The organism is Ruegeria meonggei (assembly GCF_042768335.1).
In the GTDB taxonomy this organism is placed as follows: domain Bacteria; phylum Pseudomonadota; class Alphaproteobacteria; order Rhodobacterales; family Rhodobacteraceae; genus Ruegeria; species Ruegeria meonggei.
Window position 1 is genome coordinate 3,107,758 of the sequence record NZ_JAXHBT010000001.1, and the last position, 223,674, is coordinate 3,331,431.

226 protein-coding genes, 3 tRNA genes, 3 pseudogenes and 1 riboswitch (2 of these 233 cut by a window edge) are annotated in these 223,674 nt (G+C 58.8%); of the genes and pseudogenes, 118 read left to right on the forward strand and 114 right to left on the reverse strand.

Annotated features, from left to right (window positions below; genetic code table 11):
- The 3 genes in view from phnY to SJY13_RS15335 are tightly spaced (at most 19 nt apart) and all read right to left on the reverse strand, a layout consistent with a single transcriptional unit that may run on beyond the window.
- Positions 1-1,166, reverse strand: the 5' portion of a protein-coding gene (phnY, locus tag SJY13_RS15325) for a phosphonoacetaldehyde dehydrogenase (RefSeq protein ID WP_377192001.1). The gene continues 298 nt to the left of window position 1, outside the view; only the first 1,166 of its 1,464 coding nucleotides appear in the window; it begins with the start codon at positions 1,164-1,166; its stop codon lies off the left edge, out of view.
- Between the two features lie 3 nt (positions 1,167-1,169).
- Entirely contained in the window at positions 1,170-2,414 is a 1,245-nt protein-coding gene (phnA, locus tag SJY13_RS15330) for a phosphonoacetate hydrolase (protein ID WP_377192003.1), read from the reverse strand.
- A gap of 19 nt (positions 2,415-2,433) precedes the next feature.
- Entirely contained in the window at positions 2,434-3,621 is a 1,188-nt protein-coding gene (locus tag SJY13_RS15335) for a 2-aminoethylphosphonate--pyruvate transaminase (RefSeq protein ID WP_377192005.1), read from the reverse strand.
- A 118-nt stretch (positions 3,622-3,739) separates the two neighbouring features.
- On the opposite strand from SJY13_RS15335, the gene SJY13_RS15340 reads away from it, so the two are divergent.
- Positions 3,740-4,636, forward strand: coding sequence for a LysR substrate-binding domain-containing protein (locus SJY13_RS15340; protein ID WP_377192007.1), 897 nt, complete (start codon positions 3,740-3,742; stop codon positions 4,634-4,636).
- 27 nt (positions 4,637-4,663) lie between these two features.
- On the opposite strand, the gene SJY13_RS15345 is transcribed toward SJY13_RS15340, so the two are convergent.
- The 5 genes from SJY13_RS15345 to SJY13_RS15365 form a co-directional block, all read right to left on the reverse strand.
- Entirely contained in the window at positions 4,664-6,685 is a 2,022-nt protein-coding gene (locus SJY13_RS15345; protein WP_377192009.1) for a putative 2-aminoethylphosphonate ABC transporter permease subunit, read from the reverse strand.
- Positions 6,682-7,797 carry a putative 2-aminoethylphosphonate ABC transporter ATP-binding protein gene (locus SJY13_RS15350; RefSeq protein ID WP_143534870.1) on the reverse strand — a complete coding sequence of 372 codons (1,116 nt, stop codon included), beginning with the start codon at positions 7,795-7,797 and terminating at the stop codon, positions 6,682-6,684. Before SJY13_RS15350 ends, SJY13_RS15345 begins: the two co-directional genes overlap by 4 nt.
- A 129-nt stretch (positions 7,798-7,926) precedes the next feature.
- Positions 7,927-8,946 (reverse strand): putative 2-aminoethylphosphonate ABC transporter substrate-binding protein, encoded by a 1,020-nt coding sequence (locus tag SJY13_RS15355; protein ID WP_377192011.1) that lies wholly within the window; start codon positions 8,944-8,946, stop codon positions 7,927-7,929.
- Between the two features lie 558 nt (positions 8,947-9,504).
- Positions 9,505-11,967, reverse strand: a complete 2,463-nt coding sequence (locus SJY13_RS15360) for a GcvT family protein (RefSeq protein ID WP_377192013.1) — start codon at positions 11,965-11,967, stop codon at positions 9,505-9,507.
- An 85-nt stretch (positions 11,968-12,052) separates the two neighbouring features.
- Positions 12,053-12,859: a DeoR/GlpR family DNA-binding transcription regulator gene (locus SJY13_RS15365; protein WP_377192015.1), complete on the reverse strand. Its 807-nt coding sequence runs from the start codon at positions 12,857-12,859 to the stop codon at positions 12,053-12,055.
- Positions 12,860-13,017: 158 nt separating this feature from the next.
- Here SJY13_RS15365 and SJY13_RS15370 point away from each other — a divergent pair.
- The 3 genes and pseudogenes from SJY13_RS15370 to SJY13_RS15380 form a co-directional block, all read left to right on the forward strand.
- A pseudogene (locus tag SJY13_RS15370) lies at positions 13,018-13,137 on the forward strand (IS6 family transposase); the annotation flags it as partial.
- A 495-nt stretch (positions 13,138-13,632) separates the two neighbouring features.
- Positions 13,633-13,959, forward strand: a complete 327-nt coding sequence (locus tag SJY13_RS15375) for a hypothetical protein (protein WP_377192019.1) — start codon at positions 13,633-13,635, stop codon at positions 13,957-13,959.
- A 564-nt stretch (positions 13,960-14,523) separates the two neighbouring features.
- The gene (locus SJY13_RS15380; RefSeq protein ID WP_377192021.1) at positions 14,524-14,661 is read left to right on the forward strand and encodes a hypothetical protein; all 138 of its coding nucleotides are present in this window, start codon (positions 14,524-14,526) and stop codon (positions 14,659-14,661) included.
- A 157-nt stretch (positions 14,662-14,818) separates the two neighbouring features.
- Here the strand turns inward: SJY13_RS15380 and SJY13_RS15385 are convergent, their stop codons facing one another.
- From SJY13_RS15385 to SJY13_RS15395, 3 genes are all read right to left on the reverse strand, one after another.
- A complete protein-coding gene (locus SJY13_RS15385) occupies positions 14,819-15,841 on the reverse strand; it encodes an aspartate-semialdehyde dehydrogenase (protein ID WP_377192023.1) in 1,023 nt (340 codons plus the stop codon).
- Positions 15,842-15,952: 111 nt separating this feature from the next.
- Positions 15,953-16,987: a glycosyltransferase family 4 protein gene (locus SJY13_RS15390; protein ID WP_377192025.1), complete on the reverse strand. Its 1,035-nt coding sequence runs from the start codon at positions 16,985-16,987 to the stop codon at positions 15,953-15,955.
- A 23-nt stretch (positions 16,988-17,010) separates the two neighbouring features.
- Positions 17,011-18,183, reverse strand: a complete 1,173-nt coding sequence (locus SJY13_RS15395; protein WP_377192027.1) for an MFS transporter — start codon at positions 18,181-18,183, stop codon at positions 17,011-17,013.
- 140 nt (positions 18,184-18,323) lie between these two features.
- Between SJY13_RS15395 and SJY13_RS15400 the strand changes: the two genes are divergently transcribed.
- A complete protein-coding gene (locus tag SJY13_RS15400) occupies positions 18,324-19,466 on the forward strand; it encodes a DUF3095 domain-containing protein (RefSeq protein ID WP_377192029.1) in 1,143 nt (380 codons plus the stop codon).
- Positions 19,467-19,470: 4 nt separating this feature from the next.
- Here SJY13_RS15400 and SJY13_RS15405 read toward each other — a convergent pair whose 3' ends face one another.
- Positions 19,471-20,241 (reverse strand): HpcH/HpaI aldolase family protein, encoded by a 771-nt coding sequence (locus SJY13_RS15405; RefSeq protein WP_377192031.1) that lies wholly within the window; start codon positions 20,239-20,241, stop codon positions 19,471-19,473.
- Between the two features lie 220 nt (positions 20,242-20,461).
- Here SJY13_RS15405 and hpaR point away from each other — a divergent pair, with 220 nt between their 5' ends.
- Positions 20,462-20,890 (forward strand): homoprotocatechuate degradation operon regulator HpaR, encoded by a 429-nt coding sequence (gene hpaR / locus SJY13_RS15410; protein WP_377192033.1) that lies wholly within the window; start codon positions 20,462-20,464, stop codon positions 20,888-20,890.
- Between the two features lie 511 nt (positions 20,891-21,401).
- On the forward strand, positions 21,402-22,100 hold the full coding sequence (locus SJY13_RS15415) for a fumarylacetoacetate hydrolase family protein (RefSeq protein ID WP_377192035.1): 699 nt from the start codon (positions 21,402-21,404) through the stop codon (positions 22,098-22,100).
- Positions 22,101-22,103: 3 nt separating this feature from the next.
- On the opposite strand, the gene SJY13_RS15420 is transcribed toward SJY13_RS15415, so the two are convergent.
- Positions 22,104-23,312 (reverse strand): winged helix-turn-helix domain-containing protein, encoded by a 1,209-nt coding sequence (locus tag SJY13_RS15420; RefSeq protein ID WP_377192037.1) that lies wholly within the window; start codon positions 23,310-23,312, stop codon positions 22,104-22,106.
- Positions 23,313-23,316: 4 nt separating this feature from the next.
- Positions 23,317-24,342, reverse strand: a complete 1,026-nt coding sequence (locus SJY13_RS15425) for a LacI family DNA-binding transcriptional regulator (RefSeq protein WP_377192039.1) — start codon at positions 24,340-24,342, stop codon at positions 23,317-23,319.
- 115 nt (positions 24,343-24,457) lie between these two features.
- Between SJY13_RS15425 and SJY13_RS15430 the strand changes: the two genes are divergently transcribed.
- Positions 24,458-24,534: transfer RNA gene (locus tag SJY13_RS15430), tRNA-Arg, on the forward strand.
- A 3-nt stretch (positions 24,535-24,537) separates the two neighbouring features.
- Here SJY13_RS15430 and arsB read toward each other — a convergent pair.
- Genes arsB through SJY13_RS15450 form a run of 4 tightly spaced genes read right to left on the reverse strand, consistent with a single transcriptional unit; the run spans position 24,538 to position 28,647 of the window.
- Positions 24,538-25,560: an ACR3 family arsenite efflux transporter gene (gene arsB / locus SJY13_RS15435; protein ID WP_377192041.1), complete on the reverse strand. Its 1,023-nt coding sequence runs from the start codon at positions 25,558-25,560 to the stop codon at positions 24,538-24,540.
- On the reverse strand, positions 25,557-26,822 hold the full coding sequence (gene arsJ / locus SJY13_RS15440; RefSeq protein WP_377192043.1) for an organoarsenical effux MFS transporter ArsJ: 1,266 nt from the start codon (positions 26,820-26,822) through the stop codon (positions 25,557-25,559). The genes arsB and arsJ overlap by 4 nt, the downstream gene beginning before the upstream one ends.
- A complete protein-coding gene (locus SJY13_RS15445) occupies positions 26,819-27,817 on the reverse strand; it encodes an ArsJ-associated glyceraldehyde-3-phosphate dehydrogenase (RefSeq protein ID WP_377192045.1) in 999 nt (332 codons plus the stop codon). The genes arsJ and SJY13_RS15445 overlap by 4 nt, the downstream gene beginning before the upstream one ends.
- The gene (locus SJY13_RS15450; protein ID WP_377192047.1) at positions 27,814-28,647 is read right to left on the reverse strand and encodes an arsenate reductase/protein-tyrosine-phosphatase family protein; all 834 of its coding nucleotides are present in this window, start codon (positions 28,645-28,647) and stop codon (positions 27,814-27,816) included. Before SJY13_RS15450 ends, SJY13_RS15445 begins: the two co-directional genes overlap by 4 nt.
- A gap of 213 nt (positions 28,648-28,860) precedes the next feature.
- On the opposite strand from SJY13_RS15450, the gene SJY13_RS15455 reads away from it, so the two are divergent.
- Positions 28,861-28,936, forward strand: a tRNA-Thr gene (locus SJY13_RS15455).
- Between the two features lie 32 nt (positions 28,937-28,968).
- Here the strand turns inward: SJY13_RS15455 and dxs are convergent.
- From dxs to SJY13_RS15485, 6 genes are all read right to left on the reverse strand, one after another.
- Positions 28,969-30,897, reverse strand: coding sequence for a 1-deoxy-D-xylulose-5-phosphate synthase (gene dxs / locus SJY13_RS15460; protein WP_377192049.1), 1,929 nt, complete (start codon positions 30,895-30,897; stop codon positions 28,969-28,971).
- Between the two features lie 14 nt (positions 30,898-30,911).
- Positions 30,912-31,778, reverse strand: coding sequence for a polyprenyl synthetase family protein (locus SJY13_RS15465; RefSeq protein WP_377192051.1), 867 nt, complete (start codon positions 31,776-31,778; stop codon positions 30,912-30,914).
- Complete coding sequence (locus SJY13_RS15470; RefSeq protein WP_377192053.1) at positions 31,779-32,021, reverse strand: exodeoxyribonuclease VII small subunit; 243 nt, start codon at positions 32,019-32,021, stop codon at positions 31,779-31,781.
- On the reverse strand, positions 32,018-32,944 hold the full coding sequence (locus tag SJY13_RS15475; protein ID WP_377192055.1) for a histone deacetylase family protein: 927 nt from the start codon (positions 32,942-32,944) through the stop codon (positions 32,018-32,020). Before SJY13_RS15475 ends, SJY13_RS15470 begins: the two co-directional genes overlap by 4 nt.
- 68 nt (positions 32,945-33,012) lie before the next feature.
- Positions 33,013-33,714, reverse strand: coding sequence for a response regulator (locus tag SJY13_RS15480; protein ID WP_085822569.1), 702 nt, complete (start codon positions 33,712-33,714; stop codon positions 33,013-33,015).
- Positions 33,711-34,223 carry a MarR family winged helix-turn-helix transcriptional regulator gene (locus SJY13_RS15485; protein ID WP_085822570.1) on the reverse strand — a complete coding sequence of 171 codons (513 nt, stop codon included), beginning with the start codon at positions 34,221-34,223 and terminating at the stop codon, positions 33,711-33,713. Before SJY13_RS15485 ends, SJY13_RS15480 begins: the two co-directional genes overlap by 4 nt.
- A gap of 160 nt (positions 34,224-34,383) precedes the next feature.
- On the opposite strand from SJY13_RS15485, the gene SJY13_RS15490 reads away from it, so the two are divergent.
- The 4 genes from SJY13_RS15490 to SJY13_RS15505 all read left to right on the forward strand — a co-directional run bounded on the left by SJY13_RS15490 (position 34,384) and on the right by SJY13_RS15505 (position 38,502).
- Positions 34,384-35,250, forward strand: coding sequence for a branched-chain amino acid aminotransferase (locus SJY13_RS15490; protein WP_377192057.1), 867 nt, complete (start codon positions 34,384-34,386; stop codon positions 35,248-35,250).
- Positions 35,251-35,375: 125 nt separating this feature from the next.
- Complete coding sequence (locus SJY13_RS15495; RefSeq protein ID WP_377192059.1) at positions 35,376-36,326, forward strand: AraC family transcriptional regulator; 951 nt, start codon at positions 35,376-35,378, stop codon at positions 36,324-36,326.
- A gap of 109 nt (positions 36,327-36,435) precedes the next feature.
- Positions 36,436-36,801 (forward strand): SPW repeat domain-containing protein, encoded by a 366-nt coding sequence (locus SJY13_RS15500; RefSeq protein WP_377192061.1) that lies wholly within the window; start codon positions 36,436-36,438, stop codon positions 36,799-36,801.
- A gap of 132 nt (positions 36,802-36,933) precedes the next feature.
- The gene (locus SJY13_RS15505; protein WP_377192063.1) at positions 36,934-38,502 is read left to right on the forward strand and encodes an alkaline phosphatase D family protein; all 1,569 of its coding nucleotides are present in this window, start codon (positions 36,934-36,936) and stop codon (positions 38,500-38,502) included.
- 58 nt (positions 38,503-38,560) lie between these two features.
- Here the strand turns inward: SJY13_RS15505 and cobO are convergent, their stop codons facing one another.
- The 5 genes from cobO to SJY13_RS15530 all read right to left on the reverse strand — a co-directional run bounded on the left by cobO (position 38,561) and on the right by SJY13_RS15530 (position 42,480).
- Positions 38,561-39,160, reverse strand: coding sequence for a cob(I)yrinic acid a,c-diamide adenosyltransferase (gene cobO / locus SJY13_RS15510; RefSeq protein ID WP_377192065.1), 600 nt, complete (start codon positions 39,158-39,160; stop codon positions 38,561-38,563).
- Between the two features lie 58 nt (positions 39,161-39,218).
- Positions 39,219-40,154 carry a DMT family transporter gene (locus tag SJY13_RS15515; protein ID WP_377192067.1) on the reverse strand — a complete coding sequence of 312 codons (936 nt, stop codon included), beginning with the start codon at positions 40,152-40,154 and terminating at the stop codon, positions 39,219-39,221.
- Positions 40,155-40,186: 32 nt separating this feature from the next.
- Positions 40,187-40,861 (reverse strand): HD domain-containing protein, encoded by a 675-nt coding sequence (locus SJY13_RS15520; RefSeq protein ID WP_377192069.1) that lies wholly within the window; start codon positions 40,859-40,861, stop codon positions 40,187-40,189.
- A complete protein-coding gene (gene aroC / locus SJY13_RS15525) occupies positions 40,845-41,945 on the reverse strand; it encodes a chorismate synthase (protein WP_377192071.1) in 1,101 nt (366 codons plus the stop codon). The genes SJY13_RS15520 and aroC overlap by 17 nt, the downstream gene beginning before the upstream one ends.
- Positions 41,946-42,039: 94 nt before the next feature.
- Positions 42,040-42,480: a 6,7-dimethyl-8-ribityllumazine synthase gene (locus SJY13_RS15530; protein WP_085822579.1), complete on the reverse strand. Its 441-nt coding sequence runs from the start codon at positions 42,478-42,480 to the stop codon at positions 42,040-42,042.
- A 72-nt stretch (positions 42,481-42,552) separates the two neighbouring features.
- A riboswitch (FMN riboswitch) is annotated at positions 42,553-42,700 on the reverse strand.
- Between the two features lie 54 nt (positions 42,701-42,754).
- Here SJY13_RS15530 and SJY13_RS15535 point away from each other — a divergent pair.
- Positions 42,755-43,369, forward strand: coding sequence for an FMN-binding negative transcriptional regulator (locus SJY13_RS15535; protein WP_377192073.1), 615 nt, complete (start codon positions 42,755-42,757; stop codon positions 43,367-43,369).
- A gap of 13 nt (positions 43,370-43,382) precedes the next feature.
- Here the strand turns inward: SJY13_RS15535 and SJY13_RS15540 are convergent, their stop codons facing one another.
- Positions 43,383-43,826 carry a c-type cytochrome gene (locus tag SJY13_RS15540; RefSeq protein ID WP_377192075.1) on the reverse strand — a complete coding sequence of 148 codons (444 nt, stop codon included), beginning with the start codon at positions 43,824-43,826 and terminating at the stop codon, positions 43,383-43,385.
- 487 nt (positions 43,827-44,313) lie between these two features.
- On the opposite strand from SJY13_RS15540, the gene petA reads away from it, so the two are divergent.
- The 3 genes from petA to SJY13_RS15555 are packed head-to-tail and all read left to right on the forward strand — an operon-like array spanning position 44,314 to position 47,044.
- The gene (petA, locus tag SJY13_RS15545) at positions 44,314-44,898 is read left to right on the forward strand and encodes a ubiquinol-cytochrome c reductase iron-sulfur subunit (RefSeq protein ID WP_085822774.1); all 585 of its coding nucleotides are present in this window, start codon (positions 44,314-44,316) and stop codon (positions 44,896-44,898) included.
- A gap of 11 nt (positions 44,899-44,909) precedes the next feature.
- On the forward strand, positions 44,910-46,241 hold the full coding sequence (gene petB, locus SJY13_RS15550; RefSeq protein ID WP_377192077.1) for a cytochrome b: 1,332 nt from the start codon (positions 44,910-44,912) through the stop codon (positions 46,239-46,241).
- A gap of 17 nt (positions 46,242-46,258) precedes the next feature.
- Complete coding sequence (locus SJY13_RS15555) at positions 46,259-47,044, forward strand: cytochrome c1 (RefSeq protein WP_377192079.1); 786 nt, start codon at positions 46,259-46,261, stop codon at positions 47,042-47,044.
- 141 nt (positions 47,045-47,185) lie between these two features.
- Here SJY13_RS15555 and mtaB read toward each other — a convergent pair whose 3' ends face one another.
- Positions 47,186-48,442 (reverse strand): tRNA (N(6)-L-threonylcarbamoyladenosine(37)-C(2))-methylthiotransferase MtaB, encoded by a 1,257-nt coding sequence (gene mtaB, locus SJY13_RS15560; protein WP_377192081.1) that lies wholly within the window; start codon positions 48,440-48,442, stop codon positions 47,186-47,188.
- On the reverse strand, positions 48,439-49,281 hold the full coding sequence (gene dapF, locus SJY13_RS15565; RefSeq protein WP_377192083.1) for a diaminopimelate epimerase: 843 nt from the start codon (positions 49,279-49,281) through the stop codon (positions 48,439-48,441). Before dapF ends, mtaB begins: the two co-directional genes overlap by 4 nt.
- A gap of 210 nt (positions 49,282-49,491) precedes the next feature.
- On the opposite strand from dapF, the gene SJY13_RS15570 reads away from it, so the two are divergent.
- Positions 49,492-49,567 (forward strand) — tRNA-Lys (locus tag SJY13_RS15570).
- A 1,043-nt stretch (positions 49,568-50,610) separates the two neighbouring features.
- On the opposite strand, the gene SJY13_RS15575 is transcribed toward SJY13_RS15570, so the two are convergent.
- Both SJY13_RS15575 and SJY13_RS15580 read right to left on the reverse strand, forming a co-directional pair.
- Positions 50,611-51,621: a hypothetical protein gene (locus SJY13_RS15575; RefSeq protein ID WP_377192085.1), complete on the reverse strand. Its 1,011-nt coding sequence runs from the start codon at positions 51,619-51,621 to the stop codon at positions 50,611-50,613.
- Complete coding sequence (locus SJY13_RS15580) at positions 51,609-52,070, reverse strand: hypothetical protein (protein ID WP_377192087.1); 462 nt, start codon at positions 52,068-52,070, stop codon at positions 51,609-51,611. Before SJY13_RS15580 ends, SJY13_RS15575 begins: the two co-directional genes overlap by 13 nt.
- A gap of 550 nt (positions 52,071-52,620) precedes the next feature.
- Between SJY13_RS15580 and SJY13_RS15585 the strand changes: the two genes are divergently transcribed.
- From SJY13_RS15585 to SJY13_RS15610, 6 genes are all read left to right on the forward strand, one after another.
- On the forward strand, positions 52,621-53,052 hold the full coding sequence (locus tag SJY13_RS15585; RefSeq protein WP_377192089.1) for a hypothetical protein: 432 nt from the start codon (positions 52,621-52,623) through the stop codon (positions 53,050-53,052).
- Positions 53,049-53,714, forward strand: a complete 666-nt coding sequence (locus tag SJY13_RS15590; RefSeq protein WP_377192091.1) for a MotA/TolQ/ExbB proton channel family protein — start codon at positions 53,049-53,051, stop codon at positions 53,712-53,714. The genes SJY13_RS15585 and SJY13_RS15590 overlap by 4 nt, the downstream gene beginning before the upstream one ends.
- Positions 53,707-54,072: an ExbD/TolR family protein gene (locus tag SJY13_RS15595; RefSeq protein ID WP_234995191.1), complete on the forward strand. Its 366-nt coding sequence runs from the start codon at positions 53,707-53,709 to the stop codon at positions 54,070-54,072. Before SJY13_RS15590 ends, SJY13_RS15595 begins: the two co-directional genes overlap by 8 nt.
- A complete protein-coding gene (locus SJY13_RS15600) occupies positions 54,069-54,446 on the forward strand; it encodes an ExbD/TolR family protein (protein ID WP_377192093.1) in 378 nt (125 codons plus the stop codon). Before SJY13_RS15595 ends, SJY13_RS15600 begins: the two co-directional genes overlap by 4 nt.
- Positions 54,443-55,615 (forward strand): energy transducer TonB family protein, encoded by a 1,173-nt coding sequence (locus SJY13_RS15605; RefSeq protein WP_377192095.1) that lies wholly within the window; start codon positions 54,443-54,445, stop codon positions 55,613-55,615. Before SJY13_RS15600 ends, SJY13_RS15605 begins: the two co-directional genes overlap by 4 nt.
- A gap of 366 nt (positions 55,616-55,981) precedes the next feature.
- Positions 55,982-56,992 (forward strand): porin, encoded by a 1,011-nt coding sequence (locus SJY13_RS15610; RefSeq protein WP_377192097.1) that lies wholly within the window; start codon positions 55,982-55,984, stop codon positions 56,990-56,992.
- Between the two features lie 60 nt (positions 56,993-57,052).
- Here the strand turns inward: SJY13_RS15610 and SJY13_RS15615 are convergent, their stop codons facing one another.
- Genes SJY13_RS15615 through SJY13_RS15635 form a run of 5 tightly spaced genes read right to left on the reverse strand, consistent with a single transcriptional unit; the run spans position 57,053 to position 61,259 of the window.
- On the reverse strand, positions 57,053-57,595 hold the full coding sequence (locus SJY13_RS15615) for a DUF3833 domain-containing protein (RefSeq protein ID WP_377192099.1): 543 nt from the start codon (positions 57,593-57,595) through the stop codon (positions 57,053-57,055).
- Positions 57,592-58,209 carry a DUF3833 domain-containing protein gene (locus SJY13_RS15620; protein ID WP_377192101.1) on the reverse strand — a complete coding sequence of 206 codons (618 nt, stop codon included), beginning with the start codon at positions 58,207-58,209 and terminating at the stop codon, positions 57,592-57,594. The genes SJY13_RS15615 and SJY13_RS15620 overlap by 4 nt, the downstream gene beginning before the upstream one ends.
- Positions 58,206-59,429 (reverse strand): MFS transporter, encoded by a 1,224-nt coding sequence (locus SJY13_RS15625; protein ID WP_377193684.1) that lies wholly within the window; start codon positions 59,427-59,429, stop codon positions 58,206-58,208. The genes SJY13_RS15620 and SJY13_RS15625 overlap by 4 nt, the downstream gene beginning before the upstream one ends.
- The gene (locus SJY13_RS15630) at positions 59,429-59,974 is read right to left on the reverse strand and encodes a hypothetical protein (RefSeq protein ID WP_377192103.1); all 546 of its coding nucleotides are present in this window, start codon (positions 59,972-59,974) and stop codon (positions 59,429-59,431) included. Before SJY13_RS15630 ends, SJY13_RS15625 begins: the two co-directional genes overlap by 1 nt.
- A complete protein-coding gene (locus SJY13_RS15635) occupies positions 59,925-61,259 on the reverse strand; it encodes an NAD(P)/FAD-dependent oxidoreductase (protein ID WP_377192105.1) in 1,335 nt (444 codons plus the stop codon). Before SJY13_RS15635 ends, SJY13_RS15630 begins: the two co-directional genes overlap by 50 nt.
- A 192-nt stretch (positions 61,260-61,451) precedes the next feature.
- Here SJY13_RS15635 and SJY13_RS15640 point away from each other — a divergent pair, with 192 nt between their 5' ends.
- Entirely contained in the window at positions 61,452-62,177 is a 726-nt protein-coding gene (locus SJY13_RS15640; protein ID WP_377192107.1) for an SDR family NAD(P)-dependent oxidoreductase, read from the forward strand.
- A 3-nt stretch (positions 62,178-62,180) separates the two neighbouring features.
- On the opposite strand, the gene SJY13_RS15645 is transcribed toward SJY13_RS15640, so the two are convergent.
- Positions 62,181-63,833, reverse strand: coding sequence for a Y-family DNA polymerase (locus SJY13_RS15645; RefSeq protein WP_377192109.1), 1,653 nt, complete (start codon positions 63,831-63,833; stop codon positions 62,181-62,183).
- A 62-nt stretch (positions 63,834-63,895) separates the two neighbouring features.
- Complete coding sequence (locus SJY13_RS15650; RefSeq protein WP_377192111.1) at positions 63,896-64,186, reverse strand: I78 family peptidase inhibitor; 291 nt, start codon at positions 64,184-64,186, stop codon at positions 63,896-63,898.
- Between the two features lie 130 nt (positions 64,187-64,316).
- Between SJY13_RS15650 and SJY13_RS15655 the strand changes: the two genes are divergently transcribed.
- Both SJY13_RS15655 and SJY13_RS15660 read left to right on the forward strand, forming a co-directional pair.
- Positions 64,317-65,429: an S-(hydroxymethyl)glutathione dehydrogenase/class III alcohol dehydrogenase gene (locus SJY13_RS15655; RefSeq protein WP_085822777.1), complete on the forward strand. Its 1,113-nt coding sequence runs from the start codon at positions 64,317-64,319 to the stop codon at positions 65,427-65,429.
- A gap of 95 nt (positions 65,430-65,524) precedes the next feature.
- Positions 65,525-66,250 carry an NYN domain-containing protein gene (locus SJY13_RS15660; RefSeq protein WP_377192113.1) on the forward strand — a complete coding sequence of 242 codons (726 nt, stop codon included), beginning with the start codon at positions 65,525-65,527 and terminating at the stop codon, positions 66,248-66,250.
- Positions 66,251-66,260: 10 nt separating this feature from the next.
- Here the strand turns inward: SJY13_RS15660 and SJY13_RS15665 are convergent, their stop codons facing one another.
- The 3 genes from SJY13_RS15665 to SJY13_RS15675 form a co-directional block, all read right to left on the reverse strand.
- Positions 66,261-67,196, reverse strand: a complete 936-nt coding sequence (locus SJY13_RS15665; RefSeq protein WP_377192115.1) for a DMT family transporter — start codon at positions 67,194-67,196, stop codon at positions 66,261-66,263.
- A gap of 145 nt (positions 67,197-67,341) precedes the next feature.
- Positions 67,342-67,755 carry a group III truncated hemoglobin gene (locus SJY13_RS15670; RefSeq protein WP_377192117.1) on the reverse strand — a complete coding sequence of 138 codons (414 nt, stop codon included), beginning with the start codon at positions 67,753-67,755 and terminating at the stop codon, positions 67,342-67,344.
- 48 nt (positions 67,756-67,803) lie between these two features.
- The gene (locus tag SJY13_RS15675) at positions 67,804-70,779 is read right to left on the reverse strand and encodes an error-prone DNA polymerase (protein WP_377192119.1); all 2,976 of its coding nucleotides are present in this window, start codon (positions 70,777-70,779) and stop codon (positions 67,804-67,806) included.
- 120 nt (positions 70,780-70,899) lie between these two features.
- On the opposite strand from SJY13_RS15675, the gene SJY13_RS15680 reads away from it, so the two are divergent.
- Positions 70,900-71,367 carry a DUF1203 domain-containing protein gene (locus tag SJY13_RS15680; protein ID WP_377192121.1) on the forward strand — a complete coding sequence of 156 codons (468 nt, stop codon included), beginning with the start codon at positions 70,900-70,902 and terminating at the stop codon, positions 71,365-71,367.
- On the opposite strand, the gene SJY13_RS15685 is transcribed toward SJY13_RS15680, so the two are convergent.
- Positions 71,364-72,356, reverse strand: coding sequence for an ABC transporter ATP-binding protein (locus tag SJY13_RS15685; protein WP_377192123.1), 993 nt, complete (start codon positions 72,354-72,356; stop codon positions 71,364-71,366). The two genes, SJY13_RS15680 and SJY13_RS15685, sit on opposite strands and share 4 nt — an antisense overlap.
- Before the next feature lie 87 nt (positions 72,357-72,443).
- Here SJY13_RS15685 and SJY13_RS15690 point away from each other — a divergent pair, with 87 nt between their 5' ends.
- From SJY13_RS15690 to polA, 4 genes are all read left to right on the forward strand, one after another.
- The gene (locus tag SJY13_RS15690; protein ID WP_085822612.1) at positions 72,444-72,623 is read left to right on the forward strand and encodes a zinc-finger domain-containing protein; all 180 of its coding nucleotides are present in this window, start codon (positions 72,444-72,446) and stop codon (positions 72,621-72,623) included.
- Between the two features lie 82 nt (positions 72,624-72,705).
- A complete protein-coding gene (locus SJY13_RS15695; RefSeq protein ID WP_377192125.1) occupies positions 72,706-73,368 on the forward strand; it encodes a YrbL family protein in 663 nt (220 codons plus the stop codon).
- A gap of 89 nt (positions 73,369-73,457) precedes the next feature.
- The gene (locus SJY13_RS15700) at positions 73,458-73,928 is read left to right on the forward strand and encodes a hypothetical protein (RefSeq protein ID WP_377192127.1); all 471 of its coding nucleotides are present in this window, start codon (positions 73,458-73,460) and stop codon (positions 73,926-73,928) included.
- A 70-nt stretch (positions 73,929-73,998) separates the two neighbouring features.
- Complete coding sequence (gene polA, locus SJY13_RS15705; RefSeq protein WP_377192129.1) at positions 73,999-76,794, forward strand: DNA polymerase I; 2,796 nt, start codon at positions 73,999-74,001, stop codon at positions 76,792-76,794.
- A 58-nt stretch (positions 76,795-76,852) separates the two neighbouring features.
- On the opposite strand, the gene SJY13_RS15710 is transcribed toward polA, so the two are convergent.
- Together SJY13_RS15710 and SJY13_RS15715 are read right to left on the reverse strand one after the other, a co-directional pair.
- A complete protein-coding gene (locus tag SJY13_RS15710) occupies positions 76,853-77,083 on the reverse strand; it encodes a DUF2798 domain-containing protein (protein WP_377192131.1) in 231 nt (76 codons plus the stop codon).
- Between the two features lie 80 nt (positions 77,084-77,163).
- The gene (locus SJY13_RS15715) at positions 77,164-77,913 is read right to left on the reverse strand and encodes a hydroxypyruvate isomerase family protein (protein WP_377192133.1); all 750 of its coding nucleotides are present in this window, start codon (positions 77,911-77,913) and stop codon (positions 77,164-77,166) included.
- A gap of 179 nt (positions 77,914-78,092) precedes the next feature.
- Here SJY13_RS15715 and SJY13_RS15720 point away from each other — a divergent pair, with 179 nt between their 5' ends.
- The gene (locus tag SJY13_RS15720; protein WP_377192135.1) at positions 78,093-79,031 is read left to right on the forward strand and encodes a DMT family transporter; all 939 of its coding nucleotides are present in this window, start codon (positions 78,093-78,095) and stop codon (positions 79,029-79,031) included.
- Here the strand turns inward: SJY13_RS15720 and SJY13_RS15725 are convergent.
- Positions 79,028-79,606, reverse strand: a complete 579-nt coding sequence (locus tag SJY13_RS15725; protein ID WP_377192137.1) for a DUF1285 domain-containing protein — start codon at positions 79,604-79,606, stop codon at positions 79,028-79,030. The two genes, SJY13_RS15720 and SJY13_RS15725, sit on opposite strands and share 4 nt — an antisense overlap.
- A gap of 64 nt (positions 79,607-79,670) precedes the next feature.
- Between SJY13_RS15725 and SJY13_RS15730 the strand changes: the two genes are divergently transcribed.
- The 6 genes from SJY13_RS15730 (at position 79,671) to SJY13_RS15755 (ending at position 89,180) form a co-directional block, all read left to right on the forward strand.
- Positions 79,671-80,678 carry an AAA family ATPase gene (locus SJY13_RS15730; RefSeq protein ID WP_085822620.1) on the forward strand — a complete coding sequence of 336 codons (1,008 nt, stop codon included), beginning with the start codon at positions 79,671-79,673 and terminating at the stop codon, positions 80,676-80,678.
- On the forward strand, positions 80,675-81,550 hold the full coding sequence (locus tag SJY13_RS15735; RefSeq protein ID WP_377192139.1) for a DUF58 domain-containing protein: 876 nt from the start codon (positions 80,675-80,677) through the stop codon (positions 81,548-81,550). The genes SJY13_RS15730 and SJY13_RS15735 overlap by 4 nt, the downstream gene beginning before the upstream one ends.
- Entirely contained in the window at positions 81,547-84,312 is a 2,766-nt protein-coding gene (locus SJY13_RS15740; RefSeq protein WP_377192141.1) for a DUF4159 domain-containing protein, read from the forward strand. Before SJY13_RS15735 ends, SJY13_RS15740 begins: the two co-directional genes overlap by 4 nt.
- On the forward strand, positions 84,309-86,351 hold the full coding sequence (locus SJY13_RS15745) for a hypothetical protein (protein ID WP_377192143.1): 2,043 nt from the start codon (positions 84,309-84,311) through the stop codon (positions 86,349-86,351). Before SJY13_RS15740 ends, SJY13_RS15745 begins: the two co-directional genes overlap by 4 nt.
- Before the next feature lie 156 nt (positions 86,352-86,507).
- Complete coding sequence (locus SJY13_RS15750; protein ID WP_377192145.1) at positions 86,508-88,709, forward strand: response regulator; 2,202 nt, start codon at positions 86,508-86,510, stop codon at positions 88,707-88,709.
- 9 nt (positions 88,710-88,718) lie between these two features.
- Positions 88,719-89,180: a VOC family protein gene (locus SJY13_RS15755; RefSeq protein ID WP_377192147.1), complete on the forward strand. Its 462-nt coding sequence runs from the start codon at positions 88,719-88,721 to the stop codon at positions 89,178-89,180.
- Here the strand turns inward: SJY13_RS15755 and yaaA are convergent.
- The 3 genes from yaaA to SJY13_RS15770 form a co-directional block, all read right to left on the reverse strand.
- Positions 89,171-89,941, reverse strand: coding sequence for a peroxide stress protein YaaA (gene yaaA, locus SJY13_RS15760; RefSeq protein ID WP_377192149.1), 771 nt, complete (start codon positions 89,939-89,941; stop codon positions 89,171-89,173). The genes SJY13_RS15755 and yaaA overlap by 10 nt on opposite strands.
- Before the next feature lie 33 nt (positions 89,942-89,974).
- Positions 89,975-92,014, reverse strand: coding sequence for a DNA helicase RecQ (recQ, locus tag SJY13_RS15765; RefSeq protein WP_377192151.1), 2,040 nt, complete (start codon positions 92,012-92,014; stop codon positions 89,975-89,977).
- A 77-nt stretch (positions 92,015-92,091) separates the two neighbouring features.
- Entirely contained in the window at positions 92,092-92,379 is a 288-nt protein-coding gene (locus tag SJY13_RS15770) for a YggT family protein (RefSeq protein ID WP_085822628.1), read from the reverse strand.
- Between the two features lie 130 nt (positions 92,380-92,509).
- Between SJY13_RS15770 and SJY13_RS15775 the strand changes: the two genes are divergently transcribed.
- The 10 genes from SJY13_RS15775 (at position 92,510) to smpB (ending at position 100,714) form a co-directional block, all read left to right on the forward strand.
- Positions 92,510-93,877, forward strand: coding sequence for an MFS transporter (locus SJY13_RS15775; RefSeq protein ID WP_377192153.1), 1,368 nt, complete (start codon positions 92,510-92,512; stop codon positions 93,875-93,877).
- On the forward strand, positions 93,874-94,737 hold the full coding sequence (gene mepA, locus SJY13_RS15780; RefSeq protein WP_085822630.1) for a penicillin-insensitive murein endopeptidase: 864 nt from the start codon (positions 93,874-93,876) through the stop codon (positions 94,735-94,737). The genes SJY13_RS15775 and mepA overlap by 4 nt, the downstream gene beginning before the upstream one ends.
- Complete coding sequence (locus tag SJY13_RS15785; RefSeq protein ID WP_377192155.1) at positions 94,710-95,594, forward strand: esterase-like activity of phytase family protein; 885 nt, start codon at positions 94,710-94,712, stop codon at positions 95,592-95,594. The genes mepA and SJY13_RS15785 overlap by 28 nt, the downstream gene beginning before the upstream one ends.
- A 91-nt stretch (positions 95,595-95,685) precedes the next feature.
- Positions 95,686-96,330 carry a queuosine precursor transporter gene (locus SJY13_RS15790; RefSeq protein ID WP_377192157.1) on the forward strand — a complete coding sequence of 215 codons (645 nt, stop codon included), beginning with the start codon at positions 95,686-95,688 and terminating at the stop codon, positions 96,328-96,330.
- Positions 96,331-96,592: 262 nt separating this feature from the next.
- Positions 96,593-97,012, forward strand: coding sequence for an alternative ribosome rescue aminoacyl-tRNA hydrolase ArfB (arfB, locus tag SJY13_RS15795; RefSeq protein WP_377192159.1), 420 nt, complete (start codon positions 96,593-96,595; stop codon positions 97,010-97,012).
- 61 nt (positions 97,013-97,073) lie between these two features.
- Positions 97,074-97,820: an SDR family oxidoreductase gene (locus tag SJY13_RS15800; protein ID WP_377192161.1), complete on the forward strand. Its 747-nt coding sequence runs from the start codon at positions 97,074-97,076 to the stop codon at positions 97,818-97,820.
- An 81-nt stretch (positions 97,821-97,901) separates the two neighbouring features.
- Positions 97,902-98,918, forward strand: a complete 1,017-nt coding sequence (locus SJY13_RS15805; RefSeq protein WP_377192163.1) for a P1 family peptidase — start codon at positions 97,902-97,904, stop codon at positions 98,916-98,918.
- A gap of 113 nt (positions 98,919-99,031) precedes the next feature.
- On the forward strand, positions 99,032-99,445 hold the full coding sequence (locus SJY13_RS15810) for a c-type cytochrome (protein WP_085822635.1): 414 nt from the start codon (positions 99,032-99,034) through the stop codon (positions 99,443-99,445).
- Positions 99,446-99,647: 202 nt separating this feature from the next.
- Complete coding sequence (idi, locus tag SJY13_RS15815; RefSeq protein ID WP_085822636.1) at positions 99,648-100,190, forward strand: isopentenyl-diphosphate Delta-isomerase; 543 nt, start codon at positions 99,648-99,650, stop codon at positions 100,188-100,190.
- A gap of 47 nt (positions 100,191-100,237) precedes the next feature.
- Complete coding sequence (gene smpB / locus SJY13_RS15820) at positions 100,238-100,714, forward strand: SsrA-binding protein SmpB (RefSeq protein WP_085822637.1); 477 nt, start codon at positions 100,238-100,240, stop codon at positions 100,712-100,714.
- Positions 100,715-100,727: 13 nt separating this feature from the next.
- Here the strand turns inward: smpB and glpK are convergent, their stop codons facing one another.
- The 3 genes from glpK to panB form a co-directional block, all read right to left on the reverse strand.
- On the reverse strand, positions 100,728-102,206 hold the full coding sequence (gene glpK / locus SJY13_RS15825) for a glycerol kinase GlpK (protein WP_377192166.1): 1,479 nt from the start codon (positions 102,204-102,206) through the stop codon (positions 100,728-100,730).
- Between the two features lie 67 nt (positions 102,207-102,273).
- Positions 102,274-103,116 (reverse strand): pantoate--beta-alanine ligase, encoded by an 843-nt coding sequence (gene panC, locus SJY13_RS15830; protein WP_377192168.1) that lies wholly within the window; start codon positions 103,114-103,116, stop codon positions 102,274-102,276.
- Positions 103,113-103,952 (reverse strand): 3-methyl-2-oxobutanoate hydroxymethyltransferase, encoded by an 840-nt coding sequence (gene panB, locus SJY13_RS15835; RefSeq protein WP_377192170.1) that lies wholly within the window; start codon positions 103,950-103,952, stop codon positions 103,113-103,115. Before panB ends, panC begins: the two co-directional genes overlap by 4 nt.
- Positions 103,953-104,123: 171 nt before the next feature.
- Here panB and SJY13_RS15840 point away from each other — a divergent pair, with 171 nt between their 5' ends.
- The 6 genes from SJY13_RS15840 to SJY13_RS15865 are packed head-to-tail and all read left to right on the forward strand — an operon-like array spanning position 104,124 to position 111,610.
- The gene (locus SJY13_RS15840) at positions 104,124-105,611 is read left to right on the forward strand and encodes an ABC transporter substrate-binding protein (RefSeq protein WP_377192172.1); all 1,488 of its coding nucleotides are present in this window, start codon (positions 104,124-104,126) and stop codon (positions 105,609-105,611) included.
- Positions 105,612-105,666: 55 nt separating this feature from the next.
- Entirely contained in the window at positions 105,667-106,731 is a 1,065-nt protein-coding gene (locus tag SJY13_RS15845; protein ID WP_377192174.1) for a hypothetical protein, read from the forward strand.
- Between the two features lie 40 nt (positions 106,732-106,771).
- A complete protein-coding gene (locus tag SJY13_RS15850; protein ID WP_377192176.1) occupies positions 106,772-107,719 on the forward strand; it encodes an ABC transporter permease in 948 nt (315 codons plus the stop codon).
- Entirely contained in the window at positions 107,716-108,531 is an 816-nt protein-coding gene (locus SJY13_RS15855) for an ABC transporter permease (RefSeq protein ID WP_377192178.1), read from the forward strand. Before SJY13_RS15850 ends, SJY13_RS15855 begins: the two co-directional genes overlap by 4 nt.
- On the forward strand, positions 108,528-110,126 hold the full coding sequence (locus SJY13_RS15860) for an ABC transporter ATP-binding protein (RefSeq protein ID WP_377192180.1): 1,599 nt from the start codon (positions 108,528-108,530) through the stop codon (positions 110,124-110,126). Before SJY13_RS15855 ends, SJY13_RS15860 begins: the two co-directional genes overlap by 4 nt.
- 32 nt (positions 110,127-110,158) lie before the next feature.
- Positions 110,159-111,610 carry an aldehyde dehydrogenase family protein gene (locus SJY13_RS15865; protein ID WP_377192182.1) on the forward strand — a complete coding sequence of 484 codons (1,452 nt, stop codon included), beginning with the start codon at positions 110,159-110,161 and terminating at the stop codon, positions 111,608-111,610.
- Between the two features lie 3 nt (positions 111,611-111,613).
- Here the strand turns inward: SJY13_RS15865 and pncB are convergent, their stop codons facing one another.
- Positions 111,614-112,906, reverse strand: coding sequence for a nicotinate phosphoribosyltransferase (gene pncB, locus SJY13_RS15870; RefSeq protein ID WP_377192184.1), 1,293 nt, complete (start codon positions 112,904-112,906; stop codon positions 111,614-111,616).
- 164 nt (positions 112,907-113,070) lie between these two features.
- Between pncB and SJY13_RS15875 the strand changes: the two genes are divergently transcribed.
- On the forward strand, positions 113,071-113,604 hold the full coding sequence (locus SJY13_RS15875) for a hypothetical protein (protein ID WP_377192186.1): 534 nt from the start codon (positions 113,071-113,073) through the stop codon (positions 113,602-113,604).
- Here SJY13_RS15875 and pncA read toward each other — a convergent pair.
- A complete protein-coding gene (pncA, locus tag SJY13_RS15880; RefSeq protein ID WP_377192188.1) occupies positions 113,601-114,194 on the reverse strand; it encodes a bifunctional nicotinamidase/pyrazinamidase in 594 nt (197 codons plus the stop codon). The two genes, SJY13_RS15875 and pncA, sit on opposite strands and share 4 nt — an antisense overlap.
- Positions 114,195-114,290: 96 nt before the next feature.
- On the opposite strand from pncA, the gene trhO reads away from it, so the two are divergent.
- Complete coding sequence (trhO, locus tag SJY13_RS15885; protein ID WP_377192190.1) at positions 114,291-115,196, forward strand: oxygen-dependent tRNA uridine(34) hydroxylase TrhO; 906 nt, start codon at positions 114,291-114,293, stop codon at positions 115,194-115,196.
- Between the two features lie 5 nt (positions 115,197-115,201).
- On the forward strand, positions 115,202-115,705 hold the full coding sequence (locus SJY13_RS15890) for an ion channel (protein ID WP_377192192.1): 504 nt from the start codon (positions 115,202-115,204) through the stop codon (positions 115,703-115,705).
- Between the two features lie 14 nt (positions 115,706-115,719).
- Here the strand turns inward: SJY13_RS15890 and SJY13_RS15895 are convergent, their stop codons facing one another.
- Positions 115,720-116,049: a hypothetical protein gene (locus SJY13_RS15895; protein ID WP_377192194.1), complete on the reverse strand. Its 330-nt coding sequence runs from the start codon at positions 116,047-116,049 to the stop codon at positions 115,720-115,722.
- Between the two features lie 190 nt (positions 116,050-116,239).
- Between SJY13_RS15895 and betB the strand changes: the two genes are divergently transcribed.
- The 3 genes from betB to SJY13_RS15910 all read left to right on the forward strand — a co-directional run bounded on the left by betB (position 116,240) and on the right by SJY13_RS15910 (position 121,617).
- Positions 116,240-117,694 (forward strand): betaine-aldehyde dehydrogenase, encoded by a 1,455-nt coding sequence (betB, locus tag SJY13_RS15900; RefSeq protein ID WP_377192196.1) that lies wholly within the window; start codon positions 116,240-116,242, stop codon positions 117,692-117,694.
- Positions 117,695-117,823: 129 nt separating this feature from the next.
- Complete coding sequence (locus SJY13_RS15905) at positions 117,824-120,268, forward strand: GcvT family protein (protein WP_377192198.1); 2,445 nt, start codon at positions 117,824-117,826, stop codon at positions 120,266-120,268.
- The gene (locus tag SJY13_RS15910; protein ID WP_377192200.1) at positions 120,265-121,617 is read left to right on the forward strand and encodes an MmgE/PrpD family protein; all 1,353 of its coding nucleotides are present in this window, start codon (positions 120,265-120,267) and stop codon (positions 121,615-121,617) included. The genes SJY13_RS15905 and SJY13_RS15910 overlap by 4 nt, the downstream gene beginning before the upstream one ends.
- A gap of 54 nt (positions 121,618-121,671) precedes the next feature.
- Here the strand turns inward: SJY13_RS15910 and SJY13_RS15915 are convergent, their stop codons facing one another.
- The 5 genes and pseudogenes from SJY13_RS15915 to SJY13_RS15935 all read right to left on the reverse strand — a co-directional run bounded on the left by SJY13_RS15915 (position 121,672) and on the right by SJY13_RS15935 (position 126,415).
- Entirely contained in the window at positions 121,672-123,816 is a 2,145-nt protein-coding gene (locus SJY13_RS15915; protein ID WP_377192202.1) for a hypothetical protein, read from the reverse strand.
- Positions 123,813-124,682 (reverse strand): flagellar motor stator protein MotA, encoded by an 870-nt coding sequence (motA, locus tag SJY13_RS15920; RefSeq protein WP_377192204.1) that lies wholly within the window; start codon positions 124,680-124,682, stop codon positions 123,813-123,815. Before motA ends, SJY13_RS15915 begins: the two co-directional genes overlap by 4 nt.
- A gap of 42 nt (positions 124,683-124,724) precedes the next feature.
- Positions 124,725-125,300, reverse strand: coding sequence for a MotE family protein (locus SJY13_RS15925; protein ID WP_377192206.1), 576 nt, complete (start codon positions 125,298-125,300; stop codon positions 124,725-124,727).
- Positions 125,301-125,619: 319 nt separating this feature from the next.
- Positions 125,620-125,908, reverse strand: a pseudogene (locus SJY13_RS15930) (hypothetical protein); the annotation flags it as partial.
- 9 nt (positions 125,909-125,917) lie between these two features.
- Complete coding sequence (locus SJY13_RS15935; RefSeq protein WP_377192208.1) at positions 125,918-126,415, reverse strand: flagellar basal body-associated FliL family protein; 498 nt, start codon at positions 126,413-126,415, stop codon at positions 125,918-125,920.
- A 119-nt stretch (positions 126,416-126,534) separates the two neighbouring features.
- Here SJY13_RS15935 and fliF point away from each other — a divergent pair, with 119 nt between their 5' ends.
- From fliF to fliP, 4 genes are read left to right on the forward strand one after another with little or no spacing between them, the layout of a single operon-like run.
- Positions 126,535-128,124, forward strand: coding sequence for a flagellar basal-body MS-ring/collar protein FliF (gene fliF, locus SJY13_RS15940; protein ID WP_377192210.1), 1,590 nt, complete (start codon positions 126,535-126,537; stop codon positions 128,122-128,124).
- Complete coding sequence (locus SJY13_RS15945; RefSeq protein WP_377192212.1) at positions 128,124-128,720, forward strand: ABC transporter ATP-binding protein; 597 nt, start codon at positions 128,124-128,126, stop codon at positions 128,718-128,720. The genes fliF and SJY13_RS15945 overlap by 1 nt, the downstream gene beginning before the upstream one ends.
- A complete protein-coding gene (locus SJY13_RS15950; RefSeq protein ID WP_377192214.1) occupies positions 128,713-129,000 on the forward strand; it encodes a FliM/FliN family flagellar motor switch protein in 288 nt (95 codons plus the stop codon). The genes SJY13_RS15945 and SJY13_RS15950 overlap by 8 nt, the downstream gene beginning before the upstream one ends.
- The gene (fliP, locus tag SJY13_RS15955; RefSeq protein WP_377192216.1) at positions 129,000-129,731 is read left to right on the forward strand and encodes a flagellar type III secretion system pore protein FliP; all 732 of its coding nucleotides are present in this window, start codon (positions 129,000-129,002) and stop codon (positions 129,729-129,731) included. Before SJY13_RS15950 ends, fliP begins: the two co-directional genes overlap by 1 nt.
- Positions 129,732-130,112: 381 nt before the next feature.
- Here the strand turns inward: fliP and SJY13_RS15960 are convergent, their stop codons facing one another.
- Both SJY13_RS15960 and SJY13_RS15965 read right to left on the reverse strand, forming a co-directional pair.
- A complete protein-coding gene (locus tag SJY13_RS15960) occupies positions 130,113-130,727 on the reverse strand; it encodes an MlaC/ttg2D family ABC transporter substrate-binding protein (RefSeq protein ID WP_085822659.1) in 615 nt (204 codons plus the stop codon).
- Positions 130,717-131,487: an MlaA family lipoprotein gene (locus SJY13_RS15965; protein WP_085822780.1), complete on the reverse strand. Its 771-nt coding sequence runs from the start codon at positions 131,485-131,487 to the stop codon at positions 130,717-130,719. The genes SJY13_RS15960 and SJY13_RS15965 overlap by 11 nt, the downstream gene beginning before the upstream one ends.
- Before the next feature lie 337 nt (positions 131,488-131,824).
- Between SJY13_RS15965 and SJY13_RS15970 the strand changes: the two genes are divergently transcribed.
- The 4 genes from SJY13_RS15970 to SJY13_RS15985 are packed head-to-tail and all read left to right on the forward strand — an operon-like array spanning position 131,825 to position 134,567.
- Complete coding sequence (locus SJY13_RS15970) at positions 131,825-132,280, forward strand: RidA family protein (protein ID WP_085822660.1); 456 nt, start codon at positions 131,825-131,827, stop codon at positions 132,278-132,280.
- Positions 132,277-133,044, forward strand: coding sequence for a glycerophosphodiester phosphodiesterase family protein (locus SJY13_RS15975; protein WP_377192218.1), 768 nt, complete (start codon positions 132,277-132,279; stop codon positions 133,042-133,044). The genes SJY13_RS15970 and SJY13_RS15975 overlap by 4 nt, the downstream gene beginning before the upstream one ends.
- A 45-nt stretch (positions 133,045-133,089) precedes the next feature.
- Positions 133,090-134,277: a GNAT family N-acetyltransferase gene (locus SJY13_RS15980; protein ID WP_377192220.1), complete on the forward strand. Its 1,188-nt coding sequence runs from the start codon at positions 133,090-133,092 to the stop codon at positions 134,275-134,277.
- The gene (locus SJY13_RS15985) at positions 134,274-134,567 is read left to right on the forward strand and encodes a 4a-hydroxytetrahydrobiopterin dehydratase (protein WP_085822663.1); all 294 of its coding nucleotides are present in this window, start codon (positions 134,274-134,276) and stop codon (positions 134,565-134,567) included. The genes SJY13_RS15980 and SJY13_RS15985 overlap by 4 nt, the downstream gene beginning before the upstream one ends.
- Here the strand turns inward: SJY13_RS15985 and SJY13_RS15990 are convergent.
- From SJY13_RS15990 to SJY13_RS16005, 4 genes are all read right to left on the reverse strand, one after another.
- Positions 134,564-134,875 (reverse strand): hypothetical protein, encoded by a 312-nt coding sequence (locus tag SJY13_RS15990; RefSeq protein ID WP_377192222.1) that lies wholly within the window; start codon positions 134,873-134,875, stop codon positions 134,564-134,566. The genes SJY13_RS15985 and SJY13_RS15990 overlap by 4 nt on opposite strands.
- A gap of 52 nt (positions 134,876-134,927) precedes the next feature.
- Complete coding sequence (locus SJY13_RS15995; protein ID WP_377192224.1) at positions 134,928-135,275, reverse strand: EF-hand domain-containing protein; 348 nt, start codon at positions 135,273-135,275, stop codon at positions 134,928-134,930.
- Positions 135,276-135,286: 11 nt separating this feature from the next.
- On the reverse strand, positions 135,287-135,532 hold the full coding sequence (locus tag SJY13_RS16000) for a glycine zipper 2TM domain-containing protein (RefSeq protein ID WP_085822666.1): 246 nt from the start codon (positions 135,530-135,532) through the stop codon (positions 135,287-135,289).
- Between the two features lie 102 nt (positions 135,533-135,634).
- Positions 135,635-136,120, reverse strand: a complete 486-nt coding sequence (locus tag SJY13_RS16005) for a peroxiredoxin (RefSeq protein WP_377192226.1) — start codon at positions 136,118-136,120, stop codon at positions 135,635-135,637.
- 99 nt (positions 136,121-136,219) lie between these two features.
- Here SJY13_RS16005 and SJY13_RS16010 point away from each other — a divergent pair, with 99 nt between their 5' ends.
- The 4 genes from SJY13_RS16010 (at position 136,220) to SJY13_RS16025 (ending at position 138,766) form a co-directional block, all read left to right on the forward strand.
- Entirely contained in the window at positions 136,220-137,431 is a 1,212-nt protein-coding gene (locus SJY13_RS16010; RefSeq protein ID WP_377192228.1) for an NAD(P)/FAD-dependent oxidoreductase, read from the forward strand.
- Positions 137,428-137,979: a 16S rRNA (guanine(966)-N(2))-methyltransferase RsmD gene (gene rsmD / locus SJY13_RS16015; protein ID WP_377192230.1), complete on the forward strand. Its 552-nt coding sequence runs from the start codon at positions 137,428-137,430 to the stop codon at positions 137,977-137,979. The genes SJY13_RS16010 and rsmD overlap by 4 nt, the downstream gene beginning before the upstream one ends.
- A 150-nt stretch (positions 137,980-138,129) precedes the next feature.
- Positions 138,130-138,477 (forward strand): hypothetical protein, encoded by a 348-nt coding sequence (locus SJY13_RS16020; protein WP_377192232.1) that lies wholly within the window; start codon positions 138,130-138,132, stop codon positions 138,475-138,477.
- A gap of 109 nt (positions 138,478-138,586) precedes the next feature.
- Positions 138,587-138,766, forward strand: a complete 180-nt coding sequence (locus tag SJY13_RS16025; RefSeq protein ID WP_085822671.1) for a hypothetical protein — start codon at positions 138,587-138,589, stop codon at positions 138,764-138,766.
- Here the strand turns inward: SJY13_RS16025 and map are convergent.
- The 3 genes from map to sfsA all read right to left on the reverse strand — a co-directional run bounded on the left by map (position 138,754) and on the right by sfsA (position 141,110).
- Positions 138,754-139,566 (reverse strand): type I methionyl aminopeptidase, encoded by an 813-nt coding sequence (gene map, locus SJY13_RS16030; RefSeq protein ID WP_085822672.1) that lies wholly within the window; start codon positions 139,564-139,566, stop codon positions 138,754-138,756. The genes SJY13_RS16025 and map overlap by 13 nt on opposite strands.
- Positions 139,567-139,697: 131 nt before the next feature.
- The gene (locus SJY13_RS16035) at positions 139,698-140,333 is read right to left on the reverse strand and encodes an imm11 family protein (protein ID WP_377192234.1); all 636 of its coding nucleotides are present in this window, start codon (positions 140,331-140,333) and stop codon (positions 139,698-139,700) included.
- Positions 140,334-140,399: 66 nt separating this feature from the next.
- A complete protein-coding gene (gene sfsA, locus SJY13_RS16040; RefSeq protein WP_377192236.1) occupies positions 140,400-141,110 on the reverse strand; it encodes a DNA/RNA nuclease SfsA in 711 nt (236 codons plus the stop codon).
- 50 nt (positions 141,111-141,160) lie between these two features.
- Here sfsA and SJY13_RS16045 point away from each other — a divergent pair, with 50 nt between their 5' ends.
- From SJY13_RS16045 to SJY13_RS16060, 4 genes are read left to right on the forward strand one after another with little or no spacing between them, the layout of a single operon-like run.
- Complete coding sequence (locus SJY13_RS16045) at positions 141,161-141,883, forward strand: competence/damage-inducible protein A (RefSeq protein ID WP_377192238.1); 723 nt, start codon at positions 141,161-141,163, stop codon at positions 141,881-141,883.
- A complete protein-coding gene (locus SJY13_RS16050) occupies positions 141,880-142,608 on the forward strand; it encodes a GNAT family N-acetyltransferase (protein WP_377192240.1) in 729 nt (242 codons plus the stop codon). Before SJY13_RS16045 ends, SJY13_RS16050 begins: the two co-directional genes overlap by 4 nt.
- Positions 142,605-143,177: a peroxidase-related enzyme gene (locus SJY13_RS16055; RefSeq protein WP_377192242.1), complete on the forward strand. Its 573-nt coding sequence runs from the start codon at positions 142,605-142,607 to the stop codon at positions 143,175-143,177. Before SJY13_RS16050 ends, SJY13_RS16055 begins: the two co-directional genes overlap by 4 nt.
- The gene (locus tag SJY13_RS16060; RefSeq protein WP_377192244.1) at positions 143,174-144,076 is read left to right on the forward strand and encodes an OmpA family protein; all 903 of its coding nucleotides are present in this window, start codon (positions 143,174-143,176) and stop codon (positions 144,074-144,076) included. The genes SJY13_RS16055 and SJY13_RS16060 overlap by 4 nt, the downstream gene beginning before the upstream one ends.
- Positions 144,077-144,246: 170 nt before the next feature.
- On the opposite strand, the gene SJY13_RS16065 is transcribed toward SJY13_RS16060, so the two are convergent.
- Both SJY13_RS16065 and SJY13_RS16070 read right to left on the reverse strand, forming a co-directional pair.
- Positions 144,247-145,590, reverse strand: a complete 1,344-nt coding sequence (locus SJY13_RS16065) for a methyltransferase family protein (RefSeq protein ID WP_377192245.1) — start codon at positions 145,588-145,590, stop codon at positions 144,247-144,249.
- 88 nt (positions 145,591-145,678) lie between these two features.
- Positions 145,679-146,590 carry a LysR family transcriptional regulator gene (locus SJY13_RS16070; protein ID WP_085822680.1) on the reverse strand — a complete coding sequence of 304 codons (912 nt, stop codon included), beginning with the start codon at positions 146,588-146,590 and terminating at the stop codon, positions 145,679-145,681.
- A 228-nt stretch (positions 146,591-146,818) separates the two neighbouring features.
- Here SJY13_RS16070 and SJY13_RS16075 point away from each other — a divergent pair, with 228 nt between their 5' ends.
- Positions 146,819-147,259 carry a DUF4399 domain-containing protein gene (locus SJY13_RS16075; protein WP_377192247.1) on the forward strand — a complete coding sequence of 147 codons (441 nt, stop codon included), beginning with the start codon at positions 146,819-146,821 and terminating at the stop codon, positions 147,257-147,259.
- Positions 147,260-147,270: 11 nt separating this feature from the next.
- On the opposite strand, the gene SJY13_RS16080 is transcribed toward SJY13_RS16075, so the two are convergent.
- From SJY13_RS16080 to SJY13_RS16095, 4 genes are all read right to left on the reverse strand, one after another.
- Complete coding sequence (locus tag SJY13_RS16080; protein WP_377192249.1) at positions 147,271-148,554, reverse strand: MFS transporter; 1,284 nt, start codon at positions 148,552-148,554, stop codon at positions 147,271-147,273.
- Positions 148,555-148,645: 91 nt separating this feature from the next.
- Positions 148,646-149,035: a hypothetical protein gene (locus tag SJY13_RS16085; RefSeq protein WP_377192251.1), complete on the reverse strand. Its 390-nt coding sequence runs from the start codon at positions 149,033-149,035 to the stop codon at positions 148,646-148,648.
- Positions 149,032-149,283 carry a hypothetical protein gene (locus SJY13_RS16090; protein ID WP_377192253.1) on the reverse strand — a complete coding sequence of 84 codons (252 nt, stop codon included), beginning with the start codon at positions 149,281-149,283 and terminating at the stop codon, positions 149,032-149,034. Before SJY13_RS16090 ends, SJY13_RS16085 begins: the two co-directional genes overlap by 4 nt.
- 104 nt (positions 149,284-149,387) lie before the next feature.
- A complete protein-coding gene (locus tag SJY13_RS16095; protein WP_377192255.1) occupies positions 149,388-151,415 on the reverse strand; it encodes an FAD-dependent oxidoreductase in 2,028 nt (675 codons plus the stop codon).
- A gap of 135 nt (positions 151,416-151,550) precedes the next feature.
- Between SJY13_RS16095 and SJY13_RS16100 the strand changes: the two genes are divergently transcribed.
- The gene (locus tag SJY13_RS16100; protein ID WP_377192257.1) at positions 151,551-152,036 is read left to right on the forward strand and encodes an RNA pyrophosphohydrolase; all 486 of its coding nucleotides are present in this window, start codon (positions 151,551-151,553) and stop codon (positions 152,034-152,036) included.
- Between the two features lie 96 nt (positions 152,037-152,132).
- Positions 152,133-152,780, forward strand: a complete 648-nt coding sequence (gene trhA / locus SJY13_RS16105) for a PAQR family membrane homeostasis protein TrhA (protein ID WP_377192259.1) — start codon at positions 152,133-152,135, stop codon at positions 152,778-152,780.
- Between the two features lie 57 nt (positions 152,781-152,837).
- Here trhA and SJY13_RS16110 read toward each other — a convergent pair whose 3' ends face one another.
- Both SJY13_RS16110 and nth read right to left on the reverse strand, forming a co-directional pair.
- Entirely contained in the window at positions 152,838-153,827 is a 990-nt protein-coding gene (locus SJY13_RS16110; RefSeq protein WP_377192261.1) for an adenosine kinase, read from the reverse strand.
- On the reverse strand, positions 153,824-154,468 hold the full coding sequence (gene nth / locus SJY13_RS16115) for an endonuclease III (protein ID WP_377193686.1): 645 nt from the start codon (positions 154,466-154,468) through the stop codon (positions 153,824-153,826). The genes SJY13_RS16110 and nth overlap by 4 nt, the downstream gene beginning before the upstream one ends.
- Before the next feature lie 116 nt (positions 154,469-154,584).
- Here nth and SJY13_RS16120 point away from each other — a divergent pair, with 116 nt between their 5' ends.
- Entirely contained in the window at positions 154,585-155,436 is an 852-nt protein-coding gene (locus tag SJY13_RS16120; protein ID WP_085822688.1) for a bifunctional helix-turn-helix domain-containing protein/methylated-DNA--[protein]-cysteine S-methyltransferase, read from the forward strand.
- Positions 155,437-155,613: 177 nt separating this feature from the next.
- Positions 155,614-156,048 (forward strand): glyoxalase superfamily protein, encoded by a 435-nt coding sequence (locus SJY13_RS16125; RefSeq protein WP_377192263.1) that lies wholly within the window; start codon positions 155,614-155,616, stop codon positions 156,046-156,048.
- A 58-nt stretch (positions 156,049-156,106) separates the two neighbouring features.
- Here the strand turns inward: SJY13_RS16125 and SJY13_RS16130 are convergent, their stop codons facing one another.
- On the reverse strand, positions 156,107-157,546 hold the full coding sequence (locus SJY13_RS16130) for an aldehyde dehydrogenase family protein (protein ID WP_377192265.1): 1,440 nt from the start codon (positions 157,544-157,546) through the stop codon (positions 156,107-156,109).
- Between the two features lie 212 nt (positions 157,547-157,758).
- Here SJY13_RS16130 and SJY13_RS16135 point away from each other — a divergent pair, with 212 nt between their 5' ends.
- Entirely contained in the window at positions 157,759-158,409 is a 651-nt protein-coding gene (locus SJY13_RS16135; protein ID WP_085822691.1) for a peroxiredoxin, read from the forward strand.
- A gap of 69 nt (positions 158,410-158,478) precedes the next feature.
- On the opposite strand, the gene SJY13_RS16140 is transcribed toward SJY13_RS16135, so the two are convergent.
- The 5 genes from SJY13_RS16140 to SJY13_RS16160 all read right to left on the reverse strand — a co-directional run bounded on the left by SJY13_RS16140 (position 158,479) and on the right by SJY13_RS16160 (position 164,523).
- Positions 158,479-159,237, reverse strand: coding sequence for a glycosyltransferase family 25 protein (locus tag SJY13_RS16140; RefSeq protein WP_377192267.1), 759 nt, complete (start codon positions 159,235-159,237; stop codon positions 158,479-158,481).
- A gap of 44 nt (positions 159,238-159,281) precedes the next feature.
- Positions 159,282-159,971, reverse strand: coding sequence for an outer membrane protein (locus SJY13_RS16145; protein ID WP_377192269.1), 690 nt, complete (start codon positions 159,969-159,971; stop codon positions 159,282-159,284).
- A 146-nt stretch (positions 159,972-160,117) separates the two neighbouring features.
- Positions 160,118-161,104, reverse strand: a complete 987-nt coding sequence (locus tag SJY13_RS16150; protein ID WP_377192271.1) for a Hint domain-containing protein — start codon at positions 161,102-161,104, stop codon at positions 160,118-160,120.
- Positions 161,105-161,274: 170 nt separating this feature from the next.
- On the reverse strand, positions 161,275-163,425 hold the full coding sequence (pnp, locus tag SJY13_RS16155) for a polyribonucleotide nucleotidyltransferase (protein ID WP_377192273.1): 2,151 nt from the start codon (positions 163,423-163,425) through the stop codon (positions 161,275-161,277).
- Positions 163,426-163,620: 195 nt separating this feature from the next.
- Positions 163,621-164,523 carry a LysR family transcriptional regulator gene (locus tag SJY13_RS16160; RefSeq protein ID WP_377192275.1) on the reverse strand — a complete coding sequence of 301 codons (903 nt, stop codon included), beginning with the start codon at positions 164,521-164,523 and terminating at the stop codon, positions 163,621-163,623.
- Positions 164,524-164,667: 144 nt separating this feature from the next.
- On the opposite strand from SJY13_RS16160, the gene SJY13_RS16165 reads away from it, so the two are divergent.
- From SJY13_RS16165 to SJY13_RS16185, 5 genes and pseudogenes are all read left to right on the forward strand, one after another.
- On the forward strand, positions 164,668-166,236 hold the full coding sequence (locus tag SJY13_RS16165; RefSeq protein WP_200818564.1) for an arylsulfatase: 1,569 nt from the start codon (positions 164,668-164,670) through the stop codon (positions 166,234-166,236).
- Between the two features lie 256 nt (positions 166,237-166,492).
- Positions 166,493-167,126: pseudogene (locus SJY13_RS16170) on the forward strand (BCCT family transporter); the annotation flags it as partial.
- Between the two features lie 26 nt (positions 167,127-167,152).
- Entirely contained in the window at positions 167,153-167,266 is a 114-nt protein-coding gene (locus tag SJY13_RS16175; protein ID WP_377192277.1) for a hypothetical protein, read from the forward strand.
- Between the two features lie 680 nt (positions 167,267-167,946).
- Positions 167,947-168,171 carry a hypothetical protein gene (locus tag SJY13_RS16180; protein ID WP_143534876.1) on the forward strand — a complete coding sequence of 75 codons (225 nt, stop codon included), beginning with the start codon at positions 167,947-167,949 and terminating at the stop codon, positions 168,169-168,171.
- Positions 168,171-168,461, forward strand: a complete 291-nt coding sequence (locus tag SJY13_RS16185; protein ID WP_085822700.1) for a hypothetical protein — start codon at positions 168,171-168,173, stop codon at positions 168,459-168,461. The genes SJY13_RS16180 and SJY13_RS16185 overlap by 1 nt, the downstream gene beginning before the upstream one ends.
- A 121-nt stretch (positions 168,462-168,582) precedes the next feature.
- On the opposite strand, the gene rpsO is transcribed toward SJY13_RS16185, so the two are convergent.
- From rpsO to rbfA, 6 genes are all read right to left on the reverse strand, one after another.
- Positions 168,583-168,852, reverse strand: coding sequence for a 30S ribosomal protein S15 (rpsO, locus tag SJY13_RS16190; RefSeq protein WP_085822701.1), 270 nt, complete (start codon positions 168,850-168,852; stop codon positions 168,583-168,585).
- Between the two features lie 144 nt (positions 168,853-168,996).
- A complete protein-coding gene (locus SJY13_RS16195; protein ID WP_377192279.1) occupies positions 168,997-170,013 on the reverse strand; it encodes a calcium-binding protein in 1,017 nt (338 codons plus the stop codon).
- Positions 170,014-170,107: 94 nt separating this feature from the next.
- Positions 170,108-170,611: a DUF1643 domain-containing protein gene (locus SJY13_RS16200; RefSeq protein ID WP_377192281.1), complete on the reverse strand. Its 504-nt coding sequence runs from the start codon at positions 170,609-170,611 to the stop codon at positions 170,108-170,110.
- Between the two features lie 21 nt (positions 170,612-170,632).
- On the reverse strand, positions 170,633-171,538 hold the full coding sequence (gene truB / locus SJY13_RS16205; protein WP_377192283.1) for a tRNA pseudouridine(55) synthase TruB: 906 nt from the start codon (positions 171,536-171,538) through the stop codon (positions 170,633-170,635).
- A 60-nt stretch (positions 171,539-171,598) separates the two neighbouring features.
- Entirely contained in the window at positions 171,599-172,336 is a 738-nt protein-coding gene (locus tag SJY13_RS16210) for a phosphodiester glycosidase family protein (RefSeq protein WP_377192285.1), read from the reverse strand.
- A complete protein-coding gene (rbfA, locus tag SJY13_RS16215) occupies positions 172,333-172,728 on the reverse strand; it encodes a 30S ribosome-binding factor RbfA (RefSeq protein WP_085822706.1) in 396 nt (131 codons plus the stop codon). The genes SJY13_RS16210 and rbfA overlap by 4 nt, the downstream gene beginning before the upstream one ends.
- 92 nt (positions 172,729-172,820) lie before the next feature.
- Here rbfA and dapB point away from each other — a divergent pair, with 92 nt between their 5' ends.
- Positions 172,821-173,630, forward strand: coding sequence for a 4-hydroxy-tetrahydrodipicolinate reductase (gene dapB / locus SJY13_RS16220; protein WP_377192287.1), 810 nt, complete (start codon positions 172,821-172,823; stop codon positions 173,628-173,630).
- A 6-nt stretch (positions 173,631-173,636) separates the two neighbouring features.
- On the opposite strand, the gene SJY13_RS16225 is transcribed toward dapB, so the two are convergent.
- From SJY13_RS16225 to tmpA, 4 genes are all read right to left on the reverse strand, one after another.
- Positions 173,637-174,497 (reverse strand): hypothetical protein, encoded by an 861-nt coding sequence (locus tag SJY13_RS16225; RefSeq protein ID WP_377192289.1) that lies wholly within the window; start codon positions 174,495-174,497, stop codon positions 173,637-173,639.
- Between the two features lie 105 nt (positions 174,498-174,602).
- Positions 174,603-175,271, reverse strand: a complete 669-nt coding sequence (locus tag SJY13_RS16230) for an ureidoglycolate lyase (protein WP_377192291.1) — start codon at positions 175,269-175,271, stop codon at positions 174,603-174,605.
- Positions 175,268-175,858: a (R)-1-hydroxy-2-trimethylaminoethylphosphonate oxygenase gene (tmpB, locus tag SJY13_RS16235; protein ID WP_377192293.1), complete on the reverse strand. Its 591-nt coding sequence runs from the start codon at positions 175,856-175,858 to the stop codon at positions 175,268-175,270. The genes SJY13_RS16230 and tmpB overlap by 4 nt, the downstream gene beginning before the upstream one ends.
- Positions 175,855-176,991, reverse strand: coding sequence for a 2-trimethylaminoethylphosphonate dioxygenase (gene tmpA / locus SJY13_RS16240; RefSeq protein ID WP_377192295.1), 1,137 nt, complete (start codon positions 176,989-176,991; stop codon positions 175,855-175,857). The genes tmpB and tmpA overlap by 4 nt, the downstream gene beginning before the upstream one ends.
- A 99-nt stretch (positions 176,992-177,090) precedes the next feature.
- On the opposite strand from tmpA, the gene SJY13_RS16245 reads away from it, so the two are divergent.
- Positions 177,091-177,945: a LysR family transcriptional regulator gene (locus SJY13_RS16245; RefSeq protein WP_377192297.1), complete on the forward strand. Its 855-nt coding sequence runs from the start codon at positions 177,091-177,093 to the stop codon at positions 177,943-177,945.
- 4 nt (positions 177,946-177,949) lie between these two features.
- On the opposite strand, the gene SJY13_RS16250 is transcribed toward SJY13_RS16245, so the two are convergent.
- Positions 177,950-178,132: a DUF1674 domain-containing protein gene (locus tag SJY13_RS16250; RefSeq protein ID WP_085822713.1), complete on the reverse strand. Its 183-nt coding sequence runs from the start codon at positions 178,130-178,132 to the stop codon at positions 177,950-177,952.
- Positions 178,133-178,221: 89 nt separating this feature from the next.
- Here SJY13_RS16250 and SJY13_RS16255 point away from each other — a divergent pair, with 89 nt between their 5' ends.
- From SJY13_RS16255 to SJY13_RS16285, 7 genes are all read left to right on the forward strand, one after another.
- On the forward strand, positions 178,222-179,478 hold the full coding sequence (locus SJY13_RS16255) for an RsmB/NOP family class I SAM-dependent RNA methyltransferase (RefSeq protein ID WP_377192299.1): 1,257 nt from the start codon (positions 178,222-178,224) through the stop codon (positions 179,476-179,478).
- Positions 179,479-179,566: 88 nt separating this feature from the next.
- Positions 179,567-181,306, forward strand: a complete 1,740-nt coding sequence (locus SJY13_RS16260) for a heparinase II/III family protein (RefSeq protein WP_377192301.1) — start codon at positions 179,567-179,569, stop codon at positions 181,304-181,306.
- A 22-nt stretch (positions 181,307-181,328) separates the two neighbouring features.
- Positions 181,329-182,918 carry a bifunctional phosphoribosylaminoimidazolecarboxamide formyltransferase/IMP cyclohydrolase gene (gene purH / locus SJY13_RS16265; protein WP_377192303.1) on the forward strand — a complete coding sequence of 530 codons (1,590 nt, stop codon included), beginning with the start codon at positions 181,329-181,331 and terminating at the stop codon, positions 182,916-182,918.
- Positions 182,918-183,388, forward strand: coding sequence for a signal peptidase II (gene lspA, locus SJY13_RS16270; RefSeq protein WP_377192305.1), 471 nt, complete (start codon positions 182,918-182,920; stop codon positions 183,386-183,388). The genes purH and lspA overlap by 1 nt, the downstream gene beginning before the upstream one ends.
- A gap of 50 nt (positions 183,389-183,438) precedes the next feature.
- Positions 183,439-183,957 carry a DUF3035 domain-containing protein gene (locus tag SJY13_RS16275; RefSeq protein WP_085822718.1) on the forward strand — a complete coding sequence of 173 codons (519 nt, stop codon included), beginning with the start codon at positions 183,439-183,441 and terminating at the stop codon, positions 183,955-183,957.
- Positions 183,958-184,038: 81 nt separating this feature from the next.
- Positions 184,039-185,379 carry a M16 family metallopeptidase gene (locus SJY13_RS16280; protein ID WP_377192307.1) on the forward strand — a complete coding sequence of 447 codons (1,341 nt, stop codon included), beginning with the start codon at positions 184,039-184,041 and terminating at the stop codon, positions 185,377-185,379.
- The gene (locus SJY13_RS16285; RefSeq protein ID WP_085822720.1) at positions 185,376-186,680 is read left to right on the forward strand and encodes a M16 family metallopeptidase; all 1,305 of its coding nucleotides are present in this window, start codon (positions 185,376-185,378) and stop codon (positions 186,678-186,680) included. Before SJY13_RS16280 ends, SJY13_RS16285 begins: the two co-directional genes overlap by 4 nt.
- Before the next feature lie 3 nt (positions 186,681-186,683).
- Here the strand turns inward: SJY13_RS16285 and SJY13_RS16290 are convergent, their stop codons facing one another.
- The 3 genes from SJY13_RS16290 to deoC all read right to left on the reverse strand — a co-directional run bounded on the left by SJY13_RS16290 (position 186,684) and on the right by deoC (position 190,951).
- A complete protein-coding gene (locus tag SJY13_RS16290; protein WP_377192309.1) occupies positions 186,684-187,415 on the reverse strand; it encodes a cyclic nucleotide-binding domain-containing protein in 732 nt (243 codons plus the stop codon).
- Positions 187,416-187,543: 128 nt separating this feature from the next.
- The gene (locus tag SJY13_RS16295) at positions 187,544-189,877 is read right to left on the reverse strand and encodes an aldehyde dehydrogenase family protein (RefSeq protein WP_377192311.1); all 2,334 of its coding nucleotides are present in this window, start codon (positions 189,875-189,877) and stop codon (positions 187,544-187,546) included.
- Between the two features lie 75 nt (positions 189,878-189,952).
- Positions 189,953-190,951 carry a deoxyribose-phosphate aldolase gene (gene deoC, locus SJY13_RS16300; RefSeq protein ID WP_377192313.1) on the reverse strand — a complete coding sequence of 333 codons (999 nt, stop codon included), beginning with the start codon at positions 190,949-190,951 and terminating at the stop codon, positions 189,953-189,955.
- Positions 190,952-191,204: 253 nt separating this feature from the next.
- Here deoC and SJY13_RS16305 point away from each other — a divergent pair, with 253 nt between their 5' ends.
- The 6 genes from SJY13_RS16305 (at position 191,205) to SJY13_RS16330 (ending at position 198,466) form a co-directional block, all read left to right on the forward strand.
- Positions 191,205-192,104, forward strand: a complete 900-nt coding sequence (locus SJY13_RS16305; protein ID WP_377193688.1) for a metal ABC transporter solute-binding protein, Zn/Mn family — start codon at positions 191,205-191,207, stop codon at positions 192,102-192,104.
- A 1-nt stretch (position 192,105) separates the two neighbouring features.
- A complete protein-coding gene (locus SJY13_RS16310) occupies positions 192,106-192,912 on the forward strand; it encodes a metal ABC transporter ATP-binding protein (protein ID WP_377192315.1) in 807 nt (268 codons plus the stop codon).
- 3 nt (positions 192,913-192,915) lie between these two features.
- A complete protein-coding gene (locus tag SJY13_RS16315; protein WP_377192317.1) occupies positions 192,916-194,121 on the forward strand; it encodes a metal ABC transporter permease in 1,206 nt (401 codons plus the stop codon).
- Entirely contained in the window at positions 194,118-195,047 is a 930-nt protein-coding gene (locus tag SJY13_RS16320; protein WP_085822728.1) for a metal ABC transporter permease, read from the forward strand. The genes SJY13_RS16315 and SJY13_RS16320 overlap by 4 nt, the downstream gene beginning before the upstream one ends.
- Positions 195,048-195,330: 283 nt before the next feature.
- Positions 195,331-197,184: a DNA mismatch repair endonuclease MutL gene (gene mutL / locus SJY13_RS16325; RefSeq protein WP_377192319.1), complete on the forward strand. Its 1,854-nt coding sequence runs from the start codon at positions 195,331-195,333 to the stop codon at positions 197,182-197,184.
- Between the two features lie 52 nt (positions 197,185-197,236).
- The gene (locus tag SJY13_RS16330) at positions 197,237-198,466 is read left to right on the forward strand and encodes a DNA recombination protein RmuC (protein WP_377192321.1); all 1,230 of its coding nucleotides are present in this window, start codon (positions 197,237-197,239) and stop codon (positions 198,464-198,466) included.
- Positions 198,467-198,469: 3 nt separating this feature from the next.
- Here the strand turns inward: SJY13_RS16330 and SJY13_RS16335 are convergent, their stop codons facing one another.
- Genes SJY13_RS16335 through SJY13_RS16345 form a run of 3 tightly spaced genes read right to left on the reverse strand, consistent with a single transcriptional unit; the run spans position 198,470 to position 200,246 of the window.
- Positions 198,470-198,868, reverse strand: coding sequence for a hypothetical protein (locus SJY13_RS16335; RefSeq protein ID WP_377192323.1), 399 nt, complete (start codon positions 198,866-198,868; stop codon positions 198,470-198,472).
- 60 nt (positions 198,869-198,928) lie between these two features.
- Positions 198,929-199,579: a ChrR family anti-sigma-E factor gene (locus tag SJY13_RS16340; RefSeq protein ID WP_377192325.1), complete on the reverse strand. Its 651-nt coding sequence runs from the start codon at positions 199,577-199,579 to the stop codon at positions 198,929-198,931.
- Between the two features lie 10 nt (positions 199,580-199,589).
- Positions 199,590-200,246, reverse strand: a complete 657-nt coding sequence (locus SJY13_RS16345; RefSeq protein ID WP_377192327.1) for a sigma-70 family RNA polymerase sigma factor — start codon at positions 200,244-200,246, stop codon at positions 199,590-199,592.
- A 146-nt stretch (positions 200,247-200,392) separates the two neighbouring features.
- Between SJY13_RS16345 and SJY13_RS16350 the strand changes: the two genes are divergently transcribed.
- From SJY13_RS16350 to SJY13_RS16380, 7 genes are all read left to right on the forward strand, one after another.
- Entirely contained in the window at positions 200,393-201,166 is a 774-nt protein-coding gene (locus SJY13_RS16350) for a DUF1365 domain-containing protein (RefSeq protein ID WP_377192329.1), read from the forward strand.
- Positions 201,167-201,253: 87 nt separating this feature from the next.
- Entirely contained in the window at positions 201,254-201,571 is a 318-nt protein-coding gene (locus SJY13_RS16355; protein WP_085822734.1) for a DUF3775 domain-containing protein, read from the forward strand.
- A gap of 125 nt (positions 201,572-201,696) precedes the next feature.
- The gene (locus SJY13_RS16360; RefSeq protein WP_377192331.1) at positions 201,697-202,164 is read left to right on the forward strand and encodes a tetratricopeptide repeat protein; all 468 of its coding nucleotides are present in this window, start codon (positions 201,697-201,699) and stop codon (positions 202,162-202,164) included.
- Between the two features lie 303 nt (positions 202,165-202,467).
- Entirely contained in the window at positions 202,468-202,755 is a 288-nt protein-coding gene (locus SJY13_RS16365) for a hypothetical protein (protein WP_377192333.1), read from the forward strand.
- 126 nt (positions 202,756-202,881) lie between these two features.
- Entirely contained in the window at positions 202,882-203,106 is a 225-nt protein-coding gene (locus tag SJY13_RS16370; protein ID WP_377192335.1) for a DUF1127 domain-containing protein, read from the forward strand.
- A 39-nt stretch (positions 203,107-203,145) separates the two neighbouring features.
- Complete coding sequence (locus SJY13_RS16375) at positions 203,146-203,346, forward strand: hypothetical protein (RefSeq protein ID WP_377192337.1); 201 nt, start codon at positions 203,146-203,148, stop codon at positions 203,344-203,346.
- A gap of 526 nt (positions 203,347-203,872) precedes the next feature.
- Positions 203,873-204,058, forward strand: coding sequence for a hypothetical protein (locus tag SJY13_RS16380; protein WP_377192339.1), 186 nt, complete (start codon positions 203,873-203,875; stop codon positions 204,056-204,058).
- 34 nt (positions 204,059-204,092) lie between these two features.
- On the opposite strand, the gene SJY13_RS16385 is transcribed toward SJY13_RS16380, so the two are convergent.
- From SJY13_RS16385 to SJY13_RS16405, 5 genes are read right to left on the reverse strand one after another with little or no spacing between them, the layout of a single operon-like run.
- Complete coding sequence (locus SJY13_RS16385) at positions 204,093-205,235, reverse strand: saccharopine dehydrogenase family protein (RefSeq protein ID WP_377192341.1); 1,143 nt, start codon at positions 205,233-205,235, stop codon at positions 204,093-204,095.
- Between the two features lie 22 nt (positions 205,236-205,257).
- Positions 205,258-205,506 (reverse strand): SemiSWEET family sugar transporter, encoded by a 249-nt coding sequence (locus tag SJY13_RS16390; RefSeq protein ID WP_085822741.1) that lies wholly within the window; start codon positions 205,504-205,506, stop codon positions 205,258-205,260.
- A 12-nt stretch (positions 205,507-205,518) separates the two neighbouring features.
- Positions 205,519-206,565, reverse strand: coding sequence for a saccharopine dehydrogenase (locus tag SJY13_RS16395; RefSeq protein ID WP_377192343.1), 1,047 nt, complete (start codon positions 206,563-206,565; stop codon positions 205,519-205,521).
- 13 nt (positions 206,566-206,578) lie between these two features.
- Entirely contained in the window at positions 206,579-207,193 is a 615-nt protein-coding gene (locus SJY13_RS16400) for a glutathione S-transferase family protein (protein WP_377192345.1), read from the reverse strand.
- A 15-nt stretch (positions 207,194-207,208) separates the two neighbouring features.
- A complete protein-coding gene (locus SJY13_RS16405; RefSeq protein ID WP_377192347.1) occupies positions 207,209-207,859 on the reverse strand; it encodes a histidine phosphatase family protein in 651 nt (216 codons plus the stop codon).
- 351 nt (positions 207,860-208,210) lie between these two features.
- Between SJY13_RS16405 and gcvT the strand changes: the two genes are divergently transcribed.
- The 3 genes from gcvT (at position 208,211) to gcvP (ending at position 212,720) form a co-directional block, all read left to right on the forward strand.
- The gene (gcvT, locus tag SJY13_RS16410) at positions 208,211-209,308 is read left to right on the forward strand and encodes a glycine cleavage system aminomethyltransferase GcvT (protein ID WP_377192349.1); all 1,098 of its coding nucleotides are present in this window, start codon (positions 208,211-208,213) and stop codon (positions 209,306-209,308) included.
- A gap of 18 nt (positions 209,309-209,326) precedes the next feature.
- Positions 209,327-209,692: a glycine cleavage system protein GcvH gene (gene gcvH / locus SJY13_RS16415; RefSeq protein ID WP_085824926.1), complete on the forward strand. Its 366-nt coding sequence runs from the start codon at positions 209,327-209,329 to the stop codon at positions 209,690-209,692.
- 172 nt (positions 209,693-209,864) lie between these two features.
- Positions 209,865-212,720 carry an aminomethyl-transferring glycine dehydrogenase gene (gene gcvP / locus SJY13_RS16420; RefSeq protein ID WP_377192351.1) on the forward strand — a complete coding sequence of 952 codons (2,856 nt, stop codon included), beginning with the start codon at positions 209,865-209,867 and terminating at the stop codon, positions 212,718-212,720.
- An 8-nt stretch (positions 212,721-212,728) separates the two neighbouring features.
- Here gcvP and SJY13_RS16425 read toward each other — a convergent pair whose 3' ends face one another.
- The gene (locus SJY13_RS16425; protein ID WP_377192353.1) at positions 212,729-213,928 is read right to left on the reverse strand and encodes a cytochrome-c peroxidase; all 1,200 of its coding nucleotides are present in this window, start codon (positions 213,926-213,928) and stop codon (positions 212,729-212,731) included.
- A gap of 84 nt (positions 213,929-214,012) precedes the next feature.
- On the opposite strand from SJY13_RS16425, the gene SJY13_RS16430 reads away from it, so the two are divergent.
- A complete protein-coding gene (locus SJY13_RS16430; protein ID WP_377192355.1) occupies positions 214,013-214,483 on the forward strand; it encodes a tetratricopeptide repeat protein in 471 nt (156 codons plus the stop codon).
- A gap of 30 nt (positions 214,484-214,513) precedes the next feature.
- Here SJY13_RS16430 and SJY13_RS16435 read toward each other — a convergent pair whose 3' ends face one another.
- Genes SJY13_RS16435 through SJY13_RS16460 form a run of 6 tightly spaced genes read right to left on the reverse strand, consistent with a single transcriptional unit; the run spans position 214,514 to position 220,086 of the window.
- Positions 214,514-215,575 carry a TRAP transporter substrate-binding protein gene (locus SJY13_RS16435; RefSeq protein ID WP_377192357.1) on the reverse strand — a complete coding sequence of 354 codons (1,062 nt, stop codon included), beginning with the start codon at positions 215,573-215,575 and terminating at the stop codon, positions 214,514-214,516.
- Between the two features lie 20 nt (positions 215,576-215,595).
- Positions 215,596-216,885, reverse strand: a complete 1,290-nt coding sequence (locus tag SJY13_RS16440; protein WP_377192359.1) for a TRAP transporter large permease — start codon at positions 216,883-216,885, stop codon at positions 215,596-215,598.
- Positions 216,886-217,473 carry a TRAP transporter small permease gene (locus SJY13_RS16445; protein ID WP_377192361.1) on the reverse strand — a complete coding sequence of 196 codons (588 nt, stop codon included), beginning with the start codon at positions 217,471-217,473 and terminating at the stop codon, positions 216,886-216,888.
- Positions 217,474-217,526: 53 nt separating this feature from the next.
- Positions 217,527-218,042, reverse strand: coding sequence for a flavin reductase family protein (locus tag SJY13_RS16450; protein ID WP_085823498.1), 516 nt, complete (start codon positions 218,040-218,042; stop codon positions 217,527-217,529).
- Positions 218,042-218,932, reverse strand: coding sequence for an aldo/keto reductase (locus tag SJY13_RS16455; RefSeq protein WP_377192363.1), 891 nt, complete (start codon positions 218,930-218,932; stop codon positions 218,042-218,044). Before SJY13_RS16455 ends, SJY13_RS16450 begins: the two co-directional genes overlap by 1 nt.
- The gene (locus tag SJY13_RS16460) at positions 218,932-220,086 is read right to left on the reverse strand and encodes an LLM class flavin-dependent oxidoreductase (protein WP_377192365.1); all 1,155 of its coding nucleotides are present in this window, start codon (positions 220,084-220,086) and stop codon (positions 218,932-218,934) included. Before SJY13_RS16460 ends, SJY13_RS16455 begins: the two co-directional genes overlap by 1 nt.
- Positions 220,087-220,193: 107 nt before the next feature.
- Between SJY13_RS16460 and SJY13_RS16465 the strand changes: the two genes are divergently transcribed.
- From SJY13_RS16465 to serA, 4 genes are all read left to right on the forward strand, one after another.
- Complete coding sequence (locus SJY13_RS16465; RefSeq protein WP_377192367.1) at positions 220,194-220,904, forward strand: GntR family transcriptional regulator; 711 nt, start codon at positions 220,194-220,196, stop codon at positions 220,902-220,904.
- A 12-nt stretch (positions 220,905-220,916) separates the two neighbouring features.
- A complete protein-coding gene (locus tag SJY13_RS16470) occupies positions 220,917-222,023 on the forward strand; it encodes a Gfo/Idh/MocA family protein (RefSeq protein WP_377192369.1) in 1,107 nt (368 codons plus the stop codon).
- A gap of 175 nt (positions 222,024-222,198) precedes the next feature.
- Positions 222,199-223,380 carry a phosphoserine transaminase gene (locus SJY13_RS16475; protein ID WP_377192371.1) on the forward strand — a complete coding sequence of 394 codons (1,182 nt, stop codon included), beginning with the start codon at positions 222,199-222,201 and terminating at the stop codon, positions 223,378-223,380.
- A gap of 71 nt (positions 223,381-223,451) precedes the next feature.
- On the forward strand, positions 223,452-223,674 hold the start of the coding sequence (gene serA, locus SJY13_RS16480; RefSeq protein ID WP_377192373.1) for a phosphoglycerate dehydrogenase. Its footprint extends 1,373 nt past the window's final position; only the first 223 of its 1,596 coding nucleotides appear in the window; it begins with the start codon at positions 223,452-223,454; its stop codon lies beyond the right edge, outside the window.

Genomic DNA, 223,674 nt, shown 5'->3' on the forward strand with positions numbered 1-223,674 from the left:
CCAAAGGTTTCTTCCATCACCAACTCGCTGTCATGTGGAACTCTGTCGACAACAATTGGCGGTAGCAGCGCGCCCTGACGGCCAGGATGATAGAGGATCTCGGCGCCTTCTTTTTCCGCCTGATAGACGCGGCTCTCGAACAGTTCCGCTGCCTTATCATGGATGACGCAGCCCAGTTCGGTCTCGGGGTCTTGTGGATCGCCAAATTCGATCTTCTTCGCCTTTTCGAGCACCAGCGGGACGAATTTGTCGGCCACGCTTTCTTGCACTAAAATGCGCTTGATCGCAGTGCAGCGCTGACCCGAATTTCCAGTGGCACCTGCCACGGCGATGGTCGCGGCCTTCTCCAGATCAGCGTCAGAAAGATCGTTCAAAACAATCAGGGGATCATTGCCCCCCAATTCCAGCGCTTGCCGCTTGTATACGCCCTTTTCGGCGATCATCTTGCCCACCGGCACACCACCGGTGAAGGTGATGATGTCGATGTTATCATTGGTGATCATCTCATCGCCAATGTCACCCGGCCAGCCGGTAACCACCTGAAACATTTCAGGCGGCAGGCCAGCGTCGTAGAGGATGTCAGCTAGCGTCAGCGCCGTCAGTGGCGTCAGTTCCGTCGGCTTGCAAACCATGCAATTGTTGGTCGCAATCGACGGCGCGATCTTGTGGCTAACCATGTTAAGTGGATGATTGAACGGTGTGATTGCCGAGATCGCATTCACTGGCTCGCGCATGGTGAATATTTTACGATCTTTGCCATTATGGGTCAGGTCGCAGGAAAAGATTTCACCATCGTCTTTCATCGCCTCGGCAGCTGCGAATTGATAGACGTCTTGCGCGCGCTTGGTTTCATAAATCGCGTGCTGGTGACAGATACCCAGTTCCAGCGTCAGCCACTTGGCCAAGTATTCACGGCGTTCACCAATCAATTCACCCGCGCGCTGCAAAATTTGGCTGCGCTCGTATCTTGTGAGCTTGGGAGTGTATTTCGCTGCAATCTCAAACGCCTTGCGCGCATGTTCGGCCTTGCCGGCGGGCACATAGCCGACAACCTCATTCGTGTAAGGGTACAGAACCGGCACCGTTTCGTCGGTAAAGACGACCTCACCGCCGATGCGCATTCCTTCATTGCGGATTTCGATTTTCGACATGGATTGATCTTTCATGACTTACTGGGCCGCAGCTGTGGTTGCATAGAAAAAGGCATCAAAATTGCGCAGCTCAGGTGCATTTCCCAAGTCGAGTACCCGGTTAACGATGAAGGGCACTTCCTGCTCGGTCAGACCGCCGTGGCTGCGCAGCGGCTCGTTGAGTGCCGCCAGATCGTGGCGGTCCTCGGAGGTTCCGATGCAGATGTTCTCGCCCGACACCATCACAATATCACCAATGCGGTCGCCGGGCAGTTCAAAACGTTTGATCGCCTCTTCCTTGGTTAATACATCGGTTATTCCAGGTGTGATCTTCAGTTTCGCAATGATGTCGTTGCGATCCGCACCTTCGGGTAGATAGCAGGTTGCAAACGACCCCAGTGCACCATGGTGAACAACATAGGGGTCCGTGATCGGCAGAATGACACGGGCGGCATCCTTGCCCAACCATTCATCAACCAAATCCTGCACGTAAACCACGCTGGGCGAGCCGTCGGCATGGTGCTTGGGCTTCATACCGTGGTCGGCGGTAACCACAATAGCAGCGCCCAGAGCGTCCAATTCGGTCAGATATTTGTCAAACATCTCATAGAACGCCTTGGCCTCGGCCTGATCAGGAGCGTATTTGTGCTGCACGTAATCGGTGGTGGTCAGGTACATCACGTCTGGATTCCACTCCTTCAGCAACTTGACCCCCGCAGCAAAGACAAACTCGGACAGTTCTGCCGAGTACACCTCGGGCTGGGCCATACCCAACCATGTGCTGGCTTTTTCCTGACCGTGTTCAAGCTGAGTCGACGTGTCGGATTTTTCCGCAGAAAAGCACTTGGCCCGGTCATCGTCAAATTTTAGACCAGCCCCCAGCAACGCGCGCAGCTTGTCCTTGGCTGTGACCACCGCCACTTTGGCACCCGCGTCGTAAAATTGCTTGAATACAGTCGGTGCGCGCAGAAAGCGCACATCGTTCATCATCACTTCTTCACCACTGTCCGGGTCAATCAGATAATTGCCGCAGATGCCGTGCACGATCGGTGGGCGACCGGTCGCAATGCTGAGGTTGTTTGGGTTGGTAAACGACGGGATTACAGAATGGGCCAACCGGTCAGTGCCGGTTTCGCGCATTCGCTTGAGCGTCGGCATCAGGCCGTCGGCAATGGCCTTGTCCAGATACTCCGGCTCACAGCCGTCAAGGCAGATGGCAATGGCGGGCACTTTGGGCACCGGGTAGACGCGCTCGTTGGCTTCAACAGGGGCGTGGATGGTCATTTGATTTGTTCCTTGATCCTTAAGCGGCCAGTTTGGCGCGTTCTTCTAATGCCTGGAGAGGTGGTGTGGCACTCGACACACCCATTTCATCCAAAGATTCCTTGGCGGCGATTACAACCTGCCGCATAACTTTGCCGTCCATCTGGCCAATACACCCGACGCGGAAACTATCGACGACGGTCAATTTACCCGGGTAAATGATGAAGCCCTTTTCTTTCATCAGATTGTAGAACTGATCAAAGGCGAAGTTTTCATCTGCCGGGCAGAAAAATGTAACGATAATTGGGCTTAACCAGCGGTTGTCGAGCAGAGTTTCGAAACCCAGTTCACGCATGCCAGCAACCACTAGGTCCCGGTTGTTGGTGTATCGGGCCCCGCGACCAGAAACGCCCCCCTCCGCCGAATGCGCCCTGAGCGCTTCGATGAATGCGGCAACCACGTGTGTTGGTGGCGTAAAGCGCCATTGTCCGGTTTTGACCATATGTGCCCATTGTGCGTGAACGTCCAGAGACAGCGAATGGCTGTTGCCTTTTGCACTTTCAAGTTCGTCTTTGCGGGCAATTATGAACCCAAACCCCGGAACACCTTCAATGCATTTGTTGGCGGAGGAAACCATTGCCTCATATCGAATTTCTGAGGGCTTCAACTCGATCGCACCAAAGGCTGACATTGAATCAACAAGAAGCTTGCGACCCGCGGCGTAAACCGCCTCTGATACTTCCTCTACCGGGTTCAGAATTCCCGAACTGGTTTCGCAGTGAATAGCAACGACATGCGTAATTGCAGGATCGTCCGCAAGAATGCTGGCAACTTCATCACCGCGTGGCGGTAGGTAATCACCCTTGTCCAAGACAACATGCTCGCGCCCAAGATACCTCAAGGTCAATGCAGAGCGCTGCCCATAAGCACCGTTGGCCAGAACTAGCGCTTTGCCCTCAGGCGGGATGAAGGATGCGAGCATCGCCTCGACTGAAAAAGATCCGCTTCCTTGCATTGGAACGCAATCAAAGTCTTCTGCACCTTCGCCTAGCAACGCTAGTAGACCAGTGCGCAACTCATGTGTCATACCCCGAAAGTCATCATCCCAGCTTCCCCAATCTTTCAACATGGCTTCTTTCACGGCGTAAGACGTTGTCAAAGGGCCAGGAGTCAACAAGTAGGGCTCACCGAGGCGCGGTTGCTCGATTTGAGGAAAAGAAGGCGTCATAACCAGGCTCCAGATCAGCGGTTCAATGACACAATTGCAGTAACTACTGCTATATGTGAAATTGCAAATATCAATCCAATCATAAGCCTAGCCTATGCATGCCCCCCAGGAGTCCATAATGCGACATAGCCAGCTCAAAGCCTTCCACTACGTCGCCAAACATGGTGGGTTTTCCCGCGCAGCTGAGGCACTTTTTTTGACGCAGCCAGCGATCTCAGAACAGGTTCGCAAGCTCGAGCAGGATCATGATCTGTTGCTATTCAAGCGCGAGCGAAAGCGAGTGAACCTCACTGTGGAAGGCGAACAGCTATACCGGTACACCAAACAATATTTTGAGATCGAGGATCAGATCGAGGATTATCTGTCTGAAACCAAGGCCGCGATCGACGGCGAGCTGCGCATCGTTGCGGATTCCGCGCACCACTTGACCGACTTTTTAGGGCCGTTCCGAAAAAAGTATTCAAACATCACGATTACTGTCCGGGCCGGCAACACAGAGGACATTCTTGAAGAGCTCAGAACCTACAATGCAGAAATTGGCGTTGTAGGCAGCGTGTCGCCCGGCAAGGATATGAGTGTTCTTAGCCTTGGCTCGACAGAGATTGTGGCTTTCACGTCCCGAGAACTGCTTCTTGCCTCAAAACCTACTCTGTCCCTTGCCGAGTTGGCGGACTTACCTCTCATCTTCAGGGAACAGGGATCAAAAACGCGCGAGAAACTCGAAGATGAGGCCAATAAAAGGGGGATACTGCTGAAACCAGCAATTGTAGCGGAGGGGCGGGAAGCCGTGAGAGAGCTAGTAGCCTCAGGTGCTGGTATCGGATTTGTGTCCCAGGCGGAATACGGTCACGACGACCGTCTCAGACAAATCAAGCTGCAAGATGTCGACCTGCAAATGGGAGAAAGCATGATTTATCTCTCTCAACGGCGCGAGGTCAAGACTATAAGAGCTTTCATGGATTTCGCCAATTCTGTTCTAGAGACAAACCAAACCTCACCGATGCCTGATCGGTAAGGGTGCTCTTGGTCGGGTTCTTAACTTCTAGCGATTTCGCCAAGCCTGCGTTCGTCCCAGAACTCCCTTGGAGGCAATCAGGTGGATGATCCGGGCTGCCGCGTTTGTGTAGAAGATCATCATTCCCATTGCGGCGGCTGGTGCAATATCCCCTGCGTCGTCCATGTTCAACACTGCGATAGATGCCAGCGTAGTTTTTGGTGAGTACAGGAACACAACCGCGGATACCGTCGTCATGGCGTTCACAAAAAGATAAATCGATATGTCCAGGACTGCTGGCAGGCAAACGGGCACTGTGACACGGGCAAACAGCTTCATCGTCGGTTGCTTAAGCGAGGCTGAGACCGACTCAAACTCTCTGTCCATCTGCTTTAGGGCCGTCACCGCTGTCAGGTGTGAAACGGTATAAAAGTGCGTCACTGTGCAGATCACCAAAATTGCCATTGTTCCGTAAATTCCGTTCAACGGATTAGACGGGCTATTGAAGAAGAAGATGTAGGACAGGCCCAGCACCATACCTGGGATCGCCATAGGCAGCATCGCGAACATCTGAAAGATCGACCGACCCGTTCTGAACCCGTTCGATTTTTCAACCAGATAGGCCCCAAAGAAAACGACTGAAGTACCGATCAGGGCCGTCAAAAGTGCCAGCTTTATCGAATTAATATAGGAGCTCCAACCGCCTCCATCCATCTTGTTGAAATCGTAGTTCTTCAGACTCAGGCTCAGGTCGTAGGGCCAGAATTTGATCAATGCCGCGAATTGGCACACAGCCAACAGCCCAATGATGAAAAGACCGATCAGGCAGCAATAGGCTAGAAAAATACGGTCCGCTTTACGATTTGGAGTTGGCTGGTACGGGACTGACCTAGCCGACAACAGGGCAACCTGCTTGGATTGAACCATTCGGTCAATCACGAAGGCCAGAATCGCCGGGATCACCAGAACGACCGAGACAACTGCACCCATTTCAAAGTTCTGCTGTCCGATCACCTGTTTGTATATGTCTACGGCCAGAACGTTGAACTGACCGCCAATCACCTTTGGCAAACCAAAATCAGTAATCACCAGATTGAACACGACGAAGGCGGCAGAGATCAGACCATAGCGCGCGCCGGGTATGGTGACTGTCCAAAAAGTGCGCCAAGGCGTCGAGCGCAAGCTGACCGCAGCCTCGTACAGTCGCGCATCCGAGATCGCCAGAGCGGTCGAAATAATCAGGAAGGCATGCGGGAAGGTGAAAAACACCGAGCCTATGACAATGCCAATCGGACCGTAGATACTGGCCCCGAACAACATTTCTTTCAGCATGCCCTGATTGCCGAACAGATAGACCAGCGCAATGCCGGGCAGCAGTGAAGGCACCAGAATTGGAGCCATCGCAATCAGGCGAAACACACCCTTGAACCGCATGCAACTGCGGTTCAGCGCATAAGCGAACCAGAACGCCAGTGTTACTGTGACAATGGTGCTAAGCACAGAAATCCAAAGCGAATTCTTGATCGAATTGAACAGTGCCGGGGTCGAGAAATAGTTTACAAAATTGTCCAAACCTCGCGACTGAACTGGCCTCAGCTGAACGCGCCGAAACGCGTTGGAATCAAGCGTGACCCAATCTGTGCCGTCCTGGAGGGTTGACCCGACAAGAAACCGGCCAGTGTCGCTCGTATTGCGGATCTGATACATTACCGGACTGCGAAAGCTGAAATCGGGGAAAAGCTCGGTCACTGACAGGCGCCCGTCTGAACCAGTCGCCAGATCGGTGTCGGAAAAAGCGTTCGTTTGCGCATTCAGTGCGTCGGCTGGCAGGATAACCCCATCAAACTGACCCGCCTCGTCGCTGACCTGAAACTCGTATTGGGACAACTCCATCCGATAGGTGGAAAAGGATTTGGAAAGCATCGTGTACAGCGGCAGGACCAACGTCGCGACCAGATAGAGTGCGATCACGATCATGCTTCCACGCATCAGGATGTCGTCTCGGCTCAGCTTGGGCCTGATGTCAGGCCCGGCTGGTAGAGAATTTGGGTTGGTCGTAAGCTCACTCATGCTGCTGCTTCCGGAACATCAAAGGCCATCAGTCGGTTTTCGGGCAACTCAATCACCAAGGTCCGGCCCTGTTCCAGTTCAAGTCGGCGCACAGCATTGATCGAAAAGTCCGCGATCAGTTCTGAAGATCCAAATCGCTCGTTGCTTAAACGGCACCGCCAGAACGAACCCAGGAACTCCATTTCATCGAGTGTGACTTCGATACAATTCCGATTCCCTCCGCTGTCGAGATACCCCAATTCGTGTGGAATGATATCTTCCGGTCGGATTGCAGCTATTGCCGGCATTCCGTCGTTGAACGAGTGGCTGATACAAGCAAAGGTCTTTTCGCCCACACTCAATCGACCACCTTTAGTAACCTGCGAATGAATCTGGTTCATTTCCCCGATAAAGTCCGCAACAAACAGATTGGCTGGCTCTCGGTAGATTTCCGTGGGTGATCCCACTTGTTCAATGACCCCATGGTTCATGACCACGATCCGGTCGGCCATCGCCAGAGCTTCTTCCTGATCGTGCGTAACCATAACGGTCGTCACACCCAGTTTGCGTTGCAGCTCCTTGATTTCGTGACGCAGATGGACGCGCACCTTTGCATCCAATGCAGAAAGTGGCTCGTCCAATAACAACAGGCCGGGATTAGTCGCAATGGCACGGGCCAAAGCAATCCTCTGCTGCTGACCGCCCGACAATTGTGCAGGATATTTTTTGCCTTGATCGGGCAGACCAACCAAATTGAGCAATTCGCTGACACGGACGGCAATATCCGATTTGCTCCGCCCGGAATTTTCCAAACCAAAAGCGATGTTCTTCTCGATCGTCAGATTTGGAAACAGCGCGTAGGATTGAAAAACGATCCCGAAGTCGCGTTCGGATGGCGGCAGGTTGGACACATCCTTGCTATCCTGCATAACGGTACCCTTGGTTTGCAGGTCCAATCCGGCAATTGCCCTGAGCAAGGTTGTCTTGCCGCAACCGGATGGTCCCAAGAAGCAAACAAATTCGCCCTCATTGATTTCCAGCGTTATATCCTTGAGGGCAAGAAAGCTGCCAAAGGCCTTCCATAAATTCTGGATGCTTAGATACAGTTCACCTGCTGGGGGTTTCTGAAGCACGGGAGCGGTCCTCACATCTGCACCTCAAAACGGCCTATTTTGGCCGTTGAATCCGGGCGCGCTGGTCGCGTTGTTTGGGAAAAAGAGTGGTGTGCAGAAGAGGCGCGTTCGCCTCTTCTGCCAGTTGGATTACTTCGCTTCCGACTTTCCGTCATAGCGAGACTGCCATTCTTTCAGAATCGCCGCGCGGTTGTTGGCGGCAAACTCGAAGTCGTTATCAATCATCGCATCCAGAAGACCGTCGGGGAAGTGTTCCACTGGTTTTGCGACGCCAGGATAGGCCACAACAGCGTAGCCAGTGTTGTACATCTCGTTGGCTTCCTTGGTGACCGTGAAATCAACAAGTTTCTGCGCGGCTTCAACGTTTGCAGTACCGGCAACAATTGCTGTCGCTTCCATGTCCCAGCCGACGCCTTCTGATGGGACAATAATCTCAAGCGGAGCACCGTCAGCTTTTGACTTGGCGCCACGGAAGGCAAATGAGATGCCGATCGGAATCTCACCTGCCGCTGCCAGCTTACATGGTTTTGAGCCCGAATGGGTATAGCGCGCGATGTTCTCGTGCAGCCCGTCCATGTATTCCCAACCGCCTTCTTCGCCGAACATCTGCAGCCAACTGGACACATCAAGGAACCCGGTGCCCGACGAGTTCGGGTTTGGCATAATCACCTGATCTTTATACATAGGATCTGTAAGATCCTTCCACGATGTCGGCGGCGTCAATCCCGCTTTCTCGGCCTCGACGGTGTTGTAGCAAACTGCGGCAACCCAAGCGTCCATGCCAACCCATGCCGGAGGGTTGTCGCCGTCGACAAATTTCGCGTCCAGGTCGCCAACACCTGCAGGCGCGTAAGGCTCAAGCATACCTTCGGACTTGAGCAACAAAAGCGAAGTGGCTGCGAGACCCCACACGACGTCTGCCTGAGGGTTGTCCCTCTCGGCCAACAGTTTGGCGGTGATGATCCCGGTCGAATCCCGCACCCAGTTGATTTTGATGTCCGGATTGCTCGCATTGAACGTCTCAGCGTAGCGCGCCAGGTCTTCAGCTTCGACGGCTGTGTAAACTGTCAATTCGGTTTCCGCTGCCGCACCGTTCGCGGTCAAGGAACTTAGAGCCAGGGCTGCGAGTAATTTTGTCTTGTGTTTCATTGTGATCCTCTGTCGGTTGATTTGTCTTAGGAACACCATTCTGGAGTGGTGCTTGATTACGGTTTTATGTCTCCGCAGTGTGACAGAATAAAGAGTCAAGAAAAATCGATTATACCTACCACATCATAAGTAAAACCTATGTAAATTACCCCACGTTTCCGTGTGAATCTTGGCAGTATTGCACACAGGTCGCCGTCATTCGGGATAACACCCATCTCCCAAAAACCTGGACTTTAAGGTGACGCGTTGACCGCAGGCATCCAAATGGGAACTAGCTCCGGAAATAACTGCCAAATACTCCGCCTTATTGATTGGAAAATGGTGAACCGTTTTTGCAATACAGACATTATTTACCCCAAAATTTACCCCAAAGCACCAACTTTACAGCCGCTTAGAAGCCCGGTTTGCGCGAAGGGCAAAACTCAGCCTCAATTGCAGCCATCACTGATTGTTCACAAACCTGGGCCCTAAATGCCTACATTGGTCGCGGTAATTTCGCCGCTTTTGACGAATGAGAAGGGATTCATCGGAGCCAACGCCGGACAGTTTCAAGACTGCCTATAGATCCAGTTTGGGCCGTTCACCTTTCGGATCGTAGGGTGATCGCAGATGAGCAGTTGCCGTATACCTGACTCCGGCAAGGTCAATCTCGAAGGCTCCTGCGCGGACATAGTCGACCGTGATGCGTTCGGGCGCATCCAGCTGGCACAGTGCGACTGCAGAGCCCAATGTGTGGCCATAGGCGGCTGAACGGACCTCGCCAATTTCGACACCGTTGTTCAGCACGGCCTCACCGCCCCACAACTGCGGCACGCCGTCGTCCAGCACCAGCTGTACAATGCGGGTTTTCAAATGATCGGGATCGTTCTTAGCCTTCAACAGCGCCGCCTTGCCGATGAAGTCACTCGGCTTGTCGAAATCGACTGCAAAACTCAGCCCGGCCTGGATAGGTGTGATGTCGGGAGTTAGCTCGCGGCCCCAAGCACGGAAGCCCTTTTCAAGGCGCAACCCTTCCAACGCATAATATCCGGCATCCCTAATACCATGCTCAGTCCCCGCGCGCATAATATCTTCGTAGACGCCCACCGTGAATTCAACCGGAACAACCAGTTCCCAGCCCAGCTCACCCACATAGGTCATACGGTTGGCCAGTATGGTGGCATAGCCCAGATCGATCTCTTGCACGGTGGCAAAGGGGAATGCGGCGTTGGACAGATCCGCGTTGGTCAGCTTGTTCAGCACAGCCCGTGATTTCGGTCCCATTATCGCCAGTACTGACCAGGCGGCAGTGACATCCGTCAAGAACACATGCGCATCCTCGTCGAAGTTTTTGCGTATCCAGTCAGCATCGTGCACCGCCTGGGCCGAACCGGTGATCAGCATGAACTCCTGATCCTTCAGGCGCAGCACAGTCAGGTCGGATTCATATCCACCGCGTTCGTTCAGCAGGCCAGTATACACGGTGTGAGCTACCGGTACGTCTATGTTGGCCGCGCAGATCCGGTTCAGTTGGGCACAGGCATCACGGCCCTGTACTATCAGTTTGGCAAACGAACTCTGGTCAAAGATCGACACCCCTTCGCGGGTATTCTTGTGCTCGGCCGCAACCGCATTATGCCAGTTCTGTCGACCAAAGCTGTATTGGATTTCCGGTGTTTCACCTTCAAAGGCAAAGTAATTTGCCCGCTCCCAACCCATTTTCGATCCGAATACGGCGTTCTTTGCAGCCAACCGGTCATACAGCGCTGACCGGCGGAACGGGCGTGCGCTATCCAATTCACGGTTGGGCCAAGGCATCGCGTAATGAAGGCCCAGGGTTTCTTTGACCCGATCATGCAGCCAGGCGGGGTTGTTGTTGAAATTGGCGAAACGACGGATATCGACGGCAAACAGATCCGATGTCGGAGCCCCCTCAATAATCCATTCGGCCAATGCCCGCCCCGCCCCGCCAGCACTGGCGATCCCCATGCTGTTAAAGCCCGCGCCAACAAAAAAGTTCTTTAGCTCGGGCGCTTCGCCCAGAAGAAAGTTGTTGTCCGGTGTAAAACTCTCGGGGCCATTATAGAATTTTCGCACACCCGCCTCTGCCATCCGCGGCACGCGGACCAAGGCGTTCTCAAGGAGGATTTCGAATTGGTCCCAGTCGTCGGGCAACAGCTGAAAGAAGAACCTATCGGGGATGCCATCCATTGCCCAGGGTTTGGCCTCGGGTTCGAACCCGCCCATTACCAGACCGCCGGTTTCCTCTTTGAAATAGATATAGCCGTCGGGGTCACGCAGTACTGGCAGATCCGGGCTCACGCCTTCGACCTTTTCGGTCACGATGTACATATGCTCGGCCGAGTGCAGGGGCACGTTAACACCACACATCTTGCCCAGTTCCCGCGCCCACTGACCACCGCAATTCACGACGACCTCGGCCTCGATGGTACCTTGATCGGTGACGACACCTCTCACGGCGCCATCCTCGGTCAGAATATCGGTTACCTTGATGCCTTCAATCACCTTGGCTCCGCCCATTCGAGCGCCCTTGGCCAACGATTGTGTCAGGTCGGTCGGATTGGCCTTGCCGTCACCCGGCATCCACAGCCCACCCTTGACGTCATCGACCTGCATCACCGGCCACTTATCCTGTGCGTCCTGCGGAGTGATAACTTCAACTTCGACCCCTTGCGCGCGCGCCGCTGCTGCCGTGCGCATCAACATGGTCATACGATCCTCGGTGCGGGCGACGGTTACTGACCCACACTCCTTCCAGCCGGTTGCCAAGCCTGTTTCAGCCTCAAGCTGCGAATAAAGCTCAGTTGAATAGCGGATCAGATTGGTCATCGCCGGTTGGCTGCGCAATTGCCCGACCAGACCCGCCGCATGCCAAGTGGTGCCACAACTCAACTGCCCTTGCTCTAGAAGAACCACGTCGCTGTGGCCCATTTTTGTCAGGTGGTACGCCACCGAGCAGCCGACAATGCCACCACCCACGATGACAAATTGCGCGCTTTTGGGAAGTTGCGGTTTGGCCATTGCATTGCTCCATACGGCAGGATTCGTATTTGAACCCATCGTAAGAATGCTTTGCAAAACTTGGCAATAGTTTTCTTTTTTTGGCTTACGCCTGCCCGACCTCGATCTCTGCACTTGTCAGAGCGGCCATAATTTCCTTCGGTGGCATTTCATCCACTACGAGAGAAGCATTTGTTGGTAGCGGTTTCATCGCGACCTGCCCAACCACCCCAAATTTACTGCGGTCAGCAAGAACCAGCGATCTATGAGCCTGCTGCATCATCAGGTGACGTAAGTTTGCCGCTTCAAGGGAAAAGTCGGTGAACAAGGCCTGTGCTGTCAGACCACCGACGCCAACCAAAGAGTATTCTGCATGGTATCTTCGAAGGTGATCTAATGTGTCCAGACCCATCGTGCAATTCTCGGAAATGTCCAGACGCCCACCCAAAATAGTGATCTCTGTCGCCGCTGGGATCAGGATAGAGGCGATGGTCAAGTCGATGGTAAAAACAGTTAAATTTTGATGGGAGTGGGCCAATGCCTGTGCCGCCGCGCGGGTGGTTGATCCATTATCAATTATGACACTGGCCCCATCAGGGATCATCCTGGCAACATAGGATCCAATCCTTTCCTTACCCTTTGGATTGGTCAAAGGCCGGCTTGCCATGGGCGGCTCTTTCGTGCGGATGTTAGTCGCCCCGCCCCGCACCTGATTGAGCTTGTTCTCCTGCGCCAGCAGTTCGATGTCTTTCCGCACAGTTTCCCGCGAAACGCCGAGCCTCTCAGTTAGCGATCGGATCGAGACGGCGGGCTGACGCGAGACTTCGTCAAGGATAATTGCATGGCGCTGAGATGGTAACATCGTAGACGTCTCGTTGGTTACGGCTTGTCCAAAGATGCCAAGTTTCGCCAAGTGCGTCCAGCGTTTCAGTTAACCTCAATGGCTCTGACACCAAATTTTGCCACCTGTCAGACGCGAGGGAATGGAGGTTTAGGTGCTCAGGACCGGAGAAAACAGACTGTTGCATTGACCGTCTGTAAGATCGAGCAAGAGAACTCTTGGCGTCTTACATGCCCAGATTTGATCCATTCAAGTTCCACCGTTTTTCACCCAAGATCATCCCGTTGGCCCTGCGCTGGTACTGCGGGTACCCGTTATCCTACCAAGATGTTGTCGCTCTGCTGGCCGAATGAGGCGTTGATGTGGGCCGCTCCACGGTTTTCGGTGGTTTCGGCTACTGGAACGGTTTCTGATGGGATACCCTGTGGGCGCGTCTTGGCGTGCGCGTAGTAGAGGGTACTGGTGAAACCGGGGCTCTGTTTGGTCAGTTTTACAACACCCGTGCCCTTGACAACGAAGCCGGAGTTTCGTTCAGCGAAGACGCAGTCATCACAGAGCGCAACAAAACGATCTCGAGCTGACACTTGGTGGTCACTTGGAGAGCGCTACGCAAACCATGCTGGTCGGCTCAGTATCTGCCTGAAGTGATTTTAACGGCAGTTCGGACGACTAAGGCTATGCAGACCAGATCGGATTTGAGTTCAGCCTGTAACCTGCCATCAACAACAAAACAGAGAAAGCGCCAATAGGATACTGCCTCTTGTGGGCCACCGAGTCGCCACGTACTGACCCCCTCAAGTCGGTGGCTCACATCAACTTTTACCCAAACAAAAGGATCCTTATTGATGAAGAAAACCCTGTTTGCCGCACTGGCTGCCATGACTTTGACATTGTGTTCCTCTGCATATGCCGAAGATCTTGAATTCCTGCTGCACAATGACAGCAGCTCGGATCTCGTCGAGTTCAATATCTCTCCGGCTTCATCTGACGATTGGGAGGAAGATCTTTTGGCAGACGGCTATCTTGCGCCTGGCTACGAAACCGGAGTTGACATTGTAGACGGGTTGACCACCTGCATCTATGATATTCGTGGTATCTTTGCCGATGGTTCAGAGGCCGAAGACTTTGGCCTGAACCTATGCGATCTGGGTGAATACACATTCACAGACTGATTGAGCATCATAACCGGGACGGTTGATCACCGGGAAAGCTCCGAACTGTCGGAGCTTTCATTCCCTAGCTGATCCAGGCTGTCTTTAATCAGGCTGAAAAGTGGTAACAAACTACTTTGTCACAATTCCATTCTGAGTGCGGATTTTACCTGTTTGGCTGACAGCGTCCGGTGCGACCTACCGAAAGCTTTTACGGACCAATTCCCTGTCGGCATACAGTTTTTAGGTGCGAGTGCTGCCGATGCGCATCTCTGCCGGAAATTTCTTTTTCACCAACATTCTATTGACGTGTGCGTTTTACATCTCCAGCTTTGACTCCTTTGGAGGTGCTGCTCTGAGCATCGAATTTACAGGGGCTGAAATTGTTTCCTGGTTCCTGGAAAATGGTTGGTGATCCTGAACCTATGTGTGGGCGTGGACCTTCGTATCCGTCGGCCTGGTGATTTTCGCTGGCCAAGTTGCGGCATTGCCTCCGCTGCCTCATCGCTATGTGTTTTTGGATTTGCGCTGACGGCTCAGATGTAAGCAAGGATTTGGCCTGGTTTGGCGTATGACACAAGCAATTTGTCCGACAGGACTGAACAGGTGATGTTTGGGATCTCTGCCGTCTGGGGACGGGTTGTGATTGCGTCCATGACGGCCATGGCCAGCCCTATTGCTGTGCTGGGATTTGGTGAGCACAGAGTATTCCACTCTGGCTGACCTGGCTCAGTCTTGTCTTTGGCGCCGAACAGGCCATCGAAACAGTTACGATCTTTTGTCTTCCCGCGAAAGGTGCAGGCGCCGTAGTCGCAACAAGCACAAAGAAAATGGGCCGCCCGAAACAGGCGGCCCTTGCGGCAGTTCTGTTGGGTGGGCTTTAGCCCTTTTTCAGGACTTCACGGCCCAGCAGTTCGGCGATCTGGACGGCGTTTAGGGCGGCGCCCTTGCGCAAGTTGTCAGACACGCACCAAAGGTTCAGGCCGTTTTCAATCGTCGAGTCCTGGCGGATACGGCTGATGAACGTGGCGAAATCGCCGGCGCATTCAATAGGCGAGACATAGCCGCCGTCTTCGCGTTTATCGATCACCATGATGCCGGGCGCCTCGCGCAGGATGTCGCGGGCTTCGTCTTCGTCGAGGAACTCCTCGAACTCGATGTTCACGGCCTCAGAGTGGCCTACGAACACGGGCACACGAACACATGTGGCGGTAACCTTGATCGACGGATCGACGATCTTTTTGGTCTCGACCACCATCTTCCATTCTTCCTTGGTCGTGCCGTCTTCCATGAAGACGTCGATCTGGGGAATGACGTTAAAGGCGATTTGTTTCTGGAACTTGTTCGGCGCAACCTCCGTGGTGGGGTTATAGATGGCCTTGGTCTGATCCCACAGCTCGTCCATGCCGTCTTTGCCCGCGCCCGACACCGACTGATAGGTCGATACGACAACGCGTTTGATCCGCGCGCGATCATGCAGCGGTTTCAGCGCGACAACCATCTGCGCGGTCGAGCAGTTGGGGTTGGCGATGATGTTTTTCTTGGCGTAATCGTGGATCGCCTGCGGATTGCATTCGGGTACGATCAGCGGGATGTCCGGATCATAGCGATACAGTGACGAGTTATCGATCACTACACAGCCTGTGGCGGCTGCTTTGGGCGCATAGACCTTGGTTGCTTCGGATCCCACGGCAAACAGGGCGATATCCCAGCCGGTGAAATCGAACGTGTCCAGGTCTTTGGTGGATAGGGTCTTGTCGCCAAAGCTTACTTCGGTGCCCAGCGACCGACGGCTTGCCAGGGCGGCAAGTTCATCGACGGGGAACTGGCGCTCTGCCAGGATGTTCAGCATTTCGCGGCCCACATTACCTGTGGCGCCGACGACTACGACGCGATAGCCCATTTCATGTCTCCAGAGTTAAGGACGCGCGTTCATAGCCGCGCCACGAGAAAGAAAAAAGAGTTATCGGGACATATTTCGCCCGATGACACCGATTTGACGCGGCGCTTCGCCTCAGGTGCCGCTCAATAACCGTTCATAAAGCGCCACAAGGGTCTTTGCCTCGCGGTTGATGTCGAAATTCTGTTCCACATGGGCGCGGACGGCGTTGCCGGATCGGGCAAGAGAATCGGGGTCAGACAACATGTCAGCGGCGGCATCGGCCAGCGCGGGAGTGTCACCGGGCTCCACCACATGCCCCAGAGACGGATCTGTCACGATCTCGGAAAACGCACCTACATCGGTGGCGACAACCGGTACGCCACAGGCCATCGCCTCAAGCGGGGTCAGGCCAAAGCCCTCCCAGCGCTGGGGGGCGATGAACAGGTCCAGAACCTGATACCATTCGGCGATCCGGTCCACAGTGACCTCGGGCATGAAAAGGATACGATCGGACAGGCCTGCTTTGGCGACCTTGTCCTTCAGCCCAGCCAGAAAGGTCGTGTGTTTTTCGGTCGCGCGGCCCATGACGATGCCGTGGACATCATCGAACCGGCCACACAGGTCGATCATTGCATCGACAAAGGCATCCGTGCCTTTTTGATGGCGGATACGGCCATAGCAGCCCAGCAACAGCCCCTCGGGCAGACCCAATTGCGTACGAACCGCCGCCTTGTCCTGCGGCGGCACGAAGTCCTGCAGGTTGATACCATGCATGACCACTTGCGCGTCACGCTCCATATACCCGGCGGTCTTGCGCGACGTCGCAACCACCGCGTCCATCTTGTCGATCAGCCATTTCGTATAACCGGTGTGCGCCCGTTGTGAGGCGCTGGTAAACAGCAGTTTCAACCGCAGCCGGAAGATATTGCGCAAGATCAGGCCCAGCAGCATCTCGGTATTGCGCCGGGCGTGCCAGACCCGCGCTGTTTTGCGGGACAAAAACGGCAAGCGCCCCAGGGCTATATGCGGGATATCCGCGGGCAATCCTGGTCCGGTGGCCGCGATGTCGATCCATTGCACCTGCAAGGGCACCAGCCGGGCAATCGTCGCGGTCACGCCGGACAGCCTGCGTTTGAGGTTGGGGGCAATGACGCGCGGGTCGGACATGGATGCTCCTGTCGGTTCCAGCGTCAGTCGACGCTGTCGCGGCTGAATAGATAGATCACGCAGCCGATGGCAAGCGTGACCGCGAAAAAGCCGAATATCGCTGTGTAGGACGCGGTTGGGCTGATGTCTACCGTACCCGCATGGATGCGGCCGGTGACAAATTGCGCCAGCCCCGCGCCGCCAATCCCAAAGAGGTTCAACAGGGTCATGCCCCGCCCAACCAGATGCGGCGGTACAAACGCACGGCCATGGGCCATGATGACCGGGAAGCTGGCTCCCATGAAACCGATCACCGCCATCAAACCGACTGACACCCAGACTGCCGCGTCGACCCACAGGCACAGCAGCCCCAGCGCCGCCGCGCCCAGCGCATTACCGCCAAAGATCACCCATTTCCGTGTGCCCAAAAGCCGGTCGAGCGGCCCATAGGCAAAGGTGCCTGCAATCATCGCGGCCCCCATGAACAGGGTCGCGGTGCCGATCTGGGTGGTGCCAAGGGCGAACACGTCGTTCAGGTATGGACCGGCCCACAACCCGCGCGTTGCCGCCGACGGCGCATAGGCCACCAGCATCAGCGGCAGGATCGCCCACAAGGCGGGCTGTTTCAGCAGGTCCAGCACCGATCCTCGGTGTTCGCTCTCAACCTGTTTGGGGTCGTGAACGCTGATCCAGATACCTGCGGCGATGATGGCCGAGGTGGCGGCCAGAGCTGCCATCGTCGCGCGCCAGCCCATCAGCTCAACCGCCAGAGCCGTGGGGTAGGAGGCCACCAGATTGCCAACCGACCCGACCCCCAGCATGAGTGCGGCCAGGGTGGCAAACCGCGCCGGGCGGTATTCGCGCGCGAAGATGTAGTAAGACGCCATCAAAACCGGCGAGCAACCAACCCCGATCAACCCCATGGCAATGGCGATATGCAGGGGCGTGCTGGCCACTGCAAACAGCGCTGCCCCGCCCGCGCCACCGATCATCAGCAATACCGCCGCCGTCAGGCGCGGCCCGATCCGGTCCAGCGCCCAGCCTACAGGCAGTTGCATCGCCGCAAAGACCAGAAACCAAAGCCCTGATGCAAAGGCCAGATCCTCGGGCGTGGCCCCGATATCGCGGCCCAGATCTACGCTGAGCACGGCCAGAAAGGCGCGAAAGAACTGGCTGAGCACATAGCCCAGACACAACACCACCAGACCTGCCTTCATGAAATCTGCCCTTCCCCAAGTTGCGCGGAAATGCTTGGCACGTCCCGATGCGTCCTACAAGCGCATGTGCTATGATGATTTCACAGGACAGTCATGACAATCGCGCTAGCTGTTTAACCGACCCATCACCCGAGGTGCCAATGAAAGACGCCCAGGCCGCGTTTTATAACAGTCTTCCCCGGCAACGGGACTTCACCTTGTTGGCTGAACCGGCGCGCTTTACAGCAGTGCCGGATGACTGGGCACTGGGCGTTGCCGATATCGTCGATTCCACCGGTGAGATCGCCAAGGGGCGATATAAGACCGTTAACATGGTTGGCGCGGCGGTGATCTCGGCGATGATCAACGGATTGCGCGGCAAAGAGTTTCCTTATGTCTTTGGCGGCGATGGGGCGGGGTTTGCTGTGCCCGCAAGCGCCGTCGATACGGCCCGCACTGTTTTGTCCGAAACACAACGCTGGGCGGCCGAAGAGTTCTCGATCGCGCTGCGCGGTGCATTGGTGCCGGTTTCTGACCTTCGTTTGGCGGGCAAAGACCTGCGCGTTGCGCGCTATGCGCCATCAGACGGGGTGGATTATGCCATGTTCTCGGGCGGGGGGCTGGCATGGGCCGAGGCGCAGATGAAAGCAGGAGAGCTTTTGGTACCGCCCGCGGACCCTGGGGCCCAGCCGGACCTGACCGGCCTGTCCTGCCGCTGGTCCAATAGCAAGGCGCGGCATGGTCAGATCGTGTCATTGGTGGTGCAGCCAACCGAAAATGCAACCGAGAGCGACTTTGCCGATCTGGCGCAATCCGTTCTCTCCGCATCCGAAGGGTTGGACCGTGGCGGTCATCCGGTACCCGAGAACGGCCCGCCGATTACCTGGCCTCCCCCCGGTGTGTCAATCGACGCCCATGTGTCGCGGGCGGGACGAAACCTGACCCTGCAAAAGCTGCTGTTGATGGGTCAAAACCTGCTGATCGGGCTACTGTTCAAAACCGGAAAACGGCTGGGGAATTTTGAGCCCGAGCATTACAAGCGGATGGTCAGCCGCAATGCCGATTTTCGCAAATTCGATGACGGGTTGAAAATGACGCTGGATTGCGATCCGTCCACCTTGGCGCAAATACGGATTCTGCTGGAACAGGCGCGCGGGCAGGGCAAGATTCGTTATGGCGTTCACGCGCAGGATGAGGCGATGATGACCTGTTTTGTCCCTTCGGCCACGCGCGACGATCACGTGCATTTTGTCGATGGGGCGTCGGGCGGGTATGCGCGGGCCGCCGCTGCCATGCAGGACTAAGGCGCTATTTCGCTCTCCATTTTTCTGCCAATGCTCGGGACGCCTGCGCCAGCAGCATCACGTCTATCCCCACTGCCAGAAACTGCGCCCCCATGTCCAGATAGGCCTGACGCGCCTCATCCGTGGTGCCCAGGATGCCGGGTGCCTTGCCCGCCGCTTTGATCCGGATCATCGCATCAGCAATGGCGGTGCGCACCTCGGGGGCGGTGCTGTTGCCCTGATAACCCATATCGGTCGACAGATCCGCGGGGCCGATAAAGACGCCGTCCACGCCACCTACCTTCAGAATGTCGTCCAGCGCCGCCAGACCTGCGCGGCTTTCGACCTGAACCAGCAGGCAAATCTGCTCATCCGCCGTCTGGATGTATTCGGTGGTTGTTCCGTATTGCGTCGCGCGCGAGGCCATCGCGCCCACTCCGCGCACGCCTTCGGGTGGATAACGGCAGGCGCGCACCAGGTCCCGCGCCTGTTCGGCGCTGTCCACCATTGGCACAAGTATCGTCTGGGCTCCGGCATCCAGTACCATCTTGATCAGGGCCGTGTCGCCTACTGGCACCCGGACAACCGGGTGTGACGGGCTGTGCGCCAGCGCCATCAGTTGATCCCGAACCGAACGGATGTCGTTTGGCGCATGTTCCCCATCGATCACCAGCCAGTCGAAACCGGCCGTGCCCATGATCTCGGCTGTGATGGCCTCGGCAAAACTGCTCCAACATCCAATCAGTCGTCGGCCATCATTGAGGGCCTGTTTGAAGTCATTTCTGGGTGCAGGCATGGTCCGGCCTCCTTCTGGATATCATTCGGCGGGCGAGGTTTTCTATATTCTGCCAGTGATGGGTACACGGCCCCGAAGGTCAACGGTCTTTGCGGTGGGCCGAGGATTGGATGTTCTGAGTGTTTTGGGAAAATCAGGCTCTAAAAAGGCCAAAATTGCGCAACCGATGCGATAGTTATTGTTAAGTTGCAGTGCCGCCCGATTTCGTACAGAATTTATTATGACCAATGACTTACCGATGACGTCACGTTCGCTGCCCATTGCGCTGCTGCGGGCACGGGAAAGGGTCATGGGACCAATTCGCAATATGCTCGCGGATGCAGGGGTGACGGAACAGCAATGGCGCGTGTTGCGCGTTCTGAAAGAGGACGGCCCGCAAGAACCGACACATATTGCTGAACGGGCCTGCCTTTTGCTGCCCAGTCTCACCCGAATTCTGCAAAAGCTGGAAGCCAAGGGATTGATCCTGCGGCGGGTGCATCCCGGCGACAAGCGCCGCCAGATCGTCGAGGCCACTGCCAAAGGGGAGCAGATTATCCGCGACAATATCCAGGTATCGATCCGCCTGGCCGATGAGCTGCGCGCCAAACTGGGTCCGGACCGGCACGAGGTGCTTCTGGACCTGTTAAATGATCTGCATGACCTTTAGACGTGACAGCAAACACAAACCCCGCCAGAGAGATTAGGGACCTCTCCGACGGGGCGGCCAGACTTGCACTGGACTGGGTGTCTGGCCCAGGCCGGTTGCGCCGGGTGTGTTCCAACGGTCCGACCCGCTATTCAGAGAACGTGCCGCCTGAAAATAGACGGCTGATCTGCACAAAGATTTCTGGGGGCAGCATCTTTGGCCGTAGTTCTCCGAAATATGCACCTTGTTTCCGGGTTAAGTACCGGTTTTCATAGGTTTCTTTTGGTAAGCGCAAAGGCTTGAGCCCCCGCTAAACGCGTGCGTGACAGCAAGACCAGGGCATGCCCTGGCGGGTCAGAGCACGTCTCGCTCTGCCAGCTATAGACGATAGAGCCCTTTTGGGATTTTCAAGGCATGTACGTCCAATTGTGATCGAAGACAGAGTGCGGCGACGGCGCTGCCCTGTCATGGCTTGTCCTGAACCCCTCCTTCCCTAAGATGCACCCTTGCCTGACGAAAAAAGGGGGCCTTGATGCCAGACAGTCTGTTTTCTCTTCCTGCACCGGTTTCCATTCCGGTTCAGGGACAAACCGCGACCTATCCGGTGGGCAGGATTTTCTGTGTTGGTCGCAACTATGCGGCCCATGCAGCCGAGATGGGCCATGACGTCGACCGTGAGGCTCCGTTTTACTTCACCAAATCCGCTGCCAACGCGGTTTTGACCGGGGCAACGGTGCCTTATCCTCCGGGCACCGAGAATTTCCACCACGAGATGGAATTGGCTGTGGCCATCGGCAAACCCGTGTTCCGGGCGACCAGCGACCAGGCTTGGGGGGCTGTCTATGCCTATGGATGTGCGCTGGACATGACGCGCCGAGATTTACAGATCCGCGAGCGCAACAAGCAGCGCCCCTGGGATCTGGGCAAGGACTTGGAAAATGGCGCAGTGTTTGCGCCGCTGGTGCAGGCTTCGGACTGGGCCGCGACGGATGACAAACGCATTCACCTCAGCGTCAATGGGGCGCTGCGTCAGGACGCAAAGCTGGACGAGTTAATCTGGAAGATCGATGAGATCATCAGCCATCTGTCCGGGTATTATCACTTGCGCCCCGGTGACCTGATCCTGACCGGCACTCCGGCTGGGGTCGGTCCGGTTCAGGCTGGCGACGTGATCGAGGGCGGGATAGACGGCCTGCAGCCCATCAAGCTGACACTGGGGGACGCAGAATAGACCCTAATTAGGGTCTTTCAGCCAGCCAGAGGCATACTCGACGTCATCCAGACCGGTAAATCGGCGGACCCGGTCCAACTCTGATTGCAGCCGCCGGGTCCGGGCTTCGGACCAGCGTACGGATCTTTCCGGCCATAGGGCGCTGACGTGAAGAATGCCGCGATCGCGCTGTGCTTTCATATCGATCCGCCCGATTAGACGGTCTCCTTCCAGCAGCGGGAATACGTAATAGCCATAGGTGCGCTTGGCGGCGGGCACAAAGACCTCGATCCGGTAGTGGAACCCGAACAGCCGCTCGGCCCGGCTACGGTCGCGCAGCATCGGATCAAAGGGGCTAAGCACGCGGATACGGCTGGTTGGAGTGGGCACATCTGACGCAGCCAGACCCGGCCGGGCAAGCAGTTTGCGCACGCGGCCATCGTTACAAATGATCTCGATTTCTTCTAGAAGCCCCTTATTTAGGCCCTGTTCGCACCAGTTCTTCGCTTCGGTCACACTGACCGTATCCCAAAACGCAGCCAACTCACCCGAGGTTGCGAATCCCAACCGGTCCAGCGCCGCGTTGCACAGCCAATCAACGGTCTGGTCCGCGTCGCAGACCATGTTGCCGGGACAAAGATGTGTGTCGATCACCCGTTCGGTCAGATCGTATCGCTTTTGGAATCCGCTGCGGCCAATCACCGTCAGCGCGCCCGAGCGCCACAGAAACTCCAGCGCGGTTTTGGATGGGTGCCAGTCCCACCACCCGCCAGAGCCTTTCTTTTCGTCTTTCCCCACGTCCGACGACGACACCGGACCGTGGTCACGGATATGCTGCAGGACGGTAGCGAATTGCTGTTCGAACCCATCCCGGCGCCAGTTCTTCCAACGCGATTTCAGCAGATCGGCATCCCGTTGAAACCGCAGGTGCCAGTGTGGGTAGAACGCCATTGGAATAACGGCCGCGTCATGGGTCCAGTGTTCGAACAGCGCCCTGTCCCGCTCGTACAGACGCTTGAGGTTGCCAGCGCGATAAGACGGTCTGCGCGAATACAGGATCATGTCATGGGCGCGGGCAACGGTGTTGATGCTATCCAGCTGCACAAAGCCCAGACGATGAATCAATTCCAGCAGATCCGCGCCTTTTGCGTCGCCCGAAGGGGTTTCGGCAAGCGCATGGTGATCCATGAACAGGGCACGGGCCGTCTTGTTGTCCAACCGCTGCAGCGCCACGGGTTTAGCGCCGTTTCAACGTATCGCCATAGCTGATCTTGGGGGTCAGAGTTATCCGCGTATCGACCTCGGCATTTGGGTCGGCCAGCTGTGCGGCGATGATCTCAGCCGCCTTGCGCCCGATTTCTAACCGGCAAGCATCCATTGTGGCCAGTTTGCGCGGCAGGCCTTGCAGCAACTCAACATTGTTGAACCCGGCCAGACCGATCTGGCCCGGTATGTCGATCCCCTGATCCAGCAGGTACAACAACCCACCTGCACCGATCATGTCGTTGGAGTAATACAGGAAATCCAGTTCAGGCGAGCGTTCCAGCATGGCCTGCGTCATCTCTCGCCCCTTGGCCAGGGCGGATCCGCCGGAATAAAACTCGCGGTCTTCGATTTCGACCCCGTGTTTGCCCAATACTTCGGTAAACCCTTCGAACCGTTTTCGTGCGCGATGGTCCAGCGGCATCTTGGTGCCCATGAACCCGATGTGTTCATAGCCCGCCTTCAGGATCGCCTGCGCCATCTCGCGCCCGGCGCGGCGGTGGGAAATGCCAACCATCGCATCAACCGGCTTGCCATCGGTATCCATGATCTCAACCACCGGAATACCCGCGGAATCCAGCATGGCACGCGCGGCCTCTGTATGCTCCAATCCGGCAATGATCACGCCCGAGGGCCGCCACGAGAGCATCTCGTACAGCACCTTCTCTTCTTTCTCGGGCAGGTAGTCCGTGACGCCGACCACGGGCTGCAATTCGGTGTCTTCCAACACCTGATTGACACCAGTCAGAACCTCGGGGAAGACCATGTTCGACAGTGACGGGATGATCACCGCCACAAGGTTGACCCTGCTCGACGCCAGTGCGCCCGCAATCTTGTTGGGCACGTATCCCAGCTCTTTTGCGGCAGCCAAAACACGGGTGCGGGTGGCATCAGACACATCGCCTCGGTTGCGCAGAACCCGGCTGACCGTCATCTCGGATACTCCGGACGCTTCCGAGACATCACGAAGGGTAAGCGGGCGTTTGGTATCTATTGTCACGGAGGGCACCTGCACTGTTGTTTTGCCCGATGGTAGCGTGAACAGGACGCGTTTTACAACTGTTGTGCAAAACTCATGACATCCCGAAAAAACACAGGTACAGAGAGCCTTGCGCGGCCCCGTGGCTCAACTGGATAGAGCAGCCCCCTCCTAAGGGGCAGGTTGCAGGTTCGAATCCTGCCGGGGTCGCCAGTTTTATGAAGCAGCAGGATCTGGGAACCGGGCGCGGGTGCGGTTGGCGAACGCCACCAGAGACAGCATGACGGGCACTTCAACCAGCACGCCGACAACGGTTGCCAGTGCCGCGCCGGAATTTAGGCCAAACAGGCTGATAGCCACGGCCACGGCCAATTCAAAGAAGTTGGATGTGCCGATCATGGCGCAGGGGGCGGCAATGCGGTGGGGAACCTTCAGCGCATAGGCTGCGCCGTAGGCAAGTGCGAAGATGCCGTAGCTCTGGATCAGAATGGGTACCGCGATCAGCAAGATCACAATTGGTTTGGACAAGATCGTCTGACCTTGCAGGCCAAACAGGATCACGACAGTGGCAATCAGGCCCATCACTGACCAGGGTTTGACCCGGGCTGAGAAAGTGTCGATCGCTTGTTGCGATCCCAGCGCGCGGCGGGTGATCAGGCCGGCGATCAGGGGCAGTACGACATACAGAACCGTCGCCAGAACCAGCGTTTGCCAGGGCACCGAGATATCAGTGACGCCCAGCAGAAAGGCCACGATGGGCGCAAAGGCTACAACCATGATCAGGTCGTTGACCGAGACCTGAACCAGCGTATAGGTCGCGTCTCCTCTGGTCAGTTGCGACCAGACAAACACCATCGCTGTGCACGGCGCGGCGCCCAGCAGGATCAGACCGGCGGTGTATTGGGCGGCGTCCTCGGGTTGTATCCACGGTGCGAACACATAGTCAAAAAACAGCACGGCCAGCAGCGCCATGGTAAAGGGCTTGATCAGCCAGTTGACCACCAGTGTGACAATCAGCCCGCGTGGCTGGCGGGCCACACCTGCGACCGCACCAAAATCAACGCCGACCATCATCGGGTAGACCATTGCCCAGATCAGCACTGCCACCACAAGATTGACGCTGGCAAACTCGGCCGCAGCAATCATCCCAACCAGTGCGGGTGCGATCAACCCGATCAGCATGCCTGCGACCATGGCAAAGGCGACCCACACGGTCAGGTAACGCTCGAATATACTCATGACAGGGCCTCGGATGTCTGATCATGCATTCTGGCAGAGGCCAGCGCGGATAGGGCCACCATGAGCGTGGCGGTGCCAAGAACCATGGGAAGCCCTCCGATTTGATAGGTCAGGCCAGACAGGACCGTGCCCAAAAGACGGCCGGTGGCGTTGGCCATGTAATAGAACCCGACATCCATCGTTACCCGCTCGGCCTGGGTTAAGGACAGGATCAGATAGGAATGCAACGAGGAATTCACCGCAAAAATAGCACCAAAAACCAGCAGACCAACTACCAGCGTTAGGGTCAACCATGTCTCGGGGCCTGAAGACAGGACTACGGCCACTGTCAGCGCGGCCGGTACGCAAAACAGCGCGGCGGCCCAGTCGCGGGCGGCGCGGATCAGCTCAGCCTCGGCCCGGTCAGCAGCGCGCAGAATTTTCGGCGCGCTGGCCTGCACCGCGCCATACAGGATGATCCAGACTGCCATGAACGTGCCGATCATGAAAAAGGCAGAGCGGTTTCCGGCCTCGGATCCGTCGGACAGCACCGCGTAGAAATAGATCGGGATGCCGACCACAAACCACACATCGCGGGCCCCGAACAGAAACAGGCGCGCAACACAAAGCCAGTTGATATTGGCGGATTTCGAGAACACCTCGGTGAACTTTGCGCCTTTGCGCCCTTTGGGCAGCCCCGGAGGCATGAACAAGACAACCGCCACAAGGATGATGCCCAGAACGATGGCCATAGCGAGCACGGCCCAGACAAAGCCAAAGGTGGCCAGTATTCCGGCACCCAGCAAAAACCCCAGCCCCTTCACCGCGTTCTTTGACCCGGTCAGAATCGCCACCCAACGAAACAGGCCGCCATCTTTTGTCGGTGCCAGCAGCTTCACCGCGGATTTCGAGGACATCTTGGCCAGATCCTTGGCCACCCCGCTGGCCCCTTGCACAATCATCACAAAGACCACAGACGCGCCAATCGCCCAGTTGGGATCCAGTTGAGTCAAGGTCAGTAGTGCCAGGACCTGCAATCCCAGCCCCGCATACAGTGTCGAAGTCAGACCAAACCGCGCCGCGATCCATCCGGCGGCCAAGTTTGTACCCATGCCCGCGATTTCGTACAGAACAAACAGATAGGCCAGTTGAACCGGTGAAAACCCCATGGTGTGGAAATGCAGCAGCATCAGCATCCGCAGCGCCCCGTCGGTCAGCATAAAGGCCCAATAGGCCGCCGTGACGGCGGCATAGGCTGACAGACCTTCGGGTTTGTGGGTCACAGCGCCGCTCCGACCATCAGGGCGACATCGACCAGGCGATGCGCATAGCCCATTTCGTTGTCATACCAGGCGTAGATTTTCACCTGTGTCCCATTCACCACCATTGTCGAAGGCGCATCGATGATCGAAGAGCGGGTGTCGTTTGTGTAATCGGCCGACACCAGCGGACGGACCTCATAGCCCAGGATACCACGCAGGGCGCCCTCGGCAGCAGTTTTGAAGAGGCTGTTGACCTCTTCGGCCGTGGTTTCCCGCTCAACTTCGAACACACAATCCGTCAGCGAGGCGTTCAGCAACGGCACGCGCACGGCGTGGCCGTTCAGCCGCCCTTTAAGCTCGGGGTAGATCAGCGTGATTGCTGTGGCCGAACCGGTCGAGGTCGGGATCAGCGAATTCAACGCCGAACGAGCGCGACGCAGATCCTTGGCAGGGCGGTCAACGATGGTTTGGGTATTGGTCACATCGTGGATTGTGGTCATTGATCCGTGGCGAATACCCAGGTTTTCGTGGATGACCTTGACCACAGGAGCTAGACAATTGGTGGTGCAGGACGCTGCGGTCACAATGCGATGGTTGGCGGGATCGTAAGTCGCCTCGTTCACACCCATCACGATGTTGGCGGCGGGGCCGTCCTTGACCGGGGCAGAGACGACAACCTTTTTGACGCCCGCCGCAAAATAAGGGGCCAGCTTGGCCTCGGACTTGAAGACGCCTGTACAGTCGATCACCACATCGACACCTTCCAGTGGCAGAGCAGAAATATCTCGGGTGCCAATGAATGGCAGGCGCGTGCCGTCGATGGTCAAACTGTCGGCGTCATGGGAGAACCGGGCATCCCAGCGCCCATGGACCGTGTCAAACTCCAGCAGATGCGCGTGCATTTCCGGATCGCCCATCGCATCGTTGATCCAGGCGATGTTTGCGCCTTTTTCCAACAGCGGTTTCAGGGCCAGTTTTCCCATCCGGCCCAGCCCGTTTACAGCGTAAGTAATCATTTTGAATCCTCAACTGACGTGCGTCCGATGTCATCAACAGCGGATTGCAGCGCGATCCGGTCCAAGCTTTCAACCGGCAATGAGGTGAACGCCTCGATCCGACGCTTGAGCGCGCCATAGGCGTTCTGGAAGGCCAGGCTTTTCTCGGCCTCGGTGCCGTTGGCCTTGACCGGGTCGACCATGCCCCAATGGCCGCTGATCGGCTGGCCTTCCCATGCTGGGCAATCCTCGTTCGCGGCCTGATTGCAGACGGTGAACACGAAATCCATTTTTGGCGCATCAGGGGCGGCAAATTCGGACATATGTTTCGAGCGCAGGACCGAGGTATCGTGCCCCTTGTCCTGCAGCACCTGCACCGCAAACGGATTCAGGTCCGAGGTCGGTTGCGTTCCAGCGGAATACACGTTGAACCGTTCACCGCCCAACGCGCGCAGCAGCGATTCAGCAAAGATCGAGCGTGCGGAATTGCCCACGCACAGAAACAAAACACTGAACTTGCGATCCGTCATGGCGTCATTTCCTTGGGTAAAGGGCATGCAAAGATCAGGGCGACCACGGCAACAATCGAGGACCAGGAAATCCAGCATCTGCTGCACGGTTTTCATATCAACGGAATAGAGCAGAGAGGTCCCGGCCCTCTCTTGTGTCACCAGTCCTGAACGCTGTAGTGCATTCAGGTAGTTCGACAGGGTGCTGGCCTTGATATCCAGCCCGGTCGCCAGTTCACCCGCGGGAACGCTGTCAGGAAACCGTCGCACTAACATGCGAAACACCGAGATGCGCTGCGGGTGACCGAGGATGGCCAGTTGGTTGGTAATTTCTTCTATCATATTTCATGAAATAATGAAATAATTGGTGAGTGTCAATCCGAAACCCAGGCAAAAAACCGCCCTCGTAATTCACTGAAACAGTACGATTTCTGCGCCGGAGACCATCAGGGGAAAGGATCTGACGCCGGGGAATCACGCGCTGGACGGCCGGCGAATTCCCGGGGTTTCGAGACTTGCACGCATCCCCGTGACCGTCTAAACGATCCTTCGCTTGCCTCAATAGCTCAGCTGGTAGAGCAGGTCCTTCGTAAGGACAAGGTCGGGGGTTCGAGTCCCTCTTGAGGCACCACGGCTTTTCAGAAACTCCGCAAGTGAATCGCCTCAGGCGCGTTTTTCGCGGATTGAAGCAACGCCCAGAACCGAAAGCACTTTGGCCTCGATCTGTTCGGCATTCATGCCCGCAACTGCATACATATCGGCTGGGTTGGCGTGATCGATAAAGGTGTCGGGCAAAACCATTGAGCGAAACTTGAGGCCTTCGTCAAACACGCCCTCATCCGCCAGCAACTGCGCCACATGGCTGCCGAAACCACCTATGGCGCCTTCTTCTATAGTGATCAGGGCTTCGTGGTTGGCGGCCAGATCAAGGATCAGGTCGCGGTCAAGAGGCTTGGCAAAGCGGGCATCGGCGATGGTCGGGGTGATGCCGCGTGCCGCGAGCGCCTCAGCCGCCTTTTGAACTTCAGCCAGACGGGTGCCAAAGGACAAAAGCGCGACGCGCGCGCCTTTCTGGATCATGCGGCCTTTGCCGATCTCCAGCACCTCACCGCGTTCGGGCAGATCCACGCCGACGCCTTCGCCCCGCGGATAGCGGAAAGCGATGGGACCGTCGTTATGCGCGGCGGCAGTGGCCACCATATGCATCAGCTCGGCCTCATCGGCAGCGGCCATGACGACGATGCCGGGCAGGTTGCTGAGGTAGGCGATGTCGAACGAACCCGCATGGGTCGCCCCGTCAGCACCCACGAGGCCCGCACGGTCGATGGCAAAACGCACCGGCAGGCGCTGAATCGCAACATCGTGCACGACCTGATCGTAGCCACGCTGCAAAAAGGTGGAATACATCACGCAAAACGGCTTCATCCCTCCGGCCGCCAGGGCTGCGGAAAACGTCACACCGTGCTGCTCGGCAATTGCAACGTCAAAGCAGCGCGACGGGTAGCGTTCCGCAAACAGGTTCAGACCAGTGCCGTCCGGCATCGCGGCGGTGACAGCGACGATCTTGTCGTCCCGCGCGGCCTCTTCCACCAGTGTCTTGCCAAAGACCGAGGTATACGACGGCGCATTGGAGGGCGCTTTTTTCTGCTCGCCAGTCACCACGTCGAATTTGGCCGTGGCATGACCCTTGTCGCGGGCTTGCTCGGCAGGACCATAACCCTTGCCCTTTTTCGTCAACACATGGATCAGGATCGGGCCGGTTGCCCGCGCCTTGACCGTGCGCAGCACCGGCAAAAGTTGATCCATATCGTGGCCGTCGATGGGGCCAAGATAGGAAAAGCCCAGCTCTTCGAACAAAGTGCCGCCTACGGCCATACCTTTCAGCATTTCCTTGGCGCGTTTGGCCCCCTCTCGAAACGGCTCGGGCAGCAGGGACACTGCGCCCTTGGCAGCAGCTTTCAGATCGTGGAACGGCTGTTCGGCGTACATGCGCGACAGATAACTGGACAGCGCACCAACCGGGGGGGCGATGCTCATCTCGTTGTCGTTCAGGATCACGATCAGGCGTTTTTTCAGATGCCCGGCGTTGTTCATTGCCTCAAACGCCATGCCGGCAGACATCGAACCATCGCCAATCACCGCAATCGCGTCGCCCAGACCTTCGGGTGTGACCCCGCCCAGATCGCGGGCGACGGCAAAGCCCAAAGCGGCGCTGATCGAGGTACTGGAATGCGCCGCGCCAAACGGGTCATAGGGGCTTTCGCTGCGTTTGGTGAACCCGCTGAGCCCATCCTTCTGGCGCAGAGTGCGGATACGGTCGCGTCGTTCGGTCAGGATTTTATGCGGATAGCACTGGTGACCCACGTCCCAGACAATCTTGTCGCGCGGCGTATCAAACACTGCATGCAGGGCCGTGGTCAGTTCCACCACGCCCAGACCCGCGCCCAGATGCCCGCCAGTGACGGACACAGCGGAAATCGTCTCGGACCGCAATTCCTGTGCAACCTGATGCAACTGCGCGTCCGAGAACTGCTTGAGATCCGCAGGGCGGTTCACAAGATCCAGCAGGGGCGTATTCGGGCGGTCAGACATATGGCGTTCCTGGCTTAGCTGTCCCGGGCAATAACGAAGCGGGCGGCGTCCTTCAAGGTTTCAGCCTTCGCACCGTACCCATCCAGCGCCGCGCAGGCCTGATCCACCAGATCGGTCGCCCGCGTTTTGGCGGCCTCCAAACCCAGCAGAGAAACAAACGTAGCCTTTCCCGCCTCGGCATCCTTTTGCAGACGTTTACCGGCCTTTTCGGCATCTCCTTCTACATCCAGAATGTCATCGGCGATTTGAAAAGCAAGGCCAAGGGCTTGGGCATATTGGCGCAAGGGGGCTCTATCTGCCTGAGCCATTCGTGCCCCCGCGCAGGCAGACCATTCGATCAGAGCACCGGTTTTGCCCGCCTGAAGCCGGGTGATCTCGTCCAGTGTCAATGGCATCTCGGTTGTTTCCGCCGCGATATCCAGGGCCTGGCCCAGAACCATACCCCGTGCACCGCTTGCCTGGGCCAGTGTAAGGGCCAGCTCAGCGCGAACCGCAACAGGACCGACCTCGGGGTGGGTGCAGAGTTCAAATGCTATTGCCTGAAGGGCATCCCCGGCCAAAACGGCCGTCCCTTCATCCCATTTCACATGTACTGTCGGACGCCCGCGCCGCAAGTCGTCGTCATCCATGCAGGGCATGTCGTCATGAACCAGCGAATAGGCATGCAACGCCTCAATCCCGGTTGCGGGCCAGATCGCCTGTGCTGGGTCGATGCTATGCAGTCGCGCGCTTTCCAGCACCAGAAATCCACGCAGACGCTTGCCGCCTTCGGTGGCGTAGGCCATCGCCCTTGTCACATCCAGATCGTCCAGCGCGCCCAGAACCAGATCGAAATGATCCTGTATCCGCGCCGCATCCCGCGCCAGTCTTTCGCGAAACATTTACTGACCTTCGACTGGCGTCGTCCCGGTCGGCTGACCATCCGCGTCCAGAGTGATCGCGGCCACTTTTTCCTCGGCCCGCTTCAACTCATCCTCGCAGCGTTTTTTCAGCGCGGCCCCGCGTTCATACAACGCGATGGACTGATCCAGCGCAACGTCGCCGCGCTCAAGCTGGCCAACCACAGTCTCCAGCTCTTTCATCGCCTGTTCGAATGTCATCTGATCAACGGGGGTATCGGTCATCGGACTGCCTTCATCAGTTCTTCCACATGGGCCCGGGTGGCCTCGGCCAGTGCGTTCAGATCATACCCGCCTTCCAGAGTCGAGACGATACGACCATCACAAACCTCAGCGGCGATCTTGCACAGTTCCCCGGTGATCCACGCGAAATCGCCGGTCGACCAGTTCAGGTTGGCAAGCGGATCGTCCTGATGCGCGTCGAAACCGGCCGAAATGATGATCAGCTCGGGCTTGAAGGCACGCAGTCGCGGAAAGGCTTGCGCCTCATAAGCGGCGCGCATCTCTGCTCCACCAGAGCCCGGGGCCAGGGGGATATTCACAACGGTTTCATACGCGCCAGTCTCATCCGGACGGCCAGAACCGGGCCACAAAGGCATCTGCTGGCTGGTGATCACCAAGGCGCGTTTCTCATCCCACAGCAGATCCTGCGTGCCATTGCCATGATGCACATCGAAATCCACCACCGCCACGCGGCTCAGCCCGTGATGATCCAGCGCATGTTTTGCCGCCAATGCCGCATTGCCGAACAGACAGAACCCCATGGCAGTGTCCGTTTCCGCATGATGTCCAGGTGGGCGGATGGCACAAAATGCGTTCGGCACTTCGCCGCTCAGCACCAGATCAACTGCGCGCACGACTGCGCCAGCGGCGCGATAGGCGGCATCAACCGATCCCGGTGACATGAACGTATCGCCGTCTATCTGGTTGAATCCGTCCACCGGACGACTGCTGCGAATGTCTCGGATGTGACTTTCAGGATGAACGCGCAGCAGATCGTCATCGGCGGCCATCGGGGCCGTTCTGCGATCAAGGTCCAGCGGCTCTAGCGTGTGCAGGATATGTTCCAGCCGCGCCACCCGTTCCGGGTGCCCCTCAGGTGTCACATGCCCAAGGCAATCCGCATGAGTCAAAAGGGCGGTCTTCATTGGAATCCCCTATTCATTTGGCCAAACAACCCTCGCCGAAGGCCTGAAATCGCCGCGCAGCGGCACGCTCAATCCGGTGCCAGCATATATCCGGCCCCGCGCACTGTTTGCAGATACCGCGGTTGTTTCGGGTCCTGTTCGATCTTGCGGCGCAGACGGGTGATCTGAACATCGACCGCCCGCTCCTGCGCCTGACCCTTGTCCCTGCCCAGATACTCAACCAGTTTGGCCCGACTGATCGGCTCACCGGGCTGGGCCGAAAAGATCTTCATCAACTGGCTTTCAGTTGCGGTCAGTCGCACCGGGTCTTCGCCCTGCCACATCTCGCCACGTTCCACGTCATATCGGATCGGGCCGAGGTTCAGGATCTTGCTGGCCGTGTCCTGCGCCGGGGTCTCCGGCATTCGTCGCAGGATGGCATTGATCCGAAGCAACAGTTCTTTTGGCTCAAACGGTTTGGCCAGATAGTCATCTGCACCCGCCTCAAGGCCGGCAATCCGATGCTCGGTCTCGCCACGCGCGGTCAACAGCAGGATCGGTGTGGCATGAGTTTCGCGCAGCGCTTTGGTCAGGCTGACGCCATCCTCGCCCGGCATCATCACATCCAGAACGATCATGTCGAAATCCAGCCCCGACAAGACCCGCCGCGCATGGGCGGCGTCGCGCGCGGAGGTCACCAGAAACCCGCTTCGCATCAGGAACTTCTTGAGCAAATCGCGAATACGTTCGTCATCGTCGACGATCAGCAGATGGGCGTCCATGTCGCTCATGAGGTGGTATCCCGCAATTTCGTGTAAGCATGACGCATATCAGCATCCATCATCGCTTCAAGCACTTTACGAAATCCTGACACAGCCTCGGGACCGGCATCCTTGTATGCCGCGCGCATCCGAACGCGCTGGGCCTCGGACAACCTGGCCTCTAACGCTCTGCCGTTTTCGGTCAAAAACAGGTGCCGTTCACGCTTGTCCACGGTGCCGACTCGGCTTTCGACCAACCCATCGTCGATCAATGTCCGCAACACCCGGTTCAAGGATTGTTTTGTCACGCCAAGAATGGCCAACAGGTTGTTGACCGTGGTTCCCGGGGCGCGGTTGATAAAGTGGATGGCGCGGTGATGCGCCCGCCCATAAGCCATTTGCGCCAGGATACGATCAGGGTCCGCGGTAAAGCCGCGATAGGCGAAAAACATCGCCTCGATCCCCTGCCGCAGCTGTTCGTCGGTCAGAAACAAAAGGCTCTCGCCGCCAAAAACTTGGGCGGGGCGGGTATCCGACATATCATGCCTCATTCGTTACACCGGGCCGAGTTTATGTCAGCGTTGTTGACATTCCAAGAGTGGACAGGTATCGAATTGCAGTTTTTGCGCAACTTTATGTCCGGTTCGGACTTAATTGGCGCAACAATCGGAAAAATCAACCCGAGCAAGGAGATTTCGCATGGCGGGGTATGATGATCGTGACGGTGTCATCTGGATGGATGGAGCGCTGGTGCCCTGGCGTGAGGCGAATGTACACATCCTGTCCCATGCGATGCATTACGCGTCTTCTGTGTTCGAGGGTGAGCGGGCCTATAACGGCAAGATTTTCAAAAGCCGCGAACATTCCGAGCGCCTGATCGCTTCGGCCGAAGCATTGGACATCCCGATGCCGTTCTCGATCGACCAGATCGAGGCTGCCAAGGAAGAAGCCCTGAACGCCAGCGGGTTGCAGGACGCATATGTCCGCGTGCTGGTCTGGCGTGGTTCGGGCGAGGATATGGGCGTGGCCTCGGCTCGCAACCCCGTGCGGATGGCCGTCGCGGTCTGGCCCTGGGGTGCCTATTACGGCGATGCCAAGATGCAGGGTGCCAAGCTGGACATCGCCGAATGGAAACGCCCCAGCCCTGAAACCATTCCGGTTCACGCCAAGGCGGCGGGGCTGTACATGATCTGCACCATCTCAAAGCACAAGGCCGAAGCCAAAGGCTGCTCGGACGCGCTGTTCATGGATTACCGCGGCTATGTCGCCGAGGCGACCGGCGCCAATGTTTTTTTCGTCAAGAATGGTGAAGTTCATACGCCGCTGGCTGATTGCTTTCTGAACGGCATCACCCGTCAGACTGTGATCAAGATGTTGAAAGACAAAGGCATCACCGTGATAGAACGTCATATCATGCCCGGAGAGATGGCGGATTTCGAACAATGCTGGCTGACAGGTACAGCGGCCGAGGTCACCCCGGTTGGCCAGATTGGCAACTACACGTTCGAAGTCGGAGATCTGGCTCGCGAAATCTCGGCCGACTATGAAGCGCTGGTGCGCGCCTGACCATCGGGATCAGACCTGTGAAAGCCCCCGCCATTGGCGGGGGTTTTTCTTTGCCAGCCGTTCAAGGTTTTGTGCAAGTCGTTCAGATGGCTGGACGTACGGATAAAGACCTGTAGCTTAATCGCATGTTGGACCTGCTCAGCGATATCCTCACCCGCCTTTCCCTGCGGGGTACATTTTACTTCCGCACTTCGTTCACGCCGCCCTTCGGCATACAGGTTCCGGCCTTTCAGAACGTGGCACGGTTTCACTTTGTGCAGCGGGGTGAATTGAAAGTTCATGTCTCTAACACAGGGCAAACCCTGCGTTTGAAACAAGGTGATCTGATCCTGATCCCCCACGGAGCCGCCCATGCCCTACTGTGCAACGAGGTTAACCCGCTGGACGCTCTGCCGTTGGAGCAGGTGCTGGAGGAGGCCGGATACAAGGGGGACGGTGTTTTGGTATACGGCGGTGAAGACGAAAGCCGCGATACCCAGCTGATCTGTGGCCATTTCTCCTTCACAGGCCCACCGGGGCGGCAAGGCACCGGTCATATGCTGATCGACCGGTTGCCGCCATTCATCCTGATCGAAAACTACGGCGAAGAGGCAGGGGCATGGATCGAAGCCACGCTGCGTATGATCGGATCCGAGGTCAACGGCGCGCGGATTGGTGGTGATCTGATCGCGATGAAACTGTCCGAGGTGTTATTCGCACAGGCCATCCGCGCCCATCTGGAACATCAAAGCCCGAGTGACACTGCCCTTGTCGGGTTTGCCGATCCGCGAATCTCACGCGCACTGACCGCTTTTCATCAGGGCCCCGCCCAAGAATGGAGCGTCGAGTTGCTCGCGCGTGAGGCCGGGATGTCGCGCACCGGCTTCGCCCAGTTGTTTGCTGAGAAGATGGGCACAACCCCGATGCAATACCTGACCGACTGGCGGATGCAGATCGCCTGTCACGGGTTGACCGAGGCCCGCTGGAACGTCGCTGACGCCGCCGCTGAGGTGGGCTATGCCTCTGAGGCTGCGTTTTCGCGTGTGTTCAAGAAGCAGGTCGGCCTGTCACCGGCGGCTTATCGGTCCATGCACTGATCCGACGCTAATCCGGACGATCTGCAATGCTTTGCGGACGATCCGGGATTAAGCGTTCGCCATTCTTTACCTAGGTTACGGCTATGCCAATCCAGGAAAGGAAATTCCAATGTCTGTCCGATTTGTTACCCGCTCTGTGCATGCCTATTTGGACTACCCTGTCGCTCTGGCGCTGATGGTGCTGCCGTTTGTTCTGGGACTGGGGCAATCCAACCCGATGGCTCTGTGGCTGTCCGTGGTCACCGGCGTGGCGGCGTTTGTGCTGACTGTTCTGACCGATCACCATCTGGGGATCTGGCGGGTTCTGCCGTACAAGTTCCACCTCAGCGTCGATCTGCTGGTTGGTGTTGCGTTTCTGGCCGCGCCCAGCCTTTTTGGGTTCTCGGGGTTGGATGCGATTTACTACTGGCTGAACGGCGCGGCAGTGGTTGCTGTCATTTCGCTCAGCGCACCGGAACAGGGCGTGGCAGCCTAAGCACGTTATCCACAGGTGTCACAATATCATCGTGATACTTTCAAGAATCTGAGCCGCTTGTTTTACAAACAGGCGGCTCACTGCCGCTCACCAATCGCGTGATCATCTCAGATCACCAGACAGGAGAGCCCCATGACTAAATTCCTTCGCCCCAACCGCCGCGCCTTTCTGGCCGGCAGCACCGCCTGTGCCGCATCTTTGGCGATGCCCGCCCTTAGCCGTGCCGCGTCCCGCCCGATCTTTACCCATGGCGTGCAGTCCGGCGATGTCGATACAGCTTCGGGCATGATCTGGACCCGCACAGACCGCCCTTCTCGGGTGATGATGGAGGTCGCGACCACTGAAAGCTTTGCCGACGCACGACAGCTGACCCCAATAGACGCCATCCCAAACAGCGATTTTACGGTGAAACGACTGGTTGATGGGCTGCCCTCGGATCAGGATATCTTCTATCGCTTCGTGGCCGCCGACCTGAGCGATATCAACGTCAAATCAGAGCCTATTACAGGCCAATTCCGCACTGCGCCAACGTCGCGCCGGAATGTGCGCTTTGCCTGGTCAGGCGACACCGCTGGTCAGGGTTGGGGCATTGATGCCGACGGCATGCGTACTTACGCGACCATGGCGCAGCACAAGCCGGATTTCTTCATCCACTCGGGCGATACGATTTACGCCGATGGCCCGATGCAGGATGAGGTGGAAAAAGACGGCCAGTTGATCTGGAAAAACTCCACGCTGATCGACGAGAAACGCAAAGTTGCCGAAACCCTGGACGAATTCCGGGGCCAGTGGAAATACAACATGATGGACGATCATGTGCGTGCAATGAACGCAGTTTGCCCAACCTTCTTCCAATGGGACGATCATGAGGTGGTCAATAACTGGTCCGACGCCAAGGACCTGATCTCGGATGATCGTTACACCGAAAAATCGGTACATGTGCTGCAATCCCGGGCCGCCCGCGCGTTTCATGAGATGACACCTTTGCGGGTCACACCGACCGAACCCGGACGCGTATATCGCAAGATCTCATACGGCCCGATGCTGGACGTGTTCTTTCTGGACCTGCGCAGCTATCGCGGGCCAAACGGGGCTTCGATGGAGGATGAGATTACCGATCAGTCCAGAATTCTGGGCGCCGATCAGCTGGCGTGGTTAAAGCGCGAATTAGCCTCGTCCAACGCAACATGGAAGGTGATTGCCTCGGACATGCCGATCGGCTTGATCGTCTGGGACAACTGGAAAGACCAGGCAGGCGCCGAAGCCGTTTCGAACGGTGATGGTGGGCCTGCCAAAGGCCGAGAGCTTGAGATCGCCGACCTGTTGCGTTTCATCAAGACGGCCGGGGTTCGCAATACGGTCTGGTTCACGGCGGATGTGCATTACACGGCGGCACACTATTATGACCCTAACAAAGCACAATTTCAGGATTTTGAGCCGTTCTGGGAGTTTGTCTCGGGCCCATTGCATGCGGGAACATTTGGCCCCAACGCGTTGGACGGCACATTTGGCCCAGAGGTGAAATTCGTCAAAGCTCCGGCTGAAGGACAGGGGGTGAATCTGCCGCCCAGTGCCGGTCTGCAGTTCTTTGGTCTGGTGGATATCGACGGGGTCACTCAGCAGATGTCTGTGCGTTTGATGGACCGGGCAGATACTGAGCTTTGGTCGGTGACGCTTGATCCTCAGCCAAGTGCTATCTGAGTAAATCAAATTCAGGGGCGCCCCAGGTCGATGCCGGGGCGCCCGCTATGCCCAAATCTCAGAAATCCACGCCGCGCTGGGCTTTGATACCGGCCTTAAACGGGTGCTTTTCCTCAGTCATTTCCGTCACCAGATCGGCGTAATCGCGCAGTGCTTGCGGGGCGTCGCGACCGGTCAGGAACACGCTGGTTTTGCCTGACCGCGCGGCCAGCCCGTCGATGACCTGTTCGACAGACAAGTATTCATAACGAAGGGCGATGTTGATCTCATCGAGAATCACCAGATCGTATTCACCGCTGGCCATCAGCGCACAGGCCTTGTCAAAAGCGGCGTTTGCAGCGGCAATGTCACGGTCGCGGTCTTGCGTGTCCCAGGTGAAACCTTCGCCCATCGTGTGCCAGGTCACCAGATCGCGCTCTTCAAAGAACCGCCGCTCGCCGGTTTTCCATTTGCCCTTGATGAATTGAACCACGGCAACCTTCTGGCCCCAGCCTAGCGCGCGGATCACAACACCAAACGCGGCCGAAGACTTGCCCTTGCCCTTGCCGGTGTTGATCAGAATCAGCCCCCGTTCGGGATCGACGGCCTCGGACACTTTTTTACGGTGCTTGGCCTGCACCTTCTGCATCTTTTCCTTGTGATCATGTGCGTCGCTCATGCGGGGAACCTTTCTTGGTGTTGCGCACAACCTAAGCAAAGAATGGCAAAGGTAAAGGTCAGGCTTTGGGGTCGGTCACTGACTTGTCTTTGCCGCGGTCCAGACCCAGTTGCCGTTCACGCAGAATGACCAGCACATTGCCCGCGATCACCAGCGCAGCCCCGCCCAACATGACCAGCGTCGGCAATTCATCAAACCAGATGTATCCGATGACAATAGCAAACAGCATGGTCGTGTAATCGTAAGGTGCCAGCATCGAGGCCTGCGCGTAGCGGTATGAGGACGTCACCAGAATCTGCGCCACACCGCCCAAAAGCCCCATTGCCACCAATATCAGAGCCTGTTCCCAAGTCGGCATGATCCAGCCCCAAAACGCGGACACGGCGGATAACAGCGTGGCGGTGATCGAGAAATAAAACACAACCGCAGCAGGGTGGTCGACCTGCACCAGTTGCCGAATGTGTATCTGGACAAACCCCCGCGCTATGGTCGCGGCCAGCACACACAGCGCCCCGATTGTTGCGGCGGTATCCAGATTATTGCCGCCCAGCCGTGGCCAGATCATGATCAATACGCCCAACAGGCCAATAGCGACGGCGCCGATACGGATCATGCGGATACGCTCACCCAGCATGAGTGCTGCCAGAATCAGTGTGAAAATAGGGGTGGCGTAGCCAATCGCAGTGACCTCGGGCAGCGGCAGCAGGCTGAGCCCGGTGAAGGTCAGAAACATCGCGCTGGTGCCCAGAACACCACGCCAGAAATGGCCCATTGGCTTTTTGACGACGAGGCCCTGGGACAGCTCTCTGCGGTACAACAGCCAGCAGATGATGATCGGAACGGCAAACAGTGAACGGAAAAACACCATCTCGCCGGTGGGAAAGTCGGCTGACAGCACTTTGACCAGCGCTTGCATCAAGGTGAACAGAACGAGCGCGCTGAGCTTCAGTGACACAGCCAGTAAGGGTCGATGCGATGTTAAGGGTTTAGCCATCGGCGCCTTCCTGCGCCTTTGACTGTCAAAGATCAATGCCGCCGGGTCGAGTTTGACCAGTCATCTGGCAAAGAGCGGCCGATTTCTTCGGCGAACTCCTCAAGAAAGCGGATCATTCGATGTGTCCGCTGCTGCGCGATCACCTTGCCGGCATCGGTCAGCATGTCATCTGGCAGGGACAGCAGTTTGACCTTCCAGTGGTCGACCGAAAAGGCCAAGTCGTCCAGCGGGCGCTGTTCGGCAAACGGATCAGCCGGGTCATACAGCGACCGGCCCAAAGCGCCAGACACAGAGAAATTGCGCGCCACGCCAATAGCCCCCAACGCGTCCAGCCGGTCGGCATCGCGCAGGATACGCGCCTCAGCCGTCTGAGGCGTAATGTTGGCCGAGAAACTATGCGCCTCGATCGCGTGCTGAATGGCGCGGACCTGGTCGGTATCATAGCCCATTTCGCCCAGAATAGGCTCGGATTCCTGCGCGGATTTTCGCGAGGCCAGATGCCGCGCGGGGTCGTCTTTTGGAAGGTTCACAAGATCATGCAGGTAGCTGGCTGCCAAAAGGACGTGCATGTCCGTCGTATTGCCCGCAATGGCTTGTGCATTCACCCATACCCGATCCAGATGGGCCAGATCATGAGCGGGGTCCGTCTCCATCCGGTGGGCGACAATGCCCCGCAGCTGACTGCGCAGATCAGCCGATCCGTCCACGGTTCTCTCCGATCTGGCCACGGTGCAGCAGCAAGTGATCCAGGATTACACAGGCCATCATCGCCTCACCCACTGGAACGGCGCGGATGCCGACGCAGGGGTCGTGACGGCCCTTGGTGATGATCTCGGTCTCCTCACCTGATTTGGTGATGGTCTTGCGGGTGGTCAGAATCGACGATGTGGGTTTGACGGCAAAGCGCACAACAACATCCTGCCCAGTGGAAATGCCGCCCAGAATGCCGCCCGAATGGTTCGAGCTGTATTGCGGGCCGTTCTGGCCCATGAAAATCTCATCGGCATTGGCCTCGCCGGTCAGTTCAGCAGTGGCCATACCTTCCCCGATCTCAACGCCCTTGACCGCGTTGATCGACATCATCGCAGAGGCCAAATCAGTGTCTAACTTGGCGTAAACCGGCGCGCCGATGCCCGCTGGCACGCCGCGCGCGACAACCTCGACCACCGCGCCGACCGAGTTGCCGGATTTACGCAACCCGTCCAGATAAGCGGCCCAATCCTCGGCAGCTTGCGCATCGGGGGTCCAGAACGGGTTTTGTTCGATCTGGGACCAGTCGAAATTATCCCGGTTGATCTTGTTGGGACCGATCTGGGTCATGTATCCGGTGATCTGCACATTGGGTGCGATCTGTTTGATCGCCTCGCGTGCCAGCCCACCTGCGGCTACGCGGGACGCAGTTTCCCGGGCCGAGCTGCGCCCGCCGCCGCGATAATCGCGGATGCCGTATTTCTGCCAATAGGTGATATCGGCGTGACCCGGACGGAACTTGTCCATGATATCGCCGTAGTCCTTTGAGCGCTGATCGGTGTTCTCGATCATCAGCTGCACGGGTGTGCCAGTGGTCTGGCCCTCAAACACACCGGACAGGATTTTCACCTGATCTGCTTCGCGCCGCTGCGTGGTGAACTTGTTCTGCCCCGGTTTGCGCTTGTCCAGCCAGTGCTGGATCATGCCCTCGTCTATCGCGACGCCCGGCGGACAGCCGTCGACAGTGGCGCCCAAGGCGGGTCCGTGGCTTTCACCCCAGGTGGTGACGCGGAAAAGGTGTCCAAAGCTGTTCATCGACATGGGGCGTGCTCCTTTGCGCGTTGTGATTAGCTGCCAAGGGCCTTGGCCTCAAGCGGATTTGCGGTTGGGGCGCCTTGGCCCCAACTCAATCTCATCACGCGGCCCGGGCCAGTTGCGCCCGGGTTGTGGTGATTTTCAGCGCGGCCTGCGCCGCCTCGCGGCCTTTTTCTACAAAATGTGCGCGGTAGATGGCGTTGTGGTGGTCGGTCTCCTGATACTGATGTGGGGTCAGCGAGACTGACAGGACGGGAACGCCGGTGTCCAATCCGGCGCGCATTAGTCCGTCGACCACAGCCTGCGCCACAAAATCATGCCGGTAGATGCCGCCATCGACGACAAAGGCGGCGCAAACAACGGCACTGTAGCGCCCGGTCTGGGCCAGATCGCGGGCCAGCAGCGGCATCTCGAACGCGCCAGGGGCGTCGAAGACATCAACCTGCTCGGCTGGAATCAGTTCCAGGAACCCATCCAGCGCTCGGTCGACAATATCGGAATGCCAGTTGGCTTTGATAAATGCATATCGGGTGTGTGTCATCATGATCTCCTTTCGTAACAGACACGTCACCCAAGGCGATCACGAGCAAACACACCGCGAGGCGGCGTGTCTGCACGTTCTCTTTCATCCGGACTTTAACCGTCGGCTCTGGCCTCTCACCAGATCTGCTTGTCATCCCTGAGTAGGGACCGCTCGCGGGCTTACGGGTCATCGCCCGCATACCGCCGGTGGGGAATTTCGCCCCGCCCTGAGAACGAGACGGACCTTGCCAAGAACTGCCCGGCTCTGCAAGAGATTTGGCAGGAGGACCGCCATGCACCCGAATCCCGCTTTTCGCGCCGATGATCGCGCGCGCCATATCAGTTTTGCCCGCGACCGGGCGTTTGGCGTCTTGGCGCTGTCGACGGATGACGCGCCGTTGCTGAGCCATGTGCCCTTTGTGCTGTCCGAGGACGGTACTGAGGCGGACCTGCATCTTGTGCGGTCAAACCCGATTGTCCGGGCGTTGAAAGAACCGCAAACCGTGCGGATCGCGGTGTCAGGGCCGGACGGGTATATCTCGCCCGACTGGTATGGGATCGACGATCAGGTGCCCACATGGAATTACGTGGCCGTTCACCTGACCGGAACGCTAGAGCGTTGCCCGCAAGAAGAACTGCGCGGCCTGCTGGACCGTCAATCGGCCTATTTCGAGGAGCGCTTGCTGCCAAAACCACCCTGGAGCGCTGACAAGATGACCCCCGAGGCGCTGGAGCGCATGATGCGGATGATTGTGCCCTGCCGGATGCGGGTCGAAGACATTCAGGGCACCTGGAAGCTGAACCAGAACAAACTGGACGAGGTTCGTCTGGCCGCCGCTGATCACGTCGAAAGCAATGGGCAGGGCAGTGAGATCGCGCAACTGGCCGCGTTGATGCGGAATACGTGACCAGCTTCTGGGCTTAGTCACCGAACGTTGCCAGATAGGCCGCGATATCTGCCGAGCCCTTCTTGAGCTTGACGCTCATGTTCGGGCGGGCTGTGTCGTCGTCCAGATAGACCTGAATGAATTCGATCGGATTTTTGGAATAAGAGGCGATGTTTTCCTGCGTCCAGATCAGACCTTCCTGCCCGGCTCGGATCATGTCGTCGGTGAACATCCCAACCGGCAGGCGCACGCTGCCATTAAGGTAATCGGTTTCGGTTCCGGCGACGCGGCCGACAACGCCGTACAGATTCGGTCCGGTGATTCCACCTTTGACCAGAACTTCACCATCTTTGATGATTGCATGGCATGAAGAACACCGATTGTAGAGTTTTTCGCCTTTTGCCGGATCACCGGCGGCCGCGGCCTGAGACGACAGAGCCAGCGAGAGTATCATTATGGGTGCAAAGAGCTTTGACATTGGAAACGTCCTGCAGAAATTGGGTGTACCCTCGCCCTTCAGGTATTCCCACCCGGAGTGCAATCAAAATCGGATGCAGGTAAGCGATTGTAAAATATGTATTTTTCACTCAATATTTGGCGCGCTCGAATTCCTTTGAAAGTAGAAATTTGCGTGGCAAAATCTGGTCGAAACTATGCTGATTTCCGGCCCTGACGCGCAACTGGATCTGTATTCCAGGCGCATCTTTCACCCTGAGTGGCTGATCCGAATCACATTGATCCGAATGGAAAGTCGGCGGCAAAATTTTTCTCTTAACTCTGCCCAAATCTTGAAAAAGCACCCCTTCGTTGTGACATGAATGCCCGGATGCGGCGTAGTGCGCGCCTATGACCGCTGGACGAACCGATTTCTCCCGGCTAGATAGCCGCGATGAGACGCCGCTTTGATGCGGTGCTGATGCATGTTTGCCCGGCATACCCCGGGCGCCGGAATCGGAGAAAACCTCGTGTCCCACGCAGAAGACCACGAAGGCACCCGCAGAGATTTCCTCTACTACGTCGCTGGCGGCGCAGGTGTCGTTGCGACGGGGGCTGCCGTATGGCCCTTAGTCAACCAAATGAACCCGTCGGCAGACGTTCAGGCGCTGTCCTCGATCCGTCAGGATGTCAGCGGAGTTGAGCCGGGCACGCAGCTGACCGTCAAATGGTTGGGAAAACCTGTTTTTATTCGCCACCGCACCGGTGCCGAAATCGACGAAGCAAAGCAGCAGGACGCGGACGGCATGGCCGAACTGATCGACCCGCTTGCACGCAACGCGAACCTGAAACCCGACGCGCCGGCAACGGATGCAAATCGTGTCATTCCATCGCCAGAAGGTGAAGCGCCGGCGGCGTGGATCGTTCAGATGGGCGTCTGCACCCACCTCGGCTGTGTGCCTCTAGGTGATGCAGGCGATTTTGGTGGCTGGTTTTGCCCCTGCCACGGTTCGCACTATGATCTTGCTGGCCGTATCCGTAAGGGTCCCGCGCCTGAAAACCTGCCCATCCCGCCTGTGGAATGGGTAGACGCCACTACTATCAAACTCGGCTAAGGGAGAGCCAGATGTCCGGAATTCCCCACGACCACTATGAGCCCAAGACAAATGGCGAGAAGTGGCTGAACAGCCGTTTGCCGATTGTCGGCCTGCTTTATGACACCCTCATGATCCCCACACCAAAGAACCTGAACTGGTGGTGGATCTGGGGCATCGTCCTGGCGTTTTGCCTGGTTCTGCAAATTGTCACCGGTATCGTTCTGGTGATGCACTACACCCCGCATGTCGATCTGGCCTTTGCCAGCATCGAACACATCATGCGCAACGTGAATGGCGGCTATATGCTGCGCTATATTCACATGAACGGCGCATCACTGTTCTTTGTTGCGGTGTATATCCACATCTTCCGCGGTCTGTTCTACGGCTCGTACAAAGCCCCACGTGAGATCACGTGGATCATCGGGATGCTGATTTACCTGTGTATGATGGGCACCGCCTTTATGGGCTATGTGCTGCCCTGGGGGCAGATGTCCTTCTGGGGTGCAACCGTGATCACCGGCCTGTTTGGCGCGATCCCCTTTGTCGGCGATGCGATCCAGACCTGGCTGCTGGGTGGACCCGCGGTGGACAATGCCACGCTGAACCGCTTTTTCTCGCTGCACTACCTGCTGCCGTTTGTAATTGCGGCTCTGGTGGTCGTGCATATCTGGGCCTTCCACACCACCGGCAACAACAACCCTACGGGTGTTGAAGTGCGCCGCGGATCGAAAGCCGAGGCGGAAAAAGACACGCTGCCGTTCTGGCCTTACTTCGTGATCAAGGACCTTTTCGCGCTGGTTGTGATCCTGGTGGTGTTCTGGGCAATCGTCGGGTTTATGCCGAACTATCTGGGTCACCCGGATAACTACATCGAAGCCAACCCGCTGGCGACACCTGCACATATCGTACCCGAATGGTATTTCTTGCCGTTCTACGCGATCCTGCGCGCCTTTACCGGTGAGGTCTGGGTTGTTCAGATCGCCAGCTTTGTCACCGGCGGCATTGTCGATGCCAAGTTCTTTGGTGTTCTGGCGATGTTTGGTGCGATCCTGGCGATGGCGCTGGCGCCTTGGCTGGACACATCGACCGTTCGGTCGGGCAAGTATCGCCCGATGTTCAAATGGTGGTTCTACCTGCTGATCATCGACTTCTTTGCCCTGATGTGGCTGGGGGCGATGCCTGCTGAAGAGCCTTATGCGACTTTCTCGCTGATCGCGTCTGCCTACTGGTTCGGATATTTCTTCGTGATCCTGCCGATCCTGGGTGTGATCGAGAAACCTCTGGCCCAGCCGGAGACTATCGAAGAAGACTTCAACGCGCATTATGGCAAGGCTGACGCCGACGCCACGCCGGCCGAGTAAGAAGAGGGACCGGAAACATGTTCAAGAAACTTGCAATCGGTGCCGCGTTTGCCATCGCCCTTGCTCCTGCTGCGTCTAACGCAGCAGGCGGCGGCGAGCAGCATATCGAGGATTTCCACTTTTCGTTTGAAGGCCCCTTTGGCACCTGGGATCAAAACCAGCTGCAGCGCGGCCTTCAGATTTATACCGAGGTCTGTGCGGCCTGCCACGGCCTGCGTTATGTGCCTCTGCGTGACCTTGAGGCGCTGGGCTATTCAGAAGAAGAAGTCATCGCTTATGCCGCGGGCAACTTCGAAGTGTTCGACCCCGAGCTGGATGATTTCCGCCCGGCGATCCCGACCGACCACTTCCCGGTCAATGACGGTGTTGGCGCACCGGACCTGAGCTTGATGGCCAAGGCCCGCGCCGGGTTCCATGGCCCATACGGCCTGGGAATCAACCAGTTCTTCAAAGGTATGGGCGGTGCGGAATACATCGCCTCTCTGCTGGATGGCTATACTGGCGAGGAAAAGGAAGAAGCAGGCACCGTTCTGTACGAAAACGCGGCCTTCCCAGGTGGCTGGATCTCAATGGCACCGCCGCTGTCGGAAGATCAGGTGGAATTCGCCGATGGTCACCCGGCCACGGTTGAAGCCATGTCCGAGGATATCGCAGCCTTCCTGATGTGGACGGCCGAGCCGAAGATGATGGAGCGGAAGTATTCTGGCTTTGTCGGTGTTATCTTCCTAACGCTTTTCTCGGTGTTGTTGTACCTGGTGAACAAGCGTTTGTGGGCTGGCGTGAAAGGCAAGAAGCACGCCTAAGCTTGCGGCCTGATTGAATTGATAAACCCCCGCGCCACAGGCTGCGGGGGTTTTTTGTTGGGGTCGGGGTAAAGGGGCCAGCCCCTTCTTGGCCTGTGGCCAATTCATCCCCGGGATACTTTTGGCCAGATGAAGCGCGGATCAGACCGTCAGTTGGGTATCTGTTGTGCCGTTGATTGTAGCGGTCACGATCTGCCCTTCGGGTTGAGGAGTAGCGAAGGTTACTTCGGTGAATTGCTCGGTCCGGCCCATATGCGGGTTCTCCATCAGGATGTGATGTGATTTCCCGATCTGTGCGGACAGGTGTTGGGCGACCTGGGTATGGCCAGCAGCGCGCAAGCGGGCGGCGCGGGTTTTGATGATGCTACCGTTCACCTGCTGTGGAATACGAGCTGCCGGAGTGCCTTCGCGCTTGGAATAGGGGAAGACGTGCAGCCAGGTCAGGTTACAATCGGTGACCAGTTTCAGAGAGTTCTCGAAATGGGCATCGGTTTCGGTCGGAAACCCGGCGATGATATCGGCGCCAAAGGTCATTTCAGGGCGCAGTTTGCGCGCCTCTTCGGTAAAGCGGATGGCGTCGTCGCGCAGGTGGCGGCGTTTCATCCGCTTGAGGATCAGGTCGTCGCCATGTTGCAGTGACAGATGCAGGTGCGGCATCAGGCGCGGTTCCGTGGCGATGGCCTGCATCAGGTTCTCATCCACCTCGATCGAGTCGATCGAGCTGATCCGCAGGCGCGGCAGATCAGGCACCAGTTTAAGTATGCGCATGACCAGATCACCCAGCTTGGGCTGCGCGGGCAGGTCGGCCCCCCATGAGGTCAGGTCGACGCCTGTCAGCACAACTTCGTTGTAACCTTTGTTTACCAACCGCTTGATCTGATCCACCACCACGCCCGCAGGGACGCTGCGCGAGTTGCCGCGGCCGTAGGGGATGATGCAGAAGGTGCAGCGGTGATCACAGCCGTTTTGGACCTGAACATAGGCGCGCGAGCGCGTGCCAAAACCGTCGATCAGGTGGCCCGCGGTTTCGGTCACGGACATGATGTCGTCGACCTGTACCGTCTCGGTCTGGCCGATAAAGTCCGCCGCCATGTCTTTCCAGGTATCGGGCTGCATTTTTTCGGTATTGCCAATGACCGCGTCAACCTCATCCATTCGGGCAAATGTGTCAGGCTCGGTCTGGGCCGCGCAGCCTGTCACGATCAGCCGCGCGTCAGGGTTTTCCCGCCGTAGCTTGCGAATTTCTTGCCGGGCTTTGCGCACCGCTTCGGCTGTGACAGCACAGGTGTTCACGATCACCGCGTCGGTGAGCCCAGCCTGCGCCGACAGTTCTTTCATCGCCTCGGTCTCATAGGCGTTCAGGCGGCAACCCAGGGTGGTGAACTTCGGCGCGCTCATTCCAGTGATTCCAGGAATTCCGGTGTCAGCGTGCCCGAGAAGACGTGGCAGGTTGGTCCGGTCATCCAGACGCCGTCGTCGCGCCAGTCGATCCAGATCGTGCCGCCGTCCAATTCGATCTGCACTTTGCGCCCGGTTAATCCATGGCGGGCGGCTGAAACGGCTGTTGCGCAGGACGACGATCCCGAGGCCAAGGTGATTCCGACACCGCGCTCCCACACCCGCATGCGGATATGGTCAGGGCCAATGATCTGGGCCACCTGAACATTGGTCCGTTCCGGATAAAGCGGGTGATACTCGTACCGCGCACCAAATTCGGTCAGCGGGATAGCCTCGGCGTCGTCTACGAAAAAGGTGCAATGAGGGTTGCCCATGCCGGTGGCGGTCGGCGCGCCCTCGATTGGCAGTTCCAGGGTGTCGACCTCTTCGGCCAGGGGAATCTCGTGCCAGTTCAACTGCGGCTGCCCCATATTGACCGAGGTCAGGCCGTTCCCGGCATCGCGCGCGATCAAAGTGCCGCGCTCTGTGGTCAAGGTCAGCGCGGGCTTTCCGGTTTCCTCCATCAGGAACCGGGCTATGCAACGCGTTGCGTTCCCGCAAGCGGCAGAGGTCGATCCGTCGGCGTTGTAGAACACCAGATGCGCATCCGCCTCACCGTTTTCGATCACGGCCAACTGATCGAATCCAACGCCGAACTGCCGATGCCCAATTCCTTTTGCCATAGCGGGCGAAATCGCGACAGATTGCGCACGCGCATCCACAATGACAAAGTCATTGCCCAGCCCGTGCATCTTCATGAAGGGCAAACCGGTGGTCAGTTCCTGTTGCATGGCGGGCATATAACGTCGTGCCGGAAAGGAATCCACCCTGCAGCGAAGATTCCTTAAAAAAGGGGTTGACCCCTCCGCGCCACCTGCCTAGTTAAGCCGCCTATCGGGACGCCGGAAACACGCTAAGTGTCGGTGAAACGAGGTGCAAAATAAGGTCTTGAACCCGGTCGGGAAAATACCTTAGAGAGCGCCATGGATCGGAAAGATCCTGAAAAGAGTGGGCCGTTAGCTCAGTTGGTAGAGCAACTGACTTTTAATCAGTGGGTCGCAGGTTCGAATCCTGCACGGCTCACCACTTTTTTCAAAGGGTTAGAGAGTTTCTTCTCTTTGCTCCGCATCGCATAGCTACCACCGAGCTACCACAGTTTGCTATTTCGCTTGGTTATGTGCGGTTAGCCGTACTGCAGTGCGCCTAGTTAGACGAAGTCGCATGCTGGTTTAGATGGCGGCGCGGTTAGAAGACCAGCAAGCCGCCGTTCGCTGCATTTGCAGCACTGGACCTCGGCGACAGCGGCAATGCACAGGAAGCGGACTTTAGATCAAAGACGCAGTGTTTTGGAGCCGTGGACAGCTGCTCTGCGGACAAAGCTGCCTATAACGGCACAAGACTGATTCAGCTTTTGCCAGCCTGTCTGACTCGATGCTCTTTCAATTGTTCTGCTCGCATTTGGTCGAGCTTCGCGGCTTCAGCAGCTTGCCTGCGAATGCTCAATATCCTCAATGGAATAGCAGCTATTGCCACCAAGCAAATCCCCAATAGTGCTGCTCTTGGCAGGTCCAATGGAGTAAACATGTACAGAAACAGGGTGCTTAGCGCGCAAGCGAGCATACAATAGATAGCAAACCTCTGACGCCGGTCTGAACGATTGCCTGCGATGTGTCGTGCTGTTTGGACCTCAATGTCAAAGTTCCCAAGCATATTGAGTCACCTTCGATTTAGAAATGTATCTTGTGGTTACACTAGCAAACGTGGATGCAAATGACAGGCGTACAAAAGGTAGTTGTCTTGGCAGCTCTGGGCTCGTTGCGGACATTCGAAGTTGAAAATATGGAGCTAATCTGCCCAAGGGGATTGGGCCGAGGCACCGGATAACGGTGCCGAAGGCATACGCTTTCGCCTGCAAGCGCAGGTGGTCATACCAAGGGGCTAGGTTCATCGTGACTGTTCGACACCCTAGTGTTAACCGCGACTGACTATCGCCAAAAACGCGGCAGGCAGCGTTCTGGCAGAGGGCGGCAACGGTACGAAGTGATTGCGCAATCGGAGAAACAGAAAGTGTCGATAAATTGCCTGGCAGAGCCGACTTTCCAGATTGAAGCTTATGTGCTCAAAAGACCCTATGACGACCCCTTTTGCGGTGTCACTTTGCCCTCCGCGCCTTCGAATTCAAGTAGACAGTCAAAAATTCTTTCCCAAGTATGTTCGTAAAACAGGTTTTCGAACGCATATCTGTGACGCATCTCAGCGGCTTTTGCGCCCCCTTGATCAAATCTCTTTATGCCATCCGCCCAAGCTTGCTGCACCGCGCTCGCCTTGTTTTCCCCATAGGTAAGAATTGGCAGTTCCCGGAGCATTTCGTGGGTGAAAATTTCCGACATCCCGACCAAAGAAGTCGGCACAATTGGAATCTGACCAGCAAGCAGCGCGACATAGACCCGAATGGGTACGCAAAAGTCGGTGTTAACGACCAGAGACACCTTGTATGACATCCACTGCTTGAATCTCTCCACTTCACTTAAATCATTGTAGTTTGCTTTTTCTGTGCCCGGCCACCATTGGATTACATCGCTGTTGTCCAGCGAACTGCACAGTTCAATAAAATCTGTCCTGTCTTTGAAATTTGTATGGAGATTATAGCTTCCATATAGACGGTCGTTTCTTGGAAGCATTTTGTCTTGCTCCCATATCTCTGAAATAAGGTTTTGGTCGAATTTATTCACACCCATTGCACCGGGGAAAAAGATATTGAAATTCTCTGCCCTCAAGTAATGATCTTTATATGCGTGACCAACCGCTACAAAATCAACCGCCGAAGCAATTCCTAAGTTTCGTTGGTACATGTGGTGGTTATCGCGCAGGTAGGCACACGTAATGCGTTTGTCTGAATCGTCTTCACTACTTGCTCTGATTTCATTCACCAATTCGGGTCTTACGACAAACTCTTTACTGCTCAACAATAGAATATCGCAGTCCGGCAGCGAACCAGGTCCTTCCGACCAAAGGTTTTCAATGTCAACTTGTTGGACAGAAAGCCCAGAACTGTTCTTGCTTAGATCAGCGGAATTTTGAACGCCCACAGATACTGATTTTTTCCGAACGATGGCCGCAAGTTTCCTCAGGCTTCGCATCTGGCGCGATTGCTGCAAGCTTGCTCGAGCGCAGGCTTACGCCAAACCAAAGCATCTAAACCATGCATAAAGCTGTCTGTTGTTGAACGTGATAACTCGTCCTTTTCGCCTGGCCACAACTCAAAAAACAAGTGTCGCGGATCAAGTTGAGTGCATTCATAACTATGTGCCGCTGCTTCGGTAATCGCGCGGGTACACCAACGGCTAATAATTCTTCCTTCGCCGATTCCAGTCAAAAATTCCGGCAGGTGTCCTAAGGCAAAAACTTTGTCACTCAGGTTATTTCCCGGTTCCAGCTGAATAACCACCAGGGTTGGGGCCGCAGATACACTTACTTCAGACCAGCCTTGGTGCTTGAGAAGATCTAAGTAGTTCTCCTCTGCATTCTCAGAACCAAGCGCGAAAGTTCTCTGATGAGCGTCCACTTGTGCAAGTTTGTCGATAATCAAAAAATTCTACCTCAAATTGAATCGTTGATCGTGCTGATCTGGGTTACATGACGTTTGTGAAAGGCTGACTTTCATTCTTGGCGTTGGCTATCTCTATAGTCTAAGCGACTGGGGGCAAAGAGGACACGGGCCATTTGGGTTCAGAACCCACAAATTAGGTTGCCGCACTCTCGTCTAAACACGTGACCGTCGCGCTTTCTGTGTTCCATTTGATGGGATTGACCCGATTTGCTGCCAAGCAATGCAGATCTTTGGTCCAGCCCCCGCAGCTGTGCTGAAAGTACCTGATCGTTAACTGTTACCATGCAGACGATGCCGATTTTCGTACCTGTAACAAGGTGTTGGCCAATCTGAGTCAGATTTCGAAAGGACGGGTGATTTTACGTCTGCCGCGCTTTCGCAGCAACCAGACTGCGCGCGCGGCTGCTCATCCATCACAAAGGTGTCGGCGACCCTTTCCCCCCTCAGCTGTCTTGGATATGACGGATACAGGGTCTGCTTAAACTCGGCGGCCCCTGAAATTCCTGCGTGATCAATCAGGAGCGCATCAATGATGTTTCGCCGTTCGGCTCTGGCCGCAATTCTTGCAACAGCGCCGGGCGTGGCACTGGCGCATTCCACGGAAGATGCGCCCACGGGCCTGCAGATAGAGCTCAACACCATTCAGGATGTGGAAGGCGCATGCAGACTGACATTTGTCGCCGAAAACCGCACGGATTCAGCGATTGATACGGCCAGCTTTCAGACAGTGGTGTTTGATGCGTCGGGCCGAGTGATAACCTTTACCTTGTATAACTTCCGGGAACTGCCCCTCGACCTGCCGCGCGTGCGTCAATTCGATGTCAAAGGCGAGGCCTGCGGTAACATCAGCCGCGTCCTGATAAATGGTCTGAGCAGTTGCGTAATCGGCGATTCCGAAAGCGAGGTTTGCCTGAAGGCCTTGAACCTGAGCAGCCGGACAGATGTGGAGCTTTTGGGATGAGTTTTTTCGATGCCTTGCGTGAAATTCTGGCCCTGGGTGGGCCTGTGGTTGCGATCCTGATCACCATGTCGGTGGTGACCCTTGCGGTCACACTCTACAAGATCTGGCAGTTTACTGCTTCTGGGGTGGGTCGGCACCGGGTTCTGTCCGAAGCGCTGGCGGCCTGGGATGCTGGCGATGAGCACAAGGCCCGCGCCCGCCTTGCCAAAAGCCGCAGCTACCTGGCGCCGCTTGTGGGCGTGGCGATGGATGCACCGGACGCGCCTGGCCTGGATCAACGGCTGGATGCCGAGGCCGGGCTGGCGTTGGCGGGGCTGGAGCGAGGGTTCCGGTTCCTGGACACCGTGGCGCAGATCGCGCCGTTGTTGGGGTTGTTCGGCACTGTGCTGGGCATGATTGAAGCGTTTCAAAGCCTGCAAGGTGCGGGGTCGTCGGTGGATCCGTCGCTGCTGGCTGGTGGCATCTGGGTGGCGCTTGTGACCACGGCAGTGGGGTTGGCGGTTGCGATGCCGACCTCGATGGTGCTGTCATGGTTCGAAAGCAGAACCGCGCGAGAACGGGTGTTTGCGGACAAGGCGTTGCGCACGGTTCTGGTGCCGGGGCAGGCCCTCCCACTGGCAGATGACATCCCAACCGCGGCGGTTGCGCCCGGGCATGCGTAACGCGGCCCCCTTTGTCCGACGACCCATGGCGATGACACCGCTCATCGACGTGATCTTTCTGTTGCTGCTGTTCTTCATGCTGACCTCGACCTTTTCGAAATTCGGCGAGATCGAGCTCAGCAATGCCACAAGCGGAGGCGCGACCAATGACAGCCCGCAGGATCGCGCGTTTGTTCAGCTGGGAGCCACGCGGTTGGTGCTGAACGGCACCTCTGTCACCCTGGCCGAGTTGACGGCGCAAGTAACAACCGGGCAGGTGCTGGTCAGCCTTGATCCGGACACAACGGCCCAGCATGTGGTGGACCTGCTGGTTGAACTGCGCGGCCGCGAAAACCTAAGCGTTTTGGTGCTGGAATGATCCGCTCGATCCGCCCCCGCCGCAAACGCGACTCGACCATTGCGTTGATCAACGTCGTCTTTCTGATGCTGATCTTCTTTCTGATCGCGGGCACGGTGGCGACGCCGCTGGATCCCGATTTGAACCTTGTGGACACGTCCGAACTGGAAGGGCGTGAGCCACCCGACGCGCTGGTGCTGCATCAGGACGGTGCGCTCAGCTTTCGCGGCACGCCAACTGATCCCGAAACTTATATGGCTGGGCGCGATCCTGGCCCGGTGCGTATCGTACCGGATCGTGATGCACCGGGGGCACGGTTGATTGAGGTCACTGGAGCATTGCGCCGTCTGGGCGCCGTTTCGGTGTTTGTTGTGACCGAGAAGGCGCTGGAATGATCCGGGGCTCGGTCGTCATCGCGGCCATTGCCGTTGCGCTGTCGCTGCTGCTGCACGTGATGGGTATCAGCATTACCGCGCCCAGACTGGCGGAACAGCCAGACGAAGGCGGCCCAGTGGATACGGTGGAGTTGGGTACCAGCTTTGAAGACTTGGTGGAAACCGTAACAGAACCGGTCACGCCTGAACCTGCTGAACCCCCCGATCCCCCCGATCCCGCAGTCGAAGAAGAGCCTGAACCGGCACCCGAGCCTGCGGAAATCCCCACCAGCGAGGTGCATGTCGCCTCGGACGATCCAAAGCGCACCTTTGCGCCTGACACAGGCGAGGCCGAAGTTGTGCAGCCTGTCGCGCCCGAACCGGTTGAGCCGGAACCTGTTGAAACGCCGGACACCACGGAGGGCGAGGCCGAGGCCAGCGACGAGATTGATGAAACCCCGCCGGTTGAACCCTCAGAAACCGCAGAAACGCCAGAGGGCGACCCTGAGGCTGCGGAAACAGTTGCTGAGACCCCGACCGAGGCCGAGACCGTTACCCCGGAGGAACAGCAAGCCGAAGCACCAGCGCTGTCCGAAGCCCCCGTGCCATCGGTCGAGGTGCTTGATCCGGTTGAGAGTGAGACAGTTGAGGCCGACATCCCAGTGACCCCGTCCGAACAGGTGCCGGACGCGGAAGAGGCCAACGAGACCTCAGAGCTGGCGGTGACCTCGTCGATCCGCCCGCAATTGCCCGACCGTCGCCCAACCCCAGCACCGCAAGGCGTGTTGAGCGGATCGCGGGATTTCAGCGCGCTCAGCTTTCCCTCGCGCCAGATTGAGTCGCCCTTGACCACATACAGGCGTCGCGGCGTTGATGTCTTTACAAGCGGTGACAGCGGCAACCGCAGTGGCGGGCGCGGTCCCGGAAACTCGGACCGAACCAACTATGCCGGGCGCGTTCTGGTGCACCTGAACCGATCGCCAGTGGTCTATTCAGCGGCACGGGGCTTTGCGCGGGTGTTTTTCGTGATCAACCCGGACGGAACCCTGAACTATGTAGAAGTCGTGGACACCAACGGCTCACCGGATCTTGAGCGGGCGGCTAAGGCGCAGGTTCAAGCGGCCTCTCCTTTCCCGAAGCCACCAGGAGGTGTCAGTCGGTCGCTGTCCTTTGTCTATTCAAGCAAATGATCGGTCACAGCCAGTTTCAAGGGCCTGGGATGCTGTGGATTCGGTAACATTTGATACGGCTGATTGGATGCCGTTTTGCCTAATAATTCAGCACTCGGGGAGCCAAGGTAAAACGTTTCAAAATTAAAGAGGTGGCGCAAATTTTTTCTGTTCAATTTATTGTAACAAAGGCTCTGAGGTCTCAAAATAAGTGTAAATCAAAGGATTTTTCACACTGTCGTTAGGTACCTTTGCAAAGATGCAACGGGCGTTATGGCAGAAAATCCCAAAATCCTGCGACTCCGTTGTGTCTCCCGGGGATTTGTCCGAGTAGACGCCCAGCTATTCTTGTAGCCACACTCCTCTCAAAAAACCTATGGATTCACCATGAAGAAGCTTCTTTTCGCATCGACCGCGTTGATCGCAACCGCAAGCGTTGCAGCCGCGGAAGTTAAGTTCAGCGGTTACGGCCGTTTTGGTATCGGGTATCAGGAAGACCGGACCAACGTGACGCAGACCACGACAACTGCAAGTGGCGCAACAAACCAGTTCTCTGCTGACTCCGACAACACCATCCTGGTTTCACGCTTCCGCCTGAACATCGATGCCAATGTCGAAACCGACGGTGGCGTCGAGTTTCAGGGCCGTGTTCGCCTGCAGGCTGACGAAGATTCGGACACCGGTGAGCAGAACGAAGCCGGTTTGAACGGCGCGCGTTTCTCGGTCATTTACGGTGGTCTGCGTGTTGACGCGGGCAACGTTTCAGGTTCGTTCGACAACCTGGATGACTACTTCGGTACGGAACCGGGCCTGGAAGAATTCCTGGGCCAGTACTCGGGTATCAACTATTCGTTCCTGGAATACAGCTCGACCGGTTCGGGTGCGAACGCCGTGTTCTTCCGTTACACCGTTGGTGATTTTGCGTTTTCGGCGTCCTATGATCAGGACACACGTTTCCTGGGCGGCGGCCTGACAGATGATCGTGACCGTTGGGACGTAAGCGCAACCTACGCGTTCAACAACATCAACGTGTCGCTGGCCTATGGTGAGACCGACGAAGGCGCCGGTGTCGACAAGGAAAGCCTGACGGTTCTGACCATCGGCGCCGAGCTGGGCGATTTCTATGGTACAGTTCTGGTCGCCGACGATGACGTTGCAAACAGCAACGAAGATGGCACTGCTTATGGATTCTCGGTCGCTTACGATCTGGGTGCCGCGACCACGCTGCAGCTGGTTTACGGTGACGGTTCTGCAGACAACGACACCCGCAACATCGGTGTTGGCGCTATCTATGACCTGGGCGGCGGTGCAACCCTGCGCGGTGCTGTCGGTGAAATCAAAGATGGCGACGATGACGGTAAAATCCGCGCCGACTTTGGTGCCCAGTTCAACTTCTAAGCTGATCTGAACCATCGAAATATAAGGGCGGTTCTTTGGAACCGCCCTTTTTTTGTTTGCCTAGTTCTTTTCGAAGAACAGGATCACCTCGCCCAACCGCACCCCATAGCGCGAGACATAGGCACGGTTCAGCAGGCGATCCTCGCTGAGCAGCCACATCCAGTCATCGAAATCGACCCGCATCGTGCCATCCTTGACCGGCAGATCAATCTTGTAGGTCCAGTTGAACGTATCACCACGCTCGATCCCGCTGGCCGTCCCCAGTACACCGGGTGCAGTTCCGGTCCAGGTGTCTTCGCCGGTTTTTTTCAGGGTCCAGATGCGCTGTTCGGTGGCACCGTCGTCATAGACGAAATCCTCGACCAGGGTCAGGATCTTGCCGTCCCATGTGCCGTCGATATCAACCGTAAAGCGACGCGGCACGTTGCCCAGCACGTCCTGAAACTGACCGTAGGCTACGGTTTTGCCCGCAAAGAACTCTTCCAGATTCAGTTGCCGGTCGGACAGAAAGGTCTTGGGCACGCGGGGTTTGGCCGAACAGGCGGTCAGGGCAGCAAGCCCAACAATGGCAAGGGCCGGGATCAGAAAACGGCGGGTGATCATTGTAGCGTCCGTGTCTCTGCCGCGGTGTCATAGCCGTTCGTCCCATTCAGATGCGCCGCCTTGGTTTTTGGGGCGGGGCGCATGGTGGCGATCAGCTCAGCGACCTTGATGCCGAACTTACGCATCTCGGATCGGTTCATGATCACGCCGTTTTCCGTCAGATACATCCAGTCAGTGACGTCCAGCGTGTGCCCGCCAGCATCTTCGGGCAGGATGATCCGGTAGGTCAGTTTGACAGTCGATCCCGATATCGTGCCATGCCCTTCCCCCACGATGTCGTCCGCCGTGGCGATGAACGTGTTCCCCGTGCCCAGCTTCAGATACCATTTTCGGGTCATTGTCTTGCCGTTGGAATAAGTGAAAAATTCGGAAAGGGTGCCGGTATTGCCGTCCCATTTTCCCACCATGCGGGCGACAAAGCTGTTCGACATCTTGCCGTCGGGACCATAAATCAGACCCTCGGACAGGATCTCTCCGTTCAGGTTTTCCTTCATCTGAAAGGTCGGCCCGGTTCCGGTGTAATCCGCGGGCGATTGCGACCGAAAGCTTAAAAACCTGCCCTTGGCGGCAAGCAGGGCGAGGATAGCGAATAGCAATACTACGATGAGTTTCATTTGGCTGAGACCTCAGTGGGCAGCGCCAGAACCATTCCAAACGCGCCGAGTTTCAGGATGCAGGGCAGCACGGCATAGGCGAGGTTGAGCGTATTCAACGCCTCGGTCGAGTTTGCTTGTCCCGGGTTGAACCCGCTGCGCTCCAGCAGGGGCAAAGTGATAAAAGCAGCAAGAGCAAGGCCCAGCTTTCCAGCAAATGACCAGATGCCAAACGCAGCGGACGCGTTCAGCCCGGCGCGCGTCAGCACGACCGAGAACATAGCAGGGAGCACCACCATATCCGCGCCCAGTGCCGCCCCAGATGCCAGGCAAATCAGGGCGAACCCGGTCAGGTTCCCAGCTGACAACATGGCAGCCCCGACAAAGCCCGCGATGGACAGGGGCATGGCGATTATCAGGGTCTGTTTAGGACCAATTCGGTTGCTGAGCCTGGCCCATAACGGCACGCTGGCCCCTGCGCTTAGGAAGAACAGGATCAGCAGTGGCCCGGCTTTGCCGGGCAATTGCAGCCGATCTTCGACAAAGAACAAAAACAAGGTCGAGGTGATCGCCACGGGCAAGCTGTTGACCAGCGCCAGCGCCAACAGGCGAAGTGCACCAGCCTGACCCAGACTGGCAAAAGACAGCGGCTCTCCTGTTATTGGGGCGCGTCGCCAGATCGGCAGGGTTACGGCCAGCGTGATAAGGGCGATTACGCCCAGAAACAGCCCAAAAGCCGGATATCCCTGGGCACTGGCACCAAACGCCACAAACAGGGCCGGTGCGCTGGCCGCTAACACCACGCCGGTCAATTGCCCACCTTCACGATATGCGGCCAGCGTCATCAACTCTTTCGGATCAGGGCAATTGGCCAGCGTTGCGCTGCGGCCATACAGTAGGATGGTGCCAAGACTGTAGGCCGAAAACAGAAGCACAAGAATAGATACTAATGCAGCTATATTCGCCCCTTGTGGCAGACCAAATAGCAATGGGAATCCAATCGCCAGCCCGATCGCGGCGGCAGCGGCAAACAGGGTTTGCGCACCCGGCCAGTGGTCGATGGCCCAACCGATCAGCGGATCCTGCACCAAATCCACCAGCCGGATCATCAGCAGGACGGTGCCGATCACACCCAGTCCGATACCCAGATTTACGGCTGCAAACCGCGGCAGATGGATGTAGAGCGGGATACCCGCCGCAGCCAACATCAACGCATAAAGGCTGACCCGCGGATACAACATCACTGACCCTTCAGCTGCTGCGTGAAGCTGGCGGATCTTGTGTCACTTCCCAGAAAAATGGACATGAAGGCGCGTTTTGCATCGGGGTAAGTTAAGGTGCAGGTCCTTTGACCGTTGCGCCAGAATCCAACCTTGTTTGGTCCTTCAGAGATCGCAATATAACTGTCTCCTTTGGCGACGGCCTGAAAACACTGCTTTAGCTGGCTTTGCGTTGGCGCCGGGTTGCCCTGCCGGGCTATCTCTTGCAGCGTCGAGTTAACAAGGGCCTTTTGTTTCAGGGTTTTGCGATAGGTCAGTTGCAGACCAAAATCCTCATCCCATCTAAGTGCTGCCCCTTTGGGCGTGAACAGCTTGGCGTCATAGATCGGCACGCCCAGAAAGCGAAAGGTCGCGCTTCCCCTGAGCTGCGCATCCGTCACCATTTGCGTAATGGGTGAGGCTGCTGACCCGCTCGGGGTCAGCATCACAAAGCTGACCAGAGCCGCTGCGCAGGTGTCAGAAATCCGCCGAGGCAGGGACGGCCGGATCTTTTGCAAGAATGCCATTGTCAGCTCCGATGGTTTGCGGGGTGCCGTTGATAAGCCCGACAACATGCATCGCGCTGGCAATGCCGTCTTCGTGAAAGCCGTGCCGGTTATACGCACCGGCAAACCAGGTTCGATTCTGTCCCTGCATCTCGCGGATTTGTCCCTGTGCTTTCAGAGCGGCATTGTCGAACACGGGATGGGCAAATTCGACCTGATCATAGATTTTCTCCGCAGGAATTTCGGACGCCGCGTTCAGCGACACAAACAGCGGGTCGCTGTCTGGGATGTTCTGCAGCCGGTTCATCCAGTAAGTGACGCTGACATTCCCCCCCTGCGAGCGATAGGTCCAGCTGGACCAGCAGGCCCGGCGTTGGGGCATTTGGCCGGGATCACAATGCAGAACGGCCCTGTTCGGCTGATATCGGATCGCACCCAAGGCAGCCTGTTCGAATGGGGTGGCGGCCTGACCCAGAAGGGCGAGGGATTGATCGGAATGGGTGGCCAGAATGACCTCGTCATACAGATCGGACTGCCCGTGGCTGTGGATGGTCACGCCGGTATCGTCCCGGTGAATGTGTTCGACCGGGCTGGCCAGTCGGATTTCTGAACCACGCGCGCGCAAGGCGGCGTCGATGCGGCGGACATACTCGATGCTGCCGCCTTTGACCGTGTACCACTGATGCTGCTTGGCGCGGCCGCTGGCCAACAGCGCGTGATTGCGGAAGAACTGCACCAGCGAACGGGCCGGAAACTGGTCGACAAACTCAACCGGCGTAGACCAGATCGCACCGCACATCGGCATCAGGTAATTGTCGCGGAACCATTGACCAAGACGCAGTTGGTCGACCAGCTCTCCGATTGTGGTGTCGTCATCCTGGGCGGCTGTGGGGGCCTCTCTGCCGAACCGCAGGATGTCGGCGATCATCTTGTAATAGGCTGGCCGCGCGAGGTTGCGTTTCTGTGCCGTCAGGGTGCGCAGATTGTTCAGCCCGTATTCGATGCGGCCATTGTCGATGGTTGCGCCAAAGCTCATCTCGCTTTTGTCGACAGGCACGTTCAGCTCGTCGAACAGAGCGGTTAAATAGGGGTAGGTGGCATAGTTGAAGACGATGAAGCCGGTATCTACTGGTTGGTCCCCGTTCTTGCCGGCCATGACTGTGCGCGCGTGACCGCCCAGCCGGGGTTCGGCCTCGTACACGGTGACATCGTGGTCTTCTGAAAGATAGTAAGCGGCTGAAAGACCTGAAATGCCTGCACCAACTACTGCGATTTTCTTGCGTACGCCCCGGGCTTCGTCGAACATGCCATCCCCTTTGTGCGACCCTTTACAATAAGATACGCAGAATGGTCGGGGGTGGATCAATAAGGTTAGAAGTTTTTTGGTGATGCACTATGTTGTGGCGTCTGGTGACATCTTTTGGGGTCAGCTATTGCGTGTGATCCATCGCAGGGGTGACGCCGTATTCATAGGGAACACGAATAGAACGGCCCTCGCATGAGCAGCTTTAACGGAAAAACCTATTGGATCATTGGTGCCAGCGAAGGTCTGGGCCGGGCCTTGGCCGAGGCTCTTGGCCGTCAGGGTGCACATCTGGTCCTGTCAGCGCGCAATGCCGAGCGCTTGCAGGCGATCTGCGCCTCCCTGCCCAAAGCGCGGGCGATTCCAATGGATGTGACCGATCCGGATTCTGTGCGCCACGCGATGGCCGAGGCCGGAGAGGTCGATGGGCTGGTGTATAACGCAGGCGCCTATGATCCCATGCGCAGCGGTGATTGGGATACCGAGGCGGCATTGGCGATGACGGATGTGAACTATCTGGGGGCGTTGCGTGTTCTGGGTGAAACCGTGCCCGGCTTTGTGCAGGCGAAGCGCGGAGAGATCACACTTATAGGCTCGCTCGCGGGGTATCACGGCTTGCCGGCTGCGATTGGTTATGGGGCCAGCAAGGCGGCGCTGATTTCGCTGGCCGAGACGATGCGCCATGATCTGGCGGGCACGGGTGTGACGGTTCGGATCGTTAATCCCGGCTTTATCAAGACCCGGTTGACCGAAAAGAACGCGTTCAAGATGCCGATGCTGATGACGCCCGAGGATGCGGCGGATCGGGTGATCAGGGCGATGGGTCGTCGCCGATTCCGCACCGATTTCCCTGCTCCGTTTTCCTGGCTGGTCCGGTTGATTGATTATCTGCCGGATTTTTTGGTCTATCGCGGAAAATAGACCCTAACCAAATTGTCCCTGGCAAAACCAACCCGCCGACATGGTGCCGCCATGGCCGTAAAACAGCCATAACCGTTCACCCTGTTGCGTCACCACCACCCAGTAATCGCGCACCCCACTGCGCCAGTTGGGGTCATCCAGCCACCATTCCGGCGCGATCCGTTCCGGGCCGGTGGCCTGGGACAGCTGCCAGTCGCGCCCGCGCCAGCGGAACGCAATTGGTACATCCGGGGTTTCCGGGGCCATCACCGGCTCGGGCTGCCACATCTGCAGGGGCCGTGGGCGCGATGGGGCAGGCCAGTCGCACGCGGGCTCTGACCATGCTGCTGCCAGCGTCTGGGCGGTTTTCTCAGGGATATGTGAGGCCGCAGGATGCCGTCTTGTGATCACCTCAAGCCCGACCCGCGCGCCCAGTTTTCCAATCAGATCATCCACTGCCGTATTGCCCTCCAACCGGTCACTGACGGCGCGGCGGGCCTCGGCGTGGCCAGCCATCGTACGGGCGTGGATCGGCTCGGTCTGGACCGCCACAAGCCGCAGCATGTCGATACCATAGCCCGCGTCGATCTTGTCGATTTTCATCTCTAACAAGGGGCGAATACGATGTTTGTCATAAGCCGGGCGGGCCAGACCGACCTCGATAACTTCAGCCGCCTGGTCGGCGCGATGTGCCTCAAGCCGCAGGGTGCGCACCCCGCGGGCTTTTTCTTCCAGCTTGGTGCAAAGCGTGGGCAGCATCCGGTCGATCGCGGCCATCACGTCCTCGACCAACCCGATCGGATTGGGCAGAGTCATCCGCACCGCAAAGTGATGTGGCGCGCGCGCGGGTGAGACCGGTTCGGGCGCGCTGCCCATCGCCTGATCCAGCCGCAGCACCAGCCCCCGTCCAAACCGTCGCGCAAGGGACGCACGCGGCTGGCCCAGCAGATCGCCGATCCGGCGCAGGCCCAGACGGTTCAGCTGTGCCACCACTTGATCCTCCAGCCGCAGCGCCGCGATGGGCAGGGGGCTGAGCGCGCCATACGCCTGCCCCGGCGCGGCGACCCGCGCGCCACCCCCCAGGGCCATCACCTGCGGTGCGGCGCCACCTCTGGTCCAGTGCCGCCGTTTGGTGGCGCGGGCACGGGTGGCGCGGGCCTCTTGGCTGATGGCGTCGCCATTGCGGTCGGACGTGGCCTCTTGCCCGGCATAGCGCGCCAACGCCCAGGCTGCGCCCAGCGTGTCGGCAATGCCCATCTGAACACTCAGACCCATATCGGCGCAGTCGATTTCCAAAACGCGCAGCAGCGCCTCTTCGCCGCCGAACAGATGGGCACAGCCCGACAGGTCGACGATCAGCCCGTCGGGGACCTCTTCAGCCACCCAGGGGCTGAACTTGCCCGCCCAGCGGCGCAGCGCGGTCAGGAACACGGCCTCGGCCGGGGCGTTGCGGGGGCGGGTAACAAGCGATGCGCACATGGCATGGGCGTCGCGTACCGGCTGGCCGACCCGTAAACCGGCGGCCTGCGCATCCGCATTCAGCGAGGTGATAACCTGCATGTTCGACTGCTCGGCCACCACGGCCAAAGGCCCATCCTGCAGGCCGCGCGCGGCGCGAACCAGCCGTTCGGCCCCAAGACAGGGAAACCACAAAGAGAGTATTCGGCGTTTGGGCATCGGGCAGACATCAAAATGTTCTCACTTTGTTCCTAAATGAGAATCACACCCCGAGTCCACGCCTACCCGCAGGTCAGGCGTTGAATGACACCTTCTGAATCCACATAAACATTCAGCCGGTCGATGCGGTAATCCTGCGTGGCGATGCCATCAGGACCCAGAACCCGCGCCCGTTCCGGCAGTTGCGCCTGAATGCCCGAGACCGGCTGACCAACAGAACCTGCAAACGCATCGCCTTCACAAAAGGCCAGATCGACCGGCGCGGCCTCGGGCGGCAGGGGGCTGTCATCTGGGGGCGGAGGCGTCTGTGCACAGGCCGCCAGCAGGGCCAGTGCGGGTAAAAATCGGTGCATTGGCGTTCCTCATTCTGACTATGTCGTTTCTGCAATATCAAATGTTTAGCCATCCTGCCATCAAAGTGCAGTTGAAAACACCCTGCAATTAACGCAGGGTCGGGTCAAAATCGACAGGGAGATGAAAGCCATGCGTACCCGTGCTGCCGTCGCCGTTCAGGCGGGCAAACCTTTGGAAGTGATGGATGTGAACCTCGAAGGCCCCAAAGCCGGTGAGGTTCTGGTTGAGATCAAGGCCACCGGCATTTGCCACACCGACGAATTCACCCTGTCGGGTGCCGACCCCGAAGGTTTGTTTCCGGCCATTCTGGGCCACGAAGGCGCAGGCGTGGTGGTTGATGTGGGCCCCGGTGTCACCAGCCTGAAACCGGGTGATCATGTGATCCCGCTCTACACGCCGGAATGTCGCGAGTGCGAATACTGCCTGCACCCCAAGACGAACCTGTGTCAGGCGATCCGTTCTACGCAGGGGCAAGGCTTGATGCCCGATGGCACCTCGCGCTTTTCGACGTTGGATGGGGATCCGATCCTGCACTACATGGGCTGCTCGACCTTTTCGAACCACACGGTGCTGCCCGAGATCGCGCTGGCCAAAGTGCGCCCGGACGCGCCGTTCGACAAGATCTGCTATATCGGTTGTGGTGTGACCACCGGCATCGGCGCGGTGATCAACACTGCCAAGGTGGAGATCGGCAGCCGCGCCATCGTGTTCGGCTTGGGCGGCATTGGTCTGAACGTGATCCAGGGCCTGCGTCTGGCCGGAGCGGATCAGATTGTCGGCGTCGACCTGAACCCCTCCAAGGTAGAAATGGCCACCCGTTTTGGCATGACCGATTTCGTCAACCCGTCCGAGGTTGAAGGCGATCTGGTCCCCTATCTGGTCGATCTGACCAAGGGCGGTGCGGATTACACCTTTGACGCCACCGGCAACGTGGGCGTTATGCGCACGGCACTGGAATCTGCGCATAAGGGCTGGGGAGAATCGATCATCATCGGCGTGGCGCCCGCGGGGGCCGAAATCTCGACCCGACCGTTCCAGCTGGTGACCGGGCGTTCGTGGCGCGGTACAGCATTCGGCGGAGCGCGGGGTCGGACAGATGTGCCACAGATCGTCGACTGGTACATGGACGGCAAGATCGAGATCGACCCTATGATCACCCACACCATGGGTCTGGACGACATCAACCACGGGTTCGACCTGATGCATAAGGGCGAAAGCATTCGGTCGGTGGTGGTGTACTGAGAAAACCAAAAAAATTTCCAAGGGCGGGCTTTTGCTCGCCCATTTTGATTCTTACATTCCTCACCATGAATTAAATTTAAGGTTGAGGATTTCAGGTGACGACAGGACGAACAGACCGCCTTGCGGTTCTGATTGACGCGGACAATGTCTCCGCAAAACATGCAGCAGAGATTTTTGAAGAAATAGCCACGTTGGGAGAGGCTGGCCTACGGCGGATATACGGCGATTTTTCCAATGGGTCGCCGCAGGGGTGGGAAGCTAAATCACTGGCCGAATACGCCATTGTTCCCCATCAGCAATTCGCCAATACCACCGGGAAAAACTCAAGCGATATCGCACTGGTCATTGATGCCATGGACATCTTGCATTCGGGACGGTTCAGCGGGTTTGTTTTGGTATCCTCAGACAGCGATTTCACACGTCTTGCCAGCCGCATTCGCGAACAAGGGCTGGACGTGTTTGGTATCGGAGAACGTAAGGCGCCCAAGGCCTTCGTGGCGGCGTGCAATCGGTTCATTTACATTGAAAACATTGAAAAGCCCGAAGCTGGCGCGGCAAAATCCCAAAAGGGCGAGAGCCCGAAATCGAAGCATGACCTGAACCATGCCTTCCAATTGATCCGTAATGTTGCAAAGAACACGAACGAACCCGATGGCTGGGCCACACTTGGGTTCGTTGGGCACCAACTGGGTAAAATATATCCGGATTTTGACGCCCGCACCTACGGCTACAAAAGGCTGAGTGATCTGGTGCGCGCCTTGGACCGGTTTGAAAAAAGCGGCACAAACGGCGACCTCAAGATCAGAAGCACGGAGCCTTGACGGCGTGGGTTTATTCCCCCGGACGTGTCGCCCCGGTATCCGATCTGGGTGACCGGACCCGCAGAACCGGAGTGTTGGCGGATGCGTTGGACCGGCTTTCGCGCCAGACCACAAAGACGCCGGATGCGATGATGATGCTGGCACCGACGGCGACCCAGCCGTCAGGTTTTTCGCCAAAGAACGCCATGCCAAAGATCGTGGCCCAGATGATCTGGCTGTATTGGCTGGGCGCAATGACGCCAGCTGGAGCCGCGCGGTAGGCCATGATGATCAGGTGCTGCGCGATGACGGAAAACACCCCCACCAAGGCCATCATCGCCAGATGCAGCAGCGAGGGCGGCAGATAGACGGCGGGCTGGGCAAGGCTCATCACCACGATGGCCAGCAGCATCGGATAGAGGATCAGCACAGCCGAGCGCTCCTCATTCCCGATCTTACGCACCAGAACGGATGCAAAGGCGCTGCAGAAAGCCGCCGTCAGCGCCGCCAGATGGCCCAACGTGATGTCCGTGGTGCCGGGGCGCAGGACGATCAGAACGCCGATCAGGCCCACACCTACGGCGGCCCAACGCTGGGCCCGGACCACTTCGCCCAGAATGGGGATCGACAGGACGGTGACGATCAGCGGGAAGGAGAACAGCAGCGAATAGACCTCGGCCAGCGGGAGCACGGAGAAAGCGTAAAACGCGCAGGACATGCCGGTGACCATCAGCGCGGATCGCAATAGGACCAGCCACGGGTGGTGCGGCAGAAAGTTACCCGTTGACCGATCAGTCAGGATCGTGACCGCCATCGGCACAAAAGAAAACAGCGTGGCGAAGAATATGATCTGCAGCACCGAATACGTGCCGCCCAGCACCTTGATCAGCGCGTCGTGGCTGGCAAAGACGGCAAAGCCCAGAAAGGCATAACCCAGGCCGCGGACTGTGGTGTTTTGCGTGTTCATCAGACTGTCTCGTAGACCGGATCAATGGGCCGCGCATCGGTTTGGATGGCGCGGCGGCTGTGTCTAACCGGTGCTTAAACCCAATTTGCCGAGGCGCATAGCCCCTATTTTACCGCTAACATGGCATAACCGTCATGATCAGGGATCATCGCAGGAGCGGCGGCGCGTCCTTGGGTTGGCGCGCAGATTGCACGCCGGCCCGCATCCCCACCCCGATGCGACGCGCCAGCGCCACCCAAGGCGTGGCGGTTTCCGGTGGCAGGGTTTGGGTGGCGACCTCTTCGAACAGGTCCAGCCAATGGGCGAACATCTCAGGGCGCACATCGGGCCGTTCGATATGGACCCGCTGCGGATTGCCGTCATAGCTGCGCTCATACAGGATGGCGTTGCGCCAAAAGGCGGCGATCTTGTCCTCATGTGCGGGCCAGTTGGTGACATGTTTGCCAAAGACCGGGCCCAGCACCGCATCCTGTCGGACACGGGCGTAAAAGGCGCGCACCTGCGCGTTGATCTGATCCGGTGTCGCGGGAAAGCGCGGGGGCAGGGTGGGTCTGGTCATGGTGGCCTGATCTACGTCTCTGTTTTGGGCAGATAGGTCGTTCCGGCGTCACGGAACAGAGGTGGTTTTGTCGCGCCCCTCCGGCGTCAGCAGGTGCCGCAGCAGGGCGACCGGATGCGCCTTCAGGCTGAGACGGGTGGCGACGTAATCCTCGACCACCTGTTCGCCCAGGGTCATCTGCGGCAGATGGGCTGCGGGCTCATCCAGAGCTTCGCCCTCCAGATCCTGCGAAAACAGCGGCAGCGGTTTGGCAGTGGCAATCGCTTTGGCCTGCCACAGCGCCTCGCGCCGGGTCAGGTCGCAGGCGGCAAAGGCATCGGCCTCGGCCAGCCGCTCGATCACAGACGGCCCAAGGCCCGCGCGGCGCCAGACGTCATCGACCTGGGTATAGCCATTGCCGCGCGCGGCGGTCAGCCAACTGGCGTCTTCCTCGCTGAGACCCTTGATCTGGCGGAACCCCAGCCGCAGGGCCAGCCCGCCATGGCCGCCAGGCTCCATCACATTGTCCCAGAAGCTGGCATTGATGCAGACCGGGCGCACTTGAACCCCATGCTCGCGCGCATCGCGGACGATCTGGGCGGGGGCATAGAACCCCATTGGCTGCGAATTCAGCAGGGCGCAGGCGAAGATGCCCGGGTGGTGGCATTTGATCCAGGCCGAGGCATAGACCAACAGTGCAAAGCTGGCCGCGTGGCTTTCGGGGAAGCCATAGGAACCGAAGCCCTCGATCTGGGAAAAACAGCGCTCGGCAAAATCGTCGTCATAGCCGTTGCGGTTCATCCCGCGCAGGAACAGCGCGCGAAACTCGCTGACATTGCCATGTTTCTTGAAGGTCGCCAGTGACCGGCGCAGCCGGTCCGCCTGTTCCGGGGTAAAGCCCGCGCCGACAATGGCGATCTGCATCGCCTGTTCCTGAAACAGCGGCACGCCGAGGGTCTTGCCCAGCACCTCACCCAGCTCGTCCGAGGGGAAGCTGACCTCCTCCTCTCCGTTACGCCGCCGGATATAGGGGTGAACCATGTCACCCTGAATGGGGCCGGGGCGGATGATGGCGACCTCGATCACCAGATCATAGAAATTGCGCGGGCGCATCCGGGGTAGAAAGTTCATTTGTGCACGTGATTCCACCTGAAACACGCCGATACTGTCGGCCTTGCACAGCATGTCATAGACCACCGGGTCCTCGGGCGGCAGGGTGGCCAGGGTATAGCCGGTCTGGTGGTGCTGGGTGATCAGATCGAACGCCTTGCGGATGCAGGTCAGCATGCCAAGGCTGAGGACATCGACCTTAAGGATGCCAAGCGTGTCGATATCGTCCTTGTCCCAGCAGATAACCGTGCGATCCTCCATGGCGGCGTTTTCAATGGGGACCAGCTCGTCCAGCCGCCCTTCGGTGATGATGAAGCCGCCGACATGTTGCGACAGGTGACGGGGGAAGCCGTTGATCTCATAGACCAGCATTAGGGTCTGTTTCAGGCGGCGATCTTCGGGGTCGAGGCCGATCTCGCGCATCCGCTCGGCCTCAAGCCCGGCGGCTGAGAAAAAGCCCCAAAGCTGCGAGGAGAGTGACGAGATGGTGTCTTCGGTCAGGCCCATCGCCCGCCCGACCTCGCGGATGGCGCGTTTGCCGCGGTAATGCACCACCGTGGCGCAGAGGCCGGCGCGGTGGCGACCATAGCGGTCATAGATGTGCTGGATCACCTCTTCGCGGCGTTCATGTTCGAAATCCACGTCGATATCGGGCGGTTCATCGCGTGCCTCTGACACAAAGCGTTCAAACACCATGGTGCCCATCTCGGGGCTGACCTCGGTGATGCCGAGGCAGAAACAGACCACCGAATTGGCCGCTGATCCGCGCCCCTGGCACAGGATGTCCCGTGATCGGGCGAAATGGACAATGTCGCGGACGGTCAAAAAATAAGGCTCGTATTTTAGCTTGCCGATCAGCGCGAGTTCATGGGCCAACATCTTTTTGGCCTTGTCCGAAGCCCCCGCCGGATAACGCCAGTGCAGCCCCTCATGTGCCAGACGGTGCAGGCGCTGGGTCGGGGTTTCCTGTTCGCTGCCCTCGCTGGGGTATTCATAGCGCAGCTCATCCAGCGAGAATGTGAGCTGTTCGCTGAGGTCATAGGCACGGGTCACGGCGCCCTCATGGCCCTTGAAGATGCGCAGCATTTCGGGTTCCGAGCGCAGACGCTGCTCTCCATTGGCTAGCGCCTTGCGACCCAGATCATCCACCTTGCGGCGCAGGCGGATGGCGGTCACCACATCCGCCAGTTTGCGGCGGGCCCCGTGGTGCATCAGGGGCGTGGCACTGGCGAGTGTGGGCAGGTCGAGTTGCTTTGCTTCAGTCTCTAATACAGAGAAAAACGCATTGTCTGCGCCATCATAGCGGGGGTGCATCAACAGATGCATCCGCCCGGCAAAGCGGCGCGTCAGCTGCTGCGCCTGTGTCCGCCAAGGGCTCCGCCCGTCTTTCGCCTGAGAAGCGCCACTGGCGCTTCTCCGAGACGGCTCAGACTCCGCGGCGCCCTGCGACGGGGTCGCCTGTGGCCAGAGCAGCAGGTGGAGACCGTCGGAGAATTCCATCAGGTCGGACAGGTGCAGGATGCAATCGCCTTTCTCGGCGCGCAGGCGGCCCCTGGACAGGATGCGGCACAGGTTGGCCCAGCCCTGCCGGTTCAGGGGCAGGGCGGTGACGGTGGGCGCATCGGTAAAGATCAGCCGCGCCGCCGGGATCAGGCGCGGCACCGCATGGACGGGGTAGGAGGGCGGTTTGGGGATGTGATCGGGGCAGGGCGGGCCGATCGAGGTGTTCTGCGCCTCCCACTCCAGCCTTTCGCGCACCTTGCGGGCGATCTCGCGCGCTTGGGTATGGGCACGGACGATGCCGGCCACCGAGTTGTCATCAGCAATGGCAATCGCGGGCAGGCCCAGGGTGACGGCACGCTCCATATACTCCTCGGGGTGGGAGGCCCCGGTGAGGAAGGTGAAGTTCGAGGTGATCGACAATTCGGCATACATGGCGATTCTCTATTATATTCACGTTTTGTTCTTTTTCGAGTCCTTTGCGCCATTGCGCAGGAAACGGGTCGCCTGGTGGTAGGGCGGTGGACATATTTGGGCCAGAAAAGGAGACATATCATGCACAGAATTTCTGCCCTCCCCACCGCTCAGGTTGAGGCCTATCGCAGCGGTGCGCCCGACGGCTATGGCAACCCGCCGGAGCGGGCGATTTCAAACGGGCAGGGCAACCCCTGCCGCCACTGCCTGACCTATATTCCGGAGGGAAAAGAGATGCTGGTGCTGGCCCACAGGCCCTTTCCCGCGACGCAGCCATTTGCCGAAACCGGGCCGATTTACCTTTGTGTAGAGCCTTGTCAGCGCCATGAGGACCCGTCAGAATTGCCCGAGGCGCTGACCGCCTCACCCAATTATCTGATCAAAGGGTACGGGGTGGATGACCGCATCGTCTATGGCACCGGGATCATCACGCCACAGGCGGATATACATAACGCGGCCGAGGATATCTTTGCCCGCGATGATGTTGCTTATATCCACATCCGCTCGGCGCTGAACAATTGCTATCACGCGCGGATCGACCGGACCTAAAGCCTGACGCGGTGTATACCCCGGCGCGGCTGATCCTGATCATCCGCCGGGGGATCATCTGATTGAGCCGAGGTCAGGGCGAGGAACACATCCTCAAGGTCTGCCTCTTCGGTGCGGACGTCACGGATGCGGATATCAGCTGTCCTAACGGATTCCAGAACCCGTTCGGCGCTGGTCTGCGCGCTGCGATAATGCAGAACCAAACTGCCATCGTCGCGCAAAGCGGCCTCGACGCCGTCAGCCACTGGCAAGCCCGTGACCGGGGCGTCTGGAGTGATCACCATGGTGCGGCTATCCATCCGGTCCAGCAGGTTGGCGGTGCTGTCCTGCGCGATCTTTTCGCCGTGGTTGATGATTGCGATTTGATCGCACATTTCCTGCGCTTCTTCCAGGTAATGGGTGGTCAGAATGATCGTCATGCCCTGTTCGTTCAGCTTGCGTACGTTGGACCACAGCATCTGGCGCAACTCGATGTCTACACCGGCCGTGGGTTCGTCCAGCACCAGGATGCGGGGGTGATGCACCAATGCCTTGGCCAGCAGCAGACGTCGCCGCATCCCGCCGGACAGGGTGCGGGCATAAGCCTCGGCCTTGTCGCTGAGGCCGACAAGTTCGAGGATCTCGTCGCTGCGGCGCTGCGATTTGGGCACGCCATAAAGGCCAGCCTGCACCTCAAGCGCGCCCCGTGGCGAGAAGAATGGATCAAGGTTCAGCTCTTGCGGCATGACACCGATGGCCGCGCGTGACTGGCGTGGGTGCTGATCCTGATCAAAGCCCCAGATCGACACATGACCTGCGGTTTTCACCACCAGACCCGCCAAAATGTTGATCAGGGTCGATTTCCCGGCGCCGTTCGGCCCCAGCAGACCAAAGACGGACCCGCGCGGGATAGTCAGGTCGATACCTTTCAGCGCCTGCTTTTCGGGCTGGCCTTTGCTGCCGCGATAGGTTTTGCGCAGCCCGTCGATCCTGATTGCCGCATCGCCCATGTCGCTCTTGCCCCCGGTTTACTCATCGCTCATAAACGCACCTAGTACATGCCCGCGAGGCCGACAACCGCAGAAGGATCGCCAGCCGTGACCATCGAAGCGCCGGAAACCAAGATCGTTGAAACCGCCCGGGTCGCCTGTGACGGCGGCGAAGGCGCATTGGGCCATCCGCGCGTCTGGTTACAAATCCCCGAGGATACCGGCTGGGTCGAATGCCCGTATTGCGATTGCAAATACGTCCTGGCAGGGCACGAAGCCCAGGCCTGATCGCATGATATGTGCTGTGTGGCTCATAGATTTGGTCAGGCTGGCCTAGACTGTGACGCATTCACGACAGAACGGAGGCCGGATGCTGTTTGCAGTGCAGCTTTTGCAGCTATCAGATCAAGAGCCTCTGGCCAAAGGTGGCCACCGGGATGTCTATGCGTGCCCGGGCCAACCTGAACTGCTGATTAAGGTGACACGGCCGCGAACACGCCGGAACCGATCCTTCTCGAAACGTCTTGTGCGGAGGCTTATGCCGGATTCTGCCTTTCGCAATGCGCTGAAAGAAATCGAGTGCGAGATGAAGGCAGCCTTGAAAAGCGGCCCCGATATCGCGCAACTGCCGTTGGCGCGATCCTTTGGGATAGTGCAGACGGATGTCGGACCGGGGGTTGTGGTCGAAAAGATCCAATCCGACGATGGCGATCTTGCCCGCCATTTGTCGTGGATGTGCAAACGCAATGTGTTGAATGACGCCATTTTGGAGAACCTCAACAGCTTTGTGCAAAAGCTGTACGCGTTTCAGATCGTTGGCCGCGATATCCACGAAATGAACATCGTCTACGGGCAGCGCGATCAGGTGCATATGTTCTTTCTGATCGATGGCTACGGCGAACGTAACCTTGTCCCTCTGCGCACGCTGAGCCGCAAGTTGAATGACCGGTCGCTGAACAAACAGATGCGACAGATTGCCGATAACACTGGCTTGCGCTGGGACGCGGCGACGCGGGCCTTCAGTTTGAACTGAACGACCGCCCTCTGGGCAATCCGGGCGCATTCCCAAGTCTTGCCATGTTTCAATGCTATCTGGAGCGCACATTTGCATGAGGGTGAACGATGACTGAAGTTACCGCGCAGAACGACCACAGCCCTGTTTTTGGTTGGCTGGGCTTTTTGATTGCCTCAACCTCCCTCATGGCGGCGTTGTTTGTTTTTTGGGCGGGGCCTTTTGCGCCCCAGCAATCTACCGGCGTTTCTCTGGGAGAGCTTGCAGCTGAAATCGGTAAATCCACTTTGCGCTCGGCCGCTGGGCTGGACCAGCCTGAGCCTGTTGCACGCGCGCGCAACATGGATGATTTCCTGCAAATCGGCGTTGCCATGTTGGGTGGCCTGGCGATCATTCTCGCGGCTGTCGGTCTGATGCGCCATGAAAAAAAGCGCCCCGCCATAGCGGGCATCGTGATCGGCGCGGGCGCGATCCTGTTTCAGTTCTTCGCGATGGCCTTTTTCGCCCTTTTGGGTGTGTTGGTCATCATGGCCTTGCTGAACAGCTTCTCGGATGTCTTCTCAGGCCTCTTCGGCGGATAGTACCCCTTCTTCGCTGGTCACCCGCGCGGCCCTGTGGCAGAACCATCCCTGTCTGACAGGGAGAGCGCGCATGAGTGAATTCGGCAAAGGGTGTCACCTGCATCTGATCGATGGATCGGCCTTTATTTTTCGAGCCTATCACGCACTGCCACCGCTGACGCGCAAGTCTGACGGGTTGCCGATCGGCGCCGTTTCGGGCTTTTGCAACATGCTGCAGAAATATGTCGAAGGGAATGCGGGGCCGGACGCGCCAACTCATGTGGCAGTGATCTTCGACAAGGGCTCGCACACGTTCCGCAATGACATGTATGATCTGTATAAGGCCAACCGAGAGGCTATGCCCGAGGACCTGCGCCCGCAGATGCCCCTGACCCGTGAGGCGACACGTGCCTTCAACATCGCCTGCAAAGAGCTTGAGGGCTATGAGGCCGACGATATCATTGCCACCCTTGCCGTTCAGGCGCGAGAGGCTGGTGGGCGTGTGACCATCGTCAGTTCCGACAAGGACCTGATGCAGCTTGTTGGCGGCGGCGTCGAGATGCTGGATGCGATGAAGAACAAGCGCATTGACCGCGACGGGGTGATCGAGAAATTCGGCGTCGGCCCGGAACGTGTGGTCGATGTACAGGCGCTGGCCGGAGACAGTGTCGACAACGTGCCCGGCGCGCCGGGGATCGGGATCAAGACGGCGGCGCTGCTGATCAATGAATATGGCGATCTGGAAACTCTGCTAGACCGTGCCGAAGAGATCAAACAGCCTAAACGCCGCCAGACCCTGATCGAAAAGCGCGACCAGATCGAGCTGTCGAAAAGGCTGGTGCAGTTGGATGAGCAGACGCCTTTGGATTTCACTCTGGACGATCTTGAGGTCAAAGACCCCGAACCGGAAACGCTGTTGGGGTTTCTGGCCGAGATGGAGTTCCGCACCCTGACCAAGCGTATTGCCGACAAGCTGGGGGCCGAGGCCCCGTCAATTGCGGATGCGCCTGCACCTGTGGATGAGCCGGAAGTTGAGGCCGCGCCCTTTGATGCATCGAAGTACGAATGCGTGCGGGATGCGGCGGCCCTGCAAAATTGGATCGACCAAGCTTATGAACGTGGCTGGGTCGCGGTGGATACCGAAACCACCGGCCTGAACGAGATGATCGCCGATCTGGTCGGCATCTCGCTGTGCATTGAGGCGGGCACGGCCTGTTACGTCCCGCTGATTCATCGTCAAAGTGCGACTGATGACCTGTTTGGCTCGGTTGCGCTGGCCGAAGGGCAGATGCCGCTGGATCAGGCTTTGAACTTGCTGAAGCCGATGCTTGAGGACCCGTCGATCCTGAAGATCGGGCAGAACATGAAATACGATGCCAAGATATTCAAACGCTATGGGGTCACTGTCGCGCCGATCGACGACACGATGTTGATGTCTTATGCGATGCATGGCGGCGAACATGGGCATGGGATGGATACGCTCTCGGAACGGTATCTGAGCCATACGCCGATTCCGATCAAGCCGCTGCTGGGGTCCGGAAAATCGGCAATCACCTTTGACAAGGTGCCGATTGACGAGGCCACCGCTTATGCGGCAGAGGACGCCGATATCACCTTGCGCCTGTGGAAGCTGTTCAAACCACAACTGCATCAGGTACAGGTGACGACGGTTTATGAAACGCTGGAACGTCCGTTGGTGCCGGTTCTGACCGAGATGGAGATGCACGGCATCAAGGTCGACCGCGATGTGCTGTCCCGCATGTCCAACGCCTTTGCGCAGAAAATGGCCGGGTTAGAGGCTGAAATCCACGAATTGGCAGGAGAGCCGTTCAATGTCGGGTCGCCGGCGCAGCTGGGTGAGATCCTGTTCGACAAGATGGGTTTGGAAGGCGGCAAGAAAGGCAAGACCGGAAAGTATTCGACCGGGGCCGATATTCTTGAGGATCTGGCGACCGAGCATGAATTGCCGCGCCGGGTGTTGGACTGGCGGCAATTGTCCAAGCTGAAATCGACTTATACGGACGCGCTGCAGACCCATATCAACCCCGATACGGGCCGGGTGCATACGTCTTATTCGATCACCGGGGCCAATACAGGCCGTCTGGCCTCAACCGATCCGAACCTGCAGAACATTCCAGTGCGCACTGAAGAGGGACGGCGCATTCGCGAGGCGTTCATCGCCGAGCCGGGCAATGTGCTGGTCAGCCTCGACTACAGCCAGATTGAGTTGCGGATTCTGGCACATATCGCGGAAATCCCTGCCTTGAAACAGGCCTTTACGGATGGGTTGGACATTCACGCCATGACTGCGTCCGAGATGTTCGACGTACCGTTGGACGAGATGACTCCGGATATTCGCCGCCAAGCCAAAGCGATCAACTTTGGTGTGATCTACGGCATCTCGGGTTTTGGTCTGGCGCGCAACCTGCGCATTCCCCGGGCCGAGGCGCAAGGATTCATCGACCGGTATTTCGAGCGTTTCCCGGGAATCAGAGCCTATATGGACGACACCGTCGCCTTTGCGAAAGAGCACGGTTATGTTCAGACCTTGTTCGGGCGTAAAATTCACACACCCGAGATCAATGCCAAGGGGCCGCATGCCGGGTTCTCGCGTCGGGCGGCGATCAACGCGCCGATCCAGGGGACGGCAGCGGATGTGATCCGGCGCGCCATGGTGCGGATGCCGGGGGCGATCAACGGGTTGCCTGCCAGGATGCTGTTGCAAGTGCATGATGAATTGTTGTTCGAAGTGGCCGAAGACGCGGTGGATCAGGTGATCAGTGTGGCGCGCGACATTATGGAAGGTGCATCAAACCCGGCGGTGAAACTGGACGTAAAGCTGAGCGTGGATGCCGGGCAGGGCGCGAACTGGGCTGAAGCCCACTAGACGTTTATAATGCGGGCTGCGCTACTCATCAGGCCCGACGGGCCCTCTTCGCAGCGGGTCAGCCCTGCGGTCTGACCATGCGATTGACCAGCCGTTGCACGCTGGGACCAAGCAGCAGGATGACAGTGAAGGCGATGGGCCAGCAAAAAGCCCAGGACGCCATCCAATCCCCAATCGTGCCGGGGCCAAACCCGATGGCTTTAACCGTGGCGATCCCTGTCACGATGCAGGACATGAGGCCGGACATGATCAGGCTAAATACGGCGCGGGCATAGCGGGCAGGGAACATGTCTGGCCTCCTTGACTCTGTGATGATCGGGTGTGGGGTATTTCGGGATCAATTGCCAGACAGCATCATGAGGCGCGGTGTCACATCCAGCCCAGCGATTGGCTGGTGCGGGATGTGGAGGCGGTGTATTCGGCGCTGACCCAACCAGAATAGCCGGTGTTTTCCATCGCGGCGAAAAGGGCTGCGAAATCTGTTGGGCCGCGCCCCGGTTCCGAGCGGTCGGGGGCAGCACCGATCTGGGCGTGAACGACCCGCGGGTGAAACCGATCCCAGATCGCCTGCGCGTCGCCATGGATCATATGGGCGTGAAAGCTGTCAAATTGCAGACCCAGATTGGGGCGGTCCACCTGGTTCAAAATCTCGACCGCCAGATCGTAGTCGTTCAGGAAGTACCCGGGTTGTGACACCGGGTTGAGCGGTTCGATCGTGATTTGCTGATGGGGGGCGAAATCAGCGGCCCATTGCAGGTTCTTCACAAAGCATTCCAGCGCATCCGACCCTGAGGCATAGCCCGACATGATATGGATCAGCCCGGGTCGCAGGATATCGGCATAACGCAAAACGCGACGGATATCAGACTGAAAACGCGCCTCACCCCCGGGGATGGCTGCATATCCCGGCGCACCCCCGGTATAGTTCGGCGGTGGCGCGTTGATCAGTACCAGATCCAGCCCGTTGGCCAGCAGGGCGCGGCGGGTTTCTTTTGCCGCCTGTTCGTAGGGAAACAAAATCTCGACCGCTTTAAAGCCCGCCTCAGCCGCAGCCTGAAACCGGTCGAGATAAGGAAGCTCGGTGAACAGCAGCGAGATATTGGCAGCGAATTTGGGCATGTGGGGCCTCGGAAATCTGATGGCCGAACCATAGCGTCGGGCCGGTTTCAGTGAAAGGGACTGAAAACGACAGATTGTCGAAAATCGACCAGATCGCCCGGCGCATTTCAGTGAGGTTCGGAACATTACGGCGAATCATTTCAGGCGCCGTACCAACAAAAGGTTTGACCCTAATGGCGATGAGCCCTGACCCCGTGCGCGGGACCACCCTTTCTATGTCCGGCGGAAGGATTTCTGCCTTGTCCGGAAATGGGTTGGCGGTCGCTTCAATGCTGACTTGGGCGGCCGGGTTTCCGGCGGCCGAGGTGTTGTTGCAGACCTGGCCACCGGTTGCTCTGTTGGCGGCGCGGTTGGCGCTTGCGGTGGTTGTCATGGTGCCGATCTGGCTTTTGATCGACGGGCCGCGGCGGGTGCTGCGTGCCCGCTGGGGCCATGCGATGCTGGTCGGAGGGCTTGGGATTGGCATTGCCATGTTCCTGCTTATTGTTGCGCAAAAGCTGACCGATCCGGTGACGGTTGCAATCATTGCCTCTTGTGCGCCGCTGATGGCCACAGTGCTGGAGCTTGCAGCAGGCACGCGGCGCTTGCGGTGGAATTTTGCGCTGGGTGTGTTGGTGTCGATTGTCGGCGGATTGATTGCGACCAGTGCGGTGGCGCCTGCTCAGCTGGGTCTGGGGGCGGTCTGTGCCATTGGGGCAACGGGCCTGTTCTGCTGGGCCAGCATGGCAACGGCGCGCGACTTTCCAGACCTTAGCCACACGGGACGCACCACGATCACGTTCGCTGGCGGGCTGGTCATGGCATCGCTGCTGGTGTTTGGGGCGGCGCAGATGGGTATGGATGTGTTGCCTGCGACCGCCTTTGACACTCAGCAGGCTGGGATGTTGATGATCTACGCGATTATCTCGATGGGGCTGAGCCAGGTTTTCTTTGTCGCGTCCATTGGTAAGCTGGGCGTCGCTCTGACCTCATTCCATATCAACATCGCGCCGTTTTACGTGATGGTGATCATGGTGATGATGGGGGATGAGTGGAATTCAACCCGCGCGCTGGGCGCAGGGATCGTGGCGCTGTCCGTTGTGCTGGCGCAGGATCGCCGGGTCGCGCGCCCGGCTTAGCCCGGCAAATCGTCCGAACGGATCAGCGGAAAAAACTGCCCCCCGGACCAGACCCCAAACCAGCCATCTAGATGCGTTGCGATGTCCACGAGGCGATAAAAGCTTTTGCGATCAATGCGCGCCTCCAGGTTTGCGCGAACCAATATATACGGAGACGGCTCATCTGTTTCCGCGTCTATGACAATTCGGATGGGATGATCCGGACCCGCGACGGCGACATCGCCCACATGGGTGGAAAAACTCAACCTCTGGGCCTGTCCGTCGCCTTCGGCCTCAAAATCCACCGCGATAAAGGGCGCGTCCTCGACGGTGATTCCCACCTTTTCAACCGGGGTAACCAGAAAGTACTTTCCGTCTTCTTTCTTAAGAATTGAGGAAAAAAGCTTCACAAGCTCGAACCGGTTGATCGGCGATCCTAAATAACACCAGGTGCCATCTTTTGCGATATACATGTCCAGATCGCCGCAAAACGGAGGATTCCACAGGTGTACGGGGGGTAAACCCCGTGTTTTGGTCGCTTTGATCGAACTCGCCAGCCCGTCCGGAGAAGGAGTCACAGGTTTTTGTCCACTCATTGCTTTTGCCATTTCCTTTTCGCGCGATACACTTCAACCATAATAGTCCACGGAAGGGAAAGTCATGACCGAACCTGCCGACCTCGTGTCCGAGATCGAAGCGCTGGAAACCAAACTGCAAGAGGCCAAGGCCTCGATCACCCGTCGCTTTATCGGACAGGAAAGGGTCGTGGACCTGACCCTGACGGCATTGCTGTGTGGCGGCCATGCGCTGCTGATCGGCCTGCCGGGTTTGGGCAAGACGCGCCTGGTAGAAACGCTGTCGACTGTAATGGGGCTGAACGGTAACCGCATTCAGTTCACACCAGACCTGATGCCTGCTGACATTCTGGGCTCCGAAGTGTTGGACACCGCCGAGGATGGCAGCCGCCACTTCCGGTTCATTTCCGGGCCGATCTTCTGCCAGTTGCTGATGGCGGATGAAATCAACCGCGCCAGCCCCCGGACGCAGTCGGCGCTGCTGCAGGCGATGCAGGAACGCACCGTGACAGTGGCCGGTGAAGACCGCGATCTGGGCGTGCCGTTCCACGTTCTGGCCACGCAGAACCCGATTGAACAGGAAGGCACCTATCCGCTGCCCGAGGCGCAGCTGGACCGTTTCCTGGTGCGGATCGACGTGGAGTATCCCGATCGCCAGACCGAACGGGATATTCTTCTGGCCACGACCGGGGTTGAAGAGGACGAGGCGCATCAGATTTTCAGCAAAGAAGAGCTTTTGGCCGCGCAGGTCCTGCTGCGCCGGATGCCGGTGGGTGAATCCGTGGTCGAGTTGATCCTTGATCTGGTCCGCGCCTTCCGCCCGGATGAGGCAGGCGTGTCCGAACGGGTTTCTGAGACGGTGGCCTGGGGCCCCGGCCCCCGTGCGGCACAGGCGCTGATGATGACAGTGCGGGCGCGGGCGATGCTGCAGGGGCGTTTGGCCCCAAATGCCGAGGATGTACTGGATATGGCGCGCCCGGTGCTCAGCCACCGGATGGCGCTGAATTTCGCGGCGCGGGCGCGGGGGGATAGCCTTGCTGATCTGATCGAATCCACTGCCGCGGGGTTGACCCGCACTGAGGCCGCGGCGTGAATGCTGCGCTGACCCTTCGCGAAAGATCTGAAGCCGAAGCGGCCCGACTGCCGCCGCTTTTGGCGCGGGCCGAACATCTGGCCGGCACCGTCCTGCTGGGCGATCACGGGCGCAGGCGATCCGGTCTGGGCGATGATTTCTGGCAATACCGCCCGGCGCAGATCGGCGACAGTCGGCGGATGATCGACCATCGCCGCTCGGCCCGCGGGGATCAGCAGTTTGTGCGCGAACGCGAATGGCAAATCGCGCAATCGGTGATGTTGTGGGTGGATCAGGGCGCGTCGATGCGGTTTGCCTCGGACAAGTCCCTGCCCACCAAAGCGGACCGGGCGCGCCTGTTGGGGCTGGCCACGGCCATTCTGTTGGTGCGGGGGGGCGAACGTGTGGGCCTGACCGGCACCACTTTGCCGCCCCGGCGTGGCAATGCACAGATCATCCGTCTGGCAGAGGCTTTGTCCGACGAAATTCAGACTGACTATGCCACGCCGGAACATCGCGCCATGATTCCCCGCGCCCGCGCCGTGTTCATTTCGGATTTTCTGGGCCAGTTGAGCGAACTTGAACTTGCGCTGACAAAGGCCGCTGATCGCGGCGTCAGGGGCGTTCTTCTGCAAGTTCTGGACCCCAGCGAAGAGTCCTTCCCGTTCCGTGGACGCACGGTATTTGAGAGTGTCGCGAAGACGCTGAAACATGAGACGCTAAAAGCCGGTGCGTTGCGTGGAAGATACCTTGAACGTCTTGCAGAACGGAAAGAGGCCTTGAAACAACTCTGCCGCGCGACCGAGTGGCAATATGGGTTGCACCACACCGAAGATAGCGCGCAAGCGGCCTTGTTGTGGATGTATCGCGCAATGGACGGGAGCTTGCGATGACGGCGGCTTTGGCGGCTATCAGTTTCACTGCCCCTTGGGTCTTGGTGAGCCTCGCAGTTCTACCAATTCTGTGGCTGATTTTGCGCGCCGTTCCGCCCGCCCCCATACGCCGTTTCTTCCCCGCGGTGACATTACTTTTGGGAGAGAAAGACAAGGAAAGCGTATCCGATCGCACCCCCTGGTGGCTGCTGTTGCTTCGCATCCTTGCGACGGCGGCGATTATTGTCGGTCTTGCGGGGCCGGTTCTGAACCCCTCGCGTTTTCAGTACGGATCCGGGCCATTATTGTTGATCCTGGACGCAAGCTGGGCCGGATCAACGGGCTGGCCTTCCAATCTGGAACAGATCGACGCGCAATTGACCGAAGCTGGCCGGGCGGGCCGTCCGGTGTCGATTATGCGCCTGACAGAACCTGAAGTGCCAGTGTTTCAGGCCGCCGAAGCGTGGCGCGGCCGACTTCCGGGTCTGATGCCGATGCCGTGGCAGCCAACCGACAAGCAAATTGCGCAGACGCTAGAGGCTTTGGGTCAGATCGAAGGCGATTTTGACACCAACTGGTTCAGCGACAAGATAGCCTATCCAAGACATGCACAGGTCTTGAACGCGCTACAATCGCGCGGTGCGGTGACTGTGTATCAAAACTCCGAACCGGTCCTTGGGATGACACCTGCTGTGTATCAGGACGGTGTCATTCAACTGACTGCAAACCGGTCAGAGCCTGGCCCGGTCCGTCAGGTGACGCTGCTGGCACAGGGGCGCGATCCGGCGGGCGTTATGCGCGTTCTGCAATCCTCTGTGTTGGTTTTCGAAGAAAATCAGACGCAGGCGCAGGTGGACTTGGCGCTGCCATCCGAGTTGCGCGGGCGGATCACCCGGTTCGAAATCCAGGGACAGCGCTCGGCCGGCGCGTTGACCCTGACCGATGACAGCCTGCGACGACGTGAGATTGCCCTGATCGCCGGGACGCTCAACCGCGAAGGACTGGAGCTGCTGTCGCCACTGCACTACCTGACGCAGGTTTTGGTTCCTACCGCTGATTTCGTGGATGGCGGTCTGCTGGAAGTTCTGCCAGCAAACCCTGATGCGATCGTTCTGGCCGATGTCGCGAAATTGTCCGAGGCCGAGCAGGCTGGCGTGATCAAATGGGTTGAACAGGGCGGTCTGCTTTTGCGCTATGCCGGTCCGCGTATGGCCGCAAGTGATCTGGGCCGCGATGCCGAAGACACGCTGCTGCCGGTGCGTCTGCGCAGCGGTGGGCGCTCGGTTGGTGGCGCGATGAGCTGGGGTGAGGCCAAAGGGCTAGCGCCATTCCCCGAGAACTCGCCCTTTTACGGGTTGGATATCCCCGGTGATGTGACCGTCACCACGCAGGTTATGGCGCAACCGGACCCCAATCTGGCGGATCGGGTGATTGCGTCCCTGTCGGACGGCACGCCGTTGGTGACGCGCAAACCGCTGGGGCTGGGGCAGGTGGTGCTGTTCCATGTGACGGCAGACGCGGAATGGTCCAGCCTGCCACTGTCAGGCCTGTTTGTTGAGATGCTCGACCGGCTGGCCGTGGCCTCGGCGGCGAAATCGCGGCAGGAATCCCAACTGCAAGGCACCACTTGGGCACCGATTCAGGTCATGGATGGCTTTGGCACCTTGTCTGATGCGGGCAATCTGGCCGGTGTGGATGGGGTTGAACTGGTGGCGGGCACAATTGGTCCGGATCTGCGGCCCGGCTTGTACGAAAGCGGTAAGCAAAAACTGGCGCTGAATGTGCTGTCTGCGGACACGGTGTTGCGTCCGGTGACCTGGCCCTCGGACGTTCCGATCAAAGGGCAGGAAGTGAACACTGAGACGCCGATCGGAGGCCTGCTGCTGAGCCTTGCGCTCTTGTTGCTGACGGTGGACGTGATCGCCTCGCTGGCGCTGTCGGGGCGGCTGGGGCTGGCTAAGGTCGCAGCGGTGGCCTTGGGCACGGCCTTTCTGGTGCCCGAAGCACAAGCGCAGACACCCGAGGAAACAGACTTCGCGCTCAGCGCTACGCATGAGCTGGTTCTGGCCCATGTCATGACCGGCAATGCCGAAGTGGATGATATTGCCGGTGCGGGGATGCGCGGTCTGGCGCAGACGCTGTTTTTCCGCACCTCGGTCGAACCTGCAAATCCCATCGGCGTTGATCTGGAACGTGACGAGCTGGCCTTTTTCCCGCTGCTCTATTGGCCTGTTACCCCGGATCAACCGCAACCCTCAGCCGAGGCTTACGCCAAGCTGAACGCTTATCTTCGGTCCGGTGGCATGATCCTGTTTGACACCCGCGACGCCGATATCGCCCGGTTCGGGGCCGCCAGCCCCAATGGGCGCAAGTTGCAACAGCTGGCCGCGCCGCTGAATATCCCTTCGTTAGAGCCCATTCCCCGTGACCACGTGCTGACCCGCGCCTTTTACCTGCTGCAGGACTTCCCAGGTCGTTACGCAGGCACCGAGGTCTGGGTCGAGGCTGCGCCGATGGATGCAGAACAGATCGAAGGCATGCCCTTCCGCAATCTCAACGACAACGTGACCCCTGTGGTGATCGGTGGCAACGACTGGGCCGGGGCCTGGGCCGTGGATCGCAACGGCCAGGCGCTGCTGCCGGTGGGGCGCGGCTATGCCGGTGAACGTCAGCGCGAGCTGGCCAATCGCTTTGGCGTCAATCTGGTGATGCATGTGCTGACCGGGAATTACAAATCCGATCAGGTCCATGTGCCTGCTCTTTTGGACAGGTTGGGACAATGACAGGAACCGTCATATTCGATCCACTGATTCCGTGGCCCGTTCTGGCCATTGTGGCTGCGATTGCAGTTGCGGGTGTCCTTCTGGCCCTATGGCGCGGCTTGTCAGGCTGGGCGTTGCGCGGGCTGGCCGCGCTGGTGGTAATCGCGGCACTGTCGGGGCCGGTCTATCAGGTCGAAGATCGCGTACCGCTGACTGATATTGTCCTGATGATCGAGGATGAGAGCGCCAGCCAGACCCTGTCGGACCGGGCTGTGCAAACCGCGCAGGCCGCCGAAGAACTGGCCACCGAAATCGAATCCCGCACCAATACCGAGCTGCGCCGGATCAAGGTTGGCGACGGCGATGGCGACGAGGGCACGCAGGTCATGGGGGCACTGAACGCGGCTCTGGCCGAGGAACCCCGCGCCCGGATCGCAGGTATCCTTGTGGTGTCCGATGGTATCGTGCACGACGTGGATCAGGCCCCTGATCTGCCCGCGCCGATGCATCTGTTGCAAACCGGGCGCGCCGCGGATTGGGATCGTCGTCTGATTGTCCGCAACGCACCGGCCTTTGCCATTATTGGCGAGCCGGTCACTTTGACCTTGCGGGTCGAAGACAGCGGCGCTGCCCCCACCGGCGCGATCTCTGCCCCGCTTGAGATTTCGGTGGATGGGGGAGAACCGGAACAATTCACCATCCCGCTTGGCGTGGATGTGGAATTGCCGATCTCTCTGCCCCATGGCGGGCGCAATGTCATCCAGTTCACCGTGCCCGAGGCCGAGGGCGAATTGACCGATCGCAACAACACCGCGTTGATTCAGATGAACGGTGTGCGCGACCGTCTGCGGGTTTTGCTGGTATCGGGCGAGCCGCATCCGGGCGGACGGACATGGCGTAACCTGCTGAAATCCGACAGCTCGGTCGATCTGGTGCATTTCACCATTCTGCGCCCACCGGAAAAACAGGACGGAGTGCCGGTGGATGAGCTGTCTCTGATCGCTTTCCCGACCCGCGAGCTGTTTTTGGAAAAGATCAACGATTTCGACCTGATCATCTTTGACCGCTACAAGCGCCGCGGCATCCTGCCCGCAATCTATCTGGACAATGTCACCAACTATATCAACGACGGCGGCGCGGTGCTGATCGCTGCGGGGCCGGATTTTGCCACCGCTGACAGCATTTTCCGCTCGCCTCTGGCTCCGATCCTGCCGGCACAACCCACCGCGCGCGTTATTGAGGAACGGTTTGTGCCGATGGTCACGGATCTGGGCCATCGCCACCCGGTGACCACGAATCTGGGCGATTCCGAGGATTGGGGCGCATGGTTGCGCCAGATCGATGTCAAACACCGCTCGGGTGAGCTGTTGATGACCGGCGTGGATGACCGGCCACTTCTGGTGCTGGACCGGGTTGGTGAGGGGCGTGTGGCGCTGCTGGCTTCGGACCACGCCTGGCTGTGGAGCCGGGGGTTTGAGGGCGGCGGTCCGCAGTTGGAGCTGCTGCGGCGTCTGGCCCACTGGATGATGAAAGAGCCCGAGCTTGAGGAAGAAGCCCTATGGGCCGAGGCCAACGGCCGGGTCATGCGCATCATCCGCCAGACGCTTGAGAATGAGGTCGGGCCGGTGACTGTAACCCGCCCGAACGGTGAAACGCTTGAGATCACGCTGGAAGAGGTCTCACCGGGTCGGTTCGAAGCGTTGTATTTCGGGCCTGAGATTGGCCTTTATCGCCTGCAGGAAGGTGAACAAACGGCGGTGATCGGGTTGGGGCCTGCAGCACCAAAAGAGTTCGAACAGACCATAGCAACAGGTGAGGTGCTTGCGCCCGTATTGGCCGACCTGCGCGGCGGGGTTATTGCGCTTGAAAACGGTCTGCCCTCGATCCGCACCGTGCGCGCTGGGCGCCCGGCCGCGGGGCGCGGCTGGATCGGGCTGACCCCACGCAACGCCTATGAAACCCGCGACGTCACCCAGGCCGGGCTGTTGCCACCCTGGGTGGTTCTGTTGCTTGCAGGTGGTTTCCTGCTGGGCGGCTGGTTGCGCGAAGGGCGGCGCTGAGTGTGGCGGTCAAATCCGTCAGCGACCGGATTATCGCCAACGACCAACACCGGATCGGCCGCAAACATCGGGCGTGCACCAAAACAGAGGCAACGGCTTAAACACTTTTTCACGCTCTGTCGGGATGCTGGGTGCGGGTAATTCCGGGATCGGCAGATGAGTCTTGTAACCAAACTGGCACAGGAAAGACGCGCGCGGCTGGCGGCTGAGCGGTTGTTGGAAATGAAGCAGACCGAACTGTCAGCGGCCAACCGCAAACTGGGTTTGCACGCTGTGGCACTGACCAAACGTATCGGCGAAACACAGGCCGAGGTTGAAACGGTGCGCGACGAAAACGAAAAGGTCAAATCCGACCTGACCGTGGCCCATGCCAAGATCGAAGTGGCTGAGCGCCGGTTATGGCATTCGATTCAGACCATTCAGGACGGCTTTGCTTTTTTTGACGACCAGAACCGCCTGATTGGGGCCAACGCGGCCTATCTGCGTGTGTTTGAGGGTGTGGACGAGGTTGCGCCGGGCATTGCCTATGCCCGCATTCTAGAAGTTTTGATGGCCGAGGGGCTGATTGATATCGGTTCGGAGCCGCCGGCTGAGTGGCAGGCCAGAATGCTGGCGCGCTGGGCGGAACCACACCCTGAATCCGTTGTGATCAAGCTGTGGAATGGTCAGTATTTCAAGTTGATCGATCAGCGCGGCAATGGCGGCGACACCGTCAGTCTGGGCCTGAATATCACCGCCTCGGTCCGGCATGAGACCGAGTTGAAGGCCGCCCGCAAACGGGCGGAGGCTGCCAACCGTGCGAAATCGGCCTTTCTGGCCAATATGAGCCACGAGATCCGAACCCCGATGAACGGCATTGTCGGGATGACCGAGTTGATGTCAGAAACGCCACTGGACGATGAACAACGGCTCTACCTCAATACGATCCGCAATTCCGGTGAGGCGTTGCTGGTGATCATCAACGACGTATTGGACTACTCCAAGATCGAGGCCGACAAGCTGATCCTGCACCCCGAACAGTTTGATTTCGAACGCTGCATTCTTGAGGTGGCGATGCTGTTGCAGCCCAGCGTACGGGACAAGGGGCTGTCGTTGCTGGTCGATTATGACCTGTTCCTGCCCACCCTGTTTGTGGGCGACCCCGGTCGCGTGCGGCAGGTTCTGACCAATCTGGTGGGCAATGCGGTCAAATTTACCTCAGAGGGTCACGTCCTGATCCGCGTCACCGGTGTGCCCAACGCAGAGCCCGACACGTGTGACATACATGTGGCGATTGAAGACACTGGTATCGGGATTGATGCGGACAAAATCGGGCACATCTTTGGCGAATTCAACCAGGTCGAGGATGAGCGCAACCGTCAGTTTGAAGGCACCGGGCTTGGTCTGTCCATCACCAAACGTTTGATCACGCTGATGGGCGGAGCTGTGTGGGTCGAAAGCGAGCCGGGGCAGGGATCGTGTTTCGGGTTCCGTATTTCGCTGCCCACGGCAGAAGGCCCGCAACCAGCGCCGCCCGATCTGGCAGATTGCCTGCGCCATGTGATCGTGGTCGAGGATATGGCCGTCAACCGCGCCATCCTGTCCAAACAGCTGGGTCGGTTGGGCTCTCACGTGACCGTCTGCGCAACGGGGGGTGAGGCGCTGGACGCCGTAGATGACAGTGTGGATCTTTTGCTGTGCGATCACGACCTGCCGGATATGGACAGTCTGGAACTGGCAAGCACGCTACAAAAACGGGGCTGGGGCGATCTGCCCGTGGTGGTGATGTCGGTCAATCCCGGCGTTGTTCACGCCAACCCGGCGCGCCACCTGATCGACGGGGTCTTGCAGAAACCGATCCCGCGGGCCGAGCTATATTCCCGCCTGACCGCCCTAAGCCATGGGCCGCGCGTGTCAGCGGCCGAGCCGGAAACCCCAATGCCGGTCGAGGTTCCCAAAACCCACCGGCTGATGCGGGTCCTGGCGGCCGAGGATAACCGGACCAATCAATTGATCCTGAAAAAGATGGTGAAAGATCTGAACATCGATCTGAAATTCGTCAGCAACGGGGTTGAAGCGGTGCAAGCCCATCTCGACTTTGATCCGGATTTGATCTTCATGGATATCTCGATGCCCAAAATGGACGGCAAACAGGCCACGGTCGAGATCAGACGGCGCGAAGTTGAAACCGGGCGTCACGTGCCGATTGTTGCACTGACGGCGCATGCCATGGCGGGGGATGATCAAGGTATTCTGTCCGCCGGGCTGGATCACTATCTGACGAAGCCGCTGCAAAAGCGGAAAATCCAACGGATGATCCTGGATCACCAGCCCGAAGTTGCTCTGCCCGTCATTGCCGAGGATGCGTTGCCCGACTAGGCTGATCCCATGTCAGACAATCGTGGATTTCAGCCGCGCGCCCTGGGCGAGATCGCCATTCGCTGCGCCGATATGGGGGCGATGGTGGCGTTTTATGAAGACGTGATCGGGCTGGAGCGCCTGAGTGGCGATCATAACAGCGCCATCACGTTCTTTCGCATTGCCGAAGGGTTTGGCGGTCATACGCAGGTATTGGCGCTGTTTCACCATTCCGCCGCCCCACGCCCTGGTCTGCACCCCAGCGGTGCACAGAGGCCAGCGACCGGTGCGGGCTCATCGCTGCATCACATCGCTCTGTCGCTGCCTTTTGCCGAACAAGACGCTGTGATGTGTTGGTATAACAAAATCGGTCAGCCCTACCGCGTGGAGCAATTCGGCTGGATCGGCTGGCGCGGTATTTTCACCGAAGACCCCGAGGGTAATACGGTCGAACTGGTCGCCTATGATCCTTCGATGCTGGATCAGGCCTGATAGGGGCGCACGAAGACGGGTTTGTCTTGTTCTGACAGATCCGGGCGGTAGGCATAGCCGCCAGAATCGAATTTCAGCAGGCCTTTGGGATCGGTCAGGCGGTGCTGAATGACATGGCGTGCCATCGCTCCGCGCGCTTTTTTGGCGAAAAAACTGACGATCTTGGGGGTGCCTGCTTTGTCCTCCATGAAAACCGGCGTGATGACCCGCAGTTTGAGCGCCCTCAGGTCGACAGCCCCGAAATATTCCTGACTGGCACAGTTGATCAGGACATTGCTGCCAACTTCCTCGGCTTGGGCGTTCAGCGCCTTGCTCAACTGATCGCGCCAATATTCATACAGGTTCTTGCCGCGGCGGGTTTTCAACCTGCTGCCCATTTCCAGACGATAGGCCTGAATCGCATCAAGCGGACGCAACACACCGTAAAGGCCGGACAGAATGCGCAGATGATCCTGCGCCCAGACCATCTCATCCGCATCCAGCGAGGTGGCCTCAAGCCCCTGATAGGTGTCGCCAGCAAAGGCCAGCGCGGCGGGACGGGTCGCATCTGCGGCGGGCGCATCAGAAAAGGCGCGATACCGGTCGCGATTCAACCGCGCCAGATCATCGCTCAGGTCCATCAGCTTTTTCAGATCGCCCAGCGTCAGATTGCGGGCGGTTTTCGACAGCAGAATCGCGTCGTCCTGAAAGTCGGGTTGGGTGGCCTCGACATCCCGTTCTGCCCAGTCCAGCCGTTTGGCCGGGGAAATCACTACCAGCATGTCCGCCCTCGTTTCTTGCCTGTATCGGGATATCTAGCCCGCCACGCGCAGCACGTCCAGAAAGGCCGCGCCAAACCTTTTGTGACGACGGTTGCCCAGCAGCTTTTCGATCGCTTGCGGATCGTCAGAGCGCAGTTGCGCGACCTTGGCCAGTTGCGAGGCTGAACAGGTCAGTGGCTTGTCGATCCCGTCGGGTCCCCGCGATAGTTGCGATTGCACTTCCAGCAGCCGGTCGTAGATATCGCCTTGATCGCGCCCGGCCAGTTTGCGCCGCGCCGGATGCAGTTCCTCGACCGCGCCGGTCAGAACCTCAAGGAATGTGGCCCCGTAGCGTTCCAGCTTTTTTGCGCCAATCCCGCTGATTCGGGCCATGTCGTCCAGATTGGCGGGGCGGGTTTCGGCCATCTCGATCAGGGTGCGATCAGGGAAGATAACATAGGCCGGAACGCGTGCGGATTCGGCCAGCGCGCGGCGCTTGGCCTTGAGCGCAGATAGCAGCGGCGCGTCTTCTTCGGACACCATGGCCTTGACGGCAGGGCGTCGCGTGGCCTTGCGGATCGTGTCCTTGCGCAGGTTGATCTGGGCTTCACCTTTCAGGATCGGTTTCGCGGCCTCGGTCATGCGCAACGCGCCGTGGCGGTCGGGGTCGGGGCGAACCAGATCATGGCCCATCATTTGCCGGAAAATCGCTTGCCACTGGGGCCGCGACCAGTCCTTGCCGATACCATAGGTGGACAGCGCATCATGGCGGCGGGCGCGGATCTTGTCGGTCTCGTTTCCCAGCAGGATGTCGATCAGATGGCCTGCACCGAACCATTCTTCGGTGCGCAGGATTGCGGACAGGGCCATGCGGACAGGGGTTGTGCCATCAAAGATTTCGGGCGGCGTGTCGCACAGATCACATTTGCCGCAAGGTTCGGTCTGTTCGCCGAAATACCCCAGCAAAGTCTGGCGGCGACAGGCCAGCGCCTCGGCCAGTCCCAGCAGAGAATTCAGCCGCGCGTGGTCGGCCATGCGCCGTTCGGACGGTGCAAGCCCTTCGTCGATCTGCGACCGACGCAGGCGGATATCATCCGCGCCAAACAGGGTCAGGGTTTCAGCAGGTCCGCCATCACGGCCCGCACGGCCGATTTCCTGATAGTAGGCCTCGATCGATTTGGGCAGGTCGGAATGGGCGACCCAGCGGATATCGGGTTTGTCGATGCCCATGCCAAAGGCCACAGTTGCAACCACGATCAGGCCATCTTCGCGGGCAAAACGGGTCTCGACGATGCGGCGATCCTCGGCCTCCATCCCGCCGTGATAGTGACAGGCCGAATGCCCCTCGGCACGCAGGGCCTGTGCCAGCACCTCGGTCTTGTTGCGGGTGCCACAGTAGACAATGCCCGACTGGGTTTTGCGGGCAGCGGCAAAGTCGAGGATCTGTTTGCGCGGTCCGTCCTTGGCGGCAAAGGCCAGATGGATATTGGGTCGGTCAAAGCCGCGCAGGAACTTGCGCGGGGTGCCGCCATCAAACAGCTTTTCAACAATCTCGTCCTGCGTTTCTGCATCCGCCGTGGCGGTGAAGGCCGCCAGCGGAACATCCAACGCGCGCCGCAGTTCTCCGATCCGAAGGTAGTCGGGTCGGAAATCATGGCCCCATTGGCTGACGCAATGGGCCTCGTCCACCGCAATCAGGCTGACATTGATCCGGCGCAGCATCCCCATCGCCGACCCGGCGGCCAGCCGTTCCGGGGCCATGTAAAGCAGCTTGAGCCGCCCGGCTTCCAGCGCTTCCCACACAGCATCGGTTTCTTCGGGGGTGTTGCCGGATGTCAAAGCGCCCGCCTCGACGCCGGCCTCTTGCAGCCCGCGCACCTGATCACGCATAAGGGCGATCAGCGGGGATATCACCACCGTGACCCCATCGCGCAGCAGCGCAGGCAGTTGGAAACACAGGGATTTACCACCCCCGGTCGGCATGATGGCCAGCACGTTTTCGCCTGCGGTCACGGCATCGACGATCTCCTCCTGACCGGGTCGGAAGTCATCGAATCCAAAGACATCTCGCAGCAAGGGTGCGGCGTCGAACATATGCGGGGTGACCCTGTTTTAAGGTTTATCTGCTCTTAAACAGGACAATCACATACTAAGAATCGGGGAACAAGTGGTCAGACGAAATAGCCCACATTGTTGATCAGGATGATCCGCAGCGCATAGACGCCGATCAAAACCACCAGAGGCGTCAGATCCAGCCCGCCCATGTTGGGCAGAACCCGCCGGATCGGGCCGTAGATCGGTTCCAGAATGCGGTTCAGACCGTACCAGATTTGCGCGACCAGTTGTTGATGCAGGTTGAGCACCTGAAAGTTGATCAGCCAACTCATGATCACATGGGCCAGAATGATGAACCAGACAATGTCCAGGATCAGCAGCAGAATTTGGATCAGCGACAGCATGGGGCCTCCGGATTTCACATTTGCTGAGACCTAAGCACCCCTGCGGTAAAGAGCAAGCCCGCACCAACAGAACGCTTGCGAATTGGCCCAAAGCCTCGTCATATGAAAGCAACAATAAACAGAGGCAGTGATGGCAAAGATTTCCAAGCGCAGGCGCATCTGGGGCTGGTGGTTTTTCGACTGGGCCAGTCAGCCCTATCATTCGCTTTTGGTCACTTTTGTCTTTGGGCCCTACTTCGCCGGGGTTGCCGCCGGGTATTATGCCAATACTGGTCTGGACGCGCAGGCGGCGGCCGCGCAGGCACAGACTGTCTGGGCGAATTGCCTGACCATCACCGGGTTGATCATCGCCTTTGGCGCGCCCTTGCTGGGGGCGATGGCGGATGTGTCGGGGCGGCGTATCCCGTGGATATTTGCCTTTTCAGTGATGTATGCCGTGGGCTCGGCGGCGCTGTGGTACACGTTGCCCGATGGGTCAAACATGTGGCTGATGTTGTCGGCCTTTGGTCTGGGTTTTGTGGGTGCGGAATACGCGTTGATCTTCATCAACTCGCAACTGCCCGAGCTGGGTGATGATGACGAAGTAGGCGAGATTTCGGGTTCAGGCTTTGCTTTTGGGTACTTTGGCGGCCTGATCTCGTTGGCGATTATGCTGGCGCTGTTTGTCGAACAGCCCAATGGCAAGACGCTGATCGGGATGGATCCGATATTCGGCCTGGACGCCGCTATGCGAGAGGGCACCCGCTTTGTTGGGCCGTTCACGGCCGGATGGTTCATCCTGTTCATGGTGCCCTATTTTCTGTGGGTTCGCGATGATCCGGATACGAACAAACAGGGCAGTTTGCGCGCGGCGTTGGGTCTGTTGGCCAAATCGGTGTCGGACCTGCGCCACCGGATCAGCCTGGCAAGCTATCTGGGGTCCTCCATGTTCTACCGCGATGCGCTGAACGGGCTGTACAGTTTCGGCGGCGTCTATGCAGCGCTGGTGTTGGAATGGGACTTGATCAAGATCGGTGTGTTCGGGATTGTCAGCGTTCTGGCGTCGGCCATCTTTGCGTGGATCGGGGGTAAGCTGGATCGCAAACACGGCCCTAAACCGGTCATTCTGGTGGCGATCTGGGTGCTGATCTTTGTCTGTGTGACCGTTGTGTCGATGGACCGGACGCAAGTTTACGGGATCGCCCTGCCGGATGGGTCCGGTCTGCCGGATCTGGTGTTTTTCGGGTGCGGTGTTCTGATTGGCGGTATGGGCGGCATCCTACAATCCGCCAGCCGATCGCTGATGGTGCGCCATACCGACCCCAAGGCCCCGGTCGAAAGCTTTGGTCTTTATGGCCTGTCGGGTCGTGCCACCGCTTTTGCTGCGCCACTGTTGATCGGTATTGCCACAGCCGTGACCGGCAGTGCACGTCTGGGGGTGTCACCGATCATTCTGTTGTTTATTGTGGGATTAATCCTGATGCGCTGGGTGAAACCGGAAGGGGATCAGAGCAGATGATTTTACTACGTTTTTTGGCCGTTTTGGCCGCGATCGCATGGGCAGGCACGGCTACGGCGCAACCGCTGGCCAAGCAATTGTTCGGGGCGCAAAAGCAGAACTCACAACAAAAGCCGGCCGCCTTCGGCAGTTATTCGCGCGGATGTGCGGCCGGGTCGGTGCAACTGCCCGAAACCGGACCGACATGGCAGGCCATGCGCCTGTCGCGCAATCGCAACTGGGGCCACCCCGAGGCGATTGACTATGTGCAGGACCTCAGCCGGTTTGCGTCGAAACAACCGGGATGGAATGGTCTATATATTGGAGATATCAGCCAGCCGCGCGGTGGGCCGATGACCTCAGGCCATCGCAGTCACCAGTTGGGGCTGGATATCGATATCTGGATGCTGCCCGGGGACAACATGAGGCTCAGCCGCAAAGCGCGCGAGAATATCTCGTCCATTTCCCTGCGTCGGGCCAATGGAGCCTTTATCAACGGCAATTGGACCAAACAGCACCACGCGGTGCTGCGTGAGGCCGCCAAGGACAAGCGTGTCGCGCGGATATTCGTGTTTCCCGGCGCCAAGGTGCAAATGTGTAACGAAGAAAAGGGAAACCGGGCCTACCTACGCAAAATCCGACCCTGGTGGGGGCATCACTATCACTTCCATGTTCGGCTGAAATGCCCCAGAGGATCGCGCGGCTGCGTCAATCAGGACCCGCCGCCCAAGGGGGACGGATGCGCCGATGCGCAACAGTGGGTAAACAACATCCTTAACCCGCCGCCGCCCGATCCAAACGCACCTGCGCCCAAGAAACGTCGTGAGTATCGGATGGCAGATTTGCCTCAGCAATGCGCCCAGGTCCTGCAGTCCAACTGATCGCAGCGCTGGTTCTGGCGGGGGCGGTCTGGGCGGTTGAGGTCAGGACGGCCACCCAGCTGAACAGCTTTGCCTGGCGCGGCACAGCGGATTGGTTTGGCGGGTTCTCGGCGGTTCAAATCTATGACGACGGTCGCCGCATGGTCGCGCTGAGCGACCGCGCGGTCCTTGTCCATGCCAGGATTGACCGGGACGGGGACCTGATCACCGGAATTCAAACCACCGGGCATTGGCCGGTTCTGTCCAGCACTGGGCAAAAAATGCCGGGCTATGTAGGCGATTCCGAGGGTATCGCTATGGCGCCAAATGGTGGGTTCTATGTGTCCTTCGAAGGAGTTCATCGCGTGGCCTATTACGCCTCACCCGGTGCAAAAGCGCGGGTGCTGCCCCGACCTGCAGCGTTCCGCGGGCTTGAGGGCAACGGCGCCTTCGAAGCGCTGGCGATTGATGGTCGCGGTCGGCTTTACGCGATGCCTGAACAAAACCGCACCGCGCAGGGTGACATCCCGGTCTATCGTTGGGATGGCCAGATATGGGCGACGCCATTTGTTCTGCCTCAACGGGGCAGATTCCTGCCCGTGGCCGCGGATTTCGGCCCCGATGGTCGGTTTTATGTACTGGAACGGGCTTTGTCGCTGATTGGGTTCCGATCACGCCTGCGTCGTTGGCAGATCGCTGACGATGGACCGGGTGCCGAGGAGATCCTGTTCGAAACCGGCACTGGCACACATGACAACCTCGAAGGTCTGTCCGTGTGGCGCGATACACAGGGGAGGTTGCGCGGAACAATGATTTCGGATGACAACTTTCTGGCCCTGCAGCGCACTGAACTGGTGGAATATCTGCTGCCCGATTGACAGGGCCAAAGCAAAGGTCTAAACGCACGGCTTGCCTTGGGACGGTCCCTTGGCCAAGTCGCCGCTACCTTGTCAAAACGGGCATCAAAATATGCAACGCGCTTTCATTCCCGGCATTCTTGCCATGGCCGCCATTGTTGTGGCCTCGAACATTCTGGTCCAATTCCTGATCCTTGACGGGCTGCTTACCTGGGGTGCCTTCACCTATCCTTTGGCCTTTCTGGTCACTGACATCATGAACCGCATCTATGGCGTGGCCACCGCTCGCAAGGTTGTGTTTGCCGGGTTTGTTACCGGTATCATCTGCTCGCTGATCGGCAGCCAGATCATGCTGCAGGGGGACGGGTTCACTTATGCCGCTGTTCCGCTGCGGATCGCCGTGGCCTCGGGAACCGCTTTTCTGATCGCGCAACTGACCGACGTCACCGTGTTCAACGCCATGCGCGGAGGCCGCTGGTGGCGCGCGCCGCTGGTCTCAACCCTGGTTGGGTCCGCACTGGACACAGCGCTGTTCTTCACCATCGCCTTTTCCGCCTCGATTGCGATTTTCGGCGCCAATGCCGACGATGCGATCAGCTGGGCGTGGGAGCCTGTGCCGTTCATGCTGTCCGGCCCGATGGCACCGCTCTGGGTGACGCTGGCCTTTGCCGATTGGTTGGTGAAACTGTCACTGGCGCTGGTGGCGCTGATCCCCTTCAAGATGATCGTTGCCCGCCTGACTGCACAGCCGGCATAAAAAACGCTTTGAGAATGGCACAACTTGTGGCACGCTTCTTTTCAACCGCAACAGATAGAAAAGGAGGTGATCCAGTGTCAAGAAAGAGATTGGAGAGAGGTGTCGGAACAACCGGGGGGATCGCCCGTTAGGGCAGCCCTTGGCGGAGCGCTCGCTCCGGCTGGTCGATTGATCTAACCGACCCCACCTCCTGAACTTTCGAAGGGCCGTCCCGCCGGGGCGGCCCTTTTTGTTTCTGCACGCCGCCTGTAAGGTCGCCAACATGTTGCGCATCAACGACGATATCACCCTGCAAGACTGGGAACTGACCGAGAGCTTTGTCCGTTCGTCCGGTCCCGGCGGGCAGAACGTCAACAAGGTTTCAACCGCGGTTGAGCTGCGGTTCGAGGCCGCGCGCTCGCCCTCGCTGCCTGATCCGATCAAGGCGCGTCTGAAACGGCTGGCCGGGCGGCGCTGGACCAAAGAGGGCGCGATCATCATCCAGTGCGAGGAAACCCGATCACAGGCCCGTAACCGCGAGATCGCTCGCGCCCGTCTGGCCGAGCTGATTGCCCGCGCGCTGATCAAACCCAAACGCCGGATCGCCACCAAGCCCACCTATGGGTCTGTCAAGCGGCGGTTGGCGTCGAAAAAGGCGCGGTCAAACGTCAAGGCATTACGGGGCCAGGTGTCCGAAGATTGATCTGGTAGTTTCGCGCCGCCTTGCTACTCTGCCACGCAAAGAGGATCTAAGGGGTAAGGCCATGCGGCTTGATGGAAAAACCGCGATTGTGACGGGCGGCGCATCTGGATTTGGCGCAGGTATTGCACGGAAATTCCTGACCGAAGGCGCGCGTGTCATGATTGCCGATATCAATGGCGATGCGGCCCGCGATATGGCGACCACTCTGGGCCCGCAGGCCATCGCGCATCAAGTCGATGTGGCGGATGCTGCATCGGTGCAGGCGATGGCAGAGGCCGTCAGCGATCAGTTTGGTTCGCTCGATATTCTGGTCAACAATGCAGGCGTCACCCATCTGCCGACCCCTTTGGAAGAAGTCAGCGAGGATGACTTCGACCGGGTGTTCAGCGTGAACATGAAATCCGTCTACCTGACCGCTCGTTCGTTTGTCCCGCAGATGAAAGGCCGTGGCACCGGAGCGATCCTGAACGTCGCCTCAACCGCAGGTCTGTCGCCGCGCCCGAACCTGAACTGGTACAACGCCTCCAAGGGTTGGATGATCACGGCAACCAAGACAATGGCCGTGGAACTCGCGTCTTCCGGCGTGCGTGTCAACGCGATCTGCCCGGTGGCAGGGGAAACGCCGTTGCTGAAATCCTTCATGGGTGAAGACACGCCCGAGGTTCGCGCCAAATTCCTGTCAACCATCCCGCTGGGCCGCTTCTCAACCCCCGAAGACATGGCCAACGCCGCCTGCTTTCTGTGCTCGGACGAGGCCAGCATGATCACCGGCACAGCGCTGGAGGTCGACGGTGGCCGCTGCATCTGATCCGCTCTTCATCTGGCTGAAAATATCCCCGCCGGAGGCAGCGCGCCCGCGCGCTTTTTCACACCAACACCCGAGACCGCAATGACCCCCGGACCCAGAAACCTGATCACCGATGTCCCCGGCCTGCGTGTCGGCAACGCACAGGACGTTGCGCTGAAATCCGGCACTACGGTCCTGACCGCCGAACACCCCTTTGTGGCGTCCGTTCACGTCATGGGCGGCGCACCCGGCACGCGGGAAACTGATCTGCTGGCCGCTGATAAAATGGTGACACAAGTTGATGCCATTACGTTGTCCGGCGGGTCCGCCTTTGGACTGGACGCCTGTTCTGGCGTCTCGGATGGGCTACGCGCGCAAGGGCGCGGCTTTAAGGTCGGCTCCGTCAGGGTGCCGATCGTTCCGGGTGCGATCCTGTTTGATCTGCTCAATGGCGGTAGTAAGGACTGGGCCGATAATCCCTATCGCGCTTTGGGGCGAACAGCGTTGGAAACCGCGGCCGTGGAGTTTGCTCTGGGCACCGCTGGTGCGGGCACGGGCGCTCTGGCGGCGATGCACAAAGGCGGGCTGGGGTCGGCTTCGCTGGTGCTGGAATCTGGTGCGGCGGTCGGGGCTCTGGTCGCGGCCAATCCGCTGGGCAGTGTCACCACACCCGGCGACCGCCACTTTTGGGCGGCGCCGTTCGAGGTCGGGGGGGAATTCGGTGGGCTGGGGCCGGACCCCACCGCTGGTTTGGGTCTGCCCACCGCCAGCCGCAAGGCTCAGGCGATGCGTCCCGCCGCACCGGACAAGACCAACACCACCATCGCCATTGTCGCCACTGACGCAAACTTGACCAAACCGCAATGTCAGCGGCTGGCCGTGGCCGCGCATGACGGTATTGCCCGCGCTATCCTGCCTGCACACACGCCAGGGGATGGCGATCTGGTTTTTGGCGTCAGCACGGGCGCGCGGCCATTGCAGGCAGAGGCCGAGCTGGCGATGGTGGGTCACGCCGCTGCGCTGTGCCTTTCCCGGGCGATTGCGCGGGCCGTGTATCTTGCCACACCGGCGCCTGGGGATCTGTTACCATGTTGGCCCGAAGTATATGACATAAGTTAAGGACGACCCCTAGGCCGGGGTGACACAGTGTCCTCGCGCGGCAATCTGCGCGTTGACTCTTTCTTGCGCCAAGGTTCCATTTGGTGCAGCCAATATGTATCGGAGCAAAACCTATGAATCGCATCCTCGCTACCGCAATTTTGGGCCTGATGGCCATGCCTGCTTACGCCGAAGGTGATGCAGAAGCCGGGAAGAAGACCTTTAACAAATGCAAGTCCTGCCACATGATTGCTGATCCCGAAGGCGAAGTGATTGTCAAAGGTGGTAAGACCGGCCCGAATTTGTACGGCATCGATGGCCGCACCGCCGGCACCTTGGAAGGGTTCAAATACGGCGACAGCATCGTTGCAGCCGGCGAAAATGGTCTAGTTTGGGACGAGGCGACCTTTGTTGAATACGCAGTTGATCCCAAGGCGTTCCTGAAGGACTACCTCGGTGAGACTTCAGCCAAGTCCAAGATGACCTTCAAGCTGAAAAAAGGTGGTGAAGACGTCTACGCTTATATCGTCAGCGTCTCTGGCGAATAACGCCTGATCCCAGCTGTCCAGAAAGACCACGAAAGGCCGCAGCCCCTGCGGCCTTTCGTGCGATTGAAAAACGGACGGATCAACGCCACTTTGGATCTGCGCGGCTCAGACCAGTTTTCGCGCGTCTTGCCAAGCCAAGCCGATCAGGCCGCAGCTATAAAACACCCGGCCATGCAGGCGGATCGGCAGCAGGAGATGACAGATGGGAATCATGATCCCAGCCTGGGTTGATGGTGAATTGACCCCCGTAGAAAAGCTGGAAGCGCATGAAAAAGGCCTCAAGCACAAGGCAGTGTCCGTCTTTGTTGTGCGCGGCACCGAGATTTTGCTGCAACGTCGGGCCATGGGCAAATACCACACGCCGGGCCTGTGGGCGAACACCTGCTGTACCCATCCCGACTGGGGTGAGACGCCATCGGAATGCGCAGTGCGTCGTCTGCATGAAGAACTGGGGATCACCGGTCTTTATCCCGAGTATCGTCACCGGCTGGAGTACCACGCCGATGTCGGCAACAACATGATCGAACATGAAGTGGTGGATGTGTTTCTGGCCCATGTTCGTGGCCCGCTCAAGATCGAGCCTAACCCGGACGAGGTCATGGATATCCGCTGGATCGATTACCACGATCTTCTGGCCGAAGTGCAGCGCCATCCGGCGCGGTTTACACCCTGGCTCAAGATTTATCTGCACAATCACGCCGACACGATTTTTGGCCCCGATTTGATCATCTCGGCCACGTCCTGACGGCTTCGGCTTGCAAGGGCGGCCTAAGCCGCCTAAATCAACGCGTCATGGCCAAGCAAAAGACAGACCCGAATTACAAAGTCATCGCCGAAAACCGGCGCGCGCGCTTCGATTACGCAATCGAAGACGATCTCGAATGCGGCATCATGCTGGAAGGGTCCGAGGTCAAATCCCTGCGTGTGGGAGGCACGAACATCGCTGAAAGCTATGCCTCGGTCGATGACGGAGAGCTGTGGCTGGTCAACAGCTATATCGCCCCTTACGAACAAGCCAAGTCGTTCAAACACGAAGAGCGCCGCCGCCGCAAGCTGCTGGTGTCGCGCAAAGAGCTGTCGAATCTGTGGAATGCGACCCAGCGCAAGGGCATGACGCTGGTGCCGCTGGTTATGTATTTCAACCACAAAGGCCTGGCCAAGATCAAAATCGGCATCGCCAAGGGTAAGAAAAACCACGACAAACGCGAAACCCAGGCCAAGCGCGACTGGTCACGTCAGAAACAGCGGCTGATGAAGGATCACAACTGACCCTGCGCCCGCTCTAGAACGCCATCGCTGCGGACACCGCACGTTGCCAGCGGGTATAGGCGGCGTCGCGCTCGTCGGCTGACAAGACAGGTTCAAACCGCTGATCCAGCGCCCAGGTCTCAGAGAATCCCTGCTGGTCCGGGTAGACACCGGCCCGCATCCCCGCAAGCCAGGCGGCCCCCAGCGCGGTGGTCTCCTGCATCATCGGACGATCCACCGGCGCGCCCAAAAGATCGGCCAATCCCTGCATAGCCCAGTCCGAGGCGCTCATCCCACCATCGACCCGCAGGATCACCTCGGCGTTGTCGTCCCAGTCGCCCTGCATGGCGTGCCATAGATCACGGGTCTGGAAGGCGATGCTTTCCAGTGTTGCGTTGGCAATCTCTGCCCGGCCGGAATTGCGCGTCAGACCAAAGATTGCCCCGCGGCATTCAGGGTTCCAATAAGGCGCTCCAAGCCCGGTAAAGGCGGGCACCATCACTACATGTTGGTTCGGGTCCGCTTTTTCGGCCAGTTCGCCGCTTTCGGCAGCGTTTTCGATGATCTGCAGCGCGTCGCGCAGCCATTGAACCGCCGCACCCGCGATAAAAATTGACCCCTCCAGCGCATAAGTCCGCTGACCGTCCAGCTGATAGGCAATCGTTGTCAGCAGGCGGTTTTTCGACTCAACCGGTTTGTCGCCAGTGTTCAGCAGCGCAAAACACCCCGTACCATAGGTCGACTTCATCATGCCGGCGTGGAAACAGGCCTGTCCGATCGTGGCGGCCTGCTGATCGCCCGCGACGCCCAAAATCGGGATATCCCCTCCCAAAAGGGTTGTGGTGCCGAAATCCGAGGCGCAGTCATGTACCGTAGGCAGCATGCTCATCGGCACGTCCAGCAGGTCGCAAATTTCGGCGCTCCAATCCCCTTTGTGAATGTCGAACAGCAGCGTGCGCGCAGCGTTTGTGGCGTCGGTGGCGTGGCTGCGCCCTTCGGTCAGGCGCCAGATCAGAAAGCTGTCGATGGTGCCGAACATCAACTCTCCGGCGTCGGCGCGGTCGCGGGCACCGGGCACATTGTCCAGCAGCCATTTAACCTTGGTGCCTGAGAAATACGGGTCCAGCAACAACCCGGTCTGATGGGTCACGTCATCTTCGCATCCGGCCTGCTTGTAGCGCGCGCAGATATCGGCGGTTCGGCGGTCCTGCCAGACGATGGCGTTGTGGATGGGGGCACCGGTGGCGCGGTCCCAGATGACGGTGGTTTCGCGCTGATTGGTGATGCCTATACCGGCGATCTGGTCAGGGGTGGCGCCGGTTGTCTCCATGGCTTCGCGGCAGACGCGCAGAACACTGTCCCATATTTCCTCAGCGTCGTGTTCGACCCAGCCTTCCTGCGGGAAATGTTGGGTAAATTCATGCTGCGCGGTGCCCGCGCGCTGCATGTTCGCGTCGAACAGAATGGCCCGTGAAGATGTGGTGCCCTGATCAATGGCAAGAATATAGGTCATCCCTCGTGCCCCTCCCGTTTGGCTTTGCGGGACTTTAGCGCAAACAGTGACGCAGGTGCCAGAGCGTTCAGACAGGAATATTGTCGATCAGGCGCACGCCATCAGCCCAGGCTGCCGCAAACAGTCGCGCGGGACGGGTGGCGTAGGTCAACGGGTCCAGCGTTTCGGCGCAGCGCAGTTGGATATACTCCACCTGTGCAAATCCTGCGGCCAGCAACTGCGTTTCCGCCTGCGTGGCCAGCGGACCAAAGGTATCGCCGTTCTTCAGCGCCTGGGCCAGTTTTTGCATGATCCTATGCTTGTGCGCGGCGACCTCCAGCCCTTCGGGTGACAGGCGCAGATTGCGTGATGACATCGCAAGGCCCGAAGCTTCGCGCATGGTCGGGCAGCCGACCACCTGGACCGGGATGTCCAGATCCCGTGCCATCCGGCGCACGACCATCAACTGCTGATAGTCTTTTTCCCCGAAATAGGCTCTGTCTGCCTGAGTTTGCAGAAACAGCTTCGCAACCACCGTGGCGACACCGTCGAAATGGCCGGGGCGAAATTCGCCCTCCATCACATTGGTCAGGCCTGCAACCGATACCGTCGTGGCAAAACCCTGCGGATAGATTTCTTCGGGATCAGGTACATAAATCGCGTCGACACCAAAGGGCAGTAGCTTTTGCGCGTCTTCGTGTTCGGTCCGGGGGTAATTGGCCAGATCTTCGGGGTTGTTGAACTGTTTGGGGTTCACAAAAATGGTCACGATCACCCGGTCACAATCCACCTTTGCGGCTTCGACCAGTGATAGGTGACCCTGATGCAGCGCGCCCATGGTGGGAACCACGCCGATAGCCTCGCCTTGGCTGCGCCATTGCGTCGTCAGCGTGCGCAGATCGCTTAACCGGCGCAAGATTGGCGCAGTCATGTTTTGGGACCCTTGACCGGGGCCTGATCGGCGAACACATGTTCGGATGCGGGAAAGCTGCGCGCGCGCACTTCAGCGGCGTATTCGGCAATGGCGGCTTCGGCCTGTTGGCCAAGCTCGGCATAGCGTTTAACGAATTTCGGTTTGAACGCGGTAAAAAAGCCGACCATGTCATCCACCACCAGAATCTGCCCGTCACACCCGGCTGATGCGCCTATACCGATGGTGGGGATCGCGATCTCGGCGGTGATCCGGTCGGCCAGACCTTGGGGAACCTTCTCTAATACGACGGCAAATGCGCCGGCTGCCGTCACCGCATGGGCGTCGGCCAGAACCGTCTGACCCTGATCGTCGCGGCCCTGAACCTTATAGCCGCCCAGCGTATTGATCGATTGCGGCGTCAGGCCAATATGCGCCATCACCGGGATGCCGCGCTGGACCAGAAAGCGAATGGTGTCGGCCATTTCGACACCACCTTCCAGCTTGACCGCCCCGGCCCCGGTTTCCGCCATCAGGCGGGCGGCGTTGCGGAAGGCGTCAGCGGGCGAATGCTCGTAACTGGCAAAGGGCATGTCGACGATCATCATCGCGTTGTCCAGCCCGCGCGCAACAGCCTGTCCGTGCAGGATCATCATCTCCATCGTCACCCCTAGGGTCGAGGTCAGCCCGTGCAGCACCATGCCGACACTGTCGCCCACCAGAACGAAATCGCAGTGATCATCCATCAGCCGCGCCATTGGCGTGGTATAGGCGGTCAGGCTGACCAAGGGTTCGCCGCCTTTGCGGGCACGGATATCCTGGGCATTCGGGGCCGTTTTGCGGGCTGTGGCGCTCATGATCGCTCCTCCGGGGTTCATGTTGCAGCGCGGCATAACAGATCGGACCGGGCCATAGAAACCCCGGTTGCGCGAACATTTCCTTGATTGACCCAAGGTTTAAAGGGACATTACCGAAAGAACGGCCCCTGAAAACACGGGGCCACAAATATTCAGTGGGGAGAGATTTTTATGACAAAGCAGACATTTCGGTCCTTTGCGTCGGTTCTTGCAGTCGGCTCCAGCCTGTTTGCCACGCAAGCTCTGGCCAAATCCGACATCACCATCGCGATGCAGCTGGAACCACCGCATCTGGATCCGACCAGCGCCGCGGCGCAGGCCATCGATTCGGTGGTGTATACCAATATATTCGAAGGTCTGACCCGGTTCATGGGTGACGGATCAGTGGTGCCCGGCCTGGCTGAAAGCTGGGAGATCACGGATGATGGTACCGTTTATACCTTCAAGCTGCGCGATGGCGTGACCTTTCATGACGGCAGCGCGATGGATGCCAAGGACGTCAAATTCAGCCTTGACCGGGCGATGGCTGAGGACAGCGCCAATGCGCAAAAGGCGCTGTTCAACTCGGTTGCCAGCGTCGAGGTTGTTGACCCCCTTACCGTCAAGGTCACCCTGTCCGAGCCCAACGGCAATTTTCTGTTCAACATGGCCTGGGGCGACGCAGTGATAGTTGCGTCGGAGAGCATTGAGGGTATCAAGACCAACCCGGTGGGCACCGGTGCCTTTACCTTTGGCGATTGGGTGCAGGGCGACAGCATCACGCTGAACCGCAACCCTGATTATTGGGGTGATCAACCGGTGCTGGAAACCGCCACGTTCAAATTTATCTCGGACCCTACGGCCGCGTTTGCGGCGATGATGGCCGAGGATGTGGACGTGTTCGACAATTTTCCCGCGCCCGAAAACCTACCGCAGTTCGAGGCCGATCCGCGGTTTCAGGTCTTGGTGGGGTCAACCGAAGGTGAGACGATCCTGTCCACCAACAACAAGCAGCCGCCGTTTGATGACATCAAAGTGCGTCAGGCCGTGGCCCATGCCATCGACCGTCAGGCGATCATAGACGGCGCGATGTTTGGATACGGCACGCCAATCGGCACCCATTTCGCGCCGCATAACCCGGCCTATGTCGATCTGACCGGAAATTCAGCATATGACCCCAAAAAAGCCGCCGAACTGTTGGCGGACGCGGGCTATGCAGAAGGGTTCGAAACCACCCTGCATCTGCCACCTCCATCTTATGCCCGTCGCGGGGGTGAGATCATCGCCGCGCAACTGGCCGAGGTCGGCATCAAAGCCGAGATCATTAATGTGGAATGGGCACAGTGGCTGGAATCAGTGTTCAAAGGCAAGGATTTTGGCCTGACCATCGTCAGCCATACCGAACCGATGGATATCGGCATCTATGCGCGGCCCGACTACTACTTCCAGTATGACAGCACTGATTTCCAGGCGCTGATGGAGACGTTGAACACAACCACTGATCCCAAAGAGCGCACCAAGCAGATGGGTGAGGCGCAGCGCCTGATCGCAAACGACTATGTCAACGGCTATCTATTCCAGCTGGCCAAGCTGGGCGTTGCCAAAGCGGGCGTGCAGGGCCTGTGGGAAAACGCACCCACAGCTGCAATTGATCTGACACAGATCAGCTGGTCCGAGTGACCTGATCCGGGGCCATAATCGACCCCGGATTTCCCGTTCCCAAGTGAGCCTGACGATGAACTTTGTCCGTTTTTTGTGCTTTGTTTTTACTGCCTGCCTTTTTGCGCTGGGCGGCAAGGCGCAGGCACAAAACGCGCTGGATGGCGGGCTTGCAGCGCTGGTTGGCACGCCGGAAAACCCGTTGAAGGTGGGGATCGGCATCCAGATAGATCAGGTCACCAGCGTGGATCAAAAGTCCGAGAATTATGGCGCCGTCGTTGTTCTGCGCGTTGAATGGACTGATCCGGCGCTGGCCTTTGACCGCGATGCTGTCGGACGCGAGTATCAGGTTTTCAACCCGAGGACGCTGGCCGAACATGCCTCGGATGTCGGGGCGGTCGTCCCGGCGTTTGTCATCCACAACCAGCAATCCAATAAATGGATACACGAATCTGCGGCCTCGCTGCACTATGACGGTCATGTGGTATATGTCGAGAAATCCTCGCTGACATTGCAGGCCCCACATTTCGATTTCCGCAAATACCCGTTTGACACGCAAGAGTTTTTCTTCGAGGTCGTCTCGATCTTTCCGTCGGAATATGTGTCCTACTATCCGCTGGAAGATCATTCCGGCCTGGGCAATTTGCTGGGCGAGGAGGAGTGGGTGATGGGCAACCCACAGGTTCTGCATTCGACAGTCGTCGGCTTGTCCGGCCGGGAAAGTGATCAGGTTGCGCTGGCGTTCGAAGGGCACCGCCACCTGACCTATTACGTGATCCGGGTGTTCCTACCGATGCTGGTGCTGATTTCGGTGGGCTGGGCGCTGTTTTTCCTTGACGAATACCGTCGCCGGATTGAGATCGCCGGCGGCAATCTGTTGGTCTTCGTGGCCTTTAACTGGGCCATCTCAGCCGATCTGCCCAAGCTGGGTTATCTGACCTTTCTGGATTTCGTGCTACAATGTATGTTCCTGATGACCGGGGCGTTGATCGTGTTCAACGTCGCTTTGCGAAAAATGAAAGTGTCCGGTCACGAAGGCAGGGCTAGAATGCTGGACAATTACGCGATCAAATGGATTTATCCACTGGGCTATGCGGCGATCGTCGGTTACGCGGTTTTTGCCTATCTGTTGGTGCCTTAGGTGCTGGACCCGCGCGATATGTAATCCTAACGTAGATTCGATGCTGCGCTATACCCTCAAACGTCTGATTTCGCTGATGATCAGCTTGGCCGTGGCCTCGGTGGTCATTTTCGCGGTGATCGAGGTAGCACCCGGCGATCCGGCCTCGTTCATGCTTGGGGTGAACGCGCAGGAAGACACGTTAGCAGCCCTGCGAGCTGAGCTAGGGTTGGATGTCTCGAAAGTGCAGAGGTATTTCAACTGGGTCGGCGGCATGCTGGTCGGGGAGTTCGGCACTTCCTACACCTATCGCACACCGGTGGCGCAGATGATTGCAGACCGCTTGTGGGTGTCCCTGCCGCTGGCGCTTTATGCGCTGGCGCTGTCGACCCTGATTGCGTTCCCCGCCGGGATTTATGCCGCCGCCCGCCGGGGCAAGGCCGGGGATCTGACCGTGATGGGCGCGACACAGCTGGGCATCGCGGTGCCCAATTTCTGGTTCGCGATAATGCTGGTGCTGATCTTTGCCATCAATCTGCGTTGGTTCAACGCGGGCGGGTTCGCAGGATGGGACAACGGTTTTTGGACCGGGTTGCGTTCGCTGACCCTGCCGGCCATCGCACTGGCGCTGCCGCAGGCGGCGATTCTGGCGCGGGTCATGAGATCCTCGCTGCTGGACATTCTGGGCGAAGATTTTTTGCGTACCGCCCGCGCCAAAGGCCTGTCCCGTCGTCAAGCGTTGTGGCGGCACGGGGTACGCAATGCACTGATCCCCGTGCTGACCATCATCGGGTTGCAGTTTTCCTTTCTGTTGGCCGGATCGATCATAATCGAACAGGTGTTCTACCTGCCCGGCCTCGGGCGGCTGGTGTTTCAGGCCATCTCGGCCCGCGATCTGATCGTGGTGGAATCGGTGGTCATGCTGCTGGTCTTTGCGGTGATCACGGTGAACTTTCTGGTCGATCTGGCCTATGCCGCCGTCGACCCAAGGCTGAGGGGTCGGACATGAACCGCAACCTGATCCTTGGCGCGACGCTGTCGTCGTTGGTTGTGCTGGCGGCGCTGATGTCCTTTGTCTGGACGCCCTATGAGCATGCGGCGCTGAACATCCCGGCCAAGCTGCAGCCGCCCAACGCGCAGCACTGGTTCGGTACGGATCATTTTGGGCGGGACATGTTCTCGATGATCATGGTGGGCGCGCGGACTTCCATTGCAGTGGCGCTGGTGGCGGTGGGGATCGGCGTTGGCTTTGGCGTGCCGTTGGGCCTGACGGCGGCGGCGCGCAAGGGGTCATGGCTGGATGAGCTGATTATGCGCGGCAACGATCTGGTCTTTGCTTTCCCCTCGCTGGTCATCGCCATCCTGATCACCGCCGTCTTTGGTGCCGGCGCGATCAACGCGATCATCGCCATCGGCATCTTCAACATCCCCGTCTTTGCTCGTATCACCCGTGGCGCCGCACTGTCGCTGTGGGAGCGCGAGTTCATCCTCGCCGCGCGGGTCTCAGGCAAAGGTGCGGCCCGGATTTCTGCCGAGCATATCCTGCCCAACGTCGCCAACCTGTTGATCGTGCAGGGCACCATCCAGTTCAGCCTTGGCATTCTTGCCGAGGCGGGCCTGTCTTATGTTGGCCTTGGCGCGCAGCCCCCCACGCCCAGTTGGGGCCGAATGCTGGCGGATGCGCAGACAATGGTCAGTTTTGCCCCGCATTTGGCTCTGATTCCGGGATTTGCAATCATCGTGACGGTGCTGGGGCTGAACCTGCTGGGTGACGGGTTGCGTGACTGGCTTGACCCAAGAATCAGGGTGGCGCGGGCATGAGTTTATTGCAGATCGAAAACCTCTCAATGGCGATCCATGGGGCGGACATTCTGAAACAGGTCAGCATGACTATCGACCCCGGCCAGATCGTGGCGGTCACCGGCGAAAGCGGCTCGGGCAAGTCGATGACGGCGCTGGCTGTCATGCAGTTGCTGCCAATCGGGGCCAGTGTTGACGGCGCGATCCGGTTTAAAGGGCAAGACCTCCTGACCCTATCTGAGGCAGCGCTGTGCGCCTTGCGCGGGGCCGCGGTCGGTATGGTGTTTCAAGAACCGATGACCGCGCTCAACCCGGTGAAAACCATCGGCGATCAGGTGACCGAAACGATCCTGATTCACAAGGCTATGCCCCGCCTGCAGGCCACCGAACGCGCACAAGAGGTTCTGACCCGCGTGGGCTTGCCGCCCGACCGGTTCCCCTTGTCACGCTATCCGCACGAGTTGTCCGGTGGCCAGCGCCAGCGCGTCGTTATTGCCATGGCAATCGCCCTGCGCCCCAAGCTTTTGATCGCGGATGAACCGACAACGGCGCTGGACGTGACCACGCAGGCGCAGATCCTCGACCTGCTTAAAGGGCTGGTGCGTGAATATGATATGGGCCTGCTGATGATCACCCATGATCTGGCGGTGGTGGCGGATATGGCGGACCGGATTGTCGTCATGCGCCATGGCGAAGTGGTCGAAGCCGGGGAAACGGACCATCTGCTGCGCAACATGCAGCACCCCTATACCCGTATGCTGTTTGCCGCCTCGGGCCATCAGGTGAGCTTGCCCGAGGCCCAGGACAAGCAGCCCTTGCTTGAGGTTCAAGAGGTGGCGCGTGACTATCGCCTGCCCCGGAAACACCTGTTCGGGGCCCCGGGGCATCACCGTGCCGTGGATCAGGTCAGCTTTACCTTGAACAAGGGCGAACGTCTGGGGCTGGTCGGCGAATCCGGATGCGGTAAATCGACCCTAACACGGGCGATTTTGGGGTTGGAAGAGGTGCAAAGCGGCCAGATTCGCCTGGACGGGCAGCCGGTTTTTGCCGGCCACAGGCCCAATCTGGCGGTGCGCCGTAAGATGCAGGTGGTGTTTCAGGACCCTTATGGCAGCTTCAATCCCCGCCACCGCGTATCGCGTCTGATCACCGAACCCTTCCATCTGCTCCAATCCCAGCCCATTGGCTCAGAAAAGCAGGATCGCATTGCCGAGATGCTGACCGCCGTGGGTCTCAGCCCCGATGATGCAGGCAAGTACATCCATGAGTTTTCGGGTGGCCAACGACAACGGATCGCCATCGCCCGAGCCCTGATCATCCGCCCCGAGTTGATCCTGTTCGATGAGGCGGTCTCAGCCCTTGATGTCTCGGTCCGGGCGCAGATTCTGGATCTGCTGGTCGAGCTTTGCGCCGCCTACGACCTGACCTATCTGTTCATCAGCCATGACCTGAGTGTTGTGCGCACGATCACCGACCGGGTGCTGGTGATGCAGGCAGGACAAATCGTTGAGCAGGGCGAAACCGAACAGGTCTTTGCCAGCCCCCAACACGCTTACACTCGCACCCTGATCGAAGCCGCGCCGACCCTGCCGGATATCGGTCAATACGTGGCATAATCCCAAGAGTTAGAGACGAAATGGAGCCTGACATGACCCACCCCCTCTGGTTCGATCCCGGCTTGTGCCTGATTGGCGGCGCTTGGGTGAAACCTGCGTCACAACAGGGCTTGTCGCTGATCAACCCCTCAGACGGGTCCGAGATTGCCCGGATTGCGCGGGGGCAGGCCAGCGACATAGATGCCGCCGTCACTGCGGCTCAATCAGCGCTGTCGGGCGACTGGGGTCGCAAAACCGCGCTGGAACGCGGGCGTATCCTGACGCGGCTGGGTCGGATGGTGCTGGAACGGGTCGATGATCTGGCGGCGCTTGAGGCGATGGATGTCGGCAAGCCGCTGACCCAGGCGCGGGCGGACGCGGTGGCCCTGGCGCGGTATTGCGAGTTTTATGGCGGTGCTGCGGATAAGGTGATGGGCGAGACGATCCCGTATCTGGACGGCTATACCGTCTATACCCTGCGCGAGCCGCATGGGGTTACGGGCCACATCGTGCCGTGGAATTACCCGATGCAGATCATTGGCCGCTCGGTCGGGGCGGCGCTGGCGATGGGCAATGCCTGCGTGTTGAAACCGGCGGAAGAGGCCTGTCTGACGGCGCTGGCCTTTGCCCATCTGGCGCAACAGGCCGGTCTGCCCGCCGGGGCGCTGAATGTGGTGCCGGGGATTGGTGCCGAGGCCGGCGCAGCGCTGTCGGCGCATCCGGGCATGCAACATATCTCATTCACCGGCTCGGTCGCCACCGGTGCGCTGGTGCAACAGGCGGCGGGGCGCAATGTGGTGCCGGTGACGCTGGAACTGGGCGGGAAATCTCCGCAACTGGTGTTTGACGATGCCGATCTGGACGCCGCCCTGCCGTTTCTGGTGAATGCGGGCATTCAGAACGCAGGGCAGACCTGCTCGGCCTCATCCCGCATTCTGGTGCAGCGCGGGGTGTATGAGCAGGTCAAATCCCGCATGGCCGACGCTTATGCCGATCTGACCGTTGGCCCGGCGCATGAGGATTTGCGCCTTGGCCCACTAATTTCGGCCCGGCAACAACAGATCGTGACGGGGTTTTTGGCCAAAGGAAGTGATCTCAGCATCGCTGGTCAGGGGAGGATCGTCGATCATGCGCCTGCGGGCGGGGCCTATGTCCGGCCGACCCTGTTTGCTGATGTGCCCCCGGATCACGTGCTGGCGCAGAATGAAGTCTTTGGCCCGGTTCAGGTTCTGATCCCCTTCGAAAGCGAGGAAGAGGCCGTACAGATTGCCAATTCCACCGAATACGGTCTGGTTGCCAGTCTTTGGACCCGCGACGGCGCGCGGCAGATGCGATTGGCGAAACAACTGCGCTCGGGTCAGGTGTTCATCAACAATTACGGCGCAGGGGGCGGAGTTGAACTACCCTTTGGCGGGGTCGGCAAGTCCGGCCATGGCCGAGAAAAGGGGTTTGAGGCCCTGTATGGCTTTTCACAGGTTAAAACTGTGGCCGCCCACCATGGTTAGAGCCTAAACGATCACCTCGATCGGTTCTTGCGCGCCGACGTGGAACACTCGTTTATAGCGGTCAATCTCACTGGTTGGACCCATCGCCTTTTCCGGGTTGTCCGACAATTTCACAGTTGGGCGGTCATTGGCCGAAACAGCCTTGCAGACCAGCGAAAACGGTGCCAGTGCGTCATTCGGTACAAGCCCGCGGAAATCGTTGGTCAGCAGCGTGCCCCAACCAAACGAGACGTTGGTGCGACCGGCAAACTGGCTGTGCAGTTCGCGGATCTTGTCCACGTCCAGACCGTCGGAAAAAATAACCCGCTTCTGGTTCGGGTCCTCGCCGCGCGACTGCCACCATTTGATGGCGGTTTCCGCCCCGGTGGCCGGATCGCCGCTGTCGATGCGAATTCCGGTCCAGCCCGCCAACCAGTCGGGGGCGTTGTCCAGAAACCCCTGCGTGCCGTAGGTATCGGGCAGGATGATGCGCAAATTGCCATCATGTTCGTCGTGCCAGTCGCTGAGGACATCATACGGCGCCTGGGCCAGTTCGGCGTCAGTGTCGGCCAAGGCAGAGTACACCATGGGCAATTCATGGGCGTTGGTGCCGATCGCCTCAACCTCGCGCCGCATGGCAATCATGCAATTCGAGGTGCCGGTAAAGGCTGAACCCAGCCCTTCCATCATCGCTTGCACGCACCAGTCCTGCCACAGGAAGGAATGCCGCCTACGGGTGCCGAAATCGGCAATGCCCAACCCGTCAATACCGCGCAATTGTTCGATCTTTTCCCAGACGCGGGTCATCGCACGGGCATACAGCACCTGCAGCTCGAACCGGCGCATGTCGTTCAACACTGCGCGGGACCGCAGTTCCATCAGTACCGCCAGCGCGGGAATTTCCCACAGCATGACTTCGTGCCACTTGCCCTCGAAGGTCAGTTCGTACTGATCGCCCTTGCGTTCGAGGTGATAGGGCGGCAGGCGCATATTCTCGAACCATTCCATAAAGTCCGATCGAAACATCTGTCGTTTGCCATAGAACATATTGCCGCGCAGCCAGGTGCTTTCACCCCGGCTGAGGCTGAGCGTCCGGATGTGATCGAGATGCTCACGCAGTTCGCTCTCATCAATCAATTCAGCCAATGGAATGTGATTCGACCGGTTGATCAGGGAAAAAACCACATCTGTTTGGGGCTTATTTCGAAACACTGACTGGCACATCAGCAGTTTGTAGAAGTCCGTGTCGATCAAAGACCGTACAATCGGGTCAATCTTCCATTTATGATTGTACACGCGTGTCGCAATATCGACCATGGGGAACTCCTGCGATTTCCGTTGTTAGATCAATAGGTGCGTGGAATGGCAAGAGTTGCTAGATTGAAGACAATGACAAGGTCAGGTCACAAATCGAGCATATTATGTGATCTTTTCACCGGTTAGTGAAAAGAAGGGATGGAAGCGTAAGGTTAATTCAGTGAATGGTTTTCGAGTACGACTTTGATATTGTAGCTATTGCTCCGGATGAGGTGGATCCCGAACACGGCGTTGCGGCCGTGACCGGAAACCGTGCCGTGCGAGCATGGTTTCGCGACATTCGAACCGTTCAGGCCTTGCACAGCGCATCCCCAAAGATTCGTCGGATTTTTGTGGATTCGGGGTTCAGCCTTGAGACCCACAGTAGCGGTCTGCCGCATGGGCTCTACCTGCCTGAAGACGCCGTCGACCGGGAACGCATCTTAAAGCGCCTGTTTGCGAACATCCGCAATATGGGCGTCCAGGGCGAGTATTTCGGCGAATTCGATATCTGGCAATTTCTCGATGATGTAAAACAGGCACGTCCCGAGCCTGAAACCACTACCAATATCGTTGATCAGACGGTCGCAATGCGGCAGCCACACGCTTCCACTACGAAAAGACGCTCGGTTCAATGGCGCATTGGAATTGCGCTGGGTCTGGCTGTGATGGTGATTGCGATTCTCAGGTTTCTGGCTGCGGCAGGTGCCACACCTTAGACCAGGGTAACGCCCGATTCGCGCATTGCCGCTTGCGCAGCGACCAGAGACCCTTCTAGGTCGATTGCCCTGCACGCCCCCATTCGTACAGTGACGTCAAACCCTAGGCGCGCCGCGTCCACTGCTGAGAAATGGACGCAAAAATCCGTCGCCAGCCCGACCATCGTCAGCGTGCCAATGCCCCGCGTTTTCAAATAACCCTCTAGCCCAGTAGGCGTGGTCTGGTCGTTTTCAAAAAAGGCCGAATAGCTGTCAATCGTGCCTCGGAACCCTTTGCGAATGATCAGGTCGCCATCGGTGCGCAGGCCGGGATGAAATTGCGCGCCCTTGGTGCCTTGCACACAGTGGTCCGGCCACAAAACCTGCGGGCCATAGGGCATCTCGGTCATGTCATAGGGACTTTTTCCGGTGTGAGAACTGGCGAAAGAGGAATGCTGGGCCGGGTGCCAGTCCTGGGTCAGAACAACGGCATCGAAATCGGGCATCATGGCGTTGATGGGGGCCACAATCTCATCCCCGCCCGGGACGGCCAACGCGCCCCCGGGGCAGAAATCGTTCTGGACGTCGATCACGATCAGGGCGTGGGTCATAGGGGCCTCCATCTTTTGCACTATGGGTAGGCGGCGGGGACAGGGGCGTCAATGCGGTCTCTTGCGCCTCTGCGCTGGCGGGTTTAGACCGCGCGCATGTATACGATCGCTGCTCTCTATCACTTCACCCGTTTTCCGGATCACGCCGCCTTGCGGGATCCTTTGCTGGCGTTATGCCACGCGCAATCGGTCAAAGGTACGCTGCTGCTGGCGCAAGAGGGGATCAACGGCACTATCGCCGGGCCCCGCGCCGGGATCGACGCCGTTCTCGCGCATATCCGCGCCTTGCCCGGTTGCGCCGATTTAGAATGGAAAGAGGCCACCTCAAACCATCCACCATTTGGCAAGATGAAGGTGCGCCTGAAGACCGAGATCGTGACCATGGGCCAGCCAGATGTCGATCCGCGTGCGCGGGTTGGAAATTATGTGGATCCCGCACAATGGAATGACCTGATCCGGTCCGATGATGTGGTGGTGATCGACACGCGCAATGATTACGAGGTGGCGATAGGTACGTTCGAGGGCGCGTTAGACCCTGAGACCGCCAGCTTCCGCGAGTTCCCAACCTGGTGGGAAGAGAACAAGGACCGCTTTCACAACAAGCGCGTCGCCATGTTCTGCACCGGTGGAATACGGTGTGAAAAATCCACCAACTACCTGCTGGGGCAGGGGGTCGAAGATGTCTACCACCTCAAAGGCGGCATTTTGCGATATCTCGAGGAAATGCCCGTCGAAGACAGCGCCTGGCAAGGCGAGTGTTTTGTGTTCGACAACCGCGTGTCGGTGGGTCACGGGCTGGTCGAAGGTCCACACCAACTGTGCCATGGATGCCGTCGCCCGATTCTGCCCGAGGATATGAAACGCCCCGACTATGAGCACGGCGTGACCTGTCACCGCTGCGTGGATGAGACATCAGAGGCCGACAAAGCCCGGTTCCGGGAACGTCAGAAACAGATCCTGTTGGCACGCCAACGTGGGCATGAACATCTGAGCGCAGAGTAAGCGCAATGTCCCGCAAGCCCACGACTTTGGAAGAATGGAAATCAACTCTGCTGGCGGCCGTTGGCATGGTTGTCGCCAGCTTTCTGGCCTGGTTCGTGCTGTCGCGCCTAAGCGAGGCAACCGCCGGGGACACCATTGGCACGTTTGCATCGGTCGGGCTGGTTCTGTGGGTGGTCTCGCAATCGTGGTTCTACATGACGCAGGTAAAGTCGCCGCGCCGCCTGCTGTTTCTGATGGGCATTTCCTTTATCCAGGTTGTCCCGTTCCTGTTTGCCGCCGTGTATGGCGCATTTGGGTACACAGATAATTGCGTGTTCGGGGCGCAGGGACCTGCTGATGTCTTGTATTTCTCGTATGTCACTTTCACCACGGTTGGATATGGCGACATGTCCCCAACCGGTCTGTGTCGGGCGCTGGCCTCAGCCGAGGCTGTGACGGGCTATATCCTGCTGGGTATGTTTGTGGCTGCAGCTGTGGCGCTGTATTCACGCAACCACGGCCATAATTAGACACTGATACAGGGCTATTTGTTCTGATCTATCCAGCGCGACATCATTTGTTTGTCGCGAAAACACTCGGATGGGATCGGGCGCCGTTTGCTGCGCGAGATGCGCTCGGCGAATGCGACCTGTTTGCCAGTTGGATAATTTGCAAAAGGGGATGGATCGTCAGGCTTATGCGCCGATATCCACGCGGACATGGATTTACGATCCCGCCGAGCTTCGACCGGAATTTCAAGCGCGGATTGTTGCGCGATGGCGTGAGCATACCGCATCTGCCTGTCGGTGACTGGCAGCAGGTGATAGTCATTTGTCGGGCCGCCTGGGGCGGAATTTCGCAAGCTCTGGGCCATCGGGTGATCCTCTGACTGTGTAGAACATAAATAGAACATTAACCGCTTTTTTTCAAGAGGGCGCCCGGCCGGCTGGGCAAAAGCCTGCCAGTTTCAACGTTTATTGACTGATCAATCAATAAACGCTAAATGCAAATCAGACTGTCCCCGCGCCCAGGCATTCCGGCGCAGATAATAAAGAGGACCCGGCATGAAGTTTCAGCCCAAGGCCAGCCATTTCATCAACGGCGCATATGTCGAAGATACCAGCGGCACCCCCATTGATGTCATCTATCCGGCCACTGGAGAGGTTATCGCAAAGCTGCATTCTGCCACGCCAGATATCGTAAATCAGGCTCTAAACAGTGCAAAAGCGGCGCAATCTGAATGGGCCGCGATGTCGGGAACCCAACGGGGTCGTGTTCTGCGTCGTGCTGCCGATATCATGCGCGACCGCAATCGCGAGCTGTCGATTCTGGAAACCCATGACACCGGCAAACCATTGCAGGAAACGTTGGTGGCCGATGCGACCAGCGGGGCAGATGCGTTAGAGTATTTCGGAGGCTTGACCGCCTCACTCACCGGTGAGCATATCCCGCTGGGCGGCGGTGACTTTGTTTATACCATTCGCGAGGCGCTGGGCGTCTGTGTCGGCATCGGAGCTTGGAACTATCCAACCCAGATCGCCTGTTGGAAAGGGGCTCCGGCGCTGGCCTGCGGCAACTCGATGGTGTTCAAACCGTCCGAGACCACGCCCCTGTCTGCCCTGAAAGTTGCTGAGATTCTGATTGAAGCGGGCGCACCCAAAGGCGTCTACAATGTCATTCAGGGCTATGGTGATGTGGGCGCATCGCTGGTGACAGATCCGCGCGTGGCCAAAGTGTCGTTGACCGGGTCGGTGCCCACAGGCCGCAAGGTCTATGCCGCAGCCGCCGATGGCATGAAGCACGTCACGATGGAACTGGGTGGCAAATCCCCGATGATCGTGTTCGACGATGCCGATATTGAAAACGCGGTTTCGGGCGCGATTTTGGGCAATTTCTATTCCTCGGGTCAGGTCTGTTCAAACGGCACCCGTGTGTTCGTGCAAAAGGGCATCAAAGACGCTTTCCTTTCCCGCCTGTCCGAACGTCTGTCCACCGCGAAAATTGGTGATCCGCTGGATGAAGAGGTCAATTTCGGTCCTATGGTCAGTGAAAACCAGATGAAGATCGCGCTGGGTTACGTTGAAAAGGGCAAATCCGAAGGCGCGCGGCTGGTCTATGGCGGTAACCGGGTCGATGGCGAAGGTTATTACATGCAGCCGACGGTTTTTGCCGATGTAACCGATGACATGTCCATCGCCCGCGAGGAAATTTTTGGCCCGGTCATGTCCGTGCTGGACTTTGACACCGAAGAAGAGGTTCTAGCCCGCGCCAACGACACCGAGTTTGGTCTGGCTGCTGGCGTGTTCACCAATGACCTAACGCGTGCGCATCGCATCGTGGCAGGTTTCGAGGCTGGCACCTGTTACATCAACACTTACAACCTCGCTCCGGTTGAGGCCCCGTTTGGAGGGTCGAAAATGTCCGGCGTTGGGCGCGAGAACTCGAAACTGGCAATCAACCATTTCAGCGAGATGAAGACTGTCTATGTCTCGATGAACGATGTTGAGGCGCCCTACTGATCAAAACCGGCCCTTCAAACTCTGTTTCCGACACTCCACGTCGGGAACAGAGTATAAGACCGCTTTGACCTGTGGCTGACTTTCCTGCACGGGCGCCCCACATGCGCCCGGCAACAGGAGGTCAAGCCCATGAAAACCCACGCACAGGCCGTTGTGATTGGAGGCGGGCTAGTCGGTTGCTCGATCCTCTACCATCTGGCCAAGCTTGGTTGGACCGATGTGGTCCTGCTGGAACGCGATGAGCTGACCTCTGGCTCGACCTGGCATGCGGCGGCTAACATTCACGGGTTGCACGACAACAACAACATCACCCGCATCCAGCATTATACGATGAACCTGTATAAAGAGCTGGAGAAGGAAACCGGGCAGGGTTGCGGCGTGTTTCAATCCGGGTCCCTCTATCTGGCTCAAACTGAGGACCGCGAACATCAACTGCGTCTGCAGGAAGCCAAGGCCAAGTTCTATGGCCTGAACTTTTTTGAAGTCAGCCGCGAACAGGCGATGGAACTGCACCCGCTGGCGCAGTTCGACGATATCCGCTGCATCATGTTTGAACCCGATGGCGGCAATGTCGATCCGTCTGGCGTGACCATGGCCTATGCTGCTGGTGCCCGCGCGATGGGCGCCACGGTTGAGCGGTTTTGCCCTGTAATAGGGACTGTACAACAACCTGACGGGTCATGGATCGTGCGCACCGAAAAGGGCGACATCCACACGCAATGGGTGGTGAATGCGGGTGGTCTGTGGGGGCGCGAGGTGGCCGCGCTGGCCGGGATCGAACTGCCTTTGCAACCGACCGAGCATCAGTATTTCGTCACCGAAACCATCGACGAGGTCGCCAATCTGGGCCGTCGCCTGCCCTCAATCGCCGACCGGGATGGTGAATATTACTTCCGGCAAGAGGGCAACGGCCTGCTGATTGGAGCGTATGAAAAAGACATGCGGTTCTGGGCTGAAAACGGCACACCGCTGGATTTCGCCCATGACCTGTTTCCCGATGATCTGGACCGCATCATGGAAAACGTCATTCGCGCGACCGAACGCGTGCCGGTGGCTGCCACCGCCGGGGTCAAGCGGGTGATCAACGGCCCGATGATCTGGTCACCCGACGCGAATGCGATCTGGGGTCCGGTCCCGGAACTGCGGAACTATTTCTGCTGTACCGGCATCATCCCGGGCTTTTCGCAGTCCGGAGGTCTGGGCCTGTTGTCGGCGCAATGGATGATTGAAGGCGAGCCGCAATACGACATGTTCGCCTGGGATCTGGCGCGGTTTGGGGATTGGGCGGACAAGGCCTTTACCAAATCTCGGGTCGAGGACGCCTATACCCACCGCTTTGCCATACATTTCCCGAACGAAGAACGCAGCGCCGGACGCCCGGCCCGCCTTCGCCCAGCCTATGAAATGCAAAAAGACATGGGATGCGTCTTTGGCCTGAACTGCGGCTGGGAACATCCGTTGTGGTTCGCGGAACAGCCTCACACGGTTGAGACCAACGGCTTTACCCGCCAGAACTGGTGGCAGCCGGTGGACCAAGAAGCCCGGATGCTGCGTGAGACCGTCGGTATCATCGACATCTCAAACTTTGCCAACTACGTGGTCAAAGGACCGGGCGCGTATGACTGGCTGGATCAGCTGGTTGCCAACCGGGTGCCGACCCAGATCGGCCGATCCTGCCTGACACCGATGATCTCGGTTCGTGGCGGCGTGGCGGGCGATTTCACCATCACCAAGGTTGCTGACGACGAATACATGATGATCGGGTCCGGCATGGCCGAACGCTATCACCAACGGTTCTTCAACATGGTCGATCTACCGGCAGGAACCACATTCGAGGTGGCCACCAACCGGATCGCCGGTTTTAACGTTGCCGGTCCAAAGTCCCGCGATCTGTTGCAACGGCTGACCAATGCGGATCTGTCCAATGATGGTTTCCGCTTCATGCGGTCCCGCACGATTGATGTCGCAGGCATTACCTGTCTGGCCATCCGCGTCAGCTTTACTGGTGATCTCGGGTGGGAGCTGCACTGCGCCGAAGCCGATCAAATCAGGCTCTATTCCGCGTTATTGGAGGCCAGCAAAGCATTCAACGGCGGCCCCGTCGGCGGCCGTGCGCTGGGATCCCTACGCATCGAAAAAGGATATGGGTCGTGGGGTCGCGAATATTCTCAGGAATACTGGCCGCACGAGGTTGGGCTGGACGGTTTGATCAAGCTGGACAAGGAATTCCTGAACAAGGACGCTTATCTGGCCGTCAAAGACACCCCCCCGCGCGAGGTTTTGTCGGTCTTTGAGGTTGCGGTAAATGAGGCCGATGCCTCGGGTGGTGAGCCTATTTTCACCCCTGACGGCACGCCGGTCGGGCGTGTAACATCAGGGGCGTATGGGTACTCGGTGGGAAAATCTCTGGCGATTGGTTATGCCGACCCAAAGGTCGTGCAGCCCGGCGATACGGTTGAGGTGTTTATCCTGGGCAAGCCGCATAAGGCCAAATTGCTGGCGGAGCCGCCGTTTGATCCGGCAGGCCATCGCCTGCGCGGTATCAACGCGCCGGTGATGGAGCCTGTCAAATGACCGATACCTTTGACCGCGTCGCCGAATTTGCTCTGAACCGTTCCGCGGATACCATGCCCGACAGCGCCAAAGAGGCCGCAGCGCTGATGATGCTGGACACGATGGGCATATTGATCGCCTCGGGTCCGATGCAGGCCGGAGTGATCGCGCGCGACACAGCGGCGCTGCTATATGCCAGCACTGATCCAAGTTATGGCACGCGGATGATGTTTGATGGCCGCGCGGTCAGTCTGGCGGGGGCGGTCTATGCGGCGGCGACGCAAACCGACAATCTGGACGGGCATGACGGTTATAACCCAACCAAAGGTCATATCGGCGTTGTGGTTCTGCCGACGCTGATCGCACTTGCTGAACATCGTCCTGCCCTGACCGGCCCCGAGGCGCTGGCCGCTGTGATTACAGGATATGAAATCGCCGGACGAGCCGGCTTGTCGCTGCATGCCTCTGTCAGCGACTATCACACCTCAGGTGCGTGGAATGCGTTGGGCGTTGTGGCCATGGCGGCCCGGCTGCGCGGACACACGCCCGAGCAATTGCGGCAGGCAATGGGGATTGCTGAATATCACGGCCCTCGCAGCCAAATGATGCGCGAAATTGCGAACCCGACGATGTTGCATGATGGGTCGGGATGGGGTGCGCTGGTGGGCGTGTCCTCTGCCATTCTGGCCGAGCGCGGGTTTACCGGCGCCCCCGCCATCACCATAGAGGCCGCAGCGGCAGCCCCGCATTGGGACGATCTGGGTCAGTTTTGGCAGGTCGAACATCAATATGTGAAACCTTACCCAATCTGTCGCTGGGCCCATGCCGCCATCGACGGGGTTCGCACGGTGATGCGCGACAATGGTTTGACCCACGCTCAGATCCGGTCAGTTGACATCAACAGTTTCCACCAGGCCGCCTGCCTTTACGCAGGGCTGCCCGATACAACTTCGCAAGCCCAGTATTCCCTGCCTTTTGCTGTTGCGGTTCAGGCCATCTATGGCCGGATCGGAGTCGAACATATCTCAGGCACTGGTTTGGCCGACCCTGCAGTGGCGGATTTGCTGACTCGCATTCGCGTGGCCGAAAGCGACCGCCACACCCGGCGTTTTCCGCAGGGACGTTGGGCGGATGTTACCGTTGTCACCACCGATGGGCGCGTGTTTGAGTCGGGCGACGTCAATGCGCGCGGCGGTCCCGAAGCGCCGATGAACCGCGATGAGGTCATCGGCAAATACACAGAATTTGCGGCTCCGGTGGTCGGTTCAAACCGTGCCGATGCGATCCGCAAGACCATGCTCGGCTGGGTCGACCCCGACACGCGGTATTCTGACCTGTCAAATTTGATCTTTGACGGCCCAGAGGTGTGATGCTGCCTGGACCCGGACAAAGCCACTCTCCCCGGTTAGCGGAGGTCTGCCCTGTTACTCTTGCCCCAGTGTTGCGAATAGGTCGGCAATCCTTTGTCGCGTTTCCGCGCTGTCCTGAAGCAGCTGCGTCGCGTCTGCCAAGGGCTTTTCAGGTTGCCGAGACGGCAAAACCATCAGGCCTTGGGTGGCCTGCATAACCCGGCCGTATTTCAGGTCATCCAACGCGTGGCCCTGATCCGGCTGATCCGCCAGCCAGAACAACCTGTTCGCCGCATCCAATTGCCCTAAATTGTGTAACAATTCGCCCGCTGCACTGAACTCTCGCGTCGCCATCAGTGCTTCGACACGCATCGATACCGCCGTGGCCGAGAGGTCATTGTCCAGTTCCAGGATGACCTGATGCGGGCGCTGATCCAGCAGGGCCGCTTTTGCGCGCAGCCTGGCTCGCTCACCCCTTCGGAGTTTGTCTTGTGGACGTTTCGCCAAAGACAGGGTCTGTTTCGAGAACCCCAGCGACGACAACCTGTCCGCCACAGCAATGGCAGAATCTGTCGTCAGTGCCTGAGACGACCTGGGCGGCAAAGTCAAAACGCGCCGCAGAAACGTCTCGTCATCGGCCCGTTCGGTCAGGATCAGCACCACACGATTCAGCGCCTCCGCGTTTTCAGCTTCCATCGGCAGGTCTGTTGCCAAATCCATCGCGGCATCAAATTCCTGCCCCAGGCTCAGGGCAAGGGTATGGGTTCGCCGCATCACCGGGCCAATGTCGGATCTGCGAAACTCAACCGTGTAGGATTCGGCCAGGTCGATCTCTTGCGCAGACACGGCACCGCGGTCGGTCCAGCGCTTGTCGACCAGACGTGCCAGCGCCAGCGGGGCTTCCAGCGTCGCCTCTGATGCGGAAAGTACTTCGGTTAGCAGGGCCTCGGTCCTTGGGCCATTCCCCTCGGCCTTGGCAACTTTGGCCTTGGACTGGGTTACCTCCGGGCTGGTCTGAGTTTTGACCCGGTCAACCGACCGCAAAACACGGCGGGCAGCCTCAAGTTTTTGCGCTTTTACGAAAAGGTTCGAAAGCCCGGGCCCCACGTGTCGACGCAGATGATCCGGCAAGCGCGCAAATGCCTGTTCAATAGCGATCAGGTTGGCATCGTCCCGTAGGTAGCCTTCGGTCAACGAGGCCCATAACGCGACGTCGCTATCGCAACGCTGGAGATCCGCGAACGGGTTCTGGTCTGTCAATGAATCCTTATCCAGCACCCGGGCAATGGCCGCAATCCGGTCCGTTTCTGCCGTCTTTTCCCCTAACAACTCAAGTGCCCTTAGCGCCTCGACCCCAAAACCTGAATAGGCATATAGCTTGGCCAAGTTCAGCGCGCGCGCTGTGTCGATCACGTCAAACTCCTGATACAGACCGGATCGGTACGCGACGGTTTGAACCTGGAACGGGCGATCATCGGACCAATCGTCAAACTTAAGCTCTGCGTTGGAGATACACGGGGGGCGGCGCACCAAATGCGGCACATCCGGGCCAAGCAACCCGTTCAGTTCGTCCAGAATCGAGGTCACCTCAATGTTCCGCTCAAGGTCCGAAGTCAAAAGCATGTTCTGATTTGCCGCAGAAGTTCGGGGCCCGATAGGGGCGATGTTCAGGTCAATGATATCGCGATCAGCCCCTTGCATCAGCCGCGCCGCCAGCTGATCCTCCAGCCCGCTTGCGTTCAGTGACAACAAAGGCAAGGCCAGCCCTTCAAAACTCTGCACTGTCGTCATGGGTTTGGTCTCAGGCTGGGTATTGGGTACGGCAGGGGGCGGGATATCACTGGTAAGCGGCGGCAGAAACGACCCCGGCGCGATATCCACCACGATCATCGTGTCCCGGAATAGAAACGCTGAGGCAGCGCAATCGCAGCCAAACTCCATCTCCAGGGGCGCGCCCGGTTCTGGCTGCGAGATGGTGGCCAGACGGTTTTGGGTCAGGCGTTGAAAAACCGAGCCTGTCTGGAATGCCACATCGTCCAGCGTGACACTCAGTTTGGCGCCGTTTTTCGATTGTTTCAGGCCCCATTCCGTGCCCGGCGGTACCTGAACAACCAACCTGGTGTACCCGTCATGTTCGCCCGAGCGCACGGTCACATCCCGCGCCACGGCCATACCAGCCGCAGCGATAAGGGCAGAGGTCAACAGAGCACTCCGGATCATGCCGCCGCCTGCTTGAGTTCTTTCAGCGCCTCTTCCAACTCTGTAAAGCCCGGTCGGTTGTGCGTCGGTGTGTTCTGGCGACCGACTTCGATGCACATGGCCGGGTTATGGTTGTGCAGATTGGCAACCAGAACCTCTTTGATCAGCTGATAGAAATGGTTGTCTTCTTCGGCCACCGCCTTCAGCTTGCCCGCAAACGGACCCACCAGACCATAGGCCAGAAACACACCCAAAAACGTCCCCACAAGCGCACCGCCGATCAACTTGCCCAGCACTTCTGGCGGCTGATCGATCGAGCCCATCGTCTTGATCACTCCCAAAACCGCAGCAACGATACCTAGCGCGGGCAAGCCATCTGCAACCGTCTGCAGGGCGTGGCTGGAATGCATGGCATGGTGGAAATTCGTCTCCATCCGTTTTTCCAGAACTTCTTCGACCTGGTGCGGATCATCATAGTTCATCGACGCGGATCGCATCGTATCACAGATCAGGTGGACGGCTTCTTTGTCAGCCTGGATTTTGGGATAGGCCGAGAACACCGACGAAGTTTCCGGTTCCTCAATATGCTGTTCAACCTCAACCGGGTTGGCCTTGGCAATGCGGATCAGCGAAAACAACAGGCAAAGCAGATCGCGATAATCCTCGGGTTTCCATTTCGGGCCTTTGAACACTTTGCCCATGTCCTTGACAGTGTGTTTGACAGCACTCAGATCGTTGCTGATCATAAAGGCACCAACTGCGGCTCCGCCGATCATCATCATCTCAAAAGGCAGTGATTTCATGATGATAGCCATCTTTCCACCCGCAGCCAGATAGCCGCCGAACACCATGGCGAAGATGACGACAATTCCGATAATTCCGATCATGGGTGATCTCCAGCAAGTTCCGATGCGGGGTTGAAAAACATGTTATTCCTGAGGGGCTGAAGCGTTGCGCCCGGCCATGATCACGCTGATCGTATAAGCGCCCTCGGGGCTTAGGCCGGCCAGAACGCCAGCAGCAGCGTCCGGAGGCATGCGGGACAGGAACCCGGCGGCAAATGTCGGGTCCATCGTTTCAAACAAGGCGGCGGCGTCTTTCGGCTTCATGCTTTGGTAGACATCAGTCAGGCGCGTCAGGTCGGTTTCGGCGGCTTTTTCCGCAAGGGCGAGTGTTGCACGCAGGGCCTCTTCGGCCTCTACCAGGGCGACCAGACGGGTTTCGATGGCCTTGTCCGCGATCTCAAGCGCTTTTTCCCGGTCCAGCGCTGCGGCTTCGCGCCGTTTCAGTGCCTCTTCCCGGCGCCTCAATTCTGTCAACAGCACCTGCGCGCCGGGCAATTCGGCCTGGGCCTTCATGGCCAGCGGCACCGTTGGCTCAGCGCTTTTTGCCAGTGCGGGTCCCGCTTCGAGCCCGACGCGAATCGCGGCTGACCCGATCATCAGCAGCGAGATGACCGCAAGCACGCCCCCCTTTGGGCGTTTCTTGCCAGGTCGCCGGGTCATGGCGCGGCCTCACCACCAGCGCGGCGGTGTCTGAAGAACATTACGCCGCCCGGGTGCTTGGCCGGTGCCGTCGCCTCATCCTTATCTTCTTGCTTTGGTTCGGAAACGGCGGGAGTATTCTCGGTCTCGGTCTCGGTCTCGGTCTCGGTCTCGGTCTCGGTCTCGGTCTCGGTCTCGGTCTCGGTCTCGGTCTCGGTCTCGGTCTCGGTCTCGGTCTCGGTCTCGGTCTCGGTCTCGGTCTCGGTCGCCTCAGGGGCGTCTTCAGCGGAGTCGGAAACGGCAATTGGTTCCGGGTCGGCGGGTTTCGGCGGGGTGTCATCCTGCGGAACCACGTCGTGCATCGACGCCATCATCAGCTCCAGCCGCTGCGCAACGGATTCAGCCCTTTGGGTCAGCTCTTTCAGCGCCGCGCCTGACTGGTCCGAGGCCTCGCGCGCCGCGCCAAGCGACTGTTTCAACTCATCCGCCTGGGTCGACAGAACGGCAACCGCACCGCCCACACCTTTTTCCAGATCAGTGAATCGTTTAAGCCGCCGGGACAGCACGAAACAATAAAGACCCGCTCCCAACGCGCCGGCGACCAGCAAAATATCTGCAATCAGCTCCAACTTCGCCTCCTAGTTCAATACGAATTCCATCACGAGAACGTCGCGCACGCGGCCTTCTCCGACGACGATTTCAATGCGCCGCAGCAGGTGGCCGCGGATTCGCATCAGGGCTAAGGAATCCTCAAGGTCCGAAACTTCGAGCGCGCGCAGATACCCGTTCAGCACATCCATGATTCGCGGTGTCATCTTCTCTACGTCAGCGATGTAGTCAGTGTTCACCTCAAGTTGGGCGTGAAATTTTAGATGCCGCGAATCGCCCGCATTCACCGAAATGATCACCGGTGGAAGATCGATAAAGCCAACCTGCGGCAACGCCTCTACAGCCTTACCAACATCCTTTTCCAAGGCCGCATTCGCCGCCGGCTTTCCCCCGATAGGCAGCATTCCGGATGTGGTCAGGAAGTACCCGCCCGCGGCCCCCACAAGGGCCAGAACAACCCCGATGATCACTCCTTTTTTCTCAGATTTTTCCGGGACTTCTGCCTGTTCTGCAGTCGCGTCAGTCATGACGTCCTCATTTATCCGTTCTGCAATCGTCATAACCCGGCAGGGACTAACCGATTGTTAAGGGCAATCGTCCAAACAGGGGATGCGTCGGGCAGAATGTCGGCGAGTCGGAGGTGAGCGTGCAGCAGATCGGAACTGTCTGGGCAAGTTTGGACAGGCGTAAACAAATTATCGTCGCTGGCGCGGTTGTGCTGGTGTTTTTCGGGGTCCTTGGGATGTCACGTCTGGCGACGGCGCCGTCGATGACCCTGCTTTATGCGGGGTTGGAAAGCGGGGCCGCGGGCGACATCGTCCGTGCGTTGGATCAACGCGGCGTCACCTTTGAGATTCGCGGCGGGTCGATCTATGTGCCCGGATCGCAGCGGGATGAGCTGCGCATGACTTTGGCCAGCGAAGGCCTGCCTGCCAATGGCAATCGCGGGTATGAGCTGCTGGATTCCCTAAGCGGGTTTGGCACCACGTCGCAGATGTTCGACGCCGCCTATTGGCGCGCGAAAGAAGGTGAGCTGGCCCGGACAATTGTCGGCAGCCCCCATGTCAGCCAAGCCCGGGTCCATATCGCGAACGGATCGACCAACCCGTTTCAGCGCAGTGTGGCCCCAACGGCCTCGGTCTATCTGGTGGCGTCGGGGGCGCAGTTCACCTCGGACCAGGCCAAGGCGATCCGATTTCTTGTGTCTTCGGCGGTCAGCGGCCTGGCACCCGAGAATGTGGCCGTGATCGATTCGAACGGGGCGGTGATCGGCGGGCAGGAAACCGCTGTGGCGGCGGATACGGCCGATGACAAGGCCCGTCAGCTGCGGGAACGCGTGATGCGGCTGGTTGAGGCGCGTGTAGGGGCCGGAAATGCGGTGGTAGAGGTCAGCGTCGATACCGTGACCAAGACGGAATCGATCCGCGAACGCCGCTTTGACCCAAAAGGGCGTGTCGCCATCAGTACCGATGTCGAGGAGCGATCAGACAGCGCCCGCAACCAGTCTTCGGATGTCACGGTGGCCTCGAACCTGCCTGATGGGGATGGGGCTGGTGGGGACGAGTCCAATTCCAATGCCACTGAAACCCGCGAACGGATAAACTATGAGGTCTCGGAAACCGAGCTTGAGGTGCATAACGCTCCGGGCGCGATCAAACGACTAACGGTTGCGGTTCTGGTCAACGGAACGCGCGCAGTAGATGCCGCCGGGGTCGAAACTTTTGTACCGATGCCAGAGACCGAGATGGGCGCTCTGAAAGAGCTGGTCGCTTCGGCGGTGGGGTTTGATGCGGATCGGGGGGATGTCATCACCCTGAAATCACTGGACCTGCCGGTGGTCGAACCGGAAGGCACCGTGGCATCATCGTCGATCTGGCAAAAAATGCATTTCGACGCGATGTCGCTGATCCAGATGACGGTTCTGGCCATTGTTTCGCTGGTTCTGGGCCTGTTCGTGGTCCGCCCAATCCTGACGAAACCGGCATTGGCGCCAGCGCTACTGCCTGTGGACACTGCGCCCGAGCCCGAATCCTACCTGACCGGCGAAATTGCGTCTGAGGACAGCGGGCAATTCACATCCTTGCCCGGAAGTGCGACCGCTGGGGCCGTTCCGGCGCTGGCCGCGCAATCCGGTGCCGATCCGGTTGATCGGTTGCGGGCGATGATCGGTGACAAGCAGGAAGAGACCGTCGAGATCCTGCGCAGTTGGCTCGAAGAAGGTGAGGAGCGTGTGTGATGTCGATAGCCCATCTTCTTGAGGATTTCACGTTGCAGTCTGGAGGCGGCAAGTTGCACTTGCTGGACGAAGACGCGCTGGATGAACAGCGCCTGGCCTCTTTTGAACAAGGATATAGCGCCGGTTGGGAAGACGCGGTTCAGGCGCAGGAGCAAAGCCGCGGGCAGGTCTCGGCCGAGCTGGCCAAGTCGCTTGAGGACATGTCCTTTACCTACCACGAAGCGGTCACCCGGATGGGCCTGTCGTTGGAACCGATGTTCAATAGCCTGGTCAACGTAGTCCTGCCTGAGACTTTGGAGAGTGGCTTTGCCGCCCGGCTGGTCGAACAACTGGTCGACATGGCGCGCGACCAGCTGGGTCAGCCGATGCAGATTTTCGTGCCCACAGGCCGCGCGGGTGAGGTTGAGGCGATGGTGCCCCAGGAACTGTCTGCGCCCACCCAAGTGATCGAGGATCCTGCGTTAGAGGCAGGGCAGGCCAGGCTACAGGTCGGCACATCCCAACGAGAGGTTGATTGCAGTGGTCTGCTGGCCTCGGTCGCCGGGGCATTCGACGCATATGTATTTGAGGCAAAAGAGGCAGCGAACAATGAGTGATCCACAGACCCCGAAACCCGACAAGGCAAACCCGTTTGAGGCTGTGCCGATCGAAGTCACGGTCTCGGTCGGACGGGCAAGGCCGTTGATCCGGGATCTGCTGAACGTGGGTGAGAACGCCGTGCTGACGCTGGACAAACGGATCGAAGACCCAGTCGATCTGTATGTGGGCGATCAACTGGTCGCCCGCGGCCTTCTGGAAGAGATGGAGGGTGACCAGGCCGGGCAGCTTGCGGTGCGTCTGACCGAAATTACGGACCTGCAGAACGGGATAGGTTGATGCGGTCTCTGCTGTGGCTGGTCGTGGTGCTTGGGGCTCTGACCCCCTCATTTGTTGCGGCGCAGGACTTGTCGCTGTCGCTGGGTGAGGGGGGCTCGATCTCGGCCCGAAGCATTCAGTTGATCTTGCTGATTACCGTGCTCAGCCTAGCACCGGGGCTGGCGATCATGATCACCTGCTTTCCGTTCCTGATCACGGTTCTGGCCATCTTGCGGCAAGGCATCGGGTTGCAGCAATCACCGCCCAATATGCTGATCGTCAGCCTGGCGATGTTCCTGACCTATTTCATTATGGAACCGGTTTTTACCGAGGCCTGGACAACCGGCATCAGGCCGATGGTTGAAGAAACCATGGAGGTCGAACCGGCGCTGGAAATCGCCATCCGACCGTTCCGCGCCTTTATGGCCGCACGGCTGGACGCCGACACGTTTCACTCCATGGCTGCCTTACGCCCAGGCGGAGAGGCGATCGCGCTTTCTGAAGAAGCACCCCTGTCGATTCTGATGCCCTCGTTCATGTTGTCCGAAATTGCCCGTGCCTTTCAGATCGGTTTTCTGATCTTTCTTCCGTTCCTGATCATCGATCTGGTGGTGGCGGCGGTGTTGATGTCGATGGGTATGATGATGGTCCCGCCCGCAACGGTCTCTTTGCCGTTCAAGCTGGCGTTCTTTGTCATCGCTGATGGCTGGTCGCTGATCGCCGGAGCCCTTGTGCGCAGCTATATGACCTGAGTTGCCAATTGGCCAAAAATGCAGGTTCCGCGGATCAGAATTTTATCTGGAGGTGACCTTGGGAGTTCAGATTAATGTGGCCGCTGACGCAGCAGTCTTTTCGACTTCATGTCTCGCTCGGTTGACGAGAAAATGGAACAATACCTGGAGCGGGCCGTGGAATGCGACGGAGAGTTTTAGGCCCTGAATGGACCACTCACAAGCTCAGAGAAGTTGCTGACTTTGCCTCTCGAACGAGGTTACAAGCAGGACGCCGAACGAGCGCGGAAGGTATTGGTCAAGCGTTTCGGCCGCTGGTGTGAGCCGTACTAGAGCCAAGCGGTTGAAAAACCGCCGCGTAACACAATTGCGCAGCGGTTTCTTGGTGCCATCGTCAGCGGTTCAGGTGACCTTGTTTCGGTTCATATCCTTGATCAGGCGGTTCAGGTCTCCACCGCGTGCGTCCAGCATCGCGCCAACCTCGGTGCGTTCAGTCAGCAGCATATTCACCCCTTCGATGAACATGTTGAAGAACTTGTCGCGCCCCGACTTGTCCGAAACCAGGAACGTAACCTCGAACGGAGAGGAACCCTGCAGTTTGACCGATGTACGAACCTCGTACCCGGCTTTGATCTTGCGGGCGTTGCGCACCGTAACCTCGCCACCGATAAACTCGCGGAAACGCCGGCCGTATTTGTTTGAGATATAGCCCTGAAATGCCTTGGTGAACTGTTTCAACTGTGAGGGGCTGGCCGAGCGGCCGTCTGCCCCCAGCACATAGCGCGCCATGATAGGCACATCGGCATATTGCACGAAGATTTTCTCGAAGTCGCGCAGCATGGATTTTTCGGATTTGCCCGTGGCAATCACGCGGTTGATGTCGTCAACAACACTGACCACCAGCGCCTTGGCGCTGGCTTCGGTTTGCGCAAACGCGGGCAGGGGAAGGGCGGAAAGTGCCAAACCAGCAATGCCGGTCGCAACAAAACCGCGTCGATTCAGATGGTTACTCTGCATAGGGGTCCTCGTAAGGGTCTAGGTAGGGGTCCCTGACAGGGTCGGTCCCAATTTCGGCATAAGGGTCGTCATACAGACCCAGATAGGCGTCCTCATCGTCCCTTGCCAGTTCAAAGCGGCGGTTTTGCAGGTAAATTGTTTGTGCCTGCGCATAGCTGTCGGCGCTTTCATACAGGATCGAGTCAACCGTGTCCGAGAATCGGCCCCGATCGCCCATCCGGCGCACAACCTCGGCGTAGACACCGATATTGTCGACCGGGCGGACCGGGCTGAAATTGATGGGGTTCGAGAAGAGGTTCACCACAACACCCACTGCATCCCGCGCGGTCGAGGGGCCATAAAAGGGCAATTCGACATAAGCGCCCTCACCCACACCCCAAACGTGCAGGGTTTCACCGAAATCCGTATCCACGGGCGGCAGGTTCAGTTCGCTGGCCGGGTCTGACAGGCCGGCGCCACCTACAGTCGTGTTGATCAGGAACCGCAGCAAGGCGTTGCCCGATTGCTTGATGTTACCCTGCAACAGGTAGTCCACCGCTTGGCCGGGCATCGTCAGGTTTTCCGCGAAATGGTTGAAGCTGGTCACCATCGGATCGGGGACGATCTTGACATAGCCTTTCGAGGCCGGGCGGAACAGGAACCGGTCAACACCGAGGTTGAACTTGTGGATGCCCCGGTTGGTATTCTCATAGGGATCAAAGGTTTCGCCCCGCGCGGCCTCTTCGGTGGGCTGCGTTGCGCAGGCGCTGAGAGCTGTCATCAGGGACAGGACGATCAGGTGCTTAAAGCTAATTCTGCTCAACACGGTCTTTGCCACTCCAAACCGTTCGGATACTGATTTTCCGAACTTTCAATCAATACTGCCTGCGGCCGTTGTACGCGGCCCAATCCGATGTCCATAGCTGTTCCACAGCCATTATTAAACAGCTAGCGTTTAACCCGCCAGATAGGCAGAGGTAAAGTGACACAAGTTCAACACTTCGGAATAAGAAGAGTTATGCCCACCAAATGGGCGAGATACCTCGCCGTTTTCGCACTTTCCGAACCCCGTCTTCCCGGTTAGCTTCACCCCGACTCAAAGCTTGGGAGGATACCTGATGAGCATCGCTGCAAGATTAGAAGGCCTGGGTGTTGCCCTGCCGGACGCCCCCGCACCGGCGGCTAACTATGTGCCTTTCGTACGCCTCGGCAATATTGTGTATGTCTCGGGACAGATTTCGAAGGATGACGATCTGATCACCGGCAAGCTGGGCGATGACATGGAGATCGAGGCTGGCGCGGCCGCAGCCAAAGTCTGTGCCATCAACCTGTTGGCACAGGTCAAGGCCGCCTGCGACGGTGATATCAACAAGCTGGTGCGGGTGATCAAGTTGACCGGTTTCGTCAACTCAACCGCCGATTTCACCGCGCAACCACAGGTCATCAACGGTGCATCGGATTTCTTGGTCGAAGCGCTGGGCGATGCCGGACGTCATTCACGGTCTGCTGTCAGCGCGGCGTCACTGCCTTTGGGCGTGGCAGTGGAAATCGAAGGTATTTTCGAGGTTCAATGACACCGTCCCTGCCATCCGTTTTCCTGCAAATCCCGATCGCGCATCGGGCGTTGCACGACATCTCGGATAATCGCCCGGAAAACAGCCGGGCGGCCATTCGGGCCGCCGTTGCAGCCGGATACGGGATTGAGATCGACCTGCAACTGACATCGGACAACCGGGCGATGGTGTTTCATGACTATGACATGACCCGCCTGACCGGCCAACCCGGCCCGATCCGGCAGATCACTGCCGATCAAGCGCTGGACACGCCGTTGCTGCACGCGGATGACGGCATTCCAGCGCTGGACGAAGTGCTTAAGATGGTGGCTGGAAAAGTGCCGCTGCTGGTCGAACTCAAGGATCAGGATGGCGCAATGGGTCCGGCAGTCGGTCCGTTGGAACAGGACGCGGTGCGCGCCTTGCAGGGCTATGAGGGCCCTGTGGCTGTGATGTCTTTCAACCCTCATTCGGTGGCTGAACTGGGACGGCTGGCCCCTCATCTGCCGCGAGGCATCGTGACGGGCTCTTATCAGCCAAAGGTCGAGCTTTTGCCGCAGGATGTAGGCGATCACCTGCGTGGGATCCCCGATTTCGACCGCGTTGGTGCCAGTTTCATCAGTCATGAGGTCAAGGATCTGGCCCGGCCCCGCGTGGCCGCGTTAAAGGCGCAGGGCGTGCCGATCCTGTGCTGGACCGTGCGCTCGCCCAAACAAGAGGCAGAAGCCCGCGCCATTGCCGACAATGTGACTTTTGAGGGGTATTTGGCCATTCATCCGGGTTGAACCCTCGCCCGGCAGTCACAGATAAAGACCACAGGCGGAGGGTATATGGATCAGGCACATATCGAGATTCAGGTACTGGCATCTCTGGCGCAGATTTCTGCGACCGAATGGGACAATTGCGCCTGTCCTGAAGTGGCCGATGGAGGCCGCCCGCTTGATCCCTTCACCACACACCGGTTCCTGTTGGCGCTTGAGGAAAGCGGATCGGTTGGGCGCGGCACCGGCTGGCAACCGCAATACCTGACCGCCTATCTGGACGGGATGCTGATTGCGGCGGCTCCGATGTATGCCAAATCGCATAGCCAAGGTGAGTATATCTTTGACCACAACTGGGCCCATGCCTACGAAAATGCAGGCGGGCGGTATTATCCGAAACTGCAAGTCGCGGTGCCTTTTACACCCGCCACGGGGCGGCGTTTTCTAGTGCGCCCAGGCTATGAAGGGATCGGCATGTCGGCGCTGGTGCAGGGGGCGGTGCAACTGGCGGCGGACAATCAGGTCTCATCCCTGCACGCAACATTCTGTACCGAGGATGAGGCGTTGGCGGGCGAACAGATGGGCTTGATGCTGCGTACTTCGCAACAGTTTCACTGGCTCAACGATGGATATGCGAATTTTGACGGGTTTCTGGATGTGCTATCTTCGCGCAAGCGCAAGAATATCCGCAAGGAACGCGCTCAGGCTTGTGCATTCGGCGGCGAGATTCGCACCTATACCGGCCCCGCACTGCGCCCCGAACATTGGGATGCCTTCTGGCAGTTCTATCAGGATACCGGTGCGCGCAAATGGGGATCGCCCTATCTGACGCGGCAATTCTTTGATATTGCACAGGAAACCATGACCGATGACTTGGCGCTGGTGTTGGCCGAGCGCAATGGCTACCCTATTGCGGGCGCGTTGAACTTTATCGGGCGTGAAACGCTTTTTGGCCGCTATTGGGGTTGTGTCGAACACCACCCGTGTCTGCATTTCGAACTGTGCTACTATAGGGCGATTGACTTTGCCATTGCCGAAGGGCTGGCCCGGGTTGAGGCCGGCGCGCAGGGCGAACACAAACTGGCGCGTGGCTACTTGCCGACACGCACGCATAGCTTGCATTGGGTCGGCGACCCGGGCTTTGCGGATGCGATAAAAAATTATCTGGACGCCGAGGCCCACGCAGTGGGAGAAGAGATCGAGATTCTGACGGATTACGGCCCGTTCAGAAAATCGAACCCGGAGGAGCAGCAATGACCGAACTATTGTCAACCGAGACCCGCGGCCCCCTGTTGGACCCGCTGTTCAAGAACGGCTGGACCATGGTCGAAGACCGGGACGCGATCACCAAGACCTTTATCTTCGAGGATTTCGTCCACGCTTTTGGCTGGATGACGCAGGTGGCGATCTTTGCCGAGAAGTGGAACCACCACCCTGAATGGTCGAACGTTTACCGCACGGTCAAGGTTGTGCTGTCCACCCATGATGTGGGTGGCCTGTCTTCTCTGGATGCCAAGCTGGCGCGCAAGATGGACAGTCTGGTTTAGCCGCGGTCGCTCTGAGACCCTTCGCCGCCCGCCAAAGATGCCGTGGTGGCCATCTGCCGGAACTCGCCCGGTGTCACACTGCCACTGCTTACGTCGATATTGCCGGGAATGCGGGTCGTGCGGTTGCCGATCTGACGGACACTGCGCGCGGCTGGTTTAATGTCCAGACAGCGATTGTTGTAACAGGTTAGTCCGCTGGTACTGATCTGAATGCGTGGCTGACCGTCGGGGCCGGTCACCACTGGGGCCTGTGGCACATCGCAAGCAGCCAAAACACCCATAACGCCAATAAAAGCCCATTTCGTCATCGCAAGCCCCTGTCTGAATGGTCCGGCCCCGCCGTATGCAGGGCCGTCCGTTTTAATCCAGCTGGCCGTTCTCGTTCTTGTCGGCTGCCAGGAAATCATCGTTCATCTGTGCGTCGTATTCCGCTCTGGAAATAGCGTTGTCACGGTCGCGATCAACGCCTCGAAACTGCTTTATGTCCAGAAATGGCTTGGCCTCGTCCAGACCCAGCGTTCCGTTCTTGTCCTCATCCATCGTCTGAAAGGCGTGATCGGAAAAGGCGTTGAACTCGTCTTTCGACAGAAATCCATCATTGTTGGTGTCAATAGCTTTCAGTTCGTTCTCATGCAGCTCCGCCACGGTTTCAGCCGAGGCAACACCGGCCAGCAGAATGGCTGCAGCAGCGATAAATCCACGTTTCATTCCGGTTCTCCTCAGCATGCGTATCTCTGACCTTCGAAACCACCCGCGGCAGCGCCTGCCGCCGTCAGGATGGTTTTGCCCGAGCCGCCACCGAACTGGTTGCCGATGGCCCCGCCGATCAATGCGCCGCCCAATGTGCCGCCCAGGCAGGCGATCTCATGCTGACGTGCGGCTTGCTGCTGCGGTGTCGGGGCCGGACCGCAGGCAGCCAATGCCCCCGCAGTTCCAAGTAAAAGCATAACTAATTTCTGTTTCATAAATGAACTCCCTGTCTGTATGCCACAACTATTGGCAGATCAGGGCGGTGCATCAAGTTAATTAACGGTCATGGCCCCGGGGTGTACCGGGGCCACCCGTTTCTAGATCGCGTCCAGCAGACTCTCGCCTGCGGAAATCTCGCAGGTGCCGGGGTTTTCTTCCAGGTTCAGAGCGGTCACTTTGCCGTTCTCAACGACCATGGCATAGCGTTTTGAGCGCGCGAACAGACCCGCTGGCGGGGCGTCGAAATCCATGCCGAGGGCTTTGGTGAATTCCGATGCCGCATCCGATAGCATGGTCAGCCCGGCAGCGGTTGCACCGGTAGATTCGCCCCAGGCGCCCATTACGAACGGATCATTGACGGCCACGCAGATGATTTCGTCCACGCCTTTGGCGTTGAACTGATCCTTGGTGCGCATGAAGCTGGGCACATGCGCTGTGGTGCAGGTGCCGGTAAACGCGCCGGGCACCGCAAAAACCACGACTTTACGGCCCTTTGTCTTGCTTGAAATCCGAACCTCCTCGGGGCCATTCGCACCCATCTGGATCAGTGTGGCATCGGGCAGTGTGTCACCTGTTGAAATCATTTTTATGCTCCTGTCGATTGGATTTGCAGAGTCGGGCTCTGCCGCAATATAGGTGACCAGGTGGATGTGACCACGGGAATTCGACAGGGTGGGAGGAACATGAGCCATATTGTCGTGATCGGTGCAGGGCAGGCGGGGTCGTCGCTTGTTGCAAAGCTGCGCAAGGACGGGTTTGAGGGCGAGATCACCCTGATCGGGGCCGAACCGCATCTGCCCTATCAGCGCCCGCCTTTGTCCAAGGCTTATCTGTTGGGCGAGATGGAATTGGAACGCCTGTTCCTGCGGCCCGAGAGTTTTTACACCGAGAACAACATCACCCTGCGGCTGGGGGATCGCGTCACTGCGATTGATCCGCAAGCCAAGACCGTGACGCTGGGCGATGAGGTGATTTCTTATGACGAGCTGGCCCTGACCACCGGATCCGACCCACGCCGCCTTCCGGGCGCGATTGGCGGCGATCTTGACGGCGTGCATGTAGTACGCGATCTGGCCCATGTCGATGACATGGGACCGTCCGTGACCGAAGGTGCCCGCGCGTTGATCGTAGGGGGCGGCTACATCGGGCTAGAGGCTGCTGCCGTATGCGCAAAGCGCGGGGTCAAAGTCACGTTGGTTGAGATGGCCGACCGTATCCTGCAACGCGTCGCTGCGCCCGAGACCAGCGATTACTTTCGTGCCCTGCATTCGGAATACGGGGCCGATATCCGCGAGGGCGTCGGATTGGATCGTCTGGTGGGTGACGCGGGCAAAGTCACCGGTGCGGTGCTGACCGACGGCACCGAATTACAGATCGATTTCGTTGTTGTCGGCGTGGGCATTGCGCCCGCAACCCATCTGGCTGAGCTGGCCGGGCTGGAGCTGGAGAACGGCATCAAGACCGACGCGCACGGGCGGACGTCCGATCCGTCGATCTGGGCGGCGGGCGATTGTGCATCGTTCCCACACGCGGGCGACCGCATCCGTCTAGAAAGCGTCCCCAATGCAATTGATCAGGCCGAGATCGTGGCCCAGAACATGCTGGGCGCGGCCAAGGACTATACCGCGACGCCGTGGTTCTGGTCGGATCAATACGATGTCAAACTGCAGATCGCTGGCCTGAACACGGGCTATGACCGCGTTGTGACCCGCAGGGGCGCGGGCCAGACCGTGTCCTTCTGGTACTACAAGGGCGATCAGTTGATCGCGGTAGATGCGATGAATGATCCGCGGGCATACATGGTCGGAAAGCGCCTGATTGATGCGGGCAAAACCGCTGATCCGGAGATTGTCGCTGACCCCGAGGCGGACCTGAAACCGCTGCTCAAAGCGTGAGAATCATCGCCGGAGAGTTCCGGGGCCGTGCTTTGGCCTCGGTTGGCAAAGGGGATGTGGGGGCGCATTTGCGCCCGACCACCGACCGGGTGCGCGAAAGCCTGTTCAACGTTCTGACCCATCAGATCGACTTTGAAGGTCTGCGCGTGCTTGATCTTTTTGCTGGCACCGGCGCGCTGGGGCTTGAGGCCCTGTCGCGCGGTGCGTCCTATGTCACCTTTGTGGATGATGGCCGTGTGGCGCAGGGGTTGATCCGCAAGAACATCGATCTGACCCGCAGTGCCGACTGCACCGATCTGATCCGTCGCGACGCAACCCGATTGGGCGACAATCCCGGCCCACCCTATGATCTGATCTTCCTCGATCCACCCTATGGTAAGTCGCTTGGCCAAAAGGCGATCTCAGGGGCGGTGACTGGGCAATGGATTGGTGACGATGCCCTGCTGGTCTGGGAGGAAAACGCCCCGATGGACGCGCCGGAAGGGTTCACACTGCAGAGTGCGCGAAAGTATGGGGATACGCATATTTCCCTGATGTGGACCGCGTAATTTCATCTGGATCAACAGTCGGAGCCCGGCCGCGATAGCCGGTTGCCGGATGGCCTTTCTGACGAGACCGTTCTTAACAATTTCCGGTCACATTTCGGACCAGATTCGCATCTAGACGCGCTGAACTTAACTCAACTACAAGGTGCGCGAATGCTTCTCAGAACTGTCTCAATGCTGTTGGTCGGGGGGCTTTCTGCCCCGGCAGCCTTGGCCCAATCGGAAATCAATTTGGACGAGTTTTCCGTCAACTGCGTGTCCGACGTCGACCAAAAAGGGGTGACCCTCTCTCGGTCCGGTGGATCCGACAAAGGGTTCATTGCGACGGATACTCTGGAAGGGGAAGCCAGTATTTTTCCGGGCCTGAACACAATGACGTTCCTGCTGATTCAGGGAAGTGATGTGGTCACCTTTGTCGTGGATTACACAACCATGGAATATGACATGAGGATGAAGGGTGCCGTCCAGAAAAACGACAAGGGTACATGCACGGTTGCTTGAGGGTCAGGTTTTGCGCCAGCGGGTCACATGGCAAGATGTGGCCTGACGGTCGCGATGTCTGATACCCCACAGTTTTGGAGAGTTGATCCATCTGTGCTAGGCTCGGGGCATGGACCGAGCCTTGCCGGGCCCATTCTGGGCCGTCAAACCACAAAGTGACACCTCTACCGGACCGCCGCCCAAGCCGCGGCGCGCGCCAGTGTTCATCCACGACGCGGTCACGCCATGGGGTCACGAGACGTTGTTGCTGAAACTGCTGCGCGATCAGGCCGCTGATCAGGACGAATAGGTCGGGTGGAACCTGTTGCCTGGTGACAGGGTAAAGATCTCAACCCCATCTGCCGTCACACCCACCGAGTGTTCGAACTGTGCCGACAGCGACTTGTCGCGGGTCACGGCGGTCCAGTCATCGGCCAGCGTTTTGGTTTCGGGGCGGCCGAGGTTCACCATGGGTTCGATTGTGAAGAACATGCCCTCTTCCAGCTTGGCACCGGTGCCCGGACGGCCATAATGCAGTACATTTGGCGGCGCGTGGAACACCCGACCCAGACCGTGGCCGCAGAAATCGCGCACAACGCTCATCCGCTGCGCCTCGACATAGGCCTGAATTGCGTGGCCGATATCGCCGAAGGTATTGCCCGGCTTGACCATCTCGATGCCCTTGAACAGTGCGTCATGGGTGACCTGAACCAGCCGTTCGGCCTTGCGCGGCAGTTTTCCGGCCACATACATGCGTGACGTATCGCCGAACCAGCCGTCCACGATGGCCGTGACGTCGATGTTCAGGATATCACCATCCTTCAGCTTTTTGTCACCGGGAATGCCGTGGCAGACCACATGATTGACGCTGATACAACTGGCGTGCTCATACCCCTTATAGCCAATGGTCGCCGACGTCGCGCCGGCGTCTTCGACCATCTGCGTGATCAGCCGGTCGATCTCACCCGTGGTCTGGCCGACAAAGACATGATCGGCGATATCGTCAAGAATCCGCGCGGACAAAGCCCCTGCGGCATGCATGCCAGCAAAGTCACTTTGTTCATAGATGCGAATACCGTCCTTGGTCAGACGGCCACGATGGTCTTTCATCGGTGCGGAGCTCCAAATATTTCGCGCAGCACCTCTTTTACGCTGCTTGTGCAGAAAGTACCAGAGGGCGTTGGGTCGCGGGTTCCGGTGCAAATTAAATGGTGTAATCGCGCTTTACTTCAAGGGACCGCTCAAACAACCACTTTGCAAGGGCGAAACCCCAGCCACCGTGCGTTTAGACCAAACTCTTTGATCGCGATCTTCAGACGGCCCGAGAAAAACACGCGGCTGCGAATGCTTCGATCCATCCAGAAATCCAGATCGTTGGCCGCGGTCGGATCGACCGCGAGCTTATTGGGTCCTTCGGAATACATGCGCCAAGCTTCTCCGGACGTGCCCACCGGTCTAAGTCCGGTTGATAGTTCCGGGATCAGTGTTTTTCGGTCTTCCAGAACGTGCATGAAGAACCAGCGCTTTCCAGGATAGGGCGTTTCCTGATCGTATTCCCGAAGGTCAACTTCCTGGAATCGTGTCTTGCCAAGGTTAAACTGGGTGAGCAGGTCATGCATCGCCTCAGACACAAAGATCAGGGCCAGTTCACCCGTGAAAATATCCGGCAAGCTTTCCTTCTTCTTTTTCGGCAAGTCGTAATACTGAAAAAACACGTAATCGGGGTATTCAGATGGTGCTATTTCCTGCGCATCCTCGTATCGGTCCTGAAATGCCACGTACCCCTCGGGGCGTGGAGCATCCAGATGCACACCGATTGGCTGCATGTTGCGCGTGCTATACAGCAGAAGAGATTCCCAAACTTTCTTATGTGTCACTGCGCCCTCAATTATTAATGGGTTCAATCGTCTGTGCCGGATCACTTCAAAACCGAAAGTTCAATGTTAAGGCGTTCCACGGCGTTGTATTGAACTGCTGACCCAAATCCCCTTGGGCGAAATCCGTGTCGTATAGATCAGCTTTTCCACCCCCTGCGCCTGCGCGTCCTCAAACGCTGCTGCATAGGTTGGGTCGATGTCAGCGGCCAGCGCGAAGCGGTCGCAGTCGGTGCGCTGGACCAGATACAGCAGGATCGCGCGGTGGCCCTGTTTTATCATCGAGACAAGCTCGCCCAGATGTTTGGTGCCGCGGGCGGTGACGCTGTCGGGGAACTCGGCCAGACCGGGTTGGCGTGACAGGGTCACGCATTTGACCTCGACATACGTATCCGGCAGGCCGGGCTGCGTCAGCAGAAAGTCGATGCGGCTGTTCTGGCCGTACTTCACCTCGGGCTTGACGGTTTCATAGGCGGCCAGTTCCGGGATTTCCTGCGCCATCAGTGCTGCCCGCAAGGCCCGGTTTGGAACGGAGGTATCCACCCCGGTGAAATGGCCGTTTTCATGATCCACGAGCCGCCAGCCGAATTTCAGCTTTTTCTTCGGATCGTCGTTGGGCTCCAGCCAGATTTTCTCGCCGGGTTCGGCCAGTCCCATCATGCTGCCGGGATTGGCGCAATGGGCTGTCACCTCACGCCCGTCCTCCAGTGTGCAATCCGCCAGAAAGCGTTTGTAGCGGCGGATCAGGCGGGCGGGGACAAGGGGGGTTTCAAAGCGCATGTCTCAGGGCCTATACCTGCGTCAAGGGTCGATCAAGGGGAGAGCGCGCCATGGCCAATCCAACCGCTGCAATGCTGGTGATCGGGGATGAGATCCTCTCGGGGCGGACCCGCGATGCGAACATGCATTATCTGGCGCAGGAACTGACCAAGCACGGCATTGACCTGCAAGAGGTACGGATTGTCAGCGACGATGCCCCTGCTATTGAGGCCGCTGTAAAGGCGCTGTCCCAGGCCCATGACACGGTGTTCACCAGCGGTGGCATCGGGCCGACCCATGACGATATCACCGCCGATTGTATTGCGCGCGCTTTTGGCGCGCATATCGGTATCCGCGACGATGCACGTGCCCTGCTGCAGGCGCATTACGACAAATCGGGGCTTGAGTTGAATGACGCCCGCCTGCGTATGGCGCGCATTCCCGACGGGGCGGCGCTGATCGACAATCCGGTCTCGACCGCGCCGGGGTTCACCCTTGAAAACGTCCATGTAATGGCCGGGGTTCCGCTGGTGTTTCAGGCGATGGTTGCCAGTGTGCTGCCCGGCCTGACTGGGGGCAGCCCTCTTTTGTCGCAAACTTTGCGGGTGGACCGGGGCGAAGGCGACATTGCTGCAACCCTTTCGGCGGTGGCAGACGCGTTCGCGGACCTCTCCATTGGCTGCTACCCGTTCCAGATCAACGGTGTCTTTGGCGCCAATGTGGTCGTACGCGGCACCGATGGCGCCCGCATTGATGCCGCGACCACCCTGCTTGCGAAAGAGCTTGATCTGTGACCGATAGCTGGTCTGACATTGTAGACGCTACTTGGCCTGCGGCGCGGTATCAGCGGCTGGGTCCGTTTAAACTGCGCCAGGGACAGGGCGGCGGCTCTCGCGTGTCTGCGGCGAATGCGCAGGGTTTGGTGACCAACGATGATATCGACACGGCCGAGGCTGCGATGCAGGGGATGGGCCAAAAGCGCATCTTTTGCCTGTGGCCCGGGGATGAGGGGCTGGATGATCAGTTGAAAAACCGCGGGTATCAGGTTCTGGACCCGGTTAATATCTATACTTGCCCGGTTGATCACCTGACCGATCTACCACTACCCCCGGTGACCGTTTTCACCACGTGGGAGCCGTTGTCGATCATGCGGGAAATCTGGGCGCAGGGCGGTATAGGTCCGCAACGGCTGGCGGTGATGGAGCGGGTGCAGGGTCTGAAAACTGGCCTGTTGATACGCCATCAGGATCACCCCGCAGGCACAGGATTTGTGGCCATGCACGGTGGTGTTGCCGTGGTGCACGCGCTGGAAATTCTGCCCACGCATCGCCGTCAAGGGCTGGGGCAATGGGCGATGCGCGCCGCGGCCTTTTGGGCACGGGACAATGGCGCACACACCCTTAGCGTGATTTGCACCAAGGCAAATGCGGGGGCCAACGGGCTTTATCGCACGCTCGGGATGGAGATCGCCGGAGAATACCATTACCGTCAGCTTGTCCAAGGAGAGAGCCCGACGTGACCGACCAAACCCTGCCTACCGCACTGAATCTGCCCATGGCAGATACCCTGCCGCCCGAGACGCAAAAGTACTTTGATATCTGCGTGGAAAAACTGGGCTTTGTGCCAAATGTCCTGCGGGCTTATGCGTTCGACATCGATAAGCTGAACGGTTTCACGGCGATGTATAACGATCTGATGCTGGCCGAAAGCGGACTGAGCAAACTGGAACGCGAAATGATCGCAGTTGTGGTGTCGGCGATCAACAAGTGCTTTTATTGCCTTGTGGCGCATGGTGCCGCTGTTCGGCAGTTATCTGGAAATCCTCAGCTGGGTGAGATGTTGGTGATGAATTACCGGGTTGCCCCGCTGGACAGCCGTCAGAGGGCGATGCTGGATTTCGCCGCCAAAATGACCACGGCCAGTACCGAGATCGAAGAGCCCGACCGCCAGCGCCTGCGCGATGCAGGTTTCAAGGACCGCGACATCTGGGACATTGCCAACGTGGCCGGATTTTTCAACATGTCGAACCGGGTTGCCAGTGCCACGGCGATGGCTCCGAACGACGAATATCATACGCAGGCCCGATGATCCGACAGATTGCCCTTTGCCTGTGCCTGCTGACCACCCCGGCTGTGGCGCAAGACCTGACGCTGCCCTCTGGGGCACGACAGATCAGTGATCGCGTCAGCCCGCTGGACAGTTATGATCTGCCAACAGGTCCGTATGCCGAGGGTCAAGTGCCCGCGCGCTCGGTCGAAGGGCAGGTCGAGCAGCTGACCTGGCGGTTGCAATCGGGATCCAGCACGACGTTGCAATTGCTGGCACCGCTACGCGATCAGATCACGGCGCAGGGATATGACGTTCTGTTCGAATGCGAAGCCCGCGTTTGTGGCGGCTTTGATTTCCGCTTCGGGACTGAGGTTGTCCCGACCCCCGATATGTATGTGGCCATTCAGGACTATCGCTTTTTGTCTGCCACCCGTGGGGACGAGGTTCTGAGCTTGCTTGTCAGCCGCAACGCACCTGATGGCTATGTGCAGATGGTCCGGGTCACCCCGGTTGATGGCGAAACCCCGCCACCGCTGGTGATCGAAGAAAACGTCAGTCAGCCAGGTGACCTACTGTCCGAACTTGAACAGAACGGGCATATCATTCTGGAGGATCTGCATTTTCGCACCGGTGAGATGACGTTGGGCGAGGGACCGTTTGCCTCTTTGGCGCTGATTTCGGGGTTTCTGTCCGATAACCCGGGAACTCGTCTGGCGCTGGTAGGGCATACGGACGACACCGGCGCGCTGGATGCCAATATCTCTGTCAGCACCGGACGCGCGCAGGCCGTGCGGGCGCGCCTGATCGAAAAATACGGCGTTGCCGCCGCTCGGGTCGAGGCGCGTGGCATCGGGTATCTGGCTCCGCTGACCTCAAACGCGACGCCTGAAGGACGCGACGAAAACCGTCGGGTCGAAGCTGTTTTGTTGGTTAACTAACCGCAGAGAAATGGCGCTTAACGCCGACTCGAAGTGACCTGGCACCCATGGGTATCGTAAATGGCAAAAAAGACCAGCACATAGGCCCGGGTCGTTGTGGAGCACCGAGGGAGAATATTCTTATTTGCAGTGGGAAACGCTAACTGGTTCGCAGCCATTCCGACGCCAATTTAGATGTCACGGCGTCTTAAGTGGCGCGCAAACAAACCGTTAGTTCTGATCCATTCTGCGTATTTCCGGTAGTCTTCATCTGCCATCAAATGTTTTTCTTCTGTCTTGGCGCGTGCGAAATACACAGCGTTTACGCCCAGCAACAAAATACAGCTCTGTATCGCTGCAGTAGTGCCCATAACTGAAAGAAATGGCATGTAGACCATCCACCACATGAGGTTCTTGGACAAATAGGCAGGGTGCTTAACATAGCGGAACGGGCCGGTCGTGATGATCCCGCGATGTGTCAAGTTCGAGAATCTGATTCCAAATGCAACCGTAGCCCAAGCGTAGGTTGCCGCCAGCAATAAGATAACGCTACCCCACAGAATCAAAACCGTAGGTTGATCGGCCAACCAAACCCCCCATTCTTGTGTCCCTCCGCGATAGTCAAGCGGTCCGCCGGAGTGCATTATCACGAATGGAGGGTAGCAAATCAAAGCTGCAACCCAACCAGATAGAAACGGGTTTGCAGATCTGATGTGCGAGTTGAGAACTTTGAATGTGCAAACATACCCGATGGTCCCGATACACACATCCACAAGAAACGAAACTTGGACAAGATACAGAATGATCAGAACCGGCTCACCAAATACCCGATCCAAGTTGGAATTGACCACTGAGTGCACAATCATCGGCAGGATCGAGACCATAAACGCGAGAAAGAACCCTTTGACCAGCCACGCCCTGCAATGGTCCTTAACATATGTCATATCCACGGCAGAAAACTGAAAAGTAACAAACTTCCCAAAATGCCAAAGCTCGTCACGCGGCTCGATCATGTGCCGGGTTGTGAAGGCGATGTACACGGGTGAAAACACCCATAGAAAAGGAAATACAAGTGCCGTCAGAGCCCGGACAATTTGATACTTGGATGTGTCATAAGTTGGGATAATCTGGTAGGCTAGCGCGATGACAAAAAGAGTTGCCCCAAGGCCCAAAGTCTTGGTGATCGTAATCGAAGCAACTTCAGATCGTTGGCGATTCAGTCCGTAATCCAAGCCGGTGGACGATCTCAAATGGGCTTTATCCAACAGTATTGTCGATGCAATCATTGGGATTGCGGCCCCGGACATTAGCAGAAAAATGGACTGAGGCAGCGTTGTGTCGAAATAGATGGCAGCGGTAATTGCACCGAATAGTGCAACTACGCCAATTAGCCCGGTCACCTCGCTTACGGCAGACGCGGGGCGCGTTGATGGCGCCGAATCAGTGCCAAGTTCGGATTGTCCGGCATTGTAGTCGGTTCGAACCGCTGTACGCATTCTGCCTGCCTCATCACCAATCAAGCGGTATACTGCCAAGGGCTTTAAATACACTGCTGCTTGAGTATTGATTTTATTCGTTTAAACAGCATTCCTTTGAGTTTGCTGCCCGGGTTTTCTTACCTTATTAACTCGCCCAGTCCATCAGACCTTTATTTGCAAAGGACTCGACTAAGAAATCTATGAATGCCCTCACCTTCGGTTGGGTAAACCGGCCCGGCGGGTAGACAGCGTAAACGCCCTGTACCTCATCGGGCAGCGACGGCATCGCATCCACGACCTGCCCTGTTTTCAAGGCGTCGGCGTATAGGTAGCTGGGCAGATACGCGATCCCCAGACCTGATGTGGCCGCGTTCAGCAGCGATTGCCCGTCATTCACGCTCAGCCAGCCAGCAGTGCGGACCTGACGCTTTTCGCCAGAAGGCGCAGTCAGTTTCCAGACATTGCCAGACGACTGGCTGGAGTAATGCAGCAGCTTGTGTTCGTTCAGATCGTCGATCTTTTGCGGGCGCCCGAATTTCTCAATATAACTAGGCGCGGCGACCATCCGTTTGACTGTATCGGTCAACTTGCGCGCGCGCAGGGTGCTGTCTTCCAGCTCACCAATGCGCACGGCAACGTCAAACCCTTCGGAAATCAGCTCAACATAACGGTTGTTCAACACCATGTTCACAGTGATATCCGGATAGGCCGCCAGGAAATCGGACAGGACCGGAGACAGGTGATTGACGCCAAAATCCGTCGCGACGCTGATCCGCAGCAGACCCGAAGGTGCTGATTGCATCGAGGTGACCAGCGCATCGGCTTCGCCTGCGTCATTCAGAACACGTCGCGCGCGGTCGTAATAAGCCAGACCGATTTCGGTTGGAGAAACACGCCGGGTTGTTCTGTTAAGCAGCCGCGCACCCAACCGCGCCTCAAGGCTCGATACGTGCTTTGACACGGCCGATTTGGAGATGCCCATTTTCTTGGCCGCATCGGTGAAGCCACCCTGGTCCACCACATTGGCAAAGGCTTCCATTTCGGTCAGTCGGTCCATTCTCGTACCTCGGGTATTTGATCTCAACCTGACTATGGCGACCAATCTGGGCGGAAACTGGGCGGACATGGGATAATATCAGGGATTTGAATTGGATCGTTTGCAGATGGGAAACGCCGAAACAATGGTTTCCAAGTTGGCCACAAGCCCGGCTGTGTTGGGAATTTCGGCTTTCCGGCGCAGATATGCTAGAAGGAGAATGGCAAATTTGTGACCACGGAGGAGATCATGAGAGCCTTATTTTCCATTGCCACCTTATGCCTGTGCGCAACGCTTGCACTGGCCGGGGGTGAGACGCCGTCTAACCCAGATGCGAAGGTCTATTTTGTAAACCTCGCGGATGGGGATACCGTCCAATCGCCCGTGACCGTGGTCTTTGGCCTCAGCGGTATGGGTGTGGCCCCTGCCGGGACCGAAAAAGAAAACACCGGTCACCATCATTTGCTGATCGATCGCCCGCCGATTGGACAGGGTGAAGACGGCGCGGATGAGCTGGCATATGGCCTGCCCGCAGACGACAGTCATATGCATTTTGGTGGCGGCCAGACCGAGGTCACGCTGGAGTTGCCCTCTGGTGAACATACGCTGCAGCTGGTGCTGGGTGATGCCGGGCATGTGCCCCATGCCACTCCGATCGTGTCCGAAGTGATTACCATCACCGTAGAGTAACCTGCAGCTCATCAGGTTGAGGTCTTTTGGTCCAGCGCGTCCGGTTTGCCGGGTGTGTCCACCAGTGTCAGGATCACGAAGATTGCCAAAAAACTGCCCAACGCGATAACAATCACGGCCCAGGTGGCGCTGTTGGTATGAGCAAGCGCCGCCAACCCAGTCGAAAATACGATGATCGCTAGGCGCGCTATGGTTTTGGAAACGGCTTGGGCCGTGATTCGCTGGGCGGGCGGGGCGATGTCCATGAAATACAGCGTTCGCGCGCCGCCCAACCCGGTGACAGCGATCGTCGCAACAAATAGCGATGCAGCGTGCAGGTGAATGGTATGGTCCAGTCCTTTTGCGTGCAGAATGATCAGGCACAGGCCCGATATTGCCACCATCGCCGAGCTTGCAATCATAACGCGCCGGGTGGAAACCTCATTCAGGGCGCGCCACATCGGAGCCGCCACCAACAGCGCTGCTGCAGATGATGCGACCAAAGCGGTCAGACCGCTGGTCGAACTGTGATGCGCCTCAGCCGCGATCAGGGCGAAAAATGGCACGGACAGCCCGGCCAGGACAAAGGCCAGCCGGACAAGGATGTATTTGCGAAACCATGCCTTGGACAAAAGAGTTGCGGCATTGCTCCAGAACTCAGGTGTTGAACGGACCGGGGCGAGCTTGCCTGCTGCGTTAGTCCCTTTGGTATTTTCGTGCAGGGAAATCACGACCAAGGCCGACAGGACAAAGCAGACGGCGCCAAACCCCACGACCAGACTATGGCGGGTCAGGGCGGGGGCGTCATGTGACAGCTGATGCAAGAGCAGCACAACCGCGATGGTTGCCGCCCCACCGATGGCCTTTTGCCAGTAACTCACACGCATGCGGTCTTGGGAGGGTAGATTGTCGCCCAGAAACTCCAGAATCATCAGGCTTTTGATCTCTTCCAGTATACCGATCACAAAGATGCCCACGACAAACGCCAACACGATTGTCGATTTGCCACCATACAGAACCACCAGGACCACCGCGATGAAACAGGTGGCCATCATCAGATCCAGCTGCGCCAACGCTGTTTTCTTGCGGGGTAGTCTGGCGATGGCTCCGGGGGCGAACAGGTCGGCCAGCGTACCTGCAGCATGGCGGATTGACACAAGCATCCCCGCCAAAAAGATCGGCAGTTCCATCGAGACAGCCAGGAACGTCAGCGCGATGGGCGGGCTGGCCATTGACCAGGCCATGACCGACAATGCACCTTGCCCGGTCATCAGCGGAATGTTGCGGTGATCAGATTGACGCGGGTGTTCCTCCATCGCCTGAGTTCACGTCAGGAGCAGAGATTTGGCAAGGGTTCGGAAGCGGCAAGAACAGGCGAGCAGCGATAACCGGCGCCCGGCGAGCGCCTTATGCGGCACTGGGCAAAAGGAAAATGCCACGCGCCATGGTCGAATGCAGCCGATCTTGTGAATACCATTGGTCGAGGACGGTTTTGCGCATCACGTCGGGATTGTCCGATACAAAGCGATCAAAGCTATCTGCCGGGGTCCGTGCCAGTCGTTCGGCAATCAAGCTCATGAAGGCATATGTGATCGTCAGGTTGAACTTGTCCGGCGCGCCTGCATTTTCCGCCAGTGCGCGAATGCCCTTGGCATATACAGCGGCGGCATCGATAAAGTCATATTTGAGCAACAGATCATATGCCACTTGCACATGTTCGCGGTGTCCAAACGTTGTGTTGTCAATCGCATGGGCTTCAAACGTTTGGGTGAGCTTGGAGACCTGTGGCGCGTTCATTCCTGATCCTCCTTGAATGTGTGGCTGTCCTCGGCAGTCCATTCCAGATCGTAAACACTTTTGAGTTGTTTGATTTTCGCCAGTGTCTCTTCCGAGAAGGGTGGCTTGTTCTCAAAGCTGTGCAGGGCGATGCCTTCGATCAGGTCACCGACGGAGATATCCAGCGACTCGGCCAGACCCTTCAGGACTTTGAGCAGGCGTTTTTCAATGCGAATACCCGTTTGGGCGCGTTCAATCATTTTCGACATGTTGGTACATATGTACCTAGATCTGAGAGTAGTCAACAAGAGAATGAAAAAAGCCGCCTCTTTCGAAGCGGCTTTTGCAGGTTTTTTGAGATACGGATCAGAGATCAGAATGTGGCTGCCAGCCGTGTGCCCTGATTGATCGCGCGTTTGGCGTCCAGTTCCGCAGCCAGATCAGCGCCGCCAATCACATGCGGGGTCACGCCCCGTTCGATCAACGTGTCCGCCAGGCTGCGCTCGGACAGCTGGCCAGAACACAGCACGATGGTATCGGCCTCAATCACCGTGGGATCCGCGCGCTCTTCGCCAAAACTGACATGCAGGCCGTCATCGTCGATCCGCTCATAGTTCACGCCGCCGACGAAATTGACGTTCTTCATCTTCAGCGTGGCGCGGTGAATCCAGCCGGTGGTCTTGCCCAAGCCCTTGCCATGCGCCTGCGCCTTGCGCTGCAGCAGGGTCACGTCGCGCGCAGGCGCCGCGGGCTGCGGGCCCTCGGGCGCCAGGCCTGCGCGATGCTCGGCCGGGTCGGTCACACCCCATTCCTTCATCCATGCAGGCAGGTCGGTGGTGATGCTGTGACCTTCTTCCAGCAGAAACTCTGAGACGTCAAAACCGATGCCACCGGCGCCGATTACGGCGACCGATTTTCCGACCTCGGCCTTGTGGCGCAGCACGTCGATGTAGTCGATGACGTTATCCCGATCCTGACCCGGGATTTTCGGATCACGCGGGATGACGCCGGTGGCGATCACCACCTCGTCAAAATCGGTCAGGTCGTCTGCGCCCACTTCGCGGCCCAATTCAACCTTGACCCCCGCATCGGCAATCATGGTATGGAACCAGTCGACGAGGCCCCAGAACTCTTCTTTGCCGGGCACCTGTTTCGCCATGTTCAACTGCCCGCCAATCTCGTCCGCGCGGTCAAACAGGGTTACATCATGACCACGCTGGGCAGCCGTCATTGCGGTCGACAGACCCGCCGGGCCCGCGCCGACAACGGCGACCTTCTTGACGCTTGCTGCCGGTTTGATCACCAGTTCGGTTTCATGACAGGCGCGCGGGTTGACCAGACAGGATGTCAGTTTGCCCTGGAAGGTGTGATCCAGACAGGCCTGATTGCAGGCGATACATGGCGCGATCTTGTCGGCTTCGCCTTCAATCGCCTTTTTGACGAAATCTGAATCCGCCAGCATCGGGCGGGCTAGCGACACCATGTCGGCGCAGCCGGTCGACAGGACCTCTTCGGCCACTTCCGGCGTATTGATCCGGTTCGAGGTGATCACCGGGATCGAGACCTTGCCCATCAGCTTTTTAGTCACCCAGGCAAAAGCCGCGCGCGGAACGCTGGTGGCGATGGTGGGGATGCGCGCCTCGTGCCAGCCAATGCCAGTGTTCAGGATCGTGGCCCCGGCCTTTTCGATCTCTTGCGCCAGTTGCACAACCTCATCATGGGTTGACCCATTGGGCACCAGGTCGATCATCGACAAACGATAGATGATGATGAAATCAGTGCCGACCGCCTCACGCGTGCGGCGCACAACTTCGATCGGCAGGCGCATCCGGTTCTCATAGGACCCACCCCAGCGGTCTTCGCGCTTGTTGGTGTGCGTTACCAGAAACTGGTTGAGGAAATACCCTTCCGATCCCATGATCTCGACCCCGTCATACCCCGCCTTCTGGGCCAAAACGGCAGCGTTGACGATATCGCTGATCTGCTTCTCGATTCCGTCCTCGTCCAACTCGGTCGGCGGGAAGGGCGAGATCGGCGATTTCACCGGGCTGGGTGCCACGCATTTCGGACCATAGGCGTACCGGCCTGCATGCAAAATCTGCATGGCAATCTTACCGCCAGCCTCATGCACACGGTCGGTTACGATGGAATGTTTGGCGACCTCGTCGTCATTGGTCATCATCGACGCGCCGGGCAGGACCGAGCCTTCCAGGTTCGGGCCAATGCCGCCGGTGACCATCAGTGAGACGCCCCCACGGGCACGATCCGCATAAAACTCGGCCACCCGATTCCAGTCGCCGGTTTCTTCCAGACCGGTATGCATCGAGCCCATCAGGACGCGGTTTTTCAAGGTGGTAAAGCCCAGATCCAGAGGGGCCAGCATGTTTGGGTACGCGGTCATTACGGAACTCTCCCTAAAATTTGTGCACAAAATCACTGCTGGACGTTGCGATGTCACGCGAAACCGTACGTCACACCCTTTGCTGTCGGATTGGGGCTTGGTACAGAAAGGCTGTCAAAAAGGATGATGTCACGCATGACCCCTGAAGAGATCGCCAAACTGCCCTATCGCCCTTGTGTCGGGCTGATGCTGATGAATGCCGAAGGCAAGATTTTTGTGGGTCAGCGCAATGATCGCCACAAGGACGCTTGGCAGATGCCCCAGGGCGGCGTGGACAACGGTGAAGACCCCCGCGATGCCGCCCTGCGCGAACTGTGGGAAGAAACCGGAGTGACTGCCGGTCTGGTCGAGATTATCGCCGAAACGCCCGGCTGGCTGCCCTATGACCTGCCCCATGATATTGTCCCGAAGATCTGGAAAGGCCGTTATCGCGGGCAGGAACAGAAATGGTATCTGCTGCGTTTTACCGGTCGTGACGATCAGATCAATATCGCCACCGACCATCCGGAATTCACCCGTTGGAAATGGCAAGCGCCTGATCGGCTGGTGCATGAAATCGTCCCCTTCAAACGGGCGGTTTATGAACAGGTCGTTGCGGCGTTTGCCTTGCATTTGGGCTGATCAAGACCCAGCGAAACCCATCGCCGCGGTGTCACGCGCGACACCCTGCACCTTGGGTGTCAGCCGGACCAGGCTCCCTTCTTTCCCGAGAGCACTATGATCCCGACAACATACCCAAGCCCTGATCCACACCACCGCTACGCTGATATGGTTGTCCATGCCATCGGGTTGATTCTGATCCTGATTGCAGGCGGTGTGTTACTCTACAAGTCGTACCTCACCCTTGAGGGCGGGATGTTCTATGCGGTTCTGGTTTATGTGTGCTGCGCGCTGACCTCAAATCTGGCCTCCTGCTTTTACCACTTTTCCCCCTGGCATGAGCGTCGCACCTTGCTGCGCCGCATTGACCACGCGGCGATCTATCCCAGCATCTGCGGCACGTTCACGCCGTTCTTCATGTTTGCGGGGACCACGTGGACCATGATCCTGCTGTGGGTCTGCTGGGGCCTGACCGCCGTAGCCGTCTGGAACAAAATCGCAAACCCCACGGTCAAGTCGCGCTGGTCGACGGCATCCTATCTTGGGCTGGGGGCACTAGGGCTAAGTGCCATACCTGATCTTACCAACGTGCCCGTCAACGTCCTGTGGTTCATCCTGGCCGGCGCCGCAAGCTATGTAGCGGGCACTGTCTTTTATGCCCGAAAAGGAATGCCGTTCAGATATGCCATTTGGCACAGTTTTGTGAATTTCGGCGGGATTTTCATGTTTGCAGGCATCTGGATCGCCCTGTTCGGAACGGGCTAGAACAAGAGAGGGTTCGCAACCCTTCCCAATACACCGAAGCTTACCCCTGATCGGGGATCACAGCAGTCCTTCGACCGTTAGCAACTCGATCATGTTTGCCTCCGGGCGCGGGCCGATGTGGCTGATGACTTCGCGGGCGCAGACATTGCCGATCCGGGCGCAGGTCTCATAGTCCCGACCGGTGGCCATGCCATAAAGGAACCCGGCGGCAAACTGATCGCCTGCGCCGGTGGCGTCCACCGGCACCACTTTTTCCACCGGCACGTCGGTGCGCTGGCCATCGTGCAGAACCGTCACCCCGTCGCCCGAGCGGGTACACACAACCAGAGGACAAATCTCAGCCGTTTTGGCCAGAGCGGCCTCAAGATCGTCGGTTTCGAACAGGGATTTGATCTCGGCCTCGTTGCCGATCACGAAATCCAGCTCATTCTCGATCAGCAAAAGGAAATCTGTCCGGTGACGTTCGACACAGAACGGGTCGGAAATGGCGATGCCGGTCTTGCCGCCACCCTTGTGGCAATCGCGCGCGGCCTCAAGAAAGGCGGCTTTGCCCTTTTCCTTGTCGAACAGATAGCCCTCAAGAAACATGATCTGGCTGCTGCCGGCCACGTCGCTGGCCACGTCCTTAGATGACAGTTCCGATGAAATCCCCAGATAGGTATTCATCGACCGTTCACCATCGGGCGAGACAAAGATCATCGAGCGTGAGGTCGGCAGCTCTCCGCCCGGTACCGGCGGGTTGACGAAATCAACGCCGTCCTCATTCATCGCATCGGCATAGAACCGACCCAACGCATCGTCATGCACGCGTCCGATAAAGGCCAACTCCAGCCCCAGCGCACCCGCCCCGGCAATGGTGTTGGCAACCGAGCCGCCCGGTGTTTGCACCCGGCCTTCCATGGCACCATACAGAACCTCACCTCGATCTTTTTCGATCAACTGCATAATGCCTTTTTCGATGCCCATCAGTTCCAGGAAACTGTCATCGGCTTGCGAGATCACATCAACAACGGCATTTCCGATGCCGACAAGCTGGTAAGTTTTCATAGATTCTTGTCCTCGAATTGGCACAGATCGCGGATGATGCAGGTTCCGCACATCGGTTTGCGCGCTTTACAGTGATATCGACCGTGCAGGATCAGCCAATGATGGGCGTGCAGCTGAAAATCGGTTGGAATGTTGTCTTCGATGGCGCGTTCGACCGCGTCCACATGTTTGCCGGAGCAAATTCCGGTGCGATTGCCAACACGAAAGATATGGGTGTCCACCGCCTGCGCGGGGTAGTGCCACCACATGTTCAGCACCACATTGGCCGTCTTGCGCCCGACGCCCGGCAGCGATTGCAGCGCGGCACGGGAATTGGGCGCTTCGCCATCATACTCTTCGACCAGAATGCGGCTGAGTTTGATGACGTTTTTGGCTTTTTGCCGGAAAAGGCCGATGGTCTTGATATGTTCGATCAGACCTTCTTCGCCCAGATCCAACATCTTTTGTGGCGTGTCGACGATCTGAAACAATGCGCGGGTGGCTTTATTGACGCCCACATCTGTGGCTTGCGCTGACAGCGCCACGGCTACCACCAAAGTGTAGACGTTGACGTGATCCAGCTCGCCCTTGGGCTCCGGATCGGCGGCCTGAAAACGCGTAAAGATCTCGCGGATCGTATGGTAATCGAGTTGCTTTGCCATCCGCGCCTTAATGCCGCCCGAGGGGCCGTGACACAAGCCCAAAGCCATTGCGCAAGTTCCGGGTCGCGGGGGCGTGACCGGCGCGCTATGGTTTTGGTCAGACAATGAGGTGCAACATGAACGTCCAGACTCCCGAAAGCGGATATCATTATAACGTCATGCGCCGCGCGATCGCGTTGATTGATCAAAGCGGTGAAGGCCTGAGCCTTGACGATCTGGCCCGTCAGATGGATATGAGCCCGGCCCATTTCCAGCGCCTGTTTTCGCGCTGGACCGGGGTGTCGCCAAAACGGTATCAGCAATACCTGACATTGGGCCATGCCAAGGCCCTGCTGCATGATCGGTTCACGACGCTTGAGACTGCGCATAATGTGGGTCTGTCCGGCAGCGGCCGTCTGCACGACCTGTTTCTAAAGTGGGAATCCATGAGCCCCGGTGAATACGCCCGCAAAGGCGCCGGCCTGACCATCTATTGGGGCTGGTTCGAAAGCCCCTTTGGCCCGACACTGGTGATGGGCACGGACCGCGGGATATGCGGAATGGCCTTCGGCGCGGAAACCGGCGAGGAAGAAGCGATGGAGGATATGCTGTCGCGTTGGCCACAGGCTGCGTTTGTCGAAGATCCAATGCGCCTGCGGCCCTGGGCGCTCAGTGCTTTTGGGGCCGTCAGTGACCGGCTGAAACCAACGCCGATCTACTTGATAGGCTCACCCTTGCAGATCAAAGTGTGGGAGGCACTGATGCATATCCCTTCGGGTCAGGTCACCACCTATTCCGAGATTGCGCAGCGGGTTGGATCACCCCAGGCCGTGCGGGCCGTGGGAACGGCCGTGGGGCGCAATCCTGTCAGCTGGTTGATTCCGTGCCACCGGGCGTTGCGGAAATCCGGGGGTCTTGGTGGTTACCATTGGGGTCTGCCGGTCAAACGCGCGATGCTGGCCTATGAGGCAGCGCAAGCGGACGCCTGATTGACAGGCCGCGCATTGGGTGCCAAAAGCGCCCTCAGGTTCGGGTTACCTGCCGTTCGCGGCCTTCAGGCTTTGGTGAAACCCGGTTTCTGAACATCTGTTGCCCTTTCCAGGCGCGCGGATGGCAATGCGAACACCGTCCTGATTTCGCGCCCGTTCAAGGAAACGAGGCAAGGCATGACACATCTCGAAAATATTGCTCCGATCGAGGAGCTGAAGGCGCAGGCAAAACGATTGCGCGAAAAACTGCGGGCGGCAGACGTGTCGCTGTCCCATAGCGAGGCGCTGGAACTGGTGGCCCATCAGCACGGAGCCAAAGACTGGAACACGCTGCGCGCGCTGGCGGGCAACCGGATGCTCCTGCGTGTGGGTGACCGCGTCGAGGGGCGCTATCTGGGCCAACCCTTTAGCGCCGAGATCCGCGGCCTGACCATGTTAGGTGACGGTGCGCATCGCCGTGTCACCCTGCAATTCGACGACCCCGTCGACGTAGTTCAGTTCGACAGCTTTTCAGCCTTTCGGCAGCGTGTCACGGGTGAGATTGGTTGGGATGGTCGATCCACGCGGCACACCTCGGATGGGCAGCCGCAATTGGTGGTGCGGCCCGCATAAGAAAAGGGCGAGGCGCAATTCCGCGCTTCGCCCTTCACCATTTCGTCCGGAGGAAATGCTACTCAGCAGCCCAGCCGCCGACGGCTTTGACTTCCAAAAAGTCCTCCAGGCCCCAAACGCCGCCTTCGCGCCCGTTGCCGGACTGTTTCATACCGCCAAAGGGCGAGCCGGCGCTGCGGGATTGGCCGTTCATTTCAACCATGCCCGACCGCAACACGCGCGCCATACGGTTGGCGCGATCACCATCCTGCGTTTGCACATAGTTCGTTAGGCCATAGGGCGTGTCGTTGGCGATTTCGACCGCCTCTTCTTCGGTATCAAACGGGATCATGGTCAAAACCGGGCCAAAGATTTCCTCGCGCGCGACGGTCATCTGGTTGTTGGCATCAGCAAAAACCGTAGGCCGCACGTAATAGCCTTTGTTCAGACCGTCCGGCCGCCCAGTGCCTCCGGCAACCAGCCGCGCACCTTCGTCGATACCCTTCTGGATCAGGTCCTGAATCTTGGTCCACTGCAATTCGTTTACAACTGGACCGATATGGCGACCTTCTTCCATGGCCGAACCAACTGAGACCTTGTTGGCGACCTCTGCGGCGGTTTCGACGGCTTGGTCATAAATCGGGCGCTGTACCAGCATCCGGCTAGGCGCGTTACAGCTTTGGCCGGTGTTGTTCATCATATGAAGAACGCCACGTTTGACGGCCTTTTCGTCAGCATCGGCAAAGACCACATTGGCACCTTTTCCGCCCAGCTCCAGATGGACCTTCTTCAGCGTATCCGCCGCGGCCTTGGAAATCGCCGTGCCGGCGCGGGTCGAGCCGGTGAAGCTGACCATATCCACGTCAGGATGCGCCGACAGTTGCGAGCCCACGCCCACACCGTCGCCATTCACCAGATTGAACACACCGGGTGGGAATCCGGCCTCATCCATCATCTCGGCAAAGATCATCGCGTTCAGAGGGCTTTGTTCGGACGGTTTCAGAACCATGGTGCAGCCCGCAATCGCCGCAGCACCAACCTTGAGCGTGATCTGATTCATCGGCCAGTTCCACGGGGTGATCAGGGCGGCGACGCCGACGGCCTCATGGATGATGCGGTCATTGGGGGCGTGATCGCCCAGCGGGCGCTCGAACGGAAACGCCTTGGCCGCGCGGATGAAATTCTTCAGGTGGTAATCACCAGCGCCCGATTGCTGGCTGCGCGCCATGTCAATCGGGGCGCCCATTTCCATCGACATGGCCTGCGCCAGATCCTCGGACCGGGTCTTGTAGATGTCGACCAGCTTTTCCACCCGTGCGATGCGGTCTTCGACAGGGGTGGCCATCCAACCGGGCAGGGCAGCCTTGGCCGCGGCAACAGCGGCATCCGTATCCGCCTGAGCCCCAAGTGAGATGATCGCACAGGGGTCTTCTGTGGATGGGTTGATCACTTCGAAGTCATTGGTGGTCAAAGGGTCAACCCATTGGCCGTCAATGTAGAAACTGCGCTTTTCGATCATGGCGAATCCTCCCGACCATGGTGTCCGAAACTGGTTATCGGGGCCACTCTGTCACTCGGCCCTGGGCACGGCAAGGGGGGATATGATCAAATTCTCACCTGCCGGGCGTTCAGAAAAAATCATCATGTGAATTGCCGAGTGTTTAACTATTGCGCAAAGTGGTTAGGTTCACTGCACGCGACTCGGATTTTTAGAAGCAGAGGAGATGCACCATGGGTTTACGCATCAACGATACGGTCCCGAATTTCACCGCTGAAACAGATCATGGAACCATCCAGTTCCACGACTGGATCGGCGACAGCTGGGCGATCCTGTTTTCGCACCCCAAGGATTTTACCCCCGTCTGCACGACCGAGTTTTCGGCCGTCGCCCAGTTGAGCGACGAATGGGCAGCCCGCAACACCAAGGTGCTTGGGGTTTCCGTCGACGGTGTCGAAGATCACAAGAAATGGAAGAAAGACATCGAAGCCTATGGCAATGCCAATCCCGGTTTTCCAATCATAGCGGATGACGGGCTGGCGGTTTCCAAAGCGTTCGACATGTTGCCCGCCGAGGCGTATCTGCCTGATGGCCGCACCCCGGCGGACAGTGCCACCGTGCGTTCGGTCTTTATCATTGGACCAGATAAGCAGCTGAAACTGTCGATGACTTATCCAATGACCGTAGGCCGGAACTTTGCCGAGATCCTACGGGCGCTGGATGGGTTGCAGATGTCGTCCAAAGGGGTGGCCACGCCGGCCAACTGGGTGCCGGGTGAAGATGTGATCATTCCGCCGGCCGTGTCGAACGAAGATGCCAAGGCGAAATTCGGCGAGTTTGAGACGATCTTTCCCTATTTGCGCAAGACCAAGGCGCCGTCCTAAGGCGGGCCGGGTCGGGGGGCTGTCCGCCCCCCATCGCGCCTTTTGGCGCGATTCCCCCCGAGGATATTTTCAGCCAGATGAAGCAGGCGGGCGTTGTGGGTGCAGGTGCAGCTGTGCCCTGTAGATACCGCGTTTGATCTCGCGGGTCAGTTTGTCTGATAGCGGCGGTTTGGTCTGAATGGTCGAGCCGCCGATTTCCTTGGCCACTTCCTGGTTGCCGCTGCCCTGTAGGGCGTGGATCGGTTGGCCGGTTAGCCAGTGCATTTGCAGGAACGTGTCCACTGGGCGGTCAATCCGGTCGGTGGCGGCGAGTAGACGCTGGGCGGCGCGTTTTCCCACCATCTGACATACGCATTGCAGGCCGATCACTTTGGGCAGGATCAGGCGCAGGCCGTTTTCCTCGGCCAGCGTTTGGGCGGGCGCTTCGCGTTGTTTGACGGGGATTCGGATATAGTGATCGGGCGTCGCGATCGGAGCCAACAGATCCAGTGCTTGGGACATACGGGCGGGGTCGGTGCGCAGGTCGTCTTCGGTGATAATGGCCAGGTCGATGTTGTCATCGACCAGCTTGCGCCAGATCCGGCGGTGGCTTTCAAAGACGCCAATTTCAGCGGGGCGCAGGGCAAACGGATAATGCGGTCGGTGCAGGTTGCCCGGGTGCAGCTCGACTCCGGCGATCTGGTCCGGGTCGCGGCCATTTACGGCCTCAAACAATTCGGCATTGGGCAGGCCAGCGCAAAGCTGGTCGGCATTGGGCCTGCGGGCCGTACTTGAGGACATGTGGATGACAAAGGAACGCATGTCCCCGTGCATAGAACACGGGAACATGCGGGGGAAGAGAAACCGGAGAGAAACGCTTCCCCCATTTGGAATCAGAAACCGTAGCGCAGGCCGACATTGACGCTGAACGCGTCGATATCGTCTTCCACAGTGCCAGTGGACGTGCCGTTCGGGGCCAGGCGCTGGGAGGAGACGTCGAAGGCGCGGGCATAGCGGGTGTCCAGTGTCAGGGCCAGGTTTGGGTCGATCTCATAGGCGACACCGGCGATGATCTGCGCCGCAAACGTGGTGTCGCTGTCATCCAGCGCCACGCCCGGACCGTAGGCAAAGTCCAGATCCGAATAGGTGGCCCCTACGCCCAGCCCAACATAAGGGGTGAGTGCGCCGGTCTGTTTGAAGTCGACAAGCACGTTGGCAAACAGCGAAGTCTGTGTGATGTCGCCAGACACATTCGCCTCGCCCGCCGGACCATTACCCGAGAAATTGACGCTGTCGACGTCGCTGTCGCGATAGGACAACTCCAACTCGACCCTTGTGCCAAAGCGCTCGTTCGACCATTGCGGGATTTCGGTTCCGATTGCGACGCCCAGGCCAAAGCCTGCGTCAAAATCGGTATCCACGGATTGGGACGATCCGTTGACTGTTCCGCTAAAGTCGCTGCCCTGCAGCTGGCTGTATCCAGCAAAGCCCTGAATATACAGCCCCTCTGACAGGCTTTGTGCGGCCAATGCCGATGCGCTGACCGTCAGGGCCGCCGAGGCGAGAATAAGACGCGTAACCATACCCATGTCCTTTGTTCCGTGTTTGGTATGACGCACATGTGGGCTGTCAGGCTGCGAAGGGAAGGCGTGGGGCCTTCACTTTGAATCACGGGTATTTAGGCCTGCGTGAATGAATAAATCGAGGAGGAAGCACAGCAAAAGGACAATCAGGAAATCCTACGTCCTTTCGGTACACTCAGATCCTGTTGCAGCATGTGGGCCTCGAACGCCTTCAGCACAGGAAGGGCGGTATCGCCATACTCGGACATATCCGATGCCAGCTCAGGGAACAGTTCAAAAAGTTCACGTTTGGTGTCACCGGACATGGCACCCATGCTTGTGTCGCCGGGAAAGAACGACTCGGACCATATGCCTTCGACATTCACCAATTCATGCCTGTCAAAAAGAATGTGGATGTAGTCTGCACCCACTTCAGGGGAATCCTGCGTGATACTGCGATGGTTAACCAGCCCTTTGGCTGGAGCAAGCATCATATGGTGTGAATGCCACAGCTCTAACAGCGCGGACGCGATCACAATGCGATGCTGCGGAGAAATCAACAGGTCGCGTTTGGGACGGTCATTGGAAAAGGTCCCGGCCCGAATACGTACTGGGCACAGATGGGGGGCTCGTTTCAGCTCTGCCGCTGAAAGCCTGCGACGACCGATCCATTGAACAGGCTTGCTGCTGCCGTCGCCGGTGACCACCTCGTCACCCTGTTCAAGTGTCTCGATCTTCCGCCGCCCTGAGGGTGTCAGGATCAGCGAGCCTGCAGTGAAACAAACAAACGTTGGAAGAGTATCGTATTGAGAAGGGTTTGCGGTGACGATCGTGTTGTTGGTGTTTGCGATCGTATCGTTAACGCTGACCGTACCCTGGGTCACGACAATGTATTGAGGGTTCGAGAATTGAAGCAATGTAAACGTGACCGGCTGTCCGTTCACATCTCCACTATAGGTCTCGAAGGTCTGAAAATTTGCAGAGTTACCCAAGCCGGGGATTGAGCTGACATCAAATTGTTGGCTTCCATCCGCGTCCGGATCTTCCAGGAAGTTGTCATCGTCGGTGATTGCTACCTGATAGGCATTCAGAACGGTAACATTGGTACTGCTTAGGGGGTCGACGTTTATTTCATAGACCGTAATGAACTTCATTGCATAATGCCGCCCTTAAGAACTCATGTAGAAATTCTTCAGGAAATGGTACACGTTATAGGAGAAAGTAGCCAAGAAAATAAATTTAAAGAAGAAACTCAACCTTATCCCGCACCCATAAAAAAACCCCGGTCGAAACCGGGGTTTTCTGTTCGAAGGGATGGGGCAGATTACTCTGCGCCTTCCTCTTTCTTTTCTTTCTTCTCAGGAACGACCTCTTCGCCGGTTTCCTGATCGACAACCTTCATCGACAGGCGAACCTTGCCGCGGTCGTCAAAGCCCAACAGCTTGACCTTTACTTCCTGACCTTCTTTCAGAACATCCGACGGATGGTTCAGGCGGCGGTTTTCGATCTGGGACACGTGGACCAGACCGTCGCGCTTGCCGAAAAAATTCACGAAGGCGCCGAAATCAACGATTTTGACGACCTTACCGGTGTAAACCTGACCTTCTTCCGGCTCAGCCACGATCGAGTGGATCATGTCATAGGCCTTCTGGATCAATTCACCATCGGGTGAGGCGATCTTGATCACACCATCGTCGTTGATGTCGACCTTTGCACCCGAAACTTCAACGATCTCACGGATCACCTTACCGCCCGAGCCGATCACTTCACGGATCTTGTCGGTGGGGATGTTCATGGTTTCGATGCGCGGCGCGTGGACCGAGAATTCGTTGGTCTCGGACAGGGCTTTGCCCATCTCAGCCAGGATGTGCATCCGGCCGTCCTTGGCTTGCGCCAGGGCTTTTTCCATGATCTCGGGTGTGATGCCCGCAACCTTGATGTCCATCTGCAGCGAGGTGATGCCGTTTTCGGTACCCGCAACCTTGAAGTCCATGTCGCCCAGGTGGTCTTCGTCACCCAGAATGTCGGACAGGATGGCATAATCGCCGTCATCTTCCAGGATCAGACCCATGGCCACACCGGCAACCGCCGCTTTCAGCGGCACGCCTGCATCCATCATCGACAGCGAGCCGCCGCAGACAGACGCCATCGAGGACGATCCGTTGGATTCAGTGATCTCGGATACGATACGGATCGTATAGGGGAAATCGGTGGCCGCAGGCAGAACCGCCTGCAACGCGCGCCATGCCAACTTGCCGTGGCCGATTTCACGACGTCCAGGGCCCATGACCCGGCCAACTTCACCAACCGAGTAGGGAGGGAAGTTATAGTGCAGCAGGAAGTTCGATTTGAAGTTGCCATGCAGCGCGTCGATGAACTGTTCATCGTCACCGGTGCCCAGCGTGGTTACAGCCAGCGCCTGCGTTTCACCACGGGTGAACAGGGCCGAACCATGTGTGCGTGGCAGCATCGAGGTTTCCGCAACGATCCCGCGAATATCGGTGGTCGAACGACCGTCGATCCGCTTGCCGCCTTTGACGACGTCACCGCGCAGAATGCCAGCTTCCAGCTTTTTCATGGCTGAACCGAGGTTGCCGTCTTCCAGCTGCTCTTCGCTCAGGGCTTCTTTGATCGCGACACGGGCTGCGGCAACAGCGGCGGTGCGCTCTTGCTTGTCGGTGATGGCGAATGCGGCGCGCATCTGCTCTTCACCAGCGGTTTTGACGGCCGCGGACAGCTCGGAATAGTCAGGCGCCTGGAAATCAAACGGCTCTTTCGCGGCGACTTCGGCCAGATCAATGATCAGATCGATCACCGGCTGAATTTGCTCGTGGGCAAATTTGACCGCACCCAGCATTTCGGCTTCGGACAGTTCATAAGCCTCGGATTCAACCATCATCACGGCGTCTTTGGTGCCAGCAACAACCAGATCCAGACGCTGTTCAGGGTTCAGGCGCAGGTCCTGCATGTCATCAACGGTTGGGTTCAGGACGTAATCGCCATCCTCGAAACCAACGCGGCACCCGGCGATCGGGCCCATGAACGGCGCACCAGACAGGGTCAGCGCAGCGGATGCCGCGATCATCGCGACCATATCGGGGTCGTTGACCAGATCGTGGGACAGCACGGTGCACATCACCAGAACTTCGTTCTTGAAGCCATCAACAAACAGCGGGCGGATCGGACGGTCGATCAGACGCGCGGTCAGCGTCTCTTTTTCGGTCGGGCGCGCCTCGCGCTTGAAAAAGCCGCCTGGAACTTTACCGGCAGCATAGTATTTTTCCTGATAGTGGACGGTCAGCGGGAAAAAGTCCTGACCGGGCTTTTGGGCGCGGGCAAAGGTCACGTTCGCCATGACGCTGGTTTCGCCCAGCGTGGCAATCACACTGCCGTCGGCCTGACGGGCAACCTTGCCTGTTTCCAGTGTCAGCGTCTCTTCGCCCCACTGGATAGATTTCTTTGTTACATCAAACATATGCGTATCCTAGAAGGGAGCACTCCCGCCCCTGCGGGTCTCCCGTTTGCGTGGCGGCCCCATTGCCGCCGACCCCATTTTATCTTCCGTTGAAGTGCCGGGGTCATGGCACAACGTCTCAGATGCTGCGCGCATACATGAGAACGGGCAGAAAGAAAAGGGGAACTGAGCGGGTCGGAAAATCAGCTGTCGCCCTTATTCTTCGAGGCTGCGCAACTGCTGCCACACCAGATCAATGGCCTGGTGTTCCTGTCCGGCTTTGCGGGCAGCACAGATGTTCCATGTGATCTGTGGCCGGGTTTCGATCAGCTTTACGGATCCCGCCGCAACAAGTTCGGCAAAGGTTTCCGGCATACCGCCAACAACAAGCCTGTCATCTTCCAACAAAGAGGTCAGAAAGGCGTAATCGTCGCTTTCGACCTGTGGCAAAACCCTGACCCTTTCTGCGGCCTCTTCGGTTCCACCCAGGGCCTGCGTCACCGCCGCGCGCCAATGTTTGTGCAAGTGAGGAGAGGCAAACGGGTATGAAAACACTTCGTTCAAAGTCACACCGCCTGCCTTGTGTAATGGGTGCGAGACATGGGCGGCAAAAACCACAGCGCGCTTTTCGAACATCATCAGTTCGATGTTCTCGGCCTCGGGCGTGTGAGTCAGGTCTCCGACATAGATATCGATCTCGTTGCTTTCCAGCATTTCAATCGGGGCTTGCCGGGCGTCGACCGCAATGCGAAAGCGCAGCTCCGGTGAAATTTGCAGCGCCTTGCGCAGAGCAGGTTTGATCAGCGTGCGCGGGGTCAGTGGCCCGCATCCGATATGCACGACCTGCCTGTTGTTTTCGCGGATATGGGCAATCTGTCGGTCGCAGGCGTGCATCTCGGTCTGCAGTTTGCGGGCCACCGGCAGGAATTCTGCACCCTTACGTGTCAGGCCGCTGTTGCCGCGTTTGCGGTGAAACAGGGTAAACCCAACCTGCGCCTCGGCCATGGCCACATAACGCGACAGTGAGGCGTTCGAGACGCCCATCCGCCGGGCCGCGTCCTGGAAATTTCCGGTTTCCGCCAGAATCAGGACTGCGGAAAGGGGGTTTTCGCCCAGCATTGTGTGACCTCAAATTTCAGTTTCAAACCTTTACGTTTCACATTCTGCAAAAATGTAAACCCAAGTTGCGATCTGGCCGGGGCACCCGCTAGGACATGGTAGATAAAGATGTGGCCCATTCCGGCATTCAGGAGAGCAAAAACCTTGTTTCAGATCAAATCCTTAACTATTGGCCTCGCGGCTGCATTCAGCGCTGTGGCGACACTGTCGGCCGCAGAAACCCAGCCGCCCAATATTCTGGTCATCATGGCCGATGATGTGGGCTGGGCCAGTCTTGGCAGCTATCATCAAGGCGTAAAAAGCATCCAGACCCCGAATCTGGATCAACTGGCCGCTGAAGGCGCACGCCTTACGGATTACTACGCGCAACCCAGCTGCACCGCAGGGCGTTCGGCCTTTATCACTGGCCAGTTCCCAGTGCGCACCGGCATGCACACGGTTGGCCTGCCCGGCGATCCCGTCGGGCTCAGCGATGAGGATCCGACGCTCGCCAACATCCTGAAAACCATGGGCTATGCCACTGGCCAGTTTGGCAAGAACCACTTGGGTGATCTGAACAAGTTTCTGCCCACTGTCAAAGGGTTCGATGAATATTGGGGCTGGCTGTATCACCTGAACGCGATGGAATACACATCCGACCCGGACTGGCCTGATGATCCGGCATTTGCGGCCCAGTTTGGTCCGCGTAACATTATCCATTCCTATGCGACCGATACGGTTGACGAAACCGTTGATCCCCGTTGGGGCGTTGTTGGTAAGCAGCGTATCGTCGACGACGGCCCCGCCCCGGCAGAGCGTCAGAAAACGCTGGATGACGAGGTGACTGCCCATACGATCGACTTCATCGACCGTGCGGTCGAAAGCGACACACCGTTCTTTGTCTGGATGGCCCCGGCGCGGGCGCATGTCTGGACCCATCTGAGTCCGGAATACGAAGCCATGCTGGGCGATGGGCGCGGATTGCAGGACGTTGTGATGAAAGAGCTCGACAACAACGTCGGCAAGGTCACCGCACATCTTGAGGAACTTGGGATCACGGACAACACCATCGTCATCTTCACTTCGGACAATGGTCCCGAAACGATGACCTGGCCAGATGGCGGAACAACCCCTTTCCACGGTGAAAAGGGCACCACTTGGGAGGGCGGCTTTCGCGTTCCCGCGATCATTCGCTGGCCCGGTGAGATTGCCGAAGGTCAGGTGCTGAATGGTATTTTTGACGGTATGGACTGGATGCCTACGCTGGTTGCTGCCGCCGGGGGCTCAAAGGATCTACCGTCGGATCTGTTGCAGGGGTTTGAGGGGTATCAGGTGCATTTGGACGGGTATAATCAGCTGTCCTATCTGACAGGTGAGACCCCCAGCAACCGCAAGGAGATCGTCTATTACGAAGGAACAGATCTTCAGGCCGTGCGTTACAATGACTGGAAAGCCCATTTCACCATTCAGGAAAACGGATGGGCGGGGCCCAAAGATGAGTTGAACGCGCCCCTGTTGTTCAATCTGCGTCGCGATCCCTACGAGAAAGCGGCAGAAGAGTCCGGCATGTACACCCGCTGGATGGGCAACAAGATGTGGGCCTTTGGTCCGGCGGCCCGGCTGGTTCAGGCGCATCTGGCCAGTTTCGCCGAATTCCCGCCTCGTGGTGCGTCGGTTGGAAACGAAACTCATGTCGAAGAACAGGTCAGCAGCGAAGGCGGCATGTCCCAGTAACACCCTCAACACCTGTCCCGACACTGAAAGCGCCCATCATTGTGTGGGCGCTTTTTTGTTATTCTCTAACATAATTCACGCTGAATATGTTTTGTGAAAATATGATGATCGTAAAGGCTTTTAACACTAAGCCCGCGGTCAAATGGACGGATACGCGCCAAGGGGGGGTAGACCATTCAAACCCCTCAGCCGACCGAATACATTGGCGTTTGCACCCAACGAACAGAGGGGCAGTCGAAGGGCTCAAACGAAGAAAATGCTGGATACGGTTCCACGGGTCTATGACTTTGAGACCGAATACGAACTCGGACAGGATAACGTCCGCCCTTTCGGTCTGGACATTCATAATCCGGTCTTTTGATCTCAAGCATCCTGATCTATGCGTTCGTCCTGATCGCATTGGCCAACAAAGAGGCCGCGGCCACGCTCTTTGGCTGGCTCAGGCCCTGGCTGACCAGTACGTTTGACTGGTTTCTGGTCTTGTCCGTCGACGCGATTACCTTGTTCTGTCTGGCGTTGATCATACTGCCGGTTGGCAAGGTTCGGATCGGTGGTCCAGACGCAACCCCGACTATTCCTATGCGGACTGGATCGCGATGATGTTTGCCGCGGGTATCGGTATCGGGCTGTTGTTCTTCGGTGTTATGGAGCCAGTCTATTTCAACTTTGCCGAGGGCGGGAACGCTGTTCCGCCGGGCATCGATAAAGCGGTTCCGGGCAATGAATACGCTGGCGCCGTTGGCACCATTCACCATTGGGGCCTAGAAGGCTGGGCGGTATATGCCGCAGTTGGTCTGGCCCTGGCGATCTTCAGCTACAACCTGGGCCTGCCGCCAACCCTGCGGTCAGCGTTCTACCCTATCCTGGGAGCGCGCGTTTGGGGTTGGTGGCCATTGCATCGCTGTAGGGCGGAGGATTGGCAGCCCTGCAAGGCGCGGCGGTATCGACTGGTAGCCCGTTCACGCTGGTCGTTCTGGTGATGTGCTACTGCCTGTGGTCGGCGTTGAAATCGGAACGGTCGAAGATGTAACATCCTAAAAACCAAGCACTGAAACGCCCGCCGAAAGGCGGGCGTTTTTCGTGGCTAGGGTAGGCGACCCTATGCGCAAGCGCCTATTTTGTCCGAAGTTCCGCAGGCACCGGGCGCGGGATGTCCAGAAATATACCCTTGAAGTTATATACCACAAAGATTATATTGAGGGTCCGAAGGCAAAGTGGAGACATGTGGATTGTCGCGAGAAGTAGAGCCTGTGCCAGAGTTTCATGACGAAGTTCTGGAGAGCTTTAAAAAGCCAACATCAAAATGCGTTGCGGGTGCCGACTTCCTCATTGAAGAACTTGAAGAGCAGGACCCGGACCTGAATGAAAGATGCGGGCTGCTTGATAACCGCCACGAAGTTTATGCGCTTTCGGTGCCAGAGTGCCGGGGTAACGTTTTGATTGTGTCTCTGGATACATCCAAAAAACGGCCGTGGCCATGTACCCTGCATGGCCTGATTTCGCGACGTGGCAGACCGTGTGAGACCGGCCGTCAATTGGCCACGACACACTTCAATTTAATCGACCCAAGTTGGGAGCCAGCAAATGACTAAGAGGACTTTCAGGGCTGAACTTCACAAAATACGACCGGATATCGCCCAGGAAACAAAACACAATCAGGTCAAAAGAAAACTCGCTTTGGCACTGCGCGCCCTCCGCAAAGAGAAGCGCATGACCCAAAAAGATATCGAGCGGAACTCAACGCTGACCCAGCCGGTAATTTCCAGGCTGGAGGCGCCGATTGGTGCGTTGCCGAACTGGGATACAATCGTTCGGTATATCGAGGCGTGCAATGGTCATATGCTTGTCGGCTTTTCGGCGCATAAGCTGGATGAGATGGATTATGTTGATCCAGAGGCCAGCAACAGTGAATTGGTAGCGGCACTAGCTGTTTGATGTCGAACGCTGACATCCACTGGTGGCTGAATCTGGCCACGATGATCGGCATTGCCATATTGGCTTTTCCGGTGTGGTCGTTGAATAACCGAAAGAAAAAGCTGCAAGAAGTGCGCGACGCCCTTCCGCAAGAGCCAAAGGCCTTCAAAGACAAAGTCAAATCCATTCTGGTGACAAAACGCGATCAGGATGTCGCCGACTGGCGACCAATCGACGAGAGATGCCTGTGGATCGGATATGTCTGCCTGCTGGGCAGTGCCATAATTCGGTTGTTCTACCCGCTGGGCTAAGGGACGCCGACCGTAAGCCCAAGTGCAGACTGTCGAAGCTGTCTTCCTGAAATGCATACGCCCGCCAAAATGGCGGGCGTAATAATCAGATAGCCAAGGCGCAAGGCCCGTGCAAACGCGATTAGCGGCGGATGCCCAGCTTTTTGATCAGGTCCTGGTAACGCGCTTCTTCTTTGCCTTTCAGGTAGTCCAGCAGCTTACGGCGCTGGGCGACCATCTTCAGCAGACCACGACGACCGTGGTTGTCTTTTTTGTGGGTCTTGAAGTGCTCGGTCAGGGTGGTGATACGCGAGGTCAGGATGGCAACCTGGACTTCTGGCGAACCGGTGTCGCCGTCCTTGGTGCCGAATTCTTTCATAACGCGTGCTTTTTCAACGGCAGTAATCGACATCGGGGTCTCCTTTAAAAGGTTAGAGTGAATGGCGCAGGCCGGGATGTCGTCCAGCACAGGCCCATGGAGAGAACCGCATCGATTCCGATACGGATGCGCGCGTATATGCGGATTTTCAGCAAATGGCAAAAGGTTTCTGCAAGTTCAGCCAAAGCTGCTGAGCTGCGCCAATTCCGCCTGGGTGATCAGCTGGATATCGTCGGCCGTCAAACCCTCGGCCCCTAACAGCTGGGCGACGTCCTGCCCGTCGACCAAGACAAGGGTCAGGTCTTCGTTTTCGGTATCAGCCTCGATCTGGATGTCGGGGTCTTCCTGCCCTTCCCATGAGATCAGCAGCTTGTCCTGTCCAGGTTGGAAATCCATCACTGTCACGGCGTCGTCTTCGGCGTCCGGGTCCAGAACAACCTCATCCGCGCCGTCGCCGCCGGTTACGATGTCGCCGCTGCCGGCCAGGATCGTGTCATTCCCGGCACCGCCGTTCAGAAAGTCGGTTGCAGGTTCATTTTCAGCTTCGTCGCCTGTCAGCGTATCATCGCCGTCGCCGCCGAACAGTGTGTCCGTACCTGCACCGCCGTGCAGCGTGTCATCTCCATAGCCGCCAAGCAACGCGTCGTCGCCTTCATCGCCGGATAGCGTGTCGTCGTCCTGCCCACCAAAGAGCGTATCGTCGCCGTCGCCCCCCGAAAGAGTGTCGTCACCGGAATGGCCGTACAGCGCATCTTCGCCCTCATCCCCTGACAGCAGGTCTGCGCCGTCTTCACCATGCAGAATGTCATCGCCTTCCCCGCCCTGCAGCGTGTCCATGCCCTCGGCCCCGAATAGCACATCGTCACCTGCGCCTCCGTCTATGGTGTCGTCTGCTCCGTACCCATTGATCTGATCGTCGCCCTCTTGCCCCGTCAGCACATCCGGGGTGTCAGTTCCGGCAATGACCAGATCGCCTTCGTGTTCGGATATGATTGTCCCGGTCGAGGGGGGCTCCGGCGCAGGGGGCTCTTCGATGGTATCATCAATCTCAAGGAATTTGCCGTCAGAGATATCGTCGACATTCTCATCGGTGATGTCGTCGCCTTCGGGATCGTCTTCGGCAACAAAGGCGTCGCTGACGGCGTAGGCAGCGCCACCGACGGCCGCAAGGCTCAGCAATCCGATCAGAAACATGGGAACCCTCCGTGAACGACTGCTCCGAGGATGAAATATCCTATGAGGTCAACCGGTTGGTCAAAGCCTAGCTGAGTCCGTGGTTAACCCTTTGTCACCACGCTTCGGGTTGCTGGGTGTAGGCGATGTACAACGGGTGCTTGGGATGGCCGCCCTTGGTCAGCCCCAAATGGAACAGAGGCTGCCCGGTGCCGCGCAGCAGATGTTCGACAGCCGGGCCGCGATCCAGATGCGCGCCGTGGGTGCCCCAGGCGGCGATGACCTGATCAGCCCAGGTGACCCCGTCCAGAATGGTGGCATCGTTTTCCGGCCCGACCGGATCGGCTGCGGCGCGCATATTGCGTGGATCAGTGTCGCGCCAGGCAAAGATGTTGGTGACCTGGAATGCGCCAAACCCCAGCGCCCGCGCGCGGCGTTCGCAACGCTCGACTGTGGGGTCGTTCTGCACCTCGGTCGCGGTTGACGGATTCAGCATCACAAACAGCGCTTTGCGGCCGGCCGGATCCCAGATGCGGGTCAGGCTATAGCGATACTTCTCGCAGTCAGAATAAACAGCGGTTGAGGGCGCGTCGCCCTTGGTGTGTGTGCGGGTAATCATAGGTGTCGACTAGCATGCAGATCAGGTGACGAACACCCGGCTGGGATGCAATTCACCGGATTTGTAGATGCCGACGGCCACAGCCTGACCCTCCAATGAGGCCCAGGCCTCATCGCCGTATTCCACGTCTGCCGCCAGAACCATGCCTGGATTGCCATTGCGCAGACGGGTGGCGCCTTCGGGTGTGCATTTCAGTTCGGGCAGGTCTGTCAGGCCGGTTTCCAACGGATGCAGGTGGTCGTCCAGCGCGGCGGATTTGGCCATCTCGCCGATCTGTTCGATGCTCAGACCGTCCTTGGCCTCGAACGGGCCGGACCAGATGCGGCGCAGCTCGCGGACATGGCCGTGGCACCCCAGTGCCGCACCCAAGTCGCGGGCGATGGACCGGACATAGCCGCCTTTACCACAAGTCATTTCCAGCGTGACGTGATCGGCGTCGGGGCGATCAACCAGAACCAGCTCCTCGACCCATAGCGGGCGGGCTGCCAGTTCCACATCCTCGCCATCGCGGGCCAGCTTATAGGCACGCTGACCATCGATCTTCACAGCCGAGAATTTGGGCGGCACCTGCAGGGTTTCACCGATAAAGGGCGCGAGCGCTTCCTTGATCTCATCATCCGTCGGACGCGCATCGCTGGTCGCAATCACTTCGCCTTCGGCATCATCGGTGTTGGTAGCCTGCCCCAGGCGCACAGTGAACGTATAGGCCTTGAGCGCGTCGGTGATATAGGGAACGGTTTTGGTCGCCTCGCCCAGTGCCACGGCCAGAACGCCGGTGGCCTCGGGGTCCAGCGTGCCGGCATGGCCCGCCTTTTTCGCGTCCATCGCCCAGCGCACCTTGTTGACCACAGCGGTCGAGGTCATGCCTGCGGGCTTGTCCACCACCAGCCAACCGGAAATGTCGCGGCCTTTGCGTTTGCGTCCCATCTTGCACCTTGTTCCTAGCCGAGGCGCGCGACCTAGCGGATCACATCACCCCTGTCAATTTCAGGGTGTATCTTCGACCACACCCACGATCGGCCCCAGCGAAAATCCGACGTCGGACCGATTGGTCGCTCGGTCATACATGCGTGAGATATTGCCGTCGAAGAACAGCGCATTCGGCGTGTCCAGCACGTCGCGGAACAGGCTGCCAAACTCGTGGAAGGTGACGTAATCTTCGGAAATCGCAAAAACCGCCCGCATGCCATCCGCGCTGGTGCCGACCCCGTTGCGCACATAGCGCGAAGTCGAATCGGGCAGGAAGCGAGGGTGTAGTTCACCATCGATCACCAGCATCGGGCCGGATTGGCTGGCGAACCGGCAGTCGGGGGCTTGATCGACGAAATCCAGCGTCTCGAACACATCGGCGCGGCCCTCGCGGATGCAGAACACCCCGTTGGGCAACAGGCCGAAATTGCCGGGACCGGGGTTCGAGATCACACGCATGACCTCTTCGCCGTTTTCGACATAATGACCAACGGGCGCGCGGTCATCGTGATACATGCCCGCATTCATCGCAAAAGCCAGACGCTCACCGTCGGGGGTCAGCGCCTCGTTCACGGATGAGAAATGCCCCAGCAGATCCCCGTTTTCGTCATTGAGAAACAGGCGCAGGTCTTCGTTGGCGGCATCCACCTCGCAAATGGTGAACCGCTTGTCCTCATGGGCCAGCTTTTCACAGGTGACTGCGCCTGCTTGCGCCGCCCAAAGGACTGCGCCCAATGTGACAGCGCTGCGGATCACTCGTCCAGATCGCGGCGCACCGCGTCCTGATCGAACATGCGGCGGGTGTCGTCCAGACGATCAAACGTGTCATCCAAACGGAACCGCAGATCGGGTGAGAATTTCAGCCCGACCTTTTTGCCAACCATGCGGCGCAGCTCGTGTTTGTTGCGGGCCAGCAGCTCGATCACGTCTTCCTGACCTTTGCCGCCCAACGGCAGCACATAGGCGGTGGCGATCTTGAGATCGGGTGAGGTGCGGACCTCGCCCACGGTGATTGACATGCGGTTCAGGTCGGGGTCGTGGACATCTCCGCGCGCCAGAACTTCGGACAGGGTGCGGCGGATCAGTTCGCCAACACGCAGCTGTCGTTGAGAGGGGCCGGGGCCATCGTGGAATTTGTTCTTTGCCATAAACCCCGATCTAAGCGCAAAGCGGGGCTTTGCCAAGCGGGCGCGAACCGGGTAGGAGGCTTTGAGCCGACTTTAGTAAAAGGACCAGCGCAATGACCCATATTCCGGGGATCGTCATCACAGGGGCTTCGGGCCGTATGGGGCAGATGCTGATCAAGACCGTGACCGACAGCGATCAGGCGCGTCTGGTCGGTGTGGTCGAGCGCACGGGCCACGATTGGATTGGCCAGGATGTGGGCGTGGCCATGGGCAGTGCTGCGCTGGGCGTGACGGTGACCGAAGACCCGCTGGAAGCGTTCGCACAGGCCCAGGCCGTGATCGACTTCACCGCGCCCGAGGTGACGCTGGAATTTGCCGCGCTGGCCGCGCAGGCGCGCTGTGTGCATGTGATCGGCACCACCGGGATGAGCGACGAACAGATCGCGGCGCTGGAGCCCGCGTCGCGTCACGCGGTGATCGTGCGGGCCGGCAACATGAGCCTTGGGGTCAACCTGCTGGTACAACTGACCAAAAAGGTCGCCGCTGCGCTGGATGAGGATTTCGACATCGAAGTGATCGAAGGCCATCACCACCACAAGGTCGACGCGCCCTCGGGCACGGCGCTGATGCTGGGTGAGGCCGCCGCCGAAGGGCGCGGGGTCGATCTGGCCGAAGTGTCCGACCGGGGCCGCGATGGCATTACCGGGGCGCGCAAACGCGGTGACATTGGCTTTCATGCCATTCGTGGAGGCGACATTGTGGGCGAACATGACGTGCTGTTTGCAGCCCCCGGAGAGCGCATCGTGCTGCGCCATCTGGCCACCGACCGGGCGATCTTTGCCCGTGGGGCGCTGAAGGCGGCACTGTGGGGGCAGGGCAAACCCCCCGGCCAATATGACATGGTGGATGTGCTGGGGCTGTAGGCCCCCTCACCGGAATGTGGCCAGCCCGGGCGGTTCTGTGCCGTCCTGTTCAACCTGAGCAAACAACGCGCCCAACCGCTGGTCCCATGTCGGGAACTTGCCGGTCCGGGCATAGGTGAGACGTTCAGCCCCGATGGATATCCCTACCGGAGCGGCCTCGCCCCCGATCATGATCTCGCCAATCTCGGTCCAGTTGTCCGAGGGTGGATAAACCTTCGGCGCGGGCTCATTTGTACCGCCGACGCGATAGTAAACGCCCATGGTCACAATGTAGGCATCGCCAAACGGATCGGGAAAGAAAAAGCCCGAGGCATCGCGGGCGGCCAGCGCTTCGACCTCATCCCGCAGCAGAACCTTATCGGCAAAGGGCAGGTCCATCTGATCCAGCACCGGGCGCATGTCGCCTGATTGCGGAACGCTGACAAAGGCAATCCGCGCGGGGTCGAGATCAAATTCTTCTCGTAGAAGGCGCATCATCAGCCGGGTTGCGGTTTGACCATCAGCGCTTGCGGCCGGATGGCAGCCGACCTCATGAAACAGCGGCAGGATATCAGTGCGGGATTTCTCATCAACATCGCCCACCCGGGCCAGAGGCTGGATCACAAACGCATTGGAGGGCAGGGCGGATTGATCGAAATCGTGGCGCAGCCCGCCGTTATAGTCGTCGAGTCCGGTGGCAAGCGGCAGCGGTTGCGTCTCGGTGAGCCCCAGCTGGGCAAACGCCATCTTCAGGCGTGTCACCGTGTCGGCGAAATCCTGTTCGAAACCGTCATTCTGATCTGCGGCGGCGATGGCCCGCAGCGGCAGTATCGTACCGACCGTTGCGGCGGTGCCAAGTTGAACAATTCTGCGCCTGCTCAGGCCCATGCGATGCCTCCCGTACAATATGGCGGTGTGTGTCGAGAGTATCACAGATGTTGGGCGCAAAGGTTAAGGGTTTCTGAAACTTTGCGCCCCCCATAGTCCCGCTGGTCACAGCTCCCTGATCTTGTCCGCCCGCAACGGGCAAGCCAGATAAACGCCGAACTCTTTGCCGATATCGGCGCTGACCCGCGCGTGAACCGCACCTTGCCGGTCGAGGAACCGCTGGTCGTCTTCGACGGGAAATATCCCCTCATGCCAGATGCCGGGATGGATATAGAGGCCCTGCGTGCCGTCGCACCAGAACGCTACCACCTTGTCCGGCGTCAGGTTGTCGCCAGGCAGGGCTGCGGGGATGATGAAGGGCTTGTCGTCCAGCGGCCAGAACATCTGCCCCCCGTCCGGGTGATAGTTCATATGCCACAGCAACACCTGATCGCGCGGTGCGGTCTGCTGGTCGGCCTGCGCCTGTTGCGGGTCGGTCGACCAGCCCAGAACATAGTGCCCGCCGACCGCGTCGTTGCGCCCATAGAGCACATCGCCCTTCCATTCGCCGTGAAACGTGCCCTCGACCCAGCCGCCTTCGTCGCCGGTGCCTTCGTCAATGGGCCGCCAGCCCTGTTGCGGCCAGCGGGCGATTTCGATCTCGAACCCCTCGGGATCATCAACCAGACAGCCGTAGCCCTTGACCGACGCATCAGTGGCCCGGATCAGGGGCACCTCGTGCCAGGGCAGCGACGGTTTGGTACTGGCTTCGAAGATATATTCCGGTGCGTTCATGTGGCCCCCAAGTGTTTGTCGACCATGCGCTGCACCATCGGTGCGAAATGTGCATAATCGGGTGTGTCCATATCGGCGCGTTTGCCAGCCTCATCCAGATACCGGACCTGAATGATCTCTTTCAGGTTCGGGTTGGCCTCGAACGCGGTGACCTCATCGGCACTCATCGGGCCGCCCTGCAACTCCAGCGTATGGACAGAGGCAGCAGACAGGCGGTTGAAATATTCGGGCTTGGTGGCGCAGAGATAGCGTTTGGCCGCCACGTGATAGCGGCAGCAATCGGTGATGACCGAGGGGAAGAACTGTTCCAGCACCTCGGCCCCCGCGTCCTCGTGATGGCGGTCTTCGGTGTCGTCTGGATGATAAGTACCGAACTCGGATGTGAAATGACCGATGTCGTGCAGCAACGCACCGACGATGATCTCTTCAGGCTGGCCGTTCTGTTCGGCAATAGTGGCGCCTTGCAGCATATGTTCCGCCATGGTGACCGGCTCGCCCAAATATTCCTCACCGCCCCGGCGGTCGAAGATGTCACCGATGAAGGCCACGATATTGTCGCGACTTAGGGTCGAGAAATTGGGTTTCATTCCGCCGCCTCCGGCGTTGCCATCTGCATCGCGGCCAGGGTGGACAGCAACCCGTCCTTGTCGGCGTAACACCCCTGCAACCAACGCGAACCTGCGCCGGAATAACCCAGTCGCGCATGCAGCACGCGGGTGTTGTCGACGATAAAGCTCTCGCCCGGTTCAAGTTTGAACGACACTCCCATGGCCGGGTCGTCGATGATTTCACCCAACTGGCGATAGGCGGCGTAATAGGCCTCCATCTTGTCGAATGGCACATCCACGAAGGGCGCGGACGAGCGGTTGTTAAAGCGGATGCCGACCAGTTCACCATCCGGCGACAGCTCGATCATCGGGCGGCGCGAGCGCAGGCAGACCCCGTCCGAGCCCTTGAATTCGAACCGCGCCGGGTAACCGGCCAGCAGGGCAAAGCCGTCAGGGTTCTGATCGCGCAGTTTCTCGGCGGCGCGGAAGCCGTCGACAACGATGGACTCGCCGCCCTCGGCACTGTTTTCCAGGCAATAGAGGATCTGCAGCGTTGGTACCGGATCGCGATAGGGGTTGTCGGTATGGGCCTGCAGCCCCAGCCCGGTATAGGCGAGGTTGGTCGGGTTCACCTCGGTCCGCACTTCGAAATAGGGGCCATAGTTGGTCTCGCGCACATAACCGAACAGGTCAGCGACCTTCAGCAGGGCCTCAGGTTCGGTCGGGCCGCCGGTCAGCTTGGCAAATCCATATTCAGCGACAGCCGCCAGCCAGCCAAGTTTGGTGGTCGGGTTGGCATGAACCGCGTCCCAATCCGCGCACGGCGCGTCGATGCCACGTTCCCAGGTGGTGATGCCGGGCGCGGTGCAGCCCAAAGGGCGGCTTTCGGCGCGATCATAAACATGCTCGGCCAGCCAGTCGGCGGGGAAGGTGACAGTCTTGCCTTCGGGCTGGAAGGTGACGGTCAGGTCACAAGTGTCGGCGCTGGCGGCACTGATCGAAATGTCGGTCGGGATATCGCCGATGGTGATCAGGCGCTGGCCATTGCCCGGTGCGCGGGTCTCGGAGTCCAGCGCATTGTCGCGCAGCCAGATGGCGTGAAACCGGGCTTGGGTACCGGTGTCGAAATCCACGGTAACAACCGTAGGCGTGTGGGTGGCAGAGCGCAGCATGGGGTCTCTCCTGTTCAGCGCGGGCTTTGCTTGAGGAAATACGCGCCTCATGACATTACTACAATTAATCCTTCCTTCTGCTGAGGCTTGGAAAAACTAATGGCTAGGAAAAAGATCGGCCTGCCCCCGCTGGACTGGCTGCGCGTGTTCGAGGCCGCCGGGCGGCTGGGTGGGTTTTCCGCCGCCGCGCGCGAATTTGGCCTGACGCAGGCGGCTGTCAGCCAGCGGATCGGCAACCTTGAGGCCTGGCTGGGCCGCACCCTGTTTGTGCGCGAGGCACGCGGTGTGTCGCTGACGATCGAAGGCGAAAGCTATCTACCGTTGGTGCAGGACAGCCTGCTGGCACTAGAGCACAATACCGAGGATTTGTTCGGAACCTCGCCGCGTGAATTGCGCGTGGCCGGTCTGTCCTCGCATATCTATGCGCTGGTATTGCCGGGTATCCCGCGGTTTCTAACGCTGCAGCCCAAGGTGCGGCTGATGACGGATTCGGTGGCTCGCCGTTCATCACTGGATGAGGAAAAGACCTGGTTGCAGATCCGCTATGGGCGCGGGGCGTGGCCCGGGCGCGAAGCAGCATTGATCGCAAAAGAGGTGCTTGTGCCGATGGCTGCGCCGGACATCGCATGGGGTGCCCCGCTGATTGATCAACGCGGCGAGCGACCGGGGTGGAGGGACTGGGCGCGCAGCGCCGGTGTTGAGGACCTGCCACCTGCCCATGTCAGCTTCGATTCGATGGGCCACTCTATTGCGGCTGCACGTCAGGGGATGGGGGTTGTGCTGGGGTCTGTGCCACTTGCGGCGGGCAACACCCGAGCGGGTCAGCTGAGCAGCCTGGACCTGCCAGCGCTGGAAACGCGCGAAGGTTATTGGCTGACCTGGCCCGAGGATCGGGTACGATCGAAAAAGCAGCGCGCGTTGATCGACGACTTCCTGACGGCATTGCGCGGCTAAACAATCAGAAATCGATCGCGATGCCCTTTTTCTCCCAATCGCCGTACCGGGCGGGGTCGGGGCCGTCGCGCCCGCCCAATTCCTTTGGCCTCTCTTTGGCCTCGGCTTCAGCTTTGCGGCGGCGGTCTTCGGCCTCGGCCAAAGCGCGCTGGGCGGCTGGGGGCAGGTCTTTGCGGTCGTCGCTCATGACATCGGGTTCCTTTCCGTGCACGGGCTTGATATACGCCCCCGTCCGCCAATGGCAATGCGGGCGAGAGTCACATCAAAGGCGGTTCCATGTCCGACAACGCAACAGCGGCGCGGCGTAGCGCGATCTATCTGCTGGATCAGATATTGGGTGAAGGCCGGCTGTTGCCCGAATGCTTGGCCGCAGGCGCGCTGGACCGGTTGGGGCCGGAAGACCGCGCTCGGGCGCAACGCCTGACGCTGGAAACCCTGCGCGGGCTGGAACGTGCCGACCGACTGCTGGACAATCACCTGAACCGTACCCCCGATCTGACGGTCCATAACGCGCTGCGCCTTGGTGCGGTCGAACTGTGCCACGGAGAGGCGGCGCATGGCGTGGTCAATTCCATGGTCGAGATCGTCGGGCGTTCACGCAAACACGGACGACTCAAGGGGTTGGTGAATGCGGTGCTGCGCAAAGTGGCGGCCGAAGGGCCCGAGGCCTGGCCCAGGATGCGGGTGCCGCGCCTGCCGGACTGGCTGCGCGATCCGCTGATTATGGCCTGGGGGGCCGAGGCTGTCGCGAGTATGGAGCAGGCGCATTTCGCCGGTGCCCCACTGGATATTTCGCTGAAACCGGGCGCTCAGGGTCCCGGTGATGCCCTGCCAACCGGTTCGATGCGCGTTAGGGATGCGGGGCAGGTCTCAACCCTTCCGGGTTTTGATGCAGGTGATTGGTGGGTGCAGGACGCCGCTGCTGCTGTGCCTGTACAGATTCTGGCCCCCAAAGAAGGTGAGGCTGTTCTGGACCTTTGCGCGGCGCCGGGTGGCAAGACGCTGCAACTGGCCGCTGCCGGGGCTGAGGTCACCGCGCTTGATATTTCAGAGGCGCGTCTTGAACGGGTGCATGAAAACCTTGCGCGCACAGGTCTGACCGCCTCGATCATCGCAGGCGACGCGCTGGAACATCAGGGCCAGTACGACGCCATCCTGCTGGATGCACCCTGTTCGGCCACGGGAACGATCCGGCGGCACGCGGATCTGCCTTTTGCCAAGGATGGATCAGAGTTCGGCGGGTTGATCGAGTTGCAAGCGCACATGCTGGCCCATGCCTGGACCCTGCTGAAGCCTGGCGGGCGGCTGGTGTATTGCACATGTTCCCTGCTGCCGGATGAAGGCGAAGTGCAGATTGAAGAGGCGCTGGCGCAGTATCCGGATATGCGCATCGACCGGGACGCGCTCAATGTCCCGGGTGCGGATGCGGGCTGGATTACCGAAGAAGGCGGTCTGCGCCTGCGCCCTGATTATTGGGCGAATCTGGGCGGTATGGACGGCTTTTACGTGGCCTGCCTGAACAAAACGCCCTAAGGGCACGCTTTTCGATGACTTGACGATCGCCCCGGTCTATCGTTGGTTCAGGCGCCAGCAGAGCGCAAGGGGCAGAGTAACGAGCGTCATGTCAAACTCAGATACCATGACCAATCGGTGGACACGGTTTCAGAACCGTCTCTACGCACGCCTCAGTCAGCGGCGCAAGGCGGTCACCGGTTTCGTGGGAGAGCCAGAACCGCGCACCGTCGGCTCTTTTGCCCGTGGGCGGCAATTGGTGGCAGGAAATCTTTTATTTGCAGGGTATCTGGTCGAAGCAAAGGATACCAACCTGTGGGATGTCACCGCCCCCAGTGCAGGTTTTGACAACGAGCGCCACGGATTTGCCTGGCTGGATGATCTGGCAGCCGTCGGCGATATGCGGGCGCGGGAAAAAGCCCAGCGGTGGGTTTGGGGCTGGATTGAGGCGCATGGCCGCGGTCACGGCCCCGGTTGGGCCCCGGATCTAACCGGACGGCGCGTGATACGCTGGATCAACCACGCGGTGTTTTTGCTGCGCGGTAGAAATGAAACGCAACAGGAACTATTCTTTCGCGCTTTGGCACAGCAAACATGGTTCCTTTCAAAACGCTGGTCTGCAGCAACACCGGGCCTGCCCCGGTTCGAGTCGCTGGCCGGGCTGGTACAGGCGGGGCTTGCGCTTGAAGGTCTGGAGCAGATGGCAGACCCCGCTTTGCGTGCCCTGGCGCGGGAATGCGAAAAGCAGATCGATCAGAAGGGCGGCATTTCGACCCGCAACCCGCAGGAATTGCTGGATGTGTTCACCCTGCTGGCCTGGACCTCGGCCGCGCTTAGCGATCTGGGGCGGGGCACGCCCGGTGCGCAATCCAATGCGATCAAACGCATGGCCCCGACCCTGCGCAGCCTGCGGCATTCCGACGGTGGGCTGGCGCGTTTTCACGGTGGTGGCCGCGGGGTCGAAGGGCGGTTGGATCAGGCTTTGGCTCAAAGTGGGGTCAGACCGAACCATGCAACCGGTCTGGCGATGGGATTTGCCCGTCTCTATGCCGCACGTACCAGTGTGATCGTCGATGCAGCCACGCCGCCGAAAGGGGCCGCGTCGTTCAACGCTCATGCGTCGACCCTGGCGTTTGAGCTGACCTCGGGGCGACGTCCCCTGATCGTGAATTGCGGGGCTGGTGGAAGCTTTGGCTCGGAATGGCGCCGCGCTGGACGTGCCACGCCGTCTCATTCGACCCTGTGTCTGGACGGTTATTCCAGTGCCCGGCTGGCACCCCCGGCCCCCGGCACCGAAAACGAGGCTTTGGTCGACGCGCCACAGGACGTGCCGGTCGATTTCGAAGAGGCGTTTGAGGGGACGCGCTTTATGGTGGGGCATGATGGCTATGCCAAGGTTTTTGGTTTGACCCACGCCCGCACGTTCGAGCTTCGTTTTGACGGCCGCGAACTGACCGGTGAGGATATTTTGCTGACCGCCACCGATAAATCCAAGAGGCAGTTTGACAAGGCGCTGGATGCCTCGGGGATGAAAGGCATTGGCTTTGATATCCATTTTCACCTGCATCCGGACGTGGACGCGGCCATTGATTTGGGCGGTGCCGCGGTGTCGATGGCGCTCAAGAGCGGCGAGATCTGGGTTTTTCGCCATGACGGTGTGGGAAAATTGTCAGTCGAGCCAAGCGTTTACCTTGAAAAGGGTCGGCTAAAGCCACGCGCGACAAAACAGATCGTTCTATCCGGGCGCGCAATGGAGTATGCGACGCGCATCCGGTGGACATTGAGCAAGGCACAGGACACCGCCTATGCCGTGCGCGATCTGCACCGGGACGAGCCCGAGTTTGACTGACGCCAAAAGGACTTTTGGACCCATGACCGATCTTCACCCCGTGCGCCGCGCGTTGCTTTCTGTTTCCGACAAGACCGGATTAATCGAACTGGGTAAGGCGCTGGCAGAGCGCGGGGTCGAACTGCTGTCGACCGGCGGCACGGCGCGGGCGCTGCGGGATGCCGGGCTTGCGGTCAAAGATGTGAGCGAGATTACCGGCTTTCCCGAGATGATGGATGGCCGGGTCAAGACCCTGCACCCGATGGTGCATGGCGGGTTGCTGGCGCTGCGGGACAACGACACCCATGTGGCTGCGATGGAGGAACACGGCATCGGCGCCATCGATCTGCTGGTCGTGAATCTCTATCCGTTTGAGGCCACCGTGGCCAAAGGCGCGGGCTATGACGAATGCATTGAAAACATCGATATCGGTGGCCCGGCGATGATCCGCGCCGCGTCCAAGAACCATGCCTTTGTGAACGTGGTTGTGGATGTCGAAGATTACGCGTCGTTTCTGGATCAGATGGAAGAGAATTCCGGCAAGACCTCGCTGGGCTTTCGTCAGCGGCTGGCGCAAAAGGCTTATGCCCGCACCGCCGCCTACGACACGGCAGTGTCGAACTGGATGGCCGATGCGCTGGCGCTTGAGGCCCCGAAACGCCGCGCCTTTGCTGGCGCGTTGAAACAGACCCTGCGTTACGGCGAAAACAGCCACCAGACGGCTGCATTTTACACCGATGGCACCAATCGCCCGGGCGTGGCCACCGCCGTGCAGCATCAGGGCAAGGAACTGAGCTATAACAACATCAATGACACAGATGCAGCATTCGAATTGGTCGCCGAGTTTGATCCGACCAATGGGGCGGCCTGTGCCATCATCAAACACGCCAACCCCTGTGGTGTGGCGACAGGAGCCACGCTGCTGGAGGCCTATAAGGCCGCGTTTGATTGCGACCGCACATCGGCCTTTGGGGGAATCGTGGCGCTGAACCAGCCGCTGGATGCCGAAACCGCGCAGGAAATCACCGGCATCTTTACCGAAGTGGTGATTGCCCCCGGCGCATCGGATGAGGCCAGGGCGATCTTTGCGACCAAAAAGAATCTGCGTCTGTTGACAACCGATGCACTGCCGGACGTGTCTGCTGGTGGCAAGACCGTGCGTCAGGTGGCCGGTGGCCTGCTGGTGCAGGACAAAGACAACGGCTTTGTCGGTCTGGACGATCTGAAGGTTGTCACCAAAAAGGCCCCGTCTGAAGACCAGATGCGCGATCTGCTGTTTGCCTGGAAAGTGGCGAAACATGTCAAATCCAACGCCATCGTCTACGTCAAGGGTGGCGCGACCGTGGGCGTAGGCGCAGGCCAGATGAGCCGTATCGATTCCGCCCTGATTGCCGCCAAAAAAGCTGAACGCATGGGCGAGGCGCTGGGCCTGCCGCAGCCGTTGACCATCGGGTCTGCAGTGGCGTCCGATGCGTTCTTCCCCTTTCCCGACGGCTTGATGGAAGCCGCCGAGGCCGGAGCCACATGTGTGATCCAGCCGGGCGGGTCGATGCGCGATGACGAGGTGATCGCGGCCGCAGACGAGGCCGGGCTGGCCATGGTCTTCACCGGCATGCGCCATTTCCGTCACTGATGCGATACCGTCCCTTAATCTGGGCTGCTCTGGCTGCCACTTTGATCGACCAGATCAGCAAGTATCTGGTCGTTCATGTAATGCGGGTGGCGGCAGGCGATATCGATGTTCTGCCACCGCTGCTGGTGTTCAAATACGGCGAGAATCGCGGCATCAACTTTGGTCTGTTCCAGGGCAATACCGAAGCTGCCCGCTGGGTGCTGATCGGTATCTCGGTGGCCATCTCGGTCGGGGTTCTGATCTGGCTGATACGATCGACGCCGTCGAAACTGATGATGATATCCGGCGGGCTGCTGATCGGTGGCGCAATCGGCAATGTCGTCGATCGGCTGCTATACGGTTATGTGTTGGATTTCCTCAACATGTCGTGCTGTGGCATCAACAACCCTTTTGTGTTCAATCTTGCGGATGTGTTCATCTTTGCCGGTGCCATCGGACTTGTGTTGTTCGAGGGCAAAAAGCCCTCGTGACGCGCCTTGGGAAATGCGATAAAAGCGCCTGAAACAGGCTGGAGACTCTGATGCGGTTGCCGCGTTCAATATTTGCTGTGACATTGGCCTTTGCGGCTGCTGGGTGTTCTAACATCGGCCTGCGCCACCTTGAGGCACCGGGGCCGGGCCCCGATGAGTTTGCGGTGATGCCGGTCAAGCCGCTGACGCAGCCGCAGGACTATGGCTTTTTGCCTGCCCCATCGCCGGGTGGGGCGAACCTGACGGATCCCAATCCCAAGGCCGACGCGGTTGTCGCATTGGGTGGAAATGCCGCGGCGCTGACGCCGGGCAATGCGATTCCGTCCTCGGATTCGGCACTTGTTTCCGCGTCCAGTCGCTATGGCGTTACGGCGAATACGCGGCAAGTTGTCGATACTGAGGATGCCGAATTCCGTCGCCGTCAGGGTCGCCTGACACAGCTGCGCCTGTTCAAGGTGGATCGCTATTCACAGGTCTATCGCCGTCAGGCGCTGGATGCCAGTAAGCAAACTCAGGCTGCACGGCGCGCCGGGATCGAGACGCCCTCTGCGCCTCCGGCTGATGAATAATCCTTAACTTTTTGTCATCAGCCTTGAACCTGCGCGGCTCCACCGTAGTTTGAAACCCATAAACGAAACGGAGGACGCCCCATGGTTCGGGCTCTGGCATTGTCTGCCGCCTTGATCGCCGCCACCCCGGTTTTTGCTGCGGATGGTCACGAAGCGGTCACCACATTCACGCTGGACAACGGCATGGACGTTGTTGTGATCGAAGATCACCGCGCGCCGGTCGTGCAACACATGGTCTGGTATCGCGCCGGATCAGCGGACGAGCCGATCGGGTCCTCTGGCGTGGCGCATTTCCTGGAACATCTGCTGTTCAAGGGCACCGATACGCTGGCTCCGGGTGAGTTTTCTGCCACCGTCGCCGCCAATGGCGGCAATGACAACGCGTTTACCTCATACGACTATACCGCCTATTTCCAGCGCGTCGCCGCCGACCGGCTGGAGCTGATGATGCGGATGGAGGCGGACCGGATGCGCAACATTCGCCTGTCTGAAGAGGACATCCTGACCGAACGAGACGTGATCCTTGAGGAACGCAACCAGCGCACCGAAAACAACCCCCGTGCCCTGTTTGGTGAGCAGATGAGTGCAGCGCAGTACCTGAACCACCGCTATGGCGTGCCGATCATCGGCTGGATGCACGAGATGGAAGAACTGGACATGGAGGATGCGCTGTCCTTCTATCAGACCCATTACGCGCCCAATAACGCCATTCTGGTGGTGACCGGGGATGTAGAACCCGACGATGTCAAATCCCTGGCCGAGCAGTATTACGGCGTCATCCCGGCCAATCCGGACCTGCCCGAGCGTGTGCGGTCACAAGAACCGCCGCAAACGGCCGAACGCCGCCTAACCTACAAAGATGCGCGTGTGTCGCAGCCTTATGTGCAGCGCAGCTATCTTGCGCCGGAACGCGATGCCGGAGCGCAGGAAAAGGCCGCCGCCTTGTTCTTGCTGGCCGAGTTGCTGGGCGGCAGCACCACGTCTTACCTGAACGAAAAGCTGCAGTTCGAACAACAGATGGCCGTCTATACCGGTGCCTTCTATCGGGGTGTGTCGTTGGATGATACGACCTTTGATCTGCTGATCGTCCCGGCGCAGGGCGTGTCGCTGCAAGAGGCCGAAGATGCCCTGGATCAAGCCGTGGTCTCGTTTATCGCCGAGGGTGTGAACGAAGACGATCTTGAGCGGATCAAGATGCAGCTGCGCGCCGCGCAGACCTATGCGCGCGACAATGTGGACGGGATCGGCAATCGTTATGGCCGTGCCCTGACCAGTGGCCTGACGGTCGAGGACGTGCAGGCTTGGCCCGATGTCCTGCAGGCCGTGACCAGCGACGAAATCCTGGCCGCCGCGCGCGAAGTGCTGCAACCCGAAACGTCAGTCACTGGCTGGCTGATGCGCGACGATGAGGTGACGCAATGAAACGGATCTTCGCAACCCTGATCGCCTTTGTCATCGCGCTGCCCGCCTGGGCCGAGATTGACATTAAACAGGTCACCTCGCCCGGTGGCATAACAGCCTGGCTGGTCGAGGATCACTCGATTCCCTTCACTGCGCTGGATATGCGCTTTCGGGGCGGCACCTCACTGGATGAACCGGGCAAACGCGGTGCCGTCTATTTGATGAGCGGCCTGATCGAAGAGGGCGCAGGTGATATGGACGCCCGCACCTATGCGCGCGAGCTGGAATCGCTGGCGGCGTCCTTCGGGTACAATGCGTCCGATGACTCGGTGTCTATTTCCGCGCAATTCCTGACTGAAAACCGCGACCAGGTCATTGAACTGCTCCGCACCACGATTCACGAGCCACGTTTTGACCAGGATGCAGTGGACCGTGTGAAGGCGCAGGTTCTGTCTGGCCTGCGCTCGGATCAAACTGACCCAAATGATATTGCCGGGCGCAGTTTTGCGCAGATGGCCTATGGCGATCACCCTTACGGTTCTGAAGGCAAGGGCACGATTGACAGCGTCAGCGCCCTGACCCGCGAAGATGTGGTCACCGCGTATGACAATGTGCTTGCCAAGGATCGACTCTATGTCGGTGCGGTTGGCGATATCACCCCGGAAGAGCTCGGCGCGCTGCTGGACACGCTGTTGGCGGACTTGCCTGATACCGGCAAAGCCATTCCGGACCGGGCAGATGTGACCATTTCCGGCGGTGTCAGCGTTGTCGACTTCGACACCCCGCAATCCGTGGCCCTGTTTGGGCATGCGGGTATTGACCGGGACGATCCCGATTTCTTTGCGGCCTTTGTTCTGAACCACATTCTTGGGGGCGGTGGCTTCGAAAGCCGCCTGATGCAGGAAGTGCGCGAAAAACGTGGCCTGACCTACGGCGTCGCGACCTATCTGGTGCCCAAGGATTTGGCCTCGGTCTATCTGGGGTCCGTGTCCTCGGCCAATGATCGCATCGCCGAAGCGGTCGAGGTGATCCGCAACGAATGGGCGCGCGCTGCATCCGAGGGCGTGACCCAGAAAGAGCTGGACGATGCCAAGACCTATCTGACCGGAGCATATCCGTTGCGGTTTGATGGTAATGGACAGATTGCGGGGATCATGGTCGGGATGCAGATGGATGATCTGCCCATCGACTATATCATCACCCGCAATGACAAGGTGAACGCGGTCACTCTGGAAGACGTGAACCGGGTCGCATCGGAATTGCTGGATCCCGACGGGCTGCACTTTACCATCGTCGGCAAGCCCGAAGGTCTGGACGGCTGAGTTTTATGCGGCTGCAGGGCGTCTCTGCGCCCGCAGCGTGTGCTTGTTACTGCTGAGCAGTTTCTGCCGTGTATGCCGAAAATGTGCGGCTTTCAGCGCGTCGTCGATATGACGGTTGCGCCGTAGCAGGCGGGTCAGGCGGATATTGTCGAACACTAGGCATTTTGTGGGTTCCGTGGCGATGACCGTGGCCGTGGCAGGTAGGCCGAGGCCAAATGTCAGTTCACCCAAAATCTCATCCTCCCCGCATTGATTGATGACCCGGCCGTTTTTCAGAATCGTGGTCCGACCGCTCAGGACAAAGCCCAGAAAGTCGGTTGTCTTGCCTTCCTCGATCAGGATGTCGCCGTTGTCATAGGTCTTGGTCGTGGCGGTGTTCAGTAATTTCCGGGCCTGATGGGGTTTCAGCAATTCCAGGTGCAGGGCGATGAACTGGCGCTCGTCATCGGAAAACCGCACCAGATGTCTGGACAGAAATCCACGCAGCAGGCCCAGGATCGAGATCGAGATGTAAGCCAACTGAATGATTGAACCGGCCAGATTGAACTCTTCCGACATGCTGAACAGAACACAACCAGCGGCGGTTATCACCAGAATTGGGTACAGGGTTCCATTCCCGCGGATGAACCCCATCTGCAACATGAAGTAGCCCAGGATGTACAGACCCGCGCCAAATACGCCGACCATCGTGGCCACCTGAACAACTTCAGGGATTTCAAACGGAAAACTCAACATAACCAGACCCACTCAATACTTTGAATGGGCCTTACGCTGGGGCAGCTGGGTGAAGCTGTATATGAACAGCTTCACAAGTTATGGACATTTATGAATGCGCTTTAACCTGCGCCGCTGATGCTGGGGCCCTACTCGCCGTAGGGCACCCAGATGTTCTTCACCTCGGTTGATGCCTGCAGGAAGTGGCGCAAATGGTCCGAGTACCAGTCCGTGGACCCGCCATTGTTGACCCAGCTCCGCTTCAAGTTTCCGGCAGATGCCGCCTCGATCACTGCTGACAGGTCGGTCGATGAGAAGGACCAGACCGCATCCACGTTCAGATGCGAGGCCAGCGGTTTCGCCAGCTCCGCGTGGCTGCCGGTTAGGATGTTGACCACGCCCGCAGGCACGTCCGAGGTCTCCAGTATCTGATAGAAATCCGTTGCCGCCAGCGGGTAAGGCTCGGATGCCGCCAGCACCACCCGGTTGCCCATCGCAATCGCCGGCGCCATGGCCGAGATCAGCCCCAGTAGCGGCGCCTCATCGGCACAGAGCGCGCCGATGACACCGGTTGGTTCCTTCATCGCAATGGCCACGCCCCGGATCGGGACGCCATGCACATGACCGTCATACTTGTCGGCCCAGGCAGCGGCGGTAAACAGGCGTTGGATCGAAGCCTCGACCTCTTTCGCGCCATCTTTCCGGCCGGTCATGGCGTCGATACGGGTGGCAAATTCATTCGCGCGGGCTGAAAGGTTTTCACCAATGTAGTACAGGATCTGAGCGCGCAGGTGGCCGGTGGTTTTGGACCAGCCCGTGGCACCAGCAGCGGCCTCAACCGCGTTGCGGACATCCTTGCGATTGGCAAGGCCCACGTGACCCAGCAAGCCGGACTTGCCCCAGACCGGTTTCGAATAGCCGCTATCAGGCCGCGCCTGCTTGCCGCCGACATACATTTTGGCGGTGCGGTCAATCGGATCGACTGGCGCACCTTCACCCACGGTCGCTTCGATCTTGGCCAGCGGTTTGGCCTTGCTCTTGGGCTTGGTATAGGCCGTCAGCCCCTCCCAGCCGCCTTCACGACCAAAGCCGCTTTCCCGCACACCGCCAAACCCGGCGGCGGCATCGAACAGGTTGGTGGCATTAACCCAGACCACGCCCGCGACCAGCTTGGGCGCGATATCCAGCGCCAGGTTCACATTCTCGGTCCAGACCGTCGCGGCCAGCCCATAGCGCGTGTTATTGGCCAGCTCGACCGCCTCGGACGGGGTTCGGAAGGTCGAGGACACCAATACCGGGCCAAAGATCTCTTCCTGCATCAGCGGGTCTGAGGTTTCCAACCCCGAGATCAGCGTCGGCGGGTAGAAACAGCCGTTCTCGGGCAGATCGCACGCGGCCTGGTGCATATGCCCGGCGGTGTTGCTGTCGACCATACCCTTGATGGTTTGCAACTGGACCGGGTCCACAACTGCACCCACATCGATACATTTATCCAGCGGATCGCCGATGCGCAGGGTATCCATCCGGGCGCGCAGTTTGTCATGGAAGCGGTCAGCGATGCCCTCCTGCACCAGCAGGCGCGACCCGGCGCAACAGACCTGACCCTGATTGAACCAGATCGCGTCGACTAGCCCTTCGATGGCGGAATCGATATCGGCGTCGTCAAAGACGATATACGCGGATTTCCCGCCCAGCTCTAACGTCAGTTCCTTGCCCGACCCGGCGGTTGCCTCGCGGATACGCCGACCCACGGCGGTCGAGCCGGTAAAGGCGATCTTGTCCACGTCCGAGTTGACAATCATCTCACCCACCGCACCATCGCCGGTGACGATGTTGACGACGCCCTTGGGCAGTCCGGCCTGCGTGCAGATATCGGCAAACAGCAACGCAGTCAGAGAGGTATACTCAGCCGGTTTCAGAACCACCGTGTTGCCCATCGCCAGTGCGGGCGCCACTTTCCAGGCCAGCATCAGCAGCGGGAAGTTCCACGGGATGATCTGACCGCAAACCCCCAGCGCCTGCGCGTCTGGCAGTTCGCTTTCCATCAACTGCGCCATGCCGGCGTGATAGTAGAAATGACGCTGGACCAGAGGGATATCGATATCGCGCGATTCACGGATCGGTTTGCCGTTGTCCAGGCTTTCCAGCACCGCGAACAGGCGCGAGTGCTTTTGCAACAGGCGGGCAATGGCATAAAGACACCGTGCCCGGCCGGCGCCGCCCAGTTTCTCCCACTTCGGCTGCGCCTGGCGCGCGGCGGCTACGGCTGCGTCCACATCCGCTTGTTTGGCTTGTGTCAGCTTGGCCAGAACCTCACCCGTTGCCGGGTTGCGGCTGTCGAACCCCTTGCCGGGATTGGTGAAGGTGCCGTCGATGTAGTGGCCGAACTTGTCGCCCTGATCGACCAGCCATGCCAAGGCTTCAGCGGCGCTTTCGGGGGCGGGGCCATAGTCCATGGTTTCGAAGATTTCTTTGACTGTCATTGTTCTTGTCCTTTTCCCGGGGCTTCGCCCGTTCGGCACTGAAATCGCTCTACCAGAGCGATTTCCGGGCGTGCCTCACCCCATAGAATGACGATAGCCAGCCGAGTAAGCCCCGGTGACATAATGTTCCAGCTGCCGTTCAATATCGCCCAGCAGTGACGAGGCACCAAAGCGGAACAGGTCCGGCTCGAGCCAGCGGTCGCCCAGTTCGTCCTTGATCAGCGACAGATAAACCAACGCATCTTTTGCTTTCGAAATGCCGCCCGCGGGTTTGTAGCCGACACGGTAGCCGGTGCGATCATAATAGTCGCGGATGGCACGGATCATCACGAGGCTAACTGGCAGCGTCGCGTTGACGCTCTCCTTGCCGGTCGAGGTTTTGATGAAATCCACCCCGGCCATCATGCACACCAGTGAGGCGCGGGCGACGTTGCGCAGGCTGCCCAGCTCTCCGGTGGCGAGGATGGCTTTTACATGCGCGTCCCCGCAGGCCGCGCGAAAGGCCTTCATCTCATCATACAAGGCCTGCCAATCCCCGGACAGGACGTGGCGGCGCGAGATGACGATGTCGATCTCTTCGGCGCCCGCTTTGACGCTTTCTTCAATTTCGGCCACGCGCAAGTGAAAGGGCGACAGACCCGCAGGAAATCCGGTGGACACGGCGGCCACCGGAATGCCAGTGCCTTGCAAAGCCTCGACCGCAGTTTCGATCATATCGTGGTACACGCAGACCGCACCAGTCGTAATCGGCGGCATGTCCAGCGCCTGTAACGTGGCGGGTGCTACGGGCTGGCGCGCCTTGGAGCAAAGCCTGCGCACCCGACCCACCGTATCATCCCCTGACAATGTGGTCAGGTCGATCATTGTGACAGCCTTCAGCAGCCAGGCGGCCTGATAGTCCTTTTTGACCGACCGGCGACCGGGCAGGGTGGCGGCGCGGCGCTCAATCGCCGAGGTGTTGGCTTGCACCGCGCGCACCCAGTCCAGATCAAGGTCCATACCGGGGTTTCTGGGCTCGGTCACTTGCGGCAGATGCGCGGTGCGCACGGGGCTTTCTGAGCTCTGCGTTTCCATACTCACGTCCTTTGGGAGGTTTGCGCCAAAATCGCACGGGTCGCGCATAAATGGAAGGCATAGCCGGGAAACGCGCGCAAATTTTTTGACCAAACGGACAAAAATCAACACTTTCTTGCGAATAATTCGCAATAGCGTTGACTTAATTGCGAATGGTTCGCATATTCATTCTCAAGAGACACTCAAATCGGGGTTTGACATAATTCGTCGCAGCTTTATTGCAGCATTGGCATTTGCCGCTGCATTGCCATTGATGGCCTGGGCCGAAGCGCCCCTGAAAGTGGTCGCCACAACCGGCATGATCGCTGATGCGGCGCGTCAGGTCGGCGGCGATCAGGTTGAGGTGAAGGGCCTGATGGGCCCCGGCGTCGATCCGCACGCCTATCGCCAGACGCGCACTGATATCGTGGCCATGACGCGCGCAGATCTGATCCTGTGGCATGGGTTGTATCTGGAAGCACAGATGGAAGATTTTTTCCACGATCTTGGCCGCAAACGCAACGTGGTGGCCGTGGCCGAAGCGGTCGATCCCGCAAAGCTGCGCGCGCATGATGATTATGCCGACAAATACGACCCGCATGTCTGGATGAGCCCGGTCCTGTGGCGCGATGTGGTGGTCGAAGTACAAAAAGCGCTGACCGAGGCCCGCCCCGAAGCCGCTGAAGTCTTTGCTGCCAATACGCAGACCTTTCTTGCCGAGATGGATAAGTTGGAAGCCTACGGTGCGCGGGCACTGGCCGCTGTGCCCGAAGACAACCGCGTGCTGGTCACAGCGCATGATGCCTTTGGGTATTTCGGCGCCGAATACGGCTATGAGGTGCTGGGCATTCAGGGCATCTCGACCCAGTCCGAGGCTGGTCTGAACCGGATCGGCGAACTGGTTGATACGCTGGTGAACAAGCAATTGACGGCGGTGTTCGTGGAAAGCTCGGTATCCGACCGATCGATGCGGGCGCTGATCGAAGGGGCGGCTGCAAAAAGCCATGACGTTGGTGTGGGCGGAGAGCTTTATTCCGATGCCATGGGCGAGCCGGGCACCTATGAGGGTACGTATATCGGGATGCTGGACCATAATATCACGGTCATTGCCGGTGCGCTGGGCGCGGACGTTCCCGGCCGCGGTATGAACGGCAAATTGTCGGCGGGGTTTTGAGATGACGCTGGAGCTGGCTGCAGATCAGGGTGTTTCCGTCGCAGAACGCAGCGTTGAGGACAGCCCGCTTGCCATTCGGGGTCTGACCGTTTCCTACGGACAGAAACCGGCAGTGTTTTCTGTGGATATGACGGTGCAATCGGGTGCAATGACAGCGATCATCGGGCCGAATGGTGCGGGTAAATCCACCCTGCTCAAGGCGGCTCTGGGGATTGTATCACCACTGTCGGGACAGGTTACCGTCTATGGCAAGCCATTGGCAGAGCAACGCGCGCGTATCGCCTATGTGCCGCAGCGCGCCAGCGTGGATTGGGACTTCCCCACCCGTGTGATCGATGTGGTTTTGATGGGCCTGTCACGCCAGTTGGGTCTGTTGGGCCGGGTACGCGCACGGCATATGGCCTCTGCAATGGATTGCCTGCGCCGGGTGGGCATGCGTGATTTTGCGAATCGTCAGATCGGTCAGCTTTCGGGCGGACAACAACAGAGGGTCTTTCTGGCCCGCGCGCTGGCGCAAGATGCGGGCCTCTACCTGCTGGATGAACCGTTCGCCGGGGTTGATGCGGCCACCGAAAAGGCCATCATCGAAGTGCTGAAATCGCTGAGAGAGGGCGGCAAGACTGTCGTGGTCGTGCATCACGATCTGGCCACCGTCACCGATTATTTTGACCATGTGTTCCTGATCAACACTCGCAAAGTGGTCGAAGGGCCCGTGGCCCAAGCCTTTACCGCCGAGACCCTGCAATCCGCTTATGGCGGTCGTCTGGCCACCGCTCAGATCGACCAGATCGCGCGCGCGCTGGGATAACACATGCTTTGGGACGCGCTGACTCTGCAGTTGGGCTATAACGCCACACTGGTCGCCGTTGGCGCGACTTTGCTGGGGGTGTCGGCCGGAGTGACCGGGACCTTTCTGTTTCTGCGTAAACGTGCGCTGGTCAGCGATGCGATCAGCCATGCGACCCTGCCGGGCGTGTGCCTGGCCTTCATGGTGCTGGTCGCGTTTGGTGGGGATGGGCGCAACCTGATTGGGCTGCTGGCCGGGTCGGCAATTTCCGCCTGGTTCGGCCTGTTGTGTATGAACTGGCTGACCCGCCGCACGCGCCTGGCCGAGGACGCAGCCATTGGCGCGATCCTGTCAGTGTTCTTCGGCTTTGGCATCGTTTTGCTGACCGTGATCCAGACCATGGGAGTTGGTCGACAGGCGGGGCTGGAGGGGTTTTTGCTGGGCTCAACCGCGGGGATGCTCTGGGCGGATGCGCTGATCATCGCGATTGGTGGCGCGGCGACGCTGGTTCTGGTGATGATCATCCGGCGTCCGATGACCATGGTAGCGTTTGACCCGGAATATGCCGCAGCCCGAGGTTTGCCGGTGCATCGGATCGATCTGGCGATGATGGGGCTGGTGATGGCGGTCACGGTTGTTGGCCTGAAGATCGTAGGGCTGATCCTGATTGTGGCCTTGCTGATCATCCCGCCGGTCACGGCGCGGTTCTGGACTGATCGGTCGGACCGCGTGGTACTTCTGGCGGGTCTGGCAGGTGGTTTGGCTGGATATCTGGGCGCGGCGCTGTCGGCCTCGGCTCCGAACCTGCCAACTGGCCCGATCATTGTTCTGGTCAGCTTTGCCTTCTTCGCGCTGTCCCTGTTGCTGGCTCCTGTGCGTGGTGTTCTGGCCGCAGTTCTACAGCATTTGAAGTTCCAGCGCCGGGTGCATATCCGTCAGGGTCTGCTGGCACTGGCGCAAGACCAGAAAATTTATGAACCGCTGACCCTGCGCCTGTTGAAGCGGGCCGGTCTGGCCCGTGCTGACGGTGTCGCCACCGAAGCAGGCAAGGCGCGCGCCGCCAAGGCCTTGCGCGACGAAAAGCGGTGGGAGGTGGTGCGCGCCGATCAGGCGCATGAGGCCACAGCCGCGTTGTATGATGGGCTGCGTGACATCGAAACGGTTCTAACCCAGGACCAGATCACCGAGATCGACCGCCTGATTGGCGGCCCACAGGGGGTGCCCTCATGAGCGGTGAGGAATTTGTCCCCCTGTCGTTGACACCTTTGCTGATCGGCACCTTCGCGGCCATCGCCTGCGCGTTGCCCGGCAACTTTCTGGTATTGCGCAAACAGGCCCTGATCGGGGATGCAATCAGCCATGTGGTTTTGCCCGGTATCGTAGTGGCCTTTCTGCTGACCGGCGCGATCTCGACCTGGCCGATGATGCTTGGCGCGGCGGGCGCGGCCGTGGTGGCAGTGGTGATGATCGAGGCGATCCGCCGGTTGGGCCAGATCGAACCGGGCGCAGCGATGGGTGTTGTCTTTACTACCATGTTCGCTGGTGGCGTTCTGTTGCTGGAGCAGACCGATACCTCAACCGTGCATCTGGACGTGGAACATGCGTTGTACGGAAATCTGGAAAGCCTGATCTGGCTGGATGCCGTTGGCTGGTCGTCGCTATGGGACACTGAGGCGCTGGCCGGTTTGCCGCCCGAACTACCCCGGATCGCGCTGACCCTGATCGGGGTAATCCTGTTTATCTGGCTGTTCTGGCGCCCCCTGAAGATCTCGACCTTTGACGAAGGGTTTGCCCGCACGATCGGTATTCGTACCGGCGCACTGGGCATGGCGCTGGTCATCATTGCGGCGATTGCCGCTGTGGCCGCCTTTGACGCAGTCGGTTCGATCATCGTGATTGCCATGTTCATCTGCCCGCCAGCCGCGGCACGGATGATGACAAATCGGCTTGAAACCCAGATCGCCTGGAGCGTGGGCTTTGCCGTCCTGTCCGCCGTCTCTGGCTATGTTCTGGCCGGATACGGCCCTTTGTGGCTGGGCAGCACAGACGCCGTCAGCGCTGCAGGTATGATTGCTACGATGTCTGGTCTGATTCTGGCCTGCGCCGCGGTTTGGGGGCCGTGCCGAAACCGTGCAGGCGCCCCGGGTACGGCTTGACACGGCATGTTCCTGCCACCCCACCCTGCGGCCTGTCGGCTGATCTTTGCCCAGATGAATAAGGCAGTCAGAGTTAATGAACCTCATGCCAGATTTCATGTTAGTTCACCAATCACTGACAGTTAAATGACCACCACTCACTTCCGATCGTTCGAGCAATCGTGACCTTGATCGTCGTCTGATACCACCGGCGCGGCGCGATTGTTCGAACGCCCCCTCTCGTTCAAATTAGAGCCTTCAAACCAGTGGCAGAATTGCGCAAGCTTGTGCTAGGTCTGGTGGTATGGTGCAGGCAAACCCCAATATCAGCGAAAACCGACCGGTAATCCGACAGCTTGACGACGCTGCCATCAACCGCATTGCCGCCGGTGAAGTGGTGGAACGACCGGCCTCGGCTGTGAAGGAGTTGGTGGAAAATGCCATCGATGCCGGGGCGAACCGGATTGCGATCGACATCGCTGACGGCGGCAAGACATTGATTCGCGTGACCGACGATGGCTGCGGAATTTCTGCCGATGATTTGCCCTTGGCGCTGTCCCGTCACGCGACGTCCAAGATCGACGGCTCGGATTTGCTGAATATCCACACCTTCGGCTTTCGCGGTGAGGCGCTGCCCTCGCTGGGTGCGGTTGGGCGGTTGACTATCACCAGTCGCGTTCCGGGTGGCGAAGGGGCTGCGATCCACGTGTCAGGTGGGTCGGTCGAGGCGGTTAAACCCGCCGCCCTGCGCGCGGGCACAGTGGTCGAGCTGCGCGATCTGTTCTTTGCGACGCCAGCGCGGTTGAAATTCATGCGCACCGACCGGGCCGAAGCGCAGGCAATCAACGATACAGTCAAACGTCTGGCCATGGCCGAACCATCCATCACCTTCACGCTGCGCGATGTCTCGGGCGGGGGTGAGGGGCGCGTGACCTTCCGTGCTGACCGCGAGAATGGTGATCTGTTTGACGCGCTACATGCCCGTCTGGCGCGGGTGATCGGGCGCGATTTCGCTGAGAACGCCCTGCAAATCGACGCCACCCGAGATGGGATCCGGCTGTATGGTTATGCGGCCCTACCGACCTATTCCCGAGGGGCGGCTGTAGCGCAGTATCTGTTTGTCAACGGACGGCCTGTCCGGGACAAGATGCTGACCGGCGCGTTGCGGGCGGCGTATTTCGATTTCCTCAGCCGTGACCGACACCCGGCGGCGGCGTTGTTTATCGACTGCGATCCGACTCTGGTGGACGTCAACGTGCATCCCGCGAAATCCGAGGTCCGGTTCCGCGATCCCGGCGTGGCGCGTGGACTGATCGTCTCGGCCTTGCGCCATGCGCTGGCTGAGGCCGGGCACCGGGCCTCTTCGACTGTGGCCAATGCGACGCTGGGGGCGATGCGTCCGGAACCCGCGCAAGCAACACCGGCGCGGGTCTATCAAATGGATCGGCCTTCACCCTCCGCCCGCCAGGCCGCCTATCGTGCGCAAGCGCCGGGCTTTGCCGAGTTGTCGCAGGATTACAGCGGTGCCATCGTTGAACCGACCCCGGTTGCGCCGGTCAAAGACGCGCCCGCGCAGGATTTGCCACTGGGTGCGGCGCGCGGACAGGTGCACGAGAATTACATCATCGCGCAAACCGCCGACGGGATGGTAATCGTCGACCAGCACGCAGCGCATGAGCGGCTGGTTTATGAGAAGCTCAAGACTCAGATGACCGAGAACGGCGTCGCCGCGCAAGCGCTGCTGATCCCCGAGATTGTTGAGCTGTCCGAAGGCGAATGCACCCGCCTGATGGCCGTCGCCGAGGATCTTACGCGCTTTGGCCTGACCATTGAGCGCTTTGGCGGTGGCGCGGTCGCGGTACGTGAAACGCCCGCCATACTGGGTGAGGTCGATGCCCGTGCCATGGTCCTGGATATCCTGGATGAGCTGGCCGATCAGGGCGAAAGCCAGATGGTGCAGGCGCGGATCGAGGCGATCCTGAGCCGGGTGGCCTGCCATGGCTCGATCCGCTCGGGCCGCCGGATGCGGGCTGAGGAAATGAACGCCCTGCTGCGCGAGATGGAGGCAACGCCCCATTCCGGTCAGTGCAACCACGGGCGGCCGACTTACGTCGAGCTAAAGCTGAGCGATATTGAACGTCTGTTCGGACGCAGTTGATCCCGCGCCCTTGCCGGGCTATGAAGAATAAAACAAGAACATCCGAGGCGACATGATCGAGATTGCAGGAACCCAATATGCATTGAATGACCCGGTGATCCTGATCGGCGGCGGGCTGGTGGCCCTGATCCTTTTGCTGTTGTTTCTGTCGCTACGCGCTGCCAATCGCTCGGCCCGCATGGCCGAACCGCTGGCCCGCCAGATGGCGCATTTGGGTCAGCATGTGCAACAGCTGGGACAAGGGCAAGAGCAGATGCGCGGCGGGTTGCAGCATGTCTCGGACACGCAGGCCAATGCGCAGGTACAGGTGATCCAGACGGTTGAATTGCGCCTGTCCTCGGTGCAGCAGCAGATGAACGACCGGCTGGCGGATAATGCGATGAAATCCGCCCGTGCGTTGGCCGAGATGCAGGAACGGATGAAGGAATCGCTGCATGGGTCCTCGAAACAGACTGCGACCTCGCTGACGCAACTGCAGGAACGGCTGGCCGCCATCGACAAGGCGCAGGACAATATCACCAAACTGTCCGGCGATGTGTTGTCACTGCAGGATATCCTGTCGAACAAGCAGACACGTGGCGCCTTTGGTGAAATTCAGCTGAACGATATCGTCTCCAAGGCGCTGCCCTCGGACAGTTTCAAGCTGCAGGCGACGCTGTCGAACGGGCGTCGGGCGGATTGTCTGATCCATCTGCCGAACCCTCCGGGGCCGATTGTGATCGACAGCAAATTCCCGCTGGAGGCCTATGAGGCGCTGATCGGCTCGACCAACGACATGGAGCTGAAAGCAGCCGTGCAGATGTTCCGGACCACGGTGCGCAAGCATATCAACGACATCTCCGAGAAATACATTCTCGATGGTGAAACCGCTGATGGCGCGCTGATGTTCCTACCGTCCGAGGCGGTCTATGCCGAACTGCACGCCAAGTTCCCGGAGCTGGTGCAGGAGAGTTTCAACAAACGTGTCTGGATCGTCTCGCCCACCACCTGCATGGCGACGTTGAACACGATGCGGGCGATCCTGAAGGATGCGCGGATGCGCGAACAGACGGGTGCAATCCGCAAGGAACTGGGCCTGCTGCATAAAGATGTGGATCGTCTGGGCGACCGTGTGTCCAATCTGGACCGGCATTTCGGACAGGCGGCCAAGGATATTTCGGAGATCAAGATCAGCGCCGAAAAGGCCGGACGCCGGGCGCAGCGGCTGGACAATTTCGATTTCGAGGAACTGGCCCCCGACGATCACGCCAATGTGGTGCCGCTTGGTAAATCCGAGGCCTGAGCCTTACTGGATCGACAGATCCAGATTGTAGCCGACCGTCTTGCCGGTGTCCCGATCATTGCCCATCAGATAGACGCGGATCGTGTAATCTCCGTCCTGCGGTAGGTCGATGCGAGCGGTGTTGCCGTTGATCGAGCCAATATAGATCGCCTCTCCATCGCTGCTTGGAGGCAGGATATTGAAATAGATTACCCCGTTGCCATTGGTGTCACTGACCTGAAGTTCGGCAAACAACTCCTGCCCGGACTGTGCGCCGAGCTTATAGTCGAAAAACTCGTTCCCCGTTATTGTCCCGTTGACCATAGTGCCGAAGTTACCCGGTTCAAACATCACGTCAGACACCCTCTGCGCCACGGCGGTTGAGGCAATCAGGCTCAGAACAAGGGCCTGAGATTTTATCATCTTGGTACACTCCACCATTTTGGGGTGTCGGGTCAGCGAAGTACGATCTTGCCCGATGGTTCAGATGCGAAGAAAGGGCTGAAACAGCCGCGGCATCAGTTTGCTGAACTTCAGCGGTGCGTCGGTGACCGCCAGGCATATACAGTCCTCGGTAATATCCGCCGTTGGCGTGTGGTGCAGGTCTTCGTCCGCTATCTCAACGTCACCACGCGCGAAGTGGTCTACTTCATCGGAAAACGCGCCTTGCAGAACCATGGTCAATTCGGTGCCATGATGGCTGTGATCTGGAACCGCCGCGCCTGCCGGGATAAACAGCAACCGTGCACTGGCATCGCGCGTGGTCGGCAAAATGGCCTGTTTTACCCCCATGCCAATGGACCGCCAACGAATGGCGTTCACATCGCCGCCGACGTAATCCCGCAAAGGAGCAGGCAGAACCGAACAGCCGGGGGGAGTTGGTTTGGCAATTGGCGCGCCTTTTGCGATCATCGCCATGGTCGCGGACAAAGAGCCATCACTCATCCCGGCGCTTGCCTCCTGATCCTGCAAAACGCATCCACCAACAGCATCAAAGCTTTCCGCCCGCGCACGGCAGTGGTCACACAGAGACAGATGTGTGGCAACCATCAGATCGAAAGCTTCGGGCAAGCTGCCCGCTGCATAGGCCATCAGCAGGTCGTCCGTGAGGTGATGTTTAATCTTGTTGCTCATCGTCGTCATCTCAGTTCATTGCATGGCGCAGGCGGTCCAGCGCCAGCCGTATACGTGATTTGATCGTACCCAAAGGCAACCCTGTCTGAGATGCAATCTCTCGATGGCTCAGATCTCCGAAGTAGGCCTTCTCGATCAGTTGTCTTTGCGCCTCTGGCAACGCGGTCAAAGCGTCACGCAGCTGCGCGGTTTCTTGTTGCAGTGCTAGAACGTCATCCTGTTCGGGCTCTGCCTTTGGACCCCAACCCAGTTCTTCGGGCTCGGGGCGGCGTTGTTTGCGCAGCACGTCGATGCGCTTGTTTCGGGCGATCGTGAACACCCAAGTGGCCACGGTCGCCCTTGTCGGATCGAACAAATGCGCCTTGTGCCACAAGGTCACCATAACCTCTTGCGCGCATTCTTCGGCCAGCGTTACATCGGATCCCGACTTGATCAGGAACGCTTTGATCCGCGGCGCGAAGTGCTGGAACAGTTCAGCAAAAGCCGCCTGATCCTGCGCATCCCGAATGCGGCTGACGTGGCTCACCCACTCAGTTTTGGTGTCACAACTGTCATCCGCTCTGTTCACCGGCTTGCCCCTGATGCGTCTCTTGGCGCGCCAAGGTTTTGTTGATGACCTTTCGGTCGCCGGTTCATCCAAGGTCACGGTATCGATCTCGGTAAACATAACCACATTACGCGGCGCAACCAAAGCCGGATCACTTTAATTGGCCAATTTGATCCGAACGGCGCTAAGTTTCGTAGTGAATAGTACGGATGGCTGAGGAAAACAGCGCCGTTTGAAAGGTTTACAGGCAGAATGGACAAAACGGGATGAACACGGTCGACCATATCGCAGGTCATACGTTTCACGGGCGAAAGGGCGCGATTGAAAACGCCTTTCGCTATTCGATCGACTATATCCTGCTGGACCCCGAAACCCGTCCGGGGACACCTGCGCTGTTTTCAGTGAACCGGGTCAATATCACAAGCTGGCGCGATCGCGATCACGGAGGCACACCGGGGCAAGGCCGCGGCGCGGTTTGGCTGCGTGAACAGTTCGGCAATCTGGGCGTGACCCAACCGGATCGCATCACCCTGCTGACCCAGCCCCGGGTTATGGGCCATGTGTTCAACCCGGTCAGCTTCTGGTTTTGTTTCGATGCAGAAGACCAGCTTTACGCCGTTGTGTCCGAGGTCACCAACACTTTTGGCACGCGCCACAGCTATTTGTGCCATACTCCCAATTTCGCGCCAATTCAGCCTTCGGACCGTATCGTGGCGACCAAGCTGATGCATGTCTCACCGTTTCAAGAGGTCGAAGGCACCTATACGTTCCGTTTCGACTATCGCCCGGACCGGGTGGGGGTTTGGATCGACTATGGACGTGAAAACGGCGGTCTGATTGCAACACTGACCGGCCCACGTGCACCGCTGACAAACCGCACGATCCTGTGGTCGCTGCTGCGCCGCCCGTTTGGCGCGCGCCGGGCCTTTACCCTGATCCTGTGGCAGGCGCTGAAACTGTGGGTGAAAAAGGCCAGGTTTCGCCCGTTCCGCAAGGCCCCGGTTCCCGACCATCCGGTTTCCCGGATCCGCGACCCTTAAGCGACGCTTGTTTGCGTAAGATCAAAGACTCAAGGCGCGCACAATGCTTGGTGGAGGGTGAAAACCGCGAACACGAGGAGTTGGGTCATGTTGGAAATCTCGGCAAGAAAAATCGCTCAGGTCGCCATGATGGGGCGCGAACTGGGCCGGGCCGAGGGCGAGCTGCGCGCCTTTATCGAGCGCATGGGCGAAGACGAGCAGGCCGAACTGGTCGCCGTCATGTGGGTTGGGCGCGAGAGCTTTTTCCCCGAGGATCTGGCCGAGGCCATCGCCACCGCCAAGTCAGAGGCCTCGACCCCTTGTGCCGACTACCTGATCGGTACACCGCACATGTCGGATCATCTGGAAAACGGTCTGGATGCGCTGGGTATCTCGGCCGAGGATGTCGAGAACGACCTGATGTAGGCGTATTGGCAACAGTTTCCGTCTGTCTGGCCCGAAAGGTGGACTTGACTAAAACGATATGGAAGCACTGAGGCGATTTAAGCCTCAGGTTGATTGCAATGAGTTTCAATTCTCCTATTCAGACCATGAACCGCAGCGTCCCGGTTGTTCGGATCGCCGCGCTTGTGGTGATCATGATTACGGCGGCAATGGTGTACGTCCGGCACCAGAACCAAATTTTGCTGAACGCCTGTGCAAACGGGATCGATGACCCCGAAGCCGCGCTTGTGGCCTGTACCGAGGCCCAATCGGCAATGGTGGTGCCGATCCCGCAGCATGTTTCCCTGATCCATCGTCATCGCATGCGCGCCTACATGTTATTGGGGGATGCCGAGGGGGTCTTGCGCGAGGTTGATCTTGCCATTGCGGCAGATCCAACAAGCGAAGTGCCGTGGCAGTGGAAAGCGTGGTATTTCGCCCGCGCCGAAAACTATCAGGCTGCGATGGTTGCGATTGAGGCAGCGTTGAAGATCGCGCCAGAGAATGACTATTCCATTCAAATGAAAAGAAAACTGTTACTGGCTATGGGTTCAGTTGACGAAGTAAATGGATAATTCGCGTATCTCACGGCGACTTACCCAGACCGAAAATGGATATCTAAAGCCTAGTGGACGTACATTGATGAAGAAATTCAATATGCGTCAGCGGTCAAGGTGCTCACCGAAGCCCTAAGACGCGATCCGCTGAACGAGAACTAATTAAGTTACTATTATGGGACATGTCTTTGGACTGGGTCAGAATGCCCGCCCCTGTTTCCCGAGAGGCGCACATCCTATCCGGAACTAAGCTGCTATGATGCCCTTGAACTCATGGGGGAACACTTTGATTAACTTAGGGACAAACTGCTTGAAGCCGGTTTGCGGACTGTAGGTGAGCTCTATGAGCAAGAAAAAGAGTGGAGCAAGTACGATATTCAAGCTTTGCATTTAGGGCAAACCGCGGCGCTGCAGGGAGATCCTTCGAAATCTGCTGAACGCTTAATTGTCGTAAACCGTGTGTTCGATTGTATCTTCCCCGAAAAATACATCTATCCGCTCTATATTGCGCAGCCAGGGGATGACCTAGAAAAAAGGGTTCAGGCAAACATGTTTACGCCCGAACTGCGCCGAAACTTGGTTGATCTGGCATATGTACATTTGAACTGATTGCCCAATCCCACACTTCTCAGCCGATATTAACCAACCTTAATCTGCCTTTCCTGCGGTGTTAACGCAGGCCTCCTTATTTTGAGATGTGACCAACAACGCAACTCGGATTTTATGGAGGAAGAAATGGGATATGCACAGACAGTCACCCCGCAGAAAGGTCTCTTTTTCGGTTTGTTTTCCGACTATGCCGAAGCCCGGGTCGAACATTTTCGCCGCAGGATTTACGGCAAAACCGTTCACCACCTCGAAGCGTTGAGTGACAAACAACTGAACGACATCGGTGTTCCTCGGGCCGAAATCAAAGATCGCGCATATCAGAGCGCTTATCACCAACAGCCCTACCAGTAACCCAAGCGCCGATCAGCGCCTATCGAAACGGAGGATAAAATGCTGGATTCACAACCAACTTATGACGTCTCGAACACTGCCAGTGCGGTGTTGCTTTTTGATCGTGCGATGCGTGTTCAGTCGGTTAGATCCGATATTGTGCGTGCCGCGCAAGAGCTGGGGCGCTTGTCCGATCAACAGCTGGCGGAGATTGGGATCAATCGCATCGATATCGACAACACGATCGAGCGCTTTATCTGAGCGCATGCAACTCAAGACAAATAAAGCCATTCCGACCAGACGGAATGGCTTCATTTGCATCTTGCATCAAGCTCTAAGCTGTCGCGCCTGCATCGTTGGATACCGTTTTTTCAAGGTGGTAGACGGCGAGAATTCGCTGCAGAAAGACCGCGCTATAGTTGATTTATTTTCTAAGAGGCGGGCTTCTGAGTGGAAATACTGTAAGGCTGTTGGCCGTTTGCCTGATCTTGGGCTTTTTTGCTGTTTTAAAAGCAGCAGCGAAACGCGCTGATCACAGAGTTGACGGAAGGGTGCCGGGCGCGTGAAACCGATCCAGAAAAAGCTATTGAGAACTGCACCCGTCTTTTGGGCCTTGGCGGCTTTGATCCGGCCATCCTGATAAGCTGCTGCCCCCGTTTAGACCCCCCGGCTGGAGGTTTACCAGCGGTCTGGGCTCAAGGCGCTTGTATGTGCTGTTCATAAGCGTCATCCGAGGGTGGTTTCCAACAGGGGCCTTTGCGGCGGAGCTATTCACGTAGGATCAGGTATGTCACCGGATCAAGCCTCTCAATTCCTCATTCATCACCGGGCCTTTGAATGTGTGAATGATGCCCGGTTTGTCTCTTTTGAAGAGGCTGGAAAAGAAGCGGAACTGAAACGCATGAGCGAGTATCTTTTTGGACCAGAACGGAGCTGGAGTCTCGTCGATCTGGCGCAGGCCGTCTTGAACTGAAGACACCGCCCCAGTTGTGGGCGGTGCCAGCCGTTTACTTCATTTGATCCACGATCTGCAGGTGCTGCGCCAAGGTATCGATCTCGGCCATCCAGCTTTGCACCAGTTTCGGATCGCGGGGCGCGGCGTGAACACCCACGGCGATGGCGCGGTTCAGGACCGCTTCGACCGCCAGCGACACCGGGATTGAGACAAGCCGCGCCATGGCGGTGCCGCGCGCGTCACCCCAGGCGTCCATGACATAGGTCTTGTGCCAAACCGCAATGCCATCCTTCTCGGCCTTGAGGCCCACGCACAGCACCACGCGGTCGGGCTCGCCCTTGTCATAGGCGTTTTCGTCCCAGAACTGGTCCGACATTTCTTTCAGGCGCGCATCGCCTTCGGGGCCGGACAGGGTTTCGATTTCCCGGAACACATCAGCCCACGCATCAGCCCATCCGTTCAGGCGCAGGGTTCCGCGGACGAATTCGCGCACCGGCCAGTGCTTTTCGAACTGGTACTCTTCCATGAACGGGATCGAGTCGCGGTTCGGATAGACTTCAAAACTTTCGGGTGTTGGCAGTGGTGCGATATAGCTGGTGATTGCGTCCCAGGGGCGGGCGACGTCCAGTGGCGCGTAGTCGCGGATCGATTTCGAAGGCGAGCGCAGGGCTTTCAGCACGCCCAGAGGGGACCAGCTGAACTTATACCGAAACGGGTTGGGGTTCTTGGGGATGCCGCCACAGTAAGAAATAAAGCTCAGGTGGTTCTGCGCATCAAACGCGCTTGAGGCGCGGTAATCGTCGATCAGCGCATGCGCCATGAGGTGGTCGATGCCCGGGTCAAGTCCGACCTCGTTGACCAACGCAACACCGGCCGCACGTGCCTTGTCGTCCAGCGCGCGCATCTCGGGCGCGATATACGAGGACGAGACAAAGTGCGCTTTGTGCGCGATTGCCAGCTCTGCCAGCGGTACGTGCCAATCGCCGGGCAGCATAGATACAATTACATCGCCCTGTTCCAACACGCCGCCCAAAGCGTCGATGTCAAAGGCGCGGATGTCTTCGGTCAGGTCGCCGATTTCGGCTTTGGCCTTGTCGATGGTCCGGTTCCAGACGGTGACTTTGTGCCCGCCCTCGATCAGGCGGCGCAGGCCGGGGATGGCCGACAGGCCGGTGCCACACCAATGGATGGTCATGCGTAAGCTCCTTTGAGGCTGTTCAGCCGAATTTCAGTTTGGCGATCACGATCGCGCTGACAAGCAGGATCGATATCACATTGCCCAGGATCAGTGGCCATGCCGCGATCATCACCCCATAGGCCAGCCACAGGGTCAGCGTGGTCAGGATCAACAGGTTCGCGGGCAGGGACAGGTCTTTGGTCTCGCGGGTGCGCCAGGTTTTCAGGGTCTGGGGCAGCCAACATACAGTGCCAAGCACTGCGGCTGCGCCTCCGATCAGGTGTTCCATGCGTGCGCTTCCCTAGACATGGGTGAGGAACGTATCGCGGGCCCGCGCCCAGACACCGGATTCAATATCCGTCAGGGTCAGCAGCGATGGTAAAAGCTGCGCGGCATAATCATCCGAGCTTTCTACCGGCAGCATCGAAGGCAGGTTGTCGATAGCAATCACATCCAGAACTGGATCACTGGCGACGCGCAGGGCAGGTTGATCCCAGGTGGTGGCACGATCATAGACAGGCACTGGGTTGTAATCACTGTCCGGGTCACAGGCGACATCGCCGATGGCAGACAGCGCGCGCGGAGCATTCAGCGCCTCGTGCGGGACAAAGACGGGCGTGCCGGGGCGGGCAAAAATGCAGTTCAGGAACAGGTCATGGTCTAGGATCTCAGGGAAAGGCCCGCCGCTGGCGGTCTCGGCCATATCCCATTTGGTGACAGCGACACCCATCGCCTTGCACAGATCCGCAGCGCCGGCGCCGACGCGGCCCAGGGCACCGATGACGATGGCGCGGGGGCGGGTCGCGCCGGTGGCGTCCAGTTCCGCAAGCAGTTCGGCGTTCAGGGTGTCTTTGCCCGGGTACACGCCAACCGGTGGGCAGGCTTCGTCCCGTTGCTGCGCGGCCCAGGTTTTCAGCGTGACCGCAGCCCCGGCATAGCCCGCCCAATAGCCAAAGGCGGCAACACGTCGACCGAGTTCGTCCACCAAGTATTCCAGATCATAAAGCGTGCCGCCTCCGGCCTTGAACCGCTGCAACAGCGCGCGCCCGGAGTACTGACCCTTATAGGCGTGGCCGAACATGATGTGGCAATGGGGCAGGGGCGTGTCGTCCTCGGGCAGTTCCTTGAGGCCGAAGATGATCGCATCCAGCGGGGCCTTGGGCCATGAATGCTCTGGTGCGATCTCACAACCAGCGCCCTTGTAGCCGTCAATCTGGATGGCCCGCACCGAGCTTTCCTCGACCGTCACGCGAATACCTGCGGCGATTAGCGCGGCGGCCCCTTCGGGGGTCAGACCAACCCGTTCTTCGTTCGGGCGCTGCTCGGCCCGGACCCAGAGATGTGTCATGTTTATCCTTTTGTCACAGCATACCGGCGGCCCGCACCGCCTGAACAGATGGACGTGCCTCCATCGCCTCGCGAAAGGCGAGAATTTTGGGAAAGGCCGAGACATCGACGCCGTCCGCTTCCAGCCAGCTGCAGACCACATACAGATAGGCATCAGCCAGCGACACGGCCTCACCCAGAACAAACGGCCCGCGCAGCCCGTTGGTGCAGATGTAATCGCAGGACGCGGTCATTGTCTGCGCAACCTTGTTTGTCATATCTTTCCAGCTGGATTTCTTGTCGGCCCAGCGGTGGCCGCGCAATTTATGCGCGTGGTTCACATGCATGGTTGAGGCCAGGTAGAACATGACCTCGCGCATTCGGCATGCCATCACAGGATCAGCGGGCACCAGCCCGGCCTCGGGGGCCTTGGCAGCAACATATTCCAGCAGCGCGCCGGTTTCGGTCAGAACGCCGCCGTCAACGGCCAGGGCCGGAACGCGGCCCTTGGGGTTGATCTGTTTATAGGCGGGTTTGGTTTGCTCGCCCCCGGCAAAGTCCAGCTTGATCGCCTCATAGTCCAGCCCGGCTTCTTCCAAGGCAATGGCAACTGCGACCGAGATTGTGCGGGGGGCATAGTAAAGCTGCATCAGGGGTCTCCGGGGTTACAGATGTGTCTGCGCAAATTGCCGGTCTGGTGCCTCAAGATGCGGAACGGCGTTGAACAGCACCGGGCTCAGCTGCGGTCCAATTGGGTGCAAACGATGCATTGACGTGTTCATGATGGCAAGGGCCACGCGCGACATCGAGGGGATATCCAGCCCCATAGCCTGCCGCACCACCATCGAAATCAACCCGCCGGACGTCACCACAATCGCGGGTCCACCATCGGTTCCGATGTCTTGCAGGGCGGCGGATACGCGGGTTTCGAATTGCTCGAACGTCTCGGGGGTATTGTCGATCTCACCCCGGGCCCATGCGGCAAAGGTCTGGGGCAGGTGGTCCACAAACCCTTCGCGGTCGGTCGGGATTGTCACCGCATGTTGTTCCTCGAACAGCTTGGCGATGGTGAAATACTCAATCTCGTTCAGCCGCGGATCGCAGATGGGGTCAGGCAGACCCATGCTGGAGGCGGTTTCCCTATGGCGGATCAGAGTGCCACAAAAGACCCGTGGATAATGGGTGCGCGTAAACTGCAGATGCGCGCCCAACCAGCGCGCCTGCTGGTGACCCAGATCGCTGAGCTTGTCATAGCTTTCCTCATCACGCGCCTCGGTGTTGGCCTGGCCGTGACGAACCAGTGTAATATGTGACATGGCGGCCCCTCTCGGGCGAAGTCTTAGGGCAGGTTGCAGGCCGGGACCAGAGGGGTTGGGCCGACATCTGGCAAAAACCTGCGCGGCGAAGGGCTTGAACCCCGTGACAGTGTTCCGCATTTCACAAACTAGAGTGTTGCGTGAGGGAAAATAGTTTCCTATCAGAAACGCAACTGTGGCATGCGGGTGTATACCTTGTTTGCAAGTCTTGCTGTGGCAGCCTGACAAAGATCAGTGTTCGACGCCTGTTGTCTTGCGGTATGGTCGTGGGAAGCTGGCCGGAAAACTACTTTGACGCAGGGTGGATAATGTGCGGTATTCTTTAACAACGGCTTTTGAAAGGTCTGTGACATGACTGACGCTATTAAACGCACCCCTTTGCATTCGTTGCATGTTGAATTGGGTGGTAAGCTGGTTGATTTTGCGGGCTGGGAGATGCCTGTTCAGTATCCTTTGGGGATCATGGGTGAGCATGCGCAGTGTCGTGAGAAGGCGGCATTGTTTGACGTGAGCCATATGGGTCAGGTGATCCTGCGCGGTGAGAATGTGGGCGAGAAGCTTGAGGCGATCTGCCCGCAGGCTTATGCGACGCTGAAGCCCGGCAAGGCGCGGTACGGGTTTTTCACCAACGTGGATGGCGGGATCATGGATGACCTGATCGTGTCGAACGCGGGTGATCATTATTTTGTGGTGGTGAACGCGGCGCTGCGGCATCAGGACATCCCGCATATGCGCGCCAATCTGGACGGGGTTGAGGTGATTGAGATCTTCGACCGGGCGCTGGTTGCGGTTCAGGGCCCTGCGGCGGAAAACGTGGTGGGCGATCTGTGCCCTGCGGCACGCGACATGACGTTCATGGAAACCATTGTGGCGCCGATCCTGGGCGTGGACTGCCGCATCTCGCGGCTGGGCTATACCGGCGAGGACGGGTACGAGATCTCGATCCCCGAGGACAAGGCCATCGAAGTTTCTAAAGCCTTCCTGGCGCATGAGGATTGCGAAGCGGCCGGTCTGGGCGCGCGCGACAGCCTGCGGCTGGAGGCGGGCCTGTGCCTGTATGGCAATGACATCGACCAGAGCACCTCGCCGATTGAGGCCAGCCTCGCCTGGGCCATTCAAAAGCGCCGCAAGGAAGAGGGCGGCTTTCCGGGCGCCGACCGCATCCAAAAAGAACTCACCGAAGGCCCCGCCAAAAAGCTGGTCGGCATCAAACCGACAGGCCGCGCACCTGCGCGTCAGGGCGTCGAGATCCAGGGCAGCGATGGCACCACGATTGGCCAGATCACCTCGGGCGGGTTTGGCCCCACGGTCGGTGGACCGGTGGCGATGGGCTATGTCGCTGCCGGTCACGGTGAACCCGGGGAACAGGTGAACCTGATCATCCGGGGCAAGCCGCAACCGGCGCAGATCGTGGCGCTGCCCTTTGTTACCCAGAATTACAAGCGTTGAAGTCAGGAGAGAGACACCATGGCAACCTATTATTCCGAAGAGCATGAATGGCTGACCGTCGAGGGCGACACCGCCACGCTGGGCATCACCAAACATGCCGCCGAGCAGCTGGGCGATGTGGTCTTCGTCGAACAGCAGGAAGCAGGCGACGAGTTCGAAAAAGGCGGTGAGATCGGCGTGATCGAATCCGTCAAGGCGGCCTCCGAGCTTTATGCCCCGGTGGACGGCGAGATCGTAGAAGTGAACGAGGCGCTGGCCGACAATCCCGGCTCGCTGAACGACGACCCCGAAGGCGCGGCCTGGATCTACAAGATCAAGATCACGGACGCGGCGCAGCTGGAAGATCTGATGGATCTGGACGGCTACAAGGCCCTGATCGGCTGATCTTTGGCCGGGTCCCTGCGCGGACCCGCCGTTTCAACTGCGGATGCCGATTGGGCTCCGCCCGTTTGGGCCTGAACCTGTCCACCGGACAGGTTCAGGGACGGCCCTCACCCCACGCCGGAGGCTATCGCAGTCTCTGCCCGACCTGACCTATTCGACAGGAGCGCTACCTATGGCCTTCAAACTGACCGACTACGAAGCCTATGATTTTGCCAATCGCCGCCATATCGGCCCCAGCCCGACCGAGATGCGCGACATGCTCAAGGTGATTGGCTTCAAGACGCTGGACCAGCTGATTGACGCGACGGTCCCACCGGCGATCCGGCAGAAAGACCCGCTGGACTGGGGTCCGGCGATGACGGAACGCGATGCGCTCTTTCACATGAAACAGGTGGCGGGCAAGAACAAGGTTCTGACCTCGCTGATCGGCCAGGGCTATCATGGCACCACCACGCCGGCGCCGATCCTGCGCAACATCCTGGAAAACCCGGCCTGGTACACCGCCTATACGCCGTATCAGCCCGAGATCAGCCAGGGTCGGCTTGAGGCGCTGTTGAACTTCCAGACCATGGTCAGCGACCTGACCGGGCTGGACGTGGCCAACGCCTCGCTTCTGGACGAAGCGACTGCGGCGGCGGAGGCGATGGCGATGGCCAAGCGCGGTGGCCGGTCCAAGGCCAACAACGCGGCTTTCTTTGTCGACCGCAACTGCCACCCGCAGACCATCGCGGTGATCAAAACCCGCGCCGAGCCTCTGGGCATCGACGTTCAGGTTGCCGATCCGGACACACTGGATGCAGGGTCAGTGTTTGGCGCCATCTTCCAATATCCCGGCACCCATGGCCATGTGCGCGACTTCACATCGGAAATCGCGGCGCTGCACGAACATAAAGCCATCGCCATCGTCGCCGCCGACATCCTGTCGCTGGCGCTGCTGAAATCGCCCGGTGAGATGGGCGCGGATATCGCTATCGGATCGACCCAGCGCTTTGGCGTGCCGATGGGGTATGGCGGGCCGCACGCGGCGTATATGGCGACCACCGACAAGCTGAAACGCTCGATGCCGGGCCGGATTATCGGCGTCAGCATCGACAGCCGGGGCAACAAGGCCTACCGCCTGTCGCTGCAAACCCGTGAACAGCATATCCGCCGCGAAAAGGCCAATTCCAACGTCTGCACCGCGCAGGCGCTGCTGGCGGTGATTGCCTCGATGTATGCCGTCTATCACGGCCCCGATGGCATCAAGGCCATCGCGCAATCAGTGCACCGCAAGACCTCGCGCCTGGCCGCCGGTCTGGAAGAGGCAGGCTTTGCGGTTGAGCCGGAGGTGTTCTTTGACACCATCACGGTTGAGGTCGGCCACCTGCAGAGCGTGGTGATGGAGGCCGCCGTGGCCCGGGGCGTCAACCTGCGCAAGGTGGGGACCAGCCGTGTCGGCATCAGCCTGGACGAACAGACCCGCCCCGAGACCATCGAGGCCGTCTGGGGCGCTTTTGGCATCGACAAGGCTGATGACAGTTCCAACAAGCTGTACCGCCTGCCCGATTACGCCCTGCGCGAAAGCGAATACCTGACCCATCCGATCTTCCACAAGAACCGGGCCGAGGCCGAGATCACGCGGTACATGCGCCGTCTGGCCGACCGTGATCTCGCTTTGGATCGCGCGATGATCCCGCTGGGATCGTGCACCATGAAGCTGAACGCGACGATCGAGATGATCCCGGTCACCTGGCCCGAGTTCGGCAATCTGCACCCGTTCTGCCCGCAGGATCAGGCGCAGGGTTATCATGAGATGATCGACGATCTGAACGACAAGCTGTGCCAGATCACCGGTTATGACGCGATCTCCCAGCAACCCAACTCGGGCGCGCAGGGGGAATATGCGGGGCTGCTGAGCATCCGCAATTACCACTTTGCGCGCGGCGAAGGGCACCGCAATGTCTGCCTGATCCCAACCTCGGCGCATGGCACCAACCCGGCCTCGGCGCAGATGGTGGGCTGGCAGGTGGTGCCGGTGCAGGCGGATGACAAGGGCAACATTGATCTGAATGACTTCCGCGCTAAGGCGGAAAAACATTCCGATCATCTGGCCGCCTGCATGATCACCTACCCGTCGACCCATGGCGTGTTCGAGACCACCGTGCAGGAGGTCTGCCAGATCACCCATGACCATGGCGGCCAGGTCTATATCGATGGCGCCAACATGAACGCCATGGTGGGCCTGTCGCGCCCCGGGGACATTGGCGGTGACGTCAGCCACCTGAACCTGCACAAGACCTTCTGCATCCCGCATGGCGGCGGCGGCCCCGGCATGGGTCCGATCGGCGTCAAGGCGCATCTGATCGAACACCTGCCCGGCCACCCGGAATACGGCAGTGCCGTGGGTCCGGTCTCGGCGGCGCCCTTCGGCTCGCCGTCCATTCTGCCGGTCAGCTGGGCTTATGTGCTGCTGATGGGCGGCGCTGGCCTGACCCAGGCCACCAAGGTGGCAATCCTGAACGCCAACTACATCGCCGCGCGGCTGGCTGAGGCCTATCCGATCCTCTACACGTCCGAGACAGGTCGGGTGGCGCATGAGTGCATTCTGGACACAAGACCCCTGGACGAGGCCGCCCATGTCAGCGTCGACGACATCGCCAAACGTCTGGTCGATAGCGGCTTCCACGCGCCGACCATGAGCTGGCCGGTGGCCGGAACCCTGATGGTCGAGCCCACGGAATCGGAACCCAAGGATGAGCTGGACCGCTTCTGCGACGCCATGCTGTCGATCCGCTCGGAAGCGCAGGACATCATCGACGGCAAGATCGATGCCGAGAACAACCCGCTGAAAAACGCCCCACACACGGTGCGCGATCTGGTCGGCGACTGGGACCGGCCTTACAGCCGCGAACAGGCCTGCTTCCCCCCGGGCTCGATGGGCGTCGACAAATACTGGTCCCCCGTAAACCGCGTCGACAACGCATACGGAGACAGAAACCTAATCTGCACATGCCCCCCAATGTCAGAATACCAAGACGCCGCAGAGTAAAGTTGAAATCAGGGTTCAAACCCCTCGGGCACGCCGAAAAGCGGCGTGTCCACACTGGTACCCGTCAGAGCGTTCAGGAAAGCAACCAATTCACTGATTTCACCGTCTGACAAGCTTATCGGGGTGATGTCGATCTGACGGCGTTGACGCGACATTTCGAACCGGTCGTCCCAGACCGCGAAATCGACCTGTTGCAACCACGGAACATTCGGCAGAGCGGCCATGTCGCGGGTCCAGTTGGTGAAGCTATATTCCGGGTTAAGGTGGTGGCGGATCATCGCCTCCAGATCGGGGAACGCGCCGTTATGGCCATAAGGGGCGGTCAGCGCCACATTGCGCAGCATTGGGGTGCGAAAACGATAGGCGTCCTCAAGACGATCACTTTCGCCCATCCGTCCGACATCGCGCATGTTTGGGTCCCATTGCCTTGTGCGGCCCGGCCCGAAGGGGGGCAGGGCCAGCGCGTGGAATATCTGATCCGACAGCAGCGGGCCAGAGTGGCAAGTGGCGCATTGCGCCTTGCCGTAGAACAGGGTCATCCCGGCCTTCTGGGCCGGCGATAGCGCCTCAGCATCCCCGGCCAGATAGTGATCAAACGCACTGTCCGTGCTGCGCCATTCCAGCGCCATGAACGCGGCCAGCGCGTTGGCGATCTGGGTGATGGTGATGTCTTCGGACTTGTCCACCTCGGCAAAGGCGTTGACCATCGCCGGGCTATAACGGGGATCGGTGCGGACGCGCTTGGCGATGATCGGCCAGCCCTTGTCGATGCGATCATGCACCGCGCCGGTCACCTCATTCTCGGCGACGTTTCCAGCCATTTCGAATTGCGCGGTCAGCGGGAATAGCGCCTGCGCCGCCAGCAGGGAGTTCAGCCCCTCGGGCAGCCATTCCTGCGCCGGGGAGTTAAAGCCGTTGCCATAGACATCCGAGATACTCAGGCGGCCGTCGTGGAACAGGGTGTGAATATCCTTGGCCCCGAGGTTCCAGAGCCCCGGCGCATTGCGCGGAATGCGTTTGCGGATCCGGTCAGCTCCGGTGCCGGGGGTGCGGTCGGGGCCCAGACCCTGCCCGCCTTCGCCGATGCCCAGCGACAACCCGTCGGAGGTGCCGAAATCGGGGTGGTGGCAATGGGCGCAGGCGATGTTGCGGTTACCCGACAGGATCGGATCGTAAAACAGTTGATGACCGATGGCGGCCTGTTCCATATCAAAGGATAGAAAGTCATCATCACTCAGCGGGCGCGGAAGCTCTTGCGCCGCAGCCACCCCGGCCCAGAGGAAAGCAACCCCATGCGCCAGTTTGTATTTGCCCTTTGCTGTCTTGCGACCCCGGCGCTGGCCGAGTTGGAACAGGCCCGCGATATGATGGAGGCCGGGGAGTTCGCGGCTGCGCGCGAGGAGCTTTGGCCTGCCGCGCGTTCTGGCAACGCCGAGGCCGAGGAACTGATCGGTGTAATGTACGGTCTGGGCCTTGGGGTCGAGCAGGATTACGAGCGTGCATTTGAGTGGTATCTGCGCGCCTCGATGAAGGGCCACCCGGGGGCGCAGTCCGGGATCGGCTGGTATTATGAGCTGGGTCTGGGAATGCCCGCGCCCGATTTGGTGCGGGCGTATATGTGGTACACGCTCAGCGCCATTGGCGGCGATCCCGATGCGGCAATCAGCCTTGAGGAAGTGGTCAAGAAAATGTCGCCGGAGCAGATCGAGAAAGCGCATGTTCTGGTCAACGACTACAAAGGGTGGATGTACCCGTTTCGGTAAGGACCGGGCCCGAAAGCCCGGCACCATGGCTCAGTTCAGGTCCGCATCGCGGGATGCGTTCACATCCGCCTCAGCTGCGGCAACAGCCTCGGTCAGGGCGGTGAACACTTCGTCCCCGCGCGCCACGTTGGACTGGAACCAGGCATAAACCGGGGTCGCGGCCTCTTTGAACGCGGCTTTCTGATCAGGCGTCGGCACATAGAGGTCGCCGCCACCGGCAACGAAATCCTCATAGGCCTGGATCGACTTGCGCTTGGGCGACGCGAACGTGGCCTGTTGCAGCGCATAGAACCCGTCGACCATCACGCGGCGCATGTCTTCGGGCATCTCCTGGAACTTGGCGTTGTTCATCCACCACAACGCACCCATATAGGCGTGACCGTCCAGGGTGACATATTGCAGGCCTGCATCGGGGAATTTCATGCCCATGATGTCGGTGATACCGTTCTTGGACCCTTCAACCACGCCGGTCTGGAAACTGGTAAACAGTTCCGGCCAAGGGATTGGGGTGGGCGAGGCGCCAAGCGCTTTGACCAGCTCTTGCGGCAGGTCGGCGACCACGGTGCGGATTTTCAAGCCTTCCATATCCGCAGGCTCGGCCACGCGGCGCTGAGTGTTGGCAAAGTTGCGCCAGCCGCCGGTGTTGCCAATGGTCATCAGGCGGATCGCGCCACCGGAATCCTCCAGCGCCATGTCGCGCATCGTGCGGGTGAAATCGCCCGACAGAACATGCTCGGCAATCCGGTCATCGGCCATCAGATAGGGCAAGTCCAGAACCTGCACGTAAGGAAAGATGCCCGAAGCCCCGCCCGAGGTCGAAATATAGATGTCGATGGTGCCGTCAGCCACGCCCTGCAGGCATTCGGCCCCGTTCGAACACAGCTGCGTGCCGATGAACAGTTCGACCTCGATCGCGCCGTTCGACGCCGCCTCGACATAGTTCTTGAAAACGATCAGACCGTCATAGTCTTCGTCGTTTTCGTTCGAGTTCGCCGTGGCGCGCAGCGTATAATCGGCGGCCGTTGCCGCGATTGCGGATGCGGCGACCAGCGATGTCGCCACCGCCGCCGTCTTGATGAAACTTCTGAGCATGCGTTTCCTCCCTGTGGTACTCAGTTTGCAAATCCCGTTATGCGTGGGATCGTCATGGATAGTGCGGGGACATAGGTGATCAAAAAGATCACTATGATTTCGACGGCCAGGAACGGCAGAATGGCTTTGGCAATGGTCTCCACCCGTTCCCGCGACACGGCGGCGGCCACGAACAGGACCAACCCCATCGGTGGCGTCGCCAGACCGACGGTCAGGTTGACGCTCATGATGATGGCGAAATGGATCGGGTCAACGCCGAGGCTGGTAAAGATCGGGGCCAGGATCGGGCCCAGGATGATAATTGCCGGACCTGCATCCAGAAACATGCCGACAATGAACAAAAGCAGGTTGATCAGGAACAGCAGGATCAGCGGATTGTCCGACAGGCTGAGGATCAGCTGCGCCAGTTGTTCCGGCGCGTGGCTGAGGCTGACCACGGTTTTGAACGCCATAGCCGCACCCACCAGCAGCAATACAACCGCCGAGGTCAGGCCCGCATTGCTGAGGATCTCGGGCACCTCTTTCAGGGTCAGCGTGCGTAGCACGAAGAAGCCGATCAGGAACGCATAACCGACGGCCACGGCGGCGGCCTCGGTTGGGGTGAAGATACCGCCCAGAATACCACCCAGAATGATCACCGGTGTCAGCAAAGGAAAGAACGCCTTTAGGCTGGCTTGCCCGCGTTCGCCCCAAGTGTATTTGCGACTGGCGACGGGGAAATCATACTTGTCGGCCATGAACTTGATCATCAGCATCAGGCCGACGCCAACCATGACACCCGGCACGATACCGGCCAAAAACAGTGCCGCCACGCTTTCACCCATCACATAGGCATAGATGATCATGATGCCCGAGGGCGGAATGATCGGGCCAATAACGGAACTGGCCGCCGTGATCGCCGCAGCAAACCGTCGGGTATAGCCCTGTTTCTCCATCGCCGGGATCAGCATCGATCCTAACGCCGAAGTGTCTGCCACTGCTGAACCCGAAAGCCCTGCAAACAGGATCGAGCTGAGGACATTCACATGCGCCAGACCGCCCCGCAGATGCCCCATCAGGGCCTGGGCGAATTCGACCAGACGGATGGTGATGCCGCCGCAATTCATCAGCTCTCCGGCCAGCATGAAGAAGGGGATGGCCATCAGCGGAAAGCTGTCCATGCCGTTATAGACATTGCGGTACAGCAGCGTGATGTCGTTGGTCTGGCCGTTCAGCCACAGCAGGATGCCCGGTGCTGCAAGCAGCGCGAAAAAGACCGGCAGACCGATCAGCAGGAAGACCAGAAAAGTCGGCAGGAACCATATCAGCATCTATTCAGCCCCCACGGGTGCATCAGCGATTTCCGGCAACAGATCACCGCCGCCCAGCATTTTGATGATCGCGCGCAGGATCAGTTCGATATTGACCGAGATCAGTAGGACCACCCCAACCAACAGCGAGGCCATCATCCAACTGCGGGGAATGCGGTACCATTCATCAAACCCGAGGGATGTGGGCAGATACAAAGCTGCAGTGGCGAATTTGCCGCCAAAGCCGGTCACCTCGGACCAGCCAATCCGAACCGCGACCAGCAGCACCGCAAGGGATACCAGCATCAGAAGGATGTTCAGCATTTGGCCGATCGCGCGCGGCAACATCATGGGGACCATATCGATGGCGACAAAGCCGCCGCGCCGAAACGCGGTGGGTGCCATCAGGCCGGTCATCCACAGCATGCAGAAGCGAGCAGCTTCATCCGGCCAGGGCAGGGCATTGCCCAAGACGTATCGAAAGAACACCTGAATCAGGATTGCGATCACCATGAATGCAATCGCAACGATACCAACCGCGCGGCCCAGACGCAGCGCGGTTTCGTTCACGAATGCAATCGGCGCGAGCACCGATGCCAGTCCGCCCATGCGGATCCTCCCTATTTCAGCTGCGGGTTTGCCCCGCAGTCGTCATATCGCGCTTATTGATGCGCGAATTGGCCGAATTTCCCGGCGTAAAAGGTCAGCGCGTCTCCGTCCGCCATGCTGACCTTGAGAACTTTTCCAACAACAATAACGTGATCGCCTGCGTCGTGATACGCATGCTGCTCGCATTCAAACCGCGCCAGACAGTCCGGCAACAACGGGGTGCCGTTTTCGCACCGCATGTGGTCGATGTCCCGCAGCGCATGGGCGTTCCTTGAGCATCCAAAGCATAACTCGGCCTGTTCAGCTGACAGAACATGGACGCTGAAATGACGTGCTTTGTGGAAATAGGGGAACCGGCGCGAGGTTCGGTCGCCGGCCCACATGATCAGTGGCGGGTCCAGCGAAAGCGAGGAAAAGCTGTTGGCAGTGATACAGATCGGCCCATCATCGCTGTTGCAGGTGACGATGGTGACGCCCGTGGCAAAGCGGCCAAAGGCATCGCGCAGAGTGCGGGTATCTTCCTTATGCGGAACAAATGTATGGGCCATGTCCTTGGAGATTGCGTTCATCATGGAACCTCGTGCCCCAGCGCCGCTTCATAGAGGCGGAACCAGCTTTCACGATCCAGTTTGACGTTCAGCGCATCTGAGATGCGTTTGATGCGGTCCAGATTGTTTGTACCCAGAACCGGCAGGATGCCCGAGGGGTGAGCCAGCAAAAAGGCCACTGCGACTGCGGCGCGGTCCACGCCGAATTCTTCGGCAATCTCATCCGCAACCAGCCCGACCGGTGGGTTACCAGCCATCAGCACCCCGCCACCCAAGGGAGACCAGGCCATGACCGGCTGCCCATGCTGCTGGTGAAAGGCCAGATCCCCATTGGTGAAGGGGGCAACCTGACCCAGAGATATTTCGATCTGATTGGTGACCAGTGGCGTTTTCATCGCCGATTGCAGCAGGTCCCAATCCCACGGGCGGAAGTTCGACACGCCGACCGCGCCAACCTTGCCGCTGGCGACAATCTCATCCAAGGCGGTCCCAGTTTCCCGGTGATCCATGAACGGATCAGGGCGGTGGATCAGCAGCAGATCGATGTGGTCGATGGCCATTTCGGTCAGCGAAGTTTCGACCGACTTCAGAATATGCCCGCGCGATGTGTCATAGTATTTGACCCTGGCATCAGCATAGCGGCCGCAGGGCGCGACAATGTCACATTTGGTGACAATCTCCATCTTCTGGCGCAGGCCGGGGTTGGCGCGCAGGGCATTGCCCAGAACCGCCTCGGCCCCGTAATCGCCGTAGATATCGGCCTGATCGAAGGTAGTGATTCCCTGATCCAGACAGGCCTGAATCTTGGCCTCGACATGCTGTGCCGCGGTGTTGTCGTCATCGCCCAGCCGCCACATGCCATAGACCAGACGGCATAGTTCCAGCGTGTCGGATAGTTTCACACGTTGCATCAGCGGCGTTCTCCGTTGCCCAGCGGTGTCGCCGGGGTGGTTTTGGGCACGCGCCCGTATTCCTCGGGAAGCGAGCAGGTTTTCAGGTTTGGCATCAACCGGGCACCGAAATGGCGGGCTTCGTCCAGGTGCGGGTAGCCTGAGAAGATGAAGGCGCGGATGCCCATCTTTTGATAATCCTCGATCTTGGTCATGACCTGATCGGTGGAGCCGACTAGTGCGGCACCGCAGCCTGACCGCGCCCGACCCACGCCTGTCCAAAGACCCGGTTCGACATAGCCGTATTCATCCGCCAGATCGCGGTTCTTGGCCTGATGCGCCACACCCAGCGAGGTGGAATCCAGCGCCCGTTCGCGGATGGCGCGACCGTATTCGTCATCCAGCTTGGACACGATGTAATCCGCGTATTCCTGCGCTTCGACCTCGGTGTCGCGGACGATCATGTGCACACGCAACCCGTAGTCCAGCGTTCGGTTGTAATTTTCGGCGACTGCGTGGACGGCCTGCATCCTTCCGGCCAGCTGATCCTTGGTTTCCGGCCACATCAGGTAGACGTCACAATGTTCGCCGCACAGGTCCAACGCTGACGGGGAATACCCGCCGAAATACAGCAGCGGACCGCCTGTTTGATAAGGTTTTGCCGGATCGGTGGTCAGGCCCGAGAAATTATAGACCTCACCTGCATGGTTGATCTCATCCTGCGTCCAGGCCTGTTTCAGGATCTCTACCACCTCGCGTGAGCGCTGATAGCGGAACGCGCTGTCGTCCTTTTCGCCCGGAAAATCCGAGCTGATGATATTCACCGTCAGGCGACCCTTCAGCATGTGGTCCAGCGTGGCGATGGTGCGGGCCAGCATGATCGGCTGCATCTCACCGCAGCGCACGGCGGCCAGCAGGTTGATCTTGTCGGTGATCGGCGCGCAACCAGCCACAAAGCTCAGTGTGTCCTGCCCGACCTGATAGGAGGACGGGCACAGGATATTGCGGAACCCTTGCGCTTCGGCCTCTTTGACGATGCCGGAACAATGATCCCAGCTGGAGCGCAGATCGCCGTCCGGAACCCCAAGAAACTGATAATCGTCCGAACACAGAGCCGCGAACCAGGACACTTCGGCTGCGTCCATATCGGGGGATGTGATGGGGACGACTGTCATATGATTCTCTTTCTGCAGCTGATTTGCTTTTTCTCTTGCGTAGCAACCGCATTGATGTAGATCAATAGTGTATCAATTTTTCCTGCGACCGAGTGAAGCGCCCTCACGTGTCCCCAGCCACCCGAAACCCCAACGCCCTGCCGGTGTACATCCAGATCGCTGAGCTACTGATCCGCGATATTGCTGCGGGTCGTCTGATCGATGGCGAACGTCTGCCACCCGAGCGTGAGATGGCAGCCGAGCTTCAGGTCTCGGTCGGGACATTGCGAAAATCGCTCGCTGAGCTTGAGAAAAAGGGCATGCTGCAGCGCGTCCAGGGCTCGGGCAATTACATCCGTGAGACCGGGACCCAGAACAGCGTCTATGCGATGTTCCGGCTGGAACTGCCCGAAGGCGGCGGCCTGCCGCGTGCCGATATCCTGTCGGTGGATCAATTGGACAAGCCTGCTGATCTGCCGCAATTCGGGGCCTCAGACCGGGGATCGCGGGTTCGGCGGATGCGCTATTTGAATGACACAATTATCGCCGTCGAGGAAATCTGGTTGGACGAATCAGCCGGATGGATCGATCAGGCGCAGCTGTCGGACTCGTTGTATCGCTTTTATCAGCACCAGTTAGGGTTCTGGATCACGCGGGCCGAAGATCGGGTGACCGTGCGACCTCTGCCAGAGTGGACACCGCCTGATTTCAACAAACCCGTCGGCCAGATGGCGGGGTATATTGAACGGTTCAGCTGGTCAGACAGGCCAGAGCCGGTTGAGTTTTCAAAAACCTGGTTCGATCCGGATCGGGCCACCTACGTCCAACGTCTGAAGTAAAAGGAAACGCGTATGACCCGGACCATCCACTACGGGCTGATCGGATGCGGTATGATGGGGCAGGAGCATCTGCACAATATCGCCCTGCTGGAGGGTACGCGTGTCGCGGCAATCTTTGAGCCCGACGCGGACATGGCCAAAGCGGCACAAGAGATCGCTCCGGACGCGGTCATGGTTGCCTCGGTTCATGAGCTTTTGGCCGTCGAAGACCTTGACTGTCTGGTCATCTCCAGCCCTAACCATCTTCATGTGGATCAGATCGATCAGATCGCTCGGACGCGCCCCTTGCCCTTGCTGGTGGAAAAGCCGCTCTTTACCGATCCGGGGGATGCCGCGCGGCTTGAGGTGTTGCAGCACAGCTATCACCAGCCGATCTGGGTGGCGATGGAGTATCGCTATATGCCGCCAATCGCCGCGCTGATTTCCGAGGTGCAGGCTACCGGTGGCGTCAAAATGCTGTCGATCCGCGAACATCGCTTTCCGTTTCTGGAAAAGGTTGGCGATTGGAACCGGTTCAACCGCAATACCGGCGGAACATTTGTCGAGAAATGCTGTCACTTCTTTGACCTGATGCGGTTGATCCTGCAATCCGACCCGGTGCGCGTGACCGCGAGCGGCGGTCAGGCGGTCAATCATCTGGACGAGAGCTATGCGGGCGAGGTGCCGGATATTCTGGACCACGGCTATGTCATCGTCGATTTCGCTTCGGGCGCCCGCGCGATGCTGGAGCTGTGCATGTTCGCCGAAGGATCGCGGTATCAGGAGGAGATCTCGGTGATCGGACCTGAGGCCAAGATTGAGGCGCTGGTGCCAGGGCCGGGGCGGTTCTGGCCGGATCATCTGGGCGAACCGCCGGTCCCGCAAGTGATCGTCAGCCCACGTGACCCAAAGGGGCCTGTGGTCAAGGATATCCCGGTCGACCCAACCCTGTTGGCTGCGGGCGACCATAACGGGTCCACGTTTTACCAGCATCAAGGGTTCCTTGCGATGCTGCGCGGCGAGAAGCATCAGCCGGACGTCACCTTGCAAGACGGGCTTTGGTCGGTGCGGATGGGCCTAGCGGCACAACGGTCGATTGAGACCGGGGAAACGGTCCTATTGGGCGCATCTACGCGTTAATACCCCGTCAGGATTTCGCCGATCGGAAACACGCGTTCCGGAATCGAACGGTGTTTGATGTCGTTTTCCGCTTTCAGGACGTCTTTTTCGCTTGCTGCGCCGCAGCGGGGTTTCTAGGTGTGGCGGTGGGACACCCCTCCCCAACGAGGGGCGTGTATCTGGAAGGATAATACACATGACTATCGAACAAACGGCGTCGCGCGACGCCGCGCGCAAACCTGACCAGCGGCCGGCCAACCCGCGTTTTTCCTCGGGCCCCTGCGCCAAACCCCCCACATTTGAACTGACCAAACTGGCCGATGCCGCGCTGGGCCGGTCGCACCGTGCCGCCGTTGGCAAGGGCAAGCTGAAGGCGGCCATCGAAGGCACGCGTGAAGTGCTGGGCATTCCGGCAGATTACAAGATCGGCATCGTTCCCGCGTCCGACACCGGCGCGGTTGAGATGGCACTGTGGTCGCTGCTGGGCGAACGCAAGGTCGAAATGCTGTCCTGGGAGAGCTTTGGCGCTGGCTGGGTAACCGATGTGGTCAAGCAGCTGAAAATCGAGGCCGAAATCAAGACCGCCGACTATGGTCAGATCGTTGACCTGGCGACTGTCAATTTTGCCAATGACGTTGTCTTTACGTGGAATGGCACGACTTCGGGCGTGCGTGTTCCCAACGGCGATTGGATCGCCGATGACCGTCAGGGCCTGACAATCTGTGACGCGACCTCGGCGGCCTTTGCCATGGACCTGCCCTGGGATAAGCTGGATGTGACCACGTTCAGCTGGCAAAAGGTTCTGGGTGGCGAGGCCGCACATGGGATGCTGATTCTAAGCCCCCGCGCGGTGGAGCGACTGGAAAGCTATACGCCCGCATGGCCCCTGCCCAAGATTTTCCGCCTGACCAAAGGCGGCAAGCTGATTGACGGCATCTTCACCGGTGCCACGATCAACACACCGTCGATGCTGGCGGTTGAGGACTATCTGTTCGCGCTGGACTGGGCGCGCTCGGTTGGCGGGTTGCACGGCCTGATCGCCCGTGCGGATGCCAATGCCGGTGCGGTGCATGGCTTCTGCGCGCAAAATGACTGGATCGCCAATCTGGCCGCTGATGACGCGACGCAGTCGAACACATCCGTGTGCCTGAAATTCACCGATGCGCGTATTCAGGATGGGGCGGTGTTTGCCAAAGCTGTGGCGAGACGACTTGAGGCCGAGAGTATCGCTTTGGATATCGGCGCCTATCGCGACGCCCCTGCGGGTCTGCGCATCTGGTGCGGTGGCACGGTCGAGACCTCGGATATTGAGGCGATGCTGCCCTGGCTGGCCTGGGCCTTCGAGGCCGAGATCGCTGCGCAAACGGTTGCGGCCTGACCAAGAATTTTCGTCGAAAATTCTGGGCCGCATCAGGCCCGGACAATTCCCAAATATCAAGGACCAGAGATATGGCCCCTAAAGTACTCGTTTCCGACAAGCTCAGCGAAACTGCTGTTCAGATCTTCCGTGATCGTGGCATCGACGTGGATTTCATGCCCGACCTCGGCAAGGACAAAGACAAGCTGGCCGAAGTGATCGGTCAATATGACGGCCTCGCGATCCGCTCGGCCACAAAGGTCACGCCCACGTTGCTGGAACATGCGGACAAGCTGAAAGTCATTGGCCGCGCCG

What these genes read in the sequence shown, in the direction of transcription:
- SJY13_RS15905 (WP_377192198.1), top strand. Translation starts at nt 117,824, where the DNA reads ATGAAAACCCACGCACAGGCCGTTGTGATTGGAGGCGGGCTAGTCGGT.
- SJY13_RS16045 (WP_377192238.1), top strand. Translation starts at nt 141,161, where the DNA reads ATGGCCAATCCAACCGCTGCAATGCTGGTGATCGGGGATGAGATCCTC.
- SJY13_RS15585 (WP_377192089.1), top strand. Translation starts at nt 52,621, where the DNA reads ATGATGTTTCGCCGTTCGGCTCTGGCCGCAATTCTTGCAACAGCGCCG.
- SJY13_RS16125 (WP_377192263.1), top strand. Translation starts at nt 155,614, where the DNA reads ATGACACATCTCGAAAATATTGCTCCGATCGAGGAGCTGAAGGCGCAG.
- petB (WP_377192077.1), top strand. Translation starts at nt 44,910, where the DNA reads ATGTCCGGAATTCCCCACGACCACTATGAGCCCAAGACAAATGGCGAG.
- motA (WP_377192204.1), bottom strand. Translation starts at nt 124,682, where the DNA reads ATGATCGGAATTATCGGAATTGTCGTCATCTTCGCCATGGTGTTCGGC.
- SJY13_RS15620 (WP_377192101.1), bottom strand. Translation starts at nt 58,209, where the DNA reads ATGAAACTCATCGTAGTATTGCTATTCGCTATCCTCGCCCTGCTTGCC.
- SJY13_RS15505 (WP_377192063.1), top strand. Translation starts at nt 36,934, where the DNA reads ATGACTAAATTCCTTCGCCCCAACCGCCGCGCCTTTCTGGCCGGCAGC.
- idi (WP_085822636.1), top strand. Translation starts at nt 99,648, where the DNA reads ATGGGAATCATGATCCCAGCCTGGGTTGATGGTGAATTGACCCCCGTA.
- map (WP_085822672.1), bottom strand. Translation starts at nt 139,566, where the DNA reads ATGAAAGACCATCGTGGCCGTCTGACCAAGGACGGTATTCGCATCTAT.
- panC (WP_377192168.1), bottom strand. Translation starts at nt 103,116, where the DNA reads ATGACTGCGCCAATCTTGCGCCGGTTAAGCGATCTGCGCACGCTGACG.
- SJY13_RS15740 (WP_377192141.1), top strand. Translation starts at nt 81,547, where the DNA reads ATGACGGCGGCTTTGGCGGCTATCAGTTTCACTGCCCCTTGGGTCTTG.
- SJY13_RS15925 (WP_377192206.1), bottom strand. Translation starts at nt 125,300, where the DNA reads ATGACCCGGCGACCTGGCAAGAAACGCCCAAAGGGGGGCGTGCTTGCG.
- SJY13_RS15655 (WP_085822777.1), top strand. Translation starts at nt 64,317, where the DNA reads ATGCGTACCCGTGCTGCCGTCGCCGTTCAGGCGGGCAAACCTTTGGAA.
- SJY13_RS15910 (WP_377192200.1), top strand. Translation starts at nt 120,265, where the DNA reads ATGACCGATACCTTTGACCGCGTCGCCGAATTTGCTCTGAACCGTTCC.
- SJY13_RS16445 (WP_377192361.1), bottom strand. Translation starts at nt 217,473, where the DNA reads ATGGGCGGACTGGCATCGGTGCTCGCGCCGATTGCATTCGTGAACGAA.
- SJY13_RS16080 (WP_377192249.1), bottom strand. Translation starts at nt 148,554, where the DNA reads ATGGAGGAACACCCGCGTCAATCTGATCACCGCAACATTCCGCTGATG.
- SJY13_RS16085 (WP_377192251.1), bottom strand. Translation starts at nt 149,035, where the DNA reads ATGAACGCGCCACAGGTCTCCAAGCTCACCCAAACGTTTGAAGCCCAT.
- SJY13_RS15730 (WP_085822620.1), top strand. Translation starts at nt 79,671, where the DNA reads ATGACCGAACCTGCCGACCTCGTGTCCGAGATCGAAGCGCTGGAAACC.
- pncA (WP_377192188.1), bottom strand. Translation starts at nt 114,194, where the DNA reads ATGACCCACGCCCTGATCGTGATCGACGTCCAGAACGATTTCTGCCCC.
- SJY13_RS16405 (WP_377192347.1), bottom strand. Translation starts at nt 207,859, where the DNA reads ATGTCACATATTACACTGGTTCGTCACGGCCAGGCCAACACCGAGGCG.
- SJY13_RS16305 (WP_377193688.1), top strand. Translation starts at nt 191,205, where the DNA reads ATGGCCTGGGCCGAAGCGCCCCTGAAAGTGGTCGCCACAACCGGCATG.
- SJY13_RS16185 (WP_085822700.1), top strand. Translation starts at nt 168,171, where the DNA reads ATGTCGAACGCTGACATCCACTGGTGGCTGAATCTGGCCACGATGATC.
- SJY13_RS16180 (WP_143534876.1), top strand. Translation starts at nt 167,947, where the DNA reads ATGACCCAAAAAGATATCGAGCGGAACTCAACGCTGACCCAGCCGGTA.
- SJY13_RS15995 (WP_377192224.1), bottom strand. Translation starts at nt 135,275, where the DNA reads ATGAAACGTGGATTTATCGCTGCTGCAGCCATTCTGCTGGCCGGTGTT.
- SJY13_RS16230 (WP_377192291.1), bottom strand. Translation starts at nt 175,271, where the DNA reads ATGAACGCACCGGAATATATCTTCGAAGCCAGTACCAAACCGTCGCTG.
- SJY13_RS15805 (WP_377192163.1), top strand. Translation starts at nt 97,902, where the DNA reads ATGACCCCCGGACCCAGAAACCTGATCACCGATGTCCCCGGCCTGCGT.
- SJY13_RS15485 (WP_085822570.1), bottom strand. Translation starts at nt 34,223, where the DNA reads ATGTCGGATACCCGCCCCGCCCAAGTTTTTGGCGGCGAGAGCCTTTTG.
- SJY13_RS15960 (WP_085822659.1), bottom strand. Translation starts at nt 130,727, where the DNA reads ATGCAGAGTAACCATCTGAATCGACGCGGTTTTGTTGCGACCGGCATT.
- SJY13_RS15375 (WP_377192019.1), top strand. Translation starts at nt 13,633, where the DNA reads ATGAAGAAAACCCTGTTTGCCGCACTGGCTGCCATGACTTTGACATTG.
- SJY13_RS16225 (WP_377192289.1), bottom strand. Translation starts at nt 174,497, where the DNA reads ATGGGCCTGAGCAGGCGCAGAATTGTTCAACTTGGCACCGCCGCAACG.
- gcvT (WP_377192349.1), top strand. Translation starts at nt 208,211, where the DNA reads ATGACTGACGCTATTAAACGCACCCCTTTGCATTCGTTGCATGTTGAA.
- SJY13_RS16380 (WP_377192339.1), top strand. Translation starts at nt 203,873, where the DNA reads ATGTCACCGGATCAAGCCTCTCAATTCCTCATTCATCACCGGGCCTTT.
- mepA (WP_085822630.1), top strand. Translation starts at nt 93,874, where the DNA reads ATGATTTTACTACGTTTTTTGGCCGTTTTGGCCGCGATCGCATGGGCA.
- SJY13_RS15345 (WP_377192009.1), bottom strand. Translation starts at nt 6,685, where the DNA reads ATGAGTGAGCTTACGACCAACCCAAATTCTCTACCAGCCGGGCCTGAC.
- SJY13_RS15605 (WP_377192095.1), top strand. Translation starts at nt 54,443, where the DNA reads ATGATCCGGGGCTCGGTCGTCATCGCGGCCATTGCCGTTGCGCTGTCG.
- SJY13_RS16370 (WP_377192335.1), top strand. Translation starts at nt 202,882, where the DNA reads ATGGGATATGCACAGACAGTCACCCCGCAGAAAGGTCTCTTTTTCGGT.
- SJY13_RS16385 (WP_377192341.1), bottom strand. Translation starts at nt 205,235, where the DNA reads ATGACCATCCATTGGTGTGGCACCGGCCTGTCGGCCATCCCCGGCCTG.
- SJY13_RS16360 (WP_377192331.1), top strand. Translation starts at nt 201,697, where the DNA reads ATGAACCGCAGCGTCCCGGTTGTTCGGATCGCCGCGCTTGTGGTGATC.
- pnp (WP_377192273.1), bottom strand. Translation starts at nt 163,425, where the DNA reads ATGTTTGATGTAACAAAGAAATCTATCCAGTGGGGCGAAGAGACGCTG.
- SJY13_RS15495 (WP_377192059.1), top strand. Translation starts at nt 35,376, where the DNA reads ATGTTGGACCTGCTCAGCGATATCCTCACCCGCCTTTCCCTGCGGGGT.
- SJY13_RS16280 (WP_377192307.1), top strand. Translation starts at nt 184,039, where the DNA reads ATGGTTCGGGCTCTGGCATTGTCTGCCGCCTTGATCGCCGCCACCCCG.
- SJY13_RS16135 (WP_085822691.1), top strand. Translation starts at nt 157,759, where the DNA reads ATGGGTTTACGCATCAACGATACGGTCCCGAATTTCACCGCTGAAACA.
- SJY13_RS16310 (WP_377192315.1), top strand. Translation starts at nt 192,106, where the DNA reads ATGACGCTGGAGCTGGCTGCAGATCAGGGTGTTTCCGTCGCAGAACGC.
- SJY13_RS15720 (WP_377192135.1), top strand. Translation starts at nt 78,093, where the DNA reads ATGAGCCCTGACCCCGTGCGCGGGACCACCCTTTCTATGTCCGGCGGA.
- gcvH (WP_085824926.1), top strand. Translation starts at nt 209,327, where the DNA reads ATGGCAACCTATTATTCCGAAGAGCATGAATGGCTGACCGTCGAGGGC.
- SJY13_RS16290 (WP_377192309.1), bottom strand. Translation starts at nt 187,415, where the DNA reads ATGTTGAGTTTTCCGTTTGAAATCCCTGAAGTTGTTCAGGTGGCCACG.
- SJY13_RS15840 (WP_377192172.1), top strand. Translation starts at nt 104,124, where the DNA reads ATGACAAAGCAGACATTTCGGTCCTTTGCGTCGGTTCTTGCAGTCGGC.
- smpB (WP_085822637.1), top strand. Translation starts at nt 100,238, where the DNA reads ATGGCCAAGCAAAAGACAGACCCGAATTACAAAGTCATCGCCGAAAAC.
- SJY13_RS15800 (WP_377192161.1), top strand. Translation starts at nt 97,074, where the DNA reads ATGCGGCTTGATGGAAAAACCGCGATTGTGACGGGCGGCGCATCTGGA.
- SJY13_RS15515 (WP_377192067.1), bottom strand. Translation starts at nt 40,154, where the DNA reads ATGGCTAAACCCTTAACATCGCATCGACCCTTACTGGCTGTGTCACTG.
- SJY13_RS15895 (WP_377192194.1), bottom strand. Translation starts at nt 116,049, where the DNA reads ATGGCCCAGAGCTTGCGAAATTCCGCCCCAGGCGGCCCGACAAATGAC.
- SJY13_RS15875 (WP_377192186.1), top strand. Translation starts at nt 113,071, where the DNA reads ATGGTTTTCGAGTACGACTTTGATATTGTAGCTATTGCTCCGGATGAG.
- SJY13_RS15715 (WP_377192133.1), bottom strand. Translation starts at nt 77,913, where the DNA reads ATGCCCAAATTCGCTGCCAATATCTCGCTGCTGTTCACCGAGCTTCCT.
- panB (WP_377192170.1), bottom strand. Translation starts at nt 103,952, where the DNA reads ATGAGCGCCACAGCCCGCAAAACGGCCCCGAATGCCCAGGATATCCGT.
- SJY13_RS15965 (WP_085822780.1), bottom strand. Translation starts at nt 131,487, where the DNA reads ATGACAGCTCTCAGCGCCTGCGCAACGCAGCCCACCGAAGAGGCCGCG.
- SJY13_RS16455 (WP_377192363.1), bottom strand. Translation starts at nt 218,932, where the DNA reads ATGCAACGTGTGAAACTATCCGACACGCTGGAACTATGCCGTCTGGTC.
- SJY13_RS15725 (WP_377192137.1), bottom strand. Translation starts at nt 79,606, where the DNA reads ATGAGTGGACAAAAACCTGTGACTCCTTCTCCGGACGGGCTGGCGAGT.
- SJY13_RS15855 (WP_377192178.1), top strand. Translation starts at nt 107,716, where the DNA reads ATGAACCGCAACCTGATCCTTGGCGCGACGCTGTCGTCGTTGGTTGTG.
- lspA (WP_377192305.1), top strand. Translation starts at nt 182,918, where the DNA reads ATGCGATACCGTCCCTTAATCTGGGCTGCTCTGGCTGCCACTTTGATC.
- SJY13_RS15475 (WP_377192055.1), bottom strand. Translation starts at nt 32,944, where the DNA reads ATGAAGACCGCCCTTTTGACTCATGCGGATTGCCTTGGGCATGTGACA.
- rbfA (WP_085822706.1), bottom strand. Translation starts at nt 172,728, where the DNA reads ATGGCAAAGAACAAATTCCACGATGGCCCCGGCCCCTCTCAACGACAG.
- SJY13_RS16295 (WP_377192311.1), bottom strand. Translation starts at nt 189,877, where the DNA reads ATGACAGTCAAAGAAATCTTCGAAACCATGGACTATGGCCCCGCCCCC.
- SJY13_RS15400 (WP_377192029.1), top strand. Translation starts at nt 18,324, where the DNA reads ATGAAAGACGCCCAGGCCGCGTTTTATAACAGTCTTCCCCGGCAACGG.
- SJY13_RS15390 (WP_377192025.1), bottom strand. Translation starts at nt 16,987, where the DNA reads ATGTCCGACCCGCGCGTCATTGCCCCCAACCTCAAACGCAGGCTGTCC.
- SJY13_RS15555 (WP_377192079.1), top strand. Translation starts at nt 46,259, where the DNA reads ATGTTCAAGAAACTTGCAATCGGTGCCGCGTTTGCCATCGCCCTTGCT.
- SJY13_RS16075 (WP_377192247.1), top strand. Translation starts at nt 146,819, where the DNA reads ATGAGAGCCTTATTTTCCATTGCCACCTTATGCCTGTGCGCAACGCTT.
- SJY13_RS16025 (WP_085822671.1), top strand. Translation starts at nt 138,587, where the DNA reads ATGGACCGAGCCTTGCCGGGCCCATTCTGGGCCGTCAAACCACAAAGT.
- SJY13_RS16150 (WP_377192271.1), bottom strand. Translation starts at nt 161,104, where the DNA reads ATGAAGTTCATTACGGTCTATGAAATAAACGTCGACCCCCTAAGCAGT.
- SJY13_RS15945 (WP_377192212.1), top strand. Translation starts at nt 128,124, where the DNA reads ATGTCGATAGCCCATCTTCTTGAGGATTTCACGTTGCAGTCTGGAGGC.
- SJY13_RS16430 (WP_377192355.1), top strand. Translation starts at nt 214,013, where the DNA reads ATGCGCCAGTTTGTATTTGCCCTTTGCTGTCTTGCGACCCCGGCGCTG.
- SJY13_RS16285 (WP_085822720.1), top strand. Translation starts at nt 185,376, where the DNA reads ATGAAACGGATCTTCGCAACCCTGATCGCCTTTGTCATCGCGCTGCCC.
- SJY13_RS16400 (WP_377192345.1), bottom strand. Translation starts at nt 207,193, where the DNA reads ATGCAGCTTTACTATGCCCCCCGCACAATCTCGGTCGCAGTTGCCATT.
- SJY13_RS15785 (WP_377192155.1), top strand. Translation starts at nt 94,710, where the DNA reads ATGCGCCCAGGTCCTGCAGTCCAACTGATCGCAGCGCTGGTTCTGGCG.
- SJY13_RS15480 (WP_085822569.1), bottom strand. Translation starts at nt 33,714, where the DNA reads ATGAGCGACATGGACGCCCATCTGCTGATCGTCGACGATGACGAACGT.
- pncB (WP_377192184.1), bottom strand. Translation starts at nt 112,906, where the DNA reads ATGGTCGATATTGCGACACGCGTGTACAATCATAAATGGAAGATTGAC.
- SJY13_RS15530 (WP_085822579.1), bottom strand. Translation starts at nt 42,480, where the DNA reads ATGACACACACCCGATATGCATTTATCAAAGCCAACTGGCATTCCGAT.
- nth (WP_377193686.1), bottom strand. Translation starts at nt 154,468, where the DNA reads ATGGCAAAGCAACTCGATTACCATACGATCCGCGAGATCTTTACGCGT.
- SJY13_RS16070 (WP_085822680.1), bottom strand. Translation starts at nt 146,590, where the DNA reads ATGGACCGACTGACCGAAATGGAAGCCTTTGCCAATGTGGTGGACCAG.
- SJY13_RS16145 (WP_377192269.1), bottom strand. Translation starts at nt 159,971, where the DNA reads ATGGTTACGCGTCTTATTCTCGCCTCGGCGGCCCTGACGGTCAGCGCA.
- SJY13_RS16395 (WP_377192343.1), bottom strand. Translation starts at nt 206,565, where the DNA reads ATGACACATCTCTGGGTCCGGGCCGAGCAGCGCCCGAACGAAGAACGG.
- sfsA (WP_377192236.1), bottom strand. Translation starts at nt 141,110, where the DNA reads ATGCGCTTTGAAACCCCCCTTGTCCCCGCCCGCCTGATCCGCCGCTAC.
- arfB (WP_377192159.1), top strand. Translation starts at nt 96,593, where the DNA reads ATGTTGCGCATCAACGACGATATCACCCTGCAAGACTGGGAACTGACC.
- SJY13_RS16335 (WP_377192323.1), bottom strand. Translation starts at nt 198,868, where the DNA reads ATGATAAAATCTCAGGCCCTTGTTCTGAGCCTGATTGCCTCAACCGCC.
- SJY13_RS16350 (WP_377192329.1), top strand. Translation starts at nt 200,393, where the DNA reads ATGAACACGGTCGACCATATCGCAGGTCATACGTTTCACGGGCGAAAG.
- deoC (WP_377192313.1), bottom strand. Translation starts at nt 190,951, where the DNA reads ATGGAAACGCAGAGCTCAGAAAGCCCCGTGCGCACCGCGCATCTGCCG.
- SJY13_RS16005 (WP_377192226.1), bottom strand. Translation starts at nt 136,120, where the DNA reads ATGATTTCAACAGGTGACACACTGCCCGATGCCACACTGATCCAGATG.
- SJY13_RS16010 (WP_377192228.1), top strand. Translation starts at nt 136,220, where the DNA reads ATGAGCCATATTGTCGTGATCGGTGCAGGGCAGGCGGGGTCGTCGCTT.
- SJY13_RS15950 (WP_377192214.1), top strand. Translation starts at nt 128,713, where the DNA reads ATGAGTGATCCACAGACCCCGAAACCCGACAAGGCAAACCCGTTTGAG.
- SJY13_RS16340 (WP_377192325.1), bottom strand. Translation starts at nt 199,579, where the DNA reads ATGAGCAACAAGATTAAACATCACCTCACGGACGACCTGCTGATGGCC.
- arsB (WP_377192041.1), bottom strand. Translation starts at nt 25,560, where the DNA reads ATGAGTATATTCGAGCGTTACCTGACCGTGTGGGTCGCCTTTGCCATG.
- SJY13_RS16120 (WP_085822688.1), top strand. Translation starts at nt 154,585, where the DNA reads ATGAACGTCCAGACTCCCGAAAGCGGATATCATTATAACGTCATGCGC.
- SJY13_RS15685 (WP_377192123.1), bottom strand. Translation starts at nt 72,356, where the DNA reads ATGGGCGATGCGGCAATCAGGATCGACGGGCTGCGCAAAACCTATCGC.
- SJY13_RS16470 (WP_377192369.1), top strand. Translation starts at nt 220,917, where the DNA reads ATGACCCGGACCATCCACTACGGGCTGATCGGATGCGGTATGATGGGG.
- SJY13_RS16020 (WP_377192232.1), top strand. Translation starts at nt 138,130, where the DNA reads ATGCTTCTCAGAACTGTCTCAATGCTGTTGGTCGGGGGGCTTTCTGCC.
- rpsO (WP_085822701.1), bottom strand. Translation starts at nt 168,852, where the DNA reads ATGTCGATTACTGCCGTTGAAAAAGCACGCGTTATGAAAGAATTCGGC.
- SJY13_RS15680 (WP_377192121.1), top strand. Translation starts at nt 70,900, where the DNA reads ATGCACAGAATTTCTGCCCTCCCCACCGCTCAGGTTGAGGCCTATCGC.
- SJY13_RS16130 (WP_377192265.1), bottom strand. Translation starts at nt 157,546, where the DNA reads ATGATCGAAAAGCGCAGTTTCTACATTGACGGCCAATGGGTTGACCCT.
- SJY13_RS16460 (WP_377192365.1), bottom strand. Translation starts at nt 220,086, where the DNA reads ATGACAGTCGTCCCCATCACATCCCCCGATATGGACGCAGCCGAAGTG.
- SJY13_RS15470 (WP_377192053.1), bottom strand. Translation starts at nt 32,021, where the DNA reads ATGACCGATACCCCCGTTGATCAGATGACATTCGAACAGGCGATGAAA.
- SJY13_RS16160 (WP_377192275.1), bottom strand. Translation starts at nt 164,523, where the DNA reads ATGCTGGGCGAAAACCCCCTTTCCGCAGTCCTGATTCTGGCGGAAACC.
- SJY13_RS16375 (WP_377192337.1), top strand. Translation starts at nt 203,146, where the DNA reads ATGCTGGATTCACAACCAACTTATGACGTCTCGAACACTGCCAGTGCG.
- SJY13_RS16090 (WP_377192253.1), bottom strand. Translation starts at nt 149,283, where the DNA reads ATGTCGAAAATGATTGAACGCGCCCAAACGGGTATTCGCATTGAAAAA.
- SJY13_RS15385 (WP_377192023.1), bottom strand. Translation starts at nt 15,841, where the DNA reads ATGGGCTATCGCGTCGTAGTCGTCGGCGCCACAGGTAATGTGGGCCGC.
- yaaA (WP_377192149.1), bottom strand. Translation starts at nt 89,941, where the DNA reads ATGCTGGTAGTGATTTCCCCGGCCAAACGGCTGGACTGGGCAGAACGG.
- fliP (WP_377192216.1), top strand. Translation starts at nt 129,000, where the DNA reads ATGCGGTCTCTGCTGTGGCTGGTCGTGGTGCTTGGGGCTCTGACCCCC.
- aroC (WP_377192071.1), bottom strand. Translation starts at nt 41,945, where the DNA reads ATGTCGATGAACAGCTTTGGACACCTTTTCCGCGTCACCACCTGGGGT.
- SJY13_RS15935 (WP_377192208.1), bottom strand. Translation starts at nt 126,415, where the DNA reads ATGACTGACGCGACTGCAGAACAGGCAGAAGTCCCGGAAAAATCTGAG.
- SJY13_RS15990 (WP_377192222.1), bottom strand. Translation starts at nt 134,875, where the DNA reads ATGACGAAATGGGCTTTTATTGGCGTTATGGGTGTTTTGGCTGCTTGC.
- SJY13_RS15335 (WP_377192005.1), bottom strand. Translation starts at nt 3,621, where the DNA reads ATGACGCCTTCTTTTCCTCAAATCGAGCAACCGCGCCTCGGTGAGCCC.
- SJY13_RS15445 (WP_377192045.1), bottom strand. Translation starts at nt 27,817, where the DNA reads ATGATTACTTACGCTGTAAACGGGCTGGGCCGGATGGGAAAACTGGCC.
- SJY13_RS15600 (WP_377192093.1), top strand. Translation starts at nt 54,069, where the DNA reads ATGATCCGCTCGATCCGCCCCCGCCGCAAACGCGACTCGACCATTGCG.
- polA (WP_377192129.1), top strand. Translation starts at nt 73,999, where the DNA reads ATGAGTGAATTCGGCAAAGGGTGTCACCTGCATCTGATCGATGGATCG.
- hpaR (WP_377192033.1), top strand. Translation starts at nt 20,462, where the DNA reads ATGACCAATGACTTACCGATGACGTCACGTTCGCTGCCCATTGCGCTG.
- SJY13_RS16095 (WP_377192255.1), bottom strand. Translation starts at nt 151,415, where the DNA reads ATGACCGCGTACCCAAACATGCTGGCCCCTCTGGATCTGGGCTTTACC.
- mtaB (WP_377192081.1), bottom strand. Translation starts at nt 48,442, where the DNA reads ATGAGCGCGCCGAAGTTCACCACCCTGGGTTGCCGCCTGAACGCCTAT.
- SJY13_RS15850 (WP_377192176.1), top strand. Translation starts at nt 106,772, where the DNA reads ATGCTGCGCTATACCCTCAAACGTCTGATTTCGCTGATGATCAGCTTG.
- SJY13_RS15340 (WP_377192007.1), top strand. Translation starts at nt 3,740, where the DNA reads ATGCGACATAGCCAGCTCAAAGCCTTCCACTACGTCGCCAAACATGGT.
- SJY13_RS16255 (WP_377192299.1), top strand. Translation starts at nt 178,222, where the DNA reads ATGTCCGACAACGCAACAGCGGCGCGGCGTAGCGCGATCTATCTGCTG.
- SJY13_RS15590 (WP_377192091.1), top strand. Translation starts at nt 53,049, where the DNA reads ATGAGTTTTTTCGATGCCTTGCGTGAAATTCTGGCCCTGGGTGGGCCT.
- SJY13_RS15610 (WP_377192097.1), top strand. Translation starts at nt 55,982, where the DNA reads ATGAAGAAGCTTCTTTTCGCATCGACCGCGTTGATCGCAACCGCAAGC.
- SJY13_RS16060 (WP_377192244.1), top strand. Translation starts at nt 143,174, where the DNA reads ATGATCCGACAGATTGCCCTTTGCCTGTGCCTGCTGACCACCCCGGCT.
- SJY13_RS15890 (WP_377192192.1), top strand. Translation starts at nt 115,202, where the DNA reads ATGTCCCGCAAGCCCACGACTTTGGAAGAATGGAAATCAACTCTGCTG.
- dapB (WP_377192287.1), top strand. Translation starts at nt 172,821, where the DNA reads ATGACCCATATTCCGGGGATCGTCATCACAGGGGCTTCGGGCCGTATG.
- SJY13_RS15980 (WP_377192220.1), top strand. Translation starts at nt 133,090, where the DNA reads ATGGATCAGGCACATATCGAGATTCAGGTACTGGCATCTCTGGCGCAG.
- SJY13_RS15640 (WP_377192107.1), top strand. Translation starts at nt 61,452, where the DNA reads ATGAGCAGCTTTAACGGAAAAACCTATTGGATCATTGGTGCCAGCGAA.
- SJY13_RS15450 (WP_377192047.1), bottom strand. Translation starts at nt 28,647, where the DNA reads ATGATAGAAGAAATTACCAACCAACTGGCCATCCTCGGTCACCCGCAG.
- SJY13_RS16195 (WP_377192279.1), bottom strand. Translation starts at nt 170,013, where the DNA reads ATGTTTCTGATCGGATTGCTGAGCCTTGCGGCCGTCGGTGGCGCTGCC.
- dxs (WP_377192049.1), bottom strand. Translation starts at nt 30,897, where the DNA reads ATGTCTGACCGCCCGAATACGCCCCTGCTGGATCTTGTGAACCGCCCT.
- SJY13_RS16100 (WP_377192257.1), top strand. Translation starts at nt 151,551, where the DNA reads ATGACCCCTGAAGAGATCGCCAAACTGCCCTATCGCCCTTGTGTCGGG.
- SJY13_RS16200 (WP_377192281.1), bottom strand. Translation starts at nt 170,611, where the DNA reads ATGATTACCCGCACACACACCAAGGGCGACGCGCCCTCAACCGCTGTT.
- SJY13_RS15745 (WP_377192143.1), top strand. Translation starts at nt 84,309, where the DNA reads ATGACAGGAACCGTCATATTCGATCCACTGATTCCGTGGCCCGTTCTG.
- purH (WP_377192303.1), top strand. Translation starts at nt 181,329, where the DNA reads ATGACCGATCTTCACCCCGTGCGCCGCGCGTTGCTTTCTGTTTCCGAC.
- SJY13_RS15630 (WP_377192103.1), bottom strand. Translation starts at nt 59,974, where the DNA reads ATGGCATTCTTGCAAAAGATCCGGCCGTCCCTGCCTCGGCGGATTTCT.
- SJY13_RS15915 (WP_377192202.1), bottom strand. Translation starts at nt 123,816, where the DNA reads ATGATCCGGAGTGCTCTGTTGACCTCTGCCCTTATCGCTGCGGCTGGT.
- SJY13_RS16450 (WP_085823498.1), bottom strand. Translation starts at nt 218,042, where the DNA reads ATGAACGCAATCTCCAAGGACATGGCCCATACATTTGTTCCGCATAAG.
- SJY13_RS16110 (WP_377192261.1), bottom strand. Translation starts at nt 153,827, where the DNA reads ATGAAAACTTACCAGCTTGTCGGCATCGGAAATGCCGTTGTTGATGTG.
- SJY13_RS15665 (WP_377192115.1), bottom strand. Translation starts at nt 67,196, where the DNA reads ATGAACACGCAAAACACCACAGTCCGCGGCCTGGGTTATGCCTTTCTG.
- recQ (WP_377192151.1), bottom strand. Translation starts at nt 92,014, where the DNA reads ATGTTCGACGCCGCACCCTTGCTGCGAGATGTCTTTGGATTCGATGAC.
- SJY13_RS15810 (WP_085822635.1), top strand. Translation starts at nt 99,032, where the DNA reads ATGAATCGCATCCTCGCTACCGCAATTTTGGGCCTGATGGCCATGCCT.
- SJY13_RS15670 (WP_377192117.1), bottom strand. Translation starts at nt 67,755, where the DNA reads ATGACCAGACCCACCCTGCCCCCGCGCTTTCCCGCGACACCGGATCAG.
- SJY13_RS16475 (WP_377192371.1), top strand. Translation starts at nt 222,199, where the DNA reads ATGACTATCGAACAAACGGCGTCGCGCGACGCCGCGCGCAAACCTGAC.
- betB (WP_377192196.1), top strand. Translation starts at nt 116,240, where the DNA reads ATGAAGTTTCAGCCCAAGGCCAGCCATTTCATCAACGGCGCATATGTC.
- SJY13_RS15970 (WP_085822660.1), top strand. Translation starts at nt 131,825, where the DNA reads ATGAGCATCGCTGCAAGATTAGAAGGCCTGGGTGTTGCCCTGCCGGAC.
- SJY13_RS15985 (WP_085822663.1), top strand. Translation starts at nt 134,274, where the DNA reads ATGACCGAACTATTGTCAACCGAGACCCGCGGCCCCCTGTTGGACCCG.
- SJY13_RS15540 (WP_377192075.1), bottom strand. Translation starts at nt 43,826, where the DNA reads ATGTCAAAGCTCTTTGCACCCATAATGATACTCTCGCTGGCTCTGTCG.
- SJY13_RS15770 (WP_085822628.1), bottom strand. Translation starts at nt 92,379, where the DNA reads ATGCTGTCGCTGATCCAAATTCTGCTGCTGATCCTGGACATTGTCTGG.
- SJY13_RS15415 (WP_377192035.1), top strand. Translation starts at nt 21,402, where the DNA reads ATGCCAGACAGTCTGTTTTCTCTTCCTGCACCGGTTTCCATTCCGGTT.
- SJY13_RS15355 (WP_377192011.1), bottom strand. Translation starts at nt 8,946, where the DNA reads ATGAAACACAAGACAAAATTACTCGCAGCCCTGGCTCTAAGTTCCTTG.
- SJY13_RS16355 (WP_085822734.1), top strand. Translation starts at nt 201,254, where the DNA reads ATGTTGGAAATCTCGGCAAGAAAAATCGCTCAGGTCGCCATGATGGGG.
- SJY13_RS15750 (WP_377192145.1), top strand. Translation starts at nt 86,508, where the DNA reads ATGAGTCTTGTAACCAAACTGGCACAGGAAAGACGCGCGCGGCTGGCG.
- SJY13_RS15775 (WP_377192153.1), top strand. Translation starts at nt 92,510, where the DNA reads ATGGCAAAGATTTCCAAGCGCAGGCGCATCTGGGGCTGGTGGTTTTTC.
- tmpA (WP_377192295.1), bottom strand. Translation starts at nt 176,991, where the DNA reads ATGCTGCGCTCTGCCACCCACACGCCTACGGTTGTTACCGTGGATTTC.
- SJY13_RS16315 (WP_377192317.1), top strand. Translation starts at nt 192,916, where the DNA reads ATGCTTTGGGACGCGCTGACTCTGCAGTTGGGCTATAACGCCACACTG.
- SJY13_RS15645 (WP_377192109.1), bottom strand. Translation starts at nt 63,833, where the DNA reads ATGCCCAAACGCCGAATACTCTCTTTGTGGTTTCCCTGTCTTGGGGCC.
- SJY13_RS16345 (WP_377192327.1), bottom strand. Translation starts at nt 200,246, where the DNA reads ATGTTTACCGAGATCGATACCGTGACCTTGGATGAACCGGCGACCGAA.
- SJY13_RS16245 (WP_377192297.1), top strand. Translation starts at nt 177,091, where the DNA reads ATGGCTAGGAAAAAGATCGGCCTGCCCCCGCTGGACTGGCTGCGCGTG.
- mutL (WP_377192319.1), top strand. Translation starts at nt 195,331, where the DNA reads ATGGTGCAGGCAAACCCCAATATCAGCGAAAACCGACCGGTAATCCGA.
- SJY13_RS15465 (WP_377192051.1), bottom strand. Translation starts at nt 31,778, where the DNA reads ATGTTTCGCGAAAGACTGGCGCGGGATGCGGCGCGGATACAGGATCAT.
- SJY13_RS15615 (WP_377192099.1), bottom strand. Translation starts at nt 57,595, where the DNA reads ATGATCACCCGCCGTTTTCTGATCCCGGCCCTTGCCATTGTTGGGCTT.
- glpK (WP_377192166.1), bottom strand. Translation starts at nt 102,206, where the DNA reads ATGACCTATATTCTTGCCATTGATCAGGGCACCACATCTTCACGGGCC.
- SJY13_RS16260 (WP_377192301.1), top strand. Translation starts at nt 179,567, where the DNA reads ATGTCAAACTCAGATACCATGACCAATCGGTGGACACGGTTTCAGAAC.
- SJY13_RS15650 (WP_377192111.1), bottom strand. Translation starts at nt 64,186, where the DNA reads ATGCACCGATTTTTACCCGCACTGGCCCTGCTGGCGGCCTGTGCACAG.
- SJY13_RS15535 (WP_377192073.1), top strand. Translation starts at nt 42,755, where the DNA reads ATGCACCCGAATCCCGCTTTTCGCGCCGATGATCGCGCGCGCCATATC.
- SJY13_RS15625 (WP_377193684.1), bottom strand. Translation starts at nt 59,429, where the DNA reads ATGTTGTATCCGCGGGTCAGCCTTTATGCGTTGATGTTGGCTGCGGCG.
- SJY13_RS15675 (WP_377192119.1), bottom strand. Translation starts at nt 70,779, where the DNA reads ATGTATGCCGAATTGTCGATCACCTCGAACTTCACCTTCCTCACCGGG.
- SJY13_RS16320 (WP_085822728.1), top strand. Translation starts at nt 194,118, where the DNA reads ATGAGCGGTGAGGAATTTGTCCCCCTGTCGTTGACACCTTTGCTGATC.
- SJY13_RS15360 (WP_377192013.1), bottom strand. Translation starts at nt 11,967, where the DNA reads ATGGCCAAACCGCAACTTCCCAAAAGCGCGCAATTTGTCATCGTGGGT.
- truB (WP_377192283.1), bottom strand. Translation starts at nt 171,538, where the DNA reads ATGGGACGCAAACGCAAAGGCCGCGACATTTCCGGTTGGCTGGTGGTG.
- SJY13_RS15695 (WP_377192125.1), top strand. Translation starts at nt 72,706, where the DNA reads ATGCTGTTTGCAGTGCAGCTTTTGCAGCTATCAGATCAAGAGCCTCTG.
- phnA (WP_377192003.1), bottom strand. Translation starts at nt 2,414, where the DNA reads ATGACCATCCACGCCCCTGTTGAAGCCAACGAGCGCGTCTACCCGGTG.
- SJY13_RS16425 (WP_377192353.1), bottom strand. Translation starts at nt 213,928, where the DNA reads ATGGAACAGGCCGCCATCGGTCATCAACTGTTTTACGATCCGATCCTG.
- SJY13_RS15500 (WP_377192061.1), top strand. Translation starts at nt 36,436, where the DNA reads ATGTCTGTCCGATTTGTTACCCGCTCTGTGCATGCCTATTTGGACTAC.
- trhO (WP_377192190.1), top strand. Translation starts at nt 114,291, where the DNA reads ATGTATACGATCGCTGCTCTCTATCACTTCACCCGTTTTCCGGATCAC.
- SJY13_RS16275 (WP_085822718.1), top strand. Translation starts at nt 183,439, where the DNA reads ATGCGGTTGCCGCGTTCAATATTTGCTGTGACATTGGCCTTTGCGGCT.
- SJY13_RS15755 (WP_377192147.1), top strand. Translation starts at nt 88,719, where the DNA reads ATGTCAGACAATCGTGGATTTCAGCCGCGCGCCCTGGGCGAGATCGCC.
- SJY13_RS16440 (WP_377192359.1), bottom strand. Translation starts at nt 216,885, where the DNA reads ATGCTGATATGGTTCCTGCCGACTTTTCTGGTCTTCCTGCTGATCGGT.
- SJY13_RS15395 (WP_377192027.1), bottom strand. Translation starts at nt 18,183, where the DNA reads ATGAAGGCAGGTCTGGTGGTGTTGTGTCTGGGCTATGTGCTCAGCCAG.
- SJY13_RS15700 (WP_377192127.1), top strand. Translation starts at nt 73,458, where the DNA reads ATGACTGAAGTTACCGCGCAGAACGACCACAGCCCTGTTTTTGGTTGG.
- SJY13_RS16140 (WP_377192267.1), bottom strand. Translation starts at nt 159,237, where the DNA reads ATGTTCCCGTGTTCTATGCACGGGGACATGCGTTCCTTTGTCATCCAC.
- SJY13_RS15860 (WP_377192180.1), top strand. Translation starts at nt 108,528, where the DNA reads ATGAGTTTATTGCAGATCGAAAACCTCTCAATGGCGATCCATGGGGCG.
- gcvP (WP_377192351.1), top strand. Translation starts at nt 209,865, where the DNA reads ATGGCCTTCAAACTGACCGACTACGAAGCCTATGATTTTGCCAATCGC.
- trhA (WP_377192259.1), top strand. Translation starts at nt 152,133, where the DNA reads ATGATCCCGACAACATACCCAAGCCCTGATCCACACCACCGCTACGCT.
- SJY13_RS15865 (WP_377192182.1), top strand. Translation starts at nt 110,159, where the DNA reads ATGACCCACCCCCTCTGGTTCGATCCCGGCTTGTGCCTGATTGGCGGC.
- tmpB (WP_377192293.1), bottom strand. Translation starts at nt 175,858, where the DNA reads ATGAAACCCAATTTCTCGACCCTAAGTCGCGACAATATCGTGGCCTTC.
- SJY13_RS16435 (WP_377192357.1), bottom strand. Translation starts at nt 215,575, where the DNA reads ATGCTCAGAAGTTTCATCAAGACGGCGGCGGTGGCGACATCGCTGGTC.
- SJY13_RS15575 (WP_377192085.1), bottom strand. Translation starts at nt 51,621, where the DNA reads ATGCGAAGCCTGAGGAAACTTGCGGCCATCGTTCGGAAAAAATCAGTA.
- SJY13_RS15845 (WP_377192174.1), top strand. Translation starts at nt 105,667, where the DNA reads ATGAACTTTGTCCGTTTTTTGTGCTTTGTTTTTACTGCCTGCCTTTTT.
- SJY13_RS15710 (WP_377192131.1), bottom strand. Translation starts at nt 77,083, where the DNA reads ATGTTCCCTGCCCGCTATGCCCGCGCCGTATTTAGCCTGATCATGTCC.
- SJY13_RS16250 (WP_085822713.1), bottom strand. Translation starts at nt 178,132, where the DNA reads ATGAGCGACGACCGCAAAGACCTGCCCCCAGCCGCCCAGCGCGCTTTG.
- SJY13_RS15975 (WP_377192218.1), top strand. Translation starts at nt 132,277, where the DNA reads ATGACACCGTCCCTGCCATCCGTTTTCCTGCAAATCCCGATCGCGCAT.
- SJY13_RS15405 (WP_377192031.1), bottom strand. Translation starts at nt 20,241, where the DNA reads ATGCCTGCACCCAGAAATGACTTCAAACAGGCCCTCAATGATGGCCGA.
- SJY13_RS15790 (WP_377192157.1), top strand. Translation starts at nt 95,686, where the DNA reads ATGCAACGCGCTTTCATTCCCGGCATTCTTGCCATGGCCGCCATTGTT.
- SJY13_RS15595 (WP_234995191.1), top strand. Translation starts at nt 53,707, where the DNA reads ATGCGTAACGCGGCCCCCTTTGTCCGACGACCCATGGCGATGACACCG.
- SJY13_RS16330 (WP_377192321.1), top strand. Translation starts at nt 197,237, where the DNA reads ATGATCGAGATTGCAGGAACCCAATATGCATTGAATGACCCGGTGATC.
- SJY13_RS16000 (WP_085822666.1), bottom strand. Translation starts at nt 135,532, where the DNA reads ATGAAACAGAAATTAGTTATGCTTTTACTTGGAACTGCGGGGGCATTG.
- SJY13_RS15490 (WP_377192057.1), top strand. Translation starts at nt 34,384, where the DNA reads ATGGCGGGGTATGATGATCGTGACGGTGTCATCTGGATGGATGGAGCG.
- cobO (WP_377192065.1), bottom strand. Translation starts at nt 39,160, where the DNA reads ATGAGCGACGCACATGATCACAAGGAAAAGATGCAGAAGGTGCAGGCC.
- dapF (WP_377192083.1), bottom strand. Translation starts at nt 49,281, where the DNA reads ATGCCCGCCATGCAACAGGAACTGACCACCGGTTTGCCCTTCATGAAG.
- SJY13_RS16390 (WP_085822741.1), bottom strand. Translation starts at nt 205,506, where the DNA reads ATGGAACACCTGATCGGAGGCGCAGCCGCAGTGCTTGGCACTGTATGT.
- SJY13_RS15635 (WP_377192105.1), bottom strand. Translation starts at nt 61,259, where the DNA reads ATGTTCGACGAAGCCCGGGGCGTACGCAAGAAAATCGCAGTAGTTGGT.